The sequence below is a fragment of the Pseudomonas frederiksbergensis genome, assembly GCF_017114915.1.
GTDB lineage: Bacteria > Pseudomonadota > Gammaproteobacteria > Pseudomonadales > Pseudomonadaceae > Aquipseudomonas > Aquipseudomonas frederiksbergensis_I.
The window spans coordinates 1-178,538 of record NZ_JAAUOE010000009.1 but is presented as its reverse complement, the minus strand read 5'-3'; the positions used below and the strand labels follow the sequence as shown (position 1 = coordinate 178,538).

Below are 178,538 nucleotides of genomic sequence, written 5' to 3'. Positions count from 1 at the left end.
AAGATGAAAAATCCCGTCTGTTCGAACTCTGGCAAAACAACCTGGGCAAAGCCAAGGGCGAAGCCGCACGGTTGTTCGGTGAGCGCGCCAAGCGCAAAGGCAAATGGGCTGAATGGGTGCGTTCCGAACTCGACGGCATGTCACCGCCGGAATTCGCGAACATGGTGCGCAGTGAAGTCAATCGCCTGATGGCCGCCGCTAAATAAGCGCCTGCCTGGAAAAAATCGCGACAATGGCCTCGCGCACTTTTAATACCACCGGATCGAGCTGCGTACTGGTGCGCCAGCCCAGTTCGATCGGGTAACGCGGCAGCGCCAAAGGGCAGGGCAGCAACGCCAGTGCGCTGAGCGCGGCGATGCTTTGCGCCGCATGGGCCGGAATGGTCGCCACCGCCTGACTGCCCTTGAGCAGATGCGGCAACGCCGCAAAGTGCGTAGTCGATGCGCATACCCGCCGACTCAGTCCCAACGCCGCCAAGCCTTCATCGGTAATCCCGATAAAACCGCCCGAAGACACCAGAATGTGTTCGCGGGTGACGAACGCCTCAAGGCTGAGGGTCTGCTGCCCCTCGGTCAGGCTGAGGGGATCCACCAGGCACAGATAACCCCCTTCACCCAACACCTGACGGCTGAGCAAACGCTCGGTAAACCCGCCTGCGGTGATCGCCAGGTCGATGCTGCGCTCCATCAAGTCCCGGGCCACGATCTGGCTATGGGTCTGGCGAAAGATCAGCCGCAGTTTCGGCGCACGGTGAGCGATCTCTTCGATCAATCGTCGCCCATAGGCGATTTCAAAATCATCCGACAAACCCACCGTCACCGAACGCCCGTCGTAATGATGGGCGGCCGGATCGACCATCGCCAGGCTTTGCCGGCATTTATTCAGCGCATCGCTGACCACCGGTTTCAACTGATTGGCCTTGAGCGTCGGTGCAAGACCTCGGCCGGTGCGCACGAACAACTGATCGCCATACACCTCTCGCAACCGGCGCAACGCCGCGCTGACCGCCGATTGCGTCACGCCAAGACGCAGCGCGGCGCGGCTGGCGCTGGATTCCTCGTGCAGGGCTTCGAAGACTTTGAGCAGGTTGAGATCGACGGTGGCGATATTCATTTGGTTCATATCATTTAGCAGTGAGTCTGGCTTTATTCATGATCCAGTGGCGCCGCAGAATGAGCAACACTTCATTACTGACGGAGTCACCGCGATGCCCAAGTCAATCGTTGCTGCCCTGCAAATCGGCGCCTTGCCCGGCGGCAAGGCCGATACCCTCGAGCAAATCCTTTCCTGGGAAAGCGCCATTATCGAATCCGGCGCGGCGCTGGTGGTCATGCCCGAGGCGTTGCTCGGCGGCTACCCCAAAGGCGAGGGCTTTGGCACGCAACTGGGTTATCGACTGCCGGAAGGTCGTGAAGCGTTTGCGCGATATTTCGCCAACGCCATCGACGTGCCCGGTGCCGAGACTGACGCCTTGGCCGGATTGTCCTCGCGCACCGGCGCCAACCTGGTGATCGGCGTGATCGAGCGGGCGGGCAGCACCTTGTACTGCACCGCGTTGTATTTCGACCCCCAGGCCGGGCTGGTGGGCAAACACCGCAAACTGATGCCCACCGGCACCGAGCGATTGATTTGGGGCAAGGGTGATGGCTCGACCTTGCCGGTGATCGACAGCCAGGTCGGGCGGATCGGCGCGGTGGTGTGCTGGGAAAACATGATGCCGTTGCTGCGCACCGCGATGTATGCCAAAGGCGTGGAGGTCTGGTGCGCGCCGACCGTGGACGAGCGCGAGATGTGGCAGGTCAGCATGCGCCACATCGCCCATGAAGGACGCTGCTTTGTGGTCAGCGCCTGTCAGGTCCAGGACTCGCCGCAAGCCTTGGGCGTGGATATCGCCAACTGGCCGGCGGAGCGTCCGTTGATTGCCGGCGGCAGCGTGATTGTCGGACCCATGGGCGACATTCTCGCCGGGCCGCTGCGTGGCGAGGCGGGGTTGCTGACCGCCGAAATCGACACCGATGACCTGATCCGCGCCCGTTACGACTACGACGTGGTCGGGCACTATGCGCGTCCGGACGTGTTTGAATTGACGGTGGATGAACGGGCCAGACCGGGCGTGCGGTTCAACGCCTGAACCGTGGGGGGTGTGATTGTCGTCTAGTCTGTATGCGTTTCCCCCCGTCAATGGATGGACTGCCCATGAGTTTGTCACTCGGCCCGATCCTGCAGTTTCGTGGCATCCACAGTAATGCCTATCACGTGTCCGCCCTGGTGGTTTTACCCTTGGGCGGGGCATCTCCCACGGTAAAAGTACCCAAGGGTGTGACCGCCACCACACCCTTGGCCATCGCCGACGTCCCGTTGCTCAAGCCTCAGTCCCGCGTCTGGCGCGTCGATTTCAAAGCGCTGCAAGACCAGGCCGTCGCCACCGCTTACACGGTCACGATAGACAGCGCGCAGGCCAACTTCGTCGTTCCGGCCGAGGGCCAGTCGCCGCGCATCGCCTATGTATCGTGCAACGGCTTCTCCGACCCCAGGGAGATGGAGAAGGTGGACAGGAACAACGAACGTTGGGAGCACATGTGGGGCGCCCACCAGGGCGAGCCCTATCATCTGCTGTTGATGGGCGGCGATCAGGTTTACAGCGACGACATGCGCAGCAGTGTGGTGTCCATGAAAACATGGTTCGCCAAACCCTTCGCCGACCGTCAGAAGGCGGTCTACACCAAAGTGATCGAAGCCGACCTGGACAAGTTTTTCGCCAGGCTCTACCTGGAACGCTGGAAACAGCCCGAGATAGCCAAGGTGTTCGGCGCCATCCCGACGGTGATGATGTGGGATGACCACGACATCATCGATGGCTGGGGGTCTTACGATGAAATATTGCATTCAAGCCCGGTGTTCCAGGGGCTGTTTGCCACGGCCAAACGCTATTTCAGGATTTTCCAGCAGCAACTGATCCAGACTCATCCTCACCTCAAACCGTCGGCGGACACCCACCCGTGCGCAATTCCCGGCACCGCTGACGGCTTTCATCTGGGGTTCACCGGCCTGGGCGAACTGGCCTTGCTGGTTCCCGATCTGCGCAGCGAACGCACGCCCGATTTGACGACGCCACGGGCTCAGCAAACCCGGGTCATTTCGCCCGTCAGTTGGGATGCGATTTATGCCTGGCTGGGCAAAGTCAGGGCGCACAAGCACCTGCTGCTGATGTCGAGTATTCCCGTGGGTTACCTTGATTTGCAGGCGGCCGAAAAGGCGCTGGACCTGGTGTCGGGGCAACAGGAACTCGAGGACGATTTGCGCGATCACTGGCGAAGCCTGCCTCACCGAGACGAACGCCGGCGGTTGATCATGCGGCTGCTGGATTTTGCCAAAGCCCAATCATGCAAAGTCACGCTGGTGTCCGGCGATGTTCATGTGGCCGGGGTCTGCGTGATCGAATCGAAGTTGCCGCGCCATGGCAGCGATGGGGCCGGGAAAATCTACCAATTGATTTCCACAGGTGTCGTGCATCCTTCGCCACCGGTGCTGGCGGTGCACTTTCTGGAATCCATCGGTGGCAACCAGGAACAGATCGATTACGCCATCACCGGCACCATGTTGCCCATTGGCGCCAGGGGGCGTTACCTGATCGCCGCTCGAAACTGGCTGGCGATAGAGCCGGATGAAGGCAGCAACGGCAAAACCCGACTGTGGGCCAACTGGCACATAGAAGGGCTCAAACATTGTGTGACGCAGGTGATCGACCCCGTTTCCTAGGGGGCGTTACCAGATGACGGAGGTCGAACCCGGCAGGCTGAGCTTGCCGCGATCGACGAAACGCATCGTGCCGAACGCGCCGCCCGCCAATTTGCCCCGAAGCACGTAGGGCAGATTGTCCAGGGTCTGTGTCTGACTCAGCCCGAGGGTCTGACGCAGCACCGTGAACGCCGAAATGCTCACAGGCACCACGATCACCGCTTCAGAGAAACGCGGAATCGAACCCGACTGATCGCTGACACCGGAGGCGAGGGCTCGGCCGTTGACTTCCAGGTCCAGCGCCACGCCGTTGTAGTTGATCGCGGTTTCATTGGGGTTTTGCACGCGCAGTTTTATGGCAAAACGCACTTCCAGTTCCTGGCTGGGCAGTGGCTCGACACCGACCACATGGATGTTCAGTGGGTCGTGACTGGGGAACAGGGCGCAGGCGCTGAGGGAGAGCAGCAGGAGGGAAACGAACAGGGCAAGCAATCTGCGCATGGACAGGCTCTCGTAAAGAAAAAGGCCGAACCGTTCATGGCTCGGCCTTCGAGCATTACGGACGGTTCAACTGTGCGACAGCCACAGGCGACGCGGGTTCACCCTTGGCCGCAACATCCGGGTTCTGCATCACCTGAAGCACCGAGGCTTCCGGATCGAACTCGTCTTCTTCCAGCTCGATGAACTCTTCGGGCAGGAAGATATTGAGCACGATAGCGCACAACGCACCGACGGTGATCGGTGATTCGAAGATGTTGTGCAACGCGGGCAGTGTGGCGAGCCCCTGCTATTCAAACAAACGCCGCGAGCAGATCCTCTTCAAACGCCTTCTGCGCATCCCCCGGCACCTGCGCGCGATGGCGGGCCAGGTGGAACGCCACCTCGAAACTCATGTCACCTTGGCGCACGACACGCAGCAACCCTTTGTCCTCCCAGCTGCGGGCGAAGTGGTTGGGCAAGTAGCCCACGTGCTTGCCGGACAGTATGAAGGCGAGGGTGCCTTCGACCTGTTCGGACCGCGCCGAACACAGCTTCCCCCGAAACGGCTCGTCGCTGCGCAGGAAGCGATAGGGATGATCGACCCGGTCGCAGGCCTGGAGCGCTTGATCGTCGGGTGCGTCATCGGTGAACAGCGGATGCCCGGAGGCGCAGTACAGGTGCTGGGTTTCCGTGAACAGCTCACGGTAATCAAAAGCACTCTGTGCCTGAGAGAAATAGCCGATCGCCAGGTCCAGCCGTTGTTGCAACAACAGCCGCTCCATTTCGCCGGGCATCGCGCTGATCAACTCGATGCGCACCGACTCGTCCCGTTCGCGAAAGCGCCGGATCGCCCCGGCCACCCGTTGCAGCACCGACTGATCAAGCGCTTCGGACAAACCCAGGCGCACTTCGCCGATCAAGCGTCCGGCCACGCCGTTGGATTGATGGCGGAACGTTTCGATCGATTCGAACAAGGCGCGAATGGCAAGGAGCAATTGTTCGCCTTTGGGGGTGATCTTGAATCCGCTCTTGCCGCGACTGCACAGGCGATAACCGAGCCGGGTTTCGAGCTTGGCCATCTGCTGGCTGATGCTCGACTGGCTCAATCCCAGGTCACCCTGGGCGGCGCTGAAGCCCCCGCATTCCACCACGCTGACAAACAGGCGCAGCAGGTGCAGGTCCAGATCGTGGAGTTGACCGAGCATCAAACATTACTCCGCAATAAAGTCAGGATAACTAACCTGGTATTTTTCCAATGTAACCGACGACGCATCCTGCAACCACTTCCTCCGGTCAGGTGTTCGTCATGGCTCCGTTCTTCAAGCTGTGTTTACCCGCGCTGTTCCTCGCCATGGCCGTGCCGGCCCAGGCTGAGGAAAAAGTCCTCAATCTCTACAGTTGGGCCGATTACGTGGCGCCCGACACCTTGCAACGGTTCGAAAAGGAAACCGGTATCCACGTGCGCTACGACACGTTCGACACGCCGGAAGTCCTGGAAACCAAACTGCTCACCGGCGGCAGCGGTTACGACGTGGTGGTGCCGTCGTCCAGTGTTCTGGCGCGTGGGCTGGCGGCGGGCGCGCTGAAGGAGATTCCTCACGATGGCCTCAAGGGGTACGCCAACCTTGACCCGGACATGCTGGAGAAACTCGCGGCGGTAGACCCCGGTAACCGTTATGGCGTGCCCTATACCTGGGGCACGCTTGGGCTTGGGATGAACGTCGAAGCGGTAAAACAACGTTTGCCCAACGTACCGCTCAACAGCCTGGACCTGCTGTTCAAGCCCGAATACGCCAGCAAACTGAAAGACTGCGGCATCGCGATTCTCGATTCGCCGCAAGAAGTGATCGGCCTGGCGCTGCATTACCTGGGTAAAGATCCCTACAGCACCGACAAGGCTGATCTGACAGCCGCCGACACCCTGTTGCGTCAGCTACAGCCCTCGGTACTGTACGTCGCCACCGGACGGCAGATCAACGATCTGGCCAATGGCAGCGTCTGCCTGGCACTGACCTACAACGGCGACGCGAGCATGGCCGCCGATCAGGCGCGCAAGGCCAACAAGCCATTCGAGGTCGCGTACCGGATTCCGAAGGAGGGCACGCTGGTGTGGCAGGACAACCTGGCGATCCCCAAGGACGCGCCACACCCCGAAGCTGCCCGGGCCTTCATCGAGTTCATGTTGCGCCCCGAATCCGTCGCCGCGTTGACCAATACGCTGTTCTTCGCCACAGCCAATCAGGCGGCGACGCCATTGGTGGATGAGGCGGTGCGCAGCGATCCCGATATCTACCCGCAGAGCGAGGTGCGTGCGCGGCTGTACGCCGACCGCAGCATGAGCCTTAAGGACATGCGTCAGCGCACCCGCCTGTGGACCACTTTCCGTAGCCGCCAATAAACCAATAATAAGGAACACACCATGGACGTCCCTGCACAGAACGATCAGGCCATGACCCGCGACAGTCTTTACGGAACTGCCGCCGAAAGCACCTACGCCGGTATCACCAGTTTCATGCGTCGTCGCTACAGCCGCGACTTGCGTGGCGTCGACGTGGTGGTCAGCGGTGTGCCGTTCGACACCGCCACCAGCAACCGCCCCGGCGCGCGTTTCGGGCCGCGCGGCATTCGGGCGGCATCCACCGGGATCGCCTGGGAGCGCCATTGGCCGTGGACCTTCGACCCGTTTGATCACTTGGCGGTGATTGACTACGGCGATTGCGCCTTCGATTACGGCACGCCGCAGTCGGTGCCGGACAGCATCGAAGCCCACGCCGAGCGCATCCTGAATAATGGTTGCGCGATGCTGACATTCGGCGGCGATCACTTCATCAGTTACCCGCTGCTCAAGGCCCATGCCCGTCAGCATGGCCCGTTGTCGCTGATTCACTTTGACGCTCACAGCGACACCTGGCCGGATGAAGAGGGCAAGCGCGTCGATCACGGCACGATGTTCTGGCACGCGGCCAAGGAAGGGTTGGTGGATCCGTCGCGCTCGGTGCAGATCGGCTTGCGCACCACCAATGACGATCATCAGGGTTTTCAGGTGCTGGATGCGCGGCAGGTGCACCGGCAAGGGTGTGAGGCGATCGTCGAGGCGATTCGTGCGCGGGTCGGCGGTCACCCGGTGTATCTGACTTTCGATATCGACTGCCTCGACCCGGCTTTCGCGCCCGGCACCGGGACGCCGGTGTGCGGTGGCTTGAGCACGGTGCAGGCGCTGGAAATTCTTGGCGGTTTGCGCGGGATCAACCTGGTGGGGATGGACGTGGTGGAAGTGGCACCGGCCTACGACAGCGCGGACATTACCTCACTGGCCGCGGCGACATTGGCCATGGAGATGCTGTGTTTGTATGCGGCTAAACACAAGGTCGATCGCTAACGCGTTTCCAATTGTGTGAGCGAGTCTGCTCGCCCCCACAGGGCAATGGTGGGGTCACTACTGCCAATTTCTGACAGTAACCTCTGCTAAGCTCCGGCGACTTCCAGAAAGGAGCCTGCCGACCGTGTCGCGAACCAGCCGTTTACTGACCTTGTTACAAGTGCTGCGGGGCAAAAGTCGTCCGGTGACTGCCGCGGTATTGGCCAGCGAGCTGGAAGTTTCCGAGCGCACGCTGTACCGCGACATTGCTGAACTCACCGCGCTCGGCGCGCCAATCTTTGGCGAGGCGGGGATCGGCTATGTGTTGCGCAGCGGCCTGTTTCTGCCGCCCTTGATGCTCAATGCCGATGAAACCGAAGCCATCGTGCTCGGGTTGCGCTACGTGGATCAGCGTGGCGATGAGGTCCTGAGCAAAGCCGCGGCCGACGCCCTGGCAAAAATCGCCGCGGTACTCGACCCGGCGGCCCAGGACGCCTTGCGCAACCCGACGGTGTTGCCGGGGCCGCCGGGGTATGGCTATCCGCAAAATGTCGTGCCGTTGAATGTGTTTCGCCAGGCCATTCGCGGTCAGGCCAAGCTGCACATTGATTACGCGGATGCCAACCAGGTGCCCAGTCAGCGGCTGATCTGGCCACTGGCCCTGGGGTTTCTCAATGAAGTGCGGATCATCGTCGCCTGGTGCGAGTTACGCAGTGCCTTTCGCACGTTTCGCACCGACCGGATCTCGGCTGCCAGCGAGCAGGGCGAACACTATCCGGGGCGGCGCAGCGACCTGTTGCGCACCTGGCGCAAGCAGATGCAACTGGACGAAGCCGGGCGCTTCACTCCTGACAAGAACTGACACTGGCTTGCTTTAGCATGGCTCCAGAACCAACCAAAAGGAGCCGTAACATGTCCAATCCAGCCTCTTCACTGGCCCCCGCCATCGCCGCCTACATTGCTGCCGCCAATGCTCGCGACACCTCGAGGGTCGCCAGTTTTTTCGCTGAGGATGCCAACGTGTTCGATGAGGGCCAGCATCAGGTCGGCACCCAAGCCATCGCCCAATGGATGCAAGACACCGCGCAGCGTTACCAGCCCCGGGTCGAGGTGCTCGACGTCCAGCAGCGTACCGGCAAAGTGCTGGTGCATAACCTGATCTCCGGTACGTTTCCCGGTAGCCCGCTGGAGTTGCGTTACATGTTCCGCCTCAATGAGCAGGGCAAGATTGCCCGCCTGGATATCTCCTTGTAGGGGACGTGGCATACTGCCGCGCATGAATGTCGACTCTCCCTTAAGCGCCTGGCAACACGCCATCGAACAGAAGGGCTTCGTCCAGGACGAAGCCCAGGAACACGCCGTGTGGGCGCTGCAAAAATGCCACGAAGCCTTGCATGAGGGCCGCACGCCCATCATCGGCGTGTACCTCTGGGGCCCGGTCGGGCGCGGCAAGACCTGGTTGATGGATCAGTTCTACCAAACCCTGCGCGTCCCCGCCCGGCGCCAGCACTTCCATCACTTCATGGGCTGGGTGCATCAGCGTTCCTTTCAATTGACCGGCACCGCCGACCCCTTGAGGGCGCTGGCCCGCGAGTTGAGCCAGGAAGTGCGGGTGCTGTGTTTCGATGAACTGTTCGTCAACGACATCGGTGACGCGATCATCCTCGGGCGTTTGTTTCAGGTGATGTTCGAGCAGGGCGTGGTGGTGGTATGCACTTCCAATCAGCCGCCGGATCAGCTGTACGCCGATGGCTTCAACCGCGACCGGTTCGTGCCGGCCATTGCCGCGATCAAGCAGCACATGCAGGTGATTGCGGTGGATGGCGGGGAGGATCATCGCCTGCACCCTGGCGCCGGTCTGCAGCGTTACTGGGTGAATGTACCGGGTCAGCCCGATGCCCTCAGCGAAGTGTTCAAGGCCTTGACCGTCGGCCAGTCGCTGTCCAGCGACCCGGTCACCGTCGGTTACCGTTCGGTCAATGTCATGCGAGCCAGTCAAACCGTGCTCTGGTGCCGTTACACCGAGCTTTGCGAGCAGCCTTTGGCCGCCATGGACTTCATGGCCCTGTGCGATACCTTCAGCGCGATTCTGTTGAGCGAGGTGCCCAACCTCAGCGCGCAAAAACGCGAAGGGCGCATTGCCCGCGGCACTGAAGACGGTGTCGAACGGGTGGTGGCGGGGGATCGCGAGTTGCCGCAGTTGTCGGTGCATGACGATGGCGTGCGCCGGTTCATCGCCCTGGTGGACGAATGCTACGACCGCAAGGTGCCGCTGTACCTCGAAGCGCAGGTGCCAATGGAAGCGTTGTACACCGAGGGCTATCTGCAATTCCCGTTTCGCCGCACCCTCAGCCGTTTGCGGGAGATGCAACTGAAACGTTTTGCCGAGGCTTGATGTCCGGGAGGTTGTCGACACCCCGGCGCTCGCGCTAATGTCGCTGGACCTTTTCAGTGCGCATGAGGCGAACTGGGGCAACTTGTGTGATTGAGGGTGGAAATGGAATCCGCAGAAATTCTTGTGCTTCAGGCCAGCTACTCGAACCCGATACATGCCGAGGCGATTGGCCTGGTGTTGAACCACTACGCTGAAGACCCGATGGGTGTCGGTCACCCTTTACCCGCCGATGTGTTGCAACAACTGCCAAGGGAACTGGCCAAACGTCCCCATGCTTTCAGCGTTCTGGCATTTGTCGGCGGCGAGCCGGCGGGGCTGGTCAATTGCTTCGAAGGCTTTTCGACCTTTGCCTGCCGGCCGCTGGTCAACGTGCACGATGTGTCGGTGGTAGCGAAGTTTCGCGGGTTGGGACTGAGCCAGAAAATGCTGCGCAAAGTCGAGGACATCGCACGTCAGCGCGGTTGCTGCAAAATCACCCTGGAAGTATTGGAAGGCAATTCAGTGGCTCAGGCGTCTTATGGCAAATTCGGCTTTTCGCCTGGCATGTTCGACCCGGCGCACGGTCGGATGCTGTTCTGGACCAAGGCGCTTTAATCCTCCCTGCGCAATCCCTGTAGGAGCGGGCTTGCCCGCGAAAGCGGTGTGTCAGGCAACATCAATGTTGACTGGGCCGACGCCTTCGCGGGCAAGCCCGCTCCTACTGTTGAACGACTGCCGGAGTGACGGGCGCACCCTTGGGTTTCATCAGGCTGAAGTCGATCAGCGGCCGTTGCTGACGCTCATAAGGGTTGCCGATCATCAATGGCCGAGGCTTGAAGCTGTCGCTGACCAGGCTTTTGCTGCGGTCCAGTTCATCGAAGCTCAGGCCGGCCAGATCCGCCCAAGTATGAATCAGCTGAGAACTGCTGTATGGCCGTCCAAGATCCTCGGCAAAACTCCAGTCATGGGTTTCGCGCCATTTCGGCGAAGCCCAGGCCATGAACGGAATGGTGTACATCGGCGCGGTCGGCTTGTTCTCGTTGCGGCCCAGGGTGTTGTGGCCCGAGGAGTCGAAGACGTCTTCGCCGTGGTCGGAGAGGTACAGCAGGAAGCCGTTCGGATCAGTCCTGGCGTAGTCCTTGATCAGGCTCGAGACCACGAAGTCGTTGTACAACACCGCGTTGTCATAGCTGTTGTACGTTGGCACCTGATCGTCACGCACGCCATCCGGCACCCCTTTGCGGTCGGTGAACTTGTTGAACGTCGGCGGGTAACGGTACTGGTAGCTCATGTGCGTGCCGAGCAAATGCACGACGATCAGCTTGCGTGGCGCCGTATCGGCCAGTGCCTTGTTGAACGGTTCGATCACATCGCCATCGTACTGGGCGGCGTTCTGGTTGCGGTTGTTGTTCAGGTACACCTGCTCGTCGGCCTGCTCGGAGAAGGTCGTGAGCATGGTGTTGCGCTTGGTCATGGTCTGCTGGTTGGTGATCCAGAAAGTCTTGTAACCGGCCTGTTTCATCATGCTGACCAATGACGGCGTCGTCAGGTAGAGGTCCGGGTTTTCTTCATCGGCGAAGGTCAGCACCTGCTGCAACGCTTCGATGGTGTAGGGGCGTGGCGTAATCACGTTATCGAAAACCGCCAGTTGGTCCTTGAGCTTGTCCAGTTCCGGGGTGGTTTCCCGAGGGTAGCCGTACAGGCTCATGCGCTGACGGTTGGTGGACTCGCCGATCACCAGCACCAGGGTCGCCGGCTGATTGGCCATCGAATCGGTGAGGTTCTTCAGCGGCGGGATCTTACTGGCGCTGTCGAGCATGTCTTGCATGCCGGCCAGGGTGTCGAGGTAACGGTGATAGGCCACGGCCATCTGCCAAGGCACCGCGGGCTCGATGCGGGTTTCGAATTTCTCGAAGCCACCGGCCAGGCTGCCGGTGCGTGCGGTCTGCTTGATCAATGGGTAACCGACCACGGCCAGCAGAATCGCCGTCGCCGCGACCAGCGCCTGGCCACGCGGCAGGTGTACCGGGCGCAAGCGGGTCCACAGGAAATATGCGAAAGCAGTGTGCGCGAGAAAGGCCAGCACCATCCACCAGGCAAAATACTGGGTCATGTACTCGCCGGCTTCAGACACGTTCGATTCGAACATGATGAAGATGACGCTCTGGGAAAATTCCTGCTGATAAATGAAGAAATATCCCAGGCTGGCCATCGAACAGGCCCACAGCACCACGCCGATCAGTGCGGCCATCACACGGGTTTGTCTGGGGAACAGTAGCATCGGCGCGAGCCAGACGGCGCTCATTACAAAGGCCTGGCGGAAACCGGTAAAACCGGAAGTGCCCGTCAGTTGAATCAGCAGTTGGGTGATGCCCGAAAAATACCAGAAGAACAGAAATAACCAGAGAAATCCTGCCCAATCAAAACCTGTCGCAGACGTTTTGCTGCGTTTAAACAAAGCCATTCAGCACTCCAGCCTGATGATTACTTCGGCCGTCGGCACGTTCCCTGTCGCAGACGAACGGACGCCGCGCGGATACCGAGCGGCCACAATGAACCGGAGTATCAACAAGCCGATGTGAAAACTTTGTGAGTTGCCAAGGCTGGCAGGGTTGCAGCGAGTCGGAAACAGCGGCGGCCGTTTCCGATACAAATGAGGATGTCAGGCGTGGGGAGTGCGTTGGGTGACGGGCAAGGGCTGAACCTGATTGCCTTGGGTCAGCAGGCGCAATTGCGCGACTTCCCGCTTCAACTGGTCACGCTCGTCTTTCAATTGGCGCAGTTCGTCGCGACGGATCGTGACGTAAAGGGTTTGTGCTGGCAGTGCTGTGTGTACGGTGCCCATTGCTCACCTCGCAAATGGCGGTATCAACTGTAAGTCGGCTCCCGAAATCGGGGTGCTCACTTACTATCGGCGCCAATTTTGATTTCTTTTACCCCTGAAGGGAACTTTTTTATTTTTCATGGTCGTTGTGTCTTCGGCACGATTGCCGACGTTATCAGTCTGGATCGGGCACAATGCCCGGAAACTTCATCCCGCCGCTCTGGACTAACCCTCATGAGTCGCGTTGGGCTATAACCTTTGACACACTTTATTTGTAGTAGGGAGCATCAGCACATGCAACTCGGGATTATTGGACTGGGCCGCATGGGCGGTAATATTGCGCGGCGCCTGATGCTCAACGGGCATACCACCGTTGTTTACGACCGCAATACCGCCTTTGTCGACACCCTGGTTGAAGAAGGCGCCACCGGTGTCTCCGACTTGCCAGCCCTGGTCGCTGGCCTGGCCAAGCCACGCGCGGTGTGGGTCATGCTGCCCGCCGGCGCACCGACCGAAGACACCATCGACACCCTGAGTACCTTGCTTGAAGCGGGCGATACCATCATCGACGGCGGCAACACCTTCTATAAGGATGACATCCGCCGGGCCAAGACCCTGTCGGAAAAAGGCCTGCATTACATTGACGTAGGCACCTCTGGCGGCGTCTGGGGCCTGGAACGTGGCTATTGCATGATGATCGGCGGCGATGCCGAGACTGTTAAGCGTCTCGACCCGCTGTTCGAAACCCTGGCCCCGGGCCTGGGCGACATCCCGCGCACCAAGGATCGCCGGTCCGACGACGATCGCGCCGAGCGCGGTTACATCCACGCCGGCCCCGCAGGCGCCGGGCACTTTGTGAAGATGATCCATAACGGCATCGAGTACGGCATGATGCAGGCCTTCGCCGAAGGCTTCGACATCCTCAAGACCAAGGCCAGCGAAAGCCTGCCAGAGGATCAGCGCTTCGATCTGAACGTGGCCGACATCGCCGAAGTCTGGCGTCGTGGCAGCGTGGTCTCGTCCTGGCTGCTCGACCTGACCGCCGACGCCCTGGCCAGCGACCCGAAACTCGACGGTTACTCCGGGTCGGTGGCTGACAGCGGTGAAGGTCGCTGGACCATCGAAGCCGCCATGGAACAATCGGTGCCCGTACCGGTGCTGTCGAACTCGCTGTTCTCCCGCTACCGTTCGCGTGGGCAAGGCACCTTTGGCGACAAGATTCTCTCGGCCCAGCGCTTCGGCTTCGGCGGCCACGTGGAGACTCCGAAAAAATGACCCATGTGATCCGCAGGAAATCCAAGGCAGAACCCGCGCCGCCCACCACGCTGTTTCTGTTCGGCGCCCATGGCGATCTGGTCAAGCGCCTGCTGATGCCGGCGCTGTACAACCTGAGTCGTGACGGTTTGCTGGGGAATGGACTGCGGATCATCGGCGTCGATCACAACGCCATCAGCGACGAGGCCTTCGCCAAAAAACTCGAAGATTTCATTCGGGCGGAAGTGGCGGCCAAGGTCGGCAAGGGCGATCACGCCCTTGATCCGGTGTTGTGGGCCACACTGGCCAAACACATCAGCTATGTCCAGGGCGACTTCCTGGATGAACGCACCTATGAAGCGCTGGCGGCGAAAATCACCGCCAGCGGCACCGGCAACGCCGTTTTCTACCTGGCCACCGCACCGCGCTTTTTCAGCGAAGTGGTGCGGCGTCTCGGCGCTGCCGGATTGCTGCAAGAAACCCCTGAAGCCTTCAGAAGGGTGGTGATCGAAAAACCTTTCGGCTCCGATCTGTACACCGCCGAAGCCTTGAACGCGTGCTTGCTCAAAGTGATGACGGAAAAGCAGATCTACCGGATCGATCACTATCTGGGCAAGGAAACCGTGCAGAACATTCTGGTCAGCCGGTTCTCCAACAGCCTGTTCGAAGCCTTCTGGAACAACCATTACATCGACCACGTACAAATCACCGCCGCCGAAACCGTCGGCGTGGAAACCCGTGGCAGTTTTTATGAGGTCACCGGCGCCCTGCGGGACATGGTGCCCAATCACCTGTTCCAATTGTTGGCGATGGTGGCCATGGAACCACCGGCTGCTTTTGGCGCCGACGCGGTACGCGGCGAGAAGGCCAAAGTCATTGGCGCGATTCGCCCCTGGTCAACCGAAGAGGCGCGCGCCAACTCGGTGCGGGGCCAATACACCGCCGGGGAGATCGATGGCAATCCACTGCCCGGTTATCGCCAGGAAACCAACGTGGCGCCCGACAGCACCACCGAAACCTATGTCGCGCTCAAAGTGATGATCGACAACTGGCGCTGGGTCGGCGTGCCGTTCTACCTGCGTACTGGCAAGCGCATGAGCGTGCGCGACACCGAGATCGTCATTTGCTTCAAGCCGGCGCCGTATGCGCAATTCCGCGATACCGAGGTCGAGGAGTTGCAGCCGACCTATCTGCGGATCCAGATCCAGCCCAACGAAGGCATGTGGTTCGACCTGCTGGCCAAGCGGCCGGGGCCGGCGTTGAACATGGCCAATATCGAGCTGGGCTTTGCCTACAAGGATTTCTTTGAAATGCAGCCGTCCACCGGCTACGAAACCTTGATCTACGATTGCCTGACCGGCGATCAGACGCTGTTCCAGCGGGCCGACAACATCGAGAACGGCTGGCGCGCCGTGCAGCCGTTCCTCGACGCCTGGCAGCAGGACGCAACCGTGCAGAGCTATGCGGCCGGCGAAGACGGGCCACAGACCGCTGACGAGCTGCTGACCCGCGACGGTCGCGTCTGGCACAGCCTCGGATGAGTGACGTCACGCAACAGCCCATCCGTTTTCTGCTCAGTGATATGGACGGCACCTTGTTGTTGCCCGATCACAGTCTCAGTCAGCGCACGATTGAAGCGGTCGGCGCCTTGCGCGAGGCTGGCGTGCTCTTCAGCCTGGCCACCGGGCGTCCGCCCAAAGCCATGTTGCAGCAGATCCAAGCTCTGGGCGTCGATCTGCCAACGGCGGCGTTCAATGGCGGCACGATCGTCAACCCGGACGGCAGTTTGCTGGTCGCGCATTATTTGCCGGCAACTGCGGCGCTGACGGCGCTGGCGCTGTTTACCGATCAGCCGGACATTGAAGTCTGGGTGTTCAGCGGTGGTGACTGGCTATTGAAGGATCCGTACGGCCCGATGGTCCCGCGAGAGCAGCATGGCCTGGGGTATCCGCCGGTGGCGGTCGAGAGTTTTGAGCCTTGCCTGGCACACATCGACAAGATCGTCGCCGCCAGCAACAACACCGAATTGTTGATCGAGCTGGAAGCGCGGTTGCTGGCCAAGGTCGAAGGCCAAGCGCAGGTGTCGCGTTCGCAACCGGTCTATCTGGACGTGACTGCGATGCAGGCCAACAAGGGGGCAGCCCTGGCGACACTGGCCGAGTTTCTTGGCGTGTCGCTGGAACACACCGCCGCGATGGGCGACGGCGGCAATGACCCGGCAATGTTTCATCGTGCCGGGTTGTCGATCGCCATGGGGCAGGCGGAAGAGGCGGTGAAGTGTCAGGCCGACCTGGTGACCGGGGCCAACACCGAAGATGGCGCGGCCCAGGCGATCGAGCGATACATCCTGAGTTCAGTCTGAACCGCGTTATCGTTCTTCGCGGGCAAGCCTCGCTCCTACAGGTTTTACACATTCCGTAGGAGCGAGGCTTGCCCGCGAAGGCGTCAGACCTGCCACCTCAAAGCCAATAGCTTACGGCGTACCAGCCAAGCCCTCCCATCACCACGGTGTATGGCAGCGCCATCCACACCATCCGCCCGTACGACAGACGAATCAACGGGGCAATCGCCGAGGTCAGCAAGAACAGGAACGCCGCCTGACCATTGGGCGTCGCCACGCTCGGCAGATTGGTGCCGGTATTGATCGCAATGGCCAGGGTTTCAAAGTGTTCGCGGCTCATCTGGCCGGAGATGAATGCCTGTTTCACTTCGGTGATGTAAATGGTCGCCACGAACACGTTGTCGCTGATGGCTGAGAGCAGGCCATTGGCAATAAATAACATGCCCGGCTGTTGGTCGGCCGGCAGCGCCAGCACCCACTGGATCAGCGGCCTGAACAGTTGCTGATCCTGAATCACCGCCACCACGGCGAAAAACACCACCAGCAGCGAAGTGAACGGCATGGCGTCCTTGAAGGCCGTGCCGAGGCGGTGTTCATCGGTGATGCCGGTGAATGAGGTAATCAGCACGATCACCATCAAACCGATCAGTCCGACTTCGGCAATGTGAAACGCCAGCGCGACAATCAGGATCAGCGCCGCTGCCCCTTGAACCAACAACGCAGCGCGCTGACGCGAAGTACGCTCGGCGTTGTCTTCGGCGGCGTAGTTGGCCAGCACCGCACGCACGTTGTCCGGCAGCAACGTGCCATAGCCGAACCAGCGCAGTTTCTCCAGCAGCACGCAGGTCACCAGACCCGCTGCCAGTACGGGCAACGACACCGGGGCGATCTTCAGGAAGAACTCGGCGAAGTGCCAGCCCATCTCATGGCCGATCAACAGGTTCTGCGGCTCGCCGACCAGCGTGCAAACACCGCCCAACGCCGTGCCGACCGCGCCATGCATCAGCAGGCTGCGCAGGAAAGCGCGGAATTGTTCGAGGTCGGCATGGTGCAATGCCGGCAAGTGCTGGTCATCACCGAATGAGCTGTCCTGACGCGGGTCGTTGCCCGAGGCGACGCGGTGATACACCGAATAAAACCCCACGGCCGCACTGATGATCACTGCGGTCACGGTCAATGCATCGAGAAACGCCGACAGAAACGCAGACAGGAAACAGAACATCAACGCCAGCAGCGCCTTGGAGCGAACCCCCAGCAGCAGGCGCGAGAACAGAAATAACAGCAGGTCTTTCATGAAATAGATGCCCGCCACCATGAACATCAGCAGCAGGATCACCGGGAAGTTGTGCACCAGCTCGTCATAAAGCGCCTGGGGCGTGGTCATTTTCAGCAGCAGCGCTTCGACCAGCAGCAAGCCGCCGGGCATCAGCGGGTAACACTTGAGTGCCATGGCCAGGGTGAAGATGAACTCCAGCACCAACAACCAGCCAGCCGCCACTGGACCGATCGTCCACAACACCAGTGCGTTGAGCATCAGGAATCCGATAATGCTTGCTTTGTACCAGCGGGGTGAATGCCCAAGAAAATTGTGTGCGAAGGCCTGGGCCATTGAGCCGGACATCGGCTACTCCTTGTATTAAGAAGCGCGCAACTTGCCGTAAGCGGAAGGGAAGATCAAGTACAGGCTAGTGATAATAACGCGCGACAACTGCGCGGCAGTTTCCGTCCAGTGAATAGCCGCCTACGACGATACAACCGTCGGCTTGCACAGCCAATGAAGTGGCGGTGTCCGGACCGCGACTCAGGCACGTGCGAACCCAGCCCATGCCATTGGCGAAGCTGCGATCCAGCGATCCGCCGGGTAAATACCGGGCGAGTAGGAAATCGGCGTTAATTCCGCCGACCGTCGCGCCGACGGTCAGCACACGGCCGTCCGGCTGTGCCTGGGCGGCAGTCCACTGGCAGCCGCTGTAACCAATTTTCAGCAGTTGTGGCTGACCACCCTTGCAGCGGGTGTCCGGTCGGCCATTGCTGTGAACTTTCAAGGCGAGGCAGTGCATTGGGTCTCGACTGCTGCCAAAGCAATGCAAATCACCATTTTCGTGCTGGACGATCTGGCAGACCTGGGCACTGTGGCCCCGGACCTTGAAGGTCATGAACCCATCCATTGAGAAACCGTCATCCAGCTGGCCATCGGTGTGATAACGCGCCAGCAAACCTTCCTCGGGAGAGTTGATCGATCCGCCCACCAGGATTTGGCCATCGCGTTGCACCGTCAGGCTGTTGAGCCTGGAGTTCATCAGCAAGTGCCGGACCATGACAAAACCGCGACCATTGAAGGTGCTGTCCAGCGAACCGTCGGCGTTGATCCGTATCAGCATGCCGACGTGATCGGCCCGTTCGAAATGATGATTGGCCACCAGCAGGATCCGACCGTCGTCCTGCACGCAGATATCACAGGCCTCGCTCCCCGGTACACCCAGCGGTAACCAGGCGTCGCGAGCGCCTTGGGAAAGATTACCCGGCAGGCGCACCACGCAGCGTCCATGGTCGCCAAAACCCTGGACCGGGCAGCCTTGCGGATCAAACATCGCCAGGGCGGGCAGCGTACGGTGAGCATTTTCATAGTGCAGGCCGGCCACCAGAATGTGCCCGTTGGCCAGCACCCGCACCGTGCCCGCCATGGCTTCGTGGCCGTGGGCGAACTGCCCGATGACGCTGCCCCGTTTGCCGAATGCCAGATCCGCCGAACCGTCTTCAAGCAGGCGGGCCAAGCCAAAGCGGCTGCCACCTGGCGTGCCGACCTTGGCTGCCACCAGTATCCGGCCGGTGTGGTCAATGGCGACGCCATTGACCCTGCTGGAGAGACTGTCGGCGAAATACACTTGAGTCTTGCCGGTGCCCGCGAAATGGGTATCGAGTTGCCCGGCATTATTGGCGTTTGCCGCAATTGCAAAAGCACTCTGGAGTGACATGCACGCATCTCCTTGCCAGTCGTCCTTGTCCGGGTGCCCGGAGAATGACTGCCTGAGCACAATATTCAATCCCTGAATGCGATGATGTGCAACTGCCATTACGCTCGGAAGGAGGGGCGTTTTGTGCCAGAACAGTGTCTTTTCGAACCACTGCCAAGCCTGCCAAGTAATCTGGCGCAATAGAAGTTGAAAAAGGTGCTTGGCGTCGTGCGGCTGACCGTAGAAAACCGTCAACTAAGGAGAAGGGGGGCGCGGATCACCGGGCGGTAATCCGCGAAAAAGATTAATGCGGCATGGACCACGATTGCAGTGTGTAACCTTCCTCGCTCAACTCGGCGCGGGCTTGTTCCAGCACGTGTGCAAGTTGCTCCGGATCGGAATAGGCGCTGCTTGGAATTTGTTTGCGGCTGATGCGAGTGTTAGTGCGATCGATGATAGTCAGGCTGAGCTCGCCATTACCGTCTTGTGGGGCCCAGGCCACGCATTGAAAGGGTTGGAATGCGCGGTCGGCAATCAAAAGAGCTTCGTTGATACGGAGCGGGGCGTTCATGGGATCTTCTCTCTGTATGCCCAATCAAGTGATGTGCCGTCGGTTGGGCTTACCGTTCGGCTGGTTACTTGTACTGATGTCCGCAACCGGGGGTTGGGTCACACCCAAACAAAAGAAATTTCAACTTTCTTTGATTGGCCAGCGATTCAGGCAGTTACTGAAAGCTGAATGAAAGGTTCAACTCGTTAGGCAACTCATCAAGTGGTTTCTTATAACTAATCAGTCAATGTCCCTATAAGCAATCGATACAAGCTGGCGTCAAAATCTTGCTAGTGTTACACCGAAGACCGCCAAATGACTGTTTTTAATAATATTTCCTAAAATTTGGCGCCAAGGAACAGTCATGATCGAAGCGCCTGCCTTACGACGTCTTTTAGTAGTGGATCCTTGCGACGACTGCCATCGTTTACTGCCGGGTTTACGCACTGTGGGTTGGGATGTTGACAGCTGCAGCCTGGAAAACGCCACCGAACGAACCTGCGACGTCGGTCTGTTGCGCTTGCAGCCATTTCATCTGGAACGCCCGGAAGCCGTCAAGGAACTGATCACCCGTAGCGGCACCGAGTGGATCGCGGTGCTCAATCAGGAAGTCCTGCGATTGCAGAATGTCGGGGATTTTGTCTGTGAATGGTTTTTTGACTTCCATACCTTGCCGTTCGATGTCTCACGGGTTCAGGTCACGCTCGGCCGAGCGTTCGGCATGGCACGCCTGCGCGGCCAGGGCACGGTTCATATCGATCAGCCTGAACACGAGTTGCTCGGCGACAGCAAACCGATTCGCGAACTGCGCAAATTGCTCAGCAAATTGGCGCCCACCGAATCTCCGGTGCTGATCCGCGGCGAAAGCGGCACCGGCAAAGAACTGGTTGCCCGCACCCTGCATCAACAATCCCAGCGTCACAGCAAACCGTTCGTGGCGATCAACTGCGGCGCGATTCCCGAACACTTGATCCAGTCCGAATTGTTCGGTCATGAGAAGGGGGCCTTTACGGGCGCCCATCAGCGCAAGGTCGGGCGGATAGAAGCGGCCAACGGCGGAACCCTTTTTCTCGATGAGGTCGGTGATCTCCCTCTGGAACTGCAGGCCAATCTGCTGCGTTTCCTGCAGGAAAAACATATCGAGCGGGTCGGCGGCCAACAGCCTATTGCGGTGGATGTGCGGGTATTGGCGGCGACGCACGTCGACCTGGAGGAAGCCATTGAGAAGAAACGCTTTCGCGAAGATTTGTACTATCGCCTGAACGTTCTGCAAGTGGTCACCGCGCCACTGCGTGAGCGCCATGGCGATATCTCGATGCTGGCCAACCACTTTTCCCATTTCTACAGCCATGAAACCGGCCGTCGTCCTCGCAGCTTCAGCGAGGATGCGCTGATTGCCATGGGCAAGCACGACTGGCCAGGTAATGTCCGCGAGCTGGCCAACCGGGTACGCCGTGGGCTGGTACTGGCCGAAGGGCGGCAGATCGAGGCGCGAGACCTGGGGTTGCTCAGTCAACACGCCTTCGCCACGCCGATGGGCACCCTTGAAGACTACAAGACCCGCGCCGAACGCCAGGCGCTGTGCGATGTGTTAAACCGGCACAGCGACAACCTGAGCGTCGCCGCCCGCGTCCTGGGCGTGTCGCGGCCGACTTTTTACCGATTGCTGCACAAGCATCAAATCCGCTAGGGCGGGTAAACGAAAAGGCCCGCTGCGAGTTAAATCGCAGCGGGCCTTTTCCATTGGGGTGATACGGTTAGAAGTAGTACGGGAATTTCAGGCTGAAGGAAAAGTCTGGCGAGTCGTCGGTCAGGCCGATGGCCAGGTTGGGAACGATCGTCAGGTTTTCGGTTGCTGCCAGGGTCATGCCGATGTTGAAGTTGGCCGAGTTGTAATCGCTGTTGGAAATCGATTGCCAATCGCCACCGTCGGGCTTGATCTTGCTCTTGCGGGCGAACTGATCGGTGAACGAGAACGACATACTCATCTTCTCGTTCAAGGCGAATGCAATGCCGGCGCCGATCTGCCAGGAATCCCCCAGTTTCACGTCCCCGGACACCTTGGAGTTGGCCTGAGGGCTGATGTCGCTGAAAGAGTCTTGCATGTTGTAGGTGTAGGCCAGGCTGCCGAACAGCACGGCCGGGTCGTAGCTCTTGACCAGCGAGATGCCCGGGGTGATTGCCCAGACACCATTGCCGGTAGGCAAGTCCTCGGGTACCGAGAGGTTATCGTTGTTCGGGTCATTGACCAGCTTGATGCCGTAAGGGTCCTTACCGGTCGGCGCCTTGAGGCGCAGTGTAAAGACCGCGTCGGGCAGATTGGCCGACTCATCCAGAAACTTGTAAGCAACGCCAAAGTTCACATCGCCGATGGTCGGGTCGCGGGTAACGGTGGCGTCCGATGTCACCGGGCCTGCGCCACCGGCGCCACCGGAGGAATACGTTGATTCGCGGTAAACCACGGGGACGTTAATGTCGAACTGCCAACGTTGTGCCACGTTGTAGCGGGCGGTCAGGTCCAGGGTCCAGTTATCCGCCTTGATACGGTCGAGGTTGATGTTACCGAGGAAAATCGAGTCCAGTGCCAGGAAGCCGTTGAGTACCAATGCACGGGTATCGTAGTGCGTGTAGGTCAGGCCGGTTTCGACGCTGAACTTGCCGCCACCGAAGAAGCCGCTGGCTTCGTCATACAGGTTGGAAACGCTTTGCGCAGGCGCCGAATCATCCTTGAGCGATTGGCCATATGAACTGCCTGTGGTTCCCGGCGCACCGGCGGCCACCGTCTGGCCACTCCCAGGCGTTTCGGCGGGGGATTTGGTCAGGCGTTTGGGAGCAGGTGTCGCAGGTGTTGCTTCGACTTGGCGAATGCGTTGCTCGAGTACCATCAGCGCGTTCTGTTGTGCTTCGTAACGCTGTTTCAGCTCCATGAGTTCTTTTTTTAGTGCTTCGACCTGAGGGTCTGGTGCTGCGTATAGCAATGTGGCCGGGGCCAGGCTACTCAAACAAACGATAGCGCTGAACGTCAACGAACGGTGCATGGGATATCCGTCCCTTCTGACTACATCGGGTGAGACTGAGCGTAGATCAGAATCCGAGAGTGCGAAGACCTTTGAGCGGGTCCAGGTTGCCGTTCAGCGAACCGGCTGTCGCGTTGTCACGCAGCACGACATTGAGGGATGTGAGGTTGCGGACCTGGTTGCCACCGCCGAGCAAAGTCGTGTTCTGCATCAGCCCACCCTCGCCCAGGCGTTGTACGGTACTGCCCTGATTGTTTTTGCCCACGATGTTGAGTTGCACACCCGTACCGGTCGAGGAAACGCTCAGCGAGCCCGCGCCATTGGCGCTGACCAACGTCGAGCCTGCGGCCAGTGCCTGGCCCTGCTGTTGCGTTGCTGGCGCTTGGCTAGCCTTTGTGACATTGATTTCAACGTTGTTGTAGGCCGAGTTATTGTCGCCGGCAGCCCGCACGACTTGAGTGACGCCTTCGGTGCTGTTGAGGCCGCTACCGCCAGTGACGGTACCGGTGCCTTGCGAACGCGCTGAGCCATTACCTTTTTCGTCGATCATCGACACATAGAACTGTGGCGTGATGGTCGATTGTTGAATGTGCATCGAGGACGTTGCCCCGATCACTTCACCGTTGGCATTTTGCCAAGTGCTGGTCATGACAATGCCGAAACTGATGATCCGTCCCGGCATGACATAGCGGCCTCGCAGGGTCGCCAATTCCTGATCCTTCAGTTCAATGGGTTTGAACGTCTGTGCCTGGGTTGGCAGGCTGGCGGCCAGGCAAACCACGGCTAGCCAGATTGCAGTCTTCATTGAATGCTCCCGGAGCGTCGTGCTCCTCGTCATTAGAAGAAGTCGCTTTGGATGAATCCGAAATCCATCAACTCTGCATCTCGCACCGGGGTGAAGGTGTTGATGCGGTTCTTGGCGGTCAGAGGCATGGGTGGCTCGAGCAACGCATTGCTTTTGTCGTAGCCCTGACCGATCACGGCAAAGATGATGCCGTTCCAGCCTTTTACGAAGTCGTCGACGTTGTAGCGTTTATGACCGAGTACCGGATCTCCGATATAGACCCAGCCCTTGTGGACTCTTTGCATGACCACAAAATGTTTGTAGCCACGGATATCCAGCAGCACCACAACCGGAATTCTGATGTCGCTCAACGTTTGCGGCGCTACCCGGTAGCCACGGGCCCGCATGCCGATACTTTCCACATAACGCTTCATGTCGAGCATGGAGAAGCCCTGGACACGGACAAGATCTTGATCGGAATGTGCCAGCATGCCTTCGATGATCTGTTCTTCATTCACGTCCAGCCAGTAGGCCTGGCGCAATATGGTCGCCAGCGCAGCCGCGCCGCAACTGAAGTCGGTTTTCTGTTGCACCAGGTCGGCAAATTTACGCTCGTGCATGCTCTGGATCGGCTTATATACCACCGCGCCGCCCGGCAGGACGGAAAGCGGCATTTGTGCGGCCTCGCTCACACTGGCCACGTAAAGTAACAATGCCAAGGCGATAATGCGCATGTCAGGACGCCTTCTGGTTGTGTTGAAACAGGCCCCCGTAAGGGGGCCTCAAGAGACAGCCATTAGAACGAACTGTTGGAAATGGCCAGCGAGTTGCTTTGTTGGTTACCCACACCGGCAGCCACGTTGACGCCCAGGTTGCCACTGCCACCATTGACCGAACCGCTCAGGATCGCCGTGTTGGTCACAGGGTTTGCCCAGCCGGTTGGAGTCAGCACTTGATAGGAATAGGTGTTGCTCAAATCGAAAGAACTGCTCTCACTGAACGTTTTCGATTTGTCGAACGAAGATTCGGACTCTTTACTGCCCGATTTTTCGAACGAGGAGGCGGACGATTTCTCCCACGATTTATCGAACGATCTTTCGAACGAGGAATCGCTAGATCTATCGCGCGATGCGTCGAGGGATGCGTCGATCGAAGCGGTAAGCGATGCGTCGAAAGTATCGGTGCGGGTGCGTTCGCGACGGCCATCATCCCGAGTAACGGTCCTGGTGGCATTCGCAGCAGCGTCCACGGCAACGTTCAAAGACGCACTTCTGGTAGAACTCCAATCCGAGCTCCTGGAGCCGCTCGCATCAACACTCTTGGAACCACTGGCCTCAGAGCTCCTGGAACCACTCACATCAAAGCTCGAAGAAGCGCTTCTATCAACGCTCAAATCGGAAGATTTATCGCGAGAGAAACTACCGCTGGCCGTTCTGGTAACGGTTATCGTATCCAGGCGGGTCGTCCGATCGGCGTAGTTATTCACGACCAGGCCAGGCCCTTGTTGATCGGCAGAGGCGGTGGCTGTGGCGTTACCGAGCGGGGCATGGGTGTTGGCAATGGCCATGGTATTTTTCTGCTGGTTAAGGTCGCCACCAGCAATGTTGATACCCATATTACCGCTGCCGCCATTACCCGATCCGCCCATCACGGCAGAGGCTGTGCTGCCGAAGTTGTTGACCCTGTTGTTGTTGCTGTATTGCGTGACGTCGGCGGTGGCTGTGGCGGTGCCGAACACGAAGCTGTTATCGAGACTGGAGTCTGAGGCAGCGTTTGCGATGGCGGACGCGTTGTCTTGTTGGTTGCCATTACCGGCAGCCACGTTGACACCGACGTTGCCGCTGGCGCCTGTGGCGGAACTGCTCATCTCGGCTTCGTTGATGGTCCCTTCGTTACGGATGCGGTTGCCGGTACTGCTCTGGTTATCCCAGGCATTGGCAGTCGCATAGACAGGGATCTTTGTTGGAGGAGGGGGTTGATGGTTGTTGTGATGGCCATGGTGGTGGCCATTGTCACGCCAATCGTTCGCTTGTACAGCAACAGCCATGACCGCAGCAATTGCGAAAACCAGAGGCTTGAGAGCCATCGAAGGTTTCATGGTGATTCTCCGTACTTATTTTAGGTTAAGTGTTGTTTCTACCTGTACCTGTTTGGGTCAGTCCGTGACCCGTACGCTCAGGGTGTTGGCCGTTCGGTTTCCCACCCCGGCGCTCTGATTCAACTGGATCACCCCACGGCTACCGGTGAAGGCCTGATCGCTGGTAGCGATCTGGCGATAGCCTGGTGCAGAGTCAGTTGGATCGGAGTTGGTGATCAGCGTCACGTTCTGCTGCATGAGGACGCTGTCGTCGATACTTTGCGGCTGTGTACCGATGCTGATCCGCAGGGCATTGGCTTGCTGGTTGCTGGCGCCCGCGCTCTGGTTGACGCCCAGCACGCCGCTGCCGTGGCTGAAGGAGTCGCCTTGAATGCTGGATCGAGCATCGATCCTGGGGTCGACCTGCGTACGCAGCCGTTGGCGAATCTGTGTGGTAGCACTGGCGTTGTTGCCAATGGCAATGGCCCGGGCGTTGGCCTGTTGCTGCTGATCGCCCGCAGCCTGGTTGACCGAGAGGTTGCCTTGATGCTGCATGCCCGAACCGTCGATGTCGGCGTTATCGATGACGGGAGATTGGGCAAAGGTCGATGCACTGCAAACCATGGCGATCATCAGCAGCGTACGATTCATCTTAACGGTCTCCCGTTACGACTTTCAGAGCACCCAGGCCTTGCTGGATGTTTGAATTGACCATGTTGGCAATACCGTTGCCCGAGTTTCCCGACCGTCCAGCAGGGAGGTTGGAAAGCTGGGTCTGGTGGGTGATATTGCCGCCCAGGTTGTTGGTGTTTTGAGTGACTATGCCGGAGATGCCTGCACCAGTGGCGACGCCGGCAAAGTCGCCGTCGCTCAACTCGTTCGTTTGTTTGAGGACTTGTTTGGACGGGTTGGCATTGGCGATCGTGGGGCTGGGGTCGGGAGCCACCGGCGCACGGGTTGCGATGCGTGGTTGGACATCACGTTTGATAATGATGATGCCGTTGTCAGCCTGTACCGGCAGGCAGACACTTGAACCCAGTGTGCATCCAATCAGCAGGAGGCTGTAGATGCTGTTATCGAATTTCCCCACGGTGGCAATTCCTTCTTTGTGTGGGCTGGTCCTGGTCAGCGTTGAGAAGGAGAGAGCGAAAGCTGTGCCGCTTTTAGATAATTGTTTCTATTCAAAGAGTTATCGATCAAGGAAAGCGGATCGATGGTTCGCTGTTTCAGGGCTGAGACAAGCGCCTGGGGCTGCAACGGGAGAAAGGGGGCGCAATGCTCTGGATCCATGCTTCGTGCTGTGGTGTGTCAGTGCTTTAACATATGGCATGACAGAACGATGAACGACGCTGAAACAGGTCGTTGGAGAGCAGAGGTATGTTTCAGAAACGGACGCATTTGCAAAAATACCGCAACTGTAGGAGCGGGCTTGCCCGCGAAAGCGGTGTATCAAGCAAAATCAATGTTGACTGTGCCGCCGTCTTCGCGGGCAAGCCCGCTCCTACAGGGGATGTCATCAGCACCCGAGTAGCAGCGTGACGGCCTGCAATGCCTGATCCCTGCGTTCTGCCCAGTTGCCTTGAATCACTTGAAATGGCTGCCGATGCTGCTCCAGCCACGCTCGGGTCGCATTGAAAAAGCCCCGGCGTTCATCCAGTTCCGGCTGACAGCGCTGACCGTCATCGGTCCAGTCGACGAGTTCAGGGGACAGCAGCAAGTGCAAGTCATAGTGCCGAGTCAGCAACGCCTGTTCGAGCCAGGCCGGACAATCGCCAAACAGGGTCTGGCTCCAGAGCATGTTGCTCAGCAAGTGCGTGTCGAGAATCAGCAACGGAGGCTGAAGGGCGCGGGCGTCGTCTTCCCATTGGAGTTGACCGCGGGCGATCTCGGGAATATCGGCCAGGCGGGTGTCGCGCGCCTCCTGCTCAATGAACCAGCGCACGTATTCGCCCACCAGAACACCACCCAATTGCTGCTGCAGTTCGGCGGCCAGCCAGCTCTTGCCGCTGGATTCGGGGCCTGTGAGCACCAGCACTTTCATGTGCGCAACGCCGGGTCGGCGCGCCACGTTCGCCAGCCTTGCACAGCCAGCAGGGCGAATACCCCATAGAGGCCGGCGGTCAGGTACAGCGCTTTGTAGATGAACAGGCCGACGAAGATCACATCCAGCGCGATCCACAGCGGCCAGCATTGCAGACGTTTTTGCGCCATCCATAACTGTGCGACCAGGCTGAAACCGGTCAACGCCGCATCGAGCCAGGGCTGAGCGGCATCGGTCCAATTCGCCATCGCAGCCCCCAGCAGCAGACTGCCGAGCGCGCCGACGGCCAGGCCGAGCGCGGTGGATTGGCCATCGAGCAGGCTGACCTGCCGCCCGCCATGAGTCAGCCCCGCATGGGTCCACTGCCACCAGCCGTAGAGCTGCAACGCGGCGTAGATCACTTGCAGCAACATGTCCGAATACAGCTTTACCTCGAAAAAGATCCAGCTATACAGCAGCACCATGACCAGGCCGATCGGCCAGCACCAGGGGTTCTGTCTGACCGTCAACCAGACGGCAATCACGCCGAGGGCGGCGGCAAACAGTTCAAGCCCGGACATGGAGGTTCCTTGGGGAAGACGAAGAGGTGGCGGATTGTAGCGGCAGGCGCTGCCAAGTAGAACCGGCTTGCGCGGTCCGGTGTAGCAGCTGCCGAGCCCGCGAGGCTGCGTTCGGCGGCGAAGCCGTCGTAAATTCTGCGCACGCGGTCTGTCTGGAACACCGCGTCGCCTGATTTTACGACTGCTGCGCAGCCGAACGCAGGCTGCGCCAGCTGCTACAAGTGATTAGACCCGAAACTGCTTGAGCAGTCCGTTCAACTGCTCGCTCAATTCCTTGAGGTGAACGCTGGCCACGCTCGACTGTTCGGCCGCCAATGCCGTGCTGTGGGACAACCCGGCGGCCTGGGTGACGTTCTGATTGATGTCTTCGACCACATGCGCCTGCTGCAACGTCGCGCTGGCTATCGAGGCATTCAACCCGTTGAGATTACGCAAGGCCTGGCCGATGGCATTCAGGCTGGCCCCGGCCAGGCCGGCCTGTTCGATGGTCAATTGCGAGGCACGGCTGCTGTCGCCAATCACCTTGACCGCCGCTTCGGAATGGCTTTGCAGGCGTTCGATCATCGACTGGATTTCTGCCGTCGACTTCTGGGTGCGCTGGGCCAGCAGGCGTACTTCATCGGCGACCACCGCAAACCCTCGACCTTGCTCGCCGGCCCGGGCGGCCTCGATGGCAGCGTTGAGAGCCAGCAGGTTGGTTTGCTCGGCGATGGAGCGAATCACCTCCAGGACACTGCCGATTTGCGTGCTTTCGTCAGCCAGCGTACGAATCACGTCGACGGCTTGATCGATGGTCGAAGACAGCTTGTCGATCTGCTGCAGGCTGCCATCGATATTGATCTGCCCCTGTTGCGCCTGAGACTCGGCATCGCGCATTTCGCTGGCCGCGTGCTCGGCGTTTTTCGCGACGTCCTGCACGCCGTAGGTCACTTCGTTGATCGCGGTCGCCACCAGTTCCATCTGTTGGGACTGCTGTTGGCTGCGTTGCTGGGCTTGCGCGGCATCGTTGCCCAGTTCACTGGAAGACTGGCCCAGCGCGCCGGCAGACACTTGCAACTGACTGATGACCAGGCGCAGTTTCGCGGTAAAGGCATTGAAGTGCCGGGCCAGTTGCGTGACTTCGTCCTGGCCGTGGGTATCGAGGCTGCGGGTCAGGTCGCTTTCACCGCTGGCGATGTTGGCCATGGCGTTCACGGTTTCCTGCAGCGGGCGCACGATGCTGCGGGCAATCATGATCACCAGCAGCGCCATGATCAGGGCAATCACCAGCCCCACGAAAGAGGCCTTCCAGACCTGCGCATAAAACTCGGCCTGCATGTCATCGATGTACACGCCCGAACCGATGACCCAGCCCCAGGGCTCGAACAGTTTGACGTAGGAGGTTTTCTCCACCGGTGCACTGGCGCCCGGTTTCGGCCAGCGGTAGTCGACCATGCCGGCGCCCTTGGCCTTGGCGATGGCGACCATTTCGTTGAACAGCGCGAAACCGTCCGGGTCGCGGATCGTCGAGAGGTTCTGGCCTTCCAGTTTCGGATTGGTCGGGTGCATGACCATGACGGGGGTCAGGTCGTTGATCCAGAAGTAGTCATTCTGGTCGTAGCGCAAACCGCGCACGGCGGTCAGTGCCTGCTGTTGCGCGGCGGCGCGGGGGAGGGTGCCGGCGGTTTCCAGGCTGTGGTAGTAGGCCAGGATGCCACTGGCGGTCTGCACCACGTGCTGGGTCTTCTGGACCTTGGCCTGATAGAGGTCGTCGTGGATCTGCTTGAGCATCATCACGCCCAACGTCAACAGCATCACCACGGCCACGATCAAGATAAGCCACAAGCGTCGGCTGATCGACACACTGCGCAAGCTGTTCATAAGGCGGTTACTCCGGTTTCTTGTTCTTGTCATAAACGATCGCCAGCATCCAACCACACGTTGCCGACCGGGCCTATCCGACTCAGGTCGTATTACGCGGCAGCGCAAATGGGGCGTGTCTGATAGGATTTCGGCCCCGCACGGAAAAACCTGAGTCCAAGTCAATTTTTCACGGAATTTTTACGGTTTTGTGTGGATCTTGTGCGCGCGGGGATTCAGCGGACGCTGATCGCGGTTAACGCTCTACCAATTATTAACGGGGCATGCCTTGGGGGCATGGCTTCTTGGGGGATTGATGGATTTTTGGACAGCCTTTCAGGCATTGATTTTAGGCGTTGTAGAAGGGCTGACGGAGTTCTTGCCCATTTCCAGTACCGGGCACCAGATCATCGTGGCGGACTTGCTCAACTTTGGGGGCGAGCGGGCCATGGCCTTCAATATCATCATTCAGCTCGGTGCGATCCTGGCGGTGGTCTGGCAGTTTCGCCGCAAGATCTTCGACGTGGTCATCGGCTTGCCGACGCAGCCTAGCGCTCGACGTTTCACTGCGAACCTGCTGATCGCTTTCCTGCCGGCGGTGGTGTTGGGGGTGATCTTCGCGGATCTGATTCACGAGTATCTGTTCAACCCGATTACCGTGGCCACCGCATTGGTCGTGGGCGGGGTCGTCATGTTATGGGCCGAACGCCGTCAGCATGAAGTGCATGCTGAAAGCGTCGACGACATCACCTGGAAAGATGCCCTGAAAGTCGGTTTCGCCCAGTGCCTGGCGATGATCCCCGGAACCTCGCGTTCCGGCTCCACCATCATTGGCGGCTTGCTGTTCGGCTTGTCGCGCAAGACGGCCACCGAGTTTTCGTTCTTCCTCGCGATGCCGACCATGGTCGGTGCAGCGGTGTACTCGGGCTACAAATACCGCGATCTGTTTGTACCGGCTGATTTCCCGGTGTTCGCCATTGGCTTCATCACCGCGTTTATCTTTGCGATGATCGCCGTTCGCGGCTTGCTCCTGTTCATTGCCAGCCACAGCTACGCGACATTCGCCTGGTATCGCATTGCGTTCGGTCTGGTGATCCTGGCCACCTGGCAGTTCGGCTGGGTCGACTGGACCGCGGTCAAGTCATGAACAATTGCGCCGCACGCAACAACCCTGGGCGCGCGATTCAGAACCCCAGGCTCAAACTGATGGTGTTCGCGGCGCTGTGCGCAGTGCCGTTGTTTGGCTCGGTGTCGCTGTGGCTGCGCGGGGTGTCCCTGATTCCCCTGGCGGCCTACGGCATCGTCAGCGTGCTGGCGTTTTTCCTGTACTGGAGCGACAAGCACAAGGCCCGCGCCGACAGCTGGCGCACGCCGGAGAACGTCTTGCACGCGGTGGAACTGGCGGGCGGTTGGCCGGGGGCCTTGCTGGCCCAGCAAGTGTTTCGGCACAAGACCCGCAAGGTTTCGTTTCAACTGGTGTTCTGGCTCATCGTGTTGATGCATCAGGTGTTCTGGATCGACCAGCTGTTTCTGGGCGCTCATCTGTTCGCGTTGTTTTAATTCAAAGCAGCAAGCCGACTTGCGTGCGCTTGGGCAACTTACTCACCACCAGTTGATGGGAGCGTTGCAGCAAGCCTTGCAGCTCTTCGGTGCCCAGCGGGTAGGGCGTGTCCATGATGATCCACTGCGCCCGGGCCAGATACGGCGCCGGGTGAATGCCCGGTCGGTCGCAATGGCCCAGGAACAGGTCCTTGTCGACCTTGAAGGCCAGGGACTGGCCCCGCAGGTTTTGCAAGGCGAACATCTTGTTCCCGGCAATCGAGAACACCCGCACGCCACCCCACTTGTAGTCCTCCCGCGCGCCGGGCAACGCCAGGCAGAATTGCGCGACGTCCTCTTCGCTCATTGGCCTTGCCTTCATAACAGTCGGTCCCCACACACATTGAATGATTCGATCAAATGGTCGATCCAGGCGCGCACCGCCGGCATCACCCCGCGTCGATGAGGGTAGACCGCTTGCAGCCAGCCGCCCGGCAACGACCAGTCGGGCAGCAACTGCACCAGTGAGCCGTCTTCCAGTTCCTGCTCGCAATACATCATCGGCAGCACGGTAAAACCCAGCCCGGACAGGGTACAAGCCTTGCGCACGATAAAGTCATCGATCCCCAATCGGGCCTCGAACGTCATGTCACAGACCTTGCCATACTGGTCGAGCATGCGCAGATGCACCAGGCGATCGGCTTCCAGGGCACCCAGTATCGGCACGTTTTTCAAGTCGTCCGGGGTCTTGATCTGCCGCTCACGAAGAAACGCCGGACTGGCGACCATGACGGTCTGCGCCTGACGTAAACGGCGGATGACCAGCAAGGGATCCTCATCACCCAGATCCCGCACTCTCAAGGCGACATCAACGCCCTCGGTCACCAGATCTACCCGACGGTTGAGCAGCATCATCTCCAGTTGAACCTGCGGGAATTTCCCCAGAAAGTCACTGATCACCCCCGGCAGCATTTGGTGGGCCAACCCGACGGGGCAGGACACCCGCAGCCGTCCCCGGGGCTCGCTGGACATGCTGGCCACCGCTTCGTCGGCCATCTCGGCCTCCAGCAGCATCGCCTGACAATGGCGCAGGTAACGCTCGCCGACGGCGGTCAGGTTGAGTTGGCGGGTGGTGCGTTGCAGCAGGCGCGCGCCCAGGCGCTCTTCCAGTTCGGCGATGCGTCGCGACAACCGTGACTTGGGAATCCCCAGTAAACGCCCGGCCGCCGCGAAGCCGCCGGCGTCGACCACCTTGGCGAAGTAGTAGAGATCGTTGAGGTCTTGCATGATTTCACTCGACTGTTCTATCAGTGGGACGAACTATCGCATTGTTGCCGACTAATCAGCTATTGGTTTCGTCGGTAGGATTGTTTCCATCAGATCGCCGGGTGGCGATCCTCACCTTGGAGATCCCACATGAAATTACTGCATATCGATTCGAGCATTCTGGGTGACAACTCGGCTTCCCGTCAGTTGAGCGGCGAAGTCGTCAAGGCCTGGCAAGCCGCCGAGCCCGGCGTTGTGGTGACTTACCGCGACCTGGCCGCTGATGCCATCAGCCATTTTTCCGCCAACACCCTGGTTGCCGCCGGCACCGCCGCTGAACTGCGCAACGCCGCGCAACAGCATGAAGCCGATTTGAGCGCCCAGGCCCTGGCCGAATTCCTCGCCGCCGATGCCGTCGTGATTGCTGCGCCGATGTACAACTTCACCATTCCGACCCAACTCAAGGCCTGGATCGACCGCATCGCCGTGGCCGGCCAGACTTTCCGCTACACCGAAGCCGGCCCTGAAGGCCTGTGCGGCGGCAAGAAAGTGGTGATCGTTTCGACGGCTGGCGGTTTGCACGCAGGCCAACCGACCGGCACTGCTCACGAAGACTATTTGAAGGTGCTGTTCGGTTTCCTCGGCATCACCGACATCGAGTTCGTCCGCGCCCATGGCCTGGCCTACGGTGATGAAGTGCGCACCAAAGCCATGAGCGACGCTCAGGCGCAGATCAGCGAGCAATTGTTCGCCGCCGCGTAAGGCTTGCGTAAAGACGTCAAACAGCGCAGGCAATACCCCTGAAACTCTGTATTCTGGTCATCGTGATGGCCAGGTACGGAGTTTTTGGTTTCTGGCCCGGATTATGCTGTCGAGGGTTAACCTCTGCGCTCAGGTAACAAGGTGGGGCATCCCATGGTGCGTCTTTGTGCAATGCTGCTGATTTGCCTGTTCGGCAGCCTGAATTCAGTGCACGCCGCGCCTGCGCCGTATCCTCGCTGGAGCGTCGGTTTCCATGAGATGACGTTCCTCGATCCGCTGGACTTGCAGCCGATGCGCGCCATCGCCTTTTACCCGTCCAGTGAGAGGGAACATTCCAGCACGCTTGAGGGTTACACCGTCGAAGCCGGTGAAGACACCAAAGTCGCCATCGGCCGTTTCCCGATGCTGATGCTGTCCCATGGCAACACCGGAACCCCGCTGGCCTTGCACGATCTGGCCACCTCGCTGGCGCGCAAAGGGTTTGTGGTGGTGGCGGTGATCCATCCCGGCGACAACTCCAAAGACCACAGCCGTCTCGGCACCTTGAGCAACCTTTACGGGCGGCCGATCCAGATTTCCGAAGCCATAACCGCGACCTTGGGCGACCGCATGCTCGCGCCGTTCGTCAATGCCCAGCAAGTTGGAGTGATCGGCTATTCGGCGGGCGGCGAAACCGCGTTGATCCTGTCCGGGGCCACCCCGGACCTGGACCGTCTGCGCCGTTATTGCCAGGAGCGCCCGGACGACCACGATGCCTGCAACACACAAGGCGAACTGATCGTCGACCGCGATGACTTGCAACCTGTAGCAGACCCGCGGGTGCATGCCTTATTGCTGATGGCGCCGCTGAGTCTGAAGTTCGGTCGTCATACCCTGGCCGACGTGCATGTGCCGGTGCTTCTCTACAGCGGCGATGGCGACAAACTGGTGGCGTTCGACAAAAACGCCGCAGCCCTGGCGCGCAAACTGCCAACCGCCCCGGACTTCAAATTACTGGCCGGGGCAGGGCACTTCGTGTTCCTGGCGCCGTGCAACGAAGAACAGATCGCCACCATGCCGGCGCTATGCACCGATGCCGACGGCGTCGACCGCAAGGACATTCACCGCAACCTGATCTCCGAAGCCGGACGTTTCTTCTCCCATGCACTGGGCAAACCCACCCGCGCCGGCATGCAAACCGCGGATCAATAAATCAATACTGACCAATGATGCAATGGATGATCGTTCCCACGCGTGGGAACGATCAATCTGAAATGCAAAAAGCCCTGTCACCAGGACAGGGCTTTTCACGTGTAGCGTGTAGCTGTTTTACATCAACACACCCTGACTACGCAGGTAGTCATCATAGGTGCCGCTGAAGTCGATCACGCCATCGGCGCTCAACTCGATGATGCGGGTGGCCAGGGACGATACGAACTCACGGTCGTGGCTGACGAAGATCAGCGTGCCCGGGTAGTTCTCCAGCGCCAGGTTCAGCGCTTCGATGGATTCCATGTCCAAGTGGTTGGTCGGTTCGTCCATCACCAGCACGTTCGGCTTTTGCAGGATCAGCTTGCCGAACAGCATGCGCCCTTGCTCACCACCGGAGATGACCTTGACCGACTTGAGGATTTCGTCGTTGGAGAACAGCATGCGGCCGAGGGTGCCGCGAACCAGTTGTTCGCCGCCCTGGGTCCACTGGCCCATCCAGTCGAACAGGTTGCAATCGTCTTCGAAGTCGTGAGCGTGGTCCTGGGCGTAGTAGCCCAGTTCCGCGGCGTCGGTCCATTTCACGCTGCCGGCGTCCGGCGTCAGTTCGTTGACCAGGGTGCGCAGCAGGGTGGTCTTGCCGATGCCGTTCGGGCCGATGATCGCCACGCGCTCGCCGGCTTCAACGGTGAAGCTGAAGTCCTTGAACAGGGTCTTGCCGTCGAAGCCTTTGGCCATGCGCTCAACGGTAACCGCCTGACGGTGCAGTTTTTTGGTCTGCTCGAAGCGAATGAACGGGCTGACACGGCTCGAAGGTTTGACTTCGGCCAACTGGATCTTGTCGATCTGTTTGGCGCGGGAAGTCGCCTGCTTGGCTTTCGAGGCGTTGGCCGAGAAACGGCTGACGAACGATTGCAGTTCCGAGATCTGCGCTTTCTTCTTGGCGTTGTCCGACAGCAGTTGCTCGCGGGACTGGGTCGCCGCGGTCATGTACTCGTCGTAGTTGCCCGGGAACAGACGCAGCTCGCCGTAGTCCAGGTCAGCCATGTGGGTGCACACGCTGTTGAGGAAGTGACGGTCGTGGGAAATGATGATCATCAGGCTGGAGCGCTGGGTCAGTACGTTTTCCAGCCAGCGGATGGTGTTGATGTCCAAGTGGTTGGTCGGTTCGTCGAGCAACAGCACTTCCGGATCGGAGAACAGCGCCTGCGCCAGCAACACGCGCAGTTTCCAGCCCGGCGACACTTCACTCATCGGGCCGAAGTGCTGCTCGATGCCGATACCCAGGCCCAGCAACAGCTCGCCGGCACGGGATTCGGCGGTGTAGCCGTCCATCTCGGCGAATTCGGTTTCCAGCTCGGCCACGGCCATGCCGTCTTCTTCGGTCATTTCCGGCAGCGAGTAGATGCGGTCGCGCTCGGCCTTGACCTTCCACAGCTCTTCGTGGCCCATGATCACGGTGTCGATCACGGTGAATTCTTCGTAGGCGAACTGGTCCTGGCGCAATTTACCCAGACGCACATTCGGCTCGAGCATGACCTGGCCACCGGACGGCTCGAGGTCGCCACCGAGGATTTTCATGAAAGTCGACTTGCCGCAACCGTTGGCGCCGATCAGGCCGTAGCGGTTGCCCGCACCGAACTTGACCGAAACGTTTTCGAATAGCGGCTTGGCGCCGAACTGCATCGTGATGTTAGCTGTGGAAATCAATTACCTTACCTATCAATGGGTTAGAGCTGGTCGTTTTTGCCTGATACCGATTTGATACCAATCTGGAGCTTTTCCAGCTCCGCCCAGTCTGAGCTTGAGTTGAGCCAACGCGCATACGTCGTCAGCAACATTTGGACGCTGTGGCCAAGTTGCTGAGCGATGAAGGCGGGGTTCATGTTGGACATTAAGCATATTGTCGCATAAGTATGACGGCAGTTGTACGGTGGCCGATAAGACATCGCCAGTGCTTTCAGGGCTGGTCCTTAAGGGGCAGGGAATGACAAACGAACAACAGGCACTGGCAGAGACGCCGATCTGGTTGGTGATTGCCCGATTAAACTGCCACGGCGAGTTACCATCCTTCTGGCTGTAGGTGGGAAACCACTTGACGCTCCATTCCAGGAACAGTGGATTCCACGGCTGTATTTCTCCCGATGCATGGCCAGCCCCCCAGGCAATTCAGACGCCAGCTACTTAATCCCGACACTGCGCAATCACCGTCCAGCACGTGACCAATAGCTGGCGACCGGCAAGAAAGGCGGATGCCCGCTGACCTTTCTGACACCAAGTGTATCTCTGTGTATCCAGGCCGCACGCTGATACGGACTGTTTCATTGATGGGCCGTTGGTGACATATCCGGGATACCTGACCGACGTCAAATGAGCTCCGTCGAGACAGCACAGGCTGCCTCACAGGATCACTCAACGTCCGGAGATATCGTCATGAACGGGTAGAACCTGGGCATCGCTTCACCAGAGCAGGCCACCGTCACTGCGGCATTTTTCCGCAAGTCATACCTAAGTATCGACCGACACCATCGTGTCATCGTCCCGGCGGCAGCACGGTGGTTTGATCAAGCCTGCGTGAGCCCAATAGTCGCAACTGACCGTGGCCAAGTGTGCGCTACGGCCGGTGATCAGCGTCGGCAACGATCGCTGCGCCTATAGGCCACTTACAAAAAAGGAGATTTATCATGCTTGCGGTTTCGTCCGTTTCGGCCTGGCACCGTTGCCTGGCTTCATCCGCCAGCGTTGCATCAGCTAAATCGGAGGCCATTCGCCCATACCGTATTCACGTTGATGAAGCGCGCCTGACCGACCTGCGCAAACGCATCGCAGACACCCGCTGGCCTGATAAGGAAACCGTCAACGATGTTTCCCAAGGTGTGCAACGGGCGCAGGCGCAGGAGTTGGTGAAGTACTGGGGCAACGGTTACGACTGGCGCAAGGCAGAGGCGAAGCTCAACGCTTTGCCAGAATTTATCACCACTATCGATGGCGTCGACATCCAGTTCATCCATGTGCGCTCGCGCAATCCCAACGCCATGCCGCTGATACTCACCCACGGCTGGCCTGGTTCACAATTCGAATTCCTTAAAACCATCGGCCCGCTGACCGATCCGACCGCTTACGGCGGGCGTGCAGAAGACTCTTTCGACGTCGTGATTGCGTCGATTCCCGGCCATGGTTTTTCCGGCAAACCCACCGAATTGGGCTGGGGGCCTGACCGGGTGGCGAAAGCTTGGGATGTGCTGATGAAGCGCTTGGGCTATAGCCATTACGTATCCCAGGGCGGCGATCATGGTTCGGTGATCTCGGACGCATTGGGTCGCCTGGCACCTCCCGGTTTACTAGGCATTCATCTGAACATGCCGGCGACCGTACCGCCAGAGTTGGGTGCCTATCCATCGTTGTCCTACTTCAGCGAAGTCAACAAGGGCGGCCACTTCGCCGCCTGGGAACAGCCTCAATTGTTCAGTGAAGAATTGCGCGAGGCATTCCGGCCGTTGCGTACGGCCGCAAAAAACGCGGGCGCTCAGGCCACCCGGTAAACCTTTCCAATCGATTCCGACACTCGGAACTGCTAACCAGCCGTTCGCAAGGGAGACTCACCATGGACACGACCCTGTTGAACCACACATCCACACCGCGGCATCGGCGTTTGCTCGCGCCCTCTGTTCTGGCGATCGCATTGATGCAGCTGGGCGCTCTGAGTGTTGCCTCGTCGCCGGCGAGCGCCGCTGATGTGCCTGCCAGCACCATCGGCACCATTACACCGGGAAGTAACACTTCGTTCGGCCCGTTGAGGCATGTCAAGGCCGGTCTGCTGGATGTCTCCTATGCCGAAGTCGGCCCTGCCGATGGGCCGGTGGTCATTCTGCTGCACGGCTGGCCGTACGATATTCACAGTTACACCGACGTGGCGCCGGCGCTGGCGCAGAAGGGCTATCGAGTGCTGATTCCGTATGCGCGCGGTTATGGCGATACGCGTTTCCTTTCGGCCAAGACTGTGCGCAACGGCCAGCCCGCTGCGCTTGCAAGCGATCTGATCGACTTCATGGACGCACTGAAAATCAAGCAGGCCGTGCTCGGCGGTTATGACTGGGGCGCGCGCACAGCCGACATCGTCGCGGCCCTATGGCCGGAGCGAGTGAAGGCGCTGGTTGCGGTAAGTGGCTACCTGATCGGCAGCCAGGAGGCAGGCAAGACACCGCTGCCGCCTGCCGCCGAGTTGCAGTGGTGGTATCAGTTCTACTTTGCGACAGAGCGTGGCCGTCTGGGCTACGAAAAAAACACCCACGACTTCGCCAAGCTGATCTGGAAACTGGCCTCGCCGAAGTGGAATTTCGACGACGCGACCTATGACCGAAGCGCCGCCGCTTTGCAAAATCCCGATCACGTCGCCGTATCCATCTTCAACTATCGCTGGCGCCTGGGCCTGATCAAGGGCGAATCCAGATACGACGGGCTTGAGAAGAAGCTGGCGGCGTTCCCGTCCATCAGCGTGCCAACCATCACCCTTGAGGGCGATGCCAACGGTGCGCCGCATCCACCTGCCGAAGCCTATGCCAAGCGCTTCACCGGCAAATATGAGTATCGCTTGATCAATGGCGGTATCGGCCACAACCTGCCGCAAGAGGCCCCGCAAGCCTTCGCTCAGGCGGTGATCGACGCCGATCATCTCTGATGGCCTGAAGGGGAGAGCACCGATGAAACGCAAGTATCTGGCCGTGAATACCGTGGCCCGTTGGGAATTGTCTGTTTGCCAGCGCGCCAACGCCCTCAAGATCCCACCAGTTGCACAACTTCAACGCAAATCCTGCCGGGCGCCGAGAGAAACTTGTCTCGGCGTGGAGCTCCGAGAATGCGGCCTCAATTGAGGCGATGTTACCGCCGTGGCCGTTGAGGAAAAAAATCTTCTCAAAGCCGTGGGCGACCAACGAGCGCGTCCAATCGCGAGTCTCCGACAACGTATGAGTGCCCCGCACCCGGCAAACCAAGCCTTGGAGCAACCTGCTAGCAGCGCCATACCTCCACTTCGCAAAACCCTCAAAGCAACCGTTCAATGGCAGAATCTCCTCAACTTGATCGTTTTGGAGAACACCATGCTTCGTGCGTTTGAACGAAGGCTCGACCCCTTTCCTCCTGACGAGGTACCACCGCCACCCGACGGTCTGGCTCGCTTCCTGTGGGCTTGTACGCGGGGCGCCCGCGGTTACATCCTTGCGTTTGCGCTGCTCAGTGCCGGTGTGTCGATTTACGAAGCCTGGCTGTTTTCCTTCCTCGGGCAGGTCGTGGACCTGCTCTCGACCTGGCAGGCAGGCGGTGAAGCGGCTGCGCAGGAAAGTCGCGTGTTGTGGGGTATGGGCATCGTCATGGTGACCAGTGTCGGGCTGGTGGCGCTGCGCACCATGGTGCAGCATCAGATATTAGCGATTAACTTGCCGTTGCGGTTGCGCTGGGATTTCCACCGCCTGATGCTACGGCAAAGCCTTTCGTTTTTTTCCGATGAGTTTTCCGGCCGGGTCACGACCAAGGTGATGCAGACGGCGCTAGCGGTGCGCGACATGCTATTCACCCTTATCGAGATCGCACCCGGGATCGGGGTGTATTTCATCGCGATCATCGCATTGGCCGGCGGCTTCGCTCTGAAACTGATGCTGCCTTTCGTTGCCTGGGTCGTGTTGTTCGGGCTGGCCATGTGGTACTTCGTGCCCCGCCTGGGGAAAGTCGGCCAGGAACAGGCCAATGCGCGGTCGATGATGACCGGGCGTATCTCAGACGCCTACACCAACATCACGACGGTGAAGCTGTTCTCCCACTCCAATCGTGAAGCGCACTTCGCGCGTGCGGCGATGGAGGATTTCAAGCAAACCGGCTTTCGCCAGATGCGCCTGGTCAGCCAGTTCGAGATTGTCAACCAGGCGTTGGTGGTGGCGTTGATCATGGCAGCAGGGGGTTATGCCCTGTGGCTCTGGCACCAGGGTGAGGTCGGCGCAGGCGCCGTGGCGGCAATCACCGCCATGGCGTTGCGTATCAATGGCATGTCGCACTGGATCATGTGGCAAATGACCTCGCTGTTCGAGAGCATCGGCACCGTGCAGGATGGCATGGCGACCCTGACCCGCGGCCCCAAGGTGCAGGATGCGCCGAACGCGGGCGTGCTGGTGACCTCCGGCGGCGCGGTCACCTTCGATAAGGTGAGCTTCAACTACAGTGGCGAACGCCAGGTGCTCGATGGCCTGAGCCTGAACATTCGTCCGGGCGAAAAAATCGGCCTGGTAGGGCGCTCTGGCGCCGGCAAATCCACGCTGATCAACTTGCTGCTGCGCTTCTATGACGTCGACAGCGGGGAGATTCGCATCGACGGCCAAAACATCGCACACGTGACGCAAGACAGCCTGCGCGGTGCCATCGGCATGGTTACGCAGGATACCTCCCTGCTGCACCGTTCCATTCGCGACAACATCGCCTACGGTCGCCCCGATGCGACCGACGCGCAAATCCGCAGCGCCGCGGCCAATGCCCAGGCCGATGAGTTCATCAGTCGACTGAGCGACCGGCAAGGCCATACCGGTTACGACACCCTTGTTGGGGAGCGCGGCATCAAGCTGTCGGGCGGCCAGCGCCAACGCGTCGCAATTGCCCGGGTGATGCTCAAGAACGCCCCGATCCTGCTTCTTGACGAGGCCACCAGCGCGCTGGACTCGGAAGTCGAAGCGGCCATACAGGAAAGCCTCGATGAAATGATGCAGGGCAAGACCGTGATCGCCATCGCCCATCGGCTGTCCACCATTGCGGCCATGGACCGGCTCATCGTCATGGACGACGGACGCATCATCGAACAGGGCACCCACACCGAATTGCTCGGAAACAACGGCGTCTATGCGCGGCTGTGGCAGCATCAAAGCGGCGGGTTTCTGGGTGAGGATCAGGGAGTGGTCGAGGCTATGGATCAGGCGTGAGCGTGAAGGAGGCGCAGCAGGGAGCGAAAGGGGAAGGGCACGACCATTGCCACTCGAATTGCCAAGGGGTTGGCCCGCCCTGAGGGGCAGAGAAACGTTGGGGGCTCCTTGATTGCGTTCCAATGTTATTTTTGTTCAGCGTTGTGTTCGGGACACCGGGCGAAGCTCTGGGTAAAGTCAGCACCGCTTGCCCGGCCAGGTGTGTTTCAGATGGATTACTGAATGGCCAGCAGTTGGTCAGGGTGGGCACCTTTTCAAAAGATCGCAGCCTTCGGCAGCTCCCACGGAGCCGCCGTGCGACAAACCGGCGGCTGACCCGTCGAGACTCAGAGTAAATAGCCCGTTGCCTGCCCGAGGTGGTTGTCCTGTACGCCAGTGATCAGGTGCAGTGGAATGTGCTGTTGTTCATCAATGGCCGGGATTTCGAAACTTCCCACTATTTGAAGGTGTCGTTCACTCAACCCGGTCGACGCTTGTTCCTTTGCCTTAGCCATTCTCGCGTGGTTCGCTGCGATTTCGTTGAGAGTTGACACGTTACATCTCCCGGTGACTGACCAAGCATATTGCTGGAGTCCTTAAGCGTTAATTGGATTGCCGCCGCGTCAGAATTACGTCGCTCTGCGGTTGCTACGACCGGCATCTGCAAACCGTAAGCCAGTCATGGTCACGTATTGCGTGCCTCTTGTTGATAGGCGACGAATGGTGTCACGCCGTTATCTTGGTGCATGTTGTTGATTGTTTATGACAAAACTACCAGCACGATAGCCAGGAAGCGGAACAAGTCGCTTTTCAGACGGGCTCGATCAGTTCGGGGCCATCGTTGTGCACATTGCCCACGGCTTGATCAACCTTGAACCATTCGAATGCCTCGGTCGGCTCGCCCTGCTGCAGCATCATCTGTTCGGCGCGCTCTTTCGGCGTGGCCGGATCCAGCCATTCCCGGGCCAGCTCGGGGCATAGCGTCACTGGCTGCCGATCGTGAATATCCACCATGCCGCCCTTGCTGTCGGCGGTGATGATCACGAAGCCGTCATGTTCGTCCGGCTCATGTTCGTACCTTGGATACTGACCAATCGCTGCGCACAGAATCGGCGCGCGATCCTTGCGACGGATAAGGTAAGGCTGTTTCTTCGGACCGCCCTCGTAAACCCATTCAAACCAGTTGTCGATGGCAACAATTGCCCGATGCGGCCATATCGTCTTGAAGAAAGGGCCGTGGGAGACTTTCTCGACCCTGGCATTGATCGGCATGGGGTGTTCCTGGGACCAATGCGGTCGCCAGCCCCAGCGCACCCTGTCGGCGTGCAGCACGTCGCCTTCCTGGTGGAAGAGGGCGAGCGGAGTCGTCGGCGCGGCGTTGTAGAGCTCGAAGGGTTGATCACCGGCATTGTTGACCAGGGCGTTGGGCATGCTCAGCGCCGCGACGAAGTCGTGAATACCTCGATACTGTGAAAGTCGTCCGCACATGGCTGAGCCCTCAAGCTTAACCTTGAGCTTAGACAATCGTTTCAGGGCGATCCATGAGGATGAAACCGATCAGGTATGAGTGGACACACTTTTACAGTTGAAGCTTAACCATTGGTTACAAAGTGTGGCTAAAATGCCATCTTTCGCATCAGTGCCGAAGGTTGGCATGGCTCAAGAACGCGCCATCGGGACGCAGTATCTTCACTTCTGACGTGTGACGATTTCCGTGAAACTTATCATTGCCGCTATTTATGTCTTCTCCATCGCCTATGTTCACTTGCGCGGCAAAGTGCGCCACAAACTCGGTCGCCAATTGAGCGACCATTCGACGTTTCTGGCGCCGATCAATTGCTTCCTTTATCTGTTCTCTAAAATCCCCAACCGGCCTTACCTCGATTCGGCGGACTTTCCTGACTTGAGCCCTTTGCAGGCTCATTGGGAAGAAATTCGCGCCGAAGGCCAGAACCTGCTCAAGGCCGGTGAGATCAAGCGCTCGAATCAGTACGACGACGTCGGGTTCAATTCGTTTTTCAAAAGTGGCTGGAAGCGTTTCTACCTCAAGTGGTACGGCGACAGTCACCCGTCGGCCGCCAAGCTCTGCCCGCGTACCACTGAACTGGTGCAAAGCATTGGTTCGATCAAGGCGGCGATGTTCGCCGAGTTGCCACCGGGTTCCAAACTGGTCCGGCACCGCGATCCGTATGCCGGTTCGTACCGTTATCACCTGGGGCTGGAAACGCCGAACGATGCCGGTTGCTACATCAACGTCGACGGCCAGAACTATCACTGGCGCGACGGCGAAGCGGTGATGTTCGATGAAACCTTCATTCATTACGCCGAAAACACGACCGGGCAGAACCGCATCATCCTGTTCTGCGACGTCGAGCGGCCGATGAAGTATCGCTGGGCAGCGGCGTTCAACCGCTGGTTCAGCCGTACGGTGATGGCGGCGGCCGGGGCACCGAATGATGCCGGTGACAAGACTGGTGGTATCAACCGTTTGTTCGCCAGAATCTACAAGATTCGCCTGCGCGGCAAAGCACTCAAGAAGCGTAACCGTACCCTCTACTACCTGGAGAAGTGGGCGATTTTGGGTGGGTTGTTGGCGATTTTTGTTTTTATCTGAGTTTTGCGTTGTGGCGCATGACGCCTTCGCGGGTAAGCCCACTCCTACATAGCTCCTGTGAACAACACAGAGCAGAGGTGTGAGCGGGCTTGCCCGCGAAGAGGCCGGTATTTTCAACGCATAACTACGGGCACTCCAGTGACCGGTCAGCCACGAGAATGCTTTGTGGTTTTTTTGTCTGCGGTGGTTTTGGCTTTTGCAGTGGTTTTACCCGCGTTCCTGGCACCGAGGCTGCGTTTGAGCAGTTCGGTCAGGTCGATGACATCCGCCGTCTTGCGTTCCTCTTCGCCGGTAGCGGTTTCGACGATTTCGATCTTGCCTTCATTCGCCTTCTGCTCAACCAGCGCCATGATCTTGTCTTCGAAGCTGTCGCGGTACTCCTCAGGCGTCCAGTCGGCGCTCATGTCCTCCACCAGCCGTTTGGCCATCTCCAGTTCGCCTTTGGCCAGATCCGGTTTGGTCACTTCACTGCCCAGCTCCAGTTGATCCAGGCTGCGCACTTCGGCGGGCCAGCGCAGCAACACCAGAACCATGGCTGACTCCAGCGGCATGAGGGCTGCCAAGTGCTGGCGGGTATGCAAAACCACGCGGGCAAGGGCGACCTTGTCGGTTTTACTGAGGGTTTCGCGCAACAGCGCATAGACCTTGCCGCCGCGTTTGTCCGGCGCCAGGTAATAGGGTGTGTCGATGTTTTGCAGGGGGATCTGCTGACTGTCGACAAAGGCAAAAATGTCGATGGTTTGAGTCGACAGTGGGTGGGCCGAGCGAATCTCTTCTTCGCTGAGCACCACGTAACGCCCCTTTTCGTATTCGACTCCTTTGACGATGTGCTCCTGGGTGATTTCCTTGCCGGTGACCTTGTTGACGCGCTTGTAGCCCACCGGGTCCATGCTGCGGCTGTCGAGCCAGTTGAAATCGATCCCGCGCGAAGACGTTGCCGAGACCAGCACCACGGGGATATGCACCAGACCGAAGCTGATTGCGCCTTTCCAGATTGCCCGTGTCATGGCCGTGTTCTCGTCAGTCGATTGATGTTCAGGTGACCTGTGGCCAAGGGCAAAAGTTTCAGTCGGCCGCGGTCCCGGTTCTGCAGGCGGATCGGCGGTGCAGTCAAGTCGTGTTACATCTTCTGAAAGAGGTTTTGGTTAACAAATCCGACCCCCGGGCGTAGCGTGGCTCTATTCATCCATGAAGCGTCGCACGCTCTTTTAGAGAGGTCTCCATGAACCGATATGGGCTCAGCGTCATCGCATTGGCATTGAGTGGCGTGTTGAGCCACTTGGCTCTGGCAGACGCCGGGCTGCGGTCCTCACCCTTGCTGCTGGCCCAGAACCTGCCGGGCAGCACCCATGACAATCCTTACAACAGCCCGATCCACCGGGCCAATCCCAACAGCATGCAAGGTACGCAACCCGGCATCCCGGTGATCCGCGGGCCGAACACGGTCCCCGTGCCTCGACCGCCAACCCTCGATAACCGCGGTATCGGCAACCGCTACCCGCAGGATCGGTCGGTTCCGGCCAGCCCACCGAAATTCATACCCAATCCACCTCATCGAGACGCAGACACCAGCAACCGTTGAACGGCAGAACAGAAGTCTTGCCAGCCATGTTGACGACAAAAGGAATCGTGCATGTTGCGTAAAACGCTCCTCGCCACACTCTGTGCCAGCGCCCTGATTACCGCCACCGCGCCCGTTTTCGCGGCGCCCGCCCAAGCACTGAAAAGTGAGGAGGGCACGCTTGAAGTCACGCCGATCATTGAAGGTCTGGAACATCCCTGGGCGCTGGCGTTTCTACCCGACCGCCAGGGGATGCTGGTGACCGAACGTCCCGGCAACCTGCGGCTGGTCAGCGCCGACGGCAAACTCTCGAATCCGCTTAGCGGCGTGCCTCAGGTCTGGGCCACGGGGCAGGGCGGATTGCTCGATGTGGTGTTGTCGCCCGACTTCAAGCAAGACCGCATGGTCTATCTGTCATATGCCGAAGGCGGCGGTGAGGGTGGCAAGGCCGGTACGGCGGTCGGTCGCGGACGGTTGTCGGAAGACCTGTCCGCCATCAAGGATTTCAACGTGATCTTGCGCCAGACGCCCAAACTCTCGGTCGGCAATCACTTCGGCTCGCGGCTGGTGTTCGACCGCGACGGTTATCTGTTCATCACCTTGGGCGAGAACAACGACCGACCCACGGCGCAGGACCTCGACAAGCTGCAAGGCAAGGTCGTGCGGATCTATCCGGACGGCAAGGTGCCGAAGGACAACCCCTTCGTCGGGCAAAAAGGCGTTCGCCCGGAAATCTGGTCTTACGGCCATCGCAACCCGCAAGGCGCGGCGCTCAACCCCTGGAGCGGCACACTCTGGGAAAACGAGCACGGCCCCCGGGGCGGTGACGAGGTCAACATCATCGAGCGTGGCAAGAACTACGGCTGGCCGGTGGCAACCCACGGCATCAACTATTCCGGCCTGCCAATTCCGGAAGCCAGGGGCCAGACCGCCGAAGGCACCATGGGCCCGCACCATGTCTGGGAAAAGTCTCCGGGCCTCAGCGGCATGGCGTTCTACGACAGCGATCGTTTCAAGGCCTGGCAGCACAGCGTGTTTATCGGGGCGCTGGTGAGTCAGGAGCTGATCCGTCTGCAATTGGAGGGTGACAAGGTCGTTCACGAAGAGCGGTTGTTGGGTGAGCTCAACCAACGGATTCGCGATGTGCGGCAGGGGCCGGATGGGTATTTGTATGTGTTGACCGATGAGGACGATGGCGTGTTGTACAAGGTTGGGTTGAAGTAACCGCAATGACGGGTTTTTCCAGTCGCAGCGCGTCGGTATGGTCCTGGTAATAGTCATGAAACAGTGCGAAACGCCGGTAACCGTTGCGTTCGTACAGAGCAATTGCCATCGGATTGTCGATGCGCACCTCAAGTCGCAGGTAGGCGCAGCCGTGCTCAAGGGCGCAGGCCTCGACACGTTTGAGCAACTGCTGGCCCAGCCCACTGCCACGAGCATCGACGGCGATCGCAATCGAGTACAGACGCGCCCGTGAAGTGCGCCGGTGAAACAGTACCAGCGCATACCCGACCAATTGCTCGCCGCATTGGACCACCAGCAGTTGCCCGTGAGCCCGGTTGATCATCCATCGAAAACTGCGCCGGTTGAGCCGATCCGTGGTGAAACATTGCTGTTCGAGTGCCAGCAGTGCCGGCAGGTCTTCAACGATCGCCAGGCGAAAAACAGGATTCATATGACCACCGTAAAAGTTGCGTAACGAAACGGGACTTTCGAAAAAGTTCGTGCTTAATAGGAAAGGTCTTGTTCTCCAACGGATCAATCACTATGTCAGCGGTACAAGGTCATTGGCGCGAAGTATCCGAACAAACATTGCCGACAGCAATAACTTCTGCAAACTATTTAAAAGCGTCAAACAGAACTTCCAGTCCGTTGATGATCATTGTCGAACGCAAGGAAGACTGGGCGTCCTACTTCCCCAGTGAAGACATCGTCACCGCCCAGGAGTACCTCGAACAGACCCGCGATAACGAGCAGGGCAAACGGGTCCAGGTGATCAACCTGTGCCGCAGCTACAAGTACCTCGGGCATGGTTATTACTGCTCGCTGCTGGCCGAGGCGCGGGGGCACAAGGTGATTCCGTCGGTACGGACCATCAGCGAACTGACCCGAAAATCCCTGTATGGCCTGGCTCTGGATGATTTGGATAAAACCTTGGAAAAGGCCTTAAGTCATCATCTTTACAGTGATACCGAAGGTTTTACCCTGACTCTGTACTTCGGTCAGACCTCTATAGAGCCATTGCAGGAATTGGCTCGACAGTTGTTCGAGGTTTTTCCTAGTCCGATATTGTTAGTTGAGTTTCGTAGAACTAACGGCTGGCACATCGACGGTGTAAAGTCCGGGGGGCTGCATAAGTTACGTGAGGATCAGGAAGATCAGTTCGCTAACGCACTGGACAGTTTCAGTCGCAAAATCTGGCGCCTGCCACGTTCCCGGCGTCTGGCCCGTTATGACCTGGCCATTCTGCACGACCCGCAAGAAGCATTGCCGCCCTCCAACCCCAAGGCTCTGGACAACTTTGTCAGGGTCGGCAAGACACTGGGTATCGATGTCGAGTTGATCGAGCGCAAGGACTACGCCCGAATCGCCGAATACGACGGGCTGCTGATCCGCGAGACGACAAGCGTCGACAACCATACTTACCGTTTCGCAAAAAAGGCCGAGAGTGAGGGGCTGGTGGTGATGGACGACCCGGCCTCGATCCTGCGCTGTACCAACAAGGTGTACCTGACTGACTTGCTCAAAAGCCATCAACTGGGCATGCCAGCCACTGAAATCCTCTACAAGGAGCGACCGGAAGACTTTGAGCGGGTAGGCGAGCGTCTCGGATTTCCCTTGGTGCTGAAGATCCCTGACGGTTGTTTCTCAAGGGGCGTCATCAAGGTCGAAAGCCAGCAAGCCTTACTCAAGGCCACCGCCGAACTGTTCGAGCACTCGGTGTTGCTGTTGGCCCAGGAATTTTTCTACACCGAGTACGACTGGCGCATTGGCGTACTCAACCGCAAACCGATCTTTGCCTGCCAGTACTTCATGTCCAAGGGGCATTGGCAGATCTACAACCACAAAGCCAAAGGCCGGGACATCAACGGCGAATGCCGCACCCTGGCGGTTCACGAAGCGCCCCGAGCGGTGGTTGAACTGGCGGTGAAAACCGCGAATCTCATCGGCGATGGGCTCTACGGTGTCGACCTCAAACAGTCCGGCGACAAAGTGGTGGTGATCGAAGTCAACGACAACCCCAACATGGACGCTGGTATCGAAGACGCTTACTTGCAGGACGATCTGTATACGCTGGTTCTGGAAGAGTTCGTGCGGCGGCTGGAACTCAAACGCCGCGGCCAGGCGTGGTGAGCGGCCGATGATCAAGAGCTTTCCACTGACCCACGGTGCGCTGCAAGCGGTCGAATGACACTCCAGCGCTGAAGCCATCGGCTTGATCGACACCTTAATCCAGCTGGGCCAGCGCCAACGATTGCAACTTTTGTCCGCTTGAGTTTATCCCTATAAATTATAGAGTTTGAAGAAAATTCAGCGAGAGCCACTGATCATGTCTAATGTCTCATCAGCTCTTCGCTGAATAATTTGTTTGTAATCAACCCTGAAATGGCTCTTGGATTTCTGTGCCCGCTCTCATCTAAAAATCATCGATTTTTTGAAATTACACTACTCATGTATTGATTTAAATCGCGCAGATCCTTAATGCTCCAAGCGTGTGTCGATAGCGTTACACCATTCTCTTTCAATGTTCTTGGAATCAAGTCTCCATTTGGTCGAAGTATTATCGATGACACAATAACGCCCGGATATTCATTTAGGCGTTTTTTGAAGGCGGATGTTGTAAGGTCAGGCGTAGGAGGATTGCTTTTATTAGCCAGTGGTCCTGTTCCCTTGATATCTGTTCCATGGCACATGGCACATCTCTGTGAATAGAGATCTTTCCCATTGGCATTATCGGCAAAGGATAGTGCTGTTTGAATGAGCGATAAAATCCCTAGCGAAGCGATGAATAATATTTTCATTTTTTTAGGTGGCCTTGCTGTAGCCGGCGAACGCGATCAGGGCAATGAGGGGAAGGGCGACAGACTTCATGGTTTCCTTCCTTGGGACGATGAGCAGGTTCGCTAGCCTACAGCGGAAGTTGAAAATTGGCCATTGACTTGCCATCAGCGCCCGGCTAACTTCCAGCCATGACTTCCACCGTATTGCGTTGCCGGCCAAGCATTATTACCGCCATTCCTTATTTGGCGGGCTAGCTCACGACTGCAGCACCCAACCCGCCCTAGAGGCGGGTTTTTACTTTCTGTCTCTTGGGCTCCGATCAAAGTCAGGAGACGACCATGAGCAGCACCCCCGCCCAGCAGAGCTTGCTTGAGCATTACGTGAAAAAGATCCTCGCCGCGCCGGTGTACGAACTCGCCATGCGCACACCGTTGCAAGCGGCGCCAGCCTTGTCCGAGGCGTTGGGCAATCAGATCCTGCTCAAGCGTGAAGACTTGCAACCGACGTTTTCCTTCAAGATTCGCGGCGCCTATAACAAGTTGGTGCACCTCGGCGACGAACAGAAGGCCCGTGGCGTGATCACGGCTTCGGCGGGCAATCATGCCCAAGGCGTGGCGCTGGCGGCCCGTGAGCTGGGGATTGCCGCCACCATCGTCATGCCCGGCACGACGCCGGAACTGAAGGTCCTGGGTGTGCGCAGCCGGGGAGCCGAGGCAGTGCTGCACGGCGAGAGTTTTCCATTTGCCCTGGAATACGCGCTGAACCTGGCGCAGCAAACCGGCCGCACCTTTGTCTCACCCTTCGACGATCCCGACGTGATCGCCGGGCAGGGCACCGTCGCCATGGAAATCCTTCGCCAGCACCAAGGGCCGCTGGATGCGATCTTCGTGCCGGTGGGCGGCGGTGGCTTGATCGCCGGTATCGCCGCGTACGTCAAATACCTGCGCCCGGAAGTGCGCATCATCGGCGTCGAGTCGGAACATTCCGCCTGTTTGCAGGCGGCCTTACAGGCCGGCGAACGGGTTGTCCTGCCAACCGTCGGCACTTTCGCCGATGGCGTGGCCGTCGCGCAGATTGGCGCCCATGGTTTCGAGGTCTGCCGGTTTTGCGTCGATGAAGTGCTGACTGTCGGCAACGACGAACTCTGTGCCGCGATCAAGAATATCTACGACGATACCCGCTCGATCACCGAACCTTCCGGCGCCTTGGCCGTGGCCGGGATCAAGCGGTACGTGGCGCAAACCGGCGCACGGGGTCAGACCCTGGTGGCCATCGACTCCGGCGCGAATATCAATTTCGACAGTTTGCGCCATGTGGCCGAGCGCGCCGCGTTGAGCGGCGCGTCGGCGTGAGGGAGGACCGGTTATTCCTGAACGGCCTTCTCGATACGGCTCGACGCCGACCAGATCCGGTAGCGCACTTCGACGTCCTTGGGCACGTAGAGCACGATCGGTAATTTGCTGTTGTAGCGCAGCCTGAAACCGTCACCGACTATCGGCACGAAGTCCTTTTTGCGTTTGCCGTCGGGGCAGGCCATCAAGGTACTCATCGGGCCGGTGACTTTTTCCAGCCGGTAAAACGGGTAGCCCCAGCCCTCGAGGTTCTTTTCCTCAAGCATGCCGCCCTGACGCTGACGGTTGCAGTCGACGGTCAGGGTTTTGCCGGCCAGGATCTCGACTTGATAGCCGTCTTCCTGTGTTTGCGGGGCGAGGTGGATGACCTGGCGGGTAAAGCCACTCTCCGGTTTGGGATACGGCGCGACGTCTTCGAGTGTCGCGGCCTGTGCTACGGACGATAGAACGGCAACTATCAGCCCGACGGTCGTGTTAAAGGGCAAAGTACCCATGATGCCTCCTTGCGTGTGTGTGGGGTCAGCGGATACTGAATGGATGGGCCGCATTTTCACTGCCGTCCTCGGTCAATGCAAATCCGCCGTCAGAGATGGGTTGCAAAATGCAGGTATCGAAAACAGTCCTTTCTTGCATTTTGCCTGACGCGAAGTGTTGCCATCTCCACTAACCCCTTGATTAGCCGACGAGCCGCAGGGCGAAATTCTGGGCATGTTTTATGCTGAAGCTGTCTTGAGCTGACCACGATGTTTACTGAGTCGGCGTTGAAACAAGAAAACGGTCGGACGTTGGAACGATGAAGCCCGCAAGGACAAAAAAGAACGGGCGGTCTGAGCTCCGACCGACATTGATTTTTGATTGGCAATCTCACAATACCGAGAGGGTGGTCATGTTTCTTTCTGCCTTGGAGCTACGCAATATCGTTGAAAGCAGTTTTCTCCCGAAACGCTGCCAATGCACGCTGTCGCCGGACCTGTCGATGACCGTCAAGGTGTATTCGGACGGCGAGACTGACCATCTCGACCTGTGCGTCACCGGCATAGACGCCCATCGCCTCAATGGGTGTCGGGAGATCAATCATCTGATCGCCGAGCTACGCACCGACCTTGAGCACAACACGCACAGTCAGGTGTTCAGTCCAAAATCAAAAGCCCATTAGCCGGCCGTTTCACCCAGTTCGAGCGACACGCGCCGGGTCTGGATAAACCCCAGGCCCAGCGCCAGTTCGACAACAATCGCCAGCAAAATACCCGGCCCGGCATGGCCATTGAGCCATTCGCCGAAGCCCAGCGTCGCCAGGCCGAAACAGCCAACGATAAACCCGTGGGACGTCAAAGCACAGCCTCAGAATCCCCCAGGCCTACCGTCAAGCGCCTATCAAAATCATCTGTCAGTTCTCATAACGGCACGCGTCAGAAAATTTCAGGTACGTAATTTCCGCTGGCTTGCCCGAGGCGCTATCGATGTACTTCATGGAAGCCGTGATCACTTTGCACTCCAGCGTTGAAGGTTCGGTCATGGAAATGACCTTGCCCACATGCAGCTGCATTCCATAGTGGTAAGGCACGGCCTGGGAGGACGCCGTCTCATTAGCCTGAGCGAAACCGGCGAACGCCGAGCAGGTAAGGGCGGTGGTGATCAGTAATGTCCGCATGTTCATGATGGGTCTCCAGTGCAGAGGGAAGACAGTTCGACGCAAGAGCGTCGAACCTGCCGCACTGGGCGTCAGAGGGTGCTGAAGGCGTGCGGTCCTAGTAAAGTTTGGACCGTGGAGTTAAGTGATGGTTAACTGGGTGAATGCCGTTCGTCATGAAAAAGCAAGGGCGGATGGCGCAGGATTAAATGGCCCATTAGATCGCCTTCGCGGGCTTGCCCGCGAAGAGCTCCTCACATTCAGCGCAACTCTAACTGCTGCCGATACGGTAAATCCGGCCCGGTCTTGCTGCAGGTCAACGCCGCGGCGCTCACCGCAAACCTGAGCATTCCGTCGATCTGCTCACGGCTCAACCGCTGCACACCCTCAACCGAATCCATCTGCTGCTCGGTCAACCAGGTAATCAGCGCCGCCTGGAAGGTATCACCGGCCCCCACGGTGTCGGCAATCTTCACCGAACAAGCCGGTACCGACCATGTGCCATGAGCGCGACTGAACACCGTCGCCCCCTGACCGCCACGGGTCAGGAACACCAGCTGACAGCGATGCTCCAGCCAGCCTTCGATCACGCGCTGCGGATCCTGCTCGGGGTACAACAGGCTCAAGTCTTCGTCGCTGACTTTGATCAGGTCGGCAAGCTCCACCAGGGTGGCGATCCGCGAACGCCACAATTCGATGTTCGGCTCGGGGTTCAGGCGCACGTTCGGGTCGAGGCTGATCAGGCGTTTTCCGCTTTCGCGCTGTACCAGTGCCAGTAAAGTATCGGCAACCGGCTGCACCACCAGCGAGAACGAGCCGATGTGCAAGCCGCGCACTTCAGGCCCCAGTTCTGGCAGGTGCTCCAGTTTCAATTGCCGGTCAGCGCAGCCTTCGCCACGAAAGCTGTAATGGGGCGAACCATTGGCACCGACCGCCACCATCGCCAGCGTGGTCGGCGCGGCAAAGTCCACGAGGTAGTCCGGGCGCACGCCTTCATCCTGCAGCACCTGCTGCAAACGCCGGCCGAGGTAATCGGTCGACAGTCCGGCAAACAGCGCCGCATCCACGCCCAAGCGGCGCAAACCCACCGCCACGTTGAACGGCGAGCCGCCGGCAATGGCCTTGAAATTCACTTTGGACGCCAGGCCGCTGGCATCATCCTCGCTGAAGAAATCGAACAGCGCTTCACCACACACCAGATACATAGTTGTTCGCTCTTTAAAGGGTTGCGACATGTTGTTGATAACGTTCGTAGGCCTGTTGAAAGGCCAATACATTTTCTGCAATCGGCAAGGTTTCACTGGCCGGATCGAGCTGCACGCAGCGCTCGCACAAGTCCGCCAGGCTGTCTTCGTGGCCGTTTGCCCGGGACGTGCACCACGCCGCCTGAATCGCTGCGCCGAGGGCCGCGGCTTCGCTGTGTTCGGTACAAATCACCGGGGTGTTCATGATGTCGGCGACGATCTGCCGCCACACCGGGCTCTTCGAGCCGCCGCCGGTCAGGCAGATGCTGTGGCTTTGTAAGCCATTGCGGCGCAGCAGGTCCAGCCCGTAACGCAAACCGAAGGTGGTGCCTTCCACCACGGCGCGGCACAGATTGGCCCGGGTCAGGTTGCTCATCGTCAATCCCAGCAGGCTGCCGCTGGCATGGGGCAGGGCGGGAACGCGTTCGCCATTGAGGAACGGCAACATGCACATGCCTTCGGCACCGATAGGCGCTCGCTCGACCAAGGCGTTGAACTCATCGATATCGAGTTCGAACAACTCGCGAATCGCGCCGGTGGCGTTGGTCAGGTTCATGGTGCAGATCAGCGGCAGCCAGCCACCGCTGGAGGAGCAGAACGTGGCGACCGAGACATCGGGGCTGATGTTCGGTTGCTCGGCATAGGCGTAGACCGTCCCCGAGGAACCGAGGCTCATGGTGATCGCGCCGGGCTTTATATTGCCGGTGCCGATCGCGCCCATCATGTTGTCGCCGCCACCGCTGGAGACCAGTGCTCCGGGGTTGATGCCCAGATGTTCGGCGATGCCCGGCAGGATCGTGCCGACCGGTTGGTGGGCATCGATCAGCTTCGGGAGCGCGGCTTGCAGGCGCCCGCTGGGGTCGATGTCGCGCAACAGCTGCAAGTCCCATTGGCGAGTGCGCACGTTGAAATAGCCGGTGCCCGAGGCATCGCCGTACTCGCTGCAACTGCGACCGGTGAGCCAATAGTTGAGGTAGTCATGGGGCAACAGAATGCGGGCGATCCGGGTGAACACCTCCGGGTGTTGCTCTTTGCTCCAGAGCAGTTTGGACACGGTGTAGCCCGGCGCGATCACTACGCCAAGGCGTTCCAGCGAGCCCTTTTCACCGCCCAGGTGGGCGAGCAAACGGTCGTTCTGCGGCGTGGATTCGGTGTCGCACCAGAGCTTGGCCGGGCGCAGTACCTGGCCATGCTCGTCGAGCAGCACCAGGCCGTGCTGTTGGCCGGAGACGCCGATGCCGAGGATGTTTTGACCGTCGACATTGGCTGCGAGCAGTGCGTGACGAGTCGCCGAGGTGAGTGCTTCCAGCCACTGCGACGTGTCTTGTTCGCGACGACCATTGGCGCCGCTGATCAGGCTATGGGCGGCGGCACCCTGACCGAGGAGCTGACCGCTGTGCGCGTCGAGGATGACGGCTTTGGTGCCTTGGGTGCCGCAGTCGATGCCGAGGAACAGTTGTTGGTTTGCCATGGAAACTCCCTACCGAAGATCGTTCCCACGCTCTGCGTGGGAATGCCTCAATGGACGCTCTGCGTCCGCTTCTGGAGGGGACGCGGAGCGTCCCGGGCTGCATTCCCACGCCGAGCGTGGGAACGATCAGACGGCCAAAACCCGTTCCAGCGTCTGCGTCACGCCAACTTCCCGCAAGCTGTTGCAGCACCACTCGAACGCCGCGATGAACTCTGGCGAACGCGGGATCGCCGTGCCGAAAATCTCTTCAACCTCCAGCAGCCGCTGGGTGATCAACGCATCATCGGCCACCAGCGCCTGACAGAACGCCGCCCGCGGATCGGGAATCGAGTAGGTGTGGCCATTCTCATCCACGCCTTTGAGGTACAGCGCCCACGCCGCCACTACCAGCGCCGCGCGCTTGGTTTCGCGGCCATCGGCAATCAAGCGGCTGATCGTCGGCACGATGAACTTCGGAAACTTCGACGAACCGTCCGAACACACCCGCTCCAGCTGATCGGCAATCGCCTGATTGGAGAAGCGCGCCACCAGGGTGTTTTTGTACTCGGTCAGATCGATCCCCGGCACCGGCGCCAGTTGCGGCGTCACGTCCAGGTCCATGTAGGCGCGCATGTAGCGCACGAACAGCGGGTCGTTCATGGTTTCGTGAACGAAGCGATAACCCTTCAAAAACCCCAGATAAGTCAGGGCCAGATGACTGCCATTGAGCAGTTTGATCTTCATCTCTTCGTAAGGCGTGACGTCATCGGTGAACTGCACGCCGACCTTTTCCCAGGCCGGGCGACCGTTGACGAATTTGTCCTCCAGCACCCACTGCACAAACGGCTCGCAGACCACCGGCCAGGTGTCGTCGATGCGGTGTTTGTCGTGCAGTTGCAGGCGATGCCCGGTGCTGGTCATCGGTGTGATGCGGTCGACCATGGCGTTGGGGAAGCTGACATTACGCTCGATCCAGTCCCGCAGATCGGCATCGCGCAGGGCAGCGAACGCCAGCAGCGCTTTACGGGTGACGGCGCCGTTGTGCGGCAGGTTATCGCAGGACATCAGTGTGAATGCGGGTGTACCGGCGGCGCGACGTTTGGCCAGCGCGGCGCAGAGGAAACCGAACACGGTTTTCGGCGCGTTCGGATTGGTCAGGTCGTGCTGGATCTGCGGCAGATGCGCCATGAACTCGCCGTTGCTGTCGTCGATGCAGTAGCCGCCCTCGGTGATGGTCAACGAGACGATGCGGATCTCGGGGCTGGCCAGTTTATCGATCAGCGCCTCGGCGCCGTCTTCGGCCAGCAGCATGTCGCGGATCGCGCCGATGACTCGTACTTCGGTGTCGTCGGTATCGCCGAGTTCAAACAAGGTGAACAGGTAGTCCTGTTCTTTGAGATCGTCCCGGGCACGACGGTCTTCGGCGCGCAAGCCAACCCCGCAGATGGCCCAGTCCAGTGCTTCGCCGGTGTTCATCAAAGCGTCGGTGTAGTACGCCTGATGTGCGCGGTGGAAACCGCCGACGCCAATGTGCGCGATGCCCTGGCGGGTGTCGCTCAGGGTGTAGGCGGGCAGGGCCACCTCGGGGGCGAGGCGGTTGAGGTTGGGTCTATTCAGTTTCATCGCATGCTCTCTGAAATCAGGCGGCGGCGCGCAGTGGGCGGGTCAGCGCCACGCCGTCGGCACCGAATAAATGGCAGTGTTCGGCGTCCAGGTGCAGGCTCAGGGTTTCGCCATAACGGCTCGCCAGATCGCCGCGAACCCGCATGGTCAGCGCTTCGCCGGACGACGTCAGGACGTGGCAGAAGGTGTCGCTGCCCAAACGTTCGCTGACATCGGCGGTGACTTGCAGGGTGCAGTCGCCGGGTTGCGCCAGCTCCAGGTGTTCCGGGCGAATCCCCAGGGTCACCGCGCCGCCGACGCTCAGGTTGGCACCGCTCAGTGGCAGGCGGATGCGGGTGCCGGCGTCGAGCAGCACTTCGCAGCCTTGGCTTTCGACGCGGGTGACCTTGCCCTTGAGGAAACCCATTTTCGGGGTGCCGAGAAAACCTGCGACAAACAGGTTGGCCGGTTGGTGATACAGGTCCAGTGGCGAACCGACTTGCTCGATCTTGCCGCCATTGAGCACGACGACTTTGTCGGCCATGGTCATCGCTTCGACCTGATCGTGGGTCACGTAGATCATGGTGGCTTGCAGTTCTTTGTGCAGGCGCAACAGTTCCAGGCGCATCTGCACCCGCAGGGCGGCGTCGAGGTTGGACAGCGGTTCGTCGAACAGGAAGATTTTCGGGTTGCGCACGATGGCCCGGCCGATGGCCACGCGCTGACGCTGACCGCCGGACAATTGCTTCGGTTTACGTTCGAGCATGGGCCCGAGTTCAAGGATGCGCGCCGCTTCGCCGACTTTCTTCTCGACTTCGGCTTTCGCCACGCCGGCCAGGTCGAGGGCAAACGACATGTTTTTGCGCACGCTCATGTGCGGGTACAGGGCGTAGGTCTGGAACACCATCGCCAGGTCGCGCTTGGCGGGGCTGACTTCGGTGATGTCGCGGCCATCGAGTTCGAGGGTGCCACCGCTGACTTCTTCCAGGCCGGCGATCAGCCGCAGCAGGGTGGATTTGCCGCAGCCCGACGGGCCGACGAACACCACGAATTCACGGTCGTTCACTTCCAGGTCGATGCCCTTGATGATGGAAAAACCTTCGAAGCCTTTTTGCAGATTCTTGATTTTCAGGTTGGCCATGATGGCGCTCCTTTTGTGCTTATTCTTGAGGGCTATTTCACGGCACCAAACGACAGACCGCGGACCAATTGTTTCTGGCTGATCCAGCCGAAGATCAGGATCGGCGCACAGGCCAGGGTCGACACCGCCGACAACTTGGCCCAGAACAGGCCTTCGGGGCTTGAGTACGAGGCAATCAGTGCGGTCAGTGGCGCGGCCTGCGACGAGGTCAGGTTCAGCGACCAGAACGCTTCGTTCCAGCACAGGATCAGCGACAGCAACACCGTGGAAGCCAGGCCGCCCTTGGCGATCGGCAGCAGCACCCGAAGCATTTCCTGCCCCAGGGTCGCGCCGTCCAGGCGTGCGGCTTCGAGGATGTCCTTGGGGATGTCTTTGAAGTAGGTGTAAACCATCCAGACCACGATCGGCAGGTTGATCAGCGTGTAAATCACGATCAGCGCGATCCGCGTATCCAGCAGGCCAAAGCTCTTGGCCAACAGGTAGATCGGCATCAGCACGCCCACCGGCGGCAGCATTTTGGTCGAGAGCATCCACAGCAGCGTGCCTTTGGTGCGCTGGGTTTCGTAGAACGCCATGGAGTAGGCCGCCGGCACCGCGATCAGCAGGCACAGGGCCGTGGCGCTGAAGGAAATCACCACCGAGTTCCAGGCGAAGCTGAAGTAATCGCTGCGCTCGTTGATGTGCAGGTAGTTCTCCAGCGTCGGTGTGAAGATGAACTGCGGCGGTGTGGCGAACGCGTCGATTTCGGTTTTGAAACTGGTCAGCACCATCCAGAAGATCGGGAAGAAAATCACGATCGCGATGGCCCAGGCCAAAGTGCCGAGCAGCAGGCTTTGCAGGCGGCGGGATTGTTGAAGAGTCATGGCGCAGGCCTCAGGCTTTGTCTGTCAGGTTTTTGCCGATCATGCGCACCAGCACGATGGCCGCGATGTTGGCAATCAGCACTGCGATCAAACCGCCGGCGGAGGCCATGCCGACGTCGAACTGCACCAGCGCCTGGTTGTAGATCAGGTAGGCGAGGTTGGTCGAGGCGTAGCCGGGGCCGCCGTTGGTGGTGGTGAAGATTTCGGCGAACACCGACAGCAGGAAGATGGTTTCGATCATCACCACCACCGCAATCGGCCGAGCCAGGTGCGGCAAGGTCAGGTGCCAGAAGATCGCGATCGGCCCGGCTCCGTCCAGGCGTGCGGCTTCTTTCTGTTCCTGGTCCAGGGACTGCATGGCGGTCATCAGGATCAGGATCGCGAAGGGCAGCCATTGCCAGGACACAATGATGATGATCGACAGCAGCGGGTAGTGGGCGAGCCAGTCCACCGGCTGCGCGCCGAACAGCTTCCAGATGGCAGCGAGAATCCCCGAGACCGGGTGAAAGATCAGGTTCTTCCAGATCAGCGCGCCAACGGTGGGCATGATGAAGAACGGCGAGATCAGCATGACCCGCACGATGCCGCGCCCGAGAAACTCACTGGCCTCCAGCAACGCGCTGATCAACACGCCGAACACCACACTGATCAGCAACACGCTGCCCACCAGCAACAGGGTATTGGTGGCACCGGGCAAGAAACCCGAATCGCTCAGAAAGTAGCTGAAGTTCTCCAGCCCCACGAATTCGTTTTCACCGGGGTAGAGCAGGTTGTAGCGGATCATTGAAAAGTACAGGGTCATGCCCAGCGGCACGATCATCCACAGCAGCAACAATGCCACCGAGGGGCTGACCAGAAACCAGCCGGGGTTGGTCAACCGGCTTTTACGCACCGGTTGGGGGATGTCCATGTGAGCTTTGACAGTGGTTGAAGTATTCATGGCGATCAGAACCGATTGAGAACAGGCAAATGAAGATCAACCGCAGGAGCGGGGTTATTTGGGATAACCGGCGCGCTTCATCTCTCGTTCGGTGGTTGACTGGGCGGCGGTCAGGGCCTGGTCGACCGTGGTCTGGCCGATCAGCGCCGCCGAAAACAGCTTGCCGACCTGGGTGCCCACGGCCTGGAACTCGGGAATGGTCACTAACTGGATGCCGATGTAGGGCACCGGTTTGGCGCTCGGATTGCTCGGGTCCGCGGCTTTCAGCGATTCCAGCGTCACCTTGGCGAACGGCGCGGCATTCATGTAGGCCTCGGTGTAGGTTGAGGCGCGCGTGCCTGGCGGTACGTTGGCGATGCCGTCCTTTTCCGCGACCAAAGCACCGTATTCCCTGGACGTGGCCCAGGCGCTGAAGGTTTTCGCCGCGTCCTTGGCCTTGGAACTGGTCGGAATCGCCAGCGCCCAGGAATACAACCAGGCCGAACCTTTGTCCGTGGTTTCGTGTGGCGCGTAGGTAAAGCCGACGTGATCGCTGACTTTGCTTTGGGATTTGTCGGTCACGAAAGAACCCGCAACACTGGCATCGACCCAGATCGCACACTTGCCGCTATTGAACAGCGCCAGGTTTTCGTTGAAGCCGTTGCTTGAGGCGCCCGGTGGGCCGGATTTCTTCATGGTGTCGACGTAGAAGTTCAGCGCGTTTTTCCACTCGGCCCCGGTGAATTCCGGCCGCCATTTCTCATCGAACCAGCGCGCGCCATAGGCGTTGGCGACGGTGGTGATCAGCGCCATGTTTTCGCCCCAGCCGGCCTTTCCGCGCAGGCAGATGCCGTACTGTTCTTTATCCTTATCGGTGAGTCTGCTGGCGAATTCGCCGATCTGTCCCCAGGTCGGGCGCTCGGGCATGGTCAGCCCGGCATCCTTGAACAGGTCGGTGCGGTAATAGGTGATGGAGCTTTCAGCGTAGAACGGCAGGGCATAGAGCGAGCCCTTGACCGACAGGCCTTCACGCACCGAAGGGAAGACGTCGTCGAGGGCGTAGCTGGCCGGCAAGTCCTTCATCGGTTCCAGCCAACCCTTGGCGCCCCAGAGTGCGGCTTCGTACATGCCGATGGTCAATACATCGAACTGCCCGCCCTGGGTGGCGATATCGGTGGTCAGGCGTTGGCGCAGAACGTTTTCTTCGAGCACCACCCAATTGAGCTTGATGTCCGGATGCTCGGCCTCGAAGGTTTTCGAGAGCTTTTGCATGCGGATCATGTCGCTGTTGTTGACGGTGGCGATGGTCAGGGTCTGGGCGCCGAGGCTGACGCTGCTGAGGGTCATGCAGGTGAGGGCAAGCAGAGCTTTTACCGAAGGTTGCATCGTGCACTCCTTTTCTGCACCCGGTGGGGTTACAGAAGGACAGTTATTGTTTTTGTGTCTTCCTGCGGAGGGAAGAATGTGCGCTGATTACAGCCTTCAATTGACGGGCTGACAAATCATCCATCGCACTGTGATCGATACTTTTTTGCACTAGTAGGTCAGGGGGCTGGTTTCGCTGCATGTCGCCCTGCAGCAGCTGCCGCCAGGCTGCGTTCGAGGGCGAAGCCCTCGCCGGGCTCCAGTATGCGACGACTCAGAAGGGTTGGATTGATCGGATTTGCGACTGCTGCGCAGTCGAACGCAGCCTTCGGCAGCTGCTACAAGGATTCGTGGATCAGGAAAAGTCAGTGCTGATTCTGCTCAGTCAAACGCTGCACCACCAACCGCCGATAGTGCGTCGGCGTCATACCCTTGAGCTGCTGGAAACGCCGGTTGAAGTTGGAAATATTGTTGAAGCCCGACTCGAAACACACATCGGTCACCGGTTTGTCGCCATCGGCCAGCAGCTCGCAGGATTTGCTGATGCGCAGGCGATTGACGAATTCGATGAAGCAGCGCCCGGTGGCCTGTTTGAACACTCGGCTGAAGTAGGTCGGCGTCAGACCCAAGTGCTCGGCGACTTCTTCCAGCGGCAGGTCCCGGGCGTAATGGGCAAAGATGTAATCCACCGCCCGGTTGGTTCGATCGATGTTGTGCTCATCGGCCAATTGCGGCGTGGTGGCACCGGACAGCAACTGATAGTCATCGGACGTCGCCAGCAATTCCAGCAGAATGAAAAAATGCCCGAGGCGTGTCACGCCCTGGGAGTCGGCAATGCGCTGCATCAAGGTCATGGCCTGGCGGATAGTCCGTTTGCAACGAAACTCGATGCCGTACTGCGCGCGCTCCAGCAAGGGCACGAGCGTCTTGAGTTCGGCGAACACCTGATGACCGCTTTCAAACAGTTCATCGGTGAAGTTGACCAGCATGTCGCGCTTTTCCACCACTTCGTCTTCGGCCACCTGGCTGATCCAGTTGTGCGGAAGGTTGGGCCCGGTGAGGAACAGCGTTTCCGGGTAAAAGTTGCCGATGTAGTCACCGATGAATACCTTGCCGGCGCTGGCGACGATCAGGTGCAGTTCGTATTCCTTATGGAAATGCCAGCGCACCAGAGGGCAGGGGAAGCCGTGCTGGCGATAGATGATGGACAACCCGTTGTGGTCGTCCATCAATTCGTAAGAGGGGTCGGTGACGCGGGCTGTTCGGGTCATGGCAGGGCGCTTTTACTGTAATCGCCCCGAATCATGCCTCTTTCCCCGCCTGATGCGCCAGCGCGCATCGCGGCTCAACGGTTGCGTTGGCGGGCCTTCATCAGGTTGGCGGTTCGGCAGTAGTCCACGATCTTCGACTCTTCCATGAAGTCGACGTTGATAATGTTGCACTTCAGCGCCCAGTCACTTTTGTCCGGGTCGAACCACGCGTTGAGTTCGTCATGAATGTCGACGGGGCCGCCCAGTGCTGTGTAACTGGTGGCAGACAACGACCAGGGTGCCCAATTGCCTGGAGGGCTGTGCATGACCTCTCCAATGAATTGGCGCAACTCGGTGGCATCGGTGATTCCGTTACCCGACCACTTATGCCTTATTTGCGAGAGAAACAGGTTGCGATCAAGCCCCCATCCTTGCGGAGCGGCAGCCAGTACCCTTTGTTTCGCGCTGATTTGCTTCAGCTGATTCAGACTCAGGGAAACGTTGTTACTCGGGATCAGGCAGTGACCCAAAAATTGAATGATCAGTTTGTTGAATAAGTCGAAGTCGAAATTTTTACCCTCCAGACTGTGAAAGTCCAAAATGATGAACTCATCGGGATTCTCCTGCAGGAACTCGTTTACGTCGGTGATAAGAGTTCCAACGGTGCGCGAGTTTCGATGACCGTTGTGATGCACTTGGAACTTATTAGGGCCCTGCGCCTCCGGCACGTAAGTCAGTCGTATATCGAGCGCCCTGGAACCGTGGCGTAATTGGCTATAGAACCTGTCGTGCTGACAGGCCAGCCAATGGGGCGGCGGGCCGAAAAATGGATAGGACGCTTGCCAGTCACTGCCCGCGTTATGGGTGCCCGGCAGCGTCAGCTCGCAGAGCGATAATGTGTCGATGGCAGGCGTGGCGGACATCCATCGAGGGTTGTAGTAATTTGTTTGATTGCTCATGGTGAATCCTGCATTGATTAGAAAAGATGAGCGCCACTTGTATTGATTATATTAGAGCGGCGCTTGCAGGATGTTTATACGGGGTGTTTTGAAAGTTGCCAATATTGCGATTAATGCAAGTTGTTAAAGTTTGATTTTCTGTTGGGGCAAATAATTAATTTATCGGGCTCGGTTCTTTTCTTCGATCCATTGAGCCATGTATTGCGTGCTCTTCAGAGTGTGGTGGCGCAACATGCTGCCCGTAAAATTATTTCGTCTTAGTTGTGGCAAATATTGTCGGTGTTCATTCAATTTATCGATAAGGGCTGCGCCATGGGTCGCACGCTGATAACGCTGTGCGAGTAACCTTTCCCCTTGGGCCTGAGACGCTGTCCAGAGTGCCTCGTCCTGGTAGAGCTGAACGGCATGATCGGCCAAGGCCTGCGCGGTGCAGGCAATGGCGCCCGGCCAAGCAAGTCCTCCATGCATGGCTTCGGCACCGATCGGGGTGGTGATGCTCGGTGTGCCACACAGCATCGCGTCAACCAGTTTGCCCTTGATGCCCGCACCGAAGCGCAGGGGAGCCAGACAGAGGCGGGCATCGGACATGACCTGCAATGCATCCTCTGCCCAGTTCATCACATGGAAACCTTGCGCGGCATTGTGCAAGGCGGTGGCTTTGGGTGGGGTGTAAGCACCATAAATATGCAGTTGTGCTGTCGGAAGCTGCGCGCGGATCAGCGGCCAGAGCGTTGTTTTCATCCATAGCACCGCATCCCAGTTCGGCGCATGGCGGAAATTGCCGATGCTCAGAAAGTGCGCCCTGTCCTCGAAGGGCTTGGGTGGCGCCACAGGCGGATCGACCATCAACGGACACCAGTGCAGCACGCCACGTGGCATGTTGAACTGCTCCACAAGCAACTCGATTTCGACTTCGGAGATCATCAGGTTCACGTCGCAACGATACAGTGCGGCGATCTCGCGTCTGGCCAGATCCGTGTCCGCCATCAGCTCGAATTCCTCACGCAGGGCGGGAGCGAACAGTTGAGTGAAATCGTTCGCGTCGTCACTGCTCTTGAGTCGTTCCTTGAGGCGGTGATGCCGTGCATGCCGCAGGCTTTGCAGGTCCGAGGTTTCCAATACCCGCAGGGCGTTCGGGCAGTGCTTTTCCACGCGCCAGCCGAACTGTTCTTCCATCATGAATTGGTCGAACAACACGATGTCCGGCGCCAGCTCGCTGACGAAAGTGTCGAAACTGCTGTTGTTGAGTTCGATCGGCACCTCGCGAATACCCAGCTCGGTGAGGTCCGCTTTGTGCTCGCCGGGGCCGGCCGGGCTGCTGAAGGTAATGTCCCAGCCTTGCTGCAAGAACGTTTCGAGGATTTGCATCACATGCCCGCTGGCCGCTGAAGAACGCGGTTCCGGCCAGACATAACCGATGACCAGAACAGAAGTTGCGCGGGGTTGACTCATGAACGGAATTTCCTTGATGCAGGCGTACGGCCGGGGAGAAACGAGGGGGCGACATTAAACCATAGCCTGACCTGTGTACTTCCCGGCACTTGGTCAGAAACCGCGTGACATCGCCATGCTACCCGTGGAGCCCTTGATTAATTGCCAATGATGTTCTTCACCTTGTCGCGCAATTGATCAATTGAAAACGGTTTGCCGATCACCTGAGTGTCCCCAGGCACGTCGATGTCTTCGGCATAGCCGCTGGCAAACAGAATCGGCAACTCGGGACGCAACATGCGCGCCTGCCTGGCCAATTCCCGACCGTCCATGACCGGCAGCCCCACATCGGTCATCAGCAGGTCGATGTCCTGATCCTCATCATTGATGAACTCCAGCGCACGTTCATGGCCATCGGCTTCAAGCACCCGGAATTCGAGTTCCTCCAGCACATCGACGATCAGCATGCGCACGATGGCGTCGTCTTCGACGACTAGAATGGTGGAGGCGTTGGTGGACATAGTGGGGCTCTCACAGGTTGATTTCGCAGTGGCTTCCCGAAGCGCTACAAAAACAATAGCCGCACAAGAACCGCACAGAATAACTGCTCTTTTGCGCCAGAGCAGTCAAATGCAGGATTTTGCCGAAAAACATGTCAGAAAATTGGATCGCCACGGCCGTTTTGGGGCAGACTCGATGACTTACAGCAGCTCGACAAGGCTTGCCCATGATCTCTGCGTCTTCGGTTGATGAGCAACGATTCCGTAAACTCCTGAGCCGCAACGTCAGCCTGCCGTTGGCTGTCGGCGCCATTAGCGCGGTGTTCTTCGTCTTGCTGATCACCTATTTGCTGTCGGTGATCCAATGGGTCCAGCACTCCGACCGGGTGATCAATAATGCCAATGAGGCGATCAAGCTGACCGTTGATCTGGAAACCGGAATGCGCGGTTTTCTGCTCAGTGGCGACGAACATTTCCTTGAGCCCTACGAGACGGCCAAGCCGCGCATTGCGGTCGCCCTTAATACCTTGCTCGAACTGACCGCCGACAACCCGGTCCAGACTGATCGCCTGCACCGACTCCAGGCCTTGCAGGGGGAATGGGTCAATTTTGCGCAATCGATGATCGATTTGCAGCGCGCCAGCGGCGACTACCGCAGCGCCATCAAGGCCGGGCGCGGCAAGCGGCTGACCGATGAGATCCGCAAGCAATTCGAAGACGTGATCGACATGGAGCAGCAGTTGCGTGCCGCGCGCAGCGAGGAAGTGCGCAGCACCACGATCTGGAGCATCGCCCTTTATCTATTGTTCGTCGCCGGTATCAGCGGGTTGCTGGCCTACATTGGCCGCCGGGATCTGCTCAACCTGTCCCGCAGCTACAGTGCCAACCTCGCCGCGCAACAGGCCAGCGCCCGGCGTCTGGAACAGCAAGCCTGGCTGCGCAGCGGCCAGACCGAACTGGCCGGGCAAGTCCTGGGGCAGTTATCGCTCAATCTGTTGGGACGCAATATTCTGCAGTTCTGCGCGCACTATCTGGGCAGTGCTGTCGCGGCGATCTATGTCCGAGAGGAACAGGGGGGCTTGAAGCGCATTGCGTCTTACGGTTTTTCCCGGGAGCAGGAAGCACTTGAACAGCAGGTTTACAGTGGCGAAGGCATTGTCGGGCAAGTGGCGCAACAGGCGCGCTTGATCCGTCTGGATCCAGTCCCCAGTGATTACTTCAAGGTCAGCTCCGGTCTCGGCGAAGGCCTGCCCCATAGCGTATTGGTGGTGCCGACCAGCGACGACGATCGGGTCAACGGGGTGATCGAGCTGGGATTCCTGCGGCCGCTGACGGATCGCGACGTCGAATTGCTCGAGCTGATTGCCGGCAACATCGGTACCTCGATCGAAGCGGCGCGCTATCGCCAGCGTTTGCAGGACGTATTGGCCGAAACCCAGCAACTCAACGAAGAGCTGCAGGTTCAGCAGGAAGAACTCAAGACCGCCAATGAAGAGCTGGAAGCGCAGTCGCGGATTCTCAAGGAGTCCCAGGTGCACCTGGAAACCCAGCAGGTCGAGCTGGAGCAAACCAACGAACGACTCGCCGAACAGGCACAGATCCTGGCCGAGCAACGCGACGCCATGGACCTGAAGAACACCGAACTGAATCAGGCCCAGCTTGAGCTCGAAGCCCGCGCCGAAGAGCTGCAGCGTTCCAGCAAGTACAAGTCCGAATTCCTCGCCAATATGTCCCACGAGCTGCGCACGCCGCTGAACAGTTCGTTGATTCTGGCCAAACTGTTGGCGGAAAATCCGCAGCAAAACCTCAGCGCCGAACAAGTCAGGTTCGCCGAGTCGATCTACTGTGCCGGCAACGATCTGCTCAACCTGATCAACGACATTCTCGACATTTCCAAGGTCGAGGCCGGCAAGCTTGAAGTGCGGCCGGAGAACACCAGCGTCGAGCGTCTGGTGGAGGGGCTGCGAGGGATGTTCGAGCCGTTGGCCGCGGACAAGAAACTGGATTTCGAGGTCCGATTGCAGGCCGATGCGCCGCTGATGTTGTTCACCGACCGCCAGCGCCTGGAGCAAGTGATCAAGAACCTGCTGTCCAACGCGGTGAAGTTCACCGAAAAGGGCAGCGTCAGCCTGAGCGTCGCTGCTCAGCCTGGCGAGGGCATTGCATTTATCGTCCGCGATTCCGGGATCGGCATTGCGCCGGATCAGCAGCAAAGCATTTTCGAAGCCTTTCATCAGGCTGATGGCAGCACTAACCGTCGTTACGGCGGCACCGGCCTGGGGTTGTCGATTTCTCGTGATCTGGCCAGGTTGTTGGGCGGCTCCATCAGCCTGATCAGCACACCTGGGCAGGGCAGCGTGTTCACCCTGGTCTTGCCGCAACGCTACGTCGAACCGGGTAACGCGCCGGTCGAGACGGTGAACATCATGCCGGTTGCCGCGCCGAAAGCCACCGTGGTTGCCACGCCTGTACCGTTGATCGTCGACGTCGAAATTGCGCGTTTTGACGATGATCGCCACAAGGCGCCATTTGCCACTCGCTGCATCCTGGTGGTGGAAGATGAGCCAGACTTTGCGCGCATCCTCTACGATCTGGCCCATGAACTGGGTTATCAGTGCCTGGTGGCCCATGGCGCCGACGAAGGCTACGATCTGGCCAGGCAATTTATTCCCGATGCAATCCTGCTGGACATGCGCCTGCCGGATCATTCCGGGCTCACGGTATTGCAGCGCCTTAAAGAGCACGCTGAAACCCGGCACATTCCCGTGCACGTGATCTCGGTCGAGGATCGCGTCGAGGCCGCCATGCACATGGGCGCCATCGGTTATGTAGTCAAACCGACCACCCGTGAGGAACTCAAGGAGGTGTTTTCTCGCCTCGAAGCCAAGCTGACCCAGGAGGTCAAACGCATATTGCTGGTCGAAGACGACGATCTGCAGCGTGACAGCATCGCCCGACTGATCGGCGACGAAGACATCCAAATCACTGCCGTCGGCCTGGCGCAGGATGCACTCGACTTGCTGCGCACCACGATGTTCGACTGCATGATCATCGACCTAAAGCTGCCGGACATGCTCGGCAACGACTTGCTCAAACGCATGTCCACCGAGGATATCTGCTCGTTCCCGCCAGTGATCGTCTATACCGGACGTAACCTGACCCGGGATGAAGAGGCGGAACTGCGCAAGTACTCGCGCTCGATCATCATCAAGGGCGCGCGTTCGCCCGAGCGGTTGCTGGATGAAGTGACCCTCTTTCTGCACAAGGTCGAATCCGGGTTGTCCCATGAGCGCCAGACGATGCTCAAGACCGCCCGCAGCCGCGACAACGTCTTTGAGGGGCGCAAAGTGTTGCTGGTGGACGACGACGTACGCAACATCTTTGCCCTCACCAGTGCGCTGGAGCACAAGGGGGCCGTGGTGGTCATTGGTCGTAACGGTCGTGAAGCGATTGAAAAACTGAATGAAGTCGAGGACATCGACCTGGTGCTGATGGACGTGATGATGCCGCATATGGATGGTTTCGAAGCCACCGTGGAAATCCGCAAGGACCCGCGCTGGCGCAAGCTGCCGATCATTGCGGTGACGGCCAAGGCCATGAAGGACGATCAGGCGCGCTGCTTGCAGGCCGGCTCCAACGACTACCTGGCCAAACCCATCGACCTGGATCGCCTGTTCTCGTTGATTCGTGTGTGGTTACCGAAGATGGAACGCCTCTAGTGGAGCGCAATACCGAGATCGAATTGCGCTTGTTGATCGAGGCGATCTACCTCAAGTACAGCTACGATTTTCGCGATTACTCCGGCGCGTCGATCAAGCGCCGGGTCATTCACGCCTTGAGTCAGTTCGAGTGCACTACCATCTCGGCATTGCAAGAGAAGGTGGTGCACGATCCGGGCGCGTTCATGCAACTGCTGCAGTTGCTGACGATACCGGTCAGCGAAATGTTTCGTGACCCTTCGCACTTTCTGGCCCTACGCCAGGAAGTGGTGCCACTGCTCAAGACCTGGCCGTCGATCAAGGTCTGGATTGCCGGTTGCAGCACCGGTGAAGAGGTCTATTCGATGGCGATTCTGCTGCGCGAAGAAGGCCTGCTGGACCGTACCATCCTCTATGCCACCGACATCAACCCGCGCTCGCTGGATAAAGCCAGGCAGGGGATTTTCTCCATGGAGAATGTCCGGGCCTACACTCACAACTACCAGCAGGCCGGTGGTCGGCGTTCGTTCGCCGATTACTACACCGCAGCCTATGGCTACGCCATTTTCGACAAGAGCCTGTGCGACAACGTGACCTTCGCCGATCACAGCCTTGCCACCGACAGCGTATTCTCGGAAACTCAATTAATTTCGTGTCGTAATGTATTGATTTATTTCAATAAAAATCTTCAGAATCGTGCGTTCGGCTTGTTTTACGAATCCCTGTGTCATCGGGGCTTTCTGGCGCTGGGCAGTAAGGAAACCCTGGATTTTTCGGCCTACGGCAATCAGTTTGAACCGTTGGTCAAATTAGAACGGATCTACCGTAAATCATGAACAGTGCAGCGGATTTTCCTTGGGTAGAGGCTATCGTGATGGGTACTTCGGTCGTCTGCCTGTCGAACTGGAATGAATCGCATGCCAAGTAACATCCAGGCCAAATTGCTGATCGTCGACGACCTGCCGGGGAATCTGCTGGCGCTCGAGGCGTTGATCAAGCGTGAGGACCTCATCGTCTACAAGGCCTTGTCCGCCGATGAGGCCTTGTCGCTGTTGTTGCAGCATGAATTCGCGATGGCCATTCTCGATGTGCAGATGCCCGGCATGAGCGGTTTCGAACTGGCTGAACTGATGCGCGGCACGGAAAAAACCAAGCACATCCCGATTGTGTTCGTCAGTGCCGCCGGCCGCGAGCTCAATTACGCGTTCAAGGGCTACGAAAGCGGTGCGGTGGACTTCCTCTACAAGCCGCTGGATGTTCACGCGGTCAAGAGCAAAGTCAATGTCTTCGTCGACCTGTATCGCCAGAGCAAGGCGATGAAGCAGCAGGTCGAAGCCCTGGAGCAAAGTCGCCGTGAGCAGGAGGCGCTGCTCGAGCAGTTGCAGAACACCCGCAGTGAGTTGGAGCAAGCGGTGCGCATGCGCGATGACTTCATGTCCATCGTTGCCCACGAAGTCCGTACACCGCTCAATGGCCTGATCCTCGAGACCCAATTACGCAAAATGCACCTGGCCCGGGATAACGCGGCGGCGTTTACCCTGGACAAGATGCACGCCATGGTCGACCGCGACGAGCGCCAGATCAAAAGCCTGATCCGCCTGATCGAAGACATGCTCGATGTGTCACGGATCCGCACCGGCAAGCTGTCGATCCGCTCCAGCCGGTTCGACCTGGTGCAACTGGTGCAGAGTCTCTTGCAAAACTTCGCACCGCAGGTCGAGGCCGCAGAGTCATCGGTCACCCTGGCCGCCGACCGGCCCGTGGTGGGCGACTGGGACGAATTCCGCATCGAACAAGTGATTTCCAATCTGCTGACCAATGCCTTGCGCTATGGCGGCAAGAGTCCGATCGACGTACGCGTGTACAATCACGGCGGGCAAGCGCGGGTTGAGGTTCAGGATCGCGGTATCGGGATCAGTGAAGAGAATCAGCAGCGTATTTTTCAGCAGTTCGAAAGGGTGTCCGCCAAGGCTGTTGTGGCGGGGCTTGGCCTGGGGTTGTTTATTTCGCAGCAGATTGTCGCCGCTCACGGTGGCTCCATCACCGTCGAGAGCCGGATTGGCGAAGGCGCCTTGTTTCGCGTTTGTCTGCCGCTTCAGGAAAACAGCCCGATGAACGCAACCTCTGAGTGACCCCATGGTCGTATCAGCAGCTATTGACCGAGCAAAGGCTTTCCATGAGTGAAGATGCACAAGATGTGGTACTGATCGTTGAAGATGACCCTTCGATTCTGATGGTGTTGTCGGCTTATTTGTCGGGTGAAGGTTATCGGGTGCTGCAAGCCGAAAACGGCGAACAGGCCTTTGCGATTCTGGCGAGCAAGCCGCACCTGGACATGATGATCACCGACTTCCGCCTGCCTGGCGGGATTTCCGGGGTGCAGATCGCCGAACCTGCTGTAAAACTGCGACCGGAGCTCAAGGTGATTTTCATCAGCGGCTACCCGCAGGAAATCCGCGAGACCGACAGCCCGATCACCCGCAAAGCGCCGATCCTGGCCAAGCCGTTCGATCTGGATGTGTTGCAGCAGATCATGCAGGACATGCTGTCCTGACGCCGTGTTGGCGGTTGCCCCCCCTTTAGGCGCTGCCGAGGGCTAAAGCCCTTGCTGCAACGCCGGATCGTCGGGGTTCAGCTGTTCCAGCTGCGCCAACAGGATCTGCACGTTCTGCAACTGTCCGCTTTCCTTCCAATAGTTGATCAGCAGCACCCGCGCCTTGCGATCGGCCGGGTGGCGCTGGACGATTTCCTGCAGCTGTTTCTGCGCCGCTTCCAGCTCTTGCTCGCTGTGCAGGGTGGTAGCCAGATCGTAGCGATAGTCCTTGTTGTCGGGCTCAAGCTCCACGGCTTTGGACAGCCCGAGCAGCGCAAACTCACTTTGCCCGTGATGCAGCAGCCACAGCCCCAGCGCATGTTGCAGGTAGGCCGAATCGGGCTGGGCCTTTAACTGCTTCGCCAATAATTGCCGGGCGGCATCGCTTTGGCCTTGCCTGTCCAGCACTTCGATCTGCATCACCAGGGCCGGCAGGTTGCCGGGCGCCAGTTGCAACGTGCGCTCCAGTGCCTGCTGCGCGTCCTTCAGTTCGGCATTGTGCAAATGCAGGCGAGCCAGTTGGTACTGGGTGTCGGCGCTTTCCGGCTGGTGCTTGAGAACCTGTTCCCAAGCGTCGATGGCTTGCTCCAAGGGTCCGAAATATAACCCCAACTCATCCGGGGACAGCCCCAGCAAGGCGTTGACCGCCGCAAACCGGACACTTTGGTCGCTGTCATCGAGCAAGGGGCCGAGCAATAGACTGCGCTGTCCGTTGGGCACTAAACCGCTGATGCTTCTGATCGCCGCAATGCGCACATCCGCGGAAGGATGTTGCAGGTCTGCATCCGCCAGTTTCAAGGCTTGAGGGCTTGGGTAATTGGGCAGTTCGGCATGCAGCCAGACGCGGCGCTTGTCGGACAGATCAGGGCGGCCCAGTTGCTGGTAAAGCACCCGCGCCGCCCCCGGTTGACCCGCACGCGCCTGGGTCAGCGCTTCGCTGTAGCCGCGTCGAATTGCCTCCGGCACCACAGGCGTCGTGCTGCGCAGAAAAAACCAGGCGAGGGCGAGGGCAAGCAGTGCGCAGAGGCTGATGAGCAGATAGCGGCGGGACTGAGGCATGCAGGAATCCGGGAGCTGACAGGTTTTTGCAAAGTTACCAGCTTCGGTCAGGCCGGGCTGTGAGTCAAACCCTGGCTCAGTGTTGGCACTGGTGGACAGCGACGCCTTCTTATATGGACTTGCATGTGTCTCGAAGCGAAAAATCATTTCTGTATCAATGATCTATGCCTTGAGACAGATTTTAGCAAAGCATCGCTTTTGCTATTGCCGATCGCGAGAACTCTCCCGGCAGTCGCCTGTTGGCCAACATCAACCCCAGTTACACCTGGGTCAAACTGGCGCAACGGGTACCGGTACGGATTCAGATCGACGCCGACTCTGTCGGCAAAAACCGTCTGCGGGCCGGGACTACTGCCACAGTGATCGTCGAGGAAAATCACAACTCTGAAGATCAGCCCTAACCCTGGGCATTGTGTGCAGATAAAAAAAGCCCCACGCCCGAATGAGGCGCGGGGCCAAGAATTTGGTTGGGTTGCGGCCAACCAAAGGGGCTCTTCAAAGCACTACTTGCTGGCGACTGTCTCTGGCTGCCAACCGCCGCCAAGGGCTTTGTAGATCGCGACGATGCCGCGATACAAATCGACTTCGGCCTGGGCCTGGGTGTCTTCGGCTGCCAGGCGCTCACGCTGGGCATCGAGCAGCACGAGGAAGTCCACGGTGCCTTCGCGGTAGCGAATGTCGGCCAGGTCCGCCGCGGCGCGGCTTGATTCGCTTTGACGAATCAGCGAGATCAGGCGCTGCTGGCGTTTGCCGTAATCGCTGAAGGCGTTTTCCGACTCTTCCAATGCCAACAGTACTTGCTGCTCGTAGGTCGCCAGGGCGCCTTCGGCTTCAGCATCGGCACCGCGCAAACGGGCCCGCACGCTGCCCAGGTCGAACGCCGCCCAGGTAATGCTCGGGCCCAGCGCCCAGGCATTGGCCGCCGACGAGCCGATCTGCGAACCGCGCCCGGCGGTGAAGCCGAGGAAGCCGCTGAGGCTGACCCGAGGGAACAAATCAGCCTTGGCCACGCCGATGCGGGCGGTGGCAGCGGCCAGTTTGCGTTCGGCGCTACGGATGTCCGGACGTCGTTGCAGCAGTTCGCCCGGATCGCCGATCGGCAAGGCCTTGGCGATCGCCGGCAAGTCTTTGGGGCTCAGGTCGACGGTCAGTTTGTCCGGACGTTCACCCAGCAGGGTGGCGATGCGGTTGCGCTGACGCACCTGTTCGGCTTGCAGTTGCGGCACGCTGGCTTCGACTGACGCCAGACGCGCATCGGCGCGGACCACGTCCAGCTGATCGCCGACACCGGCATCACGCAGGCTTTCGGTGATCTTGCGCGATTCCTGCTGGTTGTTCAGGTTGGCCAGGGCGATCTTTTCCCGCAGTTGCGCGCCGCGCAGTTGGCCATAGGCGTCCACCAGTTCGGCAATCATGGTGACTTGCAGTTGGTAAAGATCGGCTTCGGCCGCTTGCTGTTCGGCGTCGCTGGATTCCAGGTTGCGCTGGATGCGACCGAACAAGTCCAGTTCCCAGGCCATGTCCAGGCCCAGGTCGTAGCGTTCACTGCTGACCCGCTTGGTGGTCTGGCCGGGAATCTGTCCCTTGGCCAGATCACTGCTGGCGCGGCTGGTGATGGTCGGCATGGCGTCATTGCTGGCGTCATCGCGAATTGCCCGGGCCGCTTTCCAGCGGGCGAAGGCCACGCGCAAATCACGGTTGCCCTGCAAGGATTGCTTCACCAACTGGTTGAGGGTCGGATCGTCGAATTGCTGCCACCAGATGCCTTCGAAACGGGCGCGGTCAAAGTTCTTCTGACCGGCGCTGCCATCGGTGGCGGCCGTGATGTTGGCTGCCTCCGTGGCTGGGGTTTTGTAGTCCGGGCCGACGGCACAGGCACTCAGGGCCAGTACCAGAAGGCTCGGCAGGAAGGCTTTCAGGCTCATGGTTGCGCCTCCAGTTGCTTTTCCAATTTCAGCGCCTTGGCCGCTTTGCGCGCTTCACCGCGCTCCACAAAGTTGCGAATCAGTACGTAGAACACCGGCGTCAGCAACAGCCCGAAGAAGGTCACCCCGAGCATCCCGGAGAACACGGCCACACCCATGGCATGACGCATTTCGGCACCGGCACCGCTGGAGAAGACCAGTGGCACAACACCCATGATGAACGCGAAGGAGGTCATCAGGATCGGCCGCAGACGCAGGCGGCAGGCTTCCAGCACCGCTGCCAGCGGGCCGAGGCCTTCTTCCTGTTTATCCTTGGCAAACTCGACGATCAGAATCGCGTTCTTGCACGCCAGGCCCACCAGTACGATCAAGCCGATCTGGGTAAAGATGTTGTTGTCACCACCCGAGGCAATCACCCCGGTGATGGCCGACAGCAGGGTCATCGGTACGATCAGGATCACCGCCAGTGGCAGGCTCCAGCTTTCGTATTGAGCCGCAAGTACCAGGAACGCCAGCAGTACGCAGAGCGGGAACACGAACAGCGCGGTGTTGCCGGACAGAATCTGCTGGTAGGTCAGGTCGGTCCACTCGTAGGTCATGCCGTTCGGAAGTTCATCCTTGAGCAGTTTCTCGATGGCTTTTTCGGCCTGGCCGGAGCTGTAGCCGGGGGCTGCCGCACCGTTGATTTCTGCGGTGATGAAGCCGTTGTAGTGCATCACGCGGTCTGGCCCCGAGGTGTCGCTGACCTTGATGAAAGTCGCCAGCGGGATCATCTCGCCACGGTTGTTACGCACTTTCAGCTGACCGATCTGGTCCGATTCGAGGCGGAACTGTTGCTCAGCCTGAACGTTGACCTGATAGGTACGACCGAAGCGGTTGAAGTCGTTGGCATACAGCGAGCCCAGGTAGATCTGCAGGGTGTCGAAGATGTCGCTGACAGCCACGCCGTGGGTCTTGGCTTTTTCCCGGTCGATGGCGGCATCGACCTGCGGCACGTTTACCGTGTAACTGGTGAACAGACCGGCCAGTTCCGGCACGCTGTGGCTTTTGGCGATGATGTTCATGGTTTCCTTGTACAGCTCGTCGTAGCCCAGGTTACCCCGGTCTTCGATCTGCAGGCGGAAACCGCCAATGGTCCCCAGGCCTTGTACCGGCGGCGGCGGGAAGATCGCCATGTAGGCTTCCTGAATCCCGGCGTACTGGCCGTTCAAGGCACCGGCAATCGCACCGGCGGACATGCTCGGGTCCTTGCGCTCGTCGAACGGTTTCAGGGTGACGAACACGATGCCGGCGTTCGGGCTGTTGGTGAAACCGTTGATCGACAGACCCGGGAACGCCACCGCGCTTTCCACGCCAGGCTGTTTCAGGGCCAGGTCGGACATGCGCTTGATCACGTCTTCGGTACGGTCCAGGCTCGCGGCGTCCGGCAGTTGCGCGAAGGCCACCAGGTATTGCTTGTCCTGGCCGGGTACGAAACCGGTCGGGGTGTTGGAGAAACCGAAGAAGGTCAACACCATCAGGCCTGCGTACAGCAGCAGGGCGATGCCGCTGCTGCGGATCACACGAGCGACGGTGCCGACATAGCCATGGCTGGCCCGATCGAAGAAGCGGTTGAACGGACGGAACAACCAGCCACCGAAGAGCTTGTCCAGAACCTTGGAGAAGCGGTCCTTCGGCGCGTCGTGGCTCTTGAGCAACACAGCGGCCAGGGCCGGCGACAAGGTCAGCGAGTTGAAAGCCGAGATCACGGTCGAAATCGCAATCGTCAGGGCGAACTGTTTGTAGAACTGCCCGGTCAAGCCGGAGATGAACGCGGCCGGGATAAACACCGCACACAGCACCAGCGCCGTCGCGATGATCGGACCGGTCACTTCGCGCATCGCACGCTTGGTCGCTTCTATAGGGGTGAGTCCGAGCCCGATGTTTCGCTCGACGTTCTCCACCACCACAATCGCATCGTCGACCACGATACCGATGGCCAGTACCAACCCGAACAGCGACAGGGCATTCAACGAGAAGCCGAACAGGTGCATCACGGCAAACGTACCGATCAGCGAAACCGGCACCGCCACCAACGGAATGATCGAGGCGCGCCAGGTTTGCAGGAACAGGATCACCACCAGCACCACCAGGATCAGTGCTTCGAAAAGGGTGTGAACCACTGCCTCGATGGAGCCGCGCACGAAGATCGTCGGGTCATAGACGATGCTGAAGTCCATGCCCTCGGGGAAGTTCTTCTTCAGCTCGGCCATTTTCTCCCGAACGTCGTTGGAGATCTGGATCGCGTTGGAACCCGGGCGCTGGAAGATCGGGATCGCCACCGCCGGCTGGTTGTTCAGCAACGAGCGCAGGGCGTACTGGCTGGAGCCGAGTTCGACGCGAGCGATGTCTTTCAGGCGAGTGATCTCACCATTTTCGCCCGAGCGAATGATGATGTTCTCGAACTCTTCCTCGGACACCAGGCGGCCTTGGGTGTTGACCGACAGCTGGAACGCCGTGGCATTCGGTGCGGGCGGAGCGCCGAGGGCACCGGCCGCCACTTGACGGTTCTGTTCACGGATCGCGGTGACCACATCGGTCGCGGTCAGGTTGCGCGAAGCGGTCTTGTTCGGATCGAGCCACACCCGCAGCGAGTAGTCGCCCATACCGAACAGCTGCACATCACCGACACCGCCCAGACGCGCCAACTCATCCTTGATGTTGAGCAAGGCGTAGTTGGACAGGTAAAGCATGTCGTAGCGTTTGTCCGGCGAGGTCAAGTGCACAACCATGGTCAGGTCGGGCGATGCCTTGTCGACGGTGATACCGATGCGCGTCACTTCCTCGGGAAGTTTGGGCTCGGATCGGGTCACGCGGTTCTGCACCTGCACCTGTGCGTTGTCCAGGTCGGTGCCCAGGGCGAAGGTGATGGTCAGGGTGATCTTGCCGTCAGCGGTGGACTGCGAGGACATGTACAGCATGTTCTCGACGCCGGTGATGGCTTGCTCCAGCGGCGCGGCCACGGTTTCACCGATGACTTTAGGGTTGGCGCCCGGGAAGTTGGCACGGACCACCACGGTCGGTGGCACGACTTCCGGGTATTCGCTGATCGGCAACTGGAACAGCGAGATGGCGCCGGCGATCAGGATCAGCAGCGACAACACCGCTGCAAAGATCGGCCGTGAAATAAAGAACTGGGAAAAATTCATCGGAGTTGCCCCTTAACCGCGTGGAGTCGCAGCAGCCACTTTCACAACCGTGCCTGGCGCGACCTTGGCGGGTGCGACTTGGGGCAGGTTGCTGGCTTCCAGCGCTTGTCGTTGTTGTGCGAGAGCCGCGAGGGTTTCCTGGCTGGCCATCGGGATCACTTCAGGCGTGACCGGCGAACCAGGACGAACCCGCTGCAAGCCCTTGACGATGATGGTGTCGTCTTTGTTCAGGCCGCTGCGCACAATGCGCAAACCTTCGATCTTCGGACCCAGTTCGACGGGGCGGTAAGCCGTTTTGTTGTCGGCATCCATCACCAGCACGAACTTCTTACCCAGGTCGGTACCGACCGCTTCGTCGTTGATCAACACCGCCGAATAGGTGCCGCTGCCCACCAGTTTCAGGCGTGCGTAGAGGCCCGGGGTGTAGCTGCCGTCGCTGTTGTCGAACACTGCACGACCGCGAATGGTGCCGGTCTTCGGGTTGACCTGGTTGTCGACGAAGTTCATCTGGCCCTGGTGCGGGTTGCCGTCTTCATTGGACAGGCCCATGTATACCGGGGTAGTGGCGCCGCGTTGACCCTGGCGGGCGAGTTGGGTGTATTTGAGGAACACACGTTCATCGGCATCGAAGTAGGCGTAAACCTTGTCGGTGGACACGACGCTGGTCAGGGCGGTGGTATCGGCGGTCACCAGGTTGCCGGCGGTGATTTCCGCACGGCTGACACGGCCACTGATGGGCGCAGTCACGCGGGTGAAGCTCAGGTTCAGCTTGGCCAGGTCCAGTTGTGCCTGAAGGGCGCCGACGGCGGCGCGGGCTTCTTGAGCCGCGCTGGTGCGCGAGTCGGCGAGTTCGGCGGAAATCGCGTTGCTGGCGCGCAGGCGTTCGCCGCGCTGGGCTTCGTTTTCACTGCGGGTGGCGGTGGCGCGAGCCTGCGCGACCAGGGCTTCGAGGCGGCGGACCTCAGCCTGGAACGGGCGCGGGTCGATCTGGAACAACAGATCGCCTTTCTTGACCAGCGCGCCTTCAGTGAAGGCGACGTCATCGATCTGGCCGGAAACCCGTGGACGAATCTCGACCGTTTCCGGCGCTTCAAGGCGCCCGGTGAATTCGTCCCACTCGTTGACCGGTTGCTCCAGCACCTTGGCCACGCTGACTTTGGCCGCGGGCATGGTGGCGGCGGCGTCCGGGGTCTTGCCGCAGGCGCTCATCACCAGCACGGCCAACAGGGCCAAGGGGAAGCGCAAATGTTTGAGTGACTGTTCCATGGATGCATCCGCCAATGTATTGAGATGGACGGATGATGCTTGGCGGGGTTGTATCGCACGAATCGAATGAGGCGAAGGTAACTATCATTCGGAATGATATAAGCCCAAGGCGAGCCCTCTAGCATGCACCTTCCGTTAGGGGGCTATCAAATGAAATGATGACAATTCTGTGTTGCGGGGAATGCAAAGGACAGCTTCAGACCGAGTGGCGGCCATCGCGGGCAAGCCCCGCGACATACTTTTTGTAGCAGCTGGCGAAGCCTGCGTTCGGCTGCGAAGCAGTCGTGAATCCGGCGAATGCGTTTTACCTGACGCACCGCATTTTCTGATTTTACGACTGCTTCGCAGCCGAACGCAGCCTTCGGCAGCTGCTACAGATCACATTACAGCTTAACTTGCTGGCATTAGGGGCATCTATTGCAGTGATCGATATGCCGGGAGGGCGGCGTCGGCCGATTGCAGGTCCCGCTCCGGGATCTCCCAGATGATGTGTTTGGGTGGTGTTTCTTTGAAAGCGGGGCTGTCGAGGTAGCTGTTTGCGGCACCAGAGAACGCTCCGCCATCTTTGGCGAAATTGCCCACGGGGGCGCCCAGTGCCTGCTGCAGGAACCCCGCGAAGTTGGAGTTGCGTGAGAATGAAGTGCCGATGAGCGCGGTGTCGGGCAGGTTGGCATCGCCAAAGAGGTCTACCTCATTGTCGGGGCTGGCGGCTGACACCACGGGAAGCTCGTGGGTGCTGGTCTGGGCGACCCTTTCGGGTGCCGGTTGCCATGTGAGCGGCAGCCAGTCGATGCCCGCCAGATGGACCAGATCGCCAGGCCGCAGCGCGAGCGGGGCATGACTTTCATTGAACGACCTGCTTGGCGTCGCGCTGATGCCCAGGGTTTTCAGGCGCTGCGCGATGGCATCGGCCGCCGCCCTCGCGCCGGATTCGTTCCAGTGCGTATCGGTGCGCAACCAGGCACTGGCCCCCAGTGGCGTCAGCGCACCGGTGAGGTCCAGGTTCGACACGCCACCCACATCCAGTTTCGAGGTCCAGGCCTGAATACGCCCTTCGAGAACGGCGGGGCGGTATAGCGAGCAACGTTGCCCGGACGCGATGCGGCTCTTGTCTGGAACGATGACCACCAGCAGGCTGATTCCTCGCCGGGAAAGCTGCTGCTTGAGCTCAATCACCGCCTGGGCTTTGGCATCGGCATTGCGCTGGGCTTGATGATCGACCTTGAGTTCATCGGCCAGAAACAGCCAGCCAGGACAGCCCCGGCGAACCCTCGGCCCCGTATCGCGCAGGAGCAACCAACTGGCGCCGCGCTCCAGGTCGGCGAGGGTTGTGGGGAAGGACGCTTTCGACAGTTCCCTGGCGATCCAATGGGTGACATCGCCGTCAAGAATCTGCTCGGCCCGCCATTTATCGGGTAACCGTTCAATCTGCCCTGAACCGATCAGGCGGACAGAGGACAGCAGCCCGACGAACAGGAATATCAGCAACGCCACGCCTGCCAACGGACGGCGGGGTGCAACCAGGGCATCTGGCTGATTGAGGAGGGTAGTGTGCTCTGGGGACGTCATCAGAATTGAAAGTACAGGAAGGGCACGGTTTCGCGACTGGCGATCAGTGCGAACGACAGCATGAAACCGGCGATGGGCCAAAGGGTCGCGGCGTAGAGCGCTATGCCGCCCAGTTGTTTCTCACAGTAAGGGCGTAGCAGCGGTGCGACGATACCGAGCACACCCAGCAAGGCCGCAAGGCCATGTATCGGGCGCAGCGTCGTGCTCAGTTCGTCACCGAGGGCGATACCCTGCTGGCCGAACTGCCCGGCATACAGGCGCAGTGCGCCATCAAGGTCGGGCGCGCGGAACAGTGTCCAGGCCAGGCTTACGAACAGCAGTGTCAGGCCATGGGAAAGCACTGGCGGTACAGAGGGCAGGGGGGAACGGCTCCAGGCACGGTCAGCGCATAACGCCAGGCCATGGGCGCAGCCCCAAAGCAGGTAATTCCAGCTGTCTCCACCGTGCCAGAGTCCGGCGATGGCCATGATCAGGAGCAGGTTGTGGTAGGTTTTCCAGGCACCGTTGCGATTGCCGCCCAGCGGAATATAAAGATAGTCCCGTAACCAGTTGGACAGCGACAGATGCCAGCGGCGCCAGAAGTCCTGGATGCTATTGGCCAGATAGGGACGGTTGAAGTTCTCGGGAAAATGGAAACCCAGCATCAGTCCCAGACCAATGGCCATGGCGCTGTAGCCGGCGAAGTCGAAGAACAGTTGCAGGGAATAGGCAAGGCAGCCAAGCCAGGCGTCAAAAAAACTTGGGTTCTGCACATTGAACGCCACGTCGACCACGGGTGACAGGGTGTCGGCCACCAGGACCTTCATACACATCCCGACCATGAACCGGCGTGCGCCCAGCGAGAAATTCTGCACGTTGAAGTCACGCCGCTGCAGCTCGCGCCGAACCCAGTCATAGCGAATGATAGGGCCGGCGACCGAATGGCCGAACATCGAAATATAGGTGGCGTAATCAATGAAGCTGCGTTCGACCGGCACGGTGCGCCGATGCACATCCACCAGGTAGGAAATCGCCTGCAATACGATGAACGAAAGCCCGGCCGGCATGATGACCCGCTGCCAGTCCAGGGGCATGGCGCCGGACCAGGTGATGGCGTCGATCAATGTGCCGGCCACGATGTTGGCGTACTTGTACCAGCAAAGCACCGCCGTGTTGAACACGATCAGGGCCACGAGTATCCGCAGGCGGCCCTTGCCATCTTCCCGTAAGGCGTCAATCAGCAAGCCACCGACCCACGCCGTGATCGTCAATATCACATGCACGGCGAGGAACCGTGGGCTCAACCAGCCATAGAACAGCCAGCTGCCGATCAGTAGCGTGACGTTGCGCCAGGCTCCTGGACACAGTGCATAGGCGCACAGGAACAGCGGCAGGAACAACGTCAGAAACTCGAGAGAGGCAAAAACCATGGTGGTGGTGCAATCCGATCAGTGGGCCAGGACATCAGTTGCGAGCAGCAGCTGCGGGCCATGTGCACCAGGCAGCAGCACAACGCTGTAGCGCTCGCCGGCCTTGAGCTGGCCCAGGTCCAGCGGGGCACCGACATCGGTGCGGGCGCAGACCAATTGAACCGAAAGGCGGACGGGGTTGATGGCGCGGCGTTGCACGCTGGCATTGGCCACATCCTTGAACAATTCGGCGTTCACCCCCGCTGCGCGCAAACCGGCCTGGGGGCAATCCGGATCGGCGCTGACAAACGCCAGTGAAGCTCTCAGGCTATTGAAGTCGTCGGGTTGTTCACGGATGACGACCTGGCGGATGCCTTGAGCGCTGTCGGGCAATGCGATCACGCTGGCGAATTCACCCGCCGCCACCTGGATGTCCAGCGGCTGGCGGTTGCCGTTGCGTTCCAGGGTGCCCTTGATCGGCTGGTTGGCGGGCACGGGCAGGTAGTCAGACACGGCATTCGGGCCTTCGAGTCTGAGGCTTGCCCGAGAGCCTTCGGCCAGCAGTTGCAACGGTTGCTCGGCGGCATTGATAAAGCGCAGGAAGGCCGAGTCCTGATCCGGGCCCGTCGGGTACAGGGCGATATCGGCGGCTTGGGCGTGCAGGCTCAGCATCAAGGGCGCGAACAGCGCCCAGCCACGTGTTGATCGGCTCATTTGGCGGTACCTGTGCTGCTGACGCGGTCGACGGGCAGTTTGGCCAATGCACCACCAATCGCAGTGCCCCAGGCTTGATAACCGGCGACGGTGAAGTGCTGCCCATCGGTGGTGATCCATTGCCCGGGTTTGGACAGCGTCAGCGAATCGATATAGGTGCAAGGCGCCACGTTCGCGGCCAGGAACTGCGACATCAACTGGGTGCGGGCATCATTTTTCTGGTACATGCCACCCGCTTTGCCCCAGGCCGGGCCAACCCAGGCGCAACGGGTTCCGGTGGCCGCGATGGCCTTGGCCAGGCTGGTGACGCTTTGCCATGCCCAGGCCTTTGGAAACACCGGCTTGTCATAGGACGCCATGGTGTCGCCGATGACCAGTACCACCAGGTCGGGTTTGTCGGCGGCGATCAGGTCCTGGATCGGTGTAGTGGTTGCATCGCGTCCCTTGATCACGATCTTGCCGTTGCCTTTTCGTTCGGCACCGCAGTCGACTTTTTTAGTGATCAGCCAGTCGCCGGCACTGGCGCCGCAGGCACCGATGGAGTGAACCTGGGCACCTTGGCGAGTCAGGTTGTCGTGCAGCGGCTCCAGCAAATGGTCCGCGAGGCTCATATGGCTCTCCCCAAGAACAAGGAGAGTCAGACCGGCAAGGGCAGAAGTGGGCATCGAAAGCTCCAGAATGATCAGTTGGAATAAGGCGACGTATAAGGACTGACCGGCAGGCTCATGGGGCCGCTGATGTCCTCGAACTGGTAGCGCAAAGACAGGGCGCCGCTGAATTGTCGGTAGTCGTGGGCGTTGTCCAGGCCCAGATTGGCGCCCAGCAGGAAGTTCGAGGCGACCTTGTACTCAGCCGCCGCGGCGAGGCTGTAGCCGATCCCGGTCTTGTTTTGCCCTGAATAACGCAGACCCGAGACCGCCTGCAGGGCTTTGTCGGTAGGGAAATAGTCGGCGCTGTCCTGCTCGAAATGCTGCACGCCCACCGACGTCTTGACTTGATAGCTCCAGCGCCCGCTGCGTTGTGCCCAGGTCACCGGAATGCCCAGGGCGAAGAACGTCTGCGGGCTGAAATAGCCGCCGTGACCGTAGGTGAAATAGTCCTGGTTGTTGGCGTAGCTCAAGCCGGTCATGCTCAGGCCGACGGTCAGCTTGCTGTCCGGCGCATTTTGCAGGTACCAGTAGACACCGCTGCCCAGTTCACTGCGGCTGTTGGACTCGACATGGTTGCCCAATAGCTGGTGCCAGGAAGCGTAGCCATAGGCGCCGACTTCGTTGTCGTCATAACTCAACTGAGCACGTCCGCCGTTGGCGGTCACACCGCCCCAGGACTGGCCGCTGCGTTTGTCCGTGGTGCCGGCAAACGAGGTGACGCTGTCGGTCACCGGGCGCCGGGAAACGCTCACGCCGTAACGGACATTGGAGCTGTCGCTCACGGGGCGATCAACGCTGATGCCGCCCGTGGCGGTGCTGTACTTGAAGCCGAGGGGAGTGGTGCCAAGATCCACTTTGAGTCCTTCAGCGGGCCTTTGAATGGCCACGGCAAGGCCGACCCCCTCAGCTTTTTGCGAGCCAATGCCGTCGCTCTGCGCACCGCTACCGAAGCGCTGCACAGCCTCGTCGCTGGCACTGCCGGCATTCAGCGAGACCGGCGTCACGCGCAGGGCGACGCGGCTTTCATCCAGCGGGATATTGATTTCCAGCGGTGTTTCAACATCGGTCAGTTTGCTCAGCCCCGACTCGCTGTTGTTGCTGCGAATGCTCACGCCCTGGGTGACGAAGGCACTGCGCTCCTGGAGGATTTTGTTCAGCGCCAGTTGCGCGGGGCTGATGTCCTCGCTCGCCAGTGTGGCGCGCGGCACTTGCGACTCGAATGCAGTGCTCGCCTGCTGCGGCTTTGGAGTAGCGTTGATGTCAAAGGGGCCGTAAGACTTCACGGTACCCGGCATCTCCTTGGCCGGTGGCGGGATCGCCGCCAGCAAGGTGTCGCGACTGACCTCGCTACGCTGACCCGACACCCCGGCAAAAGGGTTGGGTGCCACCGTCGAACCGGCCAGTTGGACGCCCTGGCTTCTGCGTTTCTCGCTCTGTTCGATGGCCACTGCCTTGCGCAGCAGATCGGTCGCCATGCCGGTCTTGCCCATGTTCTGGTAAAGGCGTGCGGCCTGCGTCAGCGTTTGAGGGTTACCGGATTCGGTCTTGAGCAGCTGTTGCAGTGCCTGTTCGGCAAATGCCGTGTCATGTGCCTGCACCGCCGCGTCGGCGGCACCCAGCAGCAGTTGCGGGTCGTTTGGCTGACGTTGCAACAGCGGTTTGTAGAGTTCGAGGGCTTTTGCCGTGTCGCCGTTGGCCGAGTACATCCGCGCCAGGGCCGAGACGGCAGCGCTGTCACCGGGACGTTGCGCCAGCGCCGGCGCCAGCGTGTCATAGGCGCTGGCCAGATTGCCTCGTTCTCGCAACTGGTCAGCCTGGCGGATGCGATAGCGGTGGAGCAGGTCATCGAAACGCTTGCGCGTCGGCGCGTTCAAGGGCTTGTTCTGAAGGTCGCGCAGAATCTCGTTGACCTGCGCGTCTTCTCCGGACTCAAGCAGGACCGCGGCGTATTGCAGGATGAAGTCCGCCGAGGGCGCAGCGGTGTGTTGTAACTGGCCACGCATGAGGGCCAGCGCACGGGTCGGCTCGCCGATGTCGACATAGGCCGAGGCCAGGCTCGCCGTGCGATCTGGGCTGTTGTTGGCCAGCGGCTGAAGACGATCGAGCAAGGTCAGGGCTTCCTGGCGCTGTCCGCGCTTGCCCAATTCGATCGCCTGGCTGAGTTGCAGGTTGAGGCTGACATCGGCGGCCAGCGCTTCCATGTCCGGGGTGCGTTGGTCGGGACGCAAGCGTCCCAAGGTGGCCTGGGCGGCTTTCCACTCACCCAACTGCACCGACAGCAAGGCGCTGACGTAAAGCGCATCGGCATTGTCGGGGTGGGCCTGGAGCATGGCGTTGATCAGGTCCCGAGCCTTTTGCGGTTCGCCCATCGCCAGGTTCAGGCGCGCCAGGGCGAAACGCGTCCAGACGTTGTCCGGTTCGTAGCGCAGCGCGTCCTGCAAGGCGCTGCGCGCAGCGGGCAGGTCGTTGCGTTGTTCGGCGAGCGCCGCCAGTTGGGTCGCGCGCAAGGCTTGCAGACGTGCGGACTGGCCGATCTTTGCCTGTCCGGTGGCCGGCAGGCTGTTGATCAGTTGCAGAGCTTCATCGCTCTTGCCGCTCTTGAGCAGCACGTTGACCAGCCCTTCCAGTGCTTGAGGGTCGTCGCGGCGCAGGCTCAACACCTGGCGATAGTTGCGCTGTGCGTCATCGAACTGGCCCTGGCGGGCTTGAATGTCCGCCAGGGCGAGGCGTGCGTCCACCCCATTCGGGGTCAGGCGCAAGGCCTGATTGACCAAGGCCAGTGCCTGGGCTGCCTGACCTTTGGCCAGGGCGTCCCGAGCCTGCTGCAATGCAGACCAGTAGCGGACGTCGTCCAGCGCTGCTTGCCAGTGGCTGCCATCACGTTGTCGTGTGGCCTGAGCCAGGAGCTTTTCCGCGTCGGCCAGTCGGTTTTGCTGCTGGCGAATCACCCCAAGGCCACCCAGCGCGTCGGCATCATCGGGCCGGGCTTTCAAGCGTGCTTGAAAAGCCTGTTCGGCGGTGGCCTGATCGCCTTCCTTGAGCGCCTTCAGGCCGCGCGCGACTTCGGCGGGCGGTTGCCATGCTTTGCTGGCCGTCGTTGCCACCTGTTGCTTGCCCTTGTTCATCTGCGCCCGGATTTCCGCGTCATCCGGATGCGTCTTGAGGTACGCCTCGAACAACGGCACTTGTGCCGGATTGGGCGGACCGATCCAGGTCAGCGCCAGGCGCCAGCTTTCGTCGGCATCACCGGCAATGTCGGTACGCTGGGTCAGCGCGGCCAGGGCGCGGATGCCCTCGGCACGGCTGTCTTCACGGCGCACCAGATGCTTGGCGTAAAACAGCGCGACGATCGAGTCGTTGGGCATTTCACGTTGCAGGCGCTGAAACCCACTGCGTGCTTCAGACCAGTCAGCCGGATTGAAGGCAAGGTTGTTGTAATACTCGCGGCCGATCGTGCCTTGAGGTGGATGGCCATCGAACAGTGCGCGAAACACGGCGGTCGCTTTGTCGCGCTCACCGGCATCGGCGAGGCGGCGAGCCTCTTCCAGTCGTTGCCGGTTCTGCGGTTGGGCCAGGGCGATGTCCTGCGCCAATTGCAGTGTTTGCCGAGGCGGCGGCTGGATGGCCTGCAAACGGGCGAGGTATTGCTGCGCCTGTTGTGGTTTGTCCGATTGCACGCCGATCAAGCCCAGGCCATACAGTGCGTCAACCTGGACGGGATCCAGCCGCAGGACTTTCAGCCAGACTTCCGCGGCGCGTTGAGGGTTATTGTGCAACTGCCAGTACTGCCCTTGTTCGACGAGCAAGGTCTGTGGCGTCGGACTTTGAGCGTGGGCAGCCGAGGCCGTCCACGCGCTCATGACAGCGATGGCTAGCGTGCGGTGGTGCGCGTGCATGGGGTCTCCCAGGAGAGTTTCAGCGTTCCGTCTTCCCGGAATCGATAATGGTTGTCTGCCCAGCCGAGCGCGAACAGGCTGAGCATGAAGTCGTAGTAACGCGGCGGCCCCGGGGTGGCATCAGGCCGGGCCAGCGCTTCTTGTAAGGCGCGCTCCACGAGACGTCGTTGCTGATCAGCCAACTCGGATTGGCCCTTGGCCTGAAGGTAGGGAATCAGTGCGGCCCGGAATCCGAAAGGACTCTGCCCCTGAACACTGCCGTGCACAGCCTGGACTGACTCCGGAGGGGCCCCCGTCGCGGCCGTGCTGCGGGCCATACCGTCCAGCCGTTTGAGCAAGGACGCTGCCAGCGGTTCGGTGGCCTCACTCATGCCCAGCCAGAGGTACACGCGAATGGCGTCGTAGCTGCCCGTTTCGCCCTTGACCGGGTCGCTGACGAATACCCCGGATTGTGCTGAAGCTCCTTTATAAGACGTTCCCTGATAACCAACCCAGTCCGGGACGAAACCCTTCGGGCTTGATTGGTCAATCATCGTTGCGGTGTTGTCGGCAATCGCTTGCCAAGGCCCGTCGGGCGCTTCCTTTGCCAAGCGCCGTAACAGGGGCAGCGGCAGGTAGCTGGGGTTCAGGCGCCAGAGCGAGTCCGGCAGGATGAAGCCCTGCGGTCCGGGCAATACCATCGGGCCCAGCCCGGGCAGCTTGACGATCAATTGCGCTTCGATCGTCGCCATCAGCTGCAAAGCGTCCCGGTGATAATCCGGCCGATGCCACAGGCGCGCGGCTTCGAGCAGGGCGTAGGCGATCCACAAGTCGGCGTCGGCGGCCGAGTTGGCGTCTTGCAGGCGCCACTGACCGTCCGTGCCTTGCCCCCATAACCAGCCTGGCAGGTGGGTGGCGATGGCGGCGCCTGCGAGGTTGGCAGAGGTCCAGCGCCAGAGCGTGTCGAAGCGCGGCTGATCGTTGCCGATCAGCGCGAAGAACATGGCGTAGGACTGCCCTTCAGAGGTGCTGTGATTGTTCTCCAGGCTGGATTCCAGTACCCGGCCGTCGGCCTGGACGAAGCGCATGGCATAGGTTTGCCACAGCGGCCAGGTCGGCGGCTCACAGGGTTTTCCGGCCACTATCGCAGGTGCCAGCAGGGCGAGCGCGAGCACAGCTCTCAACCTGCGCGCGTTACCGCGCAGGCTCAGTCCAAGTGAAGTGTCTCGGCGGTTCATGGACGAAACAGACATGCGCAACTCAACGGCCAAGACGACGATTGGCCCATTTGCGCAGGGTCAGGTAGCCCATCGAGGCCAGCAGCAGGACCCCGAACAGGGTGACCAGCAGGAGCACCACTACGTTTTGCGAGAGGTACCACTGCAGATAGCGCAATGGGCCCAACTGCCCGACGTAGTAATCCTGTTCGGCGGCCAGCGATTCGACATGCTTGCCCCTGACCACCACCAGGCTGCCTTGCAGCTTGTGGGCGTTTTCTTCGCCGCTGAGCAGAGCGTCGGTCACCTCGGCCATGCCGTTGGGTCTGGCGCTGGCGATGAACACCACGCTGCGACCACTCTGCAGCGGCGATTCAAATCCGGTCAGATAAGCACTGCCATCCTCAGCGGAGAACCTGAAGCTGCTGCGCGCCTCACGCAGATTGGCTTTTGCATCCGGGCTGATCCAGTTGCGCAGACGCAAGGGCAGGTCAGAGAGCTCAAAGTATTGCGCAGTGCTTTCGCCCTTGGCTGGCAGAAGGTGCTGCCATTGGTCCTGCAGAGGTTGATTGTTGCCCGAGGCGAGCACCAGCAAATCTCTGTCGCGTTGCTCGGCGATCTGGTCGGCGTTGACGACTTTCACGCCGGTGGCCGGATAGCCGGTGGATTCGCCGAAGCGACCTAACAGGGTCAGATAGGCACCCAGATCGTCCGGGCCCGGATCGTCGGGCAGGATCACCGAGGTTTCAGAAAGGTCGGCCATGCGGGTAAACGGAAAGCCGCTGTCCTTGAATACGCCCAGGTTGGGCATGGCCATGAAATGGTCGTAGTCGCTCAGGTCCAGCGTCGAGTCCGGATCGATCACACCGCGCATGTTGTCGATAATGATGTCCCGGCATTCGCCCTGTTTGAGGTACTCATACATAAAACGAAATTGCAGCTTCGATTGCAGTGCCACCGAATTGAGCGGCAGCAGCATGCGCGACGTGCGGGCCAGGCTCTCGTCGGTTTTGAGCAAGGCCAGCAGGCTGTCGCTGCTGCCGAGTTTCTCGATCGAAGGCAACTCGACCGACTTGATGAGGGTGTCGTTGAAGCTGATCAGCAACGAGGAATTGGTGGCAATCGGTTGCGGCGTATAGCGGTATTTCAAGTCAAGTTGCGCGCCGGGTTCGCGCCAATTGAACAGGTCCGGCGGCAAGCGCAGCGCAACCGCCATTTGCCCCGGGTTGTAACCCGACACGTTGAGCTCGGCGGGTTTGGCCAATTCACCCAGACGAACCGGGCGATCGGAGGGCAGCCAGTTTGGCGCATCGTACGGCTGGCGTGGTTTGAGTGAGTCGATACGGTCTATCACGACGCTCTGCCCCGAAAAGACTGAGCCACCGAGGGCCAGGGCGGTCGCGGCGATTTTGAGGTCGGCGCCATCGCGCCCGGAAACGATCAACAGCTTGCCCTGAGCATCATTCGGGTTGCTGATGAGCGTCACCGTCGGCCCTGTGGCTGCCTGGATCGGCAAGCCATTGAAGGTTGCCGATTCGCTGGCGCTGACAAACACCACGGCGTTGCCTTTGGCCGGCAGGCTGGTGAGGCTGGCGGGGAAGGTTGCGCCGCGGTAGCTGGCCAGTGCGCCGAACCAGGAAGACAGGATGCCGGCAGCCTCAAGCTCCGCACCGCCCGGACGAGAAGCGAACACGAAGGGCAGCTTCAAGGGCGAAGCATCTCGACGATCGAACAAGGGTTGCGGCAGCGCGGACAAATCGTTGGGCTGCTTGATCGAAGAGACCTGAAGGCTCAGTTGGCTCTCGTTGCCGATCCTGGCCCAAAGGCTGGAGTGCAAAGGGTCCTCACATTGCATCGTGTAATGACCGATGAACTGCAGACTGAGTCGGTTGAATTCGGTGATCATCTGCGGCGGGATCTGGACGGTCCGGGTCTGCAATTTACCTGCCTCCTCCTTTGGTAGAGGCAGGCTGGCGGCCACTTGATCGTTGACCAGCACGTTGATTTGCGAAAGGTCGGCCAGCAGCGCGGGTGAGTAGCTGTACTGCAGCGTGACTTGCGCCGCCGTGACGACTTCATCGGCGCGCACATTGAAGTTCACACTGTCGGTGGCCTCGGCGCCCTTGAGGTTCATCGAGTAGCTTTTGCCCAGCTCCTTGAGCGTGCGGATATAGCTATTGGTCGGGGCATCGGTCCCGGGCAACGGTGCGGCTGGCGTCACCGCAGAGTCCGTGGCGCTGATGGGGGCGCCGGCACTCAGGGCGCAACCGCTCCAGCCCACTAGCGAGCAGGCGATCAGCATGAGTGAACGACGAGGAACAAAGGTCCGGCGAATGGAATGCTTCAAGATCGTTGCGTGTCCGCGGTGGAGTCGATAGGTGATGGAGCGTCCGGGCGTTTGCGCAGCAGCGCCTGGCCGTCCTTGATAGTTGTAATGAACAGATCGAGGATTGCGCGCAAAGCGATGCCGCTGACCTCCCGCAACGCCGTCAAAGGCGCGTCGAGGCGACCGTTACCCCAGGTGTTGGCCCAGGTGTCGGCACGTGAAAAGGTCAGTCGTACCAGTTCACTTTGCTGGCGCAAGGACAAGGCGTCGAATTGCACGCCCGCCACGCCGTCATTGTTGAAAATCGTTGTTGCGGGAAAGAGGCTCGAAGGGGGCGTGCGCAGAACGCAGAGTCGCAATTTCTCATCGATGCCGAGCTGAACCGTTGGAGGCAGTTTCAGGCCCACGCCGTTCTGAGAGAAATCCTGGGTCTGGCAATCGAATGAGGTACCGTCTTCGCGATAGACGCGCACCGGCAGATCTGCGAGGACCCTGGGTTCGGAACGCACCTGAGAGGACTCGCGGGCCACTGCCACGGCGGCGCTTACGATGATGATGTTGTACAGGGTCCAGGTCAGGTTGATCATCAGGGTCGTGATTTGCGCCCAATCACTGCCTATCAGTTTCACCACGCCGGTCACCAGACCGATTATGTTCAAGGTCAGCAGAACGATGTAAGGGCGCGCGAGTTTCCAGTCGAAGTAGTCCTTTTCGATGGTGCCGCCCTTATCGGTCACGTTGAATTTACCCAGCGAAGGGCTGATCAGGGCGGACAGTACCGGTCGCATGATGTGCCAGGCCAAAACCGACTCATACACTTCGTTCCAGAATGAATGGCGAAAGCGCCCCTGGATGCTGGAGTTGGTCAGGTTGGAATGGAAAATATGCGGCAGTCCATAGACCATGACCATCAACGCCGAGGCATGGAAAATCTCTGCATCGAAAATCAGGTAAGCCAAGGGGGCAGTCAAGAACACCAGGCGAGGCAGGCTGTAGAAAAAGTGCATCATGGCGTTGAGGTAGCAGATGCGTTGCCCCAGGTTCAGTCCTTTGCCGAACAGCGGATTGTCGGTCCGGAAGATCTGCGCCATGCCTCGCGCCCAGCGTTTGCGCTGGCTGATGTGGCGGGAAAGGCTCTCCGTGGCAAGTCCTGCCGCTTGTGGAATGGCGAGGTAGGCGGTATTGAAACCACGGCGATTGAGTTTGAGCGCCGTGTGCGCATCCTCCGTGACGGTCTCGGTGGCGATGCCGCCGACTTCCAGCAAGTGAGTACGCCGCATGACCGCGCAGGAGCCACAGAAGAATGCCGCGTTCCAGAGGTCGTTGCCGTCCTGCACCAGGCCGTAGAACAGCTCGCCTTCATTGGGTACCGAGCGGAAGGTATCGAGGTTTTTTTCGAATGGATCGGCTGAATAGAAGAAGTGCGGCGTTTGCAACAATGCCAGGTTCGGATCCTTGAAAAACCAGCCCAGGGTGATTTGCAGAAAGGAGCGGGTGGGCACGTGATCCGCGTCGAATATGGCAATGAACTCGCCATCGGTGACGGTGAGTGCCTGGTTGAGGTTGCCGGCCTTGGCATGCTGATTGTTGTCGCGGGTGATGTAGTTGACACCAATCTGCTGGCAGAAAACCTTGAACTCCTCCCGACGTCCGTCATCCAGCACGTGCACACGCAGCTTGCCCTCGGGCCAGTCGAGGGCCTGGGCCGCGAGCACGACCAGCTTCACGATGCTCAACGCTTCGTTATAGGTTGGAATGAAAATGTCCACCGTCGGCCATTGAGCGGGCGGCTGTTGCAGAAGCTGCGGTTTGCGCTGCAGCGGCCAGGCAGTCTGGACATAGCCGAACACAAGAACGAGCAAGGCATAAAGCTCGGCCAGCACCAGCCCGTAGCCAAATACGGCGTCCTGCCAGGTGTCGAAGTCCAGGGTGTCGGACAGGCGCCAGTACATGTAGCGCAACGAAGCGATCAGCGAGAGGGTGATCAGGGTCAGGATCGCCAGACGACCGGCTTGCCTGCGGATGATCAGGCTGGCGCCGAAACAGACTGCGGCAAAGGCTGCCTGGGAGTACAGAGTCAGAGGCGCGATCAGGATACCCAGCACCAACAACGCTGCGATCAGCCCGGTCGAGATCTTCAGGCCCTGGCGACAGTGCCGGGGCCATCGACTGACGCGAGCCTGGAAAGTATCCAGTAACCCCTGCAACCACCACGTCTTCGCAGGTGCCTGATTCAGCCGTGCGGTCATGGCATCACCTGCTGGCCGGATGGCTCAGGGAACAGCAGGGCGTGGACTTGGCGCGACAGCGAAAGCATGTCCTGGCTGCCAATGCTGTAGGGGGCGTACTGCAGAGGGTCCCGAGCGTAGGCCAGCGATTCGTTGAACTGGTGATCAAGGCGAATCGTCCCGATCAGGTCAGTACCGAGCCGCCGCCGAAACAGCACAGCCATATCCTTGCTGAACGAGTGCGAGTCATCCTGTTGGTTGAGCACATAGCTGTGCCGTTGCGCGGGCCGTCGGCTTTTTTCCAGCCACTGTGTCAGGGTGTCCAGTGCCAGGTAGGAGGCCGCGTCGGTCACCGTGATCACCAGCACCAGATCAGCGGCGTCGAGCGCCTGCTGCGAATAGACGGTGGCGCCCGAAAGGGTGTCCAGGACCACGGTATCGTTTTCGCTCAGGTTCATCGACGCAAGGCGCTGACTCAACCAGCCAGGGTCTTCAAGCATCAGTTGCTTGAGCAATCGGCGATCGTTCACCTCGTCAGTGCCGAAGGGCAGGCACTCACTGTCACCATAGCCCGGCAGGCAATGAGCCCCCCAGTCTGCGTCTTGTCGTTTGAGCTGGATCAGACCAGGCACCTGTCTGGTGATGCCCAAATGGCTGGACAGGGCGTTCTGAGGGTCCAGATCAATGGCAATGGTTCGCCCGCCAGGGCGCCGAAGTGCTTTCGCCAGGCCAGCGGCGATGGTGCTTTTGCCCACCCCTCCGTTTGCCGAAACGATCGCGATGACCTTCGCCTTGGTGCGCTTGCGAGGGGTTTCCGGCAGGCCGCCTCTACGCGTCCGGTCAAGGTCGCGCAACAGATCGCTCAATTGCTGGCGGTCACCCGTTGCCGAGGCGTCAGGGCGCTCCTTCAGCAGGGCGGCAGACTTCGGTGACGGCAGTGAGAGGGGAATGTTCTTTGCAGATCCGACCGGCGCGTCAATCAACAATAAAGGAGGCTTTGACTCGCCAGGTAGTGACACTGTGGCAGTGGGTTTCAGGGGAGATAATACTTCCGTTAACCCTTGCTCAGTCAGGGGTGCCATAGTTGCACCAGGGTCATCTTTAAAGTTTTTATAGTTAGGTTGTATTTCCTGATAACTTCCCGCATTAGCGCCAAAACTTGTAAAAAGTTTCGTAATGTCGTCCACATATTTCATGCATTGCACCAGGAATTAAGTAACTCAGGAGTTCAATGTTCCGCTAACTAAAAAAACTGACGTATCGTCTTGGTATTGAAGGGAGTTGCCTATCTTCAGATGTCCGTGTTCGGGTGTCAAACAATGTTATTAAAAGTCAGTTATGTGTATTTTGGCGTTCGCCCGCACGTTATTAGTCCTCATGCCTGGATGTTTTTAAAGGCTTCAAAAAGTTGACGACGTTTTTATGGCGGTCGTGGAGGTTTTAAAAAAGTATCTCTTTGATAAGGTCGCGGCACCATGGGTTTCAGGCAAAATGGCACTGCAAGTGAACCACGAATAGATGGGCGGAACTTAGGGGCTAAGTGCAATTGTTAGTTAACTATTCCTAACTTGTGGGGCGCAGAGTTTAATGTGATCGCCGAAGCCATTGGCAATGCGGCGATCCAAGCGGGACTCTGGAAAAAGAATGAGGCGCTGAAAGTCGAGCGTCATGGTCAGTGACGCGGAATACATTCCAGGCAAATAGGGGCTGGGAGGGCGATTGGGCGACCCTTTTCAGAGGCTGTCCGGATCCCCGAAGAACATCTGAATCCGCGACCTTAACCAGCGCTCACCCGGATCATTATCCTGCGACCCGCGCCAGGCCATGTGCAATTCGAAGCTGCGCACCGGCAACGGCGGATCTTCGGCTCGAACGCCACCGGCGGCGGTCAACGCTTCGGCGGTGTAGTCCGGGACGGTGGCCACGATATCGGTTCCGCTAATCAGTGTGCTCAACCCATTGAATTGCGGCACGGCCAGCACCACATGCCGTTTGCGCCCGAGTTTCTCCAGCTCTTCATCTATAAAGCCGCTCAGGTCGCCCGCGAACGAAACCAGCGCGTGGGGGCGGGCGCAGAAATCATCGAGGCTCAACGGCCCCGGCACCGTGTCGGCCCGCAACAATTTCGGCATGCTGCGGCGCAGTACCTTGCGCTTGGCGTTGGCCGGCAGGTCGGCGGTATAGCTGACGCCGATGGAAATCTCGCCCGAGGCCAGCAGGCTCGGCATCAGAATATAGTTGGCCCGACGCACCACCAGCACGATCCCCGGCGATTCTGCACGCAGGCGTTTGAGCAGCATCGGCAGCAGCGCGAACTCGACATCGTCCGACAGACCGATGCGGAACACCGCGGTGCTGGTTGCCGGGTCGAATTCCGCCGCGCGACTGACCGCGGTGGAAATCGAATCCAGGGCCGGCGAGAGCAGGGCGAAGATTTCCACCGCCCGGGCGGATGGCTCCATGCTGCGGCCGGTACGCACGAACAGCGGGTCATCGAACAGCCCGCGCAGGCGCGAGAGCGCCGCACTGATGGCCGGCTGGCCGAGGAACAGTTTCTCCGCAGCGCGGGTCACGCTGCGTTCGTGCATCAGTGTTTCGAAAACGATCAACAGGTTCAGGTCGACACGACGCAGGTCATTACGATTCATCTGGAGTCCTGGCAGGGTCAGCAAACTTGACGTGAGCGACCATATGAGAACAATGGCCGACATGAATCTTACGGGGAAAGACTGGTACTCTGCACAGGGTAATTCAGTTTTTCCTGAAAGGCTGCTTCGGTTTCTACGGCATTTGATGATGTCGCCGTCGCTGCGGAATCAATGACAGGCATGTCGACTATTAATAGCCACTGATGGTCTTGGGTACAAAGCCCAGATAGAGTTCGGGGCATTAGAGGTTACTTTGACGAGGTTTGCGATGTCCCGCACGATCCGTTTTCACAAGTTTGGTCCAGCCGAGGTGCTCAAATGCGAAGAGCATGCGGCCGCTCTGCCTGCGCCGGGCGAAGTGCAGGTGCGTGTCGAGGCGATTGGCATCAGCTGGTACGACATTCTCTGGCGCCAGAACCTGGCCTCGTCTCATGCACGCCTGCCTTCAGGCCTTGGCCACGAAATGGCCGGCGTGGTCACGGCGCTCGGCGAGGGCGTCGATGATCTGGCCGTCGGTGACAAGGTCGCCAGCTTCCCGGCCGAAAGCCCCAACGACTATCCGGTCTATGGCGAACAGATCGTTCTGCCACGCACGGCATTGACCCGTTACCCGGACGTACTCAGCCCGATCGAAGCCAGTGTGCACTACACGCCACTATTGATCGCTTATTTTGCCTACGCCGATCTGGCGCGAGTCAAACCCGGGCAATTCGCTCTGGTGACCGACGCCAGCCACTGCGCCGGGCCGTCGTTCGTACAACTGGGCAAAGCTCTCGGCGTGCGCGTGATTGCTGCGACCAAGACCGCGGATGAACGTGAGTACCTGTTGTCTCTGGGCGCGGAGAAAGTCATCGTCACTGAAGAACAGGATCTGCTGATGCAGATCAACAAGATCACCGATAACCGCGGCGTCGATGTGGTGTTCGATGGCCTTGGCGGGCCGCAGATGTCGCTGCTCGGCGATGTGCTCGCACCTCGCGGCAGCCTGGTGCTCTATGGCCTGCAAGGGGGTAACCAGACGCCATTCCCGGCTTGTGCGGCGTTCCAGAAGAACATTCAGTTTTTCGTGCACTGCATCGGTAACTTCACCGGCAAGCCGGAGCTGGGCATCATCCAGGATCAGGCCGCACTGCAACGTGCCCTGCGCGATATCAACCAGTTGACCGCGGATCGTGTGCTGCTGCCGCTCAAGACTCGGGTCTTCCCGTTTTCCGAGTTCGTCGAAGCGCACCGCTATATGGACGAATGCCCATGTCGCGAACGGGTCGCCCTTGAGGTCGTACCTGCATGAGCCCTCTGGAAAGGTCCGTGCAAGCACGGGCTTTTCCCCTCTCAATATCTCTCAAATGAGACACCCCATTGATCAGTCGATGGGCCGGTTCAGCAACTGAACTGGTTTTTGCTCTCGATCTGTATCTTCTAATCATCATGTAAGCCCTGATAATTGAGTGATTATTTCATCTCAAGGAAAGAGTCATGGCTGGGTATCAGGTTGAAACTTTTCAATGCGCATCGGTAATACATGCTCAACAAATAATGCGGGGCCGCTCGGTCGTCATGCATTTATTGGCGACTTCTTTCTTTATTTCTTGTGTTAAATGTCTGTGGGAAGTTGTCGGAAATTTCCTAGGACTTCGCGCAGAGGTGCCGCGCGCCTGTCCTGCCGGGTGTTGCGGTGATCCTGCCCTGTTTGGGGTGTCTGCGACATGCAATTATTTCAAATAATTACGCAATGCTTAAGTGCTAGCATTTGATCTTAATCCTCCGGCACTCCATTCATGACAGGCAATCCGTCGCGCAGTCCATGTAGTTGTTTGCGTGGCGTCGAACTTATGAGTAACAGGTAAACAATGATGACCCATACCCATGAACAGGCAATGAATTATGTTTATCAACAAGTACTGCAGCGCTTGCTGAGCTTTTTCTCTCGCGCCGAGCGCACGGCATTGCAACTGATGATTCAGCGCCTGGTGGTGTCTGCTGGAGGTATGGAGCGTATCGGCGATTACAAGGTATTGGTGACCCAGTCGGGATCGCGCGACAGCTGCTACACACTGGCGCTGCTGCGCGCCGCACAGCTGAGTATCGCCGGCCGAGCTCCGGCGACGTTTCAGCTGCGGGTGGCCACTTTGCGCTTGAATGGTACGGCTGCGACCGCCCTGGAAAACATCCATCGCAGTTGCAGCGCATTGTTTCTCTACGACGATCCCCGGGTCGAAGTGTTGATGGTCGATAATCGTGAAGTCCTGCCGTTCAATCACCTGGCGCCGATCTCCGAAGCCGGTCGCGAGTCGAATCGGCTCAATTTGCTGATGGTCGGGCACCGTCGCACCTGGAACGGGTCGCTTGAGCTGTGGGATGACGGGTATCTGGCAACCGGCGAGTTTTATGGGCAAATCGCCCGCTGGGACACGGGCGTCGATGTCATGGTCAGTAGCGATAGCCCCCGACGGCAGGCACAGTTTCTCGACGGCTTGAACCGTGCCGCCGCCAAAGCCGGGCTCAAGGCGCCGAGTCGCCATGAAACCGGCTACGAGGGATTGTTCGCCCGGCTCGATGAACTGGGCAGCGACTGCTACCGCGAGTTCTATCCCGATGCTGCTCAGGCTGCATGGCGTCCCGCCGAGCGTTTTGAAACCTGCCGCCGCACCACCTTCATCGACATTCACGACATGCTGGTCAGCAACCTGGAAGAACGCTGGCCGCTGCTCACCGACTTTCTCGGGTTTCAACCTGATGAACTGACGGCTCACCTCAGTGATAACGAATACGTCAGCCTCTCCATATCCGCGCACCTTCGCGGCTTGCAAGCGCGCTTTGTGCGCGGCAGCACTTATGAAGCGGGCGTCAGCGAGTATCTGCAACGGGCGCTGGTGATGATGCGCCGTAAACAGCTGCCCGAGCGTTTTTGCGAGCAGGCAATGGAGACCTTCGGCAATCCGCTGACAATGGCCGACCAGCGCGCTTTGGCCGCGGCTGAGGCGCAGAAATATCTCGGTTTGAGTGAAGCCCAACTGGTGTGCCTGCTGTTCGCTCCTTTTGTCGATAACGGCGCGGCGCTTGAGCATTTTCTGCGTCAGTGCCACCCCGGCATGCTGGTGGCGTTGCCGGAATTGCATCGGGCGATGCAAGGCGGCCCGGCGCCTGAGCAGGTGCTGCAGTGGATGGTTGATGTCAGCGGGTTGCCGGTCAGCCTGATCGGTACGCTTTACCGCATGGGGCCGGTGGCGCGGGATGAGGGCAGGGTGCCTGGCATGGAAAACGGCGACGCGGGTGTGCAGGCTGACGTCATGGACACTGAAAATGAAACGGCCGTGACTGGCGAATGGTCGACGGGTCGGTGAACGTGCCTGGATTGACTGTTTCATCGAGGATGCGTCACGACGTTCGTAGCGTGTTCGGTCATCACCCATGAAAGGACCACGAGAGACCGATTTTGCATACCAGGCGGTGTACCGTTACCTGAATAACCTGATCAACGAACCGGGCAGTGACGCGCGAGTGCGCCTGCCCTCATTGCGGCAGTTGGCGGACCGTTTGAGGGTGTCGATTTCGACCATTCAATACGCTTACTCGCTGTTGGAGAAGGAGGGGCGCGTCTATTCGGTCGCCAAGTCGGGTTATTACGCACTGCCGGTGTCCTCCATCGGCATGCCCGGCAACGGCAAGGACCTGCTCGAAACGGTCTATGTCAACGCCAGACGTCCCGGCATGCTGGTGCTGAGCGCCGATGAACCGGCGTTGCTGCAACCGCTCGATAGCCCGTTGTTGTTGCTGGAGAGAGAACTGCTGCGCCAGTATCCGCGCCAGCCACAGCCGTCTTCACAACCCTGCGGCGAACTGGAACTGCGCACAGCCCTCGCGGCGCGCTACACCACTTCGCCGACACGCTGCTGGCATGCCGATGATGTCTACATCGGCGCAGACCTGCGCGGCGTTCTGGAAATATTGATCGCCGTCCTTGGCCTCAAAGACACGGTGGTGGTGGTCGAGTCGCCGTGCGACTGGGTGATTCTGCGCTTGTTCCAGGAGGCGCACGTGCAGGTGATCGAGCTGCCGCTGCAAGCCAGTGGCAGTCTGGATCTCGAGCAACTGAGGGAGCTGCTTGAGACCGAGCGGGTACGACTGGTAATGCTTTCATCGGGATTGAACATGCCGCGCGGCAGTGTGGCTCCCGACAGCAACAGGCAATCAACCGCTCAGCTGTTGGAACGGCATGACTGTTGGGTGTTGGAAAACGATTGTTACGGCGAACTCGAATTCGAGCCGGGCGGCTTGCGGTTTCGCGATCTGCTGGACCCTGACCGGCTGATCGTGTTTTCCAGTTTCGAGAAAATCATCGGCTCGGAGGCGCCCTTTGGCTACCTGCTCTCGCGACAACTGCGGGCCGAACTGCAACGGCACTTTCTGCTGCGTGCATTCCGTTTGTCGCTGATTCGTCAGAAAGCCATCGCGCGGCTGTACAGCAATGGACGCATCGATCAACACCTGCTGGTGTTGCGTCGACTGCTCAAGGAACGCATGGTGCTGATGACCCAACTGCTTCAAGAGCGGTTGCCTGATGCGCTGCACTTCGTCGAACCCCGCGGCGGGGCGACGATCTGGCTCCAATCGCTACGCCAGGTCAATGTGCATCGAGTATTCCAGCGACTGCTCAAGCAGCAAGTGCTCATCGCGCCGGGGGAGTTGTTCAGCCTGCAAGGGCTGCATGCGCAGCATTTGCGCCTGAGTCACACGTTCGGCGGCGACCACGAACTGGTCGCCGCACTGGGACTGTTGGGGGATGCCTTGCGCCTGGAATCGATCGATTGAGCCCAGGCGCAAAACATCCCCGGAACCTGACATTCGATAACGTCGCGCTACGGTCAAACTGTCAGTAAACTGCGTCCTACTCCCGAACCACTCTACCCCAGAGGTTTTGCATGACACTCAGTCCTTTTGCGGGCAAACCGGCACCGACAGAACTGTTGGTCGACATCCCGCGACTGGTAACGGCCTATTACACCGGCCAGCCCGATGCAGCCATTTCTACCCAGCGCGTCGCTTTCGGCACGTCCGGACACCGAGGTAGCTCGTTCGACCTGAGTTTCAACGAATGGCACGTTCTGGCCATCAGCCAGGCGATCTGCCTGTACCGCGAAGCCCAAGGCATCGACGGCCCACTGTTCGTCGGTATCGACACTCACGCGCTGTCCACGCCGGCCGGTGCCAGTGCCCTGGAAGTGCTGGCGGCGAACGGCGTGACCGTAATGATCGCCGAAGGCGACGAATACACCCCGACGCCAGCCATTTCCCACGCGATTCTTTGCTACAACCGTGGGCGCACCTCGGGCCTGGCGGACGGCATCGTCATCACCCCGTCCCACAACCCGCCGCAAAGCGGTGGCTACAAATACAACCCTACCAACGGCGGCCCGGCCGATACCCACATCACCAAGTGGATCGAAGTCAAGGCCAACGAATTGCTGGCGGCCAAACTGGCCGGTGTCAAACGCATCAGCTACGAACAGGCCCTGAAGGCCAGCACCACCCACCGCCACGATTACCTCAACACCTATGTCGCCGACCTGATCAACGTGATTGACTTCGACGCCATCCGCGATGCGAAGCTGCGTCTGGGTGTCGATCCGCTGGGCGGAGCAGGGGTGCGCTACTGGTCGGCGATTGCCGAGCACTATCGCCTGGATCTGGACGTGGTGAATAAAGAGGTCGATGCGACGTTCCGCTTCATGACCGTCGACTGGGACGGGCAGATCCGCATGGACCCATCGTCCAGTCACGCCATGCAAGGCTTGATCGGCCTGAAAGAACGCTTCGACGTGGCCTTTGCCTGTGACCCTGACCACGACCGCCATGGCATCGTGACTCCGTCCGGTGGTTTGCTGGCACCGAACAACTACCTCGCGGTGTCGATCGACTACCTGTTCCAGAACCGTCCACAGTGGCGGGCCGATGCGGCCGTGGGCAAAACCGTGGTCAGCAGCGGCTTGATCGATCGCGTCGCCAAACGTCTGGGCCGTCGCCTGTACGAAGTGCCGGTCGGCTTCAAGTGGTTTGCCGACGGTCTGTTCGACGGCTCTCTCGGCTTTGGCGGCGAAGAAAGCGCCGGTGCGTCGTTCTTGCGCAAGGACGGCGGTGTCTGGAGTACCGACAAGGACGGTTTGATTCCGGCGCTGCTGGCTGCCGAAATGACCGCTCGCACGGGCCGAGACCCGAGCCAGGCCTATCGCGCACTGACCGATGAGCTGGGCGAACCGTTCTCGGTACGGGTCGATGCCAAGGCCAATCCTGAGCAGAAAGCGCTGCTGAGCAAATTGTCGCCAGAGCAGGTCACCTCGACTCAACTGGCGGGCGAAGCGATTCAGAGCATCCTCAGCCACGCACCGGGCAACGACCAGGCCATCGGCGGTCTGAAAGTCATGACCGAAAACGGCTGGTTCGCGGCGCGGCCGTCGGGCACTGAAGACATCTACAAGATCTACGCCGAAAGCTTTGTCAGCGATGACCACCTCAAGCAGTTGGTGGCCGAGGCTCAGACGCTGGTGGATGGCGCGATTTCGGCGAAGTGATTAACGACCGTGGTGAGGGGGCTTGCCGCAGGTAAATCCCTCACCACAATGGCTACACGTAAAAAGGGGCGACCATCAACGGTCGCCCCTTTTTTTGCCGCGCATTTACCGCCTCAAGCCACATCCACCAACACGATTTCACTGTCCTCAATCGCGGTCACACGCAACACCTGCTCATCGGCAATCGCGACCCCGTCTCGAGCTTGTGCGCGCAAGCCGTTGACTTCAATGACACCGGTGGCTGGCACCAGATAAGCACGACGGCCACTGTCCAGACGATATTCAGCTGTTTCCCCGGCTTTCAGATTGGCCGCCACCAGGCGCGCATCGGCGCGAATCCGCAGGCTTTGATCGTCACCGGCCTTGCCGCTGGCCAGGGTCACGAAACCTTCACGCTGACCTTTGGGGAACGGTTTGGCACCCCACGACGGCGCCGAACCAACTTCGTTGGGGACGATCCAGATTTGAAAGATCCGGGTTTCAGTCGCTTCCAGGTTGTATTCACTGTGGGCGATCCCGGTGCCAGCGCTCATGACCTGCACATCACCTGCTTCGGTGCGACCCTTGTTGCCGAGGTTGTCCTGGTGGGTAATCGCGCCTTCACGCACGTAGGTGATGATTTCCATGTCCCGGTGCGGGTGTTGCGGGAATCCGGTACCGGGGGCAATCACGTCGTCGTTCCATACCCGCAGGTTGCCCCAGTTCATGCGTTTGGGGTCGTAGTACTCGGCGAATGAAAAATGATGATGGGCATCCAGCCAGCCATGGTGTGCGCCACCCAGCGAGTTGAAAGGTCTGAGTTCAAGCATGATCGTCTCCTGAAAAGGTTCGTCATGGGGCTAAACGCCTGAGCCACAAACGAGAACCGGTGGTTGATGGCGAGCATCATCCATCACGTACCAATCGATAAAAAGCGTAAAAAATGCCTCAATACAATCGAATTATTTGATATTTAATGATCTAGAAATATTCTCATCCAGCCTTCACTTCATCGCATAAGCCAATGACCTGTAAGCATTTCACTAGAACTCAACGGCAAATGCAGACACCATAGCCCTCAACAGCCTCACACCCTGGAGTCCGTCAGCGTGGCGCAACACACCCCCGATCTTCCTCCCGAACTTCGTCCCTTGGCCGAGATGCCTTTGCTCAAGCGCCTGGCCGCCCGGTTCTTTGGCCACGGCCTGACTCGCCTGCGCGCGCAACACCGTGCGTCCTGGCTGCACGGGCAAGCCGACGGTTTTCGCAGCGGCCACAGCGCCGGTGTGGAATACGGCTATAAGGAAGGCAAACTCGAGGGACTGGAGGAAGGCCGGCAGGTCCTGCTGATCCGCGACTCGCGCTCAACCGAGCATCGACCGCCCAACGTCGATAACCATCTGTTCGACGATTGGCGCCTGCCATTGAGCGCCGAGCTGAAGAAACGCATGAAAGCCGATGTGGCGCGACTGCTGCCCGCGCATGCCCAGCCAAGCGTTGCCCAGTGGAAGATGATTTTCAGCGACACACCGTCGACCTCGGTGATCGCCGGGGCGGGCGCGGGCAAATCGACCACCCTGGTGTTGCGGATCCTGCTGCTCAGCCATTACCTGGGGTTTGAGTTGAGCTCGATGACCGTGGTGACCTTCACCCGCGAGTCACGCAAGGACTTCATCAATAAGCTGATCGAACTGTTTGCCGTGTGGGGCCGAACGCTCAGCCTCAAAGAGGCGCGGGACCTGGTGCGCACCTTCCATTCGCGGATTTTGCCGATGGTGCGCAGCCTGCCGGGTTTCGAACGGCTGCAAGCTTTCGAAAACCTGAGCTTTCGCGTGCAGGGCGCCGACGAGGAGGTCGACAGTAATCCCTTCGACCTGCGAATCAATGACGCCCAGCGCCAGCAACTCAATGCCTGCTATCACAGCCTGCACACTCGCGATGAGCGTTTTCGCGAATTGATCAAGCCTTTGTCCCGTCACGCCTTGCAGCTCAAGGAGCTGGAGCGCGATCACCCGGATGTGCAAAAACGCATGGCGGTGACGGAACTGGCCGCCAAGCGCGATGAAGAACTCTGCGACACCGTCGAAGACCTGTGGTTTCGCGCCGGTGCCTGGCCGATTAAGGGCATCGAGCCGAGTCGTCAGACCTTCGACATCAACGGCTCGACCTTTCATGGTCACGGTTATATTCCGGCGCTGGACGCCTGGGTGGTGCTGGGGTTCGACCCTCGAGAAAATCCCCAGGTCAGCCGTCCGAATGCCAAGCTAACCGTGCGTGCGGAATGGGCGGTAAAGCGCACCCTGTTTCAAGCTTTCTGTCGTAAGCCATTGATATGGCTGGATAGTTATGAGTCTTCCAGGCGCGTGTTGGCATCGCTTGCCGGCGATGCCAGCGCCGGGCCGGGCTTCGATTACAAGGTTAAGGGCGAGCTCGCTTCCGCGCCGTTACTGGACTGTTTTGTCGCGGCGGCCGGGTTTATCGAAAACCTCGGCCTGGATGTGCCCGATGCCGTGGGCCAGATGAGTTTCGCCAAAGACGACCCGGACCGCTTCTTCTTCGAGGCCTTGAGTCTGTTCTGGCGAGCGTTCGAAGATCATCTGCTGGATCAATCGCCACCCGTGATGACCTACAACCGGATGTTTGCCCTGTTCAGCGAGCACTCACCGGAGAATCTCAAGCTGCTGCGCGATGAGTTGCTCAGGCCGATGTCGCACTTGATGATCGATGAGTTTCAGGACGTGTCGCCGCAGATCGTTTCCTGGATTCGTGCCAGCCTGGCGGAAATTCGCAGTCGCGGACCGGCCATGCATGTGGGGCGCGGGGCGCAACGTTCGTCATTGCTCTGTGTCGGTGATGACTGGCAATCCATCTACGGCTGGCGCGGCAGTTCGCCGACTTACTTCATGGAGTTCAACAAGGAATTCCCGTCGCCAGGCACGACCAAGGTGATGCTCAGCGACAATTACCGCAGCCATCAGCACATCATCGACGCGGCGGAGCACATCGTCCGCGCGGCGCCGGCGATCGCCGGCAAGAAGGCCAAGGCCAGTGGTGAACCCAAGGCGCTGCTGCCGGTGAATGTTCTTGATCGGGATGACCAGCGCATGGCCCAGCGCTTGATCGAGCACTACAGAAAAGGCGATTCAATCTTGATGCTTTATCGAAAAAGTAGCGATAAGTCATTGATAGAGGAGCATATTCAGTCTGTAGTTAATGCAGATTCTAGCTTGCCGTATGAAGCACGACGGCTTAAGCAACTGACCTACCACAGCGCCAAGGGCCTGCAGGCCGATGCGGTGTTTTTGCTGGGCGATTGCCAGCATCTGACCAGTTCTCCCTACAAGAATCAGGTTTATCGCATGGCCGGGCTGGGCAAGGCCGGCGACAGCGAGCCTTACGACAGCGCACAAAAAGACGAGATCCTGCGGTTGGCTTACGTGGGCATTACCCGTGCGGTGAGCCATTGCTACTGGTATGTCGATGGCCAGGATTCCCAGGTCGCGAATATGCCCAAGGCCTCCGACCGGATTGGCAAGGGCAAGGCGTTTTTTGCCGATCATCGTCAGGGAAAAGTGCCTGCATAAAACCGGGCATTCTCAGGTAGCGGCGTTCAGGCGACGAGGTTACCGACTGGCTGCGAAAAGTTGCGGGGCGCGCAATCCCGGCCTATGGTCCAAGCGAGGCTTTGCTGGCGACTGGCGCGCGATGCTCGCCGCGGGTCGCCGTCCATCCAGTGCGGATTCCGCTGCGAGGTGACGACATGCCGAACAACTCCCGTCCCGCCGTGCTCGAACTGATCGGCAATACGCCGCTGGTGCGTGTCAGCCGCTTCGATACTGGCCCGTGCACGCTGTTTCTCAAACTCGAATCGCAGAACCCCGGCGGTTCAATCAAGGATCGCATCGGCCTGGCGATGATCGACGCCGCCGAACGTGATGGCCGCCTGCGCCCCGGTGGCACCATCGTCGAGGCCACCGCCGGCAACACCGGTCTGGGTCTGGCCCTGGTCGGCCGGGCCAAGGGTTACCGGGTGGTGCTGGTGGTGCCGGACAAAATGTCCACCGAGAAGGTCCTGCACCTCAAGGCGATGGGCGCCGAAGTGCACATCACCCGTTCCGATGTCGGCAAGGGCCATCCCGATTATTACCAGGACGTCGCTGCGCGACTGACCAAGGACATTCCCGACGCGTTCTTCGCCGATCAGTTCAACAACCCGGCCAACCCGCTGGCCCACGAGTGCAGCACCGCGCCGGAGATCTGGGCGCAGACCCAGCATGATGTGGATGCCATTGTCGTCGGCGTCGGTTCGGCCGGCACGCTGACCGGGTTGACCCGTTTTTTTCGCCGCGTACAGCCGGATCTGGAAATGGTGCTGGCCGATCCGGTCGGCTCGGTGATGGCCGAGTACAGCCGCAGCGGCACCCTCGGTACGCCCGGCTCTTGGGCGGTGGAGGGCATCGGCGAGGACTTCATTCCATCGATTGCCGACCTTTCCAGCGTGCGCAAAGCCTATTCGATCAGCGACGAGGAGAGCTTCGATCATGCCCGCCAACTGCTGCGCGCCGAAGGCATTCTCGGCGGCTCTTCCACCGGCACCTTGCTGGCGGCGGCGCTACGTTATTGCCGCGAGCAAACCGAGCCCAAGCGAGTGGTCAGTTTTGTTTGCGACACGGGCACCCGTTACCTGTCGAAGGTTTACAACGACCAGTGGATGAGCGATCAGGGCTTGCTGGCGCGTAAGCGCTACGGCGATTTGCGTGACCTGATCGCCCGGCGTTTCGAGGATGGCCGGGTGGTCAGCGTTGGCCCGGATGACACGCTGCTCACCGCCTTCCAGCGCATGCGCCTGGCGGATGTGTCGCAACTGCCAGTGCTGGTGGACGGGCAGCGGCTGGTCGGGGTGATCGATGAGTCCGACATTCTGCTGGGTGTGCATGAAGACGCCACGCACTTCCGTATGACCGTGGCCAGCGCGATGACCGACAAGCTGGAAACCCTGCCTCCCGGCGCCAGTCTGGCGGAACTGGAGGCTGTGCTCGACCGTGGGCTGGTGGCGATCATCGCCGACGCCTCGGGCTTCCATGGCCTGATTACCCGCGTCGACATGCTCAATCACTTGCGGAGATCCCTGAGATGAGTCAGCACGACGAAACCGCCGCGCCACGGGGCTTTGCCACCCGCGTGATCCATGCCGGACAAACGCCGGACCCGACCACCGGAGCGCTGATGCCGCCGATTTACGCCAACTCCACCTATGCGCAGCAGAGCCCCGGTGTGCACAAGGGCTTCGACTACGGACGTTCGCACAACCCGACGCGCTTCGCGTTGGAGCGCTGCGTGGCGGACCTCGAAGGCGGCACCCAGGCTTTCGCCTTCGCTTCCGGGCTGGCGGCAATCGCCAACGTGCTCGAACTGCTCGACGCTGGCGCGCACATCGTCTCCGGCAATGACCTGTACGGCGGGACTTTCCGGCTGTTCGAACGGGTACGCCGACGCAGTGCCGGGCATCGTTTCAGCTTCGTCGATCTGACGGACCTGGCGGCCTTCGACGCTGCGTTGCAGGACGATACACGAATGGTCTGGGTCGAGACGCCGAGTAATCCTTTGCTGAGCCTGACTGACCTCGTCGCCGTCGCACGGATCTGTCGCGAGCGAGGCATCATCTGTGTGGCCGACAATACCTTCGCCAGCCCGTGGATCCAGCGTCCGCTGGAGCTGGGCTTCGACATCGTGCTGCACTCGACGACCAAGTACCTGAACGGCCACTCCGACGTGATCGGCGGCATCGCGGTGGTCGGGCAGAACGCCGATCTGGCCGAGCGCCTGGGTTTTCTGCAGAACGCGGTGGGGGCCATCGCCGGGCCGTTCGACGCGTTTCTCACTTTGCGCGGCGTGAAGACCCTGGCGCTGCGCATGGAGCGCCACTGCAGCAATGCGCTGGAGTTGGCGCAATGGCTGGAGCGTCAGCCGCAAGTGGCGCGCGTCTATTATCCGGGCTTGCCGTCACACCCGCAGCACGAACTGGCGCGGCGGCAGATGCGCGGGTTCGGCGGGATGATTTCCCTCGAGCTGAACTGCGACCTGGCGGGCGCCAGACGTTTCCTGGAGAGTGTGCGGATCTTCGCTTTGGCCGAGAGCCTGGGCGGGGTGGAAAGCCTGATCGAACACCCGGCGATCATGACCCACGCCACCATCCCCGCAGAAACCCGCGCGCAGCTCGGCATCAGCGATGCGCTGGTGCGTTTGTCAGTGGGGGTCGAGGATGTCGAAGACCTGCGTGCCGATCTGGCCCAGGCCCTGTCGCTGATGGGTTAATCGCAATCCCTGTAGGAGCGGGCTTGCCCGCGAAGGCGGTGTGTCAGGCAGCATTAATATCGCTGACACGCCCTCTTCGCGGGCAAGCCCGCGCCTACAGTCAGGCATAATTTTTGAGCGCCTCCGGCGGATTGAACGCTTCCAGTTCATCCTCCACCGCTTCGATGATTCGTTCTACATCTGCGGCATTCATGACCGTCGCGCAAGGAATACCGGCAATGGCGATCATGGTCTCGCCACTGGCGCGGTCGAACAGACGGGCAACCATACTGCCCGGTGCATCCATGGTCGCCTCGAAACCCATGGGATGAAAATGCCAGCGCATCAGCTGGCAGGCATTTGGAAAAGTGACCTTGCTGAAAGAACCTTGATTCATGTGTTGCCCGCCTTTTTCATCGAGCGCTTCCTTTAGCTCATGTTAGGAGGGAAGAGCCTTCAATGGCTCAACCGGTGGCTGTCTTTAAAAGTAGCACCCGGATGTGAAAATAATGTGGATTTCTCAGGCCGTTTAGCGATTGGTTCAATTTTTTTTGATGCAGGTCATGGGATGCCGGCATTTCGGCCAAATGCCAGCATTACCGGGCATCCCACTGGCCATTGAAGCCCGGGCAGAACTTCGGCAAGCTCGGTTTTTTCTCGTCGAGTCTTCTATGCACACCGATGATGATGGTCCGTTGCAAACCCAGGCCACGGGCGACACGGTCATGCGTTACCACCTGCGCTGGAAGCACCGGGATCTGGACGGTGTGATGGCGCTTTATCACCCGGACATTCAGTACAACGACTTTTTCCAGAACCGCGTGATGGGGCTGGACGCGTTGCGCGAATACGTGCGCGACAGCATGCCCCGGGATCCGGATGAGGTGCTGGAGCACTCGGACCGCATTCGACTGGATGGCAACACGGCGTTCATTCAATACCGCATCACCCTTCGCGGCGGTGAAGGGCTGGCGTCGTTTCGGACCAGCGAGGCGATCACCGTGCGTGACGGGCTGATCTGGCGGGTCAATGAATACGCCACGCTGGTACACGAGCAAGCGACCGGAAAAGCCGCCCGCAACCTGCGCCCGTTGGTCAGCCGGCTCGGGCTGTCACCGCGGCAGCTGAGTTTCATGGCCGAGGACTTGCAGCAGTATTTCCAGCGTCAGCAACCGTACCTGGATCCCGAACTCGACCTGCAACGGGTGGCGAAGGAGTGCGGGTACAGTCGCAATCAGATTTCCTACCTGTTGAACCAGGTGCTCGGCCAAAGCTTCTACCGGTACGTCAACCAGGCACGGTTGCAGCATTTGCTCGCGGCACTGGACAACACCACGCCGCCGCTGCGTATCGATGAGCTGGCCTTTGCCGCAGGCTTCAATTCGCTGTCGGCGTTTTACAGCTGTTTCCGCCAACACACCGGCCTGTCGCCCAAGGCCTACGCCAAACAAATTTCTTTGCGTGCACGCGCGCAAGACAGTCCCTGAGCCCACGCACTAGGATCGACGCCATCGAAGTGTTGAGTGGTGGAGTCTTGCATGGCGGCGTGGCGCACGATCAGTTTGTGGATGGATCAACTCGACGAGCCATTGCTGGCGCGCCCGGCGCTGGAACAGGACCTGGACGTCGACGTGGCCATCATCGGCGCCGGGTACACCGGGCTCTGGACCGCGTACTACCTCAAACGCCAGGCGCCGGGGCTGAACGTCGCCATCGTCGAAGCACAAACCGCGGGATTTGGTGCGTCTGGCCGTAACGGCGGCTGGCTGATGGGCAACCTGCTGGGCGAGGATCGCTTGCTCGCCGGTTTACCGGCGCAACAGCGCCGCACCTCTTACGAGCTACTGCACAGCATCCCTGATGAAGTAGAGAACGTCCTCGAACGCGAAGGCATTGACTGTGATTATCGCAAGGGCGGGGCGCTTTACTGTGCGGCGCGTTACCCGGAACAGGAAGCCAGCCTGCGCGATTACCTGGACACGCTCTATCGCCAAGGGCTGACCGAGGCCGACTACCGATGGCTCAACCCCGAGCAATTGGCGCAACAGATCAGAATCGCCAAGCCTTATGGCGGTATCTATGCACCGCACGTGGCGACCATTCACCCGGCAAAGTTGGTGCGAGGTCTGGCACGGACGGTGGAGCGCATGGGGGTCAACATCTATGAGAACAGCCCGGTCACCCGGTGGCAGTCGGGGAGTTTGCGTACAGCCAAGGCGCAGGTTCGCAGCCGCTGGATCGTGCCAGCAGTAGAGGGTTACGCGGTCACCTTGCCGCCGCTGGGACGCTATCAATTGCCCGTGCAAAGTTTACTGGTGGCGACCGAACCGTTGTCCGCCGCGACCTGGGACGACATCGGCCTCAGCCATGGTCAGGCGTTCAGTGAAAGCAGCCGTCAGGTCACCTACGGCCAGCGCACAGCCGACAACCGTCTGGTCTTCGGTGCCCGTGGCGGCTATCAATTCGCCGGCAAGTTGCGCCATGACTTCGACCTGAGCGCCAGCGAAGTGGAGTTGCGACGCTACCTGTTCAGCGAACTCTTCCCTCAGCTCAAGAACGTGCGAATCACCCACGCCTGGGGCGGCAACCTGGGAATGTCCCGGCGCTTCAAGCCGCACATGCTCTGCGATCAGGCCAGCGGTATCGCCTTGTCCGGCGGTTATGGCGGGGAGGGCGTCGGAGCCAGCAACCTCGGCGGGCGGACGCTGGCCGACCTGATTCTTCAGCGCGATACCGAACGGGTGCGCCAACCGTGGGTGATTCCTCAGGGCGGTCTCGACGCGCTCAAGGCGTGGGAGCCGGAGCCCTGCCGCTGGCTGGGCTACAACGCAATCATCCGCAGCTTCGTTCACGAAGACCAGACCCTGGCCAACCCGTCCACCGCGCCCTGGCGTCGCAAACTGGCCGGCCGGGTCGCGGAGTTCATGGAAGGTTTCATGCACTGAACGGCGTTTTCTCAATCGACAGGAGACCTACGTTTTGATTTTTTGATCTTCTGATTGCCTGCCAGCTCTCCAATAAAAAGAGAACAACCCAAACAGGAATCGACCCATGATCCGAAAGACACTGACGCTTGCTCCACTTGCGCTCGTCGCGACCCTCAGTCAGGCCGCCGAGACCGTGAAAATCTACAACTGGTCGGACTACATCGCCCCGGACACTACAAAAAACTTCCAGAAAGAAACCGGTATCGCCTTCAGCTACGACGTCTTCGACAGCAACGAAACCCTGGATGGCAAGTTGATGACCGGTACATCCGGGTATGACGTGGTGTTCCCGTCCAACCACTTCATGGCCCGACAGATTGAGGGCCGAGCCCTGAAGAAACTCGACAAGCGTCAGCTGCCGAACTGGAAAAACCTCAACCCGGTGTTGCTCAAAACCTTGCAGGCCAACGACCCGGGCAACGAGCATGGCTTCCCGTATTTGTGGGGCAGCACCGGCATCGGCTACAACGTTGCCAAGGTCAACGCCGTATTGGGCGACGACGCGCCGGTGGATTCCTGGGACCTGATCTTCAAGCCCGAGAACATGGCAAAGCTGCAAAAGTGCGGCGTCGCCATTCTCGACAACGGCCCCGAACTGTTGCCGGCGGCGTTGAATTACCTCGGGCTGCCCCATCACAGCAAGAACCCCGAGGACTATAAAAAGGCAGAAGCGCTGCTGATGAAAGTCCGGCCCTATGTCAGTTATTTCCACTCATCCAAATACACCAGCGACCTGGCCAACGGTGACATCTGTGTGGCTGTCGGCTTCTCTGGCGACATTATCCAGGCGGAAAACCGCGCCAGGGAAGCCGGGAACGGCGTGGATATCGGCTACTCGATTCCCAAGGAAGGCGCGGCCATCTGGTTTGACATGGTGGCCATGCCCGCCGACGCCCCGGACGAGAAAGCCGGTTACGCGTTCATGAATTACCTGCTGCGTCCCGACGTCATGGCCGGCATCAGCAACTACGTGCACTACGCCAACGGCAACGAACAGGCCGACAGCCTGATCGACCCGGCCATCAAGAGCGACACCAAGGTGTATCCGAGCCCGGAGATGATGGGCAAATTGTTTGCTCTTGAGGCGATGCCGTTGAACATCGACCGGGTGCGGACGCGGGTGTGGAACAAGATTCGTACCGGGAGTTGATTGGTCATATCTTGTAGCCGATGGAACCAGTCGGGCTGACTGCAACGGTTTAGATTCCATGCCTTCTTTCAGTAAGCAAGGGGGGCAATGGAATGCCTGTCTGTTCGAAAGCGGGTCATTTGCGCATTGGGCGGTATTCGGAGCCCGGGCGCATCTACTTGCTAACAGTTGTGGTTCACGATCGGCAGCCGGTATTTTACGATTGGCGGATGGGAAGGCTGGTTGCCCAACAATTGCGTCAAGCTCAGGAGGAGCATTGGGCAGACTTTTTGACTTGGGTGGTGATGCCGGATCACATGCACTGTTTGGTACAACTCAGGGATAAAACGTTGGCCGAACTGATGTGCCGAATCAAATCCCGTAGCAGTCTGGCGGTTAATCAGGCGCTAGGGCGAAGTGGGCGTTTGTGGCAGAAGGGCTATCACGATCGAGCGGTTCGGCGGGAGGAAGATGTGAAAAGCCTCGCTCGATATGTCGTTGCCAACCCTGTTCGAGCGGGGTTGGTGACACGTGTTCATGATTATCCGCTGTGGGATGCGTGTTGGCTGTGATGTTTTACGACTGCTGCGCAGCCGAACGCAGCCTTCGGCAGCTGCTACAGGTCTGCGGCACGTTACGGCTTTTGTAGCAGCTGGCGCAGCCTGCGTTCGGCTGCGCAGCAGTCGTGTCCTTCATAGGCTTGGCACCTCTGTGGAAACGAACAGGTTCCCCGGGCGTAGCGGCGGCAAAAGGCACGAGCGGTGTGATCCGACGCGCCAGTCTGTCATTTGCTGGCGTCCAGCACGACGCGGTAGCGCGCCTTGCCACTGCGCAGGTGATCGATGGCGTCGTTGATCCGGCTCATGGGAAAGTGCTCGACCTGCGGCAAGATCTGATGACGTGCGCAGAATTCCAGCATGGTTGCCGTGTTAGCGGGCGAGCCAACGGGTGAGGCGGACAAGCTCTTTTGTTGGGGAAGCAGGTTGAACACGTGCACTGGAATAGCGCCAGGCACGACGCCAACAAAGTGCAGGCGACCCTTGCCGCGCAGCGTTCCGAGCATGGCCGGCCAGTCGAGATCGGCGTTGGCGGTGACCAGGAGAAAATCCAGGGTGCCGGCAATGGCTTTCAGCGCGTTACTGTCGGTCGAGGCGAGCACGTTGTGCGCGCCCAGGCGCCTGGCTTCGTCCTGCTTGCTCAACGACGAGGTAAAAGCCGTGACTTCGCAACCCCAGGCGTTGAGGAACCGCAGTGCCAGATGACCAAGGCCGCCGATTCCCACGACACCGACCCGGTCAGTGGGCTTGACGTCGAATTCCACGAGCGGGTTGAACACCGTCGAGCCCGCGCAGAATAGCGGTCCGGCCATGGCCGGGTCGAGTCCATCCGGTATCGCAAGCGCCCAGGCCCAGTGCGAACGCAGGCGATCGGCGAAGCCTCCGTTGCTGCCAACGATGGTGGGTTGGACTGTGTTGCACAGATTGTGGGAGCCTCCGATACACGATGAGCAATGCATGCAACTGCCCTTGTACCAACCAATGCCCACCCGTTGTCCCACTTCGAGGCCGCGTACCTGTGCGCCCACTCGCACGATACTGCCGACCACTTCGTGGCCAGGGATAAACGGGTAATGGCTCAGGCCCCATTCGTTATCGATCATCGACTGGTCGGAGTGGCAGACGCCGCAATACTCCACGGCGACTTCCACCTCTTCTTCCCCCAATGGGCCGGGGTCGTAGCTATAGCGCTCCAGTGGCGCGCCTGCCGACGTTGCAGCCCAGCCGGTGAAAGTAGTGAGTTCGGTGCTGTCGCTCATGGGATACCTCCAGATCAGGAGACAGGGGCTTTGGCCGCCCGGATGCGGTGGCCTGGCAACGCTGTCAGGCGCCAGGGCGTAATCAGTCTAGCAGGGCGCAAGGACCAGCATGGTTTGAGGGCGGTGGCGGGAATTTACTGGCTGTCGGAGCTCTGTTTCCGGCCACCGCCGCAACTAACTGGCCGTTTAATTTAGTTGATGGCAATACAATGGCGCTCATACTAATAAGTCCAAAAAACAACTTACTCATATTTAATATTTAAATAACAAATTGTCGGACAATCAGGCTGAGAGTCCGAGCTGCAAACAATATTTCGACAGCGAACTCAATGTTTGCGGGAGTTCTCCCGGGCAGTTAAATTTGACGTCAAAAAAAATGTAGACGTTTGATTTCGAATTGTGTCAGTTTTTATACGCCTTCATTGGGCGAGTGATAGGACGATCTCGCCAGAGATTGTTCTGTCGGACAAAAACTGTTCCATTGCTAAACAAGGAAGTGTGTTTATGTCGAAAGTAAAAGACAACGCTATTGATCTTGCCGAACAGGGCTTTGCGCCATTGGCTGCATCCAGTTCCGCCTACAACCAGGTCGATAGTTTCAGCCATCAATATGACCGGGGCGGCAATCTCACGGTCAATGGCAAACCCTCCTTCTCCGTCGACGAGGCCGCCACCCAGCTGCTGCGTGACGGCGCTGCCTACCAGGACAAGGACGGCAGCGGCAAAATCGAACTCACCTATACGTTCCTGACCTCGGCCTCGTCGAGCACCATGAACAAGCACGGCATCACCGGGTTCAGCCAGTTCAGCGCGCAGCAGAAAGCCCAGGCCGTGCTTGCCATGCAATCCTGGGCCGACGTGGCGAATGTCACTTTCACCGAGAAGTCCTTTGGCGGTGACGGTCACATGACTTTCGGCAACTACAGCGGTGGTCAGGATGGCGCGGCAGCATTCGCCTATCTGCCTGGCACGGGCCCAGGTTATGACGGTACTTCGTGGTATCTGACGGGCAGTGGCTATAACGTCAACAAGACGCCGGACCTGAACAACTACGGCCGTCAGACCCTGACCCACGAAATCGGTCACACCCTGGGCCTGGCCCACCCTGGCGATTACAACGCTGGTGAAGGCGCACCGACCTACAATGACGCGACCTACGGGCAAGACACCCGCGGTTACAGCGTCATGAGCTACTGGAGTGAAAGCAATACCGACCAGAACTTCAGCAAGGGCGGTGTGGAGGCCTATGCGTCCGGCCCGCTGATAGACGATATCGCCGCTATTCAGAAACTCTACGGTGCCAACACCACCACCCGTACCGGTGATACCACCTACGGCTTCAACTCCAACGCCGGTCGCGATTTCCTGAGCGCGTCTTCGTCCTCGGATAAAGTCGTGTTCTCGGTGTGGGATGCGGGCGGCAAGGACACTCTGGACTTCTCTGGTTTTACCCAGAACCAGAAGATCAATCTCAATGAAACCTCGTTCTCCGACGTTGGCGGCCTGGTGGGCAATGTGTCCATTGCCAAAGGCGTCACCGTCGAGAACGCGATTGGCGGTTCCGGTAGCGACTTGCTGATCGGTAACAGCGTCTCCAACGAGCTGAAGGGCGGTGCCGGCAACGACATCCTCTTCGGCGCGGGCGGCGCGGACAAACTATGGGGCGGTTCGGGTTCGGACACCTTCGTGTTCGCGGCCAGCAGCGACTCCAAGCCAGGTGCCGTCGATCAGATCCTCGACTTCGTCAGTAGCCTGGACAAGATCGACCTGACCGGCATCACCAACGGCGCAGGCCTGCACTTTGTGAGTTCGTTCACCGGTGCGGCAGGCGACGCAGTGTTGACCTCGTCGGGCGGCAACAGCCTGTTGTCGGTGGACTTCTCCGGGCACGGCGTGGCTGACTTCCTGGTCAGTACCGTTGGCCAGGCGGCGTTCTCGGACATCGTGGCCTGATTCACGGCAAAAAGGAGGGTGGCGCTTTACGCGCCACTCTCTGCCCCGATCCAGAGTAAAACGCCCTATGACCCGGAACGCTTTTACCTGCAAAACAACCGCGTGGCTGTTGGCGACGCTGATGATGTTTCTTGGAGAAGTAGCCATGGCACGCAGTCTGAAATTAGCCGATCCGTCGGAACTGGTCGGAAAATGGCAAGCCATTTTGAATACCGCGCAAGACTCGCCCGAGTCCCAGGCGCTGCAGGACAAACCGTCGAATGTCTGCACGATCGAGCTTAAATCGGACCAGACCCTGGGTGAGGGGGCCGATTGCCTCAGCGCCTGGCTGAACACGTCGGCGATGGGCTGGTTTCCGGAGCCGGACGGCATTGCCGTGACCGGTAAGGAAGGCTCAAGAATTGTGTTTTTCAGTCGGCTGCGGGAGGGGCTTTACAAAAGTAACTTGAAGTCGGGGCTGATTATTACGCTCACGCGCGCAGCGCAATAAACGAAAAGCGCCGGACCGACGCAATATAAAGACCGTTGTTGCAGTTATAAGCAGCCGATTAATAACCAGGGCTTTTTAAGGGCCATAAAGAGTTGTTATTGGTTTGTAAGCGATAACGGGTAAAAGAATGTCTAGACCCGTGTGCGGACAGTTAACTGGAACCTCGCCGAACAGCGCGAGGCTTAATACCTCAGGAAGAACCAATGAAGATGGCGAGCCCCCCGGCCACCGCACCGTTATTCAAGGCACTGGGCGACTATAAGAACATCTTGATCAGCGTCGGCTGCTTTACCGCATTGATCAACGTTTTGATGTTGGTCCCGTCGATTTATATGCTCCAGGTTTATGACCGAGTGCTGTCGTCGCAAAACGAAACCACCTTGGCGATGTTGTCGCTAATGGTAGTCGGATTTTTCGCCTTCATTGGCCTGCTGGAGACCGTGCGCAGTTTCATCGTCATCCGTATCGGCAGCCAGCTGGAGCGCCGTTTCAACCTGCGGGTGTATCAGGCCGCTTTCGAGCGCAACCTGTTCAAGGGGGAGGGCAACGCCGGGCAATCCCTGGGCGACTTGACCCATATTCGCCAGTTCGTCACCGGTCCGGCGTTGTTTGCCTTCTTCGATGCGCCGTGGTTTCCGGTCTATCTGTTCGTGATCTTTCTGTTCAACGTCTGGCTCGGCGTACTGGCCACCGCGGGCGCGGTGCTGTTGATCGGGCTGGCCTGCCTCAACGAAGCGATGACCAAAAAGCCCCTGGGTGAAGCCGCGGGTTTTTCCCAGAAGTCCAGCCAACTGGCCACCAGTCACCTGCATAACGCTGAAACCATTCAGGCCATGGGCATGCTCGGCGCGTTGCGCAAGCGCTGGTTTGCGGTGCACGCGCGTTTTCTCGGCTTGCAGAATCAGGCCAGCGACACCGGCGCGGTCATCAGCTCCCTGAGCAAAACCCTGCGCCTGTGCCTGCAATCCCTGGTGCTGGGACTGGGCGCCTTGCTGGTGATCAAGGGCGACATGACCGCCGGGATGATGATCGCCGGCTCCATCCTGATGGGCCGGGTGCTGAGCCCCATCGATCAGTTGATCGCCGTGTGGAAACAGTGGAGCGGCGCCAAACTCGCTTACCGCCGCCTCGACGCCTTGCTGCAAGCCTTTCCACCGAGTGACGAGGCCATGGCACTGCCGGCGCCGAAAGGTCAGATCACGTTCGAGCAAGTCAGCGCCGGCCCACCGGGGCAACGGGCAGCGACCTTGCACATGGTCAATTTCCACCTGGGCACCGGCGAAGTGCTGGGCGTGCTCGGGGCTTCCGGCTCCGGTAAGTCGACCCTGGCGCGGGTGCTGGTCGGTGTCTGGCCGACGTTGGGCGGCACGGTGCGCCTCGATGGCGCGGACATTCATCGCTGGAACCGTGACGATCTCGGCCCATATATCGGTTATCTGCCCCAGGACATCGAATTGTTCAGTGGCAGCATCGCGGAAAACATCGCCCGATTCCGTGAAGCGGATCCGCAACAAGTCGTCGAGGCCGCGCAACAGGCCGGCGTTCATGAACTGATCCTGCGCATGCCCCAGGGCTACGACACCATACTCGGCGAGGACGGCAGCGGTTTGTCCGGTGGCCAGAAGCAACGGGTGGCCCTGGCTCGCGCGTTGTACGGCAACCCGAGCCTGGTGGTGCTGGATGAGCCGAACTCCAACCTCGACACCGTCGGCGAAGCGGCACTGGCCGGCGCCATCGCGCACATGAAAGCCCGGGGCACCAGCGTGATTCTGGTCACCCATCGCTCTTCGGCCCTGGCCCAGGCCGACAAGTTGCTGGTGCTCAACGAAGGTCGTTTGCAAGCCTTCGGCCCAAGCCAGGAAGTGCTCAAGGCGCTTGCCGGCAACCAGTCGGCTACCCAGGAACAGCCACGTGAAAAAGCCGCGCAGGCACCGGGCGGGCTCAGCATGAGCCGGCAGTATCAGCCCATGACCAGGAATTCGGGTGTATGAGCAGCACACGCATGAACAACGAACACGACTACATTGCCGAACACCCCGAGCGCGACGCCCGTTTCTTCGCCCGCATGGGCTGGATGCTGGCGATCGTTGGCGCCGGCAGTTTCTTCACCTGGGCGAGCCTTGCGCCGCTCGATCAAGGCATTCCGGTGCAAGGCACCGTGGTGGTCTCGGGCAAGCGCAAAGCCGTGCAATCGATGAGCAGCGGCGTGATCAGCCAGATTCTGGTGCGCGAAGGCCAGGTGGTGAAGCAGGGCCAGCCGCTGTTTCGCCTCGACCAGACCCAGGTCGCCGCCGACGTGCAATCGTTGCAAGCGCAATACCGCATGGCATGGGCCAGCCTGGCGCGCTGGCAGAGTGAACGGGACAACCTCAAACAGGTGAATTTCCCCGCCGAACTGAGCAATGATCCTGACCCGCGCCTGGCGTTGGTACTTGAAGGCCAACGGCAGTTGTTCAGCAGCCGCCGCGAAGCGTTTTCCCGTGAGCAAGCCGCTTTGCGCGCGAACATCGAAGGCGCCAGTGCGCAACTGGCCGGCATGCGCCGCGCACGCACCGACCTGACGGCCCAGGCCAATTCCCTGCAACAACAGCTGAGCAATCTGCAGCCCTTGGCCGACAACGGCTACATCCCGCGCAACCGTTTGATGGAGTACCAGCGTCAGCTGTCGCAAGTGCAGCAACAGTTGGCAGAGAACACCGGCGAAAGCGGCCGGGTGGAGCAGGGCATTCTTGAGTCCCGACTGAAGCTGCAACAGCACGGCGAGGAGTACCAGAAAGAAGTACGCAGCCAATTGGCCGACGCGCAGCTCAAAAGCGTGACCCTGGAAGAGCAACTGACCTCCGCCGGCTTCGACCTGCAACACAGCGAAATCATCGCCACCGCCGACGGCATCGCCGTCAATCTCGGGGTTCACACCGAGGGCGCGGTGGTGCGTCAGGGCGACACCCTGCTGGAGATCGTCCCGCAGGGCACCCGCCTGGAAGTGGAAGGGCACTTGCCGATCAACCTGATCGACAAAGTCGGCACGCACTTGCCGGTGGACATTCTGTTCACCGCGTTCAACCAGAGCCGTACCCCGCGAGTGCCGGGCGAAGTCAGCCTGATCTCCGCCGACCAGATGGTCGATGAGAAAACCGGTGTGCCGTATTACGTGCTGCGCAGCAGCGTCAGCGACCAGGCCATGGAAAAACTCAACGGCCTGGTGATCAAGCCCGGCATGCCGGCAGAAATGTTCGTGCGCACCGGTGAACGTTCGCTCCTCAACTATTTGTTCAAACCGCTGCTCGACCGGGCAGGCTCCGCGTTGACCGAGGAATAAGGATGTTCGGTTGTATGAATAAGCTTTTCCTGCTCGCAGCGGCCCTGGGGTTGCTGACGTGCAACCGCGCGATGGCCCTGGGGCCGTTCGACATCTATGAGCAAGCCTTACGCAATGATCCGGTGTTCCTCGGTGCCATCAAGGAGCGCGATGCCGGCCTTGAAAACCGCGCCATCGGCCGCGCCGGGCTGCTGCCGAGGCTGGGTTACAACTACAACAAAGGGCGTAACGCCTCCGAGGTCAAATACCTCAATGATCGCGGCAACAGACAAACGGATGACCGCAACTACAGCAGCTACGGCTCGACCTTGACCCTGCAACAGCCCTTGCTCGACTACGAGGCCTACGCGGCGTATCGCAAAGGCGTGGCGCAATCGCTGTTCGCCGATGAAAACTTTCGTGGCAAGAGCCAGGAACTGCTGGTTCGCGTACTGGAGAACTACACCAAGGCGCTGTTCGCCCAGGACCAGATCGACATCGCCCGGGCGAAGAAAAAAGCGTTCGAGGAGCAGTTTCAGCAGAACGAGCAGATGTTCCGCCAAGGGGAAGGCACACGCACCGACATCCTCGAAGCCGAGTCACGTTACGAACTGGCGACTGCCGAGGAAATCGAGGCGCGGGACGAACAGGATGCGGCCCTGCGCGAGCTCGGTGCACTGGTTGGCGTGCCGGCCATCGACATTGGCGACCTGACGCCGCTGGATCAGAACTTCCAGACCTTCACCCTGCAACCGGCCCATTACGACACCTGGCACGAGATGGCGGTGGCCAATAACCCGAACCTGGCCTCCCAGCGCCAGGCGGTGGAAGTGGCGCGCTACGAAGTCGAACGCAACCGCGCCGGCCACCTGCCAAAAGTCAGCGCTTACGCCTCGGTACGCCAGAACGAATCGGAAAGTGGCAACACCTATAACCAGCGCTACGACACCAACACCATCGGCATCGAAGTCAATGTGCCGCTGTATGCCGGCGGCGGGGTCTCGGCCTCGACCCGACAGGCCAGCCGCACCATGGAACAGGCCGAGTACGAGCTGGACGGCAAGACCCGGGAAACCTTGATTCAGCTGCGCCGTCAGTTCAGCGCCTGTCTGTCGGGGGTCAACAAATTGCGGGCTTATCAGAAGGCATTGGTGTCGGTCGAAGCGCTGGTGGTTTCGACCAAGCAAAGCATTTTGGGCGGAGAACGGGTCAACCTCGATGCGCTCAACGCCGAACAACAACTGTTCACCACCCGCCGGGATCTGGCCCAGGCACGCTACGACTATTTGATGGCCTGGACCAAGTTGCACTACTACGCGGGCACCTTGAACGAACAGGATTTGGCCAAGGTGGATGAGGCGTTCGGCCAAGGCGCGAGGACTCAATGATTTAACCCTGTAGCAGCTGCCGAAGGCTGCGTTCGGCTGCGCAGCAGCCGTGAAGTCCAAACACTCGGTCTGTCAGGGAGATACGACAAACCGAATGGCGGCTGCTTTGCAGCCGAACGCAGCCTTCGGCAGCTGCTACAGGGTGTTTTGCAACGCAGCCTCTGGACCGGGGCCTACAACTCTAAAAACGCCAAGAAAGCGAGATGTCATGCCCATGGACGTACAGATCAAGCCGATATCGGTCGGCACGCTATTGCTGGTGATTTCATCAGCGCCAGGCTCGGCCCAGGCGCTTTATCTGGAAACCGGCGCCCTCGGCGACCCCGCCAGTTGGCGTTCGGCGGAGTTCCAGCGCGACTGGGGCCTGGGGCGGATGCAGGCCGACCAGGCCTATGCCGCCGGCATCAGCGGCAAAGGCGTGAAAATCGGCGCGCTGGATTCCGGGTTCGATTCCAGCCATCCCGAATTTGCCGCAGACCGCTATCACGCGGTGACGGCCAGCGGTAGCTATGTCGACGGCTCAGCGTTCAACGTCGATGGTACGCTCAACGCCAACAACGATTCCCACGGCACCCACGTCACCGGCACCATGGGCGCGTCCCGCGATGGAATCGGCATGCATGGCGTGGCGTATAACGCGCAAATCCACGTCGGCAACACCAACCAGAACGACAGTTTCCTGTTCGGTCCCAACCCCGATCCGCGCTATTTCAAAGCGGTCTATGACGCCCTGGCGGATGCCGGCGTACGCGCGATCAATAACAGCTGGGGCAGCCAGCCCAAGGACGTCAGCTACCGAACCCTCGACGACCTGCACTCGGCCTACGCCCAGCACTGGAACAAAGGCACCTGGCTCGATGCCGCCGCCGACGTTTCGCGCCGTGGCGTGATCAACGTGTTCAGCGCCGGCAACAGCGGTTACCCGAATGCCAGCGTGCGCTCGGCCTTGCCGTATTTTCAGCCGGACCTGGAAGGTCACTGGCTGGCGGTGTCGGGGCTGGATCAAGGCAACCAGCAGAAATACAACCAGTGCGGGATCGCCAAGTATTGGTGCATCACCACACCGGGCGCGAAGATCGACAGCACCATTCCCGGCGGCGGTTACGCGATCAAGTCCGGCACCTCCATGGCCGCGCCGCATGCCACCGGGGCACTGGCGCTGGTGATGGAACGCTATCCGTACATGAACAATCAGCAGGCGCTGGAGGTGTTGCTGACCACCGCGACCCAGCTCGACGGCTCGATTACCGACGCGCCGACCACGCGCGTCGGTTGGGGCGTGGCCAACCTCGACCGGGCGATGCGCGGGCCGGGGCAATTGCTCGGAGCGTTTGACGCCGATCTGGGGGCAGGGCAGAGCGATGTCTGGAGCAACGACATTTCGGACAAGGCGCTGATTCAGCGTCAGGCCGAAGACGCCGCCGAACGCAACGCCTGGCAACAGACGTTGCAGGACAAGGGCTGGGCAAACGGTGTTCCCGCCGGTGCCAGTCAGCAGGATCAGACCGATTACGCGGTGGGCATGGCTCGCGACGCAGCCGCTGCCAGCCGAGTCTACGAAGGCAGCCTGATCAAGTCCGGCGCCGGACGCTTGATGCTCACCGGCGACAACACGTATCGCGGTTCGACCACGGTCAACGGCGGCTTACTGGCGGTGAACGGTTCGCTGGCATCGGCGGTGACGGTCAATGCCAGCGGCACCCTCGGCGGTAACGGACGGATCGCTGCCTTGACCGCCAACGCCGGGGGTACCGTGGCGCCCGGTAATTCCATCGGTACGTTGCAAGTCAGTGGCGATGTGACGTTTGCGCCGGGCTCGACCTACGCCGTCGAACTGTCGCCCACCAGCAGCGACCAGATTATTGCCGGCGGTACGGCCACGGTCAGCGGCGCCACCGTCAGCCTGTCGCTGGAAAACAGCCCGACCTTGCTCAGCACCCAGCAAGTGCAAAGCCTGTTGGGCAACCAGTACAACATCCTGCAAGCGGCGGGCGGGATTCAAGGCCAGTTTGGCGCGGTGCTGCCCAACTATGTGTTCATCGGCGGCAGCCTCGATTACGCCGCGACCGGCATTCAGTTGAGCGTTGAGCGTAATGCCACGACCTTCGCCAGCGTCGGGCAAACCCCGAATCAGCGTTCCGTCGCAGTCGCCGTGGAAGGGCTTGGCCCGGGTAACGCGGTCTACGAAAGCCTGCTGCTTTCGCCGACCGCGAGTTCGGCGCAACAGGCGTTCCAGCAATTGTCGGGGGAAATCTATCCGGCGTTGGGCTCGGTACTGATCAACGACAGCCGTTATCTGCGCGATGCGCTCGGTGAGCGTCTCCATGAGGCCAACGGTTCCCGCAGCAATGGCTGGATCAAAGCGTTGGGTGCCTGGGGCAAGACCGATGACCGCCACGACACCGCCGGCTACACCACGTCGATTGGCGGTTTGCTGGCCGGCGTTGATGGCGCTGTCGACGACGAAACCCGTGTCGGCCTGGTCGCCGGTTACAGCGACAGCTCGGTCAACATGGGCTCCGGCACTCATTCATCGGCGCAAGTCGACAGTTATCACCTGGGCGCTTATGCCGGCCACGAAATGGGTGCATGGCGTCTGAGTGCCGGCGGTGCCTACAGCTGGCATCGGGCCGACGTCAAACGTGACCTGCAATACGGTGACGTCAGTGCCAAACAGAAAGCCAAGGTCGATGCCGGGACCACTCAGGTGTTCGGCGAAGCGGCGTATCGCCTGAACCTGCAACCCCTGGCGTTGGAGCCGTTCGCCAACCTCGCTTACGTGCACCTCGACACCGAGGGCTTCACCGAGAAAGGTGACGCCGCCGCGCTCAAAAGCCGCGGCGACCGGCGTGACGCGGTACTCGGCACGCTGGGCGTACGGGCACTGAAAACCGTGACGCTGTCCGGCCAGCAACAGCTGGACCTGAGCGGCAGCCTCGGCTGGCAGCACAACCTGAGCGACACCGATGCCGAGCAGCACCTGGCGTTTGCCAGCGGCAGCACACCGTTTGTGGTGCAAAGTTCGCCGCTGATTCGCGATGCGGCGCTGGTGGGCGCCCATGCCAGCCTGGCCTTGAGCCGGGATATTCGGCTGAACCTCGATTACACCGGCCAACTGGCCAGCCGCGAGAAGAGCCATGGCGTCGGGCTGAGTCTCAATTGGCAGTTTTAGTAGCAACTGCCGAAGCCTGCGTTCGCTTGTAGCAGCTGCCGAGCTGCGCGAGGCTGCGTTCGGCTGCGAAGCAGTCGTGAAGTCAGCTATTGCGGTGTGTCAGGAAGACCTTGCAGGCAGGGTTTGCGACGGCTGCGTCCGAATGCGGCCCACACCGAACGCAGCCTCGCGCAGCTCGGCAGCTGCTACAGATCGCGTTAACGCAGGACAAGACACGCCTTTGAAGGCGCAAGGATTTTTGCAACACAACTAAGGACGGTAGCTCGATGAAGAACAAGTACAACAAACTTGCCTTGCTCTGCGCACTGGCCACCCTGGGCACCGCACACGCGGCGCCCTACGTGGAGAACGGCAGAACAGGCGATCCCGATAGCTGGCGCAGTACGGAGTTCAACGCCGACTGGGGCCTTGGGGCGATCGATGCTCAAGAGGCCTACGCGGCCGGTTACACCGGCAAAGGGGTGAAACTGGGGATCTTCGATCAACCGGTTTACGCCTTGCACCCGGAGTTTTCCGGGGCCAACAAGGTGATCACGCTGGTCACCAGTGGCATTCGCGAATACACCGACCCCTACATTCCGGTCAAAGCCGGGGACGCCTTTCTCTATGACGGTTCGCCCTCGGTAGGCTCCAACGGCAAACTCGGGGCCCACGGCACCCACGTTGGCGGGATCGCCGCCGGCAGTCGTGATGGTGGCCTTATGCATGGCGTCGCCTTTGGCGCGCAAATCATCAGCGCCGACAACGGCGACCCAGGCCCGGAAGACGGCATCATTCGCGGCAACGACGGCGCGGTGTACAAGGCCGGTTGGGACGCCCTGATCGCCAGCGGCGCGCGGATCATCAACAACAGCTGGGGCATCGGCATCACCGACCGCTTCGACCTCGGCGGCCGGGACCCGGCATACCCGCATTTCACCGTGCAGGACGCGCAACTGCAATTTAACGAAATCCAGACCTTGCTCGGGACCAAACCCGGCGGTGCCTACGACGGCGCCATCGCGGCGGCCCGCAGCGGCATCGTGACAATTTTCGCCGCCGGCAACGATTACAACCTCAACAACCCGGACGCCATCGCCGGCCTCGGTTACTTCGTCCCCCAGATCGCGCCGAACTGGATGACCGTCGCGGCGTTGCAGAAGAACCCGGACACCAGCAGCCCCAATCCCTACACCATCAGCACCTTCTCGTCGCGCTGCGGCTACACCGCGAGTTTCTGCGTGTCGGCACCGGGTAGCCGGATCTACAGCTCGATCATCAGCGGCACTAATGCCGCTGACTTGACCACCGGCTACGCCAACTACAACGGCACCTCGATGGCGGCGCCGCACGTTGCCGGCTCGGTGGCAGTGTTGATGGAACGCTTCCCGTACATGACCGGCGCGCAAGTCGCCAGCGTGCTGCGCACCACCGCCACCGATCTCGGCGCACCCGGCGTCGATTCGCTGTACGGCTGGGGCATGATCAACCTGCGCAAAGGCATCGACGGCCCGGCGATGTTCGTCACCGAGCAGGACATTCCCGAAGAGTTCCGCATCGACGGCGCCTATGGCTCCAGCCAGTTTGTCGCGGACTTGCCCGGTATCGGCGCGATCATCGACGCCGGCAAACCCACCGAGCGTGTGTGCAATGACGTGCACTGCGGGCTCGACTATTGGCGCAACGACATTTCCGGCCACGGCGGCCTGACCAAGCAGGGCATCGGCACGCTGGTGCTGACCGGCGCCAACACCTACACCGGCCCGACCCTGGTCAATCAGGGCCGATTGGCGATCAACGGTTCGCTGCTGTCGGCGGTCACCGTCAATGACAGCGGCATCCTCGGCGGTAACGGCAGCATCGCGGCGCTGACCGCGAAAAGCGGCGGCACCGTGGCGCCCGGCAACTCCATCGGTATCTTGCAGGTGGCGGGCGACGTGACCTTCGAGCCCGGCTCGACCTACGCTGTCGAGCTGTCGCCCACCAGCAGCGACCAGATCATTGCTGGCGGCAAGGCGGTGATTGAAGGCGCAACCGTCAGCCTATCGCTGGAAAACAGCCCGACGCTGCTGACCACCGGCGAGACGAAAACCCTGCTCGGCAATCAGTACAACATCCTGCAAGCAGCCGGCGGAATCGAAGGGCGCTTCGGTGCGGTGCTGCCGGATTACCTGTTTATCGGTGGCACCCTCGACTACGCGGCCAACGGCATTCAGCTGGCCGTCGAACGTAATGCGACGTCTTTCACCAGTGTTGGTCTGACTCCGAACCAACGCGCGGTGGCCGCTGCCGCCGAGCAACTGGGCACGGGCAATCCGCTCTATGAAACCCTGCTGCTGTCACCGACCGCCGCTGTCGCGCAACAAGCGTTCCAGCAACTGTCCGGTGAGATTCACCCGGCAATCGGCACGCTGCTGATCAACGACAGCCGTTACCTGCGCGATGCGGTCGGCGAACGTCTGCGCGAGCGTGATCTGTTCGACGCCGGCGCACCGACCGATAACCGCAGCAACGCCTGGCTCAACGTGCTCGGCGCCTGGGGCAAGAGCGATGGCGGGCATGACAACGCCAGTTCCAACAGCTCCATTGGCGGGCTGCTGGCTGGTGTCGATGGCTTGATCACTGAAGATACGCGACTGGGTTTCGTCACCGGTTATAGCGACAGTTCGTTGAGCATGGGCGATGGCACGCATTCGTCGGCCTCGGTCGACAGCTATCACTTGGGTGCGTATTTGGGCCATGAAATCGACGCGTTGCGCCTGAGCGTCGGCGGCGCGTACAGCTGGCATCGCATCGACGTCAAACGCGACCTGCAATTCGGCGACGTCAGCGGCAAGCAGAAATCCAAACGCGATGCGACCACCGCGCAACTGTTCACCGAAGCGGCGTATCGCCTGGACCTGCAACCGGTTGCTCTGGAGCCGTTCGTCAACCTGGCCTACGTGCACCTGAACAGCGACAGCTTCAGTGAAAAAGGTGACGCCGCCGCACTCAAGGGCGGTGAAAACAACCGCGACGCGGTGCTCTCGACCCTGGGCCTGCGGGCGAGCAAAGCCATTGCGCTGTCCGACCAGCATCAGTTGGAACTGTCCGGCACGCTGGGCTGGCAGCACAACCTGAGCAACACCCGCTCCGAAGACCACCTGGCCTTCGTCAACGGCAACACCGCGTTCAGCGTGCAAAGCGTGTCCATGGACCGCAATGCCGCGGTGGTCGGCGCCCGTGCCGGATTGGCGCTGAGCCGCGATACCCGTTTGAACCTGGATTACAACGGGCTGCTCGGCTCCCGGGAAAAAGACCACGGTGTGGGCCTGACCCTGGACTGGCAGTTCTGATTTGACGCAAAGGAAGCCACCACATGGGACTGTTTGATTACAAAAATGCTGACGGCAAGACGTTGTACAGCGACGCCATCGCGCTGACGCTGTATGCCTACACGCCCACCGGCCAGCCACTGCCGGCGACCGCCTGGGCGCCGATTGGCGCGGCGGCCTTGGGTTACCAGGGCAAGGTCGGGCCTCAAGGCACTTTCTATGGCGAGAAGGATGGCTTCACCAGCGCCGAAGCCGAAATCCTCGGCAAATACGACGGGGCAGGGCAGCTGATCGGTCTCGGCATTGCCTTCCGTGGCACCGGGGGCCTGGGCTACAGCGACACCTTCGGCGACATGAAAAACAACCTGCTGGCCGCGGTCGGACCGGTGGATTACGCGAGCAACTACGCGAAAAACGCCTTCGACACCTTGCTCAAAAATGTCGCTGCGTTTGCCATCGCCCACGGCCTGAGCGCCAAGGACGTACTGGTCAGTGGGCACAGCCTCGGCGGGCTGGGGGTCAATAGCCTGGCGGAGTTGAGCGGCAATAACTGGGGCGGTTTTTTCAAAGACGCCAACTACATTGCCTTCGCCTCGCCGACCCAAAGCGCCACCGGCAACAACGTGCTGAACATCGGCTACGAGAACGACCCGGTGTTTCGCGTGCTCGACGGCACCACCTTCAGCAGCGGCTCGCTGGGCAAGCATGACGGTCATCAGGAGTCGGCGACCAACAACATCGTCAACTTCAATGACCAGTACGCCTCCACCGCGCAGAACCTGGTGCCGTTCAGCATTCTCAACCCACTGAACTGGTCGGCCCACGGCTCGTTGGGCTATGCCGACGGTTTGAACCGGGTGATCGACTCGCGCTTCTACGACCTCACCGACAAGGACTCGACGCTGATCGTGTCCAACCTGTCGGAGTCGTCCCGAGGCACGACCTGGGTCGAAGACCTGGGCCGCAGCGGCGAACCGCACACCGGCAGCACGTTCATCATCGGTACCGACAGCCATGACTGGCTTAAGGGCGGCGCGGGCAATGACTTCATCGAAGGCCGTGACGGTAACGACCGGTTCCGCGATGACGGTGGCTACAACCTGCTGCTGGGCGGCAAGGGCAGCAACACTTTCGAGCTGCAGAAACCGTTGCAGAACTTCAGCTTCGCCCATGACGGCGACGGCACCCTGTATGTGCGCGACGCCTATGGCGGCATCAGCATGACCCGTGACATCGGCGCGCTGGTAAGCAAGGAGTCGGGCTCGTGGTGGGGCAGCAAGGAGGTGACCTACAACGTCACTGCCAATGGCTTGCTCAATGGCACGGAACTGACCCACTACAACCACTCGCTCAACGGCGATGCCTACGGCAACACGCTGGTGGCCAGCGTCGACGGTGACTGGCTGTTCGGCAACGCCGGCGACGACCTGCTGCGCAGCGACAAGAGCCACGTGACCTTCGTCGGTGGCGCGGGCAATGACGTGATGCAGGCCTCGGGTGGCAACAACACCTTTCTGTTCAGCGGCGCCTTCGGCTTCGACGCGATCAATGGCTACCAGGGCAGCGACAAACTGGTGTTCATGGGTGTCCAGGGTGCGGGGCAGGGCTATGACTACACCCAGCACGCTTCACAGGCCGGCAACGACACCGTGCTGAAGATTGGCGATTACGCCGTGACACTGGTGGGGGTGGGCCTGGACAACCTGTCGGCTTCGGGATTTGTCTTTGCCTGAAGAAACCGAATGAAAGCATTGCACTAAATACACCGGGGCGCCCTGCAAGGGGCGCCCCGGTTGTGAGCTGTCTCTGATAAATCCAACAAAGAGAGGCAATACCATGGGTGTGTATGACTACAAAAACTTCGGCACAGCAGACTCCAAGGCGTTGTTCAGCGACGCCATGGCGATCACGCTGTATTCCTATCACAACCTCGACAACGGTTTCGCCACCGGTTACCAGCAAAACGGCTTCGGCCTGGGCTTGCCGGCAACCCTGGTCACCGCGCTGATCGGCGGCACCGATTCCCAGGGCGTCATCCCCGGCATTCCCTGGAACCCCGACTCGGAAAAAGCCGCACTCGAAGCCGTGCAAAAGGCCGGCTGGACACCCATCACCGCCGCGCAACTGGGCTATGACGGCAAGACCGATGCGCGCGGAACCTTCTTTGGCGAGAAGGCCGGTTACACCAGTGCGCAAGTGGAGATCCTCGGCAAGTACGACGCCCAGGGTCATCTCACGGAAATCGGCATCGCTTTTCGCGGCACCAGTGGCCCGCGGGAAATCCAGATCGGCGATTCCATCGGTGATGTGATCAACGACCTGCTGGCGGCGTTGGGGCCCAAGGATTACGCGAAAAACTACGTGGGCGAAGCCTTCGGCAATTTGCTTGGCAAAGTGGCGGCATTTGCCCAGGCCAATGGGTTGTCGGGTGAGGACGTGCTGGTCAGCGGCCACAGTCTCGGCGGGTTGGCGGTCAACAGCCTGGCGGACTTGAGCAGCGAAAAGTGGTCCGGGTTCTACCAGGATTCCAACTACATCGCCTACGCCTCACCGACCCAAAGCAGCAGCGACAAAGTGCTGAACATCGGTTATGAAAACGACCCGGTGTTCCGCGCGCTCGATGGCTCGTCGTTCAACCTGGCTTCGGTGGGCGTGCACGATGCTCCCAAGGATTCAGCGACCGATAACATCGTCAGCTTCAACGACCACTACGCCTCGACGGCATGGAATGTGTTGCCGTATTCCATCCTTAACATTCCTACCTGGATCTCGCACTTGCCCACCGGTTATGGCGACGGCATGACCCGGGTGCTGGAGTCGGCGTTCTACGACCTGACCAGCAAGGATTCAACCATCATCGTTGCCAACCTCTCGGACCCGGCGCGTGCCAACACCTGGGTCCAGGACTTGAACCGCAACGCCGAAACCCACAAGGGCAGCACCTTCATCATCGGCAGCGACGGCAATGACCTGATCCAGGGCGGCAAGGGCAACGACTACCTGGAAGGCCGCGACGGTAACGACACCTTCCGCGATGGCGGCGGCTACAACATTCTGTTGGGCGGCAAGGGCAGTAACGTGCTGGACCTGCAGCAGTCGGTGAAGAACTTCGTCTTCGCCAATGACGGTGCCGGCAACCTGTACGTGCGCGACGCCAACGGCGGCATCAGCATCACCCGCGACATCGGCAGCATCGTCACCAAGGAGCCGGGGTTTCTCTGGGGTGTGTTCAAGGATGACGTGACCCACAGCGTCACCGCCAATGGCCTTGCCGACGGCAGCAACCTGACCCCGTACGCCTCGAGCGTGAAGGGCACCACCGGCGCCGACACCCTCAAGGCGCACGCCACGGGCGACTGGTTGTTTGGCCTGGACGGCAACGACCATTTGCTCGGCAGCAGCGGCAACGACGTGTTTGTCGGCGGCGCGGGCAATGACCTGATGGAGTCGGGCGGCGGGCTCGATACCTTTCTGTTCAGCGGCGCGTTTGGCCAGGACCGGGTGGTGGGCTATCAGGCCAACGACAAACTGGTGTTCCTCGGGGTTCAGGGCGTTGCGCCAAACGATGACTTGCGCGCCCATGCCACGGCGGTGGGGCAGGATACGCTGCTGACGTTTGGCGGTGATTCGGTGACCCTGGTGGGTGTCGGGCTGGACAGTTTGTCTAGTGGGGGGATTGTGATCGCCTGAGGGTGATGGGGCGCCTGTCAGGGCCAAGCTTCGCTCCTGCATTGGAATGCGTTCCCCTGTAGGAGCGGGCTTGCCCGCGAAAGCGGTGTGTCAGGCGACATCAATGTTGACTGTACCGACGTCTTCGCGGGCAAGCCCGCTCCTACACTCCAATACCTGCACCAACAGGAAATGGCACTAAAGCATCAGCCCTCTCATGCGTTACACTATAACGCTATAGCTGCATGCCGCCATCGAGTACAGGAGATTGTTCAACGTGAGTAACAGCAAGAGGTACACCATCGGTTTGGCGCTGGCCTTTCTATCGGCCACCGCCGCCGCAGACCTGCCTCAGAGCTCGATTCTGACCCGTTACGGGGTCACCTCCGATCAACTGCCGAAGCCGGCAGCCACCGAAACCGTCAATTCCACCGAAGAAAAAAGCCGTTTCCACATCCAGCCGGAACAGCCCTGGGTGACCGTGCGCCTGGGCGACGGCAAACAACCGGAGAAGACCGGCAATATCAGCATCGACCGTTCGATGCAGCAGGAACTGGAGCGCTGCCAGCGGATGCGGGAACAACTGATCCGGCGTGGAGGACACTACATTTCCTGCGACAACAGCATTCCGGGATACAGCCAGCAATAGTCCACTGACCACGACATGAGTGACTGATATGACCCTATCCACCAGTGTGGCAGGGCAGGCGGGAAGTGTTTCCCCTGCGCTGGCCACCAGCGTTGCAAAAACCAACACCCGGATGCTGGCCATCGATGCCCTGCGTGGCTTCGTCATGCTGTTGATGCTCATCGATCACGTGCGCGAAACCTTTCTGCTGCACCGCCAGGTCACCGATCCGATCGATGCGTTGAGCGTGACCCCGGACCTGTTCTTCACCCGACTGCTGAGCACCCTCTGTGCCCCGGTGTTCATCTTCCTCACCGGTTTGTCGGCCTGGCTCTACAGCCAGAAACACACGGCCAATGAAACGTCGGTGTTCCTGCTCAAGCGCGGGCTGTTCCTGGTGTTTCTGGAACTCACGCTCGTGTGCTTTGCCTGGAACGCCGAGTTCCCGCCCAAGACGTTGTGGCTGCAAGTGATCTGGTGCATCGGCATCTGCATGATCGTGCTTGCCGGGTTGCTGCACTTCAAGCGCGGTTGGCTGATCGTGCTCGGGGTGGCGATTGTCGCCGGGCACAACTTGCTCGATGGCGTGACCGTGGGGCCGGAGTCGCCGTTCTTCGTGCCGTGGTCAATCCTGCATCAGCGGGTGTTCATCGACATCACCGAATTCACCCGGGCCCGCACCACCTATCCGGTGTTGCCGTGGATCGGCGTGATTCTGCTGGGCTGGGCCATCGGGCCGTGGTTCGGCAAGGACATGGAGCCGACCGAGCGGATTTCCCGCTTGCTCAACGTCGGCGTCGGCCTGCTGGTGGCGTTCGTGTTCATCCGTTACCTGAACGTTTACGGCGAAAAGCCTTGGGTGCAGACCGGTGATTCGCTGCGCACCTTCATGAGCTTCATGAGTGCGAAGAAGTACCCGCCGTCGCTGATGTTCCTGATGCCGACCCTCGGTCTGGGGCTGATCCTTCTGGCGTTGTTCGAGAAGGCTCAGGATCGCTGGTCTACCGCGACCCTGGCGATTTACGGCGGTGCGCCGATGTTCTTCTACTTGCTGCACCTGTACGTGCTCAAGGCCATGTACCTGGTCGCTGTCGCCATCTGGGGCGTTAATCAGGGCACCTATTACGGTTTCGATAACCTGCCCATGGTCTGGCTATGGAGCGTGATCCTCGGCGTGTTGCTGTTCTTTCCGACGTGCTGGTTCGCCAACCTCAAACAGCGTCGTCGCGACATCGCGATTCTCAAGTATCTCTGATCTCAAACCTCTGATTGGCAGCCCGCGTTGGCAACAACGCGGGCAACCCGTTCAGGGGCTCAGTCTTCCTTGCGAACCGTGGCCACGTCATCGGCGCGGACTTTCACCTTGGCCCCGGAAATATCTTCGAACTCGAAGAAGCCATCCTTGTTCTGGGTGTTCGGCATGTCTTTGGTCAAATACTGAGTGCCGTTCTGCAGGGTCACGACTGTTGGCGTCGAGCAACCGGCCAGGGCCAGAAAGGCCGCTACCGTCAGGGGCAAACCCAGAGTCTTGATATTCATACACATCTCCATCACTCAATAAAAACAGCGCGAACGCCTCGTTCGAGATCAATCCTCACTGTGCTTCTAACGCGGTTGGTGCGATGGAATGGCAGAAAGTTCGATGGCCTCCCGAAAATTGCTCAATAGCGTCGCCACTGATCCTTTTCCGTTTGCACCGGATGGGGCATAGCTGGTATCTGTACGCATAACCAGTATTCGCTTGCCATGGCCCGATTGCCCGTGATTGTAAATCCGCTCGATGACCCGTTCTATTACTTGAACAACTTCATGCAAGTGCTTGATTGGCTTGAGCATCGCTATGCCGATGTTCTCAGCATCGAAGAACAGGATTTCATCCGCGACTTCAATCGGCTGCCCCGTGAGTCCCAGGCCTTGCTGGTCAGGCTGGTGATGCGCAAGGGCGTGCATTTCAGGGCCGGTAAACTGAGTTACGTCGAGATCGGCGACATCGCCAGCGCCGCGGCGCCGCTCCTGGATTTGGGCTGGATCGATGAGCAGTTGCCATTGCCCATCGAGGAGCTGTTCGAGGTGTTGCTCAAGGCCGAGATTCTCCAGTGCTTTGGTGACGCCATCGATCAACCGAAAGGCAAAAAGAGCGATTGGTTGCCGGCCCTGAGCGAGCAGTTTCCTGAAGAGCAAAGTTTTGCCCAGTGGTGCCCGGCACTGGATGATCGGTTGTTCAGCTTGACCGTCATGGGCCTGTGCGATCGGTTGCGCCTGATGTTCTTCGGCAATCTTTACCAGGACTGGTCAGAGTTCGTGCTAGCCGACCTCGGCATCTATACCTACGAGAAAGTCGAGTTTTGCGCCGAATCCCGAGGCTTGCGCAGTCGCGAGGACGTCGACGCCTGCCTGTTCCTGCACAACTGTCAGCAGCGTTTCGAGGTCGGTGAAGAGGTGGCGGTGGTTGTCGAACAGATCAACGGACTGGAGCTCGCCAATCCCTGGCTGCAAAGACGTCGGGCCAAGCTGCTGTTCCAGATCGCTCAGCACTGCGAGCGCATGGCGGATTTTTCCACCGCCCTGAGCCTCTACCGCGATTGCGCCTACCCTGGCGCGCGCCTGCGGCTGATTCGGGTGCTGGAGCGTTGTGGCGAATTTCAACTGGCCATGGACCTGGCGACCCACGCCGAGCAAGCCCCGGAAAGCGCCACCGAACATCAGCATTTATTACGTGTGCTGCCCCGACTGCGGCGCAAATTGGGCGGGCCGCCGATCAAGCGGCCAGCCCCTCGGCCCATGCAGCGCCTGGACCTGCAATTGCCCCGGCACGATCCGGCGCTGTCGGTGGAGTATTACGTTCAGGCGCATCTGGCGGACGAATCGGCGCCGGTGCATTACGTCGAGAACAGCCTGATCAATTCGCTGTTCGGGCTGCTGTGCTGGCCGGCGATCTTCGCCCCGTTGCCGGGGGCGTTTTTTCACCCGTTCCAGCGCGGGCCGGTGGACCTGCACAACGAAGACTTTCATGCGCGGCGCGCGGAGCTGTTCCAGGCCTGCCTCGCCGAACTCGATGACGGGCGCTATACCCGGACCATTCGTGAACGTTACATCGCCAAGTGGGGTGTGCAGTCGCCGTTCGTATTCTGGGGCGCGTTGAGCGAGGAACTGCTGGAGCAGGCGCTCGACTGCCTGCCCGCCGAACACCTCAAACACTGGTTCAATCGACTGCTGCTCGACATCAAGGCCAACCGTGCCGGCATGCCGGACCTGATCCAGTTCTGGCCGCAGCAAAAAACTTACCGAATGATCGAAGTCAAAGGCCCCGGCGATCGTCTGCAAGACAATCAGGTGCGCTGGCTGGAGTTCTGTCACGAGCACCAGATGCCGATCGCCGTTTGTTACGTGCAATGGGCGGAGCAGGGCGCTTGAGCTACAGCATTGCGGTGCGGGCCTTGTGTGAATTCACTGCCAAGGTTGGCGACCTCGACCTGCGCTTCACCCCGTCGCCGACCGCGCTGGAAGGCATTATCGGCCATCGCACCGTGGCGTCACGACGCAGCGAGGGTTACCAGAACGAGGTCGCGCTCGAGGGTCAGTATCGAACCTTGACCGTGAAAGGCCGGGCGGATGGTTACGATCCGGCGCAAAACTGCCTCGAAGAAGTCAAAACCTACCGGGGCGACCTGAGCAAGCAACCGGCCAACCACCGGCAACTGCACTGGGCGCAGGCGAAGATCTATGGCAGGTTGATGTGCCAGAAACTGGATCTGGCGCAGATCAACCTGGCGCTGGTGTACTTCGACATCGTCAGCGAGAAGGAAACCTGTCTGGTCGAGACCTTCAGCGCCGCCGACTTGCAGCTGTTCTTCGAGCACCACTGCGGGTTGTTCCTGCACTGGGCCGAGCAGGAAATGGCCCATCGCGAAGGGCGCAATCTGGCGGCGCAACAGCTGAGCTTTCCCCATGCCGATTTTCGTCCGGGCCAACGGCATCTGGCCGAGTCGGTGTTCAAGGCGGTCAGCACCGGCCGTTGCCTGATGGCCCAGGCACCCACCGGTATCGGCAAGACCATCGGCACGCTGTTCCCGATGCTCAAGGCCCTGGCGCCGCAGCAACTGGACAAGGTGTTTTTCCTCACGGCGAAAACCCCGGGGCGCAAACTGGCGCTGGACGCGGCCCGGGTCATCCTCGACAGCGCCGATGCGCAGCCTTTGCGAATCCTCGAGATGATCGCCCGGGACAAGGCTTGCGAACACCCGGACAAGGCCTGTCATGGCGAATCCTGCCCGTTGGCCCAGGGTTTTTATGATCGTCTGCCGGCCGCGCGCCAGGCCGCCAGCCAATTGAGCCTGCTGAACCAGAGCGCCTTGCGCCAGGTTGCGCTGGAACATGAGGTTTGCCCTTATTACCTGAGCCAGGAAATGGCCCGTTGGGCGGACGTGGTGGTCGCCGACTACAACTACTATTTCGACTTCAGCGCGTTGCTGTTCGGGCTGGCTCAGGCCAATCACTGGAACGTCGCGGTGCTGGTGGACGAGGCCCACAACCTGGTGGAGCGCGGCCGGCAGATGTACAGCGCCAGCCTCGACCAGGCGACCTTGAACGGCGTACGAAAAACCGCACCCGAGCCGTTGAAGAGATCCTTGCAGCGAGTCAATCGTGAATGGAATGCCCTGCACGATCAGCAACTCGCGCCATATCAAGCCTACGACAAAGTCCCGGAAAAACTGCTTCAGGCACTGTCCTTGTGCTGTGCGAGCATCGGCGACTACCTGAATGACCACCCTCAAGGCCTGGATAGCGGTTTGCAGACTTTTTACTTCGACATGCTGCAGTTCGGCCGTGTAGCTGAACTGTTCGATGAGCATTTCCTGTTCGACATCAGCAAACGAGACCTGGACCGCAAGCGCAACCTGTCGCACCTGTGCCTGCGCAACGTGGTCCCCGCCGGTTTCATCCGCCCACGCCTGACCGCGGCGCGTAGCACGGTGCTGTTTTCCGCGACCCTGAGCCCCCGGCATTACTACGCCGATTTGCTGGGAACACCGGCGAACACGGTATGGATCGACGTGGAGTCGCCATTTCACGCCGATCAGCTGCACGTGCACATCGTCAGCCAGATTTCGACCCGCTATGTCCACCGTCAAGCGTCCCTTGCGCCCATCGTCGAACTGATCGCCAAACAGTTCACCCAACGCCCCGGCAACTACCTGGCGTTTTTCAGCAGTTTCGATTATTTGCAGCAAGTGGCGCAGTTGTTGGCCGAGCGGTATCCGCAGATCACGCAGTGGTCACAATCCCGTGGCATGGGGGAAGCGCAGCGTCAGGACTTTCTCGATCAATTCACTGCCGACAACCAGGGCATCGGGTTTGCGGTGCTGGGTGGCGCATTCGGTGAAGGCATCGATTTGCCCGGCGCCCGATTGATTGGCGCCTTCATCGCCACCCTGGGGCTCGCGCAACTCAATCCGGTCAACGAACAACTGAAACAGCGCATGGCGGCGATTTTCGGTGCCGGTTATGACTACACCTACCTGTTTCCAGGTGTGCAGAAAGTGGTGCAGGCGGCGGGGCGAGTGATCCGTGCACGGGAGGATCAAGGGGTGGTGATGCTGATCGATGACCGGTTTGGCGAGAGTAAGGTCAAGCAATTACTGCCGCGCTGGTGGGCGGTCGAGAAGGCACACAAACCCCCTTGTGGGAGCGAGCCCGAGTAGAGTCAGGCCTTGCGGTTACGCAAACTACGCTCCATCCGCGCAATCCCTTCTTCCAGCAACGTCCGTGGGCAGCCGAAGTTCAGGCGCACGAATTGCTGGGCGTGATCGCCGAAATCCAGCCCGGCGCTCAGCCCGACTTTGGCCTGTTCGAGGAAGAAATGCTGCGGGTTGTCCAGCCCCAGCGCGGTGCAGTCAAGCCACGCCAGGTAAGTGCCCTGGGGTATGTTCATGGTCACACCCGGCAACCGCGTGCGAACTGCCTCCACCAGGCAGTCCCGATTGCTTTGCAGGTAGGCCATGAGTTCGGTCAGCCAGGGGCGGCATTCGCTGTAGGCGACGCGGGTGGCTTCCAGGCCCAGGGGGTTGACGCTGTCGACCATGCCGCAGCGTGCATGATTGACGCGATGGCGCAAGGCTGCGTCCTGAATGATCATGAACGCCGTCTTCAGGCCCGCGATGTTGTAGGCCTTGCTCGCCGACATCAGGGTGATGGTGCGCTTGGCGATCTGCGGGCTGAGCGAGGCGGTCGGAATGTGCACGCGCCCGTCGAAGCATAGCTCGGAGTGGATCTCGTCGGAGATGATCCAGGCGTCCTGTTCCAGGCAAATGTCAGCGACCGCTTGCAGTTCTTCCCGGGGAAAGACCTTGCCCAGCGGGTTATGCGGGTTGCTCAGCAGCAAGGCGCCACCGCCTTGCAGCGCCTGGCGCAAGGCATCGAGTGGCGTGGCATACGTGCCATCGGCCAGCGCGTCGAAGTCCAGTTCGACCTTGTTTAACTGCCAGTGACCCGGTGCATGGCGCAGCGGCGGGTAGTTGGGCGTCTGCACGACCACGTTCTGCTGCGGCTGGACCAGCGCATGCAAGGCCATGTTGAAGCCCGATTCGATACCCGGCAGGAAGACCAGCTCCTGAGGCTGCACGCGCCAGGCGTACTTGTTCCACAGGTCGGCGACGATGGCGTCGCGCAAATCATCCTGGGCCACGCTGTAACCGAGCATCGGGTGTTCCAGGCGTTTTTGCAGCGCCTGGATGATCGCGGGCGGCGCGGCAAAATCCATGTCGGCGACCCACATCGGCAACACGTCGGCCGGATAGCGGCTCCATTTGGTACTGCCGGTGCCGTGGCGGTCGAACACCTGATCAAAATCGAAAGTCATGCTCAGTCTCATAAAAAGCAGAGGGGTTAATCCGGCGCTCATGATAAGCGCCAACCTTCACCGCTGGCGAGGTGCTCGATAGACCATGACCGGCAAGCCACCGACGGTCGGTTTCCAGACCGCGCACGGCAACATTGTCTAAAGTTCTAATTGGCGGTAGTTCCGTTGCCGTCACCGTGATCGTCCAGAAAAACCCGGTCAACGCACCGGGTTTCCACCTGATCAGGAGTGCACGATGGACCTCAACCGTCGTCAGTTCTTCAAGGTCGCTGGTCTCGGCCTTGCGGGATCCAGCCTCGGCGCGCTGGGCATGGCCCCGACGCCAGCCTTCGCCGAACAAGTGCGTCATTTCAAGCTCGCCCATACCCATGAAACCCGCAATACCTGCCCGTACTGCTCGGTCGGTTGCGGCTTGATCATGTACAGCCAGGGCGACAATGCGAAGAATGTCGCCCAGAGCATCATCCACATCGAAGGCGATGCCGACCACCCGGTCAATCGCGGCACCCTCTGCCCTAAAGGCGCTGGCCTGCTCGATTTCATTCACAGCCCCAGCCGTCTGCAATACCCGCAGGTGCGCAAGCCCGGCACTACGGAGTGGACGCGGATCTCCTGGGATGAAGCGCTGGACCGCATCGCCGACCTGATGAAGGCCGACCGCGACGCCAACTTCATCGAGAAGAACGCCCAGGGGCAAACGGTGAACCGCTGGCTGACCACCGGTTTCCTCGCGGCGTCGGCTTCGTCCAACGAAGCGGGTTACATGACCCACAAGGTGATTCGCAGTCTGGGCATGCTGGGGTTCGATAACCAGGCACGTGTCTGACATGGCCCGACGGTGGCAAGTCTTGCCCCGACGTATGGCCGTGGTGCCATGACCAACCACTGGACCGATATCGCCAACGCGAATCTGGTTCTGGTGATGGGTGGTAACGCAGCAGAAGCGCACCCTTGCGGTTTCAAATGGGTGACCGAAGCCAAAGCCCATAACAAGGCGCGGCTGATTGTGGTCGACCCGCGTTTCACCCGTACGGCCTCGGTGGCCGACTATTACGCGCCGATCCGCACCGGCACCGACATCGCCTTTATGGGCGGGCTGATCAATTACCTGCTGACCGAGGACAAGATCCAGCACGAATACGTGCGGGCCTATACGGACGTGTCGTTCATCGTCAAGGCCAACTACGGTTTCGAGGACGGGTTGTTCAGCGGTTACGACGCGAGCAAGCGCATCTATACCGACAAGTCCGGCTGGGGCTACGAGATCGGCGAGGACGGTTTCGCCAAAGTCGACCCGACCTTGCAAGACCCACGCTGCGTCTACCAATTAATGAAGCAGCATTACAGCCGCTACACCCTGGAGCTGGCCAGTCAGGTCTGCGGCATGCCCGCAGACGCCATGCAGAAAATCTGGGAAGAGATCGCCACCTGCTCGCAACCGGGCAAAACCATGACGATTCTCTATGCCCTGGGCTGGACCCAGCACTCGATCGGCTCGCAGATGATCCGCAGCGCGGCCATGGTGCAACTGCTGCTGGGCAACATCGGCATGCCGGGCGGGGGCGTCAACGCCCTGCGCGGGCACTCCAACATCCAGGGCCTGACCGACCTCGGCTTGCTCTCCAACCTGCTGCCCGGTTACCTGACCCTGCCGGCCGAAGCCGAACAGGACTACAACGCCTACATCGCCAAACGCGCCCTCAAACCGCTGCGTCCCGGGCAGATGTCCTACTGGCAGAACTACGGCAAGTTCCACGTCAGCCTGATGAAAGCCTGGTACGGCGCCAATGCCACCGCCGAGAATCACTGGGGCTACGACTGGCTGCCGAAACTGGACATTCCCGGCTACGACATCCTGAAAATGTTCGACATGATGGGCAAGGGTCAGGTCAACGGCTACATGTGCCAGGGCTTTAACCCGATTGCCGCCTTGCCGGACAAGAACCGGGTGATGAAGGCGCTCGCCAAGCTCAAGTGGCTGGTGGTGATGGACCCGTTGGCCACCGAGACCTCGGAGTTCTGGCGCAACGTCGGGCCTTACAACGATGTGCAAACGGCCGACATCCAGACCGAAGTCATCCGCCTGCCCACCACCTGTTTCGCCGAAGAAAACGGTTCGCTGGTCAACAGCGGCCGCTGGCTGCAATGGCACTGGAAAGGCGCCGACGGCCCGGGGCAGGCGCGCACTGACGTGAAGATCATGAGCGAGTTGTTCCTGCGCCTGCGCCAGCGTTACCAGGCCAATGGCGGCGCCTGGGCCGAGCCGATCCTCAAGCTCCACTGGCCGTACAAGATCCCCGATGACCCGACGCCGGAAGAGTTGGCCCGGGAGTTCAACGGCTACGCCATCGTCGATGTCACCGATGCTTCGGGTGCGGTGGTCAAGGCCGGTCAGCAGTTGTCCGGTTTCGGCCAGCTCAAGGACGATGGCAGCACGGCGTCCGGTTGCTGGATCTTCTGCGGCAGCTGGACCGAGCAGGGCAACAACATGGCCCGGCGTGACAACAGCGATCCTTACGGCATGAAGCAGAACCTGGGCTGGGCCTGGGCCTGGCCGGCGAACCGACGGATTCTCTATAACCGCGCCTCTTGCGACCCTCAAGGCAAACCGTGGGATGCGAAAAAACGGCTGGTGTGGTGGAACGGCAAGGTCTGGACCGGCACCGACGTGCCCGACTACAAGGCCGATGTGCCGCCGGAAGCCGGGATGAACCCGTTCATCATGAACCCCGAAGGCGTGGCGCGTTTCTTCGCCCTCGACAAGATGAACGAAGGGCCATTCCCCGAACACTATGAACCGTTCGAGACGCCCATCGGCATCAACCCGATGCACCCCAACAACAAGCAGGCGACCAGCAACCCGGCCGGGCGGATCTTCGATTCGGTCTGGGACACCCTGGGCCAGGCCAAGGACTTCCCTTATGCGGCGACCAGCTACCGGCTGACTGAACACTTCCACTTCTGGACCAAGCATTGCCCGATCAACGCTATCACCCAGCCCGAGCAGTTCGTCGAGATCGGCGAGGCGCTGGCCAAGGAGAAGGGGATTGCCGCCGGCGACCGGGTTCGGGTCAGTTCCAAGCGCGGGCATATCGAAGCGGTGGCGGTGGTGACCAAGCGGATTCGTCCGCTGCAGGTCAACAATCAGGTGGTGCACCAGATCGGTATCCCGTTGCACTGGGGCTTCACCGGCGCCACCCGCCACGGTTACCTGACCAATACCCTGGTGCCGTTCCTCGGCGATGGCAACACTCAGACCCCGGAATCCAAGTCATTCCTGGTCAACGTGGAGAAAGTCTAAATGGCCAGCCAAGACATCATCGCCCGTTCGGCCACCACCACCGTCCCGCCTTCGGTGCGCACCCAAGAGGAAGTGGCCAAGCTGATCGACACCACCAAATGCATCGGCTGCAAGGCGTGCCAGGTCGCCTGCTCGGAATGGAACGAGCTGCGTGACGACGTCGGTCACAACCTCGGCACCTACGACAACCCTCATGACCTCAGCGCAGACACCTGGACCTTGATGCGCTTCACCGAGCATGAAACCGACGCCGGCAACCTGGAATGGCTGATCCGCAAGGACGGCTGCATGCACTGCGCCGAGCCCGGTTGCCTGGCGGCATGCCCGAGCCCCGGTGCGATCATCAAACATGCCAACGGCATCGTCGACTTCGATCAGGACCACTGCATCGGTTGCGGCTATTGCATCACCGGTTGCCCGTTCAACATTCCGCGCATCTCGCAAAAGGACCACAAGGCCTATAAATGTACGTTGTGCTCGGACCGGGTGGCGGTGGGGCTGGAGCCGGCCTGCGTGAAAACCTGCCCGACCGGCGCCATCGTGTTCGGCAGCAAGGAAGACATGAAGGAACACGCCGCCGAACGCATCGTCGACCTCAAGAGCCGCGGTTTCGAAAACGCCGGTTTGTACGATCCCCAAGGCGTCGGCGGCACCCACGTCATGTATGTGCTGCACCATGCCGACACGCCCAGGTTGTATGCCGGGTTGCCGGATCACCCGGCGATCAGTCCGCTGGTCGATCTGTGGAAAGGCCTGAGCAAACCCCTGGCACTGTTGGCCATGGGCGCGGCGGTGCTGGCCGGGTTCTTCCACTACGTGCGCGTCGGGCCGCAGTTGGTCGAGGAGGACGAACATCCGACCACCGTCGACCCTGCCGTGCATGAATTCGATCCGTCGGTGCACACCTTCGATCCAAGCAAACCCGGCGGGGAGGACAGGCCATGAACGATAAGCCGATCGTGCGCTACACCGTCAACCAGCGCACCAACCACTGGCTGGTGGCGATTGTGTTCCTGATGGCCGCGCTGTCGGGGTTGGCCTTGTTCCATCCGGGGTTGTTCTGGCTCAGCAACCTGTTTGGCGGCGGCTCGTGGACGCGCATTCTGCATCCGTACCTGGGCGTGGCGATGTTTGTATTGTTTCTCGGCCTGGTGTTCAGTTTCTGGCGGGCGAACTACTTCAGCGCCAACGACCGGTTGTGGCTCAGGCGAGTCGGGACTGTCATGCGCAACGAAGAGGAGGGCGTGCCGGCGATAGGCAAATACAACCCGGCGCAGAAGCTGCTGTTCTGGGTGTTGCTGCTCTGCATGCTGGTGCTGTTGTTCACCGGGCTGGTGATCTGGCGTGCCTGGTTCAGCGAGTACTTCGGCATCACCAGTATTCGCTGGGCGATGCTGCTGCATGCACTGGCGGCGTTCATCCTGGTGTTGAGCATCATCGTCCACGTCTATGCTGGTATCTGGATTCGCGGTTCGGTCGACGCCATGGTGCGTGGCCGGGTCAGCCGCGCCTGGGCGAGAAAACACCACGGGCTCTGGTACCGGGAAGTGACCGGTGACGAGACGCCTGAGCCACCGATCACCAAAAAAGGATGACCCCTTGGCCACGATCCTCGAGCCCGGGCAGATAGAAGCGGCGGCGAGTTCACCGCCGTTTCTGCACCTGCCACCAAACAATCTGTTCACCTTGCGCGCGTTGCGCCTGGAACGCCTGGCCGACGGCCATCCCATGGCGGACTTTCTGCGGTTGGTCGCGGGGCTATGTCACGCCCAGCAGCATCTGATGGACAATCCGCCCGTGGCTGCCATGCCCGATCCCGAACGCCTGCGGTTGTGTCAGCAACACGGTTTGCCACCGTTCGCCGCCGACAGTCTGGTGCGCGAAAACGTTTGGCTACCCTTTCTCGAAGCCTTGTTGCAACGCTATCAGCCGCCGCCACACTCGGCGGTAGAAAACGCCGTAGCGACTTTGCGCGGCGCGAACCCGGGGCTGCTCAAGGCGTGGGCGATTGCCTTGGTCAGCGGCCAGTACTCGATGCTACCGGTAGCGCTGGTGCCGTTTCTCGGAGCAGCGCTGCAAGTGGCCTGGAGCCATTGGCTGCTGCGCACACCCAACCTTGAGCTGACTCGCGGCGACAGCCTCAGCCAATGCCCGGCCTGCGGTTCGCCGGCGATGGCCGGGGTGATTCGCCATCGCGGCAAATATAACGGTCTGCGTTATCTGGTGTGCTCGTTGTGCGCCTGCGAATGGCACGTGGTGCGGGTCAAATGCGTGTATTGCGAACAGAGCAAGGGGCTGGAATATGTCAGCTTCGAGGATGACCGCCACGCCGCCAATCAGGCGCCGTTGCGGGCAGAAGTCTGCCCCGGCTGCAACAGCTACCTGAAACTGATCTACCTGGAAAACGACGCCGAAGCCGAAGCCCTCTCGGCGGACCTGTCCAGCCTGATGCTGGACATGCGCCTGGAGCAGGAAGGCTACCAGCGCCCAGCGCCCAATCTGCTGCTGGCAACGGACGAACGGTAGCGTGTGGCGGGGCCAGGTTTTCTGATTCCGGATGTCATTGACTGGCCCGCCCCAATGCTACGATCTGTAGCAGCTGGCGAAGCCTGCGTTCGGCTGCGCAGCAGTCGTAAAATCAGCCATTGCGGTGCGTCAGGTGCACCATGGCTGCCGGACTCACGACTGCTTCGCAGCCGAACGCAGCCTCGCAGGCTCGACAGCTGCTACGGCCGAACGCAGCCTTCGGCAGTTGCTACAAAGAATGCGTCGCGGCTGAGCATTGTCCCTACAGGGGGAGGGCGTCGGATACTCGAGCGGTGAGCCCAGCGGCTACACTCAGACGCGACGGTCACTCACGTCCGGGAGCCTCTGATGTCTGCAACCTCCATCGGCCAAACCGTGCGGCTGCCCTCCATCGACAGCTTGCTGCGCCATCCCGCCTGCCAGGCGCTGGCTGAGCGTTACGGGCATGATGCGCTGCTGGCCGGCCTGCGGCAGTTGCTCGATGACTTGCGCGAACCGGTGCACAAGGGCGAACTCGCTGCCGTTGAAATCGCCCCCGAGGTATTGGCGGGCAGGGCGGGCGAGCGCCTGGCGATCCAGCATCGCAGCCAGATCCGTCGGGTATTCAACCTCACCGGCACGGTGCTGCACACCAACCTTGGGCGCGCATTGTTGCCGGAGGCGGCTATCGAAGCGGTGCAACTGGCCGCCCGCTATCCGCTCAATCTGGAATTCGACCTGCACAGCGGCAAACGCGGCGACCGGGACGATTTGATCGAAGGGCTGATCCGCGAACTGACCGGCGCCGAAGCGGTGACGGTGGTCAACAACAATGCCGCCGCGGTGCTGCTGACGCTCAACAGCCTGGGTGCGCGCAAGGAAGGGATCATTTCCCGAGGTGAGCTGATCGAAATCGGCGGCGCGTTTCGCATTCCCGACATCATGGCCCGCGCCGGGGTGCGGCTGCACGAAGTGGGCACCACCAACCGCACCCATGCCCGGGATTACGAGGCCGCCATCGGCCCGCGCAGTGGTCTGCTGATGCGGGTGCACGCAAGCAATTACTCCATCGAAGGCTTTACCGCCCGGGTGCCGACGGCTGAATTGGCGCAGTTGGCTCACCGTCACGGGTTGCCCTTGCTGGAGGACTTGGGCAGCGGCAGCCTGCTGGACCTGACCCGCTGGGGCCTGCCCGCCGAACCGACGGTGCGCCAGGCCCTGCTCGATGGCGCGGATATCGTCACCTTCAGCGGCGACAAATTGCTCGGCGGGCCTCAGGCCGGGTTGATCGTTGGCCGCAAAGACCTGATCGCCAGGATCAAAAAGAATCCGCTCAAGCGTGCCTTGCGGGTCGACAAATTGACCCTGGCCGCCCTCGAAGCTGTCTTGGCGCTGTACCGCGATCCCGATCGGCTGGCCGAACGCCTGCCGAGCCTGCGGCTGCTGACCCGCCCCCAAGCCGACATCCTTGCCCAGGCCGAACGCCTGCAACCATCGCTGGCTCAGGTATTGGGCGATGGCTGGAGCGTCAGCGCGGTGCCGGCGCTGGGCATGATCGGCAGCGGCAGCCAGCCGGTGGCTCGACTGCCCAGTGCGGCGTTATGCCTGCGGCCAATGGTTTCCAAACGTCTGCGTGGGCGAACATTGCACGCGTTGGAAGCGGCATTGCGCGCATTGCCGATTCCCGTGCTCGGTCGCATCGACGGCGATGCGCTTTGGCTGGACGTGCGCCAACTCGACGACGAAGCCGCCTGGCTGGCCCAACTCGATCAGTTGCAGGAGGAGGGCCGGGACGGATGATTGTCGGTACGGCGGGGCACATCGATCACGGCAAGACCTCCTTGCTCCAGGCCCTGACCGGCCAGGCCGGCGACCGTCGCCGGGAAGAACGCGAACGCGGCATGACCATCGACCTCGGCTATATCTACGCAGCGCTGGAACCGGGCGCCGCCCTGACCGGTTTTATCGACGTACCCGGCCATGAGCGCTTCACCCACAACATGCTGGCTGGGGCTCAGGGCATCGATCTGGTGTTGCTGGTGGTGGCGGCTGATGACGGTGTCATGCCCCAGACTCGCGAACATCTGGCGATTGTCGAGTTGCTGGGCATTCCTCGGGCGCTGATTGCAATCAGCAAATGCGATCGGGTCGATCCGGCTCGTGTGCAGGCGGTCCGGGAACAGATCGAAACGTTGCTGGCGCCCGGACCTTATGCCGGCGCGCCGCAAATCGCGCTGTCGAGTGTGACCGGCGAGGGTATCGAGACACTGCGTCAGGCCTTGCTGGCGGCGCAGCATGAGGTTGTTCAACGCAGCGTCAGCGGCGGCTTTCGCCTGGCGATTGATCGGGCCTTCAGCGTGGCCGGCGCCGGTATCGTGGTGACCGGCACGGCGTTGTCCGGCCAGGTGGCGGTGGGCGATACGCTGATGTTGAGCCCGCTGGGCAAGCCTGTGCGGGTGCGCGGCCTGCATGCGCAGAATCAGCCGGCTGATAGCGCAACAGCCGGGCAGCGGGTCGCGCTGAACCTGAGTGCCGAGCGTCTGGCCCTGGAGCAGATTCACCGGGGCCACTGGCTGTTGGCCGAATGGCTGCACGCGCCAACCCAGCGTCTGGATATCCAGATGACGGTGTTGGCCAGCGAAGCGCGCAGCTTCGAGCATTTTCAGCCGGTGCACATGCATCTCGGTACTCAGGATGTGACGGGACGGGTGGCCTTGCTGGAAGGCGCAAGCCTTGCACCAGGTGGGCAGATGTTCGCGCAATTGCTGGTGAACGCGCCGGTGCTGGCGGTGAAGGGCGACCGCTTGATCCTGCGCGACCAAAGCGCCCAACGCACCCTCGGCGGTGGCCGGGTGCTCGACCCGTTCGCCCCGGCCCGCCAACGCCGCAGCCCCGAGCGATTGGCGCAGTTGCAGGCGCTGGCCACCACGAAGCGCCTTGAAGACGCGCTGCCGGCGCTGCTGGCCAACAGCGACACCGGGCTCGATCCCCAGCGTCTGGAGCGTCAGTTCAACCGTCCGCGTGCGACCTGGGTGTTGCCCGATGACGTGCGTTTGATCGAGACACGCCAAGGGCCGCTGCTGTTCAGCGCGGTACGCTGGGACGCCCTGAAAGCGTCGCTGCTGGAACACCTCGCACGCTTTCATCAACTCGAACCGGACCAAATGGGGCCGGACAGGGATCGCCTGCGTCGCTTCGCCGGCACCGCGTTGGAGCGGTCGACCTTTATCAGCCTGCTCGACGAATTACTGGCCAGCGGGAAGATCACCGCCAGCGGCCCATGGTTACATCTGCCCGATCACCAAGTGCGCTTGAGCGAGGACGACGAAACCCTGTGGCAGCAGTTACAGCCGCTGTTCGAACAGGCGGGTTTCGATCCGCCGTGGGTACGTGATCTGGCTAAAACGACGGGCCATGAAGAGGTCGTCGTACGTCTGCTGTTGCGCAAGATGGCGCGCTTGGGGCTGCTGCATCAAATCGTCCGTGACCTGTTCTACACCGACACGCTGCTGCGCCGATTGGCGGCTATGCTGGTGCAACTGGCCAGTGATGAACCGGTGATTCAGGTCGCCGCGTTTCGCGATGCCGTGGGCCTGGGGCGCAAGCGCAGCATTCAGATTCTTGAATACTTCGACCGGCTCGGCCTGACCCGCCGCTTTGGCGACCGACGCCAGCTGCGGCTCGATAATGCACTGGTTCAACGAACGGATGACTGAGTTCAAGGAAGGCAATCGCGCCCGGTGGCGCGGCCGGGCTTCAAACCCGGTTGGGGACGGCATCCGTTCCCGGGCCGGTTCGACTCCGGCTGCCTTCCGCCATTTCCTTATTTGGGCACTTTCATTCTGCATGAAATCTCTTGGTGCATTTTTTTGAACATTAATAGTGCGCGGATATTAATCAACACACCGAGCGGGACGCTTTGTATGACAAGGACAATAAAAATAATGAGTAGAAATTTCCCGCTTATAGGGCAAAAAACACACTTGAGTTGCTAAACGCACCATTTTTGTCCGCTCCAGAGTTGTGCAAGTGACACGTGGGAAAAACGTTTTACTGGTAGCCTCGATTTTTGTCTCAAAAATGGAATGAAATGTCTCCCTGATGTCTTTACGGAAGGGTTTTTCGTTTTTTATCAGTCGTAACAATAGTTGGGCACAGCCCTTGCAAAAGTACGTTCAAACCACCGCAAGTGTGGTTTTCAACGAAAAAAGATCATGGGGAACATTATAAATGGGGCGCCAGAAATCAAACCGCAAAGGCCAGACCTCTGGCGTCGGGACGCGTCAAGAGATGGCCGGAGTCATGAGGAATTTATTTCCGATTGTGACAGGAAGTTAACGACGCACACTGAGGTGCCTGATAGAAACAGTACTCACTAAAACAACGTAAGGCCTTATTTTATTGAAATAGCGAAGTGATAAGAAAATGCCGTCTGTATCGCGGCAAGGAGTGGGGTATGTCCCGAGCTTTTTTTAACGAAATGTATGATGCGAGTGGTGGCTGCCGCCCACATTACCAGGAGTTCGCGCGTTGGTTGGCGGACACACCTCTGGAGTTGCTGGATCAACGTCGTCGCGAAGCCGACCTGTTGTTCCACCGAGCCGGCATCACCTTCACCTTATACGGGGACGAGCAGGGCACCGAACGGTTGATTCCGTTCGACATCATTCCACGCAGCATCAAAGCCAGTGAATGGCAAACGGTCGAGCGTGGCTGCATTCAAAGGGTCCAGGCATTGAACATGTTCCTGGCCGACATCTACCACGGGCAACGCATTCTCAAGGAGGGCATCATTCCGGCCGAACAGGTGTTGGCCAACGAGGGTTATCAGGTCGCCATGCTGGGCCTGAATCTGCACCGCGGCATCTATGCCCACATTTCCGGGGTCGACCTGGTTCGCGACGGTGACGGCAGTTACTACGTGCTGGAAGACAACCTGCGCACCCCCAGCGGCGTCAGCTACATGCTCGAAGACCGCAAGATGATGATGCGTTTGTTCCCCGAACTCTTCGCCGCCCAGCGTGTGGCGCCCATCGATCACTACCCCAACCTGCTGCTGGACACCCTCAAGAGCTCCAGCCCGCTGGACAATCCCACCGCCGTGGTACTGACCCCCGGCCGCTTCAACAGTGCCTACTTCGAACATGCGTTCCTGGCCCGTGAAATGGGCGTGGAGCTGGTTGAAGGCGCCGATCTGTTCGTCCGCGACGATCACGTCTATATGCGCACCACCGCTGGCCCGAAACAGGTGGATGTGATTTATCGCCGCCTCGACGATGCCTATCTCGATCCGCTGTCGTTCAACCCGGACTCCATGCTCGGCGTGCCCGGCCTGATTGCCGCCTACCGCTCGGGCAATGTGGTGCTGGCGAACGCCGTCGGCACCGGCGTGGCCGACGACAAGTCGATCTATCCCTATGTCGGCGACATGATCCGTTTCTATCTTGATGAGGAGCCGATCCTGAAAAACGTACCAACCTGGCAATGTCGCAAACCGGAAGAACTGTCCCACGTGTTGGCGAATCTGCCTGAGCTGGTGGTCAAGGAAACCCAGGGTTCCGGCGGCTACGGCATGCTGGTCGGCCCGGCGGCCACGGCGGCGCAAATCGAGGACTTCCGCGCGCGCCTCAAGGCACGCCCTGAAGCCTATATCGCCCAACCCACCCTGTGCCTGTCGACATGCCCGACCTTTGTCGAAAACGGCATCGCCCCACGCCACATTGACCTGCGCCCGTTTGTGCTGTCGGGCAGCGAAACCCGTCTGGTGCCTGGTGGCCTGACCCGCGTGGCATTGCGCGAAGGCTCGCTGGTGGTGAACTCGTCCCAGGGCGGCGGCACCAAAGACACTTGGGTGGTGGAGGACTAAGACATGCTTTCAAGAACCGCTTCGGACCTCTACTGGATGTCCCGTTACCTGGAGCGCGCCGAAAACCTGGCGCGCATGCTCGAAGTCAGTTACTCGCTGTCGCTGATGCCCCAGGCCGGGCGCACCGATGGCCACGCCGAGCTGGCGATGTCGCTATTGGCCGCCGGCACCCTGGAGGACTACAACGAACGCTACGGCGAACTCAACACCGAGCGCATGCTGCACTTCTTCGCGCTGGATGAAACCAACCCCGGCAGTATCTATTGCTGCCTACGGGCCGCGCGGGCCAATGCTCACGCCGTGCGTGGACGCATCACTGCCGATATGTGGGAGAACATCAACGCCACCTGGCTGGAGATGCGCAATATCGCGGCCAATGGCCTGGGTCGATACGGCATCAGCCATTTCTGCGAGTGGGTCAAGGAGCGCTCGCATCTGTTCCGCGGGGCGACCTCGGGCACGATCATGCGCAACGACGCCTATTGCTTCATTCGTCTGGGGACCTTTCTTGAGCGCGCCGACAACACCTTGCGTCTGCTGGATGCGCGCTATGAAATGTTCGGCGAGGAGTCGGAGGAGGTGAGTGACAACTCCGCGCGCGGCTACTACCAGTGGAGCGCCTTGCTGCGAGCCTTGTCGTCCTTCGAGGCGTTCAACGAGCTCTACCGCAATGCGCCGGGCGCCGAGCAGGTTTCCGAGATGCTGCTGTTGCGCGCCAACGTCCCGCGTTCGCTGCACGCTTGCGTCGAGGAGCTGGACCAGATCCTGGCCAGCCTGCCGGGCAACAATGGTCGCCCGGCCCAGCGCCTGGCCGCCGAACTGAATGCGCGGCTGCGCTATACCGGGATCGACGAGATATTGGGTTCAGGCCTGCACCTCTGGTTGACCGATTTCATTGCCCGGATTCGCCACTTGGGCCAGACCGTTCACGAGTCCTATCTGGAGGTCGTATGAAACTGTCCATACGCCACGACACCACCTACAGCTACGCCGACGAAGTCTGCACCAGCATTCAGTTCCTGCGCTTGACGCCCAAGAACACCGAGCGCCAGCACGTTCTGGGTTGGCACCTGGAACTGCCGCGCCTGGTGCGCAGCCAGCTCGACCCTTACGGCAACGTCTTGCATGTATTGACGATGGACGAGCCCCACGGTGCCCTGGTGCTGACGGCCTATGGCGAGGTTGAAATCGACCAGACGCTGGATGTGGAGCACGACAGTCAGTCGCCGTTGCCGTTCCTGCGCACCAGCCCTCTGACCACGGCCGATGAGGCGCTGGTTGCTTTTGCCTTGCGACACTGCGGCACGCGGCGCGACCGGGCGGCGCTGATCGACTTGATGAACGGCCTGGCCGATCACATGGTCTACAGCCCGGGCGCAACCGCCGTGGACACCACTGCCGCCCAGGCGTTTGCCGCCGGGGCCGGCGTCTGTCAGGACCATACCCATGCGTTCCTGGCGTGCGCCCGCAGCCTGGGGATCCCGGCGCGTTATGTCTCCGGTTACCTGTGCACCGAAGATGAAAGCCATCTGGCCAGCCATGCGTGGGCCGAAGCCTGGCTCGACGACGGCTGGTACAGCTTCGATGTGACCAACCGCCTGGCCCGGCCCGAGCGCCATTTGAAACTGGCGGTGGGCCTCGATTACCTCGACGCCTGCCCGGTCCGCGGCATGCGTCGCGGCGGCGGGATCGAGCAGATGCAGGCACGGGTCCAGGTGACATCCCTGTTTCAGGTTCAGCACCCATAAAACGGCGGCACTCACTGTAACCGGCCATACCCTCCTGGACAGGGTATGGCCGTTCATTCCAAATTCATGAGTTCACTCCAATGACTTATTGCGTCGCTATGCACCTGGCCGACGGGCTGGTGTTCATCTCCGACTCACGGACCAATGCCGGTATCGACCAGATCTCAACGTTCCGTAAGTTGTTTATGTTCAGTACGCCTGGAGAGCGGCTGATCGTGTTGCAAACCGCGGGCAATCTGGCCACCTCGCAATCGGTGGTCAACCTGCTCAAGCAGCGCTGCAGTGGGGCTGGCCCGCATCTGTTGAATGTCCGCACGCTCTATGACGCCACCGTGCTGGTGGCCGAAACCATTCGCGAAGTCGTCGCCCGGGACCGCACAAAGTTGGCCGGCAAGACCGACTTGAGTTGTTCGTTTCTGGTGGGCGGGCAGATCGCGGACGGGCCCATGGACGTGTACAGCATTTACCCGCAAGGCAACTTTATTCAGGCGACCGAAGACACGCCGTTCCTGCAATTGGGTGAAAGCAAATACGGCAGGCCGATTCTGGACCGCAATCTGACATTTCGCACCTCGCTCGACGAAGGCCTGCGTTGTGGGCTGATCTCATTCGACTCGACCATGCACAGCAACCTGTCGGTGGGCATGCCCCTGGACCTGCTGGTGTACAGGAAAGACAGTTTTAGTCGTGCCCAAAGCTATCGCATCACGGCCGACGACCCTTACTACATCAGTATCCGTAAACGGTGGGCGGCCGGATTGCATGAAATGCTCGCCGCACTGCCGGAGCCTCCTGAGGCCTACATGAAGATGGGCTGACTATTGACCTCTTGTTCAGCCACCGCCCCGACTCAAGGGCGGTGGCATCAGGTTACAGAACGAAGAAGTTTCCAGTCGCCGCGACCAATAAACAACTATGACCTACGCTTATCCCCAGACGCATGCTCAACGAACAGGGGCTCCTCCCTGATCGACAACAACAAGAACGGTTATCCGGAGACGACTCATGTTTGCACTGGCCCGTCGATTCAGCAGCCACATCGCCGCGTTCATTACCGCCGCCGCGCTCGCATCCCCTGTTTTTGCGCTGGACACTGTCAAGTTCATGGCCCCGGGCTCGGTCGGGGGCGGTTACGACCAGACCGCACGGGTGCTGGGCAAAGCCATGGTCGAGGCGAAAACGGCCAAAGCCGTCACCTTCGAGAACAAGGGCGGTGCCGGCGGCACCTTGGGGTTGGCGCAATTTGCCAACGCCACCAAGGGCGACCCCGATGCCCTGATCGTGGTCGGCGCGATCATGGTCGCGTCCATCGAACAGAACAAACCGCAAATCACTTTGAAGGACGTGACACCGATCGCCCGGCTGTTTACCGAATACAACGTGATCGCCGTACGCGACGACTCCCCGTACAAAACCCTGGAGGACTTGCTCAAAGACCTCAAGGCCAACCCGTCCAGCATCAAATTTGGCGGTGGCTCCAAGGGTTCGATCGACCACATCGGCATCGCCGAACTGGCGAGCAAAATGGACATCCCCGTCAACAAGGTCAATTACGTTGCTTTCGCGGGCGGCGGCGAAGTCGTTGCCGCGGTGCTGGGGGGCCACATCACGGTGATCACCGGCGGCTACGCCGAGTTGGCCAAGTACGTGCAGTCCAAACAGTTCCGCTTACTGGCCATCGGCGCGCCCAACCGGGTTGAAGGCATCGACGCACCCACCCTCAAGGAGGGTGGCTACGACGTGACGATTGGCAACTGGCGGGGTGTTTACGGCGCAGCGGGCCTCACGCCTGATCAACGCAAAGCACTAACCGAAGCGGTGCTGACCGCTACCAAAAGCGACGTCTGGCAGGAAAACGTGAAAACCAATGCCTGGTCACCGAGCATTCTGACCGGGGATGATTTCGGCAAATTCGTCGACGAAGAGCATGGGCGCCTGCGCGCAATGCTGGTCAAGGTCGGGCTGCTTTGAGATGGCCGGGCGCTGGAGCGTAAAGCCGGTCCAACTGGCGATCGGCATCGGTGTTGTGGTCATCAGTGCGGTACTGGCGGTCGGCGCCTCGCGGTTTCCCCCCGAGATGGGGTTCGTCATCATGCCGGCCTACGTCTATCCCTACGCCGTCGCGGTGTTTCTGGGCGTCGTCGGTCTGTTGATGTGCTATCAGGCGCTCACCGGTGGTTTTCGCAACCTGCCCGACGACCACGAGACCACCCAGGCTCAGCCCGGCGGCAAGCTCGGCGCAACCTGGGTCACGGCGGGGCTGGTGGGCGTCGCCTTGCTCATTGCCTACATCGGCTTCGTGTTGGCCGCCGCGCTGCTGTTTGCCTGTTCGGCACGGGGCTTTGGCAGTCGCAGCCCGGTGCGGGACCTGGCCATCGGCATCGCCCTGACGCTGCCGATCTACTGGCTTTTCACCGCCGGGCTAGGGGTTTCCCTTCCGCCCTTGATCAACGCCTGGATCTGATCCGGGCCGAAGGAGGTCGACAAGGTGGACATTCTCTCGAGTCTGGCAACCGGCTTTGCGGGTGCGCTGGCGCCGATCAATCTGATGTGGGGTTTTATCGGCTGCTTGCTGGGCACCGCGATTGGTGTTTTGCCGGGGATCGGTCCGGCACTGACCGTCGCCTTGCTGCTGCCGATTACCGCCAAGGTTGATCCGACCGGGGCGCTGATCATGTTTGCCGGCATCTATTACGGCGCGCAGTTTGGCGGCTCGACCACCTCGATCCTGCTCAATACCCCGGGGGAATCGTCCTCCATGGTCACCGCCCTGGAAGGCAACCTCATGGCCCGCAACGGACGGGCAGGCCCGGCACTGGCGACGGCGGCTATTGGTTCATTTGTGGCCGGCACTATTGCGACGATCTTCCTGACGTTGTTCGCGCCCCTCGTGGCGACATTGGCGCTGAAGTTCGGGCCGGCGGAGTATTTCGCGATTCTGGTGCTGGCCTTCACCACGGTGTCGGCGGTGCTCGGTGCGTCGATGCTGCGCGGCTTTGCCTCATTGGGCATCGGCTTGACCATCGGTTTGATCGGCCTGGACTCGACCTCGGGCATTGCCCGCTACACGTTGGGGGTGCCCGAACTGGTCGATGGCATCGAAGTGGTGCTGGTTGCGGTGGGGTTGTTCGCCGTTAGCGAGGCTTTGTACGGCGTGCTCTACCAACATGAAGAATCCACCGGCCGACACCGTTTGACCTCGTTGTGGATGACCCGCGCCGACTGGAAACGCTCGATCCCCGCGTGGCTGCGGGGCACCCTGATCGGTTTTCCCTTTGGCTCCATTCCCGCCGGTGGCGCGGAAATCCCGACGTTCCTGTCCTATTCGACCGAACGCAAACTCAGCAAATACCCCAAAGAATTCGCCGCCAGCAAAGGCGAGGGCGCCATCGAGGGCGTCGCAGGTCCCGAAGCGGCCAACAACGCCAGCGCCACCGGTTCGCTGGTGCCGCTGCTGACCCTGGGCATACCGACCTCCGCCACGGCGGCGATCCTGTTGGCCGCGTTCCAGAACTACAACCTGCAACCGGGGCCGCTGCTGTTCCAGACCTCGGGCGAACTGGTCTGGACCCTGGTGGCCTCCTTGTACATCGGCAACGCCATCCTGCTGGTGCTGAACCTGCCGTTGGTGGGGCTGTGGGTCAAACTCCTGCAGATCCCACGGCCGTATCTGAACGCCGGGATTCTGGTGTTCGCCACCATCGGCGTGTACGGCATGCGCCACTCAACCTTCGACTTGTTTCTGATGCTGGGCATCGGCTGGGCCGGGGTGTTGATGCGGCGCTTCGACTTCCCCGTGGCCCCGGTGATCGTCGGCATGCTGCTGGGGCCGATGGCGGAAAAACAACTGCGCAACGCCTTGTCCATCAGCCAGGGCGACTGGATGATATTTGTGACGCAACCGATTGCGGCGTCGGTGCTGGTGCTGACGTTGTTGGTGCTGCTGGTGCCGTATTTGCTGCATAAACGCGGTATCAAATTGCATGAGGATGATTGAGCATACTGGGCAAACACACGTTTAGATCGTTCCCACGCTCCGCGTGGGAATGCCTCAACGGACGCTCCGCGTTCGGCTCTGGAAGGGACGCGGAGCATCCCGGGCTGAATTCCCACGCAGAGCGTGGGAACGATTATCGAGTAGCGCACAAATTTTCCGGAAGTTTCTGACAGAGTCTCCCGTTGCGGCACTGCAACTGCCTGACACCCCACTTGACCGGTCACAAGCACTGAAGTCGCATCACGAATCATGCCTGTCCGTATCTGCGCGCGGCGCAACTATTGGTTCAAGTGATAGTGACAATCAAGAAACGCAAGTTCTGCTTTGTCGGGCAGAGATGGAAAATCACCTCCATCCAAGGCGCTGCCCACGGAACGTACGCCAACAGCGCCCGTGATGCCGAGCCGTTGCTCAACGAACCAGACTTTTTATTTCAGGACTTCACCGATGCGCCTTTTATTTGCTCCTGCCATGGCTTTCGCCGCTTTGCTGCTGGCCGGTTGCGCCTCCGCGCCGAACGACCCGACGCTGACCTTGCAGACGAAAAAAACGCCTGCCGAGTACGCCGATTGCGTGGTGCCGAAATTGCAGGGCAGTGCACTGAACCCGACGGTCTCGCAAACCCAGCGCAGCTACCGGATCGTGGTGCCGAGCAAAGTCGCCGCGGACAACGTTCTGGAAGCCTACAAAGCCCCGAACGGCGGCAAGGTGTTTTTGTATGAGCGCCATTTGCTGGCGTCGAATGTCATGCCTTCGAGTTTCGAACGTGCCGCGCAGGAATGCCTGTAACCCTTAACCGCTTTGAAAAATGCTCCTTTGGTTGGCCGCAACCAACCAATTCTTTGCCCCGTACCTTAATCGGTTTCGGGGCTTTTTTTTTGCGTGCAGGTTTTGGGGGCAGGGGGCGGTTGCCGGTACTTGCGCCAGAGACATCAGCCGACCGGCTCGGCCTTGCAACTCATTGGCCCTGAGCCTGGCTTCTGGAAAAGCACCACGTCGCCGTCTTGCCAGAAGCTGTAGTTCCCCTGGTTATCCTTGCTTGTGTATCGGGTTCCCGAATCACTCGGCTCCTGGTTCAGGACGATCGAGGTGTTCGCCCATTTCAGGTACACGACACCTGGCTGCGTGGTAAAGAAGGTGGCGGCCACCAGCGGGTTAAGCCCTGTACAACGAAAAGCCAGGGGGCCTTCAGTGAGTCTGTCTGGATCTTTGGTTCTCACAATGGCCGAGCCTTGGCGCAGCTGGTGCGCGCGCTCGGCGTAATTGCGGATCGTGCACGCCTTGGGCGCAGGCGTGGAGGCACACTGATCGCGGGCATCGATCCAGAACTGCTGGTCGATCATGACTTTGTCTGGCCCCGGCACTGAATGTTCATCCGTGAGCGCCAGGCGATATAGACGCGTCAGTTCAATATCCATCTGTGCCAGTTGCGGATCGCGACAGATCAGCTTTTCGATGGCCGCCGTTGCCTCGGCACAGTCGAAGCTGGGCTTGAAGGTTGGCGCAGCAATTACACAGGTGCTCGCCGCCGCGCATACGCTGGCAGCGAGTAGACAGCGGAAAAGGGTCGTGACCGTTTTCATATTGGCTTCACCCAGATCATTACGTGATGCCCGGATTGCCATGGGGTTTTATCGATGCATTGAGCAGTGATTCGTTCGCATGGGTGTATCGCAGTGTAAGTCAGTGCTCGGAACTTGCCATACCGCCTGGCGGTGGCTGGTTTGTAGGAGGGTGTTTATCTCGCGGCTATCGGGGGCCGATTCCCGAGCTCCCGCCGTACGGCCAGTACCGTGCCATTGCGCAGTGCAACATCCCCGCCCGTCACCCACTGCCCGTCGAACCGGCACTAACCCGAGGCAGCGTTGTCAGTAGTTGTCGCCTGTACCGACGAAGATCGTTTCTGATCGCGGCACGTCAGGCTACGTTTTTTGTTTTTCCAATGCCTCAGGGCAAAACGTTCGCGATGGATTGCGTCTTGGACCGACTCTTTCTTTTGCGGGCGACATTCTATGGGTTTGCTTCTCGATCCGCGTCATGACATTGATGCCGCGTTATTAAGCTATCGCCGGGTATTCTGGTCGCTGGCGCTGTTCAGTGGCGCGATCAACCTGCTGGTGCTGGTGCCGTCGCTCTACATGATGCAGGTGTACGACCGGGTTCTTACCAGTCGCAATGAAACCACTTTGTTCATGCTCACCTTGATCGCCCTGGGACTGTTCATGTTCAGCGCCGTGATCGAGTGGGTACGCGGCGAGGTGATGATCCGCATGAGTGCGGGGCTGGACGATGCCCTGGGCGAGCGGATTTTCGACGCTGCCTTCGCCCGCAGCCTACGCGAGCACAACGCTAACCCGGCGCAGGTGCTCACCGATTTGGCGACGCTACGGCAGTTGATCACCGGCCAGGGTCTTATCGCTTTGCTCGATGCACCCTGGCTGCCGATCTTCCTGCTGGTGGCGTTCATCTTTCATCCCTGGTTCGGCGTGCTGACGCTGGTTCTCGCCCTGGTGCTGATCGGTCTGGCATTGTGGGGTGAGTGGGCGACTCGAACGCGTCTGGATGAAGCCAATCGGCTGGGCGTGCAGTCATCGACTTATGTAAACAGCACGTTACACAATGCCGAAGTCATCCAGGCCCTGGGCATGCTCGGGCCGTTGCGCCAGCGCTGGAGCCTGCTGCAGCAACGCATCATTGCCGCTCAGGCCCATGCCAGCGACCGCAGTGCGCGTATCACTTCGACCACTCGTTTCGTGCGCATCTCCGGGCAGTCGCTGGCCCTGGGCCTGGGCGCGTTGCTGGTGCTCGAAGGCCAACTGTCGGCGGGCATGATGATCGCCATGTCGCTGTTATTGGGACGTGCCTTGGCGCCGGTGGAAATCGCCATTGGCTCGTGGAAGCAATTCAACTCCGCCCGCCAGAGTTACCAGCGTCTGAGCCAACTCCTTGCCCAGCACCCGCGTGAGCCTCTGCGCATGCCGTTGCCGCCGCCCACCGGCGCGGTGCGCCTGGAGCAGCTCTATGTGGGGCCGCCCGGTGCCTCGCAACCGATTCTGCGGGGCATCAATTTACGCTTGGCCAAAGGTGATGTGCTGGCCGTTGTCGGCCCCAGCGCCAGTGGTAAATCGACACTGGCCAGGGCGCTGGTCGGAGTATGGCCGGCCATGGGCGGATCGGTGCGCCTGGACGACGCCGAGATCAGCCAATGGTCCCATGACGCGCTGGGCCCGCACCTCGGATACCTGCCGCAGGACATCGAACTGTTCGACGGCAGTGTGGCCGACAACATTGCCCGCTTCGGTGAACAGGACGCCGACAAGATCATTGCCGCCGGGCGTCACGCGGGCATTCACGAGATGATCCTGAGGTTCCCCAAGGGGTACGACACGCCGCTCGGCCCCGGCGGGCTTGGTTTGTCCGGCGGACAAAAGCAGCGCCTCGGCCTGGCCCGCGCGCTCTACGGGCGCCCGTCGCTGATCGTGCTCGATGAGCCCAATTCCAACCTCGACGACGCCGGAGAGCTGGCGCTGGTGCAGGCCATCAGTGTGCTCAAGGCGGCTGGCAGCACCGTGGTCCTGATTACCCACCGGCCTAATGTGCTGGCGGTGGTCGATCACATCCTGGTGCTCAAGGACGGCACTCAACAAGCATTCGGTCCTCGGGATCGGGTGCTCAAGGCCTTGATGCCGGCGCCTAGACCGGCCGCGGTCAGGGAGGATGGCGAAGATGCGTGATTTGACCCCCGAGGCGCAAACGTGCAGCGAGCAGGGCCTGAGCGTGCGCAGCACGACAACGCTGCCCAGCGCCAGTACCGACGCCGGCGGTGCGGCGCGTTATGGTTTGGGTTTCCTGGTCCTGACGCTGGGCGGCTTCCTGCTCTGGGCCTGCCTGGCGCCGCTCGACCAAGGTGTCGTGGGCAGCGGCACCGTGGTGGTGGCGGGGGAGCGCAAAGCTGTGCAGTCGTTGGTCGGCGGAGTGGTGGAAAAGCTGCTGGTCAGCGATGGCGATCGCGTCACCCAGGGGCAGGTGCTGGTGCAACTCAACACGGTGCAGGCGCAGTCGCAACTGGACGTGACCCTGGGCAAGTTGCTCAACGATCGCAGCGTCGAGGCGCGATTGATTGCCGAGCGCCTGGGGGCTGCCGAAATCCAATGGCCCGCCGAACTGCTGGAGCGTGCCGACGAGCCGCGGGTCAAGGCGGCCATGGCCTTGCAGAGCCAGTTGTTTCTGACTCGCCGCGCAGAGTTGGGCAGCCGCTTGCAAATCATCGAACACGAAGCCGCCGCATTGCAGCAGCAGTTGCTTGGCTACGAAGGCGTCAAACGCAACTACGACGCGCAGATGCGCTTTCAGCGACAAGAACTCGAAGGCCTGCGTGATTTGGCCCGTGACGGCTATGTTCCGCGTAACAAACTCTTCGAGGCCGAGCGCAACGCGGCCCAACTGGCTGGGCAGATCGCCTCTGGCGTGGGTGATGTCGGCAAGACCCGCCAGGCGATCAACGAAAGCCGGCTCAAGGCCCTGCAGGCGCAACAGGAATTCCGCCGCGATGCCGAAACCCAGCTCAGCGAGGTCTCTGCCGAGGCGGCCGGTTATGCCGATCAGATTCGTGCCTTGCAGTTTGAAGTCGACAACGGCGCTATCCGGGCGCCGGTGTCCGGGCAGGTCATGGACGTGAGCATCCACACGGTCGGGGGCGTTACCCAGGCAGGGCAGACCCTGATGCAGGTGGTGCCGCTGGATGCGCCGATGGCGATCACCGCGCGTTTCGAGCCGCTGATGGCCAATAAACTGCGCCCGGGTCTGCCGGTGCATGTGCATTTCACCGCCCTGCAACGGGTGGATACGCCGACCGTCACCGGCACGGTGACTACGGTGTCGGCGGACCAGTTGATCGATGAACAGACGCACCAGCCGTACTTCTCCGCCAAGGTCGAGATTCCCGCCGACACCGTCGCCTCGCTGCAGGCCGCCGGCCTGCTGGTACGCCCCGGCATGCTCGCCGATGTCACGGTGGTAACGGGCGAACGCACCTTGATGAACTACCTGATGAAACCACTACGCGAACGCTTGCTTGCGGCCTTCAAAGAGGAATGAGCATGATCGATCGGTTCCGTTATAGCGCCTGCCTGTTATTGAACCTGTGTACCGGTTGGGCGGCGATCAGTCCCGTCTGGGCTGCCGAGGAGGCGCTGAGCCTGACCGCCGCCTACGATGCCTCGCGCCTCAACGACCCGACCGTACAGTCGGCCACCCACGCCTTCGATGCCTCGCAACATGAAGAGGCGATCGGTCGCGGTGGTCTCTACCCGCAAGTGTCGCTGACGTCGCGTTATGGCTACGGCGGACGCACCGACGGCGGCGACGATAGTGGCTACGTCAACAGTAACGATTACCAGGCGAACAACGTCACCCTGGTGGCGCAACAACCGCTCTACGACAAGGGACGCTGGGCGGCGTATCAGGAGGGCAAGGCGCGGGGGCAGTTGGGTACGCAGCTGTTCGATGTTGCCGGCCAGACCCTGTACGACCGGGTGGCCAAAGGGTATTTCGACGTCGCCCGGGCCGAGAATGAGATCAAGTTGATCGCCCAGCAAAAGGCCGCCATCAATGGCTTGGTCACACAGAGCAAAAAGCTTTTTCAGGGCGGTCAGGGCGCGATCACCGACATCGATGAAGCCCAGGCGCGACTCGATCTGGTGGAGGCTCAGGAGACTGAAGCCAAGGCCCGACGCGTAGCTGCGTTGCGGGCCTTGGCCGGTCGCGCCAGTGTGCCCATCGACGACATTCAGCCAATGCGCGAAGAACTGCCCACCGGTAGCCCGATTCCGCCGGAGCGCGATTTACCGTACTGGACGGCGATTGCCCGTGAAGCCAGCCCCGATCTGGCGGCCCGGCTGGCGGCGGTGAAAGTCGCCGAGGCCCAGGCCGACAGCCAGCGCGCCGGGCATTATCCGACCTTGTCGCTGACCACTCAGTTGACTCACCGGGAAACTCGCCAGTATCAGGAACTCGATCCGCGTCAGGACACTTATTACGTGGGAGTGCAGCTGGATATTCCGTTGTATCGAGGCGGGACGGTACGCGCCTCGGTGGCGAAGGCCGAAGCACAATTGGCTGGCGCTCAGTCCGACTACGACGTACAGCGTCAACAGTTGGCCGAGGATATCGAGACCGATTATCTGGGTGTCGTTGCCGGGTTCGCCAAGAGCAAGGCGATGCAGCGGGCGGTGGAGTCCAATCAGCGGGCGCTGACCTCCACGGAAAAAGGCTTCCAGGGTGGCGTGCGTACCACGGTGGACATTCTTGATGCGCAGCAGCGGGTGTTCCAGGCCCGTCGAGACCTGCTCAACACCAAGCTCGACATGCTGCAAAGTTATGTGAGCCTGCACACCCACACCGGCCAGATGAACCGCGCGGTCCTGGAGCAGGTGCAAAGCCTGTTCTGAGAAATGAAGCAGGGGTGAGATTGACGCTGCACCCACCAGAATGCAAAGTCCTGTGGGAGCGAGCAGGCTCGCTCCCACAGGTTGTGGGCGTGACTCAGGCTGTGAAATCGCTGGCGTGCAGCTCCTTGACACCCACCAGTTCAAATTCGAACTCGGGGGTGGCGTCGGCGTTGACACTGCCATAGAGAATGCCATCGGCAAAGCGCAGTTGGCCGGTGGCGTTGGCAGGGTCGAAGGCGTTGCTACCGATAAAGGTGAAGGCGTCGACAGCGGTGGTCTGCGGGTTGGCGTCCAGGCCGGTGAAGTCCAGATGATCGCCCTCGGTGCTCTGGAAATCGTGGATCACATCGCGCAAAACCCCGACGCCCATGTCCGACAGCACACCAAACGCATAGGTATCCGCGCCAGTGCCACCGGTGAGGTTGTCGGTGCCTGCACCGCCGATCAGCCGGTCATTGCCCGCACCACCAGACACTGTGTCATTGCCCTCGTGCCCGTCCAGCATGTTGTTGCCGCCATTGCCGGTGATGATGTTGTGCCGCTCATTGCCGGTGCCATCGATGTCCGACACACCGGTAAGCACCTGGTTCTCGAGATTGGCGCCCAGTGTCCAACTGACTGAGGACTGCACCGTATCAATCTGCGAGGTCGAGGTGTTGGTTTCCACCACACTGTCAAACGCGTCATCGACCACATAGGTGTCGTTGCCATCGCCACCGGTCATGGTGTCGGCGCCCAGGTCGCCATCCAGCGTGTCGTTGCCCGAGCTACCCACCAGAGTATCTGACTGGTCGGTGCCGGAAATCATCCCGCCCTGATTCTGAGCATTGTCGAAAATGTCCTGCACGCTGTTGTTGTCGTTGGGGTTGCCCTGGAAGCCAAGGTCATCGGCAATGTAGTCGGCCAGGCGCTGGCCGACGATCTCCGCCGATTCCTCGTGCAGGTGCCAGACGTCGTCGGGATACACCAGCGGATCGACTTCGTAGCGCAAGGGAAGGTCGGTGTAATCCACTGCCAGCTTGACATCGGTGCGCTCGGCGGCGATGGCTTCCTGGGCGGCGCGGACATAACCAACCCCCTCGACGATGGAGGCAATCTTCTCTTCGGAGTAACCACGGGCACGCGCGGCGTCCTCCTGGTAGTGACCGGTTTCCATCATGTACACGCTGAAGCTGCCGAACTGGGCATGCAGGTAATCAAACACCTTCAGGGTCGCGGCCTTGTAGGCCGCCGCTGCCGCTGGTTTGTCCGTGGCGCGGCCGATTTCCTGGGCCGCTTCCTCGCCCTGGCCCCAAATGATGCCCATGGTGACGTTATCGATCGATTGCAGTTCGGTAAGCTGGTCCCGTAGCAACGCTACGGCACGCAGTAGCGCAGGCCCGGGTTCGTTGGTGTCGGTCAGCCACCAGCACAACTTGAGTTCCTCGGCGCTCAGGGTCGACAGGCCGTTGACGGTGCTGCCGCCGACCGCGATGTCGATGCCATTGCCATCGGCATCGGTGAATTGGCTGCGCACGTCATAGGGGGTGTAGCGGTCCAGGTCATTGACCAGCATCGAGGTGCCGGACTGATCGTCGTCCTCGGTCATGCGCAGCAGGCGCGCATTGGATTGGCCGAGGGTGGGCAGGTAGAGGATGTCCTGCTGGGCGCGTTCGCCGAACACAAAGTCGCTGGCGGTCAGTGTGTTGAGGTAGTTGCCGTTAAGGGCGATTTCAAAACGATTGCCATCGGCATCCGCTTCGGCGGACTTGATGTAGGTCTTGTCGCCGGCCGCGTTGAGGGTCGTGTACAGCGTGTCGTTGCTGCCATCGCCGAGGCCGAGAAAGCCCAGGTCCGACACATCGATCTTGTCGACACCCACGGTGAAGTCATAAACCGTGTCGGTGGCCGTGATACCCCCCGTGTCGTAGTCGCGGAAGCTATCGAGCACGTTGGTATAGCGGAAGGTATCGGCACCGTCGCCGCCGTACAGCGAATCGCGTCCGGCGCCGCCGTCGAGGGTGTCGGCGCCGGCGTCGGCCTTGATCGTGTCGTTGCCACCGAGTCCGAGGATCAGGTCTGCATCCGCAGTGCCGTTGAGGGTTTCGGCGTTGTTGGTGCCGGTAACGGTGTTGGCGGGCGCATCGGCCACGACCAGGGCGAAGCTATCGCTGACCGATGCACCGGCCGGGTCCGTGGCCTTGACCAGCACGTTGTAGTTGCCGGACGCGGTGCTGGTCGGCGTGCCGCTGAAGGTCAGGTTGGTGGCATTGAAACTCAGCCACGCGGGTAGGGCACTGCCATCGGCCAGGGTTGCGGTGTAGGTCAATACATCCTGGTTGGCGTCGGTGAAGCTGTCATGGGTCACGGTGTAGCTGAACGGCGTGCTTTCGATGGCATTCTGATCGAGAAGCGGGATGGCCACGACCGGCGCCACGTTGCTGGGGGGGCTCTGGTCGGCGAAGACAAAATGACTGGCTGTCAGGCTGCTCACCAGGTTGCCCGCCAGCGACATTTCGAAGCGGTTGCCGTTGGCGTCGGCGGTGAGATCCTTGAGGTAGGTGCGGTTGCTCGAAGCGCTGTAGGTCACTTGCAGCGTATCGTTCAGGCCATTGCCCAGGCCGGTGTAACCGAGCGCGGAGACATCGATCTTGTCGGCCGCCACGTCGAAATCGAGGATCTGGTCACTGACGCTGGAGGAGCTGGTGCGGTAACTGTCGAGTGTTGAAGTGTAGCGGAACACATCGGCACCCGCGCCGCCGGTGAGTTTGTCCGCACCGGAGCCACCGACCAGGATGTCGTTGCCCGCGCCGCCGTTGAGGGTGTCGTTACCGGCGCCACCGAACAGTTGTTCGTTGGCTGCGGTGCCGGTCAGCGTGTCGTTGTTCGGCGTGCCATTGATCACCGTGGGGGCGGCGGGTACGTCCTGCACAGCGAGGGTAAAGCTGTCGCTGACGGTGGCGTTGCTGCTGTCGGCCGCGGTGACCTGTATGGAATATGTGCCCGACGCGGTGTCGCTGGGTGTGCCACTGAACGTACGGCTGGCTGCATCGAAAGTCAGCCAGCTGGGCAGGGCGCTGCCATTGGCCAGTTTGGCGGTGTAGCTGAGGCTGTCATTGTCCGGATCGGTGAAGCTGGTGGCCGGTACCACGTAGCTGAAGGGGGTGTTCTCGCTTGCGCTCTGATCCAGCAGCGGCGTGGCCAGCACTGGCGCCTGGTTGGTCGATGACGACGTGGCGAAGACGAAGTTGGCGCTGGTCAGCTTGTCGAGGTAATTGCCGCCCAGCGCCACCTCGAACCGGTTGCCATTGGCGTCAGCGGTCAGGGACTTGATGTAAGTCTTGGTGCCGGTACTGTTGAGCGCCAGGTACACGGTATTGTTCTTGCCATCCCCCAGGCCGGTGAAACCCATGGCCGAGAGGTCGATCTTGTCGGCGGTGATATCGAAATCGGTGATCAGGTCGCCAAGGTTGGCACCGCCGGTGTTGTAGTTGCGGTAACTGTCCAGGCGATTGGAGAACACAAAGACGTCCGCTCCGGCGCCACCGGTGAGGGTGTCCATACCGGCACCGCCGTCGAGCTTGTCGTCGCCCGCGCCGCCATTGAGGCTGTCATTACCCGCCAGGCCGAGCAGGGTGTCGGCCGAATCACTGCCCAGCAGCGAGTCGTTGCCGCTGGTGCCGGTGACCACACGATTGAAAATGAAATGGCTCGCGGTCAGGGTACTGGCGAGGTTCCCTGAGAGTATCAACTCGAAGCGATTGCCGCTGGCGTCGGCATCGTAGTCCTTGATGTAGGTGCGGTCACTGCTGGCGCTGTAGCTGACCTGCAGGGTTCCGCCATGGCCATTGCCCAGGCCGGTGAAACCGAGGCCGACGAGGTCGATCTTGTCCTGGGTGACATCGAAGTCGGTGATAATGTCATCGAAGCTTGCGGTTGCGTTGCGGTAACTGTCGGACTGAGCGGCATAACGGAACGTATCGGCGCCAGTACCGCCGGTGAGTTTATCGATACCTGCACCGCCCACCAGAATGTCGCTACCGGCCCCACCATTGATGGTGTCATTGCCGGCACCACCGTAGAAAATCTCGCTGGCGGCGCTGCCCAGCAAGGTATCGTTACCAGCCGTGCCTTGCACGGTAGTCATCGGTATCGTGGCGCTGACGTAGCTGCCGTCACCATAGACCAGCGTGGCACCCTTGCTGGTGTGACTGATGGTGTTGCCAATAATAGCGTTGCGATCAGTGCCGTCTTCATTGCGCTCTGCAACGCCGTAGGTCGACAGGTTGCTGCCGGTGATGATGTTGCCCTGGATGGTGTTATCGCTGCCGTTAAAGTACTTGCCGGACACGCCCAGGGTGTCGTCGTAGGACTGGATGATGATCTCTGGTACGGGGTTGACCAGGGAATTGTTGTTGAGCGTGTTGTCCATGATCTCGACGTGGTTGCTGCCGTAGATGCGGATCCCGGCGCTGGCGTTGTCGTGAATGTCGACGCCGCTGACGGTGACCTCGCTGGACAGTTTGATCAGCACCCCTTCGGCGCCGTTGCCGTACACCTCGCCACCGGTGATGGTGATGTTGCTGGGGGAGGGGATGTTCTCGCTGCCACGCTGCACCACGATGCCACTGCCGCCGTTGTTGTAGGCAATGTTATTGGTGAGCGTGAAGTCGTGGGTGCTGGTCACGACGTTGAAACCGTGTCGGTCGTTGTCGTAGGCGACGTTGTTTTCGAAGGTGCTGTTACTGAGGAAGTCAGCGACGAAACCGTCCAGGCCGTTGCCGTGGGACACGCTGTTCTTGATGACCATGTTGACGGTCTGCTCGTGGGGGTCGAAACCGTACCCGGAGCAATCCTTGATCTCGACGCTGTCGAGGGTGACGTTGGAATCGTAGCCTTCTTCGCCGGGAATGTAGCCGTTGAACCAACCGTCGACCTTGCCCGTGGTGTTGTCACGGTTGCCGTCGATGGTGAGGTTGCTGACGCCGAAATCGTGGGTTTCCTCGCCATAGGCGGAGCGGATGACTCCCGTGATCTTGGTGTCGGAGCCGTCAGCCACCTTGACGGTGGTTGCGCCCATGCCGTCGCCGTACAGATAGACGTTGCTCTTGAGCATCAGGCAGCCGTCGGAGGGTTCCTCACCTCCCGAAACGATATAAGTTCCGGTGGGCATGTATACCTGCCCCCCGCCTGCGGCGGCGGCCGCATCAATTGCACTTTGTATCGCCGCTGTGTCGTCAGTGATGCCATCTCCTTTGGCGCCAAAATCTTGTACGTTGAAAATCATGAGTTTATCTCCGTATCAGGCTAAAACCTCGACAGATGCCAATATTCCATCGGCAGCCACCGTGTTAAGACCCAACGGAGCGAGAAAGTTGTGACCGCATATCGGGGAATGTGTCAAAAAGCCGGACTGACTGATCAGCGGTTGGGAGGTGTTTCAGAAAAGTAACAGTTTTTTGGCGCTTGATCAGGTAGTGAGCAACACCCTGGGATAGGACCGGGGAGGGGCTTTAATTACAGCGGCGCCCCGCAGTCGAAGCGGGAGCCTGATGCTGGTATGCAGTTAAGTCATCCAAAGGATGGCGAAAGAAATTTGCATTCTCCAGATTCGCACATCCATACAATCGCTCTGCTCCAACGAGACCGAAAATAGCGTCTCTCAAAACATATCTGGAGAAGTGTTATGGCAACCGCAAAAGCAGTACCAGGCAAAGGCCTGATTGATCCGAGCAACCACGCTCTGATCCTGATCGACTTCCAGTCACAGATGTCATTTGCGACTAAATCCATCGACGCTGTATCACTCCGTAATAACGCTGCACTGATCTCGAAAGCAGCGAAGGAATTTGGCGTTCCTGCCATTCTTACCACCGTCGCCGAAAAAAGCTTTTCGGGCCCCATGTTTGAAGAAATTACCTCGGTCTTCGCCGGCCAGGAGCTGATTGATCGGACCAGCATGAACACCTGGGAGGATGAGCGTATCGCCGTCGCCGTGAACAAGATCGGACGCAACAGAATCGTTCTTGCCGGTCTCTGGACCTCGGTCTGCATCGTTGGACCGGCGATCTCGGCGCTTGAACAAGGCTTCGAGGTCTACATCATTTGCGATGCGTGTGGCGACGTTTCAGATGAGGCTCATGAGCGCGCTATCGAACGTATGATTCAAGCGGGTGCGCGTCCGATGACCTCGCTTCAATACCTGCTTGAACTGCAGCGTGACTGGGCTCGCAGTGACACCTATAACGAAACGGTGAAAACCTCCATCGCTCACGGTGGCGCTTATGGTCTTGGTTTGATTTATGCCAAAACCATGTTTAACGCATCGGAAGGTCACTGATCTGTATTGCGCCTCTTCCCTGACAGGGGATGAGGCGCAATACCTCCCGACTGAAAGGGCTAGCATAAAGTCGGTGCCGGGTGGCTGATGACCTCCGTTGTTGTTCGACAGCACCACGATGGGGAAAAGGCTGCCGTGGAAGCGGTGGATGTACTGTCGATAATTCGAGTCGTCTGTTGGCTTTCCGGATTAACCTGGCTGAATTATCCGAAATTATGGCTCAGTGATAATTATCGCTGAGCCATAATTTTTTGCTTCTCTGTTTCAGGTCTCGCCAACACCACTGAGAGGTTTGCGCAGCTGAATGCTGGTGAGGACTTCTCAGCTAGTAATGCTTTGACACTATTTAAGCCGCATCCAGCCATTAAAAAAAACCCCCCTTACTCCCAGATATCATGATTTTTCACAAGCATGAGCCTTCCATATAGTCCTCCCAAGCCCACTTGGAACACGGTTGTGTTTCCCTTGATGCGAGACAATTTTATGGAAAACAAGAAAAGCGCCGTCCAAGCTTCAGAGGTCGGGATGGGGACTCGGGTCGTATGGGGAGGAGAGCAAATTCAACATCCCTACAATGCGACCCAGACACCCATCGTGGTCAGTGCTGCCTATGGCTATGACGATATCGATAAGTGGTATGACGTGGCATTGGGAAAGGAGCCCGGCTTCATTTACAGCCGGATGAGCAATCCCACTGTCTCCGTCTTAGAAGATAAACTCTGTGAGCTCGAAAACGCAGAGTCGGCCGTAGCTTTCAGTACTGGAATGGCCGCAATCAGCGGTGTACTGCACACCTTCCTATCCTATGGGCAGCGTGTGATATCTACGCGTGACAGCTACGGTGGTACGAACAAAATTTTTGAGGAGTTTCTTCCACGCATGGGTGTGGAGGTAACCCTTTGCGATACGCTCGACACCGTGGCACTTGAGCAGGAGATCGCTAAAGGCTGCAGTGTCCTGTATCTGGAAACACCTACGAACCCGACGCTGAAAATCGTTGATATTCGGCGCCTTGTTGCCGCGGCGAAGCGAGTGGGCGCTTTGGTTGTTGCGGACAATACATTCGCGACGCCTCTGAATCAGAATCCGCTCGCTTTAGGCGTTGACGTGGTTGTGCACAGCGCGACCAAATTCCTGTCCGGTCATGGGGATGTACTCGGCGGCGTGGTGTGCGGCGCCGAGCATCTGATGTCTAAAGTCCGCCATTACCGCGAAATCAATGGCGCCTCGCTGGATCCTTTTTCGGCGTATCTAATCATCCGAGGCATCAAGACTCTGGCTCTGCGTCTTCGCCAGCAACAGGCGAGCGCGAAGCTTTTGGCCGAGTACCTCTGTACCGAACCGCTGGTTGAGTCGGTGAACTATCCGGGGCTGCCTCAACATCCAGGTCATGACATCGCTCGTTCGCAAATGAACGGATTCGGAGCCATCGTCAGCTTCGTGCTGAAAGGAGGCATGGACACAGTGACTCGTTTGCTACCGCTGCTCAGATATGCGCATCGGGCGGGTAATCTGGGCGCTGTCGAGACCATCTATGGGCCGGCTCGGACGACCAGTCACGTGGAAAATACCTTGGAAGAACGTCAGGCACTTGGAATCTCCGAAGGTTTGGTTCGAGTGTCCGTAGGTATTGAAGATTCAGCAGATTTATTGGCTGACCTAAAACAAGCCTTCGCTTTAGTGCGAAGTAAATACGCTGATGCAAGCCGTAACGCTGACAGTGCCCAACGTTTCATTGAGGTAGAAACCTGAATACGGGCAGGACGCTCGAGATTCATCTTAAGCCCTTCATGAAGAATGAAAATAATAAAATCCAGCGACGACAAATTTGTACTGCCCAACAGCCAGTTACAAGGCGTTTGTCCGAACATTTCATGAGAATAAAACTATGTCCACGCATATTGAAGATCATCAGTCCGACCCAAACTCGCGTTTCAAAAAGGAAATGCAAACACGCCACATCGTTATGTTAGCGTTGGGCGGTGTAATCGGTACGGGGTTATTCCTTACCTCCGGTTACACGGTTAATCAGGCAGGCCCACTCGGTGCAGTGATCGCTTACATCATCGGGGCAGTGATGGTGTATTTAGTCATGGTCTGTCTTGGTGAGCTGGCTGTACAGATGCCAGAAACCGGATCTTTCAGCAGCTACGCAACGCGGTACCTGGGCCCAGGCACAGGCTATACGGTGGCTTGGCTTTACTGGCTCACCTGGGCGGTAGCCATCGGTTCAGAGTTTACCGCCGCGGGCATACTGATGGTTCGGTGGTTTCCTGATACACCGGTCTGGATTTGGAGCGCGCTGTTTGCCATCGCCGTTTTCTTAAGCAATGTTGTTTCTGTTCGGTGGTTTGCGGAGACTGAATTTTGGCTTTCGCTGATTAAGGTGCTGACCGTTATCACATTTATTGCGATTGGCGGAGCGGCAATTTTCGGTCTTATTCAAGTACAGAGTTTGCAGGGGGCGGGACTTTCCAACTTCACACGTGAGGGGCTTTTTCCTACTGGGTTTTTACCCATTGCAATGACCCTCCTGGCTGTTTCATTCGCATTTTCCGGAACTGAGCTGATCGGGATTGCGGCAGGTGAAGCGCAAGATCCACAAACTAGCGTGCCCAAGGCCATCCGCACGACAGTGGTACGTTTGGCGCTGTTCTTCGTGGGGACCATTTTCGTCCTTGCGACGTTACTGCCACGAGAGCAAGCGGGGCTCGTAGAAAGCCCGTTCGTGATGGTGTTTGAGCTGATTGGCATCCCATACTCTGCCGACATTATGAACTTCGTCATTCTCACGGCACTGATTTCCGCCGCTAACTCGGGGTTGTATGCAGCGTCCCGAATGCTGTGGACATTGAGTGATCAAGGACATATGCCTAAGCGCTACGCCAGGCTCTCCAGTCGGGGTGCACCGGTGAACGCCATCGTTCTTAGTATGGCGGGTGCAGTGGCTTCTCTGCTCAGCAGTGTGTTTGCCCCTGATACGGTTTACTTGGCCTTGGTGTCCATTTCCGGTCTGGCGGTCGTGGTCGTGTGGATGAGCATTGCTGCAAGCCAGATCGCGTTCCGTCGTCAATATGTCGCTAATGGCGGACGAGTTGAAGACCTGCATTTCCGTGTACGCGGCTATCCATGGGTGCCTATTGGTGCACTGTTGTGTTGTCTGCTGGCCTGTGTGGGTATCGCTTTTGATCCTGAGCAGCGAGTGGCGCTTTACTTCGGCCTTCCCTTTATCGCGTGGTGTTACTTCGTTTACTGGATCACTCGAAACAAGAGAGCAGAGCGGTTGGCTTTAGCCGCAGCAGTTCATTCCTCTGGCACCGTGTGAGTTTTTCAGGCAATGATCGAGCATAGATAAAGCCCTGATGAGGTTGCGCCGATGAGTCAAAAGTCACTACCACCCTTGAACTGGTTGAGGGCATTCGAAGTATCGGCGCGTTGTTTAAACTTTACCCACGCGGCGCAAGAGCTCCATTTGACTCAAGGGGCTGTGAGTCAGCAGATCCGTCAGTTAGAAAGTCACCTCGGTGTGGCGCTGTTCAAGCGCTTACCTCGAGGGCTTGGCTTGACCGAGGAAGGGCAGTCGTACCTGCCTGTCGTACAAGACGCGATCAGTCGCCTTGCAGTCGGCACGAACGAGATTTTCGGCCAGCGCAATCGAAGACATTTGAAGGTGCGCGGCAGCCTTTCCTTTCTCCACTATTGGTTGGCCCCCAGGCTCGCGGATTTTTCTCGGGAGTATCCCCAGATTGATATTCGATATATCAGCAATATTTGGGTGAAAGAACCGGACGGCGAGGATGACCTGGAGATTCGCTGGGGATGCGGTGAGTGGTCGGGCTTGCACGCTCAGCGGTTGACTTGGGACATCCTTCAGCCTGTTTGCTCCCCAAAGCTCATGGCCAACTCACCCATACATGAGCCACGCGACTTGATGAACCATTCTCTGCTTCACGTGTTGGGGTACGAAGAAGGTTGGGGTTACTGGTTAAAACGAGTTGGTGCAGACGACGTCGACTACTCCCGTGGCCTTCAGTTTGACACGCTGATTTCCACGATCCGCCTGGCCGAATTGGGGCAGGGCGTTGCGCTGGCACGGTCTTCCGTGGTCGAGGATTTGCTTAAGAGCGGGCAATTGGTTGCGCCATTCAATTACCGAATCGAGGCAAGCGAATCCTTTTATCTGGTGCACGAACAGAACGAAGTGCTATCGCCTGATGCCGCACATTTTTCTACCTGGCTGGTGGCGCAAGCCCATCGCCTTTTATAAAACTGATTTGGAGTTGCCATGGATTATGTAAGCACTCGCGGCGGCGACATGCGTGCTGATTTTCGCGGTGTGGTTCTGTCGGGGCTCGCCGAAAATGGTGGTCTCTATGTCCCAGCCAGTTTGCCTGTCTTCACCGAGAAACAGATTGCCAGCTGGTCGTGGCTGCCGTTTGATGAGTTGGTTTGGCGAGTGATTTCGCCTTTTGTCGGCTCTTCCATAGACGAAAGCACCCTGCGTGCCTTGCTCAGTGACAGCTATCAACAATTCAAGCACCGCGCTGTTACGCCGCTTGAGCAGATCGGGCATAACGAGTGGATACTCCAGCTGTTTCATGGCCCGACCGGTTCTTCCAAGGATTTCGCCGCGCAATTGCAGTCGCGCCTGGTTGAGCATTTTCTGGAAGAGGTCGGTAAAGAAGCGTTGGTAGTCGGTGCAACTAACGGTGATACCGGCGTCGCGGCGCTTGAAGCCTTTGCTGACTGCCCAGGCGCCCGCATGGCGATACTGTATCCGCGCGACGGGCTTGCGCCTGAGCAACTCAGTGCCTTGCAGGCAGCCGACCCGCAGCGGGTTCAGCTGTTTCCGGTTGACGGTAATTTCGATGATTGCCAGACGCTGGTCTCCCGTCTCTTGCGTGAGTGGCCGTTGGACGGAGTGATGCCGGTCTGTTTCAACTCAACCAATTGGATCGGCGTCCTGGCCCAGATCGTTTTTTACTTCCATGCAGCCTTGCAACTGGGCGGTGGCTCGCGTCCCGTTGGCTTTAGCGTTCCAGCTGCCAGCTCGGCCGAAATCTACGCCGGTTACATTGCGCAGAAAATGGGATTACCCATCAATCAGGTGATTATTTCCACCAACAGCAATGACGCCCTGCACCAGTTTTTTCATTGCAATCGCTACTCCACCCGGATGACTAATCGAACCGTGTCGCCGGCGATGGATTTCTCGTTGTTTTCTAATCTGGAGCGGTTTATCTGGGAGATTTACGAGCACGATGGCTGCTCAACAAAAACACTGATGGAGCATTTTGAAAGTTGCGGAGAAATGAGTATCGGCAACCAGCAATGGCTGCGCGCTCGAGTACTCTTCGACTCCTATGCCGTACACGAATCCCAGGTGCGTGATGAAGTAGTCGAGCTGTTCCAAGAGACCGGCTCGGCCATCGATCCTCACACTGCTGTCGGTGTCCTGGCCGGCAGGCTTCATCGACGCAGCCTGGGCGCGCCGATGGTTACCTTCGGGCAAGTTGCGCCGAACAAGTCAGCGGCGCTGTTGGCCGAACTGGGCGTCTGGCAAACAAGCGTTCCGGGTACCATTGAGGTGCGCGCGCGACCACCGTACCTGGCCAAGGGCGATCTGGACGGTCTGTGCCAAGCTCTTCGTCTGGTGCAGTCGAGGCTTGCATGAAGCGCATTCTAGATCCGTTGGACGAACGCATACTGGCCGAACTTACCGCCAACGCGCGAATTGCCCATATCGAACTGGGTGCCAAGATCAACTTGTCGCGCAATGCGGTGCGCCAGCGCATCGAGCGTCTTGAGCGTGACGGTGCGATCCAGGGCTATACGGTACTGCTCGGTGAGTCGCGGCGGCCTACGTCGCTTATCAGCGCGGTGATCTTTGTCTACCGCTACGACCGCATGCGTGGCGAAGAAGTCCTGACTGCGCTGCGCTCCATTCCCGAAGTCGTGCAATGTGAAGTACTCAGTGGTGAGTTCGATTTAATGCTGCGTGTGAATGCTGCCACACCTGAACGTGTCCATCTCGTGTGGAAGGAAATCGCGGCCATGCCCGGGGTGGAAAACACCGTGACATCGTTCGTCCTTTCTGCGGTGTTTTGACAACATCGCGCTTGGGCAAAACGCTCAACTAATACAGCACTCTGCCATATTCAACTGCCAAAGCCCGCCTCTTAGGATGTTCCTATCGAACAACATCAATATAGGAACAGCGGTTATGACTGAGTACAAAATTGCCTTGGTAGGGTTTGGTGGCGTGAACCGTGGCTTCGCCCAATTGGTCGCCGATCGTAATGCCGAGTGGAAAGAGGCCCTGGGCTTCACCATTAAAATTGTCGGGGTCACCGATCTGTTCCTCGGCTCAATCGTTGCCACAGACGGTCTGGATGCAAAGCAGTTGGTGGCGCTGCCGGTTGAGAAGGGCGCATTCGCTCAACTGCCCGGCGGCAATGCCGATGCCTTCAACGAAACCGTGATCAAGCATTCCGGTGCAGACATCATCGCTGAGGCCACTTTCACCAATCCGGTGGATGGCGAGCCTGCAACTACCTTCTGCCGCTGGGCCTTGGAAAGCGGCATTCATGTAGTGACCACCAATAAGGGACCTATTGCGCTGCACGGTGCCGAGCTCAAGGCGCTGGCCCGTCGCAACCAGCTCGCTTTCGAATACGAGGGGGCGGTGATGAGTGGCACCCCCGTGATTCGTCTGGCCAAGCAGGCCTTGGCGGGTGCCAACGTGCACGGCTTCGAAGGCATCCTGAACGGCACTTCCAACTACGTGCTCACCCGGATGAAAGACGGCCTGGCGTTCAACGATGCCGTCGTCCAGGCGCAACAGCTCGGCTACGCCGAGGCCGACCCAACCGCCGATGTGGACGGGTTTGATGTACGCCTCAAGGTGGTGATCCTGGCCAACGAACTGCTCAATGCACGACTGAATGTCAGCGATGTAGCGTGCTCGGGTATCAGCAATATCAGCGCGCAAGATATTGCCCATGCAAGTGCCAATGGCGCGAGCTGGAAACTGATTGGCTCAGCCGATCGTGAAGCAGATGGCTCGGTTCGAGCGAGTGTGGAAGCTCGGTTACTGTCGAACTCACATCCTCTTGCCGGAATCAGCGGCGCTACGAATGCGGTGTCATTCAAGACCGAACTGCTGGGAGCTGTCACGGTGTCCGGGCCTGGGGCAGGGCGTATCGAGACGGCCTTCGCATTGCTGTCGGACATCGTCGCCATCCACACCGCCCACGGCAAATAACAGGAGATAGTCATGAGCGTATCCAGCATGGCCAGTATCCAGCTTGTTGAAGCCAAACAGATTGATGTGTTCAGTCCATTCGATGGTCGCTTGGTAGGGAGCGTCCCTTGCCTCGATGCAGCCGCCGTTCCTGGCTTGCTGGAACGCGCGCGAATCGGCGTGCGCGAGAGTGCGGCAATGCCTCGTCACCTGCGTGCGCGCATTCTTGAGGAGGCGGCCCGGCGTGTAGAGCTTGAGGCTGAAGCGTTTGCCAAACTCATTGTTGCAGAGGCGGGGAAGACGCTGCGACAAGCAGAGAAGGAAGTGAAGCGTTGTGTGAACACGCTGAAGCTATCGGCGCAAGAGGCTCGTCGTAACGCCGGGGAAGTGATTCCATTTGGGGCTTATGAAGGATCGGAGTCGCGTCAAGGTTGGTTCACGCGGGAACCGTTGGGGCTTATCGTCGCGATCACTCCCTACAACGATCCGCTGAACCTGGTCGCCCATAAACTTGGCCCGGCCATCGCCGGTGGTAATGCTGTGATCCTGAAGCCCTCAGAGCTCGCACCGTTGTCTGCTCTCAAGCTGGTTGAGTGCCTGGTGGAAGCGGGCCTGCCTCCGTCGGTGGTAACCCCGGCGACCGGAGGCGTCGATCTGGGTAAAGCATTGGTGGAGGTTCGCGAAGTTCGGATGATTTCCTTTACGGGTGGTTTTGCCACGGGGGAGGCCATTGCTCGTAGTGCAGGGTTGAAGAAGTTGGCCATGGATCTGGGGGGGAATGCCCCGGTTCTCGTGCTTGAAGACTGTGATCTTGAACCAACCGTAGAGTCTTGTGTATCCGGTGCCTTCTGGGCAGCGGGACAGAACTGCATCGGCACGCAGCGTATCCTCGTGCATAGTTCAATCTACGAAGATTTCCGTGATCGTTTTGTCCGCCAGGCGCGCGCATTGGTACTTGGCGATCCTGATCAGCGAGCAACGGATGTTGGCCCGATGATTACGGAGCAGGCGGCTCGTCGCACCGAACAATTGGTGAGTGAGGCGCTGGCCGAGGGGGCTGTTCTTCTGTGCGGACATCATCGCGAAGTGGGAAGCTATGCGCCGACCGTGCTGGAGCGTGTAAGTCATAACAGTCGGATTTGGCAGCAGGAAGTCTTCGCGCCGGTTGTCATCCTGGAGCCTTTTGACCACCTGGATGATGCTGTTGCTCTGGCCAACGCTCCGGAGTACAGCTTGCATGCGGGACTCTTCACACGTGATCTTTCCAAGGCCTTGAAATTGGCGCGGCAGATTGAAGCGGGTGGCGTGATGATCAATGATTCTTCCGATTATCGTTTCGATGCCATGCCTTTCGGTGGCTTCAAGTACGGAAGTTTGGGGCGCGAAGGTGTTCGATTTGCCTATGAGGACATGACGCAGCCTAAAGTGGTCTGCATCAATGAAATGGGTTGAGCCATCAAAGTAGCTAATTACCGTCG

The 178,538-nt window shown here is 59.9% G+C and carries 137 protein-coding genes, 1 tRNA gene and 8 pseudogenes; 82 read left to right on the top strand and 64 right to left on the bottom strand.

Annotation, left to right across the window (positions count from 1 at the left end; genetic code table 11):
- Positions 1-206: hypothetical protein (locus tag HCU66_RS09820; protein ID WP_205888289.1), on the top strand; the 206-nt coding region annotated here is incomplete at its 5' end.
- Here HCU66_RS09820 and HCU66_RS09815 read toward each other — a convergent pair.
- A complete protein-coding gene (locus HCU66_RS09815) occupies positions 199-1,122 on the bottom strand; it encodes a LysR substrate-binding domain-containing protein (protein WP_205888288.1) in 924 nt (307 codons plus the stop codon). The two genes, HCU66_RS09820 and HCU66_RS09815, sit on opposite strands and share 8 nt — an antisense overlap.
- Before the next feature lie 85 nt (positions 1,123-1,207).
- On the opposite strand from HCU66_RS09815, the gene HCU66_RS09810 reads away from it, so the two are divergent.
- Together HCU66_RS09810 and HCU66_RS09805 are read left to right on the top strand one after the other, a co-directional pair.
- Positions 1,208-2,131 (top strand): carbon-nitrogen hydrolase family protein, encoded by a 924-nt coding sequence (locus tag HCU66_RS09810; protein ID WP_205888287.1) that lies wholly within the window; start codon positions 1,208-1,210, stop codon positions 2,129-2,131.
- 65 nt (positions 2,132-2,196) lie between these two features.
- Positions 2,197-3,759, top strand: a complete 1,563-nt coding sequence (locus tag HCU66_RS09805; protein WP_205888286.1) for an alkaline phosphatase D family protein — start codon at positions 2,197-2,199, stop codon at positions 3,757-3,759.
- A 6-nt stretch (positions 3,760-3,765) separates the two neighbouring features.
- Here the strand turns inward: HCU66_RS09805 and HCU66_RS09800 are convergent, their stop codons facing one another.
- From HCU66_RS09800 to HCU66_RS09790, 3 genes and pseudogenes are all read right to left on the bottom strand, one after another.
- On the bottom strand, positions 3,766-4,239 hold the full coding sequence (locus tag HCU66_RS09800; RefSeq protein ID WP_205888285.1) for an LEA/WHy family protein: 474 nt from the start codon (positions 4,237-4,239) through the stop codon (positions 3,766-3,768).
- Positions 4,240-4,294: 55 nt separating this feature from the next.
- Positions 4,295-4,519 (bottom strand): annotated as a pseudogene (locus HCU66_RS09795) (xanthine permease XanP); the annotation flags it as partial.
- A gap of 10 nt (positions 4,520-4,529) precedes the next feature.
- Entirely contained in the window at positions 4,530-5,423 is an 894-nt protein-coding gene (locus tag HCU66_RS09790; protein ID WP_205888284.1) for a LysR family transcriptional regulator, read from the bottom strand.
- 101 nt (positions 5,424-5,524) lie between these two features.
- On the opposite strand from HCU66_RS09790, the gene HCU66_RS09785 reads away from it, so the two are divergent.
- The 6 genes from HCU66_RS09785 (at position 5,525) to HCU66_RS09760 (ending at position 10,565) form a co-directional block, all read left to right on the top strand.
- Positions 5,525-6,616 carry a polyamine ABC transporter substrate-binding protein gene (locus tag HCU66_RS09785; RefSeq protein WP_205888283.1) on the top strand — a complete coding sequence of 364 codons (1,092 nt, stop codon included), beginning with the start codon at positions 5,525-5,527 and terminating at the stop codon, positions 6,614-6,616.
- A 21-nt stretch (positions 6,617-6,637) separates the two neighbouring features.
- Positions 6,638-7,597 carry an agmatinase gene (gene speB, locus HCU66_RS09780; RefSeq protein ID WP_205888282.1) on the top strand — a complete coding sequence of 320 codons (960 nt, stop codon included), beginning with the start codon at positions 6,638-6,640 and terminating at the stop codon, positions 7,595-7,597.
- Positions 7,598-7,721: 124 nt separating this feature from the next.
- Complete coding sequence (locus HCU66_RS09775) at positions 7,722-8,438, top strand: HTH domain-containing protein (RefSeq protein WP_205888281.1); 717 nt, start codon at positions 7,722-7,724, stop codon at positions 8,436-8,438.
- Positions 8,439-8,488: 50 nt separating this feature from the next.
- Positions 8,489-8,830, top strand: coding sequence for a nuclear transport factor 2 family protein (locus HCU66_RS09770; RefSeq protein ID WP_008010768.1), 342 nt, complete (start codon positions 8,489-8,491; stop codon positions 8,828-8,830).
- A 22-nt stretch (positions 8,831-8,852) separates the two neighbouring features.
- The gene (gene zapE / locus HCU66_RS09765; protein ID WP_205888280.1) at positions 8,853-9,971 is read left to right on the top strand and encodes a cell division protein ZapE; all 1,119 of its coding nucleotides are present in this window, start codon (positions 8,853-8,855) and stop codon (positions 9,969-9,971) included.
- A gap of 102 nt (positions 9,972-10,073) precedes the next feature.
- Positions 10,074-10,565 (top strand): GNAT family N-acetyltransferase, encoded by a 492-nt coding sequence (locus tag HCU66_RS09760; protein WP_205888279.1) that lies wholly within the window; start codon positions 10,074-10,076, stop codon positions 10,563-10,565.
- Positions 10,566-10,668: 103 nt separating this feature from the next.
- Here the strand turns inward: HCU66_RS09760 and HCU66_RS09755 are convergent, their stop codons facing one another.
- The gene (locus tag HCU66_RS09755; RefSeq protein ID WP_205888278.1) at positions 10,669-12,414 is read right to left on the bottom strand and encodes a phosphoethanolamine transferase CptA; all 1,746 of its coding nucleotides are present in this window, start codon (positions 12,412-12,414) and stop codon (positions 10,669-10,671) included.
- 198 nt (positions 12,415-12,612) lie between these two features.
- Entirely contained in the window at positions 12,613-12,795 is a 183-nt protein-coding gene (locus HCU66_RS09750; protein WP_205888277.1) for a DUF6026 family protein, read from the bottom strand.
- A gap of 273 nt (positions 12,796-13,068) precedes the next feature.
- On the opposite strand from HCU66_RS09750, the gene gnd reads away from it, so the two are divergent.
- Genes gnd through HCU66_RS09735 form a run of 3 tightly spaced genes read left to right on the top strand, consistent with a single transcriptional unit; the run spans position 13,069 to position 16,390 of the window.
- Positions 13,069-14,049, top strand: a complete 981-nt coding sequence (gene gnd / locus HCU66_RS09745; RefSeq protein WP_205888276.1) for a phosphogluconate dehydrogenase (NAD(+)-dependent, decarboxylating) — start codon at positions 13,069-13,071, stop codon at positions 14,047-14,049.
- Positions 14,046-15,569, top strand: coding sequence for a glucose-6-phosphate dehydrogenase (gene zwf / locus HCU66_RS09740; protein WP_205888275.1), 1,524 nt, complete (start codon positions 14,046-14,048; stop codon positions 15,567-15,569). Before gnd ends, zwf begins: the two co-directional genes overlap by 4 nt.
- Positions 15,566-16,390: an HAD family hydrolase gene (locus HCU66_RS09735; RefSeq protein ID WP_205888274.1), complete on the top strand. Its 825-nt coding sequence runs from the start codon at positions 15,566-15,568 to the stop codon at positions 16,388-16,390. The genes zwf and HCU66_RS09735 overlap by 4 nt, the downstream gene beginning before the upstream one ends.
- Before the next feature lie 97 nt (positions 16,391-16,487).
- On the opposite strand, the gene nhaB is transcribed toward HCU66_RS09735, so the two are convergent.
- The 3 genes from nhaB to HCU66_RS09720 all read right to left on the bottom strand — a co-directional run bounded on the left by nhaB (position 16,488) and on the right by HCU66_RS09720 (position 19,894).
- The gene (gene nhaB / locus HCU66_RS09730; RefSeq protein WP_205888273.1) at positions 16,488-17,990 is read right to left on the bottom strand and encodes a sodium/proton antiporter NhaB; all 1,503 of its coding nucleotides are present in this window, start codon (positions 17,988-17,990) and stop codon (positions 16,488-16,490) included.
- Between the two features lie 64 nt (positions 17,991-18,054).
- Complete coding sequence (locus HCU66_RS09725; protein ID WP_205888272.1) at positions 18,055-19,344, bottom strand: NHL repeat-containing protein; 1,290 nt, start codon at positions 19,342-19,344, stop codon at positions 18,055-18,057.
- 283 nt (positions 19,345-19,627) lie between these two features.
- Positions 19,628-19,894, bottom strand: a complete 267-nt coding sequence (locus tag HCU66_RS09720) for a hypothetical protein (protein ID WP_205888271.1) — start codon at positions 19,892-19,894, stop codon at positions 19,628-19,630.
- 343 nt (positions 19,895-20,237) lie between these two features.
- Between HCU66_RS09720 and HCU66_RS09715 the strand changes: the two genes are divergently transcribed.
- Positions 20,238-21,563, top strand: a complete 1,326-nt coding sequence (locus HCU66_RS09715) for a sigma-54 dependent transcriptional regulator (RefSeq protein ID WP_205888270.1) — start codon at positions 20,238-20,240, stop codon at positions 21,561-21,563.
- A 67-nt stretch (positions 21,564-21,630) separates the two neighbouring features.
- Here HCU66_RS09715 and HCU66_RS09710 read toward each other — a convergent pair whose 3' ends face one another.
- The 9 genes from HCU66_RS09710 to HCU66_RS09670 form a co-directional block, all read right to left on the bottom strand.
- Positions 21,631-22,911 (bottom strand): coiled-coil domain-containing protein, encoded by a 1,281-nt coding sequence (locus HCU66_RS09710; protein ID WP_205888269.1) that lies wholly within the window; start codon positions 22,909-22,911, stop codon positions 21,631-21,633.
- Between the two features lie 46 nt (positions 22,912-22,957).
- Entirely contained in the window at positions 22,958-23,695 is a 738-nt protein-coding gene (locus tag HCU66_RS09705; protein ID WP_205888268.1) for a hypothetical protein, read from the bottom strand.
- Between the two features lie 32 nt (positions 23,696-23,727).
- Positions 23,728-24,408, bottom strand: coding sequence for a C39 family peptidase (locus HCU66_RS09700; RefSeq protein WP_205888267.1), 681 nt, complete (start codon positions 24,406-24,408; stop codon positions 23,728-23,730).
- A 62-nt stretch (positions 24,409-24,470) separates the two neighbouring features.
- Entirely contained in the window at positions 24,471-25,772 is a 1,302-nt protein-coding gene (locus HCU66_RS09695; RefSeq protein ID WP_205888266.1) for a heme utilization protein, read from the bottom strand.
- Positions 25,773-25,829: 57 nt separating this feature from the next.
- Positions 25,830-26,402, bottom strand: a complete 573-nt coding sequence (locus tag HCU66_RS09690; protein WP_205888265.1) for an adhesin — start codon at positions 26,400-26,402, stop codon at positions 25,830-25,832.
- 1 nt (position 26,403) lies between these two features.
- Positions 26,404-26,841 (bottom strand): hypothetical protein, encoded by a 438-nt coding sequence (locus tag HCU66_RS09685; protein WP_205888264.1) that lies wholly within the window; start codon positions 26,839-26,841, stop codon positions 26,404-26,406.
- Between the two features lie 426 nt (positions 26,842-27,267).
- Entirely contained in the window at positions 27,268-27,792 is a 525-nt protein-coding gene (locus HCU66_RS09680; protein WP_205888263.1) for an AAA family ATPase, read from the bottom strand.
- Complete coding sequence (gene pnuC, locus HCU66_RS09675; RefSeq protein ID WP_205888262.1) at positions 27,789-28,352, bottom strand: nicotinamide riboside transporter PnuC; 564 nt, start codon at positions 28,350-28,352, stop codon at positions 27,789-27,791. Before pnuC ends, HCU66_RS09680 begins: the two co-directional genes overlap by 4 nt.
- A 225-nt stretch (positions 28,353-28,577) precedes the next feature.
- A complete protein-coding gene (locus HCU66_RS09670; RefSeq protein ID WP_205888261.1) occupies positions 28,578-30,212 on the bottom strand; it encodes a methyl-accepting chemotaxis protein in 1,635 nt (544 codons plus the stop codon).
- Positions 30,213-30,507: 295 nt separating this feature from the next.
- Between HCU66_RS09670 and HCU66_RS09665 the strand changes: the two genes are divergently transcribed.
- Both HCU66_RS09665 and HCU66_RS09660 read left to right on the top strand, forming a co-directional pair.
- Complete coding sequence (locus HCU66_RS09665) at positions 30,508-31,338, top strand: undecaprenyl-diphosphate phosphatase (protein WP_205888260.1); 831 nt, start codon at positions 30,508-30,510, stop codon at positions 31,336-31,338.
- Positions 31,335-31,751, top strand: a complete 417-nt coding sequence (locus HCU66_RS09660) for a DUF1294 domain-containing protein (RefSeq protein ID WP_205888259.1) — start codon at positions 31,335-31,337, stop codon at positions 31,749-31,751. The genes HCU66_RS09665 and HCU66_RS09660 overlap by 4 nt, the downstream gene beginning before the upstream one ends.
- Position 31,752: 1 nt before the next feature.
- On the opposite strand, the gene HCU66_RS09655 is transcribed toward HCU66_RS09660, so the two are convergent.
- Both HCU66_RS09655 and HCU66_RS09650 read right to left on the bottom strand, forming a co-directional pair.
- Complete coding sequence (locus tag HCU66_RS09655; protein WP_205888258.1) at positions 31,753-32,112, bottom strand: MmcQ/YjbR family DNA-binding protein; 360 nt, start codon at positions 32,110-32,112, stop codon at positions 31,753-31,755.
- Positions 32,109-33,017 (bottom strand): LysR substrate-binding domain-containing protein, encoded by a 909-nt coding sequence (locus HCU66_RS09650; RefSeq protein ID WP_205888257.1) that lies wholly within the window; start codon positions 33,015-33,017, stop codon positions 32,109-32,111. Before HCU66_RS09650 ends, HCU66_RS09655 begins: the two co-directional genes overlap by 4 nt.
- A gap of 129 nt (positions 33,018-33,146) precedes the next feature.
- On the opposite strand from HCU66_RS09650, the gene HCU66_RS09645 reads away from it, so the two are divergent.
- Both HCU66_RS09645 and HCU66_RS09640 read left to right on the top strand, forming a co-directional pair.
- Positions 33,147-33,758 carry an FMN-dependent NADH-azoreductase gene (locus HCU66_RS09645; protein ID WP_205888256.1) on the top strand — a complete coding sequence of 204 codons (612 nt, stop codon included), beginning with the start codon at positions 33,147-33,149 and terminating at the stop codon, positions 33,756-33,758.
- A 153-nt stretch (positions 33,759-33,911) separates the two neighbouring features.
- The gene (locus tag HCU66_RS09640) at positions 33,912-34,949 is read left to right on the top strand and encodes an alpha/beta hydrolase family protein (RefSeq protein ID WP_205888255.1); all 1,038 of its coding nucleotides are present in this window, start codon (positions 33,912-33,914) and stop codon (positions 34,947-34,949) included.
- Between the two features lie 117 nt (positions 34,950-35,066).
- Here HCU66_RS09640 and HCU66_RS09635 read toward each other — a convergent pair whose 3' ends face one another.
- Positions 35,067-36,656, bottom strand: coding sequence for an ABC-F family ATPase (locus HCU66_RS09635; RefSeq protein WP_205888254.1), 1,590 nt, complete (start codon positions 36,654-36,656; stop codon positions 35,067-35,069).
- Between the two features lie 20 nt (positions 36,657-36,676).
- Positions 36,677-36,916 (bottom strand): annotated as a pseudogene (locus tag HCU66_RS09630) (site-specific integrase); the annotation flags it as partial.
- Positions 36,917-37,630: 714 nt separating this feature from the next.
- Between HCU66_RS09630 and HCU66_RS09625 the strand changes: the two are divergent.
- Together HCU66_RS09625 and HCU66_RS09620 are read left to right on the top strand one after the other, a co-directional pair.
- On the top strand, positions 37,631-38,488 hold the full coding sequence (locus tag HCU66_RS09625; RefSeq protein WP_205888253.1) for an epoxide hydrolase family protein: 858 nt from the start codon (positions 37,631-37,633) through the stop codon (positions 38,486-38,488).
- Positions 38,489-38,550: 62 nt separating this feature from the next.
- Entirely contained in the window at positions 38,551-39,624 is a 1,074-nt protein-coding gene (locus tag HCU66_RS09620; RefSeq protein ID WP_205888252.1) for an alpha/beta fold hydrolase, read from the top strand.
- Positions 39,625-39,667: 43 nt separating this feature from the next.
- On the opposite strand, the pseudogene HCU66_RS27080 reads toward HCU66_RS09620, so the two are convergent.
- Positions 39,668-39,892 (bottom strand): annotated as a pseudogene (locus HCU66_RS27080) (creatininase family protein); the annotation flags it as partial.
- 150 nt (positions 39,893-40,042) lie between these two features.
- On the opposite strand from HCU66_RS27080, the gene HCU66_RS09610 reads away from it, so the two are divergent.
- A complete protein-coding gene (locus tag HCU66_RS09610; RefSeq protein WP_205888251.1) occupies positions 40,043-41,902 on the top strand; it encodes an ABC transporter ATP-binding protein in 1,860 nt (619 codons plus the stop codon).
- 326 nt (positions 41,903-42,228) lie between these two features.
- Here HCU66_RS09610 and HCU66_RS09605 read toward each other — a convergent pair whose 3' ends face one another.
- Both HCU66_RS09605 and HCU66_RS09600 read right to left on the bottom strand, forming a co-directional pair.
- On the bottom strand, positions 42,229-42,435 hold the full coding sequence (locus HCU66_RS09605) for a hypothetical protein (protein WP_205888250.1): 207 nt from the start codon (positions 42,433-42,435) through the stop codon (positions 42,229-42,231).
- 256 nt (positions 42,436-42,691) lie between these two features.
- Positions 42,692-43,369, bottom strand: coding sequence for an SOS response-associated peptidase family protein (locus tag HCU66_RS09600; RefSeq protein WP_205888249.1), 678 nt, complete (start codon positions 43,367-43,369; stop codon positions 42,692-42,694).
- A 226-nt stretch (positions 43,370-43,595) separates the two neighbouring features.
- On the opposite strand from HCU66_RS09600, the gene lpxO reads away from it, so the two are divergent.
- Positions 43,596-44,495 carry a lipid A hydroxylase LpxO gene (gene lpxO, locus HCU66_RS09595; protein WP_205888248.1) on the top strand — a complete coding sequence of 300 codons (900 nt, stop codon included), beginning with the start codon at positions 43,596-43,598 and terminating at the stop codon, positions 44,493-44,495.
- A 146-nt stretch (positions 44,496-44,641) separates the two neighbouring features.
- Here the strand turns inward: lpxO and ku are convergent, their stop codons facing one another.
- On the bottom strand, positions 44,642-45,502 hold the full coding sequence (gene ku, locus HCU66_RS09590) for a non-homologous end joining protein Ku (RefSeq protein WP_205888247.1): 861 nt from the start codon (positions 45,500-45,502) through the stop codon (positions 44,642-44,644).
- A gap of 215 nt (positions 45,503-45,717) precedes the next feature.
- Between ku and HCU66_RS09585 the strand changes: the two genes are divergently transcribed.
- Both HCU66_RS09585 and HCU66_RS09580 read left to right on the top strand, forming a co-directional pair.
- Positions 45,718-46,077 (top strand): hypothetical protein, encoded by a 360-nt coding sequence (locus tag HCU66_RS09585; RefSeq protein ID WP_205888246.1) that lies wholly within the window; start codon positions 45,718-45,720, stop codon positions 46,075-46,077.
- A gap of 51 nt (positions 46,078-46,128) precedes the next feature.
- Positions 46,129-47,280, top strand: a complete 1,152-nt coding sequence (locus HCU66_RS09580; RefSeq protein WP_205888245.1) for a PQQ-dependent sugar dehydrogenase — start codon at positions 46,129-46,131, stop codon at positions 47,278-47,280.
- 9 nt (positions 47,281-47,289) lie between these two features.
- Here the strand turns inward: HCU66_RS09580 and rimI are convergent.
- Positions 47,290-47,731, bottom strand: a pseudogene (gene rimI, locus HCU66_RS09575) (ribosomal protein S18-alanine N-acetyltransferase); the annotation flags it as partial.
- A 200-nt stretch (positions 47,732-47,931) separates the two neighbouring features.
- On the opposite strand from rimI, the gene HCU66_RS09570 reads away from it, so the two are divergent.
- Positions 47,932-49,410, top strand: coding sequence for a RimK family protein (locus HCU66_RS09570; protein WP_205888243.1), 1,479 nt, complete (start codon positions 47,932-47,934; stop codon positions 49,408-49,410).
- 290 nt (positions 49,411-49,700) lie between these two features.
- Here the strand turns inward: HCU66_RS09570 and HCU66_RS09565 are convergent, their stop codons facing one another.
- Positions 49,701-50,078 (bottom strand): c-type cytochrome, encoded by a 378-nt coding sequence (locus HCU66_RS09565; protein ID WP_205888242.1) that lies wholly within the window; start codon positions 50,076-50,078, stop codon positions 49,701-49,703.
- On the opposite strand from HCU66_RS09565, the gene HCU66_RS09560 reads away from it, so the two are divergent.
- Together HCU66_RS09560 and ilvA are read left to right on the top strand one after the other, a co-directional pair.
- Positions 50,035-50,184: a hypothetical protein gene (locus HCU66_RS09560; RefSeq protein ID WP_205888293.1), complete on the top strand. Its 150-nt coding sequence runs from the start codon at positions 50,035-50,037 to the stop codon at positions 50,182-50,184. The two genes, HCU66_RS09565 and HCU66_RS09560, sit on opposite strands and share 44 nt — an antisense overlap.
- A gap of 212 nt (positions 50,185-50,396) precedes the next feature.
- Positions 50,397-51,392: pseudogene (ilvA, locus tag HCU66_RS09555) on the top strand (threonine ammonia-lyase, biosynthetic); the annotation flags it as partial.
- Between the two features lie 29 nt (positions 51,393-51,421).
- Here the strand turns inward: ilvA and eco are convergent.
- Positions 51,422-51,904 carry a serine protease inhibitor ecotin gene (eco, locus tag HCU66_RS09550; protein WP_205888240.1) on the bottom strand — a complete coding sequence of 161 codons (483 nt, stop codon included), beginning with the start codon at positions 51,902-51,904 and terminating at the stop codon, positions 51,422-51,424.
- Positions 51,905-52,296: 392 nt separating this feature from the next.
- On the opposite strand from eco, the gene HCU66_RS09545 reads away from it, so the two are divergent.
- The gene (locus HCU66_RS09545; RefSeq protein WP_205888239.1) at positions 52,297-52,566 is read left to right on the top strand and encodes a DUF1652 domain-containing protein; all 270 of its coding nucleotides are present in this window, start codon (positions 52,297-52,299) and stop codon (positions 52,564-52,566) included.
- Here HCU66_RS09545 and HCU66_RS09540 read toward each other — a convergent pair.
- From HCU66_RS09540 to HCU66_RS09480, 13 genes are all read right to left on the bottom strand, one after another.
- Positions 52,563-52,742, bottom strand: coding sequence for a hypothetical protein (locus tag HCU66_RS09540; RefSeq protein WP_420908049.1), 180 nt, complete (start codon positions 52,740-52,742; stop codon positions 52,563-52,565). The genes HCU66_RS09545 and HCU66_RS09540 overlap by 4 nt on opposite strands.
- A 55-nt stretch (positions 52,743-52,797) precedes the next feature.
- Positions 52,798-53,067: a DUF2790 domain-containing protein gene (locus HCU66_RS09535; protein WP_205888238.1), complete on the bottom strand. Its 270-nt coding sequence runs from the start codon at positions 53,065-53,067 to the stop codon at positions 52,798-52,800.
- A 233-nt stretch (positions 53,068-53,300) separates the two neighbouring features.
- Positions 53,301-54,245, bottom strand: coding sequence for a carbohydrate kinase family protein (locus tag HCU66_RS09530; RefSeq protein WP_205888237.1), 945 nt, complete (start codon positions 54,243-54,245; stop codon positions 53,301-53,303).
- 13 nt (positions 54,246-54,258) lie between these two features.
- Positions 54,259-55,755 (bottom strand): xylulokinase, encoded by a 1,497-nt coding sequence (xylB, locus tag HCU66_RS09525; protein ID WP_205888236.1) that lies wholly within the window; start codon positions 55,753-55,755, stop codon positions 54,259-54,261.
- Between the two features lie 126 nt (positions 55,756-55,881).
- The gene (locus HCU66_RS09520; protein ID WP_205888235.1) at positions 55,882-57,357 is read right to left on the bottom strand and encodes a mannitol dehydrogenase family protein; all 1,476 of its coding nucleotides are present in this window, start codon (positions 57,355-57,357) and stop codon (positions 55,882-55,884) included.
- Positions 57,358-57,373: 16 nt separating this feature from the next.
- The gene (locus HCU66_RS09515) at positions 57,374-58,477 is read right to left on the bottom strand and encodes an ABC transporter ATP-binding protein (RefSeq protein WP_205888234.1); all 1,104 of its coding nucleotides are present in this window, start codon (positions 58,475-58,477) and stop codon (positions 57,374-57,376) included.
- Between the two features lie 32 nt (positions 58,478-58,509).
- Positions 58,510-59,340, bottom strand: coding sequence for a carbohydrate ABC transporter permease (locus HCU66_RS09510; RefSeq protein ID WP_205888233.1), 831 nt, complete (start codon positions 59,338-59,340; stop codon positions 58,510-58,512).
- 10 nt (positions 59,341-59,350) lie between these two features.
- Positions 59,351-60,280, bottom strand: coding sequence for a carbohydrate ABC transporter permease (locus tag HCU66_RS09505; RefSeq protein WP_205888232.1), 930 nt, complete (start codon positions 60,278-60,280; stop codon positions 59,351-59,353).
- Between the two features lie 54 nt (positions 60,281-60,334).
- Complete coding sequence (locus tag HCU66_RS09500) at positions 60,335-61,645, bottom strand: ABC transporter substrate-binding protein (protein WP_205888231.1); 1,311 nt, start codon at positions 61,643-61,645, stop codon at positions 60,335-60,337.
- Positions 61,646-61,989: 344 nt separating this feature from the next.
- Positions 61,990-62,895, bottom strand: coding sequence for an AraC family transcriptional regulator (locus tag HCU66_RS09495; protein ID WP_205888230.1), 906 nt, complete (start codon positions 62,893-62,895; stop codon positions 61,990-61,992).
- 74 nt (positions 62,896-62,969) lie between these two features.
- Positions 62,970-63,833: a phosphatidylinositol-specific phospholipase C domain-containing protein gene (locus HCU66_RS09490; protein ID WP_205888229.1), complete on the bottom strand. Its 864-nt coding sequence runs from the start codon at positions 63,831-63,833 to the stop codon at positions 62,970-62,972.
- 159 nt (positions 63,834-63,992) lie between these two features.
- On the bottom strand, positions 63,993-65,285 hold the full coding sequence (locus HCU66_RS09485) for a glycosyltransferase (protein ID WP_205888228.1): 1,293 nt from the start codon (positions 65,283-65,285) through the stop codon (positions 63,993-63,995).
- Between the two features lie 137 nt (positions 65,286-65,422).
- Complete coding sequence (locus HCU66_RS09480) at positions 65,423-65,785, bottom strand: response regulator (RefSeq protein ID WP_205888227.1); 363 nt, start codon at positions 65,783-65,785, stop codon at positions 65,423-65,425.
- A 206-nt stretch (positions 65,786-65,991) separates the two neighbouring features.
- On the opposite strand from HCU66_RS09480, the gene HCU66_RS09475 reads away from it, so the two are divergent.
- The 4 genes from HCU66_RS09475 (at position 65,992) to HCU66_RS09460 (ending at position 72,016) form a co-directional block, all read left to right on the top strand.
- The gene (locus HCU66_RS09475) at positions 65,992-69,483 is read left to right on the top strand and encodes a response regulator (RefSeq protein ID WP_205888226.1); all 3,492 of its coding nucleotides are present in this window, start codon (positions 65,992-65,994) and stop codon (positions 69,481-69,483) included.
- Entirely contained in the window at positions 69,483-70,298 is an 816-nt protein-coding gene (locus HCU66_RS09470) for a CheR family methyltransferase (protein ID WP_205888225.1), read from the top strand. Before HCU66_RS09475 ends, HCU66_RS09470 begins: the two co-directional genes overlap by 1 nt.
- 81 nt (positions 70,299-70,379) lie before the next feature.
- A complete protein-coding gene (locus HCU66_RS09465; RefSeq protein WP_205888224.1) occupies positions 70,380-71,594 on the top strand; it encodes a hybrid sensor histidine kinase/response regulator in 1,215 nt (404 codons plus the stop codon).
- 44 nt (positions 71,595-71,638) lie between these two features.
- Positions 71,639-72,016: a response regulator gene (locus HCU66_RS09460; protein ID WP_205888223.1), complete on the top strand. Its 378-nt coding sequence runs from the start codon at positions 71,639-71,641 to the stop codon at positions 72,014-72,016.
- A 42-nt stretch (positions 72,017-72,058) separates the two neighbouring features.
- Here the strand turns inward: HCU66_RS09460 and HCU66_RS09455 are convergent, their stop codons facing one another.
- Positions 72,059-73,114, bottom strand: coding sequence for a tetratricopeptide repeat protein (locus HCU66_RS09455; protein WP_205888222.1), 1,056 nt, complete (start codon positions 73,112-73,114; stop codon positions 72,059-72,061).
- Between the two features lie 185 nt (positions 73,115-73,299).
- On the opposite strand from HCU66_RS09455, the pseudogene HCU66_RS09450 reads away from it, so the two are divergent.
- Positions 73,300-73,515: pseudogene (locus HCU66_RS09450) on the top strand (HlyD family secretion protein); the annotation flags it as partial.
- Between the two features lie 102 nt (positions 73,516-73,617).
- Here HCU66_RS09450 and HCU66_RS09445 read toward each other — a convergent pair.
- From HCU66_RS09445 to HCU66_RS09385, 13 genes are all read right to left on the bottom strand, one after another.
- Positions 73,618-75,039 carry an efflux transporter outer membrane subunit gene (locus tag HCU66_RS09445; protein ID WP_205888221.1) on the bottom strand — a complete coding sequence of 474 codons (1,422 nt, stop codon included), beginning with the start codon at positions 75,037-75,039 and terminating at the stop codon, positions 73,618-73,620.
- Positions 75,036-78,227, bottom strand: a complete 3,192-nt coding sequence (locus tag HCU66_RS09440) for an efflux RND transporter permease subunit (protein WP_205888220.1) — start codon at positions 78,225-78,227, stop codon at positions 75,036-75,038. The genes HCU66_RS09445 and HCU66_RS09440 overlap by 4 nt, the downstream gene beginning before the upstream one ends.
- A gap of 12 nt (positions 78,228-78,239) precedes the next feature.
- The gene (gene mexE / locus HCU66_RS09435) at positions 78,240-79,493 is read right to left on the bottom strand and encodes a multidrug efflux RND transporter periplasmic adaptor subunit MexE (protein WP_205888219.1); all 1,254 of its coding nucleotides are present in this window, start codon (positions 79,491-79,493) and stop codon (positions 78,240-78,242) included.
- A 414-nt stretch (positions 79,494-79,907) separates the two neighbouring features.
- Positions 79,908-81,062 (bottom strand): alginate O-acetyltransferase AlgX-related protein, encoded by a 1,155-nt coding sequence (locus HCU66_RS09430; RefSeq protein WP_205888218.1) that lies wholly within the window; start codon positions 81,060-81,062, stop codon positions 79,908-79,910.
- A complete protein-coding gene (locus tag HCU66_RS09425) occupies positions 81,062-82,471 on the bottom strand; it encodes an MBOAT family O-acyltransferase (RefSeq protein ID WP_205888217.1) in 1,410 nt (469 codons plus the stop codon). Before HCU66_RS09425 ends, HCU66_RS09430 begins: the two co-directional genes overlap by 1 nt.
- 18 nt (positions 82,472-82,489) lie before the next feature.
- The gene (locus HCU66_RS09420; protein ID WP_205888216.1) at positions 82,490-83,164 is read right to left on the bottom strand and encodes an alginate O-acetyltransferase AlgF; all 675 of its coding nucleotides are present in this window, start codon (positions 83,162-83,164) and stop codon (positions 82,490-82,492) included.
- Positions 83,161-83,829 (bottom strand): SGNH/GDSL hydrolase family protein, encoded by a 669-nt coding sequence (locus HCU66_RS09415; RefSeq protein WP_205888215.1) that lies wholly within the window; start codon positions 83,827-83,829, stop codon positions 83,161-83,163. The genes HCU66_RS09420 and HCU66_RS09415 overlap by 4 nt, the downstream gene beginning before the upstream one ends.
- Before the next feature lie 17 nt (positions 83,830-83,846).
- Positions 83,847-87,710: a cellulose biosynthesis protein BcsC gene (locus HCU66_RS09410; protein WP_205888214.1), complete on the bottom strand. Its 3,864-nt coding sequence runs from the start codon at positions 87,708-87,710 to the stop codon at positions 83,847-83,849.
- Positions 87,686-88,942: a cellulose synthase complex periplasmic endoglucanase BcsZ gene (bcsZ, locus tag HCU66_RS09405; RefSeq protein WP_205888213.1), complete on the bottom strand. Its 1,257-nt coding sequence runs from the start codon at positions 88,940-88,942 to the stop codon at positions 87,686-87,688. The genes HCU66_RS09410 and bcsZ overlap by 25 nt, the downstream gene beginning before the upstream one ends.
- A gap of 7 nt (positions 88,943-88,949) precedes the next feature.
- Positions 88,950-91,208, bottom strand: coding sequence for a cellulose biosynthesis cyclic di-GMP-binding regulatory protein BcsB (bcsB, locus tag HCU66_RS09400; RefSeq protein WP_205888292.1), 2,259 nt, complete (start codon positions 91,206-91,208; stop codon positions 88,950-88,952).
- A 41-nt stretch (positions 91,209-91,249) separates the two neighbouring features.
- On the bottom strand, positions 91,250-93,481 hold the full coding sequence (gene bcsA / locus HCU66_RS09395; protein ID WP_205888212.1) for a UDP-forming cellulose synthase catalytic subunit: 2,232 nt from the start codon (positions 93,479-93,481) through the stop codon (positions 91,250-91,252).
- The gene (gene bcsQ / locus HCU66_RS09390; RefSeq protein WP_205888211.1) at positions 93,478-94,656 is read right to left on the bottom strand and encodes a cellulose biosynthesis protein BcsQ; all 1,179 of its coding nucleotides are present in this window, start codon (positions 94,654-94,656) and stop codon (positions 93,478-93,480) included. The genes bcsA and bcsQ overlap by 4 nt, the downstream gene beginning before the upstream one ends.
- 537 nt (positions 94,657-95,193) lie before the next feature.
- Positions 95,194-96,108: a LysR family transcriptional regulator gene (locus HCU66_RS09385; RefSeq protein WP_095631404.1), complete on the bottom strand. Its 915-nt coding sequence runs from the start codon at positions 96,106-96,108 to the stop codon at positions 95,194-95,196.
- Positions 96,109-96,376: 268 nt separating this feature from the next.
- Between HCU66_RS09385 and HCU66_RS09380 the strand changes: the two genes are divergently transcribed.
- The 4 genes from HCU66_RS09380 (at position 96,377) to pgm (ending at position 102,677) form a co-directional block, all read left to right on the top strand.
- Positions 96,377-97,399, top strand: coding sequence for a zinc-dependent alcohol dehydrogenase family protein (locus HCU66_RS09380; protein ID WP_205888210.1), 1,023 nt, complete (start codon positions 96,377-96,379; stop codon positions 97,397-97,399).
- A 562-nt stretch (positions 97,400-97,961) separates the two neighbouring features.
- Positions 97,962-99,452, top strand: coding sequence for a hypothetical protein (locus HCU66_RS09375; RefSeq protein WP_205888209.1), 1,491 nt, complete (start codon positions 97,962-97,964; stop codon positions 99,450-99,452).
- A gap of 67 nt (positions 99,453-99,519) precedes the next feature.
- Positions 99,520-100,920 (top strand): aminotransferase-like domain-containing protein, encoded by a 1,401-nt coding sequence (locus tag HCU66_RS09370; protein ID WP_205888208.1) that lies wholly within the window; start codon positions 99,520-99,522, stop codon positions 100,918-100,920.
- A gap of 110 nt (positions 100,921-101,030) precedes the next feature.
- Positions 101,031-102,677, top strand: coding sequence for a phosphoglucomutase (alpha-D-glucose-1,6-bisphosphate-dependent) (pgm, locus tag HCU66_RS09365; protein WP_205888207.1), 1,647 nt, complete (start codon positions 101,031-101,033; stop codon positions 102,675-102,677).
- 113 nt (positions 102,678-102,790) lie between these two features.
- On the opposite strand, the gene HCU66_RS09360 is transcribed toward pgm, so the two are convergent.
- Positions 102,791-103,486 carry a pirin family protein gene (locus tag HCU66_RS09360; protein WP_205888206.1) on the bottom strand — a complete coding sequence of 232 codons (696 nt, stop codon included), beginning with the start codon at positions 103,484-103,486 and terminating at the stop codon, positions 102,791-102,793.
- Positions 103,487-103,765: 279 nt separating this feature from the next.
- Here HCU66_RS09360 and HCU66_RS09355 point away from each other — a divergent pair, with 279 nt between their 5' ends.
- The 3 genes from HCU66_RS09355 to HCU66_RS09345 all read left to right on the top strand — a co-directional run bounded on the left by HCU66_RS09355 (position 103,766) and on the right by HCU66_RS09345 (position 108,971).
- Entirely contained in the window at positions 103,766-106,240 is a 2,475-nt protein-coding gene (locus HCU66_RS09355) for a UvrD-helicase domain-containing protein (protein ID WP_205888205.1), read from the top strand.
- Between the two features lie 176 nt (positions 106,241-106,416).
- The gene (locus HCU66_RS09350; RefSeq protein ID WP_205888204.1) at positions 106,417-107,793 is read left to right on the top strand and encodes a pyridoxal-phosphate dependent enzyme; all 1,377 of its coding nucleotides are present in this window, start codon (positions 106,417-106,419) and stop codon (positions 107,791-107,793) included.
- Positions 107,790-108,971, top strand: a complete 1,182-nt coding sequence (locus HCU66_RS09345; RefSeq protein ID WP_205888203.1) for a cystathionine gamma-synthase — start codon at positions 107,790-107,792, stop codon at positions 108,969-108,971. Before HCU66_RS09350 ends, HCU66_RS09345 begins: the two co-directional genes overlap by 4 nt.
- Positions 108,972-109,071: 100 nt before the next feature.
- Here the strand turns inward: HCU66_RS09345 and HCU66_RS09340 are convergent, their stop codons facing one another.
- Positions 109,072-109,347, bottom strand: a complete 276-nt coding sequence (locus tag HCU66_RS09340; RefSeq protein WP_205888202.1) for a DUF1652 domain-containing protein — start codon at positions 109,345-109,347, stop codon at positions 109,072-109,074.
- Positions 109,348-109,621: 274 nt separating this feature from the next.
- Here HCU66_RS09340 and HCU66_RS09335 point away from each other — a divergent pair, with 274 nt between their 5' ends.
- The 4 genes from HCU66_RS09335 (at position 109,622) to HCU66_RS09320 (ending at position 113,638) form a co-directional block, all read left to right on the top strand.
- Positions 109,622-110,437: a helix-turn-helix domain-containing protein gene (locus HCU66_RS09335; RefSeq protein ID WP_205888201.1), complete on the top strand. Its 816-nt coding sequence runs from the start codon at positions 109,622-109,624 to the stop codon at positions 110,435-110,437.
- A gap of 51 nt (positions 110,438-110,488) precedes the next feature.
- The gene (locus HCU66_RS09330) at positions 110,489-111,895 is read left to right on the top strand and encodes an NAD(P)/FAD-dependent oxidoreductase (protein ID WP_205888200.1); all 1,407 of its coding nucleotides are present in this window, start codon (positions 110,489-110,491) and stop codon (positions 111,893-111,895) included.
- A 106-nt stretch (positions 111,896-112,001) separates the two neighbouring features.
- Positions 112,002-113,087: a polyamine ABC transporter substrate-binding protein gene (locus tag HCU66_RS09325; protein WP_205888199.1), complete on the top strand. Its 1,086-nt coding sequence runs from the start codon at positions 112,002-112,004 to the stop codon at positions 113,085-113,087.
- 92 nt (positions 113,088-113,179) lie between these two features.
- On the top strand, positions 113,180-113,638 hold the full coding sequence (locus tag HCU66_RS09320) for an REP-associated tyrosine transposase (RefSeq protein WP_205888198.1): 459 nt from the start codon (positions 113,180-113,182) through the stop codon (positions 113,636-113,638).
- A 212-nt stretch (positions 113,639-113,850) separates the two neighbouring features.
- On the opposite strand, the gene ahr is transcribed toward HCU66_RS09320, so the two are convergent.
- Positions 113,851-114,882 (bottom strand): NADPH-dependent aldehyde reductase Ahr, encoded by a 1,032-nt coding sequence (gene ahr, locus HCU66_RS09315; RefSeq protein ID WP_205888197.1) that lies wholly within the window; start codon positions 114,880-114,882, stop codon positions 113,851-113,853.
- A 504-nt stretch (positions 114,883-115,386) separates the two neighbouring features.
- On the opposite strand from ahr, the gene HCU66_RS09310 reads away from it, so the two are divergent.
- From HCU66_RS09310 to HCU66_RS09260, 11 genes are all read left to right on the top strand, one after another.
- On the top strand, positions 115,387-116,835 hold the full coding sequence (locus HCU66_RS09310; protein WP_205888196.1) for a serralysin family metalloprotease: 1,449 nt from the start codon (positions 115,387-115,389) through the stop codon (positions 116,833-116,835).
- Between the two features lie 67 nt (positions 116,836-116,902).
- Positions 116,903-117,325: an AprI/Inh family metalloprotease inhibitor gene (locus HCU66_RS09305; RefSeq protein ID WP_205888195.1), complete on the top strand. Its 423-nt coding sequence runs from the start codon at positions 116,903-116,905 to the stop codon at positions 117,323-117,325.
- Between the two features lie 203 nt (positions 117,326-117,528).
- Positions 117,529-119,316 carry a type I secretion system permease/ATPase gene (locus tag HCU66_RS09300; protein WP_205888194.1) on the top strand — a complete coding sequence of 596 codons (1,788 nt, stop codon included), beginning with the start codon at positions 117,529-117,531 and terminating at the stop codon, positions 119,314-119,316.
- A complete protein-coding gene (locus HCU66_RS09295; protein ID WP_205888193.1) occupies positions 119,313-120,644 on the top strand; it encodes an HlyD family type I secretion periplasmic adaptor subunit in 1,332 nt (443 codons plus the stop codon). Before HCU66_RS09300 ends, HCU66_RS09295 begins: the two co-directional genes overlap by 4 nt.
- 2 nt (positions 120,645-120,646) lie before the next feature.
- Positions 120,647-122,011, top strand: coding sequence for a TolC family outer membrane protein (locus tag HCU66_RS09290; protein WP_205888192.1), 1,365 nt, complete (start codon positions 120,647-120,649; stop codon positions 122,009-122,011).
- Positions 122,012-122,225: 214 nt separating this feature from the next.
- Positions 122,226-125,183 carry an autotransporter serine peptidase EprS gene (gene eprS / locus HCU66_RS09285; protein WP_205888291.1) on the top strand — a complete coding sequence of 986 codons (2,958 nt, stop codon included), beginning with the start codon at positions 122,226-122,228 and terminating at the stop codon, positions 125,181-125,183.
- 266 nt (positions 125,184-125,449) lie between these two features.
- On the top strand, positions 125,450-128,497 hold the full coding sequence (locus HCU66_RS09280) for an autotransporter serine protease (RefSeq protein ID WP_205888191.1): 3,048 nt from the start codon (positions 125,450-125,452) through the stop codon (positions 128,495-128,497).
- 23 nt (positions 128,498-128,520) lie between these two features.
- Positions 128,521-130,209 (top strand): polyurethane esterase, encoded by a 1,689-nt coding sequence (locus HCU66_RS09275; protein ID WP_205888190.1) that lies wholly within the window; start codon positions 128,521-128,523, stop codon positions 130,207-130,209.
- A 103-nt stretch (positions 130,210-130,312) separates the two neighbouring features.
- Positions 130,313-132,166 carry a polyurethane esterase gene (locus HCU66_RS09270; protein ID WP_205888189.1) on the top strand — a complete coding sequence of 618 codons (1,854 nt, stop codon included), beginning with the start codon at positions 130,313-130,315 and terminating at the stop codon, positions 132,164-132,166.
- Positions 132,167-132,422: 256 nt separating this feature from the next.
- On the top strand, positions 132,423-132,794 hold the full coding sequence (locus HCU66_RS09265; protein WP_205888188.1) for a hypothetical protein: 372 nt from the start codon (positions 132,423-132,425) through the stop codon (positions 132,792-132,794).
- A gap of 28 nt (positions 132,795-132,822) precedes the next feature.
- Positions 132,823-134,028, top strand: coding sequence for an acetyltransferase domain-containing protein (locus HCU66_RS09260; protein WP_205888187.1), 1,206 nt, complete (start codon positions 132,823-132,825; stop codon positions 134,026-134,028).
- Between the two features lie 59 nt (positions 134,029-134,087).
- On the opposite strand, the gene HCU66_RS09255 is transcribed toward HCU66_RS09260, so the two are convergent.
- Complete coding sequence (locus HCU66_RS09255) at positions 134,088-134,312, bottom strand: YgdI/YgdR family lipoprotein (RefSeq protein WP_205888186.1); 225 nt, start codon at positions 134,310-134,312, stop codon at positions 134,088-134,090.
- A gap of 207 nt (positions 134,313-134,519) precedes the next feature.
- On the opposite strand from HCU66_RS09255, the gene HCU66_RS09250 reads away from it, so the two are divergent.
- Together HCU66_RS09250 and HCU66_RS09245 are read left to right on the top strand one after the other, a co-directional pair.
- The gene (locus tag HCU66_RS09250; RefSeq protein ID WP_205888185.1) at positions 134,520-136,187 is read left to right on the top strand and encodes a VRR-NUC domain-containing protein; all 1,668 of its coding nucleotides are present in this window, start codon (positions 134,520-134,522) and stop codon (positions 136,185-136,187) included.
- Positions 136,184-138,475 (top strand): ATP-dependent DNA helicase, encoded by a 2,292-nt coding sequence (locus tag HCU66_RS09245; RefSeq protein ID WP_205888184.1) that lies wholly within the window; start codon positions 136,184-136,186, stop codon positions 138,473-138,475. Before HCU66_RS09250 ends, HCU66_RS09245 begins: the two co-directional genes overlap by 4 nt.
- 2 nt (positions 138,476-138,477) lie before the next feature.
- Here the strand turns inward: HCU66_RS09245 and HCU66_RS09240 are convergent, their stop codons facing one another.
- Positions 138,478-139,632, bottom strand: a complete 1,155-nt coding sequence (locus HCU66_RS09240; protein WP_205888183.1) for a MalY/PatB family protein — start codon at positions 139,630-139,632, stop codon at positions 138,478-138,480.
- A 235-nt stretch (positions 139,633-139,867) separates the two neighbouring features.
- Between HCU66_RS09240 and fdnG the strand changes: the two genes are divergently transcribed.
- The 15 genes from fdnG to HCU66_RS09165 all read left to right on the top strand — a co-directional run bounded on the left by fdnG (position 139,868) and on the right by HCU66_RS09165 (position 157,838).
- Complete coding sequence (fdnG, locus tag HCU66_RS09235; RefSeq protein ID WP_205888182.1) at positions 139,868-142,933, top strand: formate dehydrogenase-N subunit alpha; 3,066 nt, start codon at positions 139,868-139,870, stop codon at positions 142,931-142,933.
- On the top strand, positions 142,934-143,878 hold the full coding sequence (gene fdxH, locus HCU66_RS09230) for a formate dehydrogenase subunit beta (protein ID WP_205888181.1): 945 nt from the start codon (positions 142,934-142,936) through the stop codon (positions 143,876-143,878).
- Entirely contained in the window at positions 143,875-144,528 is a 654-nt protein-coding gene (locus tag HCU66_RS09225; protein ID WP_205888180.1) for a formate dehydrogenase subunit gamma, read from the top strand. Before fdxH ends, HCU66_RS09225 begins: the two co-directional genes overlap by 4 nt.
- A gap of 4 nt (positions 144,529-144,532) precedes the next feature.
- Positions 144,533-145,459 carry a formate dehydrogenase accessory protein FdhE gene (fdhE, locus tag HCU66_RS09220; RefSeq protein ID WP_205888179.1) on the top strand — a complete coding sequence of 309 codons (927 nt, stop codon included), beginning with the start codon at positions 144,533-144,535 and terminating at the stop codon, positions 145,457-145,459.
- 348 nt (positions 145,460-145,807) lie between these two features.
- Positions 145,808-147,238 carry an L-seryl-tRNA(Sec) selenium transferase gene (selA, locus tag HCU66_RS09215; RefSeq protein ID WP_205888178.1) on the top strand — a complete coding sequence of 477 codons (1,431 nt, stop codon included), beginning with the start codon at positions 145,808-145,810 and terminating at the stop codon, positions 147,236-147,238.
- A complete protein-coding gene (selB, locus tag HCU66_RS09210) occupies positions 147,235-149,154 on the top strand; it encodes a selenocysteine-specific translation elongation factor (RefSeq protein WP_205888177.1) in 1,920 nt (639 codons plus the stop codon). Before selA ends, selB begins: the two co-directional genes overlap by 4 nt.
- Positions 149,155-149,160: 6 nt before the next feature.
- A tRNA-Sec gene (locus tag HCU66_RS09205) sits at positions 149,161-149,256 on the top strand.
- Between the two features lie 638 nt (positions 149,257-149,894).
- A complete protein-coding gene (locus HCU66_RS09200; RefSeq protein WP_205888176.1) occupies positions 149,895-151,304 on the top strand; it encodes a circularly permuted type 2 ATP-grasp protein in 1,410 nt (469 codons plus the stop codon).
- Between the two features lie 3 nt (positions 151,305-151,307).
- Complete coding sequence (locus tag HCU66_RS09195) at positions 151,308-152,258, top strand: alpha-E domain-containing protein (protein WP_205888175.1); 951 nt, start codon at positions 151,308-151,310, stop codon at positions 152,256-152,258.
- Entirely contained in the window at positions 152,255-153,052 is a 798-nt protein-coding gene (locus HCU66_RS09190; protein ID WP_205888174.1) for a transglutaminase family protein, read from the top strand. The genes HCU66_RS09195 and HCU66_RS09190 overlap by 4 nt, the downstream gene beginning before the upstream one ends.
- Before the next feature lie 80 nt (positions 153,053-153,132).
- The gene (locus HCU66_RS09185) at positions 153,133-153,870 is read left to right on the top strand and encodes a proteasome-type protease (protein WP_205888173.1); all 738 of its coding nucleotides are present in this window, start codon (positions 153,133-153,135) and stop codon (positions 153,868-153,870) included.
- A gap of 187 nt (positions 153,871-154,057) precedes the next feature.
- Positions 154,058-155,023, top strand: coding sequence for a tripartite tricarboxylate transporter substrate binding protein (locus tag HCU66_RS09180; RefSeq protein ID WP_205888172.1), 966 nt, complete (start codon positions 154,058-154,060; stop codon positions 155,021-155,023).
- Position 155,024: 1 nt separating this feature from the next.
- Positions 155,025-155,516 (top strand): tripartite tricarboxylate transporter TctB family protein, encoded by a 492-nt coding sequence (locus tag HCU66_RS09175; protein WP_205888171.1) that lies wholly within the window; start codon positions 155,025-155,027, stop codon positions 155,514-155,516.
- Between the two features lie 24 nt (positions 155,517-155,540).
- Positions 155,541-157,049, top strand: a complete 1,509-nt coding sequence (locus tag HCU66_RS09170) for a tripartite tricarboxylate transporter permease (RefSeq protein WP_205888170.1) — start codon at positions 155,541-155,543, stop codon at positions 157,047-157,049.
- A 447-nt stretch (positions 157,050-157,496) separates the two neighbouring features.
- Positions 157,497-157,838, top strand: coding sequence for a hypothetical protein (locus tag HCU66_RS09165; protein ID WP_205888169.1), 342 nt, complete (start codon positions 157,497-157,499; stop codon positions 157,836-157,838).
- A 143-nt stretch (positions 157,839-157,981) separates the two neighbouring features.
- Here the strand turns inward: HCU66_RS09165 and HCU66_RS09160 are convergent, their stop codons facing one another.
- Positions 157,982-158,632 (bottom strand): MliC family protein, encoded by a 651-nt coding sequence (locus tag HCU66_RS09160; protein ID WP_205888290.1) that lies wholly within the window; start codon positions 158,630-158,632, stop codon positions 157,982-157,984.
- A 429-nt stretch (positions 158,633-159,061) separates the two neighbouring features.
- Between HCU66_RS09160 and HCU66_RS09155 the strand changes: the two genes are divergently transcribed.
- Genes HCU66_RS09155 through HCU66_RS09145 form a run of 3 tightly spaced genes read left to right on the top strand, consistent with a single transcriptional unit; the run spans position 159,062 to position 163,498 of the window.
- Positions 159,062-160,783: a type I secretion system permease/ATPase gene (locus HCU66_RS09155; protein WP_205888168.1), complete on the top strand. Its 1,722-nt coding sequence runs from the start codon at positions 159,062-159,064 to the stop codon at positions 160,781-160,783.
- Complete coding sequence (locus HCU66_RS09150; RefSeq protein ID WP_205888167.1) at positions 160,776-162,146, top strand: HlyD family type I secretion periplasmic adaptor subunit; 1,371 nt, start codon at positions 160,776-160,778, stop codon at positions 162,144-162,146. The genes HCU66_RS09155 and HCU66_RS09150 overlap by 8 nt, the downstream gene beginning before the upstream one ends.
- 2 nt (positions 162,147-162,148) lie before the next feature.
- The gene (locus HCU66_RS09145) at positions 162,149-163,498 is read left to right on the top strand and encodes a TolC family outer membrane protein (RefSeq protein WP_205888166.1); all 1,350 of its coding nucleotides are present in this window, start codon (positions 162,149-162,151) and stop codon (positions 163,496-163,498) included.
- 94 nt (positions 163,499-163,592) lie between these two features.
- Here the strand turns inward: HCU66_RS09145 and HCU66_RS27680 are convergent.
- Positions 163,593-163,946: pseudogene (locus HCU66_RS27680) on the bottom strand (hypothetical protein); the annotation flags it as partial.
- A 3-nt stretch (positions 163,947-163,949) separates the two neighbouring features.
- Positions 163,950-168,764 (bottom strand): annotated as a pseudogene (locus tag HCU66_RS09140) (putative Ig domain-containing protein); the annotation flags it as partial.
- A gap of 399 nt (positions 168,765-169,163) precedes the next feature.
- Here HCU66_RS09140 and HCU66_RS09135 point away from each other — a divergent pair.
- The 8 genes from HCU66_RS09135 to HCU66_RS09100 all read left to right on the top strand — a co-directional run bounded on the left by HCU66_RS09135 (position 169,164) and on the right by HCU66_RS09100 (position 178,512).
- A complete protein-coding gene (locus tag HCU66_RS09135; protein WP_205888164.1) occupies positions 169,164-169,817 on the top strand; it encodes a hydrolase in 654 nt (217 codons plus the stop codon).
- Positions 169,818-170,300: 483 nt separating this feature from the next.
- The gene (locus HCU66_RS09130; protein WP_205888163.1) at positions 170,301-171,569 is read left to right on the top strand and encodes a cystathionine gamma-synthase family protein; all 1,269 of its coding nucleotides are present in this window, start codon (positions 170,301-170,303) and stop codon (positions 171,567-171,569) included.
- 136 nt (positions 171,570-171,705) lie between these two features.
- The gene (locus HCU66_RS09125; RefSeq protein WP_205888162.1) at positions 171,706-173,142 is read left to right on the top strand and encodes an amino acid permease; all 1,437 of its coding nucleotides are present in this window, start codon (positions 171,706-171,708) and stop codon (positions 173,140-173,142) included.
- 51 nt (positions 173,143-173,193) lie between these two features.
- Positions 173,194-174,084: a LysR substrate-binding domain-containing protein gene (locus HCU66_RS09120; RefSeq protein WP_205888161.1), complete on the top strand. Its 891-nt coding sequence runs from the start codon at positions 173,194-173,196 to the stop codon at positions 174,082-174,084.
- Positions 174,085-174,102: 18 nt separating this feature from the next.
- Entirely contained in the window at positions 174,103-175,491 is a 1,389-nt protein-coding gene (gene thrC / locus HCU66_RS09115) for a threonine synthase (RefSeq protein WP_205888160.1), read from the top strand.
- Positions 175,488-175,925 (top strand): Lrp/AsnC family transcriptional regulator, encoded by a 438-nt coding sequence (locus tag HCU66_RS09110; protein WP_018925939.1) that lies wholly within the window; start codon positions 175,488-175,490, stop codon positions 175,923-175,925. The genes thrC and HCU66_RS09110 overlap by 4 nt, the downstream gene beginning before the upstream one ends.
- 115 nt (positions 175,926-176,040) lie before the next feature.
- Positions 176,041-177,081, top strand: a complete 1,041-nt coding sequence (locus HCU66_RS09105; protein WP_205888159.1) for a homoserine dehydrogenase — start codon at positions 176,041-176,043, stop codon at positions 177,079-177,081.
- Positions 177,082-177,093: 12 nt separating this feature from the next.
- On the top strand, positions 177,094-178,512 hold the full coding sequence (locus tag HCU66_RS09100) for an aldehyde dehydrogenase family protein (RefSeq protein WP_205888158.1): 1,419 nt from the start codon (positions 177,094-177,096) through the stop codon (positions 178,510-178,512).
- The last annotated feature ends 26 nt before the right edge of the window (positions 178,513-178,538 follow it).

Bases quoted from the DNA above. Each gene is read 5' to 3' on its own strand.
- HCU66_RS09815 (WP_205888288.1), bottom strand. From the start codon at position 1,122: ATGAACCAAATGAATATCGCCACCGTCGATCTCAACCTGCTCAAAGTC.
- HCU66_RS09810 (WP_205888287.1), top strand. From the start codon at position 1,208: ATGCCCAAGTCAATCGTTGCTGCCCTGCAAATCGGCGCCTTGCCCGGC.
- HCU66_RS09805 (WP_205888286.1), top strand. From the start codon at position 2,197: ATGAGTTTGTCACTCGGCCCGATCCTGCAGTTTCGTGGCATCCACAGT.
- HCU66_RS09800 (WP_205888285.1), bottom strand. From the start codon at position 4,239: ATGCGCAGATTGCTTGCCCTGTTCGTTTCCCTCCTGCTGCTCTCCCTC.
- HCU66_RS09790 (WP_205888284.1), bottom strand. From the start codon at position 5,423: ATGCTCGGTCAACTCCACGATCTGGACCTGCACCTGCTGCGCCTGTTT.
- HCU66_RS09785 (WP_205888283.1), top strand. From the start codon at position 5,525: ATGGCTCCGTTCTTCAAGCTGTGTTTACCCGCGCTGTTCCTCGCCATG.
- speB (WP_205888282.1), top strand. From the start codon at position 6,638: ATGGACGTCCCTGCACAGAACGATCAGGCCATGACCCGCGACAGTCTT.
- HCU66_RS09770 (WP_008010768.1), top strand. From the start codon at position 8,489: ATGTCCAATCCAGCCTCTTCACTGGCCCCCGCCATCGCCGCCTACATT.
- zapE (WP_205888280.1), top strand. From the start codon at position 8,853: ATGAATGTCGACTCTCCCTTAAGCGCCTGGCAACACGCCATCGAACAG.
- HCU66_RS09760 (WP_205888279.1), top strand. From the start codon at position 10,074: ATGGAATCCGCAGAAATTCTTGTGCTTCAGGCCAGCTACTCGAACCCG.
- HCU66_RS09755 (WP_205888278.1), bottom strand. From the start codon at position 12,414: ATGGCTTTGTTTAAACGCAGCAAAACGTCTGCGACAGGTTTTGATTGG.
- HCU66_RS09750 (WP_205888277.1), bottom strand. From the start codon at position 12,795: ATGGGCACCGTACACACAGCACTGCCAGCACAAACCCTTTACGTCACG.
- gnd (WP_205888276.1), top strand. From the start codon at position 13,069: ATGCAACTCGGGATTATTGGACTGGGCCGCATGGGCGGTAATATTGCG.
- zwf (WP_205888275.1), top strand. From the start codon at position 14,046: ATGACCCATGTGATCCGCAGGAAATCCAAGGCAGAACCCGCGCCGCCC.
- HCU66_RS09735 (WP_205888274.1), top strand. From the start codon at position 15,566: ATGAGTGACGTCACGCAACAGCCCATCCGTTTTCTGCTCAGTGATATG.
- nhaB (WP_205888273.1), bottom strand. From the start codon at position 17,990: ATGTCCGGCTCAATGGCCCAGGCCTTCGCACACAATTTTCTTGGGCAT.
- HCU66_RS09725 (WP_205888272.1), bottom strand. From the start codon at position 19,344: ATGTCACTCCAGAGTGCTTTTGCAATTGCGGCAAACGCCAATAATGCC.
- HCU66_RS09720 (WP_205888271.1), bottom strand. From the start codon at position 19,894: ATGAACGCCCCGCTCCGTATCAACGAAGCTCTTTTGATTGCCGACCGC.
- HCU66_RS09715 (WP_205888270.1), top strand. From the start codon at position 20,238: ATGATCGAAGCGCCTGCCTTACGACGTCTTTTAGTAGTGGATCCTTGC.
- HCU66_RS09710 (WP_205888269.1), bottom strand. From the start codon at position 22,911: ATGCACCGTTCGTTGACGTTCAGCGCTATCGTTTGTTTGAGTAGCCTG.
- HCU66_RS09705 (WP_205888268.1), bottom strand. From the start codon at position 23,695: ATGAAGACTGCAATCTGGCTAGCCGTGGTTTGCCTGGCCGCCAGCCTG.
- HCU66_RS09700 (WP_205888267.1), bottom strand. From the start codon at position 24,408: ATGCGCATTATCGCCTTGGCATTGTTACTTTACGTGGCCAGTGTGAGC.
- HCU66_RS09695 (WP_205888266.1), bottom strand. From the start codon at position 25,772: ATGAAACCTTCGATGGCTCTCAAGCCTCTGGTTTTCGCAATTGCTGCG.
- HCU66_RS09690 (WP_205888265.1), bottom strand. From the start codon at position 26,402: ATGAATCGTACGCTGCTGATGATCGCCATGGTTTGCAGTGCATCGACC.
- HCU66_RS09680 (WP_205888263.1), bottom strand. From the start codon at position 27,792: ATGAAAGTGCTGGTGCTCACAGGCCCCGAATCCAGCGGCAAGAGCTGG.
- pnuC (WP_205888262.1), bottom strand. From the start codon at position 28,352: ATGTCCGGGCTTGAACTGTTTGCCGCCGCCCTCGGCGTGATTGCCGTC.
- HCU66_RS09670 (WP_205888261.1), bottom strand. From the start codon at position 30,212: ATGAACAGCTTGCGCAGTGTGTCGATCAGCCGACGCTTGTGGCTTATC.
- HCU66_RS09665 (WP_205888260.1), top strand. From the start codon at position 30,508: ATGGATTTTTGGACAGCCTTTCAGGCATTGATTTTAGGCGTTGTAGAA.
- HCU66_RS09660 (WP_205888259.1), top strand. From the start codon at position 31,335: ATGAACAATTGCGCCGCACGCAACAACCCTGGGCGCGCGATTCAGAAC.
- HCU66_RS09655 (WP_205888258.1), bottom strand. From the start codon at position 32,112: ATGAAGGCAAGGCCAATGAGCGAAGAGGACGTCGCGCAATTCTGCCTG.
- HCU66_RS09650 (WP_205888257.1), bottom strand. From the start codon at position 33,017: ATGCAAGACCTCAACGATCTCTACTACTTCGCCAAGGTGGTCGACGCC.
- HCU66_RS09645 (WP_205888256.1), top strand. From the start codon at position 33,147: ATGAAATTACTGCATATCGATTCGAGCATTCTGGGTGACAACTCGGCT.
- HCU66_RS09640 (WP_205888255.1), top strand. From the start codon at position 33,912: ATGGTGCGTCTTTGTGCAATGCTGCTGATTTGCCTGTTCGGCAGCCTG.
- HCU66_RS09625 (WP_205888253.1), top strand. From the start codon at position 37,631: ATGCTTGCGGTTTCGTCCGTTTCGGCCTGGCACCGTTGCCTGGCTTCA.
- HCU66_RS09620 (WP_205888252.1), top strand. From the start codon at position 38,551: ATGGACACGACCCTGTTGAACCACACATCCACACCGCGGCATCGGCGT.
- HCU66_RS09610 (WP_205888251.1), top strand. From the start codon at position 40,043: ATGCTTCGTGCGTTTGAACGAAGGCTCGACCCCTTTCCTCCTGACGAG.
- HCU66_RS09600 (WP_205888249.1), bottom strand. From the start codon at position 43,369: ATGTGCGGACGACTTTCACAGTATCGAGGTATTCACGACTTCGTCGCG.
- ku (WP_205888247.1), bottom strand. From the start codon at position 45,502: ATGACACGGGCAATCTGGAAAGGCGCAATCAGCTTCGGTCTGGTGCAT.
- HCU66_RS09585 (WP_205888246.1), top strand. From the start codon at position 45,718: ATGAACCGATATGGGCTCAGCGTCATCGCATTGGCATTGAGTGGCGTG.
- HCU66_RS09580 (WP_205888245.1), top strand. From the start codon at position 46,129: ATGTTGCGTAAAACGCTCCTCGCCACACTCTGTGCCAGCGCCCTGATT.
- HCU66_RS09570 (WP_205888243.1), top strand. From the start codon at position 47,932: ATGATCATTGTCGAACGCAAGGAAGACTGGGCGTCCTACTTCCCCAGT.
- HCU66_RS09560 (WP_205888293.1), top strand. From the start codon at position 50,035: ATGAGCGATAAAATCCCTAGCGAAGCGATGAATAATATTTTCATTTTT.
- HCU66_RS09565 (WP_205888242.1), bottom strand. From the start codon at position 50,078: ATGAAAATATTATTCATCGCTTCGCTAGGGATTTTATCGCTCATTCAA.
- eco (WP_205888240.1), bottom strand. From the start codon at position 51,904: ATGGGTACTTTGCCCTTTAACACGACCGTCGGGCTGATAGTTGCCGTT.
- HCU66_RS09545 (WP_205888239.1), top strand. From the start codon at position 52,297: ATGTTTCTTTCTGCCTTGGAGCTACGCAATATCGTTGAAAGCAGTTTT.
- HCU66_RS09535 (WP_205888238.1), bottom strand. From the start codon at position 53,067: ATGAACATGCGGACATTACTGATCACCACCGCCCTTACCTGCTCGGCG.
- HCU66_RS09530 (WP_205888237.1), bottom strand. From the start codon at position 54,245: ATGTATCTGGTGTGTGGTGAAGCGCTGTTCGATTTCTTCAGCGAGGAT.
- xylB (WP_205888236.1), bottom strand. From the start codon at position 55,755: ATGGCAAACCAACAACTGTTCCTCGGCATCGACTGCGGCACCCAAGGC.
- HCU66_RS09520 (WP_205888235.1), bottom strand. From the start codon at position 57,357: ATGAAACTGAATAGACCCAACCTCAACCGCCTCGCCCCCGAGGTGGCC.
- HCU66_RS09515 (WP_205888234.1), bottom strand. From the start codon at position 58,477: ATGGCCAACCTGAAAATCAAGAATCTGCAAAAAGGCTTCGAAGGTTTT.
- HCU66_RS09510 (WP_205888233.1), bottom strand. From the start codon at position 59,340: ATGACTCTTCAACAATCCCGCCGCCTGCAAAGCCTGCTGCTCGGCACT.
- HCU66_RS09505 (WP_205888232.1), bottom strand. From the start codon at position 60,280: ATGAATACTTCAACCACTGTCAAAGCTCACATGGACATCCCCCAACCG.
- HCU66_RS09500 (WP_205888231.1), bottom strand. From the start codon at position 61,645: ATGCAACCTTCGGTAAAAGCTCTGCTTGCCCTCACCTGCATGACCCTC.
- HCU66_RS09495 (WP_205888230.1), bottom strand. From the start codon at position 62,895: ATGACCCGAACAGCCCGCGTCACCGACCCCTCTTACGAATTGATGGAC.
- HCU66_RS09490 (WP_205888229.1), bottom strand. From the start codon at position 63,833: ATGAGCAATCAAACAAATTACTACAACCCTCGATGGATGTCCGCCACG.
- HCU66_RS09485 (WP_205888228.1), bottom strand. From the start codon at position 65,285: ATGAGTCAACCCCGCGCAACTTCTGTTCTGGTCATCGGTTATGTCTGG.
- HCU66_RS09480 (WP_205888227.1), bottom strand. From the start codon at position 65,785: ATGTCCACCAACGCCTCCACCATTCTAGTCGTCGAAGACGACGCCATC.
- HCU66_RS09475 (WP_205888226.1), top strand. From the start codon at position 65,992: ATGATCTCTGCGTCTTCGGTTGATGAGCAACGATTCCGTAAACTCCTG.
- HCU66_RS09465 (WP_205888224.1), top strand. From the start codon at position 70,380: ATGCCAAGTAACATCCAGGCCAAATTGCTGATCGTCGACGACCTGCCG.
- HCU66_RS09460 (WP_205888223.1), top strand. From the start codon at position 71,639: ATGAGTGAAGATGCACAAGATGTGGTACTGATCGTTGAAGATGACCCT.
- HCU66_RS09455 (WP_205888222.1), bottom strand. From the start codon at position 73,114: ATGCCTCAGTCCCGCCGCTATCTGCTCATCAGCCTCTGCGCACTGCTT.
- HCU66_RS09445 (WP_205888221.1), bottom strand. From the start codon at position 75,039: ATGAGCCTGAAAGCCTTCCTGCCGAGCCTTCTGGTACTGGCCCTGAGT.
- HCU66_RS09440 (WP_205888220.1), bottom strand. From the start codon at position 78,227: ATGAATTTTTCCCAGTTCTTTATTTCACGGCCGATCTTTGCAGCGGTG.
- mexE (WP_205888219.1), bottom strand. From the start codon at position 79,493: ATGGAACAGTCACTCAAACATTTGCGCTTCCCCTTGGCCCTGTTGGCC.
- HCU66_RS09430 (WP_205888218.1), bottom strand. From the start codon at position 81,062: ATGACGTCCCCAGAGCACACTACCCTCCTCAATCAGCCAGATGCCCTG.
- HCU66_RS09425 (WP_205888217.1), bottom strand. From the start codon at position 82,471: ATGGTTTTTGCCTCTCTCGAGTTTCTGACGTTGTTCCTGCCGCTGTTC.
- HCU66_RS09420 (WP_205888216.1), bottom strand. From the start codon at position 83,164: ATGAGCCGATCAACACGTGGCTGGGCGCTGTTCGCGCCCTTGATGCTG.
- HCU66_RS09415 (WP_205888215.1), bottom strand. From the start codon at position 83,829: ATGCCCACTTCTGCCCTTGCCGGTCTGACTCTCCTTGTTCTTGGGGAG.
- HCU66_RS09410 (WP_205888214.1), bottom strand. From the start codon at position 87,710: ATGCACGCGCACCACCGCACGCTAGCCATCGCTGTCATGAGCGCGTGG.
- bcsZ (WP_205888213.1), bottom strand. From the start codon at position 88,942: ATGTCTGTTTCGTCCATGAACCGCCGAGACACTTCACTTGGACTGAGC.
- bcsB (WP_205888292.1), bottom strand. From the start codon at position 91,208: ATGCTGATCGCCTGCTCGCTAGTGGGCTGGAGCGGTTGCGCCCTGAGT.
- bcsA (WP_205888212.1), bottom strand. From the start codon at position 93,481: ATGACCGCACGGCTGAATCAGGCACCTGCGAAGACGTGGTGGTTGCAG.
- bcsQ (WP_205888211.1), bottom strand. From the start codon at position 94,656: ATGAAATATGTGGACGACATTACGAAACTTTTTACAAGTTTTGGCGCT.
- HCU66_RS09385 (WP_095631404.1), bottom strand. From the start codon at position 96,108: ATGAATCGTAATGACCTGCGTCGTGTCGACCTGAACCTGTTGATCGTT.
- HCU66_RS09380 (WP_205888210.1), top strand. From the start codon at position 96,377: ATGTCCCGCACGATCCGTTTTCACAAGTTTGGTCCAGCCGAGGTGCTC.
- HCU66_RS09375 (WP_205888209.1), top strand. From the start codon at position 97,962: ATGACCCATACCCATGAACAGGCAATGAATTATGTTTATCAACAAGTA.
- HCU66_RS09370 (WP_205888208.1), top strand. From the start codon at position 99,520: ATGAAAGGACCACGAGAGACCGATTTTGCATACCAGGCGGTGTACCGT.
- pgm (WP_205888207.1), top strand. From the start codon at position 101,031: ATGACACTCAGTCCTTTTGCGGGCAAACCGGCACCGACAGAACTGTTG.
- HCU66_RS09360 (WP_205888206.1), bottom strand. From the start codon at position 103,486: ATGCTTGAACTCAGACCTTTCAACTCGCTGGGTGGCGCACACCATGGC.
- HCU66_RS09350 (WP_205888204.1), top strand. From the start codon at position 106,417: ATGCCGAACAACTCCCGTCCCGCCGTGCTCGAACTGATCGGCAATACG.
- HCU66_RS09345 (WP_205888203.1), top strand. From the start codon at position 107,790: ATGAGTCAGCACGACGAAACCGCCGCGCCACGGGGCTTTGCCACCCGC.
- HCU66_RS09340 (WP_205888202.1), bottom strand. From the start codon at position 109,347: ATGAATCAAGGTTCTTTCAGCAAGGTCACTTTTCCAAATGCCTGCCAG.
- HCU66_RS09335 (WP_205888201.1), top strand. From the start codon at position 109,622: ATGCACACCGATGATGATGGTCCGTTGCAAACCCAGGCCACGGGCGAC.
- HCU66_RS09330 (WP_205888200.1), top strand. From the start codon at position 110,489: ATGGCGGCGTGGCGCACGATCAGTTTGTGGATGGATCAACTCGACGAG.
- HCU66_RS09325 (WP_205888199.1), top strand. From the start codon at position 112,002: ATGATCCGAAAGACACTGACGCTTGCTCCACTTGCGCTCGTCGCGACC.
- HCU66_RS09320 (WP_205888198.1), top strand. From the start codon at position 113,180: ATGCCTGTCTGTTCGAAAGCGGGTCATTTGCGCATTGGGCGGTATTCG.
- ahr (WP_205888197.1), bottom strand. From the start codon at position 114,882: ATGAGCGACAGCACCGAACTCACTACTTTCACCGGCTGGGCTGCAACG.
- HCU66_RS09310 (WP_205888196.1), top strand. From the start codon at position 115,387: ATGTCGAAAGTAAAAGACAACGCTATTGATCTTGCCGAACAGGGCTTT.
- HCU66_RS09305 (WP_205888195.1), top strand. From the start codon at position 116,903: ATGACCCGGAACGCTTTTACCTGCAAAACAACCGCGTGGCTGTTGGCG.
- HCU66_RS09300 (WP_205888194.1), top strand. From the start codon at position 117,529: ATGAAGATGGCGAGCCCCCCGGCCACCGCACCGTTATTCAAGGCACTG.
- HCU66_RS09295 (WP_205888193.1), top strand. From the start codon at position 119,313: ATGAGCAGCACACGCATGAACAACGAACACGACTACATTGCCGAACAC.
- HCU66_RS09290 (WP_205888192.1), top strand. From the start codon at position 120,647: ATGTTCGGTTGTATGAATAAGCTTTTCCTGCTCGCAGCGGCCCTGGGG.
- eprS (WP_205888291.1), top strand. From the start codon at position 122,226: ATGGACGTACAGATCAAGCCGATATCGGTCGGCACGCTATTGCTGGTG.
- HCU66_RS09280 (WP_205888191.1), top strand. From the start codon at position 125,450: ATGAAGAACAAGTACAACAAACTTGCCTTGCTCTGCGCACTGGCCACC.
- HCU66_RS09275 (WP_205888190.1), top strand. From the start codon at position 128,521: ATGGGACTGTTTGATTACAAAAATGCTGACGGCAAGACGTTGTACAGC.
- HCU66_RS09270 (WP_205888189.1), top strand. From the start codon at position 130,313: ATGGGTGTGTATGACTACAAAAACTTCGGCACAGCAGACTCCAAGGCG.
- HCU66_RS09260 (WP_205888187.1), top strand. From the start codon at position 132,823: ATGACCCTATCCACCAGTGTGGCAGGGCAGGCGGGAAGTGTTTCCCCT.
- HCU66_RS09255 (WP_205888186.1), bottom strand. From the start codon at position 134,312: ATGAATATCAAGACTCTGGGTTTGCCCCTGACGGTAGCGGCCTTTCTG.
- HCU66_RS09250 (WP_205888185.1), top strand. From the start codon at position 134,520: ATGGCCCGATTGCCCGTGATTGTAAATCCGCTCGATGACCCGTTCTAT.
- HCU66_RS09240 (WP_205888183.1), bottom strand. From the start codon at position 139,632: ATGACTTTCGATTTTGATCAGGTGTTCGACCGCCACGGCACCGGCAGT.
- fdxH (WP_205888181.1), top strand. From the start codon at position 142,934: ATGGCCAGCCAAGACATCATCGCCCGTTCGGCCACCACCACCGTCCCG.
- HCU66_RS09225 (WP_205888180.1), top strand. From the start codon at position 143,875: ATGAACGATAAGCCGATCGTGCGCTACACCGTCAACCAGCGCACCAAC.
- selA (WP_205888178.1), top strand. From the start codon at position 145,808: ATGTCTGCAACCTCCATCGGCCAAACCGTGCGGCTGCCCTCCATCGAC.
- selB (WP_205888177.1), top strand. From the start codon at position 147,235: ATGATTGTCGGTACGGCGGGGCACATCGATCACGGCAAGACCTCCTTG.
- HCU66_RS09200 (WP_205888176.1), top strand. From the start codon at position 149,895: ATGTCCCGAGCTTTTTTTAACGAAATGTATGATGCGAGTGGTGGCTGC.
- HCU66_RS09195 (WP_205888175.1), top strand. From the start codon at position 151,308: ATGCTTTCAAGAACCGCTTCGGACCTCTACTGGATGTCCCGTTACCTG.
- HCU66_RS09190 (WP_205888174.1), top strand. From the start codon at position 152,255: ATGAAACTGTCCATACGCCACGACACCACCTACAGCTACGCCGACGAA.
- HCU66_RS09185 (WP_205888173.1), top strand. From the start codon at position 153,133: ATGACTTATTGCGTCGCTATGCACCTGGCCGACGGGCTGGTGTTCATC.
- HCU66_RS09180 (WP_205888172.1), top strand. From the start codon at position 154,058: ATGTTTGCACTGGCCCGTCGATTCAGCAGCCACATCGCCGCGTTCATT.
- HCU66_RS09175 (WP_205888171.1), top strand. From the start codon at position 155,025: ATGGCCGGGCGCTGGAGCGTAAAGCCGGTCCAACTGGCGATCGGCATC.
- HCU66_RS09165 (WP_205888169.1), top strand. From the start codon at position 157,497: ATGCGCCTTTTATTTGCTCCTGCCATGGCTTTCGCCGCTTTGCTGCTG.
- HCU66_RS09160 (WP_205888290.1), bottom strand. From the start codon at position 158,632: ATGAAAACGGTCACGACCCTTTTCCGCTGTCTACTCGCTGCCAGCGTA.
- HCU66_RS09155 (WP_205888168.1), top strand. From the start codon at position 159,062: ATGGGTTTGCTTCTCGATCCGCGTCATGACATTGATGCCGCGTTATTA.
- HCU66_RS09150 (WP_205888167.1), top strand. From the start codon at position 160,776: ATGCGTGATTTGACCCCCGAGGCGCAAACGTGCAGCGAGCAGGGCCTG.
- HCU66_RS09145 (WP_205888166.1), top strand. From the start codon at position 162,149: ATGATCGATCGGTTCCGTTATAGCGCCTGCCTGTTATTGAACCTGTGT.
- HCU66_RS09135 (WP_205888164.1), top strand. From the start codon at position 169,164: ATGGCAACCGCAAAAGCAGTACCAGGCAAAGGCCTGATTGATCCGAGC.
- HCU66_RS09130 (WP_205888163.1), top strand. From the start codon at position 170,301: ATGGAAAACAAGAAAAGCGCCGTCCAAGCTTCAGAGGTCGGGATGGGG.
- HCU66_RS09125 (WP_205888162.1), top strand. From the start codon at position 171,706: ATGTCCACGCATATTGAAGATCATCAGTCCGACCCAAACTCGCGTTTC.
- HCU66_RS09120 (WP_205888161.1), top strand. From the start codon at position 173,194: ATGAGTCAAAAGTCACTACCACCCTTGAACTGGTTGAGGGCATTCGAA.
- thrC (WP_205888160.1), top strand. From the start codon at position 174,103: ATGGATTATGTAAGCACTCGCGGCGGCGACATGCGTGCTGATTTTCGC.
- HCU66_RS09110 (WP_018925939.1), top strand. From the start codon at position 175,488: ATGAAGCGCATTCTAGATCCGTTGGACGAACGCATACTGGCCGAACTT.
- HCU66_RS09105 (WP_205888159.1), top strand. From the start codon at position 176,041: ATGACTGAGTACAAAATTGCCTTGGTAGGGTTTGGTGGCGTGAACCGT.
- HCU66_RS09100 (WP_205888158.1), top strand. From the start codon at position 177,094: ATGAGCGTATCCAGCATGGCCAGTATCCAGCTTGTTGAAGCCAAACAG.